The 227,524-nt window shown below is 62.5% G+C and carries 209 protein-coding genes, 2 tRNA genes, 1 other RNA gene and 2 pseudogenes (2 of these 214 only partly in view); 110 read left to right on the top strand and 104 right to left on the bottom strand.

Going from position 1 to position 227,524, the window contains the following annotated elements; translation table 11 throughout:
- Positions 1-649 carry the final stretch of a sensor histidine kinase gene (locus tag SMD31_RS02865; protein WP_320499195.1) on the top strand. 1,676 nt of this gene lie to the left of the window's left edge, so 649 of the gene's 2,325 nt are visible here — the last part of the coding sequence; its start codon lies off the left edge, out of view; the stop codon is at positions 647-649.
- Here the strand turns inward: SMD31_RS02865 and SMD31_RS02860 are convergent, their stop codons facing one another.
- From SMD31_RS02860 to SMD31_RS02845, 4 genes are all read right to left on the bottom strand, one after another.
- On the bottom strand, positions 650-1,195 hold the full coding sequence (locus SMD31_RS02860) for a response regulator (RefSeq protein WP_320499193.1): 546 nt from the start codon (positions 1,193-1,195) through the stop codon (positions 650-652). It abuts the gene before it with no gap.
- Positions 1,192-4,593, bottom strand: coding sequence for a PAS domain S-box protein (locus SMD31_RS02855; protein ID WP_320499192.1), 3,402 nt, complete (start codon positions 4,591-4,593; stop codon positions 1,192-1,194). Before SMD31_RS02855 ends, SMD31_RS02860 begins: the two co-directional genes overlap by 4 nt.
- Before the next feature lie 8 nt (positions 4,594-4,601).
- The gene (locus SMD31_RS02850; RefSeq protein WP_320499191.1) at positions 4,602-5,894 is read right to left on the bottom strand and encodes a hybrid sensor histidine kinase/response regulator; all 1,293 of its coding nucleotides are present in this window, start codon (positions 5,892-5,894) and stop codon (positions 4,602-4,604) included.
- A gap of 144 nt (positions 5,895-6,038) precedes the next feature.
- A complete protein-coding gene (locus SMD31_RS02845) occupies positions 6,039-7,052 on the bottom strand; it encodes an NAD(P)/FAD-dependent oxidoreductase (protein ID WP_320499190.1) in 1,014 nt (337 codons plus the stop codon).
- Between the two features lie 167 nt (positions 7,053-7,219).
- Between SMD31_RS02845 and tsaE the strand changes: the two genes are divergently transcribed.
- From tsaE to trxA, 6 genes are all read left to right on the top strand, one after another.
- Complete coding sequence (gene tsaE, locus SMD31_RS02840; RefSeq protein ID WP_320499189.1) at positions 7,220-7,675, top strand: tRNA (adenosine(37)-N6)-threonylcarbamoyltransferase complex ATPase subunit type 1 TsaE; 456 nt, start codon at positions 7,220-7,222, stop codon at positions 7,673-7,675.
- Between the two features lie 7 nt (positions 7,676-7,682).
- The gene (locus SMD31_RS02835; RefSeq protein ID WP_320499188.1) at positions 7,683-8,705 is read left to right on the top strand and encodes an aminoglycoside phosphotransferase family protein; all 1,023 of its coding nucleotides are present in this window, start codon (positions 7,683-7,685) and stop codon (positions 8,703-8,705) included.
- A 13-nt stretch (positions 8,706-8,718) separates the two neighbouring features.
- Positions 8,719-9,456, top strand: coding sequence for a nucleotidyltransferase family protein (locus SMD31_RS02830; RefSeq protein ID WP_320499187.1), 738 nt, complete (start codon positions 8,719-8,721; stop codon positions 9,454-9,456).
- Positions 9,457-9,487: 31 nt separating this feature from the next.
- On the top strand, positions 9,488-12,553 hold the full coding sequence (addB, locus tag SMD31_RS02825) for a double-strand break repair protein AddB (RefSeq protein ID WP_320499186.1): 3,066 nt from the start codon (positions 9,488-9,490) through the stop codon (positions 12,551-12,553).
- Entirely contained in the window at positions 12,550-16,098 is a 3,549-nt protein-coding gene (gene addA, locus SMD31_RS02820) for a double-strand break repair helicase AddA (protein ID WP_320499185.1), read from the top strand. The genes addB and addA overlap by 4 nt, the downstream gene beginning before the upstream one ends.
- Positions 16,099-16,254: 156 nt before the next feature.
- A complete protein-coding gene (gene trxA, locus SMD31_RS02815; RefSeq protein WP_320499184.1) occupies positions 16,255-16,575 on the top strand; it encodes a thioredoxin TrxA in 321 nt (106 codons plus the stop codon).
- A 158-nt stretch (positions 16,576-16,733) separates the two neighbouring features.
- On the opposite strand, the gene SMD31_RS02810 is transcribed toward trxA, so the two are convergent.
- The 7 genes from SMD31_RS02810 to pyrF form a co-directional block, all read right to left on the bottom strand.
- Positions 16,734-18,038, bottom strand: coding sequence for a bifunctional folylpolyglutamate synthase/dihydrofolate synthase (locus SMD31_RS02810; protein ID WP_320499183.1), 1,305 nt, complete (start codon positions 18,036-18,038; stop codon positions 16,734-16,736).
- Positions 18,035-18,895: an acetyl-CoA carboxylase, carboxyltransferase subunit beta gene (gene accD, locus SMD31_RS02805; protein WP_320499182.1), complete on the bottom strand. Its 861-nt coding sequence runs from the start codon at positions 18,893-18,895 to the stop codon at positions 18,035-18,037. The genes SMD31_RS02810 and accD overlap by 4 nt, the downstream gene beginning before the upstream one ends.
- Positions 18,896-18,910: 15 nt before the next feature.
- Entirely contained in the window at positions 18,911-19,738 is an 828-nt protein-coding gene (gene trpA, locus SMD31_RS02800) for a tryptophan synthase subunit alpha (protein ID WP_320499181.1), read from the bottom strand.
- Positions 19,735-20,961, bottom strand: coding sequence for a tryptophan synthase subunit beta (trpB, locus tag SMD31_RS02795; protein WP_320499180.1), 1,227 nt, complete (start codon positions 20,959-20,961; stop codon positions 19,735-19,737). The genes trpA and trpB overlap by 4 nt, the downstream gene beginning before the upstream one ends.
- Positions 20,962-21,079: 118 nt before the next feature.
- Positions 21,080-21,727: a phosphoribosylanthranilate isomerase gene (locus tag SMD31_RS02790; RefSeq protein WP_320499179.1), complete on the bottom strand. Its 648-nt coding sequence runs from the start codon at positions 21,725-21,727 to the stop codon at positions 21,080-21,082.
- Positions 21,727-22,521 (bottom strand): hypothetical protein, encoded by a 795-nt coding sequence (locus SMD31_RS02785; protein WP_320499178.1) that lies wholly within the window; start codon positions 22,519-22,521, stop codon positions 21,727-21,729. The genes SMD31_RS02790 and SMD31_RS02785 overlap by 1 nt, the downstream gene beginning before the upstream one ends.
- 17 nt (positions 22,522-22,538) lie before the next feature.
- Positions 22,539-23,273 (bottom strand): orotidine-5'-phosphate decarboxylase, encoded by a 735-nt coding sequence (pyrF, locus tag SMD31_RS02780; protein ID WP_320499177.1) that lies wholly within the window; start codon positions 23,271-23,273, stop codon positions 22,539-22,541.
- A 202-nt stretch (positions 23,274-23,475) separates the two neighbouring features.
- Here pyrF and SMD31_RS02775 point away from each other — a divergent pair, with 202 nt between their 5' ends.
- From SMD31_RS02775 to SMD31_RS02725, 11 genes are all read left to right on the top strand, one after another.
- Positions 23,476-23,949 (top strand): Rrf2 family transcriptional regulator, encoded by a 474-nt coding sequence (locus SMD31_RS02775; protein ID WP_320499176.1) that lies wholly within the window; start codon positions 23,476-23,478, stop codon positions 23,947-23,949.
- A 62-nt stretch (positions 23,950-24,011) separates the two neighbouring features.
- Positions 24,012-24,824: a trypsin-like serine peptidase gene (locus tag SMD31_RS02770; protein WP_320499174.1), complete on the top strand. Its 813-nt coding sequence runs from the start codon at positions 24,012-24,014 to the stop codon at positions 24,822-24,824.
- Positions 24,821-25,714 carry a trypsin-like serine peptidase gene (locus SMD31_RS02765; RefSeq protein ID WP_320499172.1) on the top strand — a complete coding sequence of 298 codons (894 nt, stop codon included), beginning with the start codon at positions 24,821-24,823 and terminating at the stop codon, positions 25,712-25,714. The genes SMD31_RS02770 and SMD31_RS02765 overlap by 4 nt, the downstream gene beginning before the upstream one ends.
- A 60-nt stretch (positions 25,715-25,774) precedes the next feature.
- Positions 25,775-27,841, top strand: coding sequence for an oxidoreductase (locus tag SMD31_RS02760; RefSeq protein WP_320499170.1), 2,067 nt, complete (start codon positions 25,775-25,777; stop codon positions 27,839-27,841).
- An 11-nt stretch (positions 27,842-27,852) separates the two neighbouring features.
- Positions 27,853-29,379, top strand: coding sequence for a trimethylamine methyltransferase family protein (locus tag SMD31_RS02755; protein ID WP_320499169.1), 1,527 nt, complete (start codon positions 27,853-27,855; stop codon positions 29,377-29,379).
- A gap of 179 nt (positions 29,380-29,558) precedes the next feature.
- On the top strand, positions 29,559-30,917 hold the full coding sequence (locus SMD31_RS02750) for an ABC1 kinase family protein (RefSeq protein ID WP_320499167.1): 1,359 nt from the start codon (positions 29,559-29,561) through the stop codon (positions 30,915-30,917).
- A gap of 269 nt (positions 30,918-31,186) precedes the next feature.
- Positions 31,187-32,332, top strand: a complete 1,146-nt coding sequence (locus SMD31_RS02745; protein WP_320499166.1) for a Re/Si-specific NAD(P)(+) transhydrogenase subunit alpha — start codon at positions 31,187-31,189, stop codon at positions 32,330-32,332.
- Between the two features lie 13 nt (positions 32,333-32,345).
- Complete coding sequence (locus SMD31_RS02740; RefSeq protein WP_320499165.1) at positions 32,346-32,699, top strand: proton-translocating transhydrogenase family protein; 354 nt, start codon at positions 32,346-32,348, stop codon at positions 32,697-32,699.
- Between the two features lies 1 nt (position 32,700).
- Positions 32,701-34,107 carry an NAD(P)(+) transhydrogenase (Re/Si-specific) subunit beta gene (locus tag SMD31_RS02735; RefSeq protein WP_320499164.1) on the top strand — a complete coding sequence of 469 codons (1,407 nt, stop codon included), beginning with the start codon at positions 32,701-32,703 and terminating at the stop codon, positions 34,105-34,107.
- 22 nt (positions 34,108-34,129) lie between these two features.
- Entirely contained in the window at positions 34,130-35,356 is a 1,227-nt protein-coding gene (locus tag SMD31_RS02730) for an FAD-dependent oxidoreductase (protein ID WP_320499162.1), read from the top strand.
- Positions 35,344-36,393, top strand: a complete 1,050-nt coding sequence (locus SMD31_RS02725) for a S66 family peptidase (RefSeq protein WP_320499161.1) — start codon at positions 35,344-35,346, stop codon at positions 36,391-36,393. The genes SMD31_RS02730 and SMD31_RS02725 overlap by 13 nt, the downstream gene beginning before the upstream one ends.
- On the opposite strand, the gene SMD31_RS02720 is transcribed toward SMD31_RS02725, so the two are convergent.
- The 3 genes from SMD31_RS02720 to rpsU all read right to left on the bottom strand — a co-directional run bounded on the left by SMD31_RS02720 (position 36,390) and on the right by rpsU (position 37,833).
- Positions 36,390-36,884, bottom strand: a complete 495-nt coding sequence (locus SMD31_RS02720; RefSeq protein ID WP_320499160.1) for a PAS domain-containing protein — start codon at positions 36,882-36,884, stop codon at positions 36,390-36,392. The genes SMD31_RS02725 and SMD31_RS02720 overlap by 4 nt on opposite strands.
- Positions 36,881-37,369: a PAS domain-containing protein gene (locus tag SMD31_RS02715; protein WP_320499158.1), complete on the bottom strand. Its 489-nt coding sequence runs from the start codon at positions 37,367-37,369 to the stop codon at positions 36,881-36,883. Before SMD31_RS02715 ends, SMD31_RS02720 begins: the two co-directional genes overlap by 4 nt.
- Before the next feature lie 260 nt (positions 37,370-37,629).
- Entirely contained in the window at positions 37,630-37,833 is a 204-nt protein-coding gene (gene rpsU, locus SMD31_RS02710; RefSeq protein ID WP_320499157.1) for a 30S ribosomal protein S21, read from the bottom strand.
- 208 nt (positions 37,834-38,041) lie between these two features.
- Between rpsU and SMD31_RS02705 the strand changes: the two genes are divergently transcribed.
- Positions 38,042-38,599, top strand: a complete 558-nt coding sequence (locus tag SMD31_RS02705; protein ID WP_320499156.1) for a peptide deformylase — start codon at positions 38,042-38,044, stop codon at positions 38,597-38,599.
- A gap of 40 nt (positions 38,600-38,639) precedes the next feature.
- Here the strand turns inward: SMD31_RS02705 and SMD31_RS02700 are convergent, their stop codons facing one another.
- Entirely contained in the window at positions 38,640-38,960 is a 321-nt protein-coding gene (locus tag SMD31_RS02700; protein WP_320499155.1) for a hypothetical protein, read from the bottom strand.
- A gap of 180 nt (positions 38,961-39,140) precedes the next feature.
- On the opposite strand from SMD31_RS02700, the gene SMD31_RS02695 reads away from it, so the two are divergent.
- Both SMD31_RS02695 and SMD31_RS02690 read left to right on the top strand, forming a co-directional pair.
- Positions 39,141-39,857 carry a COQ9 family protein gene (locus tag SMD31_RS02695; protein ID WP_320499154.1) on the top strand — a complete coding sequence of 239 codons (717 nt, stop codon included), beginning with the start codon at positions 39,141-39,143 and terminating at the stop codon, positions 39,855-39,857.
- Between the two features lie 13 nt (positions 39,858-39,870).
- Complete coding sequence (locus tag SMD31_RS02690) at positions 39,871-41,208, top strand: MgtC/SapB family protein (RefSeq protein ID WP_320499153.1); 1,338 nt, start codon at positions 39,871-39,873, stop codon at positions 41,206-41,208.
- Positions 41,209-41,211: 3 nt separating this feature from the next.
- Here SMD31_RS02690 and SMD31_RS02685 read toward each other — a convergent pair whose 3' ends face one another.
- Entirely contained in the window at positions 41,212-41,430 is a 219-nt protein-coding gene (locus SMD31_RS02685; RefSeq protein ID WP_320499152.1) for a DUF4169 family protein, read from the bottom strand.
- A gap of 129 nt (positions 41,431-41,559) precedes the next feature.
- Here SMD31_RS02685 and SMD31_RS02680 point away from each other — a divergent pair.
- Positions 41,560-44,793, top strand: a pseudogene (locus tag SMD31_RS02680) (AsmA family protein); the annotation flags it as partial.
- A 495-nt stretch (positions 44,794-45,288) separates the two neighbouring features.
- On the opposite strand, the pseudogene SMD31_RS21570 reads toward SMD31_RS02680, so the two are convergent.
- From SMD31_RS21570 to ribB, 10 genes and pseudogenes are all read right to left on the bottom strand, one after another.
- Positions 45,289-45,666, bottom strand: a pseudogene (locus SMD31_RS21570) (hypothetical protein); the annotation flags it as partial.
- Positions 45,667-45,795: 129 nt separating this feature from the next.
- Complete coding sequence (locus SMD31_RS02675; RefSeq protein ID WP_320499148.1) at positions 45,796-46,029, bottom strand: ribbon-helix-helix domain-containing protein; 234 nt, start codon at positions 46,027-46,029, stop codon at positions 45,796-45,798.
- Between the two features lie 139 nt (positions 46,030-46,168).
- The gene (gene fumC, locus SMD31_RS02670; RefSeq protein WP_320499146.1) at positions 46,169-47,569 is read right to left on the bottom strand and encodes a class II fumarate hydratase; all 1,401 of its coding nucleotides are present in this window, start codon (positions 47,567-47,569) and stop codon (positions 46,169-46,171) included.
- A gap of 78 nt (positions 47,570-47,647) precedes the next feature.
- Positions 47,648-48,052, bottom strand: a complete 405-nt coding sequence (locus tag SMD31_RS02665; RefSeq protein ID WP_320499144.1) for a TfoX/Sxy family protein — start codon at positions 48,050-48,052, stop codon at positions 47,648-47,650.
- Positions 48,053-48,054: 2 nt separating this feature from the next.
- Positions 48,055-48,561, bottom strand: coding sequence for a molybdopterin-guanine dinucleotide biosynthesis protein B (gene mobB / locus SMD31_RS02660; protein WP_320499143.1), 507 nt, complete (start codon positions 48,559-48,561; stop codon positions 48,055-48,057).
- A gap of 1 nt (position 48,562) precedes the next feature.
- Positions 48,563-49,126 (bottom strand): CDP-diacylglycerol--glycerol-3-phosphate 3-phosphatidyltransferase, encoded by a 564-nt coding sequence (pgsA, locus tag SMD31_RS02655; protein ID WP_320499141.1) that lies wholly within the window; start codon positions 49,124-49,126, stop codon positions 48,563-48,565.
- Positions 49,127-49,254: 128 nt separating this feature from the next.
- Positions 49,255-51,126 carry an excinuclease ABC subunit UvrC gene (gene uvrC, locus SMD31_RS02650; protein ID WP_320500998.1) on the bottom strand — a complete coding sequence of 624 codons (1,872 nt, stop codon included), beginning with the start codon at positions 51,124-51,126 and terminating at the stop codon, positions 49,255-49,257.
- Between the two features lie 538 nt (positions 51,127-51,664).
- Positions 51,665-52,072, bottom strand: coding sequence for a dihydroneopterin aldolase (locus tag SMD31_RS02645; protein ID WP_320499140.1), 408 nt, complete (start codon positions 52,070-52,072; stop codon positions 51,665-51,667).
- A gap of 179 nt (positions 52,073-52,251) precedes the next feature.
- A complete protein-coding gene (locus tag SMD31_RS02640; protein ID WP_320499139.1) occupies positions 52,252-53,016 on the bottom strand; it encodes an SDR family oxidoreductase in 765 nt (254 codons plus the stop codon).
- Positions 53,017-53,020: 4 nt separating this feature from the next.
- Complete coding sequence (ribB, locus tag SMD31_RS02635) at positions 53,021-54,097, bottom strand: 3,4-dihydroxy-2-butanone-4-phosphate synthase (protein WP_320499138.1); 1,077 nt, start codon at positions 54,095-54,097, stop codon at positions 53,021-53,023.
- Positions 54,098-54,454: 357 nt separating this feature from the next.
- Between ribB and SMD31_RS02630 the strand changes: the two genes are divergently transcribed.
- Entirely contained in the window at positions 54,455-56,149 is a 1,695-nt protein-coding gene (locus SMD31_RS02630; RefSeq protein ID WP_320499137.1) for an ABC transporter substrate-binding protein, read from the top strand.
- 209 nt (positions 56,150-56,358) lie between these two features.
- Here SMD31_RS02630 and SMD31_RS02625 read toward each other — a convergent pair whose 3' ends face one another.
- The 10 genes from SMD31_RS02625 to SMD31_RS02580 form a co-directional block, all read right to left on the bottom strand.
- Complete coding sequence (locus tag SMD31_RS02625) at positions 56,359-56,595, bottom strand: cold shock domain-containing protein (protein WP_320499136.1); 237 nt, start codon at positions 56,593-56,595, stop codon at positions 56,359-56,361.
- Positions 56,570-57,406: an ABC transporter permease gene (locus tag SMD31_RS02620; protein ID WP_320499135.1), complete on the bottom strand. Its 837-nt coding sequence runs from the start codon at positions 57,404-57,406 to the stop codon at positions 56,570-56,572. The genes SMD31_RS02625 and SMD31_RS02620 overlap by 26 nt, the downstream gene beginning before the upstream one ends.
- Positions 57,396-58,328: an ABC transporter permease gene (locus SMD31_RS02615; protein ID WP_320499134.1), complete on the bottom strand. Its 933-nt coding sequence runs from the start codon at positions 58,326-58,328 to the stop codon at positions 57,396-57,398. Before SMD31_RS02615 ends, SMD31_RS02620 begins: the two co-directional genes overlap by 11 nt.
- Positions 58,329-58,340: 12 nt before the next feature.
- Positions 58,341-59,366, bottom strand: a complete 1,026-nt coding sequence (locus tag SMD31_RS02610; RefSeq protein WP_320499133.1) for an ABC transporter ATP-binding protein — start codon at positions 59,364-59,366, stop codon at positions 58,341-58,343.
- 74 nt (positions 59,367-59,440) lie between these two features.
- A complete protein-coding gene (locus tag SMD31_RS02605) occupies positions 59,441-60,604 on the bottom strand; it encodes an ABC transporter substrate-binding protein (protein WP_320499131.1) in 1,164 nt (387 codons plus the stop codon).
- Between the two features lie 177 nt (positions 60,605-60,781).
- On the bottom strand, positions 60,782-61,891 hold the full coding sequence (locus SMD31_RS02600) for a CobW family GTP-binding protein (protein WP_320499130.1): 1,110 nt from the start codon (positions 61,889-61,891) through the stop codon (positions 60,782-60,784).
- 2 nt (positions 61,892-61,893) lie between these two features.
- The gene (locus SMD31_RS02595; RefSeq protein WP_320499129.1) at positions 61,894-62,976 is read right to left on the bottom strand and encodes a COX15/CtaA family protein; all 1,083 of its coding nucleotides are present in this window, start codon (positions 62,974-62,976) and stop codon (positions 61,894-61,896) included.
- Between the two features lie 85 nt (positions 62,977-63,061).
- Entirely contained in the window at positions 63,062-63,514 is a 453-nt protein-coding gene (locus SMD31_RS02590) for a cytidine deaminase (protein ID WP_320499128.1), read from the bottom strand.
- Between the two features lie 32 nt (positions 63,515-63,546).
- Complete coding sequence (locus tag SMD31_RS02585; RefSeq protein ID WP_320499127.1) at positions 63,547-63,900, bottom strand: DMT family protein; 354 nt, start codon at positions 63,898-63,900, stop codon at positions 63,547-63,549.
- A gap of 48 nt (positions 63,901-63,948) precedes the next feature.
- A complete protein-coding gene (locus SMD31_RS02580; protein WP_320499126.1) occupies positions 63,949-64,443 on the bottom strand; it encodes a TspO/MBR family protein in 495 nt (164 codons plus the stop codon).
- Between the two features lie 124 nt (positions 64,444-64,567).
- Between SMD31_RS02580 and SMD31_RS02575 the strand changes: the two genes are divergently transcribed.
- From SMD31_RS02575 to SMD31_RS02560, 4 genes are all read left to right on the top strand, one after another.
- Positions 64,568-65,023 (top strand): hypothetical protein, encoded by a 456-nt coding sequence (locus tag SMD31_RS02575; protein ID WP_320499125.1) that lies wholly within the window; start codon positions 64,568-64,570, stop codon positions 65,021-65,023.
- A gap of 198 nt (positions 65,024-65,221) precedes the next feature.
- On the top strand, positions 65,222-66,286 hold the full coding sequence (locus SMD31_RS02570) for an alkene reductase (protein ID WP_320499123.1): 1,065 nt from the start codon (positions 65,222-65,224) through the stop codon (positions 66,284-66,286).
- A 194-nt stretch (positions 66,287-66,480) separates the two neighbouring features.
- Positions 66,481-68,883, top strand: coding sequence for a GcvT family protein (locus tag SMD31_RS02565; RefSeq protein ID WP_320499122.1), 2,403 nt, complete (start codon positions 66,481-66,483; stop codon positions 68,881-68,883).
- Positions 68,884-69,071: 188 nt separating this feature from the next.
- Positions 69,072-69,341 (top strand): hypothetical protein, encoded by a 270-nt coding sequence (locus tag SMD31_RS02560; protein ID WP_320499121.1) that lies wholly within the window; start codon positions 69,072-69,074, stop codon positions 69,339-69,341.
- A gap of 62 nt (positions 69,342-69,403) precedes the next feature.
- Here the strand turns inward: SMD31_RS02560 and SMD31_RS02555 are convergent, their stop codons facing one another.
- Together SMD31_RS02555 and SMD31_RS02550 are read right to left on the bottom strand one after the other, a co-directional pair.
- The gene (locus SMD31_RS02555; RefSeq protein WP_320499119.1) at positions 69,404-71,443 is read right to left on the bottom strand and encodes an oxidoreductase; all 2,040 of its coding nucleotides are present in this window, start codon (positions 71,441-71,443) and stop codon (positions 69,404-69,406) included.
- 41 nt (positions 71,444-71,484) lie between these two features.
- The gene (locus tag SMD31_RS02550) at positions 71,485-73,020 is read right to left on the bottom strand and encodes a trimethylamine methyltransferase family protein (RefSeq protein ID WP_320499118.1); all 1,536 of its coding nucleotides are present in this window, start codon (positions 73,018-73,020) and stop codon (positions 71,485-71,487) included.
- A 102-nt stretch (positions 73,021-73,122) separates the two neighbouring features.
- On the opposite strand from SMD31_RS02550, the gene SMD31_RS02545 reads away from it, so the two are divergent.
- Positions 73,123-74,058, top strand: a complete 936-nt coding sequence (locus SMD31_RS02545; protein WP_320499117.1) for a LysR substrate-binding domain-containing protein — start codon at positions 73,123-73,125, stop codon at positions 74,056-74,058.
- Here the strand turns inward: SMD31_RS02545 and SMD31_RS02540 are convergent.
- Both SMD31_RS02540 and SMD31_RS02535 read right to left on the bottom strand, forming a co-directional pair.
- Entirely contained in the window at positions 74,055-75,026 is a 972-nt protein-coding gene (locus SMD31_RS02540; protein ID WP_320499116.1) for a diguanylate cyclase domain-containing protein, read from the bottom strand. The genes SMD31_RS02545 and SMD31_RS02540 overlap by 4 nt on opposite strands.
- Before the next feature lie 85 nt (positions 75,027-75,111).
- Positions 75,112-76,947, bottom strand: a complete 1,836-nt coding sequence (locus SMD31_RS02535; RefSeq protein WP_320499114.1) for a hypothetical protein — start codon at positions 76,945-76,947, stop codon at positions 75,112-75,114.
- A gap of 303 nt (positions 76,948-77,250) precedes the next feature.
- Between SMD31_RS02535 and SMD31_RS02530 the strand changes: the two genes are divergently transcribed.
- From SMD31_RS02530 to SMD31_RS02490, 9 genes are all read left to right on the top strand, one after another.
- The gene (locus tag SMD31_RS02530) at positions 77,251-77,436 is read left to right on the top strand and encodes a Flp family type IVb pilin (protein WP_320499113.1); all 186 of its coding nucleotides are present in this window, start codon (positions 77,251-77,253) and stop codon (positions 77,434-77,436) included.
- A 146-nt stretch (positions 77,437-77,582) separates the two neighbouring features.
- A complete protein-coding gene (locus SMD31_RS02525; protein WP_320499112.1) occupies positions 77,583-78,083 on the top strand; it encodes a prepilin peptidase in 501 nt (166 codons plus the stop codon).
- Between the two features lie 250 nt (positions 78,084-78,333).
- Positions 78,334-79,293 carry a Flp pilus assembly protein CpaB gene (gene cpaB / locus SMD31_RS02520; protein ID WP_320499110.1) on the top strand — a complete coding sequence of 320 codons (960 nt, stop codon included), beginning with the start codon at positions 78,334-78,336 and terminating at the stop codon, positions 79,291-79,293.
- 25 nt (positions 79,294-79,318) lie between these two features.
- Positions 79,319-80,794 carry a type II and III secretion system protein family protein gene (locus tag SMD31_RS02515; RefSeq protein ID WP_320499109.1) on the top strand — a complete coding sequence of 492 codons (1,476 nt, stop codon included), beginning with the start codon at positions 79,319-79,321 and terminating at the stop codon, positions 80,792-80,794.
- 13 nt (positions 80,795-80,807) lie between these two features.
- Complete coding sequence (locus tag SMD31_RS02510; protein WP_320499108.1) at positions 80,808-81,488, top strand: CpaD family pilus assembly protein; 681 nt, start codon at positions 80,808-80,810, stop codon at positions 81,486-81,488.
- Positions 81,489-82,688, top strand: a complete 1,200-nt coding sequence (locus SMD31_RS02505) for an AAA family ATPase (RefSeq protein ID WP_320499107.1) — start codon at positions 81,489-81,491, stop codon at positions 82,686-82,688.
- 41 nt (positions 82,689-82,729) lie between these two features.
- Complete coding sequence (locus tag SMD31_RS02500) at positions 82,730-84,160, top strand: CpaF family protein (protein ID WP_320499105.1); 1,431 nt, start codon at positions 82,730-82,732, stop codon at positions 84,158-84,160.
- Positions 84,153-85,163: a type II secretion system F family protein gene (locus SMD31_RS02495; RefSeq protein ID WP_320499104.1), complete on the top strand. Its 1,011-nt coding sequence runs from the start codon at positions 84,153-84,155 to the stop codon at positions 85,161-85,163. Before SMD31_RS02500 ends, SMD31_RS02495 begins: the two co-directional genes overlap by 8 nt.
- A gap of 7 nt (positions 85,164-85,170) precedes the next feature.
- Positions 85,171-86,136: a type II secretion system F family protein gene (locus tag SMD31_RS02490; protein ID WP_320499103.1), complete on the top strand. Its 966-nt coding sequence runs from the start codon at positions 85,171-85,173 to the stop codon at positions 86,134-86,136.
- 12 nt (positions 86,137-86,148) lie between these two features.
- Here SMD31_RS02490 and SMD31_RS02485 read toward each other — a convergent pair whose 3' ends face one another.
- Complete coding sequence (locus tag SMD31_RS02485; RefSeq protein WP_320499101.1) at positions 86,149-86,970, bottom strand: tetratricopeptide repeat protein; 822 nt, start codon at positions 86,968-86,970, stop codon at positions 86,149-86,151.
- A gap of 154 nt (positions 86,971-87,124) precedes the next feature.
- Here SMD31_RS02485 and SMD31_RS02480 point away from each other — a divergent pair, with 154 nt between their 5' ends.
- Positions 87,125-87,706, top strand: coding sequence for a pilus assembly protein N-terminal domain-containing protein (locus SMD31_RS02480; RefSeq protein WP_320499100.1), 582 nt, complete (start codon positions 87,125-87,127; stop codon positions 87,704-87,706).
- A 110-nt stretch (positions 87,707-87,816) separates the two neighbouring features.
- Entirely contained in the window at positions 87,817-89,562 is a 1,746-nt protein-coding gene (locus tag SMD31_RS02475) for a pilus assembly protein TadG-related protein (protein ID WP_320499099.1), read from the top strand.
- A gap of 41 nt (positions 89,563-89,603) precedes the next feature.
- Here the strand turns inward: SMD31_RS02475 and SMD31_RS02470 are convergent, their stop codons facing one another.
- From SMD31_RS02470 to SMD31_RS02455, 4 genes are all read right to left on the bottom strand, one after another.
- On the bottom strand, positions 89,604-90,182 hold the full coding sequence (locus SMD31_RS02470; protein WP_320499098.1) for a TadE/TadG family type IV pilus assembly protein: 579 nt from the start codon (positions 90,180-90,182) through the stop codon (positions 89,604-89,606).
- A gap of 8 nt (positions 90,183-90,190) precedes the next feature.
- Entirely contained in the window at positions 90,191-90,853 is a 663-nt protein-coding gene (locus SMD31_RS02465; RefSeq protein WP_320499096.1) for a TadE/TadG family type IV pilus assembly protein, read from the bottom strand.
- Between the two features lie 191 nt (positions 90,854-91,044).
- Positions 91,045-91,515, bottom strand: a complete 471-nt coding sequence (locus SMD31_RS02460) for a DNA polymerase III subunit chi (RefSeq protein WP_320499095.1) — start codon at positions 91,513-91,515, stop codon at positions 91,045-91,047.
- An 8-nt stretch (positions 91,516-91,523) separates the two neighbouring features.
- The gene (locus SMD31_RS02455; protein WP_320499094.1) at positions 91,524-93,023 is read right to left on the bottom strand and encodes a leucyl aminopeptidase; all 1,500 of its coding nucleotides are present in this window, start codon (positions 93,021-93,023) and stop codon (positions 91,524-91,526) included.
- 329 nt (positions 93,024-93,352) lie between these two features.
- Here SMD31_RS02455 and SMD31_RS02450 point away from each other — a divergent pair, with 329 nt between their 5' ends.
- Genes SMD31_RS02450 through rsmA form a run of 3 tightly spaced genes read left to right on the top strand, consistent with a single transcriptional unit; the run spans position 93,353 to position 97,738 of the window.
- Positions 93,353-95,524: an LPS-assembly protein LptD gene (locus tag SMD31_RS02450; protein ID WP_320499093.1), complete on the top strand. Its 2,172-nt coding sequence runs from the start codon at positions 93,353-93,355 to the stop codon at positions 95,522-95,524.
- Positions 95,525-95,561: 37 nt separating this feature from the next.
- The gene (locus SMD31_RS02445; RefSeq protein ID WP_320499092.1) at positions 95,562-96,845 is read left to right on the top strand and encodes a peptidylprolyl isomerase; all 1,284 of its coding nucleotides are present in this window, start codon (positions 95,562-95,564) and stop codon (positions 96,843-96,845) included.
- On the top strand, positions 96,842-97,738 hold the full coding sequence (rsmA, locus tag SMD31_RS02440; protein ID WP_320499091.1) for a 16S rRNA (adenine(1518)-N(6)/adenine(1519)-N(6))-dimethyltransferase RsmA: 897 nt from the start codon (positions 96,842-96,844) through the stop codon (positions 97,736-97,738). The genes SMD31_RS02445 and rsmA overlap by 4 nt, the downstream gene beginning before the upstream one ends.
- On the opposite strand, the gene gmk is transcribed toward rsmA, so the two are convergent.
- The gene (gene gmk, locus SMD31_RS02435) at positions 97,713-98,318 is read right to left on the bottom strand and encodes a guanylate kinase (protein WP_320500997.1); all 606 of its coding nucleotides are present in this window, start codon (positions 98,316-98,318) and stop codon (positions 97,713-97,715) included. The two genes, rsmA and gmk, sit on opposite strands and share 26 nt — an antisense overlap.
- Before the next feature lie 67 nt (positions 98,319-98,385).
- Entirely contained in the window at positions 98,386-99,258 is an 873-nt protein-coding gene (locus tag SMD31_RS02430) for a YicC/YloC family endoribonuclease (protein ID WP_320499089.1), read from the bottom strand.
- A 116-nt stretch (positions 99,259-99,374) separates the two neighbouring features.
- Here SMD31_RS02430 and SMD31_RS02425 point away from each other — a divergent pair, with 116 nt between their 5' ends.
- The gene (locus tag SMD31_RS02425; RefSeq protein ID WP_320499087.1) at positions 99,375-100,139 is read left to right on the top strand and encodes an SDR family NAD(P)-dependent oxidoreductase; all 765 of its coding nucleotides are present in this window, start codon (positions 99,375-99,377) and stop codon (positions 100,137-100,139) included.
- Between the two features lie 13 nt (positions 100,140-100,152).
- On the opposite strand, the gene SMD31_RS02420 is transcribed toward SMD31_RS02425, so the two are convergent.
- Both SMD31_RS02420 and SMD31_RS02415 read right to left on the bottom strand, forming a co-directional pair.
- A complete protein-coding gene (locus SMD31_RS02420) occupies positions 100,153-101,133 on the bottom strand; it encodes an NAD-dependent epimerase/dehydratase family protein (protein ID WP_320499085.1) in 981 nt (326 codons plus the stop codon).
- 14 nt (positions 101,134-101,147) lie between these two features.
- On the bottom strand, positions 101,148-102,257 hold the full coding sequence (locus SMD31_RS02415; protein WP_320499083.1) for a LacI family DNA-binding transcriptional regulator: 1,110 nt from the start codon (positions 102,255-102,257) through the stop codon (positions 101,148-101,150).
- 243 nt (positions 102,258-102,500) lie between these two features.
- Between SMD31_RS02415 and SMD31_RS02410 the strand changes: the two genes are divergently transcribed.
- From SMD31_RS02410 to SMD31_RS02395, 4 genes are all read left to right on the top strand, one after another.
- Positions 102,501-103,448 (top strand): sugar-binding protein, encoded by a 948-nt coding sequence (locus SMD31_RS02410; RefSeq protein WP_320499081.1) that lies wholly within the window; start codon positions 102,501-102,503, stop codon positions 103,446-103,448.
- A 126-nt stretch (positions 103,449-103,574) separates the two neighbouring features.
- Entirely contained in the window at positions 103,575-105,116 is a 1,542-nt protein-coding gene (locus tag SMD31_RS02405; RefSeq protein ID WP_320499080.1) for a sugar ABC transporter ATP-binding protein, read from the top strand.
- A complete protein-coding gene (locus tag SMD31_RS02400) occupies positions 105,113-106,081 on the top strand; it encodes an ABC transporter permease (RefSeq protein ID WP_320499079.1) in 969 nt (322 codons plus the stop codon). The genes SMD31_RS02405 and SMD31_RS02400 overlap by 4 nt, the downstream gene beginning before the upstream one ends.
- 109 nt (positions 106,082-106,190) lie before the next feature.
- Positions 106,191-106,937, top strand: a complete 747-nt coding sequence (locus SMD31_RS02395; RefSeq protein ID WP_320499078.1) for a DJ-1/PfpI family protein — start codon at positions 106,191-106,193, stop codon at positions 106,935-106,937.
- Between the two features lie 65 nt (positions 106,938-107,002).
- Here SMD31_RS02395 and SMD31_RS02390 read toward each other — a convergent pair whose 3' ends face one another.
- A complete protein-coding gene (locus SMD31_RS02390; protein ID WP_320499077.1) occupies positions 107,003-107,221 on the bottom strand; it encodes a hypothetical protein in 219 nt (72 codons plus the stop codon).
- 168 nt (positions 107,222-107,389) lie between these two features.
- Positions 107,390-110,188 carry a ComEC/Rec2 family competence protein gene (locus SMD31_RS02385; protein ID WP_320499076.1) on the bottom strand — a complete coding sequence of 933 codons (2,799 nt, stop codon included), beginning with the start codon at positions 110,186-110,188 and terminating at the stop codon, positions 107,390-107,392.
- Between the two features lie 165 nt (positions 110,189-110,353).
- On the opposite strand from SMD31_RS02385, the gene SMD31_RS02380 reads away from it, so the two are divergent.
- Together SMD31_RS02380 and SMD31_RS02375 are read left to right on the top strand one after the other, a co-directional pair.
- The gene (locus SMD31_RS02380) at positions 110,354-111,316 is read left to right on the top strand and encodes a hypothetical protein (protein ID WP_320499075.1); all 963 of its coding nucleotides are present in this window, start codon (positions 110,354-110,356) and stop codon (positions 111,314-111,316) included.
- A 3-nt stretch (positions 111,317-111,319) separates the two neighbouring features.
- Positions 111,320-111,742: a hypothetical protein gene (locus tag SMD31_RS02375; RefSeq protein ID WP_320499073.1), complete on the top strand. Its 423-nt coding sequence runs from the start codon at positions 111,320-111,322 to the stop codon at positions 111,740-111,742.
- A gap of 70 nt (positions 111,743-111,812) precedes the next feature.
- On the opposite strand, the gene SMD31_RS02370 is transcribed toward SMD31_RS02375, so the two are convergent.
- Positions 111,813-113,225 (bottom strand): ATP-binding cassette domain-containing protein, encoded by a 1,413-nt coding sequence (locus SMD31_RS02370; RefSeq protein WP_320499071.1) that lies wholly within the window; start codon positions 113,223-113,225, stop codon positions 111,813-111,815.
- Between SMD31_RS02370 and SMD31_RS02365 the strand changes: the two genes are divergently transcribed.
- Entirely contained in the window at positions 113,197-113,553 is a 357-nt protein-coding gene (locus SMD31_RS02365; protein WP_320499070.1) for a P1 family peptidase, read from the top strand. The genes SMD31_RS02370 and SMD31_RS02365 overlap by 29 nt on opposite strands.
- Before the next feature lie 139 nt (positions 113,554-113,692).
- Here the strand turns inward: SMD31_RS02365 and SMD31_RS02360 are convergent, their stop codons facing one another.
- The gene (locus SMD31_RS02360) at positions 113,693-114,301 is read right to left on the bottom strand and encodes a hypothetical protein (protein ID WP_320499069.1); all 609 of its coding nucleotides are present in this window, start codon (positions 114,299-114,301) and stop codon (positions 113,693-113,695) included.
- A gap of 306 nt (positions 114,302-114,607) precedes the next feature.
- Here SMD31_RS02360 and SMD31_RS02355 point away from each other — a divergent pair, with 306 nt between their 5' ends.
- The 6 genes from SMD31_RS02355 to SMD31_RS02330 are packed head-to-tail and all read left to right on the top strand — an operon-like array spanning position 114,608 to position 120,984.
- The gene (locus SMD31_RS02355) at positions 114,608-115,240 is read left to right on the top strand and encodes a FecR family protein (protein ID WP_320499068.1); all 633 of its coding nucleotides are present in this window, start codon (positions 114,608-114,610) and stop codon (positions 115,238-115,240) included.
- Positions 115,241-115,289: 49 nt separating this feature from the next.
- Positions 115,290-117,176: a CHASE2 domain-containing protein gene (locus tag SMD31_RS02350; protein WP_320499066.1), complete on the top strand. Its 1,887-nt coding sequence runs from the start codon at positions 115,290-115,292 to the stop codon at positions 117,174-117,176.
- 5 nt (positions 117,177-117,181) lie between these two features.
- On the top strand, positions 117,182-117,892 hold the full coding sequence (locus tag SMD31_RS02345) for a TVP38/TMEM64 family protein (protein ID WP_320499065.1): 711 nt from the start codon (positions 117,182-117,184) through the stop codon (positions 117,890-117,892).
- On the top strand, positions 117,885-119,318 hold the full coding sequence (locus SMD31_RS02340; protein ID WP_320499063.1) for a dihydrolipoyl dehydrogenase family protein: 1,434 nt from the start codon (positions 117,885-117,887) through the stop codon (positions 119,316-119,318). The genes SMD31_RS02345 and SMD31_RS02340 overlap by 8 nt, the downstream gene beginning before the upstream one ends.
- On the top strand, positions 119,315-120,721 hold the full coding sequence (locus SMD31_RS02335) for a sensor histidine kinase (RefSeq protein ID WP_320499062.1): 1,407 nt from the start codon (positions 119,315-119,317) through the stop codon (positions 120,719-120,721). The genes SMD31_RS02340 and SMD31_RS02335 overlap by 4 nt, the downstream gene beginning before the upstream one ends.
- Positions 120,722-120,780: 59 nt before the next feature.
- Positions 120,781-120,984, top strand: a complete 204-nt coding sequence (locus SMD31_RS02330; protein ID WP_320499060.1) for a hypothetical protein — start codon at positions 120,781-120,783, stop codon at positions 120,982-120,984.
- On the opposite strand, the gene SMD31_RS02325 is transcribed toward SMD31_RS02330, so the two are convergent.
- From SMD31_RS02325 to SMD31_RS02290, 8 genes are all read right to left on the bottom strand, one after another.
- Positions 120,951-122,138, bottom strand: coding sequence for a class I SAM-dependent rRNA methyltransferase (locus tag SMD31_RS02325; RefSeq protein ID WP_320499059.1), 1,188 nt, complete (start codon positions 122,136-122,138; stop codon positions 120,951-120,953). The two genes, SMD31_RS02330 and SMD31_RS02325, sit on opposite strands and share 34 nt — an antisense overlap.
- Before the next feature lie 50 nt (positions 122,139-122,188).
- Entirely contained in the window at positions 122,189-123,922 is a 1,734-nt protein-coding gene (gene ggt / locus SMD31_RS02320) for a gamma-glutamyltransferase (RefSeq protein WP_320499058.1), read from the bottom strand.
- Positions 123,922-124,752 carry an ABC transporter permease gene (locus SMD31_RS02315; protein ID WP_320499057.1) on the bottom strand — a complete coding sequence of 277 codons (831 nt, stop codon included), beginning with the start codon at positions 124,750-124,752 and terminating at the stop codon, positions 123,922-123,924. Before SMD31_RS02315 ends, ggt begins: the two co-directional genes overlap by 1 nt.
- 5 nt (positions 124,753-124,757) lie before the next feature.
- A complete protein-coding gene (locus SMD31_RS02310; RefSeq protein WP_320499055.1) occupies positions 124,758-125,990 on the bottom strand; it encodes an ABC transporter permease in 1,233 nt (410 codons plus the stop codon).
- A gap of 102 nt (positions 125,991-126,092) precedes the next feature.
- Positions 126,093-127,142 carry an ABC transporter substrate-binding protein gene (locus SMD31_RS02305; RefSeq protein ID WP_320499054.1) on the bottom strand — a complete coding sequence of 350 codons (1,050 nt, stop codon included), beginning with the start codon at positions 127,140-127,142 and terminating at the stop codon, positions 126,093-126,095.
- 164 nt (positions 127,143-127,306) lie between these two features.
- A complete protein-coding gene (locus SMD31_RS02300) occupies positions 127,307-128,401 on the bottom strand; it encodes an ABC transporter ATP-binding protein (RefSeq protein WP_320499053.1) in 1,095 nt (364 codons plus the stop codon).
- 244 nt (positions 128,402-128,645) lie between these two features.
- Complete coding sequence (hemA, locus tag SMD31_RS02295) at positions 128,646-129,890, bottom strand: 5-aminolevulinate synthase (RefSeq protein ID WP_320499052.1); 1,245 nt, start codon at positions 129,888-129,890, stop codon at positions 128,646-128,648.
- The gene (locus SMD31_RS02290; RefSeq protein ID WP_320499051.1) at positions 129,883-131,283 is read right to left on the bottom strand and encodes an aspartate aminotransferase family protein; all 1,401 of its coding nucleotides are present in this window, start codon (positions 131,281-131,283) and stop codon (positions 129,883-129,885) included. The genes hemA and SMD31_RS02290 overlap by 8 nt, the downstream gene beginning before the upstream one ends.
- Positions 131,284-131,459: 176 nt before the next feature.
- On the opposite strand from SMD31_RS02290, the gene dapB reads away from it, so the two are divergent.
- Positions 131,460-132,272: a 4-hydroxy-tetrahydrodipicolinate reductase gene (gene dapB, locus SMD31_RS02285; RefSeq protein WP_320499049.1), complete on the top strand. Its 813-nt coding sequence runs from the start codon at positions 131,460-131,462 to the stop codon at positions 132,270-132,272.
- Positions 132,273-132,361: 89 nt separating this feature from the next.
- Here dapB and SMD31_RS02280 read toward each other — a convergent pair whose 3' ends face one another.
- The 3 genes from SMD31_RS02280 to SMD31_RS02270 are packed head-to-tail and all read right to left on the bottom strand — an operon-like array spanning position 132,362 to position 136,600.
- A complete protein-coding gene (locus tag SMD31_RS02280; protein ID WP_320499048.1) occupies positions 132,362-133,159 on the bottom strand; it encodes a ferritin-like domain-containing protein in 798 nt (265 codons plus the stop codon).
- Positions 133,159-133,626 carry a thioredoxin-dependent thiol peroxidase gene (bcp, locus tag SMD31_RS02275; RefSeq protein ID WP_320499046.1) on the bottom strand — a complete coding sequence of 156 codons (468 nt, stop codon included), beginning with the start codon at positions 133,624-133,626 and terminating at the stop codon, positions 133,159-133,161. The genes SMD31_RS02280 and bcp overlap by 1 nt, the downstream gene beginning before the upstream one ends.
- A gap of 1 nt (position 133,627) precedes the next feature.
- A complete protein-coding gene (locus SMD31_RS02270; RefSeq protein ID WP_320499045.1) occupies positions 133,628-136,600 on the bottom strand; it encodes a bifunctional [glutamine synthetase] adenylyltransferase/[glutamine synthetase]-adenylyl-L-tyrosine phosphorylase in 2,973 nt (990 codons plus the stop codon).
- Positions 136,601-136,797: 197 nt separating this feature from the next.
- On the opposite strand from SMD31_RS02270, the gene SMD31_RS02265 reads away from it, so the two are divergent.
- The 3 genes from SMD31_RS02265 to SMD31_RS02255 all read left to right on the top strand — a co-directional run bounded on the left by SMD31_RS02265 (position 136,798) and on the right by SMD31_RS02255 (position 143,888).
- Entirely contained in the window at positions 136,798-140,031 is a 3,234-nt protein-coding gene (locus SMD31_RS02265; RefSeq protein WP_320499043.1) for a YhdP family protein, read from the top strand.
- A gap of 29 nt (positions 140,032-140,060) precedes the next feature.
- Positions 140,061-141,695: a bifunctional metallophosphatase/5'-nucleotidase gene (locus tag SMD31_RS02260; RefSeq protein ID WP_320499041.1), complete on the top strand. Its 1,635-nt coding sequence runs from the start codon at positions 140,061-140,063 to the stop codon at positions 141,693-141,695.
- A 108-nt stretch (positions 141,696-141,803) separates the two neighbouring features.
- Complete coding sequence (locus SMD31_RS02255; protein ID WP_320499040.1) at positions 141,804-143,888, top strand: methyl-accepting chemotaxis protein; 2,085 nt, start codon at positions 141,804-141,806, stop codon at positions 143,886-143,888.
- A 79-nt stretch (positions 143,889-143,967) separates the two neighbouring features.
- Here SMD31_RS02255 and SMD31_RS02250 read toward each other — a convergent pair whose 3' ends face one another.
- The 4 genes from SMD31_RS02250 to SMD31_RS02235 all read right to left on the bottom strand — a co-directional run bounded on the left by SMD31_RS02250 (position 143,968) and on the right by SMD31_RS02235 (position 148,582).
- Positions 143,968-144,762, bottom strand: a complete 795-nt coding sequence (locus SMD31_RS02250; protein WP_320499039.1) for an FAD binding domain-containing protein — start codon at positions 144,760-144,762, stop codon at positions 143,968-143,970.
- A gap of 11 nt (positions 144,763-144,773) precedes the next feature.
- Entirely contained in the window at positions 144,774-147,161 is a 2,388-nt protein-coding gene (locus SMD31_RS02245) for a xanthine dehydrogenase family protein molybdopterin-binding subunit (RefSeq protein WP_320499038.1), read from the bottom strand.
- A gap of 3 nt (positions 147,162-147,164) precedes the next feature.
- Positions 147,165-147,644, bottom strand: a complete 480-nt coding sequence (locus SMD31_RS02240; RefSeq protein ID WP_320499037.1) for a (2Fe-2S)-binding protein — start codon at positions 147,642-147,644, stop codon at positions 147,165-147,167.
- Between the two features lie 278 nt (positions 147,645-147,922).
- Positions 147,923-148,582, bottom strand: a complete 660-nt coding sequence (locus SMD31_RS02235) for an SRPBCC family protein (protein WP_320499035.1) — start codon at positions 148,580-148,582, stop codon at positions 147,923-147,925.
- A gap of 198 nt (positions 148,583-148,780) precedes the next feature.
- On the opposite strand from SMD31_RS02235, the gene SMD31_RS02230 reads away from it, so the two are divergent.
- Complete coding sequence (locus SMD31_RS02230; RefSeq protein ID WP_320499034.1) at positions 148,781-149,221, top strand: DUF192 domain-containing protein; 441 nt, start codon at positions 148,781-148,783, stop codon at positions 149,219-149,221.
- Positions 149,222-149,235: 14 nt separating this feature from the next.
- On the opposite strand, the gene SMD31_RS02225 is transcribed toward SMD31_RS02230, so the two are convergent.
- The 5 genes from SMD31_RS02225 to SMD31_RS02205 form a co-directional block, all read right to left on the bottom strand.
- A complete protein-coding gene (locus SMD31_RS02225; RefSeq protein WP_320499033.1) occupies positions 149,236-149,895 on the bottom strand; it encodes an O-methyltransferase in 660 nt (219 codons plus the stop codon).
- A 10-nt stretch (positions 149,896-149,905) separates the two neighbouring features.
- Positions 149,906-150,103 (bottom strand): hypothetical protein, encoded by a 198-nt coding sequence (locus SMD31_RS02220; RefSeq protein WP_320499032.1) that lies wholly within the window; start codon positions 150,101-150,103, stop codon positions 149,906-149,908.
- Positions 150,104-150,339: 236 nt separating this feature from the next.
- Positions 150,340-151,722, bottom strand: a complete 1,383-nt coding sequence (locus SMD31_RS02215; protein WP_320499031.1) for a glutamine synthetase family protein — start codon at positions 151,720-151,722, stop codon at positions 150,340-150,342.
- Between the two features lie 31 nt (positions 151,723-151,753).
- Positions 151,754-153,118, bottom strand: a complete 1,365-nt coding sequence (locus tag SMD31_RS02210; RefSeq protein ID WP_320499029.1) for an aspartate aminotransferase family protein — start codon at positions 153,116-153,118, stop codon at positions 151,754-151,756.
- 160 nt (positions 153,119-153,278) lie between these two features.
- Positions 153,279-154,361 carry a magnesium transporter CorA family protein gene (locus SMD31_RS02205; protein ID WP_320499027.1) on the bottom strand — a complete coding sequence of 361 codons (1,083 nt, stop codon included), beginning with the start codon at positions 154,359-154,361 and terminating at the stop codon, positions 153,279-153,281.
- Between the two features lie 290 nt (positions 154,362-154,651).
- On the opposite strand from SMD31_RS02205, the gene SMD31_RS02200 reads away from it, so the two are divergent.
- Positions 154,652-155,437: an SDR family NAD(P)-dependent oxidoreductase gene (locus tag SMD31_RS02200; RefSeq protein ID WP_320499026.1), complete on the top strand. Its 786-nt coding sequence runs from the start codon at positions 154,652-154,654 to the stop codon at positions 155,435-155,437.
- Here the strand turns inward: SMD31_RS02200 and SMD31_RS02195 are convergent.
- Positions 155,434-155,901 carry an Lrp/AsnC family transcriptional regulator gene (locus SMD31_RS02195; RefSeq protein WP_320499025.1) on the bottom strand — a complete coding sequence of 156 codons (468 nt, stop codon included), beginning with the start codon at positions 155,899-155,901 and terminating at the stop codon, positions 155,434-155,436. The two genes, SMD31_RS02200 and SMD31_RS02195, sit on opposite strands and share 4 nt — an antisense overlap.
- A 114-nt stretch (positions 155,902-156,015) precedes the next feature.
- On the opposite strand from SMD31_RS02195, the gene SMD31_RS02190 reads away from it, so the two are divergent.
- The gene (locus SMD31_RS02190; RefSeq protein ID WP_320499023.1) at positions 156,016-157,182 is read left to right on the top strand and encodes an MFS transporter; all 1,167 of its coding nucleotides are present in this window, start codon (positions 156,016-156,018) and stop codon (positions 157,180-157,182) included.
- On the opposite strand, the gene SMD31_RS02185 is transcribed toward SMD31_RS02190, so the two are convergent.
- Complete coding sequence (locus tag SMD31_RS02185; protein ID WP_320499021.1) at positions 157,179-157,466, bottom strand: DUF1330 domain-containing protein; 288 nt, start codon at positions 157,464-157,466, stop codon at positions 157,179-157,181. The genes SMD31_RS02190 and SMD31_RS02185 overlap by 4 nt on opposite strands.
- Before the next feature lie 170 nt (positions 157,467-157,636).
- Between SMD31_RS02185 and SMD31_RS02180 the strand changes: the two genes are divergently transcribed.
- The 3 genes from SMD31_RS02180 to SMD31_RS02170 are packed head-to-tail and all read left to right on the top strand — an operon-like array spanning position 157,637 to position 160,565.
- Complete coding sequence (locus SMD31_RS02180; protein WP_320499019.1) at positions 157,637-158,728, top strand: type III polyketide synthase; 1,092 nt, start codon at positions 157,637-157,639, stop codon at positions 158,726-158,728.
- On the top strand, positions 158,725-159,444 hold the full coding sequence (locus SMD31_RS02175; protein WP_320499018.1) for a methyltransferase domain-containing protein: 720 nt from the start codon (positions 158,725-158,727) through the stop codon (positions 159,442-159,444). Before SMD31_RS02180 ends, SMD31_RS02175 begins: the two co-directional genes overlap by 4 nt.
- Entirely contained in the window at positions 159,441-160,565 is a 1,125-nt protein-coding gene (locus tag SMD31_RS02170) for an NAD(P)/FAD-dependent oxidoreductase (RefSeq protein WP_320499016.1), read from the top strand. Before SMD31_RS02175 ends, SMD31_RS02170 begins: the two co-directional genes overlap by 4 nt.
- On the opposite strand, the gene SMD31_RS02165 is transcribed toward SMD31_RS02170, so the two are convergent.
- From SMD31_RS02165 to SMD31_RS02140, 6 genes are read right to left on the bottom strand one after another with little or no spacing between them, the layout of a single operon-like run.
- Positions 160,536-161,441, bottom strand: a complete 906-nt coding sequence (locus tag SMD31_RS02165; RefSeq protein WP_320499014.1) for a flagellin — start codon at positions 161,439-161,441, stop codon at positions 160,536-160,538. The two genes, SMD31_RS02170 and SMD31_RS02165, sit on opposite strands and share 30 nt — an antisense overlap.
- A gap of 16 nt (positions 161,442-161,457) precedes the next feature.
- Positions 161,458-163,188 carry a flagellar hook-associated protein FlgK gene (gene flgK / locus SMD31_RS02160; RefSeq protein ID WP_320499013.1) on the bottom strand — a complete coding sequence of 577 codons (1,731 nt, stop codon included), beginning with the start codon at positions 163,186-163,188 and terminating at the stop codon, positions 161,458-161,460.
- Between the two features lie 16 nt (positions 163,189-163,204).
- The gene (locus tag SMD31_RS02155; protein ID WP_320499012.1) at positions 163,205-163,639 is read right to left on the bottom strand and encodes a hypothetical protein; all 435 of its coding nucleotides are present in this window, start codon (positions 163,637-163,639) and stop codon (positions 163,205-163,207) included.
- A gap of 14 nt (positions 163,640-163,653) precedes the next feature.
- Entirely contained in the window at positions 163,654-163,941 is a 288-nt protein-coding gene (locus SMD31_RS02150; protein ID WP_320499011.1) for a hypothetical protein, read from the bottom strand.
- Positions 163,941-165,215: a flagellar hook protein FlgE gene (gene flgE / locus SMD31_RS02145; protein ID WP_320499009.1), complete on the bottom strand. Its 1,275-nt coding sequence runs from the start codon at positions 165,213-165,215 to the stop codon at positions 163,941-163,943. Before flgE ends, SMD31_RS02150 begins: the two co-directional genes overlap by 1 nt.
- A 21-nt stretch (positions 165,216-165,236) precedes the next feature.
- Positions 165,237-165,944: a flagellar hook assembly protein FlgD gene (locus SMD31_RS02140; RefSeq protein WP_320499008.1), complete on the bottom strand. Its 708-nt coding sequence runs from the start codon at positions 165,942-165,944 to the stop codon at positions 165,237-165,239.
- A gap of 249 nt (positions 165,945-166,193) precedes the next feature.
- Between SMD31_RS02140 and SMD31_RS02135 the strand changes: the two genes are divergently transcribed.
- From SMD31_RS02135 to SMD31_RS02110, 6 genes are all read left to right on the top strand, one after another.
- Positions 166,194-167,021, top strand: coding sequence for a flagellin (locus tag SMD31_RS02135; RefSeq protein WP_320499006.1), 828 nt, complete (start codon positions 166,194-166,196; stop codon positions 167,019-167,021).
- Positions 167,022-167,085: 64 nt separating this feature from the next.
- Positions 167,086-168,765 (top strand): flagellar filament capping protein FliD, encoded by a 1,680-nt coding sequence (gene fliD, locus SMD31_RS02130; protein ID WP_320499004.1) that lies wholly within the window; start codon positions 167,086-167,088, stop codon positions 168,763-168,765.
- 18 nt (positions 168,766-168,783) lie between these two features.
- Positions 168,784-169,233 (top strand): flagellar protein FliS, encoded by a 450-nt coding sequence (locus SMD31_RS02125; RefSeq protein WP_320499002.1) that lies wholly within the window; start codon positions 168,784-168,786, stop codon positions 169,231-169,233.
- On the top strand, positions 169,220-169,858 hold the full coding sequence (locus SMD31_RS02120) for a sigma-70 family RNA polymerase sigma factor (protein ID WP_320499000.1): 639 nt from the start codon (positions 169,220-169,222) through the stop codon (positions 169,856-169,858). The genes SMD31_RS02125 and SMD31_RS02120 overlap by 14 nt, the downstream gene beginning before the upstream one ends.
- Positions 169,839-170,282: a hypothetical protein gene (locus SMD31_RS02115; protein ID WP_320498998.1), complete on the top strand. Its 444-nt coding sequence runs from the start codon at positions 169,839-169,841 to the stop codon at positions 170,280-170,282. Before SMD31_RS02120 ends, SMD31_RS02115 begins: the two co-directional genes overlap by 20 nt.
- 18 nt (positions 170,283-170,300) lie before the next feature.
- On the top strand, positions 170,301-170,747 hold the full coding sequence (locus tag SMD31_RS02110) for a periplasmic heavy metal sensor (RefSeq protein ID WP_320498997.1): 447 nt from the start codon (positions 170,301-170,303) through the stop codon (positions 170,745-170,747).
- A gap of 60 nt (positions 170,748-170,807) precedes the next feature.
- On the opposite strand, the gene SMD31_RS02105 is transcribed toward SMD31_RS02110, so the two are convergent.
- Complete coding sequence (locus SMD31_RS02105) at positions 170,808-171,017, bottom strand: hypothetical protein (protein WP_320498996.1); 210 nt, start codon at positions 171,015-171,017, stop codon at positions 170,808-170,810.
- A 56-nt stretch (positions 171,018-171,073) separates the two neighbouring features.
- On the opposite strand from SMD31_RS02105, the gene SMD31_RS02100 reads away from it, so the two are divergent.
- From SMD31_RS02100 to SMD31_RS02080, 5 genes are read left to right on the top strand one after another with little or no spacing between them, the layout of a single operon-like run.
- Complete coding sequence (locus SMD31_RS02100) at positions 171,074-171,637, top strand: thermostable hemolysin (protein ID WP_320498994.1); 564 nt, start codon at positions 171,074-171,076, stop codon at positions 171,635-171,637.
- Entirely contained in the window at positions 171,634-173,181 is a 1,548-nt protein-coding gene (locus tag SMD31_RS02095; RefSeq protein ID WP_320498993.1) for an AMP-binding protein, read from the top strand. The genes SMD31_RS02100 and SMD31_RS02095 overlap by 4 nt, the downstream gene beginning before the upstream one ends.
- Positions 173,168-173,818 (top strand): TenA family transcriptional regulator, encoded by a 651-nt coding sequence (locus SMD31_RS02090; RefSeq protein ID WP_320498992.1) that lies wholly within the window; start codon positions 173,168-173,170, stop codon positions 173,816-173,818. The genes SMD31_RS02095 and SMD31_RS02090 overlap by 14 nt, the downstream gene beginning before the upstream one ends.
- Positions 173,815-174,645 carry an SDR family oxidoreductase gene (locus tag SMD31_RS02085; RefSeq protein ID WP_320498991.1) on the top strand — a complete coding sequence of 277 codons (831 nt, stop codon included), beginning with the start codon at positions 173,815-173,817 and terminating at the stop codon, positions 174,643-174,645. The genes SMD31_RS02090 and SMD31_RS02085 overlap by 4 nt, the downstream gene beginning before the upstream one ends.
- Positions 174,645-175,289, top strand: a complete 645-nt coding sequence (locus SMD31_RS02080; protein WP_320498989.1) for a tetratricopeptide repeat protein — start codon at positions 174,645-174,647, stop codon at positions 175,287-175,289. The genes SMD31_RS02085 and SMD31_RS02080 overlap by 1 nt, the downstream gene beginning before the upstream one ends.
- A gap of 14 nt (positions 175,290-175,303) precedes the next feature.
- Here the strand turns inward: SMD31_RS02080 and SMD31_RS02075 are convergent.
- A tRNA-Ser gene (locus tag SMD31_RS02075) sits at positions 175,304-175,393 on the bottom strand.
- Positions 175,394-175,548: 155 nt separating this feature from the next.
- Between SMD31_RS02075 and SMD31_RS02070 the strand changes: the two genes are divergently transcribed.
- The 9 genes from SMD31_RS02070 (at position 175,549) to rsfS (ending at position 182,849) form a co-directional block, all read left to right on the top strand.
- A complete protein-coding gene (locus tag SMD31_RS02070; protein WP_320498988.1) occupies positions 175,549-176,562 on the top strand; it encodes a hypothetical protein in 1,014 nt (337 codons plus the stop codon).
- 186 nt (positions 176,563-176,748) lie between these two features.
- Entirely contained in the window at positions 176,749-177,063 is a 315-nt protein-coding gene (rplU, locus tag SMD31_RS02065; protein WP_320498987.1) for a 50S ribosomal protein L21, read from the top strand.
- A gap of 34 nt (positions 177,064-177,097) precedes the next feature.
- Positions 177,098-177,370 (top strand): 50S ribosomal protein L27, encoded by a 273-nt coding sequence (gene rpmA / locus SMD31_RS02060; RefSeq protein ID WP_320498986.1) that lies wholly within the window; start codon positions 177,098-177,100, stop codon positions 177,368-177,370.
- Between the two features lie 102 nt (positions 177,371-177,472).
- Positions 177,473-177,907 (top strand): bleomycin resistance protein, encoded by a 435-nt coding sequence (locus SMD31_RS02055; protein WP_320498984.1) that lies wholly within the window; start codon positions 177,473-177,475, stop codon positions 177,905-177,907.
- Positions 177,904-178,962, top strand: coding sequence for a GTPase ObgE (obgE, locus tag SMD31_RS02050; RefSeq protein WP_320498983.1), 1,059 nt, complete (start codon positions 177,904-177,906; stop codon positions 178,960-178,962). Before SMD31_RS02055 ends, obgE begins: the two co-directional genes overlap by 4 nt.
- 149 nt (positions 178,963-179,111) lie before the next feature.
- Positions 179,112-180,254 carry a glutamate 5-kinase gene (gene proB, locus SMD31_RS02045; RefSeq protein ID WP_320498981.1) on the top strand — a complete coding sequence of 381 codons (1,143 nt, stop codon included), beginning with the start codon at positions 179,112-179,114 and terminating at the stop codon, positions 180,252-180,254.
- A 10-nt stretch (positions 180,255-180,264) separates the two neighbouring features.
- A complete protein-coding gene (locus tag SMD31_RS02040) occupies positions 180,265-181,545 on the top strand; it encodes a glutamate-5-semialdehyde dehydrogenase (RefSeq protein WP_320498979.1) in 1,281 nt (426 codons plus the stop codon).
- 2 nt (positions 181,546-181,547) lie between these two features.
- Entirely contained in the window at positions 181,548-182,171 is a 624-nt protein-coding gene (locus tag SMD31_RS02035) for a nicotinate-nucleotide adenylyltransferase (protein WP_320498978.1), read from the top strand.
- A 30-nt stretch (positions 182,172-182,201) separates the two neighbouring features.
- Positions 182,202-182,849: a ribosome silencing factor gene (gene rsfS / locus SMD31_RS02030; RefSeq protein ID WP_320498977.1), complete on the top strand. Its 648-nt coding sequence runs from the start codon at positions 182,202-182,204 to the stop codon at positions 182,847-182,849.
- Positions 182,850-182,958: 109 nt separating this feature from the next.
- Here rsfS and ybaL read toward each other — a convergent pair whose 3' ends face one another.
- Positions 182,959-184,596 carry a YbaL family putative K(+) efflux transporter gene (ybaL, locus tag SMD31_RS02025; RefSeq protein ID WP_320498976.1) on the bottom strand — a complete coding sequence of 546 codons (1,638 nt, stop codon included), beginning with the start codon at positions 184,594-184,596 and terminating at the stop codon, positions 182,959-182,961.
- A gap of 218 nt (positions 184,597-184,814) precedes the next feature.
- Between ybaL and SMD31_RS02020 the strand changes: the two genes are divergently transcribed.
- Together SMD31_RS02020 and SMD31_RS02015 are read left to right on the top strand one after the other, a co-directional pair.
- Positions 184,815-185,705, top strand: coding sequence for a DMT family transporter (locus tag SMD31_RS02020; protein ID WP_320498973.1), 891 nt, complete (start codon positions 184,815-184,817; stop codon positions 185,703-185,705).
- A 110-nt stretch (positions 185,706-185,815) separates the two neighbouring features.
- Entirely contained in the window at positions 185,816-187,402 is a 1,587-nt protein-coding gene (locus tag SMD31_RS02015) for a peptide chain release factor 3 (protein WP_320498971.1), read from the top strand.
- On the opposite strand, the gene SMD31_RS02010 is transcribed toward SMD31_RS02015, so the two are convergent.
- Positions 187,383-187,919 carry a DinB family protein gene (locus SMD31_RS02010; RefSeq protein ID WP_320498969.1) on the bottom strand — a complete coding sequence of 179 codons (537 nt, stop codon included), beginning with the start codon at positions 187,917-187,919 and terminating at the stop codon, positions 187,383-187,385. The two genes, SMD31_RS02015 and SMD31_RS02010, sit on opposite strands and share 20 nt — an antisense overlap.
- Positions 187,920-187,936: 17 nt before the next feature.
- On the opposite strand from SMD31_RS02010, the gene SMD31_RS02005 reads away from it, so the two are divergent.
- Positions 187,937-188,596 (top strand): TetR/AcrR family transcriptional regulator, encoded by a 660-nt coding sequence (locus tag SMD31_RS02005; protein WP_320498968.1) that lies wholly within the window; start codon positions 187,937-187,939, stop codon positions 188,594-188,596.
- Positions 188,597-188,666: 70 nt separating this feature from the next.
- On the opposite strand, the gene SMD31_RS02000 is transcribed toward SMD31_RS02005, so the two are convergent.
- From SMD31_RS02000 to SMD31_RS01990, 3 genes are all read right to left on the bottom strand, one after another.
- On the bottom strand, positions 188,667-189,017 hold the full coding sequence (locus SMD31_RS02000) for a DUF2218 domain-containing protein (protein ID WP_320498966.1): 351 nt from the start codon (positions 189,015-189,017) through the stop codon (positions 188,667-188,669).
- A gap of 8 nt (positions 189,018-189,025) precedes the next feature.
- Positions 189,026-189,637 (bottom strand): PadR family transcriptional regulator, encoded by a 612-nt coding sequence (locus tag SMD31_RS01995; RefSeq protein WP_320498965.1) that lies wholly within the window; start codon positions 189,635-189,637, stop codon positions 189,026-189,028.
- An 81-nt stretch (positions 189,638-189,718) separates the two neighbouring features.
- Entirely contained in the window at positions 189,719-190,132 is a 414-nt protein-coding gene (locus tag SMD31_RS01990) for a GNAT family N-acetyltransferase (RefSeq protein ID WP_320498964.1), read from the bottom strand.
- A gap of 121 nt (positions 190,133-190,253) precedes the next feature.
- Here SMD31_RS01990 and SMD31_RS01985 point away from each other — a divergent pair, with 121 nt between their 5' ends.
- Complete coding sequence (locus SMD31_RS01985; RefSeq protein ID WP_320498963.1) at positions 190,254-190,457, top strand: heavy-metal-associated domain-containing protein; 204 nt, start codon at positions 190,254-190,256, stop codon at positions 190,455-190,457.
- A 118-nt stretch (positions 190,458-190,575) separates the two neighbouring features.
- On the opposite strand, the gene SMD31_RS01980 is transcribed toward SMD31_RS01985, so the two are convergent.
- Both SMD31_RS01980 and mtgA read right to left on the bottom strand, forming a co-directional pair.
- Positions 190,576-191,199, bottom strand: a complete 624-nt coding sequence (locus tag SMD31_RS01980) for a putative metalloprotease CJM1_0395 family protein (protein ID WP_320498961.1) — start codon at positions 191,197-191,199, stop codon at positions 190,576-190,578.
- Positions 191,200-191,270: 71 nt separating this feature from the next.
- Positions 191,271-191,993 carry a monofunctional biosynthetic peptidoglycan transglycosylase gene (gene mtgA / locus SMD31_RS01975; RefSeq protein WP_320498960.1) on the bottom strand — a complete coding sequence of 241 codons (723 nt, stop codon included), beginning with the start codon at positions 191,991-191,993 and terminating at the stop codon, positions 191,271-191,273.
- Positions 191,994-192,124: 131 nt separating this feature from the next.
- Between mtgA and SMD31_RS01970 the strand changes: the two genes are divergently transcribed.
- Entirely contained in the window at positions 192,125-192,604 is a 480-nt protein-coding gene (locus SMD31_RS01970) for an MmcB family DNA repair protein (RefSeq protein WP_320498959.1), read from the top strand.
- 172 nt (positions 192,605-192,776) lie between these two features.
- Here SMD31_RS01970 and SMD31_RS01965 read toward each other — a convergent pair whose 3' ends face one another.
- From SMD31_RS01965 to ssrA, 3 genes are all read right to left on the bottom strand, one after another.
- Positions 192,777-193,046, bottom strand: coding sequence for a hypothetical protein (locus tag SMD31_RS01965; protein WP_320498958.1), 270 nt, complete (start codon positions 193,044-193,046; stop codon positions 192,777-192,779).
- 487 nt (positions 193,047-193,533) lie between these two features.
- Entirely contained in the window at positions 193,534-194,079 is a 546-nt protein-coding gene (locus tag SMD31_RS01960; protein ID WP_320500996.1) for an SspB family protein, read from the bottom strand.
- Between the two features lie 78 nt (positions 194,080-194,157).
- Positions 194,158-194,524, bottom strand: a transfer-messenger RNA (tmRNA) gene (ssrA, locus tag SMD31_RS01955).
- 168 nt (positions 194,525-194,692) lie between these two features.
- Here ssrA and thyX point away from each other — a divergent pair.
- Together thyX and SMD31_RS01945 are read left to right on the top strand one after the other, a co-directional pair.
- Positions 194,693-195,628, top strand: a complete 936-nt coding sequence (thyX, locus tag SMD31_RS01950) for an FAD-dependent thymidylate synthase (protein ID WP_320498957.1) — start codon at positions 194,693-194,695, stop codon at positions 195,626-195,628.
- The gene (locus SMD31_RS01945) at positions 195,625-196,185 is read left to right on the top strand and encodes a L,D-transpeptidase family protein (RefSeq protein WP_320498956.1); all 561 of its coding nucleotides are present in this window, start codon (positions 195,625-195,627) and stop codon (positions 196,183-196,185) included. Before thyX ends, SMD31_RS01945 begins: the two co-directional genes overlap by 4 nt.
- Here SMD31_RS01945 and SMD31_RS01940 read toward each other — a convergent pair whose 3' ends face one another.
- Together SMD31_RS01940 and SMD31_RS01935 are read right to left on the bottom strand one after the other, a co-directional pair.
- Entirely contained in the window at positions 196,186-197,370 is a 1,185-nt protein-coding gene (locus tag SMD31_RS01940; protein ID WP_320498955.1) for an aminotransferase, read from the bottom strand. It abuts the gene before it with no gap.
- A complete protein-coding gene (locus SMD31_RS01935) occupies positions 197,367-199,328 on the bottom strand; it encodes an acetoacetate--CoA ligase (RefSeq protein ID WP_320498954.1) in 1,962 nt (653 codons plus the stop codon). The genes SMD31_RS01940 and SMD31_RS01935 overlap by 4 nt, the downstream gene beginning before the upstream one ends.
- A gap of 207 nt (positions 199,329-199,535) precedes the next feature.
- On the opposite strand from SMD31_RS01935, the gene SMD31_RS01930 reads away from it, so the two are divergent.
- Complete coding sequence (locus SMD31_RS01930; protein ID WP_320498953.1) at positions 199,536-200,531, top strand: DMT family transporter; 996 nt, start codon at positions 199,536-199,538, stop codon at positions 200,529-200,531.
- Positions 200,528-201,418: a DMT family transporter gene (locus tag SMD31_RS01925; RefSeq protein WP_320498952.1), complete on the top strand. Its 891-nt coding sequence runs from the start codon at positions 200,528-200,530 to the stop codon at positions 201,416-201,418. The genes SMD31_RS01930 and SMD31_RS01925 overlap by 4 nt, the downstream gene beginning before the upstream one ends.
- On the opposite strand, the gene SMD31_RS01920 is transcribed toward SMD31_RS01925, so the two are convergent.
- The gene (locus tag SMD31_RS01920; RefSeq protein ID WP_320498951.1) at positions 201,415-201,780 is read right to left on the bottom strand and encodes a YkvA family protein; all 366 of its coding nucleotides are present in this window, start codon (positions 201,778-201,780) and stop codon (positions 201,415-201,417) included. The two genes, SMD31_RS01925 and SMD31_RS01920, sit on opposite strands and share 4 nt — an antisense overlap.
- Positions 201,781-201,945: 165 nt before the next feature.
- Between SMD31_RS01920 and SMD31_RS01915 the strand changes: the two genes are divergently transcribed.
- On the top strand, positions 201,946-202,668 hold the full coding sequence (locus SMD31_RS01915; protein ID WP_320498950.1) for a tetratricopeptide repeat protein: 723 nt from the start codon (positions 201,946-201,948) through the stop codon (positions 202,666-202,668).
- Positions 202,669-202,671: 3 nt separating this feature from the next.
- Here the strand turns inward: SMD31_RS01915 and SMD31_RS01910 are convergent, their stop codons facing one another.
- The 4 genes from SMD31_RS01910 to SMD31_RS01895 all read right to left on the bottom strand — a co-directional run bounded on the left by SMD31_RS01910 (position 202,672) and on the right by SMD31_RS01895 (position 208,347).
- Complete coding sequence (locus tag SMD31_RS01910) at positions 202,672-204,639, bottom strand: ATP-binding protein (protein WP_320498949.1); 1,968 nt, start codon at positions 204,637-204,639, stop codon at positions 202,672-202,674.
- A gap of 102 nt (positions 204,640-204,741) precedes the next feature.
- A complete protein-coding gene (locus SMD31_RS01905) occupies positions 204,742-206,703 on the bottom strand; it encodes a sensor histidine kinase (protein WP_320498947.1) in 1,962 nt (653 codons plus the stop codon).
- A gap of 90 nt (positions 206,704-206,793) precedes the next feature.
- Positions 206,794-207,213, bottom strand: a complete 420-nt coding sequence (locus SMD31_RS01900) for an OsmC family protein (RefSeq protein WP_320498946.1) — start codon at positions 207,211-207,213, stop codon at positions 206,794-206,796.
- Between the two features lie 15 nt (positions 207,214-207,228).
- The gene (locus tag SMD31_RS01895; RefSeq protein ID WP_320498944.1) at positions 207,229-208,347 is read right to left on the bottom strand and encodes an Mrp/NBP35 family ATP-binding protein; all 1,119 of its coding nucleotides are present in this window, start codon (positions 208,345-208,347) and stop codon (positions 207,229-207,231) included.
- A 186-nt stretch (positions 208,348-208,533) separates the two neighbouring features.
- On the opposite strand from SMD31_RS01895, the gene hflK reads away from it, so the two are divergent.
- The 3 genes from hflK (at position 208,534) to SMD31_RS01880 (ending at position 212,222) form a co-directional block, all read left to right on the top strand.
- A complete protein-coding gene (gene hflK, locus SMD31_RS01890) occupies positions 208,534-209,673 on the top strand; it encodes an FtsH protease activity modulator HflK (RefSeq protein WP_320498943.1) in 1,140 nt (379 codons plus the stop codon).
- A complete protein-coding gene (gene hflC / locus SMD31_RS01885) occupies positions 209,670-210,557 on the top strand; it encodes a protease modulator HflC (RefSeq protein WP_320498941.1) in 888 nt (295 codons plus the stop codon). Before hflK ends, hflC begins: the two co-directional genes overlap by 4 nt.
- A gap of 159 nt (positions 210,558-210,716) precedes the next feature.
- Positions 210,717-212,222, top strand: a complete 1,506-nt coding sequence (locus SMD31_RS01880) for a DegQ family serine endoprotease (RefSeq protein ID WP_320498940.1) — start codon at positions 210,717-210,719, stop codon at positions 212,220-212,222.
- A gap of 119 nt (positions 212,223-212,341) precedes the next feature.
- Here the strand turns inward: SMD31_RS01880 and serB are convergent, their stop codons facing one another.
- Positions 212,342-213,244 (bottom strand): phosphoserine phosphatase SerB, encoded by a 903-nt coding sequence (serB, locus tag SMD31_RS01875; protein WP_320498938.1) that lies wholly within the window; start codon positions 213,242-213,244, stop codon positions 212,342-212,344.
- A 22-nt stretch (positions 213,245-213,266) separates the two neighbouring features.
- Between serB and miaA the strand changes: the two genes are divergently transcribed.
- The 10 genes from miaA (at position 213,267) to SMD31_RS01825 (ending at position 224,196) form a co-directional block, all read left to right on the top strand.
- Entirely contained in the window at positions 213,267-214,232 is a 966-nt protein-coding gene (miaA, locus tag SMD31_RS01870) for a tRNA (adenosine(37)-N6)-dimethylallyltransferase MiaA (RefSeq protein ID WP_320498937.1), read from the top strand.
- A 95-nt stretch (positions 214,233-214,327) separates the two neighbouring features.
- Positions 214,328-216,088, top strand: a complete 1,761-nt coding sequence (locus SMD31_RS01865; RefSeq protein ID WP_320498936.1) for an acetolactate synthase 3 large subunit — start codon at positions 214,328-214,330, stop codon at positions 216,086-216,088.
- Between the two features lie 125 nt (positions 216,089-216,213).
- A complete protein-coding gene (gene ilvN / locus SMD31_RS01860) occupies positions 216,214-216,693 on the top strand; it encodes an acetolactate synthase small subunit (RefSeq protein ID WP_320500995.1) in 480 nt (159 codons plus the stop codon).
- A gap of 62 nt (positions 216,694-216,755) precedes the next feature.
- Positions 216,756-217,775: a ketol-acid reductoisomerase gene (gene ilvC / locus SMD31_RS01855; RefSeq protein ID WP_320498934.1), complete on the top strand. Its 1,020-nt coding sequence runs from the start codon at positions 216,756-216,758 to the stop codon at positions 217,773-217,775.
- 527 nt (positions 217,776-218,302) lie between these two features.
- Positions 218,303-219,346 (top strand): rod shape-determining protein, encoded by a 1,044-nt coding sequence (locus tag SMD31_RS01850; RefSeq protein ID WP_298683713.1) that lies wholly within the window; start codon positions 218,303-218,305, stop codon positions 219,344-219,346.
- A gap of 142 nt (positions 219,347-219,488) precedes the next feature.
- On the top strand, positions 219,489-220,409 hold the full coding sequence (mreC, locus tag SMD31_RS01845; RefSeq protein WP_320498933.1) for a rod shape-determining protein MreC: 921 nt from the start codon (positions 219,489-219,491) through the stop codon (positions 220,407-220,409).
- Complete coding sequence (locus SMD31_RS01840) at positions 220,406-220,924, top strand: hypothetical protein (protein ID WP_320498932.1); 519 nt, start codon at positions 220,406-220,408, stop codon at positions 220,922-220,924. Before mreC ends, SMD31_RS01840 begins: the two co-directional genes overlap by 4 nt.
- A 9-nt stretch (positions 220,925-220,933) precedes the next feature.
- Positions 220,934-222,853 carry a penicillin-binding protein 2 gene (gene mrdA / locus SMD31_RS01835; RefSeq protein WP_320498930.1) on the top strand — a complete coding sequence of 640 codons (1,920 nt, stop codon included), beginning with the start codon at positions 220,934-220,936 and terminating at the stop codon, positions 222,851-222,853.
- Entirely contained in the window at positions 222,853-224,013 is a 1,161-nt protein-coding gene (gene rodA / locus SMD31_RS01830) for a rod shape-determining protein RodA (RefSeq protein WP_320498929.1), read from the top strand. Before mrdA ends, rodA begins: the two co-directional genes overlap by 1 nt.
- A 107-nt stretch (positions 224,014-224,120) precedes the next feature.
- Positions 224,121-224,196, top strand: a tRNA-Lys gene (locus SMD31_RS01825).
- 69 nt (positions 224,197-224,265) lie between these two features.
- Here the strand turns inward: SMD31_RS01825 and SMD31_RS01820 are convergent.
- The 3 genes from SMD31_RS01820 to SMD31_RS01810 form a co-directional block, all read right to left on the bottom strand.
- Positions 224,266-225,402, bottom strand: a complete 1,137-nt coding sequence (locus SMD31_RS01820) for a tyrosine-type recombinase/integrase (RefSeq protein ID WP_320498928.1) — start codon at positions 225,400-225,402, stop codon at positions 224,266-224,268.
- A complete protein-coding gene (locus SMD31_RS01815; protein WP_320498927.1) occupies positions 225,392-225,679 on the bottom strand; it encodes a hypothetical protein in 288 nt (95 codons plus the stop codon). The genes SMD31_RS01820 and SMD31_RS01815 overlap by 11 nt, the downstream gene beginning before the upstream one ends.
- A gap of 300 nt (positions 225,680-225,979) precedes the next feature.
- Positions 225,980-226,225: a hypothetical protein gene (locus tag SMD31_RS01810; protein WP_320498926.1), complete on the bottom strand. Its 246-nt coding sequence runs from the start codon at positions 226,223-226,225 to the stop codon at positions 225,980-225,982.
- Between the two features lie 336 nt (positions 226,226-226,561).
- On the opposite strand from SMD31_RS01810, the gene SMD31_RS01805 reads away from it, so the two are divergent.
- A protein-coding gene (locus SMD31_RS01805) for a type I secretion system permease/ATPase (RefSeq protein WP_320498925.1) crosses the window boundary here: on the top strand, positions 226,562-227,524 show its beginning. The gene runs 1,287 nt beyond the window's last position; only the first 963 of its 2,250 coding nucleotides appear in the window; it begins with the start codon at positions 226,562-226,564; its stop codon lies off the right edge, out of view.

Genomic DNA, 227,524 nt, shown 5'->3' with positions numbered 1-227,524 from the left:
CTCCTATGAATTCCGCACGCCGCTCAACGCGATCATCGGCTATGCGGAACTATTGTCGCGCCAGTATTTCGGCGAGATGAACGAGCGGCAGCTGGAATACTCATCGGCCATCCTGGATTCCGCGCAGAATCTCATCCTGATGATCGGCGATGTCATCGACGTGGCGGCGATCGAGGCCGGCTATATCCATCTGGAGCCGGCCAAGGTGGATATCCGCCAGTTGACCGAATCGATCGCCCGCCTTTTCCAGCAACGGGCGCGCAGCCGCAATATCGAACTGCTGATCGAGGTCGATGCCGATGTCGGCATCATCAGCGCCGATCCGCAGCGGTTGAAGCAGGCTTTGGGCAATCTGCTCAGCGCTGCCATTGGTGCTGCACCCGGCGGCCGCACCGTCATGGTCAGAGCCGAGAGGCGGGGCGAGAGCCTTGACATCAGCGTCGCCGTGCAAGGGGCACAGGATGATTTCGGGGTCGATGTCGGCCCCGATTCCGATTCTTCCCAGGCGCGCAGTTCGACCCGCGGTCTCGGCGTGGCCCTGGCGCGCACACTCATTGAAATGCATGGCGGACGTTTGGTGACTGAAGCCGGGCCGCAAGGCCGGCGCATCGTGTGCGCCCTGCCGCTGCAGGCACCCGCAACCGCCTAGTCAGTCGATGGGCTGCCGGTCTACCAGGATCGTTTCGAGTGCCTTGATGAGCCCCTGGCGCGTGACCGTCGTCTTGGGCAGATATCCGCTGATATCATAACGCGCGCGGATCAAGCGTTCTGGCGCTTGTCCTGGCTGGCCGGTGTGGAGCAGCACTGGCAGGGATTGCGTGGCAGGTGCCGCGCGCATGTCTTCGAGCAGGGCGAGGCCCGCATCGGCCGTTTCCATGACCACGTCCAGCAGGACAAGATCGATACCGCCTGGTCGCTCGGCCAAGCGCTTGCGCGCCTCGGCCGCCGACAGGCAGTGCATGAGGTTGAGGGGCCGCGCAGCCACGCGAACGCCCATCAGGGCCAGTTCAACAGCGCGGTGCACCTCGCTGTCATCGTCAACGATGAGAATGGACCACGGCTGCATTGCCAGCATGTCGGCATCGTCGGCGTCGGCGAAATCGACCAAATCGTCATCTGCCTGGGATGTCGGGCGCAGCAGAACCCAGCGCGCCGGCTCCTCGGCCGCAAGCGGGGCCGCTTGGTGCATGGTCATGCCTTGTCTTCCTGATCCGTGGCAGCGGTGGCTTGCGGCGTTGTCTGCGGCAAGGTGATGACAAAGGCTGTGCCGGTCCCAACATCGCTCTCGACGGATACGCTGCCCGCCAGCACATCGGTGACGATGTTGTGGACGATATGAAGCCCGAGGCCGCTGCCGCCCTGTCCGAGCTTCGAGGTATAGAAGGGGTCGAAGATCCGGCCGAGGGCGGCAGCGGGAATACCCACGCCGTTGTCTCTCACCTCCAGGCGGATCATCTGCGCATCCACCGCCTGCGCCTTGATGCCGATGCGTCTTGCCCCAGCCGGCAGCGCGTTGGGATCGCCTTTGGGAAAGCCATGCAGAATGGCGTTGTTGATGAGGTTGGTCAGAACCTGGCCCAGCGGTCCTGGGTAGGAATCCAGCATCAAGGCGGGCTCGACCGATACCTCCGTGGCAACCCCGGCGCGCTTCAGGCTGGGATGCATCGTGGTGAGGATTTCATCGACAATCTCGGTCATCTGGAAATGCCGCCGCTGCGAACTGGTCTGGTCGACGGCGACCTGCTTGAAGCTCTGAATGAGGCCGGCGACACGTTCGATGTTGCGGTTGGCGATGTCGACGCCGAGCTTGACCTGCCGCACGAAGCCGTCGAGAGAGTTTCTGCTCAGCTTGCCGGCCAGTTCCGCCTCGAAATCGCTGATGGCACCCACCAGGGTTGACGTGGCAAGGCTGGCATTGCCGACCGGCGTGCTGATTTCATGGGCGACGCCGGCCACCAGACTGCCGAGCGAGGCCAGTTTTTCGGCCCGCATGAGACCTTCGATCGCGGCTTGCAGTTCCGCCGTCCTTTCCGCCACCAGCCGTTCCAATTCGTCATTGAGCTTGCGTTGCGCTTCGCGGGCCTCAAGACGGATGGTAATATCTTCGACGATGGTCCATTTGAAATCCTGCCCCTCGGGGCCGGCCACGAGCACGGTCGCGGTGGAGACCGAGACTTCGCTGCCATCCTTTCGGTAATAGGATTTCTCATAGGCCGGTATCAGCCCGGTTTCATGCAGCCGGCGTAGCCGTTCCGGTTCGTCTTCGAGAAAGGCCGGCGGCATGAGGTCGTAGCATGTCATGCCCAGCAGTTCGGCGTGGCTGTAGCCGACGATCTGCAGGAAGGCATCGTTGGCATCGATGTAACGGCCATTCATGTCCTGAAGGTTGATGCCGAGCGGGCTCAAGGCGAAGAGGGAGCGCAGCTTTTCCTCGCTGGCGCGCAATTGCTCCTCGCTCCGGAGCTGCTCGGTGATGTCGTGCTGAACGCCCAGGACACCGATCAAATCACCACCGGCGTCGAGCAGCGGCAATTTCTCTGTCCGGATCCAGCGCTGGTTGCCTTGCGGGTCGGGGAACTTCTTGACCCTTTCAAGCAAGGGAGTCCCCGCCAGCACTTCGCGATCTTCCTCGACGAACAGATCGGCATGATCCGACCAGGGCAGTTCCGAATCCGATTTGCCGACGATTCCGGATGGGTCCGCAAATCCGGCGTCCTGGGCAAACAGCCGGTTGCTACCGAGATATCGCGACTGGCGATCCTTCCAGAAGACATAGGAGGGAATGGTGTCGAGAACCTGCTGCAACATGTGCTGCGCGTTCTTTGCCACCCGCTCGTTCTCGATCATCTCGGTGATGTCGTGCTGTACGCCCAGAATGCCGATGACATCGCCATTGTCGTCGAGGAGCGGGCGCTTGACCACGCTCATCCAGCGCAGCGAGTCGTCCGGCATCACGAAGGGCACCGTCCGTGGTGTGGTCGCTTGCTTGCCGGCGATGATCTGGCGATCCGCCTCGATGACCTTGCCGATCTCGGCCAATGCCGCGGGCGATGATCGCCGCAACTGGCTGTAATCCGTGGTGCCGATCACCTCGGCCGCGGAGGCGAAACCGTTGTCGACGGCGAATTGTCGGTTGCAGCCAAGATAGACAGAGTTCCGGTCCTTCCAGAAAACATGGGCCGGGACGGTGTCGAGAACCGCCTGCAGCATGTTCTGGGCGGTGCGGGCGCGTTGCTCGGCTTCCTTGATGCTGGTGACGTCATGAACCGACGTCAGGAGCGCGGCGACGCCATTGTATTCGAACGTTCGACCCCAGAGGACGCAGTACCGAACTTCTTGCCCACGCCGCGAGATGCGGATCGGCATGGAACGTACTTCACCTTGGGTGCGAACTTGGCCCAGCATGTCGTCACGTTCATCAAGATCGACCCAGATATTGAGATCGACCGTCGTCCGGCCGATGGCTTCCTGGCGGCTATAGCCGGTAATCTGTTCGAAGCCCGGGTTGACGTCGAGAATGCGGCCATCGGCAAGGGCCGTGATCAGAATTGAATCGGGCGATTGCAGCAACACGCGAGAGAGCATCTCCTCGGATTGCTGCAGGCGGGACGAGACCAGCTTGCGTTCGGTGATGTCGGATGCCATGCCGAGAAAGCCGTTGATGGCACCGTCCGGCCCGCGAATGGCGGTCATGGACAGCAGCGCCGTAAAGCGACTGCCGTCGCGGCGCACATAGGTCCATTCCTCTTCGTTTCTCTCGCCGGCCAAAGTCTTGGCGGTAAAGACGCTGAAACCTGGCTGGATGCGCATAGCGGGGTCGCTGGAGAGCTGCGCCGCGCGCTGCTCCACTTCGACCGGGTCGTGGAACAGAATGGGCGTGGTCTTGTTGACGACTTCTTCCGAGCGATAGCCCAGCATCTGTTCGGCGGCACGATTGAAGAAGGTGATGGTGCCGTTGATATCGGAGGCGATCACGGCATAAGCCGCATTCTCCAGGATTGCTGCCTGAAGGGCGGCATTGCCCGCCGATTGCTTTTCCAATTCGATGCGTTGCCGGTTGGCAGCGGCAAGAGCCAGGTAGCTGCAGATGCCCCGGGCGAGGGCGAGGTCGGTGGGTTGCCACGGCGTGGTCTGTGCCGTGCGCTCAAAGCTGAGCAGGCCGACATCGGTGCCGCCGACGCGAATGACATGTTCCAGCAGCGAGATGACGCCGGTTTCGCGCAAATAGCTGTCGTGAACGCCGATGAAGCGCGGGTCCGCCAGCGCATCGTCGCTGACGATCTGGGTGGTCTGCTGGAGTGCCGCCAGCTCGGCAGCCACGCTGCCGATAGGCAGTGCCAGATCCTGCGATCGCTGCCCGGTTTCGGCGTCGTAGCGCACGATGCTGCGAATTTGCGCGCGGTCGGCATCGAGCATCCAGACGCTGAGATAGCGAGCATCGACCAGATCGAGCGCCCGCTTGCAGGCCAAGGCCGCAACGGCCTCCAGATCGCCCTCCTGCACCGCCGGCAAACGGGCGAGTTCGGCCAGGAAGGCCGCAGTGATCGGCGCTACGGTGTCGCGCTGGGTGGCGGCTGTGGGCGCTGGCGTCACCGCCGCACCTAGCTGGCGAGATCTGGCAACAGCAAGGTGACGCAGCTGCCACCCCCCTCGCGATCCTGGATAAAGATGCGGCCGCCCATCAGAGTCATCAGCAAGCGGCAATGCGTCAGGCCAAGACCCAGGCCGCTGGCGTCCTTGGTGAGAACGTCCTGGCCGATCGAGAAAGGCTCGTCTAGGTTTTCCTTTATCGATTTGGGAATGCCCGGTCCGCGATCGCTGACGGAGATGCGCAGCGATCCGTCATCGAAGCTCCACTCGAGCTCGACCGATGCGCCCCGCGGCGAAAAGCGCAGGCCGTTCGAAATGACATGACTGAGGATCTTGCTGAGCGAGCTGCGATCGACATGGCAGACCCGGTCGACGGAACCGCCTTGCACGACCAGCTGCAGGCCGGAGCGACGTGCTTCACCGTCATAAAGTTCCTGCTGATAATCCATCAGTTCCTGGATGTTTACCGGCTCGATCATCAATTGCCGCTTGCGGGCGTCAAGCTGGCTGAAATCGAGAATGTCGTCGACCAGCGTCGTCAGCCGGCGGCCGGCCTCAAGGATATCCTGCAGATAGGCCGGCGGAATCGGCCGTTGATCGTCGATGGCGCGCAAGGACAGTTCGCTGAAGCCGACGATGGCGTTGAGCGGCGTGCGCAACTCGTGACTGACATTGGCGAGGAAACGCGACTTGGCCTGGGCGGCGCTCAAGGCGGCTTCCCGCTGTTCCAGATAGTCGATGTTGAGAATCTCCAGGTCACGGGTCATCTTTTCCAGGCGCTGGTTGGCCTCCAGCAACTGGCGCAGCCGATCGAAGGCGCGCAGGGCTGTCGCCACGGAGGTGAACAACCTGACCTTCGACAGTTCGGCCTTGGTCCGGTAGTCGTCGATATCGTAGTCGCGAATGACATCATGCTCGGGCGCATAACCCGGTTGGCCGGTGCGCAGGATGATGCGTGGGGTGCTCATGCCCAGCGTCTCGCGGATGGTATGGACCAGGCGCAAACCGGCGTCATCGGTTTCCATCACGACGTCGAGCAGAATGACGGCAACATTGTTGAGCTTGCGCAGCAAGGCTTCCGCTTCGTTGGCGGAATAGGCGTGGAGGAATTTCAAGGGGCGGTCGAGGATGATCTCGCTACCCAGGGCGAATTCGGTCGTGACGTGGACATCGGGATCGTCGTCGACGATCAGGATTTGCCACGAATCGGCACGCGCCGCGCTGCCATCGTTTTTCTCATCGATGAAAGCGGCGATATCCTCTTTTGGTGGACTCCCAACTGTCTCTGAAACCAGTGTGCTCAAAATTGGAAACCCGCATTGCCAAAGACTTAGAGCGCCATTACAGCAGTTGCCGGCGCCCGCATGAGTCACCTTGGCAAAAGAATGTTAAGGCAAACTAAATTTTTGACTGCACACAAGTTCTTAAGAATTCACGCCTAGCGCTGCTTAACTTCCCGGCACGCCCTTCGACGTCGAGTATTCAAAATGCAGGGCTTCCCCGGGGTGCAGGAGGGGGTGCGCGGCATGGGCGGCCATGGCTGCTTCGGAGAAGCCGCACAGGATGAGCTTCAGCTTGCCCGGATAGGTGGCGATATCGCCGATGGCGAAGATGCCCGGCGCGCTGGTGGCGCAGTTCTGCGGATTGACGGTGATATGGCTGCGCTCGAGGTTGAGCCCCCAGGTCGCGATCGGCCCCAGATTCATGGCCAGGCCGAAGAAGGGCAGGAGCGTGTCGGCGTCGAGCCGGCGCACATCGCCCTCCATGGTGGCGACATTGACGGCCGATAGCTGGCCGCCGGCGCCCTCCAGGCTGTGCAACTGATAGGGCACGACCAGTTCGACCTTGCCGGTCTTGGCCAGCGCTTCCATGCGGGCGACCGATTCTGGTGCACCGCGGAATTTCGGCCGGCGATGGATGACATAGATCTTCTCGGCGATATCGGCGAGCGAGATGGTCCAGTCGAGGGCCGAATCGCCGCCGCCGGCGATGACGATGCGCTTGCCGCGGAAATCTTCGCGCCGTTTCACGAGGTAGAACACGCTCTTGCCTTCGTAATCGGCAAGATGGTCGAGCGGCGGGCGGTTGGGGCCGAAAGCGCCGCAACCAGCCGCGATAATGACGACTTTAGTGTCGATCCTGGTGCCGGTATTGGTTTCGACCAGCCAGCGATCACCGGCCTGGGTCAGTTTTTCGACCTGCTGGCCAAGATGATAGGTAGGGCTGAACGGCGCCGCCTGTTCTTCGAGCTTGTGGATGAGGGCCGCGGCATCGATCGACGGATAGCCGGGAATGTCAAAGATCGGCTTTTCCGGGTACATGGCGACGCATTGGCCGCCCGTGCTTTCCAGCGCGTCGATCACATGGCAGCGCATTTTCAGCATGCCGCATTCAAAGACGGCAAATAGCCCCACGGGACCTGCACCGATGATGACGACATCGGTCTGCTGAACGGCACTCATCACAACCTCCCCGAAATTCTGCTGGCCTCCTTTAGCACATTGTAATCAATGGGCAAATCCAGCGACACGATCGGCGTTGCAGCAAGGTCGCCGGGCGGCTACAAACCGACGCCATGAAGCCAGCCCAACCCCTGAATCTATTGGAAATCGAGCTTGCCGATGCGGCCATGACCGCACGGGCCGGAAGGATATTGGCCGGTCTTGCGCGTGCCGGCGACGTGCTGGCGTTGTGGGGGGATCTCGGCGCCGGCAAGACGACGTTGGCCCGTGGGTTCATCGCCGCTGTCGTGCCCGCGGAAGAAGTTGTTCCCAGCCCGACCTTTACCCTCGTTCAAACCTATGCGGCCGACATCGGCGGCAGCCCGGCCGATATCTGGCATTTCGACCTCTATCGGCTGAAATCGGCCGAAGAGGCCTATGAGGTCGGGATCGAGGAGGCGTTCGCTGAGGGTATATCGCTCATCGAATGGCCGGAACGCCTCGGCTCGCTCTTGCCACGCCACCGGCTCGACGTGACTCTGCTGCCGGGCGTGGGTGCCGATTCGCGCATTCTGAGCCTTGCCGGGCCGGATGCCTGGATGCAGCGGCTGGGTGGTTTCAAGTCGGCTTTGTCGGGGGAGTAACGGGGACATGAACGCAACGACCATGACCGCGGAGGCGCGCACCTCACGCCGCGACCGGTTCCTTGCCGAGGCCGGCTGGGGTGGGGCAGATCTGCGCCTGCTGGCGGGCGATGCGTCGTTCCGCCATTACGACCGCCTCACCATGGATGGCAAAACGGCCGTGCTGATGGATGCGCCGCCGCCGATGGAGAATGTGCGTCCCTTCGTACGCATTGGCCGCCTGCTGAAAGGCCTCGGCTTCAGCGCGCCGGAGATTTTTGCCGAAGATGCCGAAGCAGGCTTTCTCCTCCTTGAGGATCTTGGCGACCAGACCTATACGCGGGAGCTTGATGCCGGCGGCGATGCCGAAGCGCTCTATGCGCTGGCGACCGACACGCTGATCGCGCTCCACCAGCGGGTACCAGCTGAAGAACTGGCCAGCCTTCCCACCTTTGATGATGCCCGCGCCTTGCGTGAGGTGCAGCTCGTTCTTGACTGGTATTGGCCGGCGCATTTCGGATCGCCGGCCCCGGAAGGGGTGCGCGCCGAATTCGTCGCGGCCTGGCAGCAGGTCCTGCCCCAGCGCGAGGCGGCGCCCAAGAGCATCGCGTTGTTCGATTTTCACGTCGATAACCTGCTGGTCCTCAAGGATCGCCAGGGGATCGAAGCCTGCGGCCTGCTCGACTTCCAGGACGCGGTGCTGGCGCCGGCGACCTTTGATCTGGTCTCGCTGCTGGAAGACGTGCGGCGCAATGTGCCGTGGGATTTGATGACGCGGATGACCCAGCGGTATCTTGCCGCCAATCCGGGCATCGACCGTCACGCCTATATGGCGGCCTATGCCATCATCGGTGCCCAGCGCAACACCCGCATCGCCGGGACCTTCGCGCGCTTGCTCAAGCGCGACGGCAAGCCCTGGTACCAGCGCTTCATGCCGCGCGTCTGGGAACTTATCGCGCACGACATCAAGCATCCGGTCATGGCGCCCGTTGCCGCCTGGTATGCCCGCCACCTGCCGCCCAGCGAACGTGCGGCGATTGCCACTGCCTGAAGGATGGACGATTTTGCCAAGTGATCGCATCAACGTGCCGAAGACCGCCATGGTGATGGCAGCCGGCTTCGGCACCCGGTTGCGCCCCTTCACCGAGACGACACCGAAAGCATTGGTCCCCGTGCTGGGTGTCCCGATGTTGGATGTGGTGCTCAACCGCCTCGTTGCCGTCGGCGTGCAGCGCGCGGTTATCAACCTGCATCATCTGGGCGACAAGATCCGCGAACATCTCAAAAATCGTCGCGATATCGAGATCGTCTTTTCCGAGGAAGCCGAGATCCTGGAGACCGGCGGCGGCATCGTCCAGGCCCTGCCGTTGCTGGGTGACGAGCCGTTCTATGCGGTGAATGCCAAGATCATCTGGCTCAACGGCAAGACCGACGCGTTGGTACGCCTCGCCCAGAACTGGGACGATGCGCGCATGGATGCGCTGCTGTTGCTGCAATCGACCGTGACCGCGGTCGGCTATGACGGCAAGGGCGACTTCACCATGGATCAGGAGGGGCGCGTGCGCCGGCGCCTCGGCTGGCAGGTGGCGCCGTTTCTCTATGCCGGCATCCAGATCTGCCATCCGCGCCTCTTCCGGGATCCACCGAAAGGCGCCTTTTCGACCAATGTCGTCTGGGACCGGGCGATCGAGGAAGACCGGCTCTTTGGCTTGCGCCATGACGGCGAGTGGTACCATGTCTCGACGCCGCAACACCTCGTCGATGTCGAGCGGCATTTGAGCTTCCACGGCATCAAATTCTAAGCCAAGCTGCCTCGCCAAAGGGGCGAGGGTGATGGACAGACGGCCAAGTCTTTTCGGGCGCGAGTCGCCTGTGTGCTGCATTCCGACGGGCGTCAGCTTCGTCGACGCGCTGGCGCATGGCCTGATGCAGGAAACGGCGGGCGATCCTTTGAGCCTCAGCGCAATCACCGTGCTGCTGCCCAATCGCCGCGCCTGCCGGGCGGTGCAGGAAGCCTTCCTGCGGTTGGGCGCCAGCGGTGGCCGTGCTCTTATGCTGCCGCGCCTGATGCCGCTTGGCGATCTTGATGACAGCGAGGTCGGGCTGCAGGGTATCGCGCTTGATTTCTCGCTGGGCGAAGACCTATCCGATCCATTGCCGCCCGCGATGCCGAACATGCGCCGGCATCTGCTGCTGGCGCTGCTGGTTCAGAAGGCCGCTGCGGCGACCTTGCCCGGCGGCGGCGATATGTCGTTCGATCAGGCGGCGCGGCTGGCAGCGGAGCTCGCACGGCTGCTGGACCAGGTCGAAACCGAACGCCTCGATTTTGCCGCCATCCGCAATCTTGCCCCGGCGGAACTTGCCGAGCATTGGCAACTCACCTTGCGCTTTTTGGGCATCCTGCAGGAGAACTGGCCGGAGATCCTGCGCCAGGAAGGTGCCGTCGATGCCGCCAAGCGCCGCAACCTGTTGTTGGAACGCCAGGCGCGATTATGGCGCGAGCGGCCACCGGCGCATCCCATCATCGCCGCGGGCTCGACCGGTTCGATCCCCGCAAGTGCCGACCTGATCGCCACGATCGCCGGTTTGCCGCAGGGTCTTGTCGTCCTGCCAGGCCTCGATACAGAGGCCGATGACAAACAATGGGCGGAGATTTCGGCCGACCCGGCGCATCCGCAATTCGGCCTGGCGCAATTGCTGGCGCGCCTGGAAACGCCGCCGGCCAAGATATGGGCCTGGCCGCATCCCTTGCCGGACGGCCCGCGCCGGCCGGCACCGCCAACGCGCGGGCGCATCGTGAGCGCGGCGCTGTTGCCGGCCGAGGCGACGAAGGAATGGCCGGCGATCGCGGTGCGCCTTGGCGACAGGGCGGAACTGGCCTGGCGCGACGTGCAGCGCATCGATTGCCGCACCGAGCAGGAGGAAGCCGGGATCATCGCGCTGATGTTGCGTGAGGCTGTGGCACAACCGGCACCTTATCGCGCCGCCTTGGTGACACCCGATCGCGGCTTGGCGCGGCGTGTGGCGGCGGAACTGCGGCGCTGGGGGATTGTCATCGACGATTCCGCCGGCACCCCGCTGCCGACGACCAGCAGTGGGCTGTTCTTCCGCTTGATAGCCGAGGCGCTGGCCGAGGACCTCGCCCCCGTACCGTTGCTGGCCTTGCTGAAGCATCCGCTCGCCGCTGCCGGCATGCCGCAGTTGGAATTCCAGCGTCTTGTGCATCTCTTCGAACGGAAAGTCTTGCGCGGTCCACGCCCGGCGCCAGGCCTTGCCGGGCTCGAAGCGGCACTGACCGCGGCCGACCGCCTCAGTGACACCGATCGCCGCTCCATACGCTTGTTGCTCGATCGCCTGACCAGCCTGATTGCGGCACTTGGCACGTGGTCGGAAGACCTGCCGCTGGCCGATCGGCTCACCGCCCATGTCCGCTTTGCCGAAGCTCTGGCCGCACGGCCGGAGGCGATGGGCGGCAGCTATCTGTGGCACGGTGAGGCGGGCGAGGCATTGGGTGGCTTCGTGGCCGATCTGCATCAGGCCTGTTCCGGCATGGCGGCAATCGGTGCCCGCACCTATGCGGCCTTGATCGCTGAACTGATGGGCGGGGTGGACGTGCGTCCGCGCTTCGGCTTGCATCCGCGCCTCTTCATCTGGGGCCCGCTGGAAGCCCGTTTGCAACAGGTCGATCTCATGGTCCTCGGCGGGCTCAATGAAGGGATCTGGCCGGGTGACGTCGCCATCGACCCCTGGCTCAGCCGCCCGATGCGCCGCGACTTCGGGCTGCCGGCCCTGGAGCGCAAGGTCGGCCTGGCGGCGCATGATTTCCAGCAGGCGCTTGGGGCGCCGCAGGTCGTGCTGACGCGCGCGCAACGTGTCGGCGGCAAGCCCAGCGTGCCGTCCCGCTGGCTGCTGCGCCTCGACGCCTTCTTGCGCGCGCTGGGGCTGGTCGAGCCGGTTGAGGGCCCCAGCCAGTATCGCGGCTGGCAGATGCGGTTGGACCGGCCGGAGAAAATCCAGGCGAGGGGGCGACCCGCACCGACGCCCGGTGCCAGATATCGGCCGAACGAGTTGCCGGTGACGGATATCGAGAAATGGATGCGCGATCCTTACGTGCTCTATGCGCGCCGCATCCTGAAACTGCGGCCGCTCGATCCGCTTGACCAGAATGCCGATGCCGCCGATCTCGGCAATCTTTTCCACGGCATTCTCGACCGCTTCCTTAAAGATACGCCGCTGCCTTTGCCCGATGACGCCGAGGCGCGGTTGTTGTCGATCGGCACACAGGAATTCGCCCAGCACATGGCGCGGCCGGCGGTCTGGGCCTTCTGGTGGCCACGCTTCCGGCAAATGGCGGGTTGGTTCATCGCCGAGATGCGGGCGCGCCAAGATGGTCTCACATTCATCGCGACCGAAAGCACCGGCAGCCTCACCATCGACAGCGTCTCGCCACCCTTCAAGCTGACGGCCAAGGCCGACCGGCTCGACGTTCAGCGCGATGGCCGCCTCACCATCATCGACTACAAGACGGGAAGGCCACCCAACCCGCAGGACGTGATCCTGGGCTTTTCGCCGCAATTGCCGCTGGAGGCGGCGATCGCCAGCCAGGGCGGCTTTGACAAAGTGCCGACGGCCGCGGTGGCGGCGCTGGAATTCTGGTATCTGAAAGGCGGGCGCGGTGGCGCCACCGTGATCCCTGTGAAGGATCCGGAAAGCAAGGCTGTCGCCGATCCGATGACGCTGGCGGTCGATGCCTATCAGGGTTTGAAGGACCTGGTCGAGCATTTCAGCCACGATGACACGCCCTATATGGCCGAGCCGCGCGGGGATTTCGGCCTCACTTACAACGACTATGAGCATCTGGCCCGCTATGACGAATGGTCGAATGAGGACGAGGCATGACATCGCTGCCTGCTTCTTCGCCCATGGCACTTGCCACCAGCTATCAGCGACGTGCCGCTGATCCCGCGCTTTCCGTCTGGGTTTCGGCCTCTGCCGGTTCGGGCAAGACCAAGGTCTTGCGCGATCGTGTGCTGCACTTGCTGCTGGACGATGCGCGGCCCGAGCGCATCTTGTGCCTGACTTTCACCAAGGCGGGTGCGGCGGAAATGTCCAACCGTGTCGCCACGACGCTGGCCGAATGGGCCTCGATTCCGGAGGCAGCCCTGCAGAAGCAGCTCAAGGAATTGCTGGGGGACGTGCCGCTCACCGATTACAAGGCGAAGGCGCGCGGGCTCTTTGCCAAGGTCCTCGACGCCCCGGGTGGCATGCGGATCGAGACGATCCATGCCTTCTGTCAGTCCCTGCTGCGCCGCTTTCCGCTGGAAGCGGGCATTGCCCCGCATTTCCGCCTGATCGAGGAGCAGGATTCCGCAGCCCTTCTCGCCGAGGCGCGCGAGGACATGCTGGCGGCGGCGCGCGAGGGCGGCAACGCCGCCTTGAGTGCCGCTCTGACGCATCTTGCCGACCGGGCCGGCGAGTTCAGCAGCGATCTGGTCATGCGCGAACTACTGGGCGCGCGCGGCCGTCTGCTCGCTTTGCAACAGCGGATGGGCAGCGTCGATGGTTACCGGCACGCCCTGGCGCGGTTGCTGCGCATCCATCCCGATGCCACGCGCCAGAGCGCGCTGGAGGAGGCGTCGCGGGAGAACGCCTTCGACGGGGCAGGACTCCGCGCGGCCATCGCCGGATTGGAGGGCGGTAAAAAGACCGATGTCGATCGCGCTACAAGGCTTGCCGTCTGGCTATCAGGCTCGGTTGCGCAGCGTGTGGCATCCTTCGACGATTATATCGACATCTTCATCAAGAAATCCGACGGCGAGCTGCGCAAGGCCCTGGCGACAAAGGACGTCATCGCCGCCATGCCGACTATCGACGATGTTCTGCGGGCCGAAGGGAACCGGCTGCTCGACGTGATCCAGTGCCTCAATGCCATCGAGATCTTGGCGGATTCGACGGCGCTGCTGACGCTGGGGCTCGACCTGATGGCGCGTTTCCGGCGGCAGAAATCGCTGACGGCGGCACTGGATTTCGACGATCTCATTCTCGGCACGCGCGATCTCCTGGCCCGCCCCGGCATCGCACCTTGGGTGCTCTACAAGCTCGACGGCGGCATCGACCATATCCTCATCGACGAGGGCCAGGACACCAGCCCGGCGCAATGGGATATCCTCAAATCCATCGCCGCGGAACTGATTGCCGGCAAGGGCACCGAGCGACAGCGCGAAGACCGGCCGCGCTCGATCTTCGCCGTCGGCGATTTCAAGCAATCGATCTTCAGCTTCCAGGGGGCCGAGCCACGGGCCTTTCTGGATGCTCGCGATCACTTCGCCCAACAACTCGATCGTTCCCATGGCCGGGGCGACACGCGCACACCGTTCGAGAATGTCGACCTCAACGTGTCCTTTCGCTCGAGTCCTGCGGTGCTGTCGCTGGTGGACCAGGTCTTCACCGGTCCGGCGCGCCAGGGCGTTATCGAACCCGGTGCCGACGCGATCCGACATCTCGCCGCGCGCGGTGGTGCTGCTGGCCTGGTCGAGGCCTGGCCATTGTCGGTGCCGCTGCCCGCACCCTTGCCGCTGCCATGGTCGCCGCCCGCCATCGACACGGCGCCCACAGACCCGATCACGCGGCTTGCCGAGCAGATCGCAACCCGCATTGGCGCGATGATCAGCGGAGGCGACATCTTGCCCGCGCGCGGGCGGCCGGTGCGGGCCGGCGATTTCCTGGTCCTGGTGCGTTCACGCAATGCCTTCGTGCCGGCCTTGGTGAAGGCCTTGAAGGCGCGGTCGATCGAAGTTTCCGGTATCGACCGCCTCAAGCTGCTGTCGGAACTGGCTGTCAGGGATGTGCTGGCCTTTCTCGATTTCCTCCTCTTGCCAGAGGATGACCTCAATCTCGCCGCCTTGCTGAAGAGTCCGCTGATTGGCCTCGACGAGGCCGCCTTGTTCGAGTTGTGCGTAGCGCGCGGCGGCCGCAGCCTGTGGGAGGAATTGCGCAGCCGGGTTGGGGAACGCCCCGCTTTTGCCACCGCGGCCGACTTGCTGCAGCACTATCTTGCCAGTGCCCAGCACCAGACACCCTATGAGCTGATCGCCGATGTGTTATCGGCCGGTGGCTTGCGCCGCAAGCTTCATGCTCGCTTGGGCCTGCAGGTGAGCGAGGCGCTGGACGAGTTGCTGAACCTGGCACTCGCCTTCGAGGCCAATCACACGCCGTCGCTGCAAGGCTTCCGGCATTGGCTTGACGTGTCGGAGGCCGAGGTGAAGCGCGAGCTCAGCGACGATGGCGGCGGGCAGGTGCGCATCATGACGGTCCATGGCTCAAAAGGGCTGCAGGCGCCGATCGTGTTTCTCGCAGAACAGCGGCGGCAGCGACCGAACCGGCCAGGCCTCTTCTGGCTGGAATCCGAAACGGATATTCCGGTCTGGGTGGCGCGCAGCGGCCTCGACGTCGCAGCAACCGCCGCCGCCCGTGCCGATGTTGCCCGCCGCAACGAAGAGGAGGAGAACCGCCTGCTCTATGTGGCGCTGACCCGGGCGGAGGACCGGCTTTACGTCTGTGGCTGGCGGGGCGAGCGCAATCAATCGCAGCCAAGCTGGCATGACCATGTCTCTGATGCGCTGACCGAGATGCTGCAGGATGGTGCTGCCATCGAACGGCAGGCGGCGCGCGATTGGCAGGGCGACGAGGGCTGGGAGGGCGACTGGTTGCGCCTCACCACCGCGCAGGAAGATGCGGCACAGCAAAGCCCGTCCAAGCACGGCCTCGCCGTCAATCTCGATATCCCGTTCCAGGATTGGGCGCTGCTGCCGGCGCAAGCGGAACCCGATCCGCCGCGACCGCTCATTCCATCGCGTCCGAGCAGCGAGATCAACGCGGCGCCGGATGACAGCACGCTGCTTTCGCCCTTGGGGCGGGACCAGGGTTTCCGCTTTCAGCGCGGGCTCGTCATCCACAAGCTGTTCCAATTGCTGCCGGATCTTGCCCCGGCCGAGCGGCGCATGTCGGCGCGGCGCTGGCTCGACCATGTCAATCGCGCAAGCGGCCTCAATGCCGATGCGGCGATGTTGGATACGCTGCTGGCAGAAGTGATGGCCGTCTTGGACGACCCGCGATTCGCACATCTCTTCGTGCCTGGCTCCCGCGCGGAGGTGCCGATTGTGGCCGAGATTGTCGGCCCCGACGGTCGCAGCGAAGTGGTCAGCGGCCAAATCGACCGGTTGGTCGTGACGACCGATTCTTGCTACATCGTCGATTTCAAGAGCAACCGTCCCCCAGCCATGCAGCCGGAACATGTCTCGCCGCAATATCTGCGTCAGCTTGCCCTTTATCGCGCTACGGTCTCTAAAATTTATCCAAGCCACGCAATCTCTTGCTACCTTCTTTGGAGCGCCGAGCCACGGCTGATGGAGATCCCGGATCGCTTGCTGCGGAGTTATGCATAAGTCGCAGCCCTGCCGACGTAACCTTTTGGTCACCTTGACGGTACCGGGGCCCGTCCATAGATTCAGTGGCATACGACGCCACCCCAAATAGGCGACGTTCATGTGTAGAACTGGAGTAGCCGCGGGTGCGGCGCCTCCTTTGAAAGGGAAGACGGGATGAGCACGACCCACGTTAGCGACGCGAGCTTCGACGCCGACGTCCTGAAGTCCACGCAGCCGGTGCTGGTCGACTTCTGGGCGGAATGGTGCGGCCCGTGCAAATCGATTGCACCGGCGCTGGAAGAGATCGCGCAGGAACTGAACGGCAAGCTGAAAGTCGTGAAGGTCGATATCGACCGCAACGCGCAGACGCCGAAGAAGTATGGCATTCGTGGCGTGCCGACCTTGATGCTGTTCAAGGACGGCCAGGTCGCAGCCACCAAAGTTGGCGCTGAACCCAAGCGCAAGCTGCTCGACTGGGTCAACTCGGTCATCTGACCGACGTCCTGGAGCGAAGCCTCAACGAAACCCCGCCCGGTGCGAACCGGGCGGGGTTTTGCATGTCATGGGTCAGCGACTGGCACAGGCGGGCCAGCCGCGCCGGCGCGGGAAGCAGCCGACGCCCCCGGGGTCCCAGGAGTCCGGGGGGCCTTGGCTCAGCTATTGTCGACGAGGATCGTGCCCGCGAGATAAAGCGAGCCGCAAATCAGCACGCGGCGGGAATCGTCCGGACCATGCGCATCGACGATGGCGCGCAAAGCCGCTTCGACGGAGTGAAAGCCCTGGCTGAGCATGCCGACGCTGGCGCCTGCGGCAACGCATTCATCGACCGACAGGCTGGCGTGATCGCCGGGGATCGCCACCGCCGCCATATCTTCGACATGGGGCGCCAGTTGCTTCAGGAAGGCAACCGGGTCCTTGGTGTTGAGCATGCCGAAAATGAGATGCGCGGCCTTGCCGTCCTCTGCGTACCAATCGGCCAGCATGGCGGCGATCACCTCGCCCGCTTCCTCATTATGGCCGCCGTCGAGCCACAATTCCCACTTGGCATTGGGCAGGCGCTCGACCAGCGGACCGGTGAGGAGGCGCTGCATGCGCGCTGGCCACGACACATTGCGCAGGCCTTGCGAAATGTGGGCATCGCTGATGGTGAAGCCGTCCAGCACCGCGGTCGTGGCGATGGCGCAACCGGCATTGCGGAATTGATGGCGACCGGCGAGACCCGGCACGGGGTAGAGCCGGGGACCCCGGCTGTCCGCGAAGCGCAGGCTGGTCTTCAGCTCACCGTCGCATTGCCATTCCTGGCCGAAGCGGTAGAGCGGCACGCCAAGTTCGGCAGCCTTGGTCTCGAACACGGTCATGGCCTCGTCCGGCTGGGGCGAGACAACCGCCGGCCGCCCGCGCTTCATGATGCCGGCCTTGTTGGCGGCAATCTTGGTGAGGCTGTCGCCGAGGAACTGCATGTGATCGAAGGAGATCGGCATCAAGACAGAGGCCAAGGGCTGATCGATCACATTGGTCGCATCGAACGTGCCGCCCAGGCCGGTTTCCAGCAGCACGATATCGGCGGGCTCCCGCGAAAAGGCCAGAAAGGCGGCAACGGTGGTGATTTCGAAGAAGGTGATCTGCGTGCCGCCATTGGCCTTTTCACATTCCTCCAGCAGGTCGATGAGATGTTGCTCGTCGATCAGCTTGCCGGCAAGGCGGATGCGCTCATGGAAGCGCACCAGATGCGGCGAGGTGTAGACATGGACCCGATAGCCGGCCGCTTCGAGGATCGACCGCAGATAGGCGATGACCGAGCCTTTGCCATTGGTGCCGGCCACATGCACGACCGGGGGCAACTTGCGCTCCGGATGGCCGACAGCTGCCAGCAGCTTCTCGACGCGGCTGAGCTCCAAATCGATGATCTTGGGATGGAGCTTGTTGAGCCGGTCGAGGACGATGTCGCTTGTACTCACGCGCCGGCCGACTGCTTGGTGAGGAGCCCGATCACGCGGCCGATCTGCTCGCGCAGATCCTTGCGGGCGATGACCAGATCGATGATGCCGTGTTCCAGCAGGTATTCGGCGCGCTGGAAGCCTTCCGGCAACTTCTCGCGAATGGTCTCCTCGATCACGCGCGCACCGGCAAAGCCGATCTGGGCGCCCGGTTCGGCAATCTGGACGTCGCCCAGCATGGCAAAGGAGGCGGAGACGCCGCCGGTCGTCGGATCGGTCAGCAGCACGATGAAGGGGAGGCCCGCTTCCTTCACCTGGTCGACGGCAATGGTCGTGCGCGGCATCTGCATCAATGAAAGGATGCCTTCCTGCATGCGGGCGCCACCGGAGGCGGGCACGGCAACCAGCGCGGCCTTGCGCTTCACGGCAAGATCGGCGGCAGCCACCAGGCCTTCACCGACCGCCATGCCCATGGAACCGCCCATGAAGTCGAAATTGAAGGCGGCCACCACGGCCTCGACCCCGCTCATCGTGCCGTAGGCGACGACGATCGCGTCCTGCTCTTCAGATTTGGCCTGGGCTTCCTTCAAGCGATCGACATAGCGCTTGCGGTCCTTGAACTTCAGCGGGTCGATGGCGACCTTGGGCAGGTCGATGCGCTCGTACTTCCCCTCATCGAACATGATTTCGAGGCGGCGCTTCACGTCGATGCGCATGTGATGGCCGCAATGCGTGCAGACGCGCTGATTGGCGTCGAGCTCGCGATGGAAGATCATCTGTCCGCAGGCTGGGCATTTGTCCCAGAGATTCTCGGGAACATCCGTCTTCTGCACCAGTTTGCGAATCTTCGGCCGAACGAAATTAGTAAGCCAGCTCATCTTTTAGGTCTCCGTTCAGGCGCGCGCCGCGCGCACGCCGTCGGCGAGGCTTTTCACGAGGTCGATTGCCGCCTGCGCCGCGCGCGGGCCAGGCTTGCCGTCCGGGCCAACTTCGGCTGCGATCTTGTTGACGATGGCGGAACCGACCACGGCGGCGTCGGCCACCTTGGCCACCGCCGCGGCACGTTCCGGCGTCGAGATGCCGAAGCCGACGGCGATCGGCAGATCGGTGTGGCGCTTCAGCCGGCCGACCGCCGCCGTGATGTCCGTGTCGGACGCGGCGCGCGTGCCGGTGATGCCCATGATCGAAACGTAATAGACGAAGCCCGAGGTGTTCTTCAGCACCGTCGGCAGGCGCTGGTCATCGGTCGTCGGTGTCGCCAGGCGGATGAAGTTGATGCCGGCCTTCATGGCGGGCAGGCACAATTCGCTATCTTCTTCCGGCGGCAGATCGACGACGATGAGGCCGTCGACGCCGGCCGCATTCGCATCCTTGAGGAACGTGTCGACGCCATAGGAATAGATCGGGTTGTAATAGCCCATGAGGACGATCGGCGTGTTCTGGTCCTTGGCGCGGAACTCGGCAACCAGGCTCAGCGTCTTCTTCATGTTCTGCCCGTTCTTCAACGCGCGCAGAGAAGATGCCTGGATGGCCGGTCCGTCGGCCATCGGGTCGGTGAACGGCATGCCAAGCTCGATCACATCAGCACCGGCATTGGGCAACGCCAGAACGATTTCGCGCGAGACTTCGTAAGTGGGATCGCCGGCGGTGACGAACACCACCAGGCCGCCGCGCTTGGCCGCTTTCAATTCGGCAAAGCGCCGCTCGATACGCGTGCTCATAGTGCGGTTCCCAGCCGTTCGGCGACGGCGAAGATGTCTTTGTCACCACGCCCGCAAAGATTCATGACGATGATCTGGTCCTTGGCCCGTTGCGGCGCCAGCTTGCGTACATATGCCAACGCATGGGCCGGTTCCAGGGCCGGAATGATGCCTTCGATCTTGGCCAGCAACTGGAAGGCGTCGAGCGCTTCCTGATCCGTGGCCGATACATACTTGACGCGCTTCATCTCGTGCAGCCACGAATGTTCCGGTCCGATGCCCGGATAATCAAGGCCGGCCGAGATGGAGTGTGCGTCGATGATCTGCCCGTCATCGTCCTGCAGCAGATAGGTCCGGTTGCCGTGGAGGACGCCGGGACGGCCGCCGGTGAGAGAGGCCGCATGGCGGCCCGTCTCGACGCCGTCACCGCCGGCCTCGACGCCGATGATCTCGACGTCACGGTCGTCGAGGAAGGGATGAAAGAGGCCGATGGCGTTCGAACCGCCGCCGATGCAGGCGACCAGCGTATCCGGCAGCCGCCCTTCGGCCTTCAGCATCTGTTCCTTCGTCTCGACCCCGATCACCGACTGAAAATCGCGTACCATGCTGGGATAGGGGTGCGGACCCGCCGCGGTGCCGATGATGTAGAACGTGTTCTCGACATTGGCGACCCAGTCGCGCAACGCTTCGTTCATCGCGTCCTTCAATGTCGCTGTACCGCTATGGACCGGGATGACCTCGGCGCCCAGCAGCTTCATGCGAAATACATTGGGCTGCTGGCGGGCGATATCGGTCGCCCCCATATAGACCGTGCACGGCAGGTTGAAGAGCGCGCAGAGCGTCGCGGTCGCCACGCCATGCTGGCCGGCGCCGGTCTCGGCGATGATGCGCGTTTTCTTCATGCGCTTGGCGAGCAGGGCCTGGCCCAGGCAGTTGTTCACCTTGTGCGAGCCGGTATGGTTGAGCTCGTCGCGCTTCATGTAGATCTTGGCGCCGCCAAGCTCGGCCGTGAGGCGTTCCGCGAAATAGAGCGGGCTCGGCCGGCCGATGTAATGCTCCCGGTAATATGCCATCTCCTCGGCGAATTTCGGGTCGCGCTTGGCCGCGGTATAGGCCTTCTCGACCTCGAGGATCAGGGGCATCAGGGTCTCGGCGACGAAGCGCCCGCCGAAGATGCCGAACCGGCCATGTTCGTCCGGTCCGGTCCGATATGAATTGGGGGTGGCAGCAGGGGCTGTGGTCACGGCTGAAATCGCTCCGAGAGGGCGGAAAATCGGGTCAAAACCAAGGGATTCGCTAGAAGCGCGCAATCAACCATAGCAGCGTCCAAAGGTCAAAGCCCTAACGCCGCCGCCAGCGCTGTCATAAGGTCTGGGCCAATGCCAGGAACGTCTTGATTTTACTGAGACTTTTTTCACCCGGGCGGTCCTCGACCCCAGATGACAGGTCAACCGCCTTGGCGCCAGTCGCCCGCACTGCCTCCGCCACGTTCCCGGCATGGAGCCCGCCAGCCAGCATCCAGGGCCTGCCAAAGTTCTGCCCCTGAAGCAGTGACCAGTCGAAAGAGATGGCATTGCCGCCGGGCAGCGCATCCTTCATGGCCTTGGGCGGCTTGGCATCGAACAGAAGGCGGTCGGCGACCGGCTCAAAGCGTTGGGCTGCAGCGACGTCGGCTGCTTCGGAAACGCTGATAACCTTCATCACCGGCAGGCCGAAACGCGATCTCACCTCGGCGGTCCGCTCGGGCGTTTCATGACCATGCAATTGCAGCATGTCGAGCTTCGCCTCGGCCAGGATCGACGCAATGGCGGCGTCATCGGCGTCGACGACGAGGCCGACCTTGACCACATGCGGCGGGACTAATTGACCCAATGCGCCGGCCAGCGCCGGTGTGATACAGCGCGAACTCGGGGCGTAGAAATTGAAGCCCAGCATCCGCGCGCCGCCCTCGACGGAGGCATTCACCGCCGCCGGCGTCTTCAACCCGCAGATCTTTACGTCGATCGCCATCACACCGTCTCCGATACGAAGCGCGGATAAGCCAGCACGAACAGGTTGAGCTGTACCGCCATATAGACCAGCGAGATGAAAGACGACAGGGCGCTGAAGGCGAGTGGTGCCGCTTCGACCAGGCCGGTATTGAAGAAGATCGTTCCGAGCAGTGACTGCGCGACGAAGGCCGGCAGCGCCGATATCATCAGACCGACGATGATGCGGGCTGTCTGCCCGCGGGCCCGCCGCCATGCCACGCCAAGCGGCATCGGGGCGTCGATTGCAATGCCGATCCAACTGGGCGACAGGCGGATCAGCAGCAGCAGATAGCCGATGACCAGGATCAGCATCGAAAGCGGCAGCGACACGCCCGCCAGTCCGACGATGGTGAAGATGACGCTGGCGACAACAGCGGCGAGAAAGACCAGTGCCACCAATGCCAGCATGAATAAGATGAAGCGCAGATGGCGGCCGCCGATGTGCAGGCCCAGGCCCGGCGCGCTATCCCGCCCCAGCGTCATCTGGCGGATCCAGTTCACGTTGAAGATGCCGATGACGGCCATCAGACCCAGGCCGATCAGCAGCGACTGCACTGATCCATCCATGATCTGGGTGAGGTCGGCGTCCTTGCCCTTCTGCATTTCCAGATACATGGCCGTCTGGACCGTTTCCAGCTGGCGGAACAGCAGATAGAGCGGAACGAACGGAACCAAGCCCAGGCGCAGCAGGTCATCGCGCGCCTGCCAGATCTGGCGATAAGCGGCAACGGCAAGGGCGAAGGGCTGCAGATCCTGGGGTCGAGCGGTGGTCATGGTCTCTTCTGACTGTTTCAGTGGCCGGACTGACCCAGCACCGAGCCGATCTCCAGCACGATGCGGCTGGCCGCGTCGCGTGGGTCGGCGGCCTGGGTGATCGGTCGACCGATGACGAGGTAGTCAGCACCCGCCTTGGCGGCATCGCCGGGTGCCCGCACGCGCTTCTGGTCGCCGCTGGCGGCACCACCGGGACGAACCCCCGGCACCACCAGCAGGAAATCCTCGCCCATATCGGCGCGCAAGGCTTCAATCTCATGCGGCGAACAGACGACGCCGTCGAGGCCGGCGCTGCGGGCAAGTGCTGCCAGGCGCTTCACCTGGTCGCTCACCGGGGCAGCCTGGCCGACTGCCTTGAGGTCATTGTCGTCGAGCGAGGTCAGAACGGTGACGGCGACGATGCTTGGCCGTTTGACGTTCAACTTGTCGGCGTTCTCGGCCGCCGATTCGCGCGCCGCCTGCATCATGGCAAGACCGCCGCCGGCATGGACGGTGAGGATCGCGGGCTGCAAAGGAGCGATCGCTTTCACCGCGCCCGCCACCGTATTCGGGATGTCGTGGAGTTTCAGATCGAGGAAGATCGGCAGGCCCGTGGCAGCGATGCGCCGATAACCCAGCTGGCCGTTGGCGAGGTAGAACTCAAGCCCCAGTTTCAGCCCGGCGACCGCGCCATCGAGCTTATGGGCCCAATCGACCGCTTCGTTGACCGAAACCGTGTCGAGCGCTGCCAGAACCTGTCCCTTGCTGCCCACGTTCCTTCTCCTCGCTGCCATCCTCATTCAACTGGCGGCTTTTAGCCTATATTGGCGGCAGCGTCACCCTTTGCAGAGAAATACCTCTGGTTTTCAGTGTATTAGGTCAAAGATAGGGTGCGAGAGCAGTCTTTCAACCGGCCGTGTGAAGGGCTAATCTCGGTCGGAACAGGACAGCCAGAGCAAGACAGGCAGCGCCGGCATGCAATTGACCCAGTTCTCGGACTATTCCCTGCGCGCCCTGATCTATCTCGGCCTGCGTGACGGCGCCCTCGCCACGATCGAGGAAATCGCCGCGGCCTACGACATTTCCGAAAGTCACCTGACCAAGGTCGTCCACAAGCTGGGGCGCCTTGGCGTCATCGACACGGTGCGCGGGCGCGGTGGCGGCATGCGCCTCGGCCGGCGGCCCGCCGATATCAATATCGGCGCCACGCTGCGCCTGACGGAAGGCAATCTCACCATCGTCGAATGCTTCGACGTGGTCCACAATACCTGCCCGATCGCCCCCGTCTGCGGCCTCAACGGGGTGCTCGCTGAAGCGCTTCAGGCTTTCATGTCGGTGCTCGATCGCTATACCTTGGCCGACATCATCAAGAATCGACGCGATCTCGCCGCGCTGTTGCCGATGCTGGACGAGGAGGTTGTCCGCCGCCGCCCGGTTTCTTCGTCTTAATGGCCGCGTCATCGTGACGGGTTGAACATCTCCGCCATCGCTTGCCAAGCCAGAGGATCTTCATGACGCGTTTGTTCCCGACGCATCCGTCGCCAGCCAGGGCCGCCTGCCTCATCCTGTTCGCGGCCCTCATGGCCGGTTGCACGACGCCTGTCCGCACGGTCGACCGGCCGAGTGGTCCGCTGCCCTGGAGCGCCGCCATCGGCCGCCTGGATGCCGAGGACGGCTCCTGCTCAGCGACGCTGGTCAAGCCGGACGTTATCCTGACGGCCTCGCATTGCCTTTATGGGCGGGGAAGCGAAGCGCGTATTACCGATTTTCAGTTCACCCCGGCGCTCGACGTCGGCCGCGAAAGGCTGAAACCAGCCAAGGTGACTGCCGTCATCGACATGGGCTGGCCGATCAAATCCGACAACAGCGGCAAGTTGCGGGGCGAGCCGAAAGACGACTGGGCCGTCCTGCGCATTTCGCCGGCTGTCACCTATCTCGAACCGATGAAGGTCGAGAAGCTGAGCGTCGATGCCATCGATGCGCGTATCAAGAATGGCGCCAAGCTGTCCCATGCCGGGTACGGGGTCTATGGTGCTTTTTCGGGCAAGCGGCTGCAAGTGCGGGATAACTGCTATCTGGTGACCGATGCAGACAAAATGCTGAAGGTGTCGCACGACGTCATCGTCAATCGCTGTGAAGTCATTCCGGGCGATTCCGGCGGTCCGATCATGCTGACCGATCCGAGAGGCGCCCGAGTCGTCGTCGGCGTCGTGACCAATCTTTGGGGTGATCACGGGCAGAAGGATTTCGTCAGCTTCGGCCCGGCATCGATCTATTTCGCCGACAAGATCGGCGCAGGTGCCGCTACGACCTCGGCCCAGTGATCGTGGGGAATAAGCAGGCGATCGCGGGCTGGTATCGAGCGGCTGTCGTCGCCCTGGCCGTCAGCCTTGCGGGTTGTGCGGCGCCGGTGGCGCCGGCGCCGGGTCCCGTCTCGCCGCCGCCGGCGGCTGCGGCGCCCTGGACCGCCGCCATCGGCCGGCTGGATGTCGCGGGGGCAGCCTCCTGCACGGCCGTCCTGGTGAAAGCGACGTTGATCCTGACGGCGGCGCATTGCCTTCACCAGAATCCCACGGTGAGCCCGCCAGCCAGCTTGCGCTTCAATCCCAATTTAGGTGCCGCGCTGGCGCTGCCCCCGGCCCAGGGCCAGCGGCTGGTGGCTCTGGGTGGCGATGTGCGCGAGGGCCATTTGGCCCGGCCCGAGCAGATCATGAAGGACTGGGCGCTGATCGAGATCGCCCCGGCGGTGACGGGCGTCGCGCCGCTGCCGCTCGCGAGCCTCTCGACCGACGAGGCCGTCAGCCGCCTCGCGCATGGCGGAACACTCTTTACCGCCGGCTACGGCCAGGGCTGGATGAAACGCCTCGAGCAACACAGCGCCTGCGGCATCGTGGAAGACCCCCATATTTTCGCCAGCTATCGCAACCGACTGCTGGTCACCAATTGCATCATCCGCATCGGCGACAGCGGCGGGCCCATTATCCTGATGGATAGCGGGGGTAAGCCGCGTTTTCTGGGGATTTTCGCTGGCTTCGATACCAGGCGCGGGCTGTCCTATGCGGTGGCGACGGGGCCGATCCTGCGTCGGTTGGCACAAACCCCTGTCAGCGCCCTGCCGGCAAGCCCGCTGCCGCTGGCCATTCTGTCGGCAGATGTCTCGGTAGCGTCGGTCGGGCCCGCACCCTGGGACGGCCAGCAGCACGGGCGCGATTGACTATCGCGGCATAGCTGTATACAGCTTCCCGAAAGCCAGCCAAGCGCCAGGGGGGAGAGAGTGCCGCGCAATCCTCGTTACGACATCCTGTTCGAGCCTGTGAAGATCGGGCCGGTGACGGCCAAGAACCGCTTCTATCAAGTGCCGCACTGCACCGGCATGGGCTACGACCTGCCGCATTCCGTCTCACGACTGCGCGAACTGAAGGGTGAGGGCGGCTGGGGTGTCATCAACACCGAATACTGTTCGATGCATTGGTCATCGGAAGACGCGCCCTATCGCCTCTGTGCGCTGTGGGATGACAACGACATCAAGACGCAGTCTTTGACGACCGAGAAGATCAAGCGCCACGGTGCCTTGGCCGGTGTGGAACTGTGGCACGGCGGTAATCACAGTCCCAACCGCTGGAGCCGTGAGACACCGCTGTCGCCCTCAGGCTCGACCCAGCATGCGGTCTTTCCGATGCAGACCCGTGCCATGGACAAGGAAGATATCCGCAACCTGCGGCGCTGGCAGGTGCAGGCGGCCAAGCGCGCCAAGCGTGCGGGCTTCGACATCGTCTATGTCTATGCCGGTCACGGCTATTTGCCGTTCCAGTTCATCACCCAGCGCTGGAACCAGCGCACGGACGAATATGGCGGATCGATCGAAAACCGCTCGCGCCTGCTGCGCGAAATGATCGAGGAGACCAAGGACGCCATCGGCGACACCTGTGCGGTCGCCGTGCGCCTTGCTGTCGATGAATTGTTGGGGGCCGACGGCGTGCAGGCAGCGGAGGAGGGCGAGGCGGTGATTTCACTGCTGGCCGAGCTCCCCGATCTCTGGGACGTCAATGTCTCCTATGTCGACAACGATTCCCTTTCCTCCCGCTTTGGACCGGAAGCGCATCAGGAGAAATTCACCGGTTTCGTCAAGAAGCTGACCACCAAGCCGGTGGTTGGGGTCGGCCGTTTCACGTCGCCCGACACCATGGTCGATCAAGTGAAACGTGGCGTGCTCGACTTCATCGGAGCGGCGCGCCCTTCCATCGCCGATCCCTTCATTCCGAAGAAGATTGACGAAGGCGCCGAGGAAGATATCCGCGAATGCATCGGCTGCAACATCTGCCGCGCGCAGAACAACACGGGTGTCCCCATCCGCTGCACCCAGAATCCGACCATGGGCGAGGAATATCGCCGCGGCTGGCACCCGGAAATCATGAACCCCAAGAACGGCTATGCCGAGGATCCGGTGCTGGTCGTCGGTGCCGGTCCGGCCGGGCTCGAATGCGCCATGTCGCTGGCCAAGCGCGGCTATGACGTGGCGCTGGCCGATGCCGCGCGCGAACTTGGCGGCCGCCTCAATTTCGAACCGAAACTGCCGACGCTCTCCGCCTGGGTGCGTGTGCGTGACTATCGCCTGGGGCAGATCGCCAAGCTCTCCAATATCGAGATCTTCCGCGAAAGCCGCATGGACAAGGCGGGCCTGCTGGAGAGCGGGTACAAGCACATTATCCTCGCGACGGGCGCCACCTGGCGGCGCGACGGCGTCGGCCACAACAATTACTTTGCCGTGCCGGGCATGGACCGCGCCAATGTGCTGACCCCAGACGACATCATGAAGGGCAAGTCGGTCAGCGGCGATGTGATCGTCTATGACGACGATCAATATTACATGGCCGCCGTCATTGCCGAAAAGCTGGTCCAGGCCGGCTGTAACGTCACCTTCGTCACCCCCGGCCTCGATGTGGCCAGCTGGTCGCTATATACCGACGAGCAGTTCAAGGTGCAGGTGCGCCTGATGAAGCTCGGCATCAAGCTGGTCCTCACCCATCGCCTTGCGGCATGGAAGGGCGACCACGGCGTCTTTGCCTGCAACTACACGGGTGCTGAGAAACGCATCAATGGGACGACCCTGGTCAGCGCCACCTCGCGCCTCTCCGACGACGCGCTCTATCTCGACCTGAAGGCGGACGAGGCAGCACGCAAGGAGGCGGGTATCCTGACGCTGAAGAACATCGGCGATGCCGATGTGCCGGGTGCCATCGTGCATGCCGTTTATGCCGGCCACAAGGCCGCGCGCGAGTTCGGCGAGGTGATCGATCCAGATCAGTTCCCGTTCAAGCGTGAACTCGTTTTCGTGAAATAGGGGAGAGCGGCATGACGCGGGACGCGACGAAACGCCGTGAGCGGCGGGTGGTGACCAGTGGCCCGCGTCAAATGCCATTCGCCAAGGTCACCAACCGCTATCCGCCCATTGCCCTGCTGTCGGCCGACGAGATCGAATCGATCCATCACGCCTCCTTGCGGCTCCTCTCCGAGATCGGCATGGAAGTGATGCATGACGAGAGCCGGGCGCTGTTGAAGGCAGCTGGTGCCAGTGTGGACGAGAGCACGCAGCGCGTCCGATTCGATCCCGCCATGATCAAGGAGAAGATCAAGACGGTGCCGTCTTCCTTCACGCTGCAGGCGCGTGACCCGGCGAAGAATTTGAAACTGGGCGACGGCAACCTTATCTTCGCCGCGACCGGTGGCCCGGCCTTTGCCCATGATATCGAGCGCGGTCGCCGTGCCGGCAATTACCAGGACATGTGCGACTACATAAAGGTCGTGCAGCGCCTCAATGTCATCCACCAGGAAGGTGGCTGCCCCTGCGAGCCGACCGATCTGCCGGCGGATTCGCGCCATCTCGATTTCTATCTCGCCGCCATCCGCTACACCGACAAGAACTGGCAATGCTGGGCATTGGGCGGCTACCGCGTCGAAGACGCGATCGAGATGCTCTCCATCGCCCTCGGCCAGTCGCGCGAGGAATTGCGACGGAACCCGGCAACACTCACCATCGTCAATTCCAATTCCCCCTTGCGCCTCGACATTCCGATGGGCGAGGGGCTCTGCGCCATGGCGCGCGCCGGACAGCCGGTGGCGATGACACCCTTCACCCTTTCCGGCGCCATGAGTCCGGTTACCATCGCCGGTGCCTTGGCGCAGCAGAATGCCGAGGCGCTGGCGCTCATTACCTTGTCGCAGATCGTCGCGGCCGGTGCGCCGGTCATGTATGGCGGATTCACCTCGAATGTCGACATGCGCACGGGCGCGCCGGCCTTCGGCACGCCGGAATATGCCAAGGCGCAGATCGCCTCGGGCCAATTGGCGCGGCGTTACAACATCCCGTTCCGCTCCTCCAACGTCACGGCCTCGAACTGTGTCGATGTGCAGGCGGCTTATGAAAGCGGCATGTCGCTGTGGAGCACGATCATGGGCGGCGTGCATTTGATCGAGCACGCGGCCGGCTGGCTGGAAGGCGGTCTCACCGCATCCTTTGAGAAGCTCATCCTCGATGCCGAGATGCTGCAGTTGATGCGCAGCTTCCTCGATCCCCTCAAAATCGATGAGGACAATCTCGCTTTCGACGCGATGCAGGAAGTGGGACCCGGCGGTCATTTCTTCGGTGCGGCCCACACGCTGGCGCGCTTCGACCAGGCCTTCTACGAGCCGATGCTGTCCGACTGGCGCAATTTCGAGACATGGTCCGAGACCGGCGCCAAGACCGGCACTGAGCGCGCGCATCTCATCTGGAAGGATTTGCTGCGCACCTATGAGGCACCGCCGCTTGATCCCGCAAAGGCAGAAGCCCTTGAAGCCTATGTGGTCAAGCGCAAGGAAGAGATCCACGCCAAGTCGTAGTTCGTCATCCCCGGGCGAAGACCCGGGGATCCACTGGCACAGTTGAGAGAGTGAATGCCCGGGTCAAGCCCAGGCATGACGAGGTTGGTGAGGGCATGTCGAAAGACGCCCATTTGTCGCATGACAAATCGTCCCCATATATGATCCGATCTCGCACTTAAAGGCGTATGGACGAGCAAATGGCTGACGATTCCGAGAGCAATTCCCTTTCCGGCCGCGTGAAACGCTACGCCAAAGTGGGCCGCGCCATGAGCGGCGTCGCCGCGCGCGTGGCGGGGCAACGTTATCTGGGGCTGAAGGTCGATCGCGCCTCACATGCGGCCGATCTCAAGGCGGCCCTTGGCGGGTTGAAAGGCCCGCTGATGAAGGTGGCGCAGATCATGTCCACCATTCCCGACGCGCTGCCCAAGGAATATGTCGAGGAGTTGCGTCAGCTGCAGGCCAATGCGCCGGCCATGGGCTGGCCCTTCGTCAAACGGCGGATGGCCGCGGAACTGGGGCCTGCCTGGCAGTCGCGCTTCCACGTTTTCGGCCATGAGGCGGCCGCTGCCGCATCCCTGGGCCAGGTGCACCGGGCAACGGCGCTGGACGGCACGAAGCTCGCCTGCAAGCTGCAATACCCGGACATGCAATCTGCGGTCGAAGCCGATCTCTCGCAGCTCAAACTCATCTTTCGCCTCTATGAGCGCTACGACAAGGCGATCTCGACGGAGCATATCCACGACGAGATTGCCGACCGTCTGCGCGAGGAACTGGATTACGCGCGCGAAGCGAAGGCGATGGCGCTTTACCGGCTGATGCTGGCCAAAGAGGACGAGGTTCATCTGCCGCTCCCCGTCGATGAGCTAACCACCCAGCGCCTTCTCACCATGACCTGGATCGAGGGCGAGCCGCTGATGAGCTTCCTCGAAAAGAAGCCCTCGGTAAGTTTGCGCAACAAGGTCGCCTACAACATGTTCCGCGCCTGGTATGTGCCGTTCTACGATTACGGCGTCATCCATGGCGACCCGCATCTTGGCAATTACACCGTGCGTCCCAAGGGTGCGAAGGACGAGGGCGCCGTCAACCTGATGGATTTCGGCTGCATCCGCATCTTCGACGCGAAGTTCGTCAAGGGTGTCATCGACCTTTATTGGGCGCTGGAGCGCGGTGACCGCGACATGGCGGTCGCGGCCTATGAAAGCTGGGGCTTCAAGGGTCTCAACAAGGACGTCATCGACGTGCTCAACCTCTGGGCCAAATTCGTCTACGGCCCCTTGCTCGAGGACCGCACCCGCAAGATCCAGGAAGAGACCAGCGGCATCTATGGCCGCGAGGTGGCCGAGAACGTTCACGCCGAACTGCGGCGCTTGGGCCCCGTCACGCCCCCTAAGGAATTCGTCTTCATGGACCGCGCCGCCATCGGCTTGGGGTCCGTCTTCCTGCATTTGAAGGCCGAGATCAACTGGTACCAACTGTTCCACGACCTCATTCGCGACTTCGATGTGAAGGCCCTCGCCAAACGCCAGAAGGCGGCGCTGAAGGAAGTGGGGTTGTAGTATCCCCGTCATCGCCGCGAAGGGGGGATCCACGAGCTCCGTTCCTCAATCGCCAACAAGCGCGTGGATGGTCGGCCTTCGCCGACCATGACGGTTGAATCTGCCGCTGAAGAGCGAGCGTCAATCCCGCTTGCGCCGGCCCATTTCCCCCGGCAATCTTGCCCCCGCTTGGGGGTTGGGGTGCGGCCGTCCTGTGCGCGCTCGATTCCTGTCGATAATGACAACCGGTTCAACGGCTTAAATGCCGTAAGGGCCAGATTGGGGAGCGTATGAAGATCGGCATCCTGAAAGAGCGCCGCGCCCACGAGAAACGCTGCGCGGCGACGCCCGAGACGGTGAAGAAGTATATCGGCCTTGGGGCCGAGGTGGTGGTCGAGAGCGGCGCCGGCATCTCGGCCTCGATTCCCGATGCCGCTTTTGAGGCGGCGGGCGCCAAGATCGCCCCCGATGCGGCGGCGGCCGCGGCCGGGGCCGAAATCGTCCTCAAGGTGCAGCGGCCGATGAGCGCTGCCGAAGGGATGGATGAACTATCGAAGCTCGCCAAGGGCACGACGCTCATTGCCATCCTCAATCCGCATGGTGCCAAGGAGCAGATCGGTTCTTACGCCGCCGCCGGCATCGATGCGATGGCGATGGAGCTGGTCCCGCGCATCACCCGCGCGCAGTCGATGGACGTGCTGTCGTCCCAGGCGAACCTCGCCGGCTACAAGGCCGTGATCGATGCGGCTGCCGAATACAACCGCGCCTTCCCGATGATGATGACGGCGGCCGGCACCGTGGCCCCCGCCCGCGTGCTGGTGATGGGCGCCGGTGTTGCCGGCCTGCAGGCCATCGCCACCGCGCGGCGCTTAGGGGCCATCGTCTCGGCGACCGATGTGCGCCCGGCCTCGAAGGAGCAGGTGGCATCGCTGGGTGCCACCTTCGTTGCCGTCGAGGATGAGGAGTTCAAGCAGGCAGAAACGGCGGCGGGCTATGCCAAGCCGATGTCGGAAGCCTATCAGGCCAAGCAAGCGGCCCTCATCGCCGAGACGATCAAGAAGCAGGACATCGTCATCACCACGGCGCTCATTCCCGGCCGCAAGGCGCCGGTGCTGGTGACCGAGGAGATGGTGAAGACCATGAAACCCGGCTCGGTCATCGTCGATCTGGCGGTGGAGCAGGGTGGCAATTGCCCACTTTCCGAACTGGGGCAGGTGGTCGAGAAACACGGCGTGAAGCTGGTGGGCCATGCCAATGTCCCCAGCCGTCTCGCGGCGGATTCGACGGCGCTCTATGCGAAGAACCTGCTCAATTTCGTGACGCTGCTGATCGATAAAGAGTCGAAGCAGCTCAAAATCAATTGGGAAGATGAGATCGTCAAAGGCGTTGCCCTCACCAAGGGCGGCCAGGTGATCCATCCCGCCTTCCAGGCCTAAGGGGAAATGCGCCATGGATGAAACGACAAACGTCGCGGCCGATGTCGCCGCGGCTATTGCACCGGCAGATCATCTGCCTTTCGTGCAGCTCTTCACCGTCTTCGTGCTGGCCTGCTTCGTCGGCTATTACGTCGTCTGGCGCGTGACACCCGCCTTGCACTCGCCGCTGATGGCGGTCACCAACGCCATTTCTTCGGTGATCATCGTGGGGGCGCTCATCGCTTCAGGGGCCGCCGCCTTTGGCATCAGCCAGGGCATGGGGCTGGTGGCAGTCGCCTTGGCTTCGGTCAACATCTTCGGCGGTTTCTTCGTGACCTACCGCATGCTGTCGATGTTCAAGAAAAAAGACAGCAAGGGGGGCAAGTAACGTGAGCCAGAATATCGCCTCCTTCCTCTATCTGGTCGCTTCCGTCTGCTTCATCATGTCGTTGCGCGGGCTTTCCAGCCCCGCAACCTCGCAAGGCGGCCTGCGCTTCGGCGTGGTCGGCATGGTCATCGCCATCGGCACGACCCTGGCGCTGCCGAGTGTCGCAGCCTCGTCATATGTCGGCATCATCATCGCCCTGGTGATCGGCGGCGCCATCGGTGCCGTCATCGCCCAGCGCATCCAGATGACGGCCCTGCCGCAGCTGGTGGCAGCTTTCCACAGCCTGGTGGGTCTTGCCGCCGTTGCGGTGGCGGCAGCTGCGTTCTATGCGCCGGCCGAATTCCATATCGGTGAGCCGGGCGCTATTCATCCAGGCAGCCTGATTGAGATGGGCCTCGGTGTCGCCATCGGCGCCATCACCTTCACCGGTTCGATCGTGGCCTTTGCCAAATTGCAGGGCCTCGTCTCCGGCGCGCCGCTGGTGTTCAAGGGGCAGCACGTCCTCAACGCAGCCCTTGGCATCGGCATCGTCGTCCTCATCGTGGCGCTGATCCTGGGGCAATCCGATCCGCTCTTCTGGGGCATCGTGATCGTCTCGCTGCTGCTGGGTTTCCTGCTGATCCTGCCCATCGGCGGTGCCGACATGCCGGTCGTCGTCTCCATGCTCAACTCCTATTCGGGCTGGGCTGCCTGCGGCATCGGCTTCACGCTCTCCAACCCGCTGCTCATCGTCACGGGCGCGCTGGTGGGCTCGTCGGGCGCCATCCTCAGCTACATCATGTGCAAGGGCATGAACCGCTCGATCTTCAACGTCATCCTGGGCGGTTTCGGCACGGATGCCGGCGGTGCCACGGCGGCAGCGAAGGGCGCGGCGGACCGGCCGGTCAAGGCCGGCAGTGCCGATGACGCGGCCTTCATCATGAAGAACGCGGCCAGCGTCATCATCGTGCCGGGCTACGGCATGGCGGTGGCGCAGGCGCAGCACGCCCTGCGTGAGATGGCGGATCTCTTGAAGAAGGAAGGTGTCAAGGTCTCCTACGCCATCCATCCGGTGGCCGGCCGCATGCCGGGGCATATGAACGTGCTCCTCGCCGAGGCCAACGTGCCCTATGACGAGGTCTTCGAGCTTGAAGACATCAACCGCGACTTCGCGCAAGCCGATGTCGCCTTCGTCATCGGCGCCAACGACGTCACCAACCCGGCCGCCAAGACCGACCCCAAGAGCCCGATCTTCGGCATGCCGATCCTCGACGTCGAGCAGGCCAAGACCGTCCTCTTCATCAAGCGCTCGATGGCGTCGGGTTATGCCGGTGTCGACAACGAGCTCTTCTTCCGTTCGAACACGATGATGCTGTTCGGTGATGCCAAGAAAATGTGCGAGGACGTGGTGAAGGCCTTCGGGCACTAAGCCAAATCGCTCGACGACCGCCTTGCGTCATCTCGAGATCGCGATCAGCGGCTGCGGACCGGCAGGTCTCGCGGCCGCTTGTTTTTTGGCCGATGCCGGACACCAGCCCGTCATCTATGAGCGCTTTGCCGAGGCGCGGCCCGTCGGCGCCGGGCTGATGCTGCAGCCGGCTGGCCTTATGGCCCTGGAGCGCATCGGCTGCCGCGCGGAGGTGGAGGCGCTGGGCAGCCGCATCACGCGGTTCCGTGGGCAGCACGCCCCGGATTGGCGCCAATTGGTTGAAGTCGATTACAGCCGGTTGCCGGGCGATCTTTATGGCCTTGGCATCCACCGCGCCTCGCTCTTCACGACGTTGCAGCGCGCGGCGGGCGCGCGCGGCATTGCCATCCGGACAGCGACGGACATTGCCGACGTTCTGCCGGGTCCGCATGGTCGCCTACGCCCCCTTGGCCTTGATGGGCGTGAACTGCCAGCTGTCGATCTCGTGATCGATGCAAGCGGCGTCAACTCGCGCTTGCGTCGGCTTGTCGGCGCCGCGCCGTCACCCAGTCCTTATCGCTATGGCGCCATCTGGGCGAGCCTGCCCAACACGGATTTCGCGCGCGACGTATTGCTGCAACGCTATGTCGCTGCCCGGCACATGGTGGGCGTACTGCCGGTCGGGCACCTGCCGGACAGCCCGACACCACTGGTGACATTGTTCTGGAGCCTCCGCCCGGAAGATCATGGCGCGCTCCTCGCTGCGGGCTTCGAGGCTTGGCGTGGCAAGGTGGCGGCGATCTGGCCGCAAGCGGCGCGCCTGCTCGATGATACCACCGAATTCTCCGCCTTTGCCTTGGCACGCTATGCGCAGTTCACCTTGCGTGTGCCTTATGCCGAGGGGATCGTCTTCATCGGCGACGCGGCGCATTCGACCAGTCCGCAACTGGGCGCCGGTGTGACCATGGCGATGCTGGATGCCGCGGCCCTCACGGATGCGCTGGCGGCGTCGGACAGTCTGCCCACTGCACAGCAGACTTATGCCGGGCGGCGCAACCGCCATATCCGATTCTATCAGATGATGAGCCGGCTGCTGACGCCGCTGTTCCAGTCGGATACCCGCCTGCTGGCCGATCTGCGCGACGCCGCCATGCCTCTGATCGACCATTTCCCCTGGTTGCGCCGCCGCATGACAGAAACCTTCGCCGGCCTCGGGACGGGCTTGTTCACGGCCGCGCGTCCTGACACATTGGCCGGATGCAAGTTCTAAAGCCGGAACGCCTCCATATCGACGATACGGTGGCCATCGTCTCGCCCTCCTGGGGCGGGCCGAGCGTGTTTCCGCACATCTATGAACTGGGCCTCGGCCTGCTGCAGCGCTGGGGCCTCAATGTGGTCGAGTATCCCACCGCGCGCATGCCGGCAGCCGAGCTGTCGGCCCGGCCGGATCTCCGCGCCGATGATATCAACCGCGCCTTCGCCGACCCGCAGGTGAAGGCGATTATCGCCGCGATCGGCGGCGATGACAGCCATCGTATTCTGCCCTTTCTCGACGCCGCGGTGATCAAGGCCAATCCGAAGATCCTGATGGGCTATTCCGACACCAGCACATTGCATCTCTTCTGCCAGCGCCTGGGGCTTGTGACCTTGCACGGTCCCTCCATCATGGCGGGCTTTGCGCAGATGTCGGCGCTCCCTGATTACGCCGCCCATGTGAAGGAGATGCTGTTCCTGCCCGAGGCCGGCTATCGCTATCAGCCCTTTGCCGCCTATTGCGACGGCTATCCGGATTGGCGGCAGCAGGCCAAGGCGGGGCAGGTGAACGATCCCAACCCAGCCGAAGGCTGGCGCCTGCTGCAGGGGGCTGGCGCGGTCGAAGGCCGGCTGTTCGGTGGCTGCATCGACGTGTTCGAAGGCTTGCGCGGTGGGATGTTCTGGCCGCCGACTGGGGCCGAGAGGGATGACTTCTGGGATGGCCGACTGCTGTTCCTCGAAACATCTGAGGAAGCGCCGGGGCCGGAACTGGTGGCGGACATGCTGCGCGGCTGGGGCAGGGACGGGATTCTGGCGCGCATCGCCGGCCTGATGGTCGGCCGCCCCGCTCGCTATGACGCCGATGCCAAGCTGGCGCTGGATGAAGCGATTGTCGGTGTTGTGGCCGGCGAGTTCGGGCGCCCCGAGCTCCCCATCATGACCAATATGGATTTCGGCCACACCGACCCGCAATTCGTCCTGCCCCAGGGCATCCGCGCCCGGCTGGATTGCGATGCCAAGACATTGGACCTCGCCGAGGCTTGGCTCGGCTAGCGCCGCGTCTTGGGATAAGGCTCGGCAGCAGCGGCGACGAGGATCCGATCAATGCGGATGCCGTCCTCGCTCAGCGGCAGGAACAGGGTATCGTCGCTGACCCAACGGCCGCTGGTCGAGACATAGGGCTTGTCGTCATGGACGGGTGCCCGCGTCGTGACCGTCTGGTCGTAATGCCACAAGGCGTCCTCGACCGAGATGCCAAGGAAGGCGTCAATAACCGACAGACCGGTGGGATCGCGACCGCGCATTTCCACTTCCTTGGTGCCAACCAGGCGATAGACATAGCGCCGCTCGTCCTCCACCACCTCGACGATCATCAGATGCGACAGCAGACGCGGAATCTCGGTCGGATCGATGTCGCTGCGGCGGGGCAATCGGCCGGCGCGGGCCTTGGAACGCCAATAGCGATAGACTGCCTGAACGAGATTGCCGCAGGCGCCGAGCCAATCGGGTTCCACGAGACCCGGCTCGGGCGCCGCCTCGCTCATGCGAATTCCGGCGTCAGCGAACACTGGGCCATGACGATGATCCGCGTGACACGGGAACCATCGTCCGAGAGCGGCAGGAACAATATCTCGTCATCATTGTAGCGGCCGTCAGGGCCGATGAAAGGCGAGCAGTCGTAGACAGCGTCGCGCGTCGCCACGGCCTTGTCATAGAACATGTGCGCTTCGTCGATATTGGGTCCGTAAAAGGCCTCTGCCACCGATTTGCCGGTCGGGTCCTGGCCGCGAATCTCGACCTCCTTGGTGCCGACCAGCCGATAGACATAGCGCCGCACATCGGCGACCACTTCGACGATGGTGAGATAGGGCAGGAGGGCCGGGATATCCACGGGATCGATGTCGGCGCGCGCCGGCAGATCGGCGCCAGCGCGCTTCCCCTGCCAATAGCGATAGAGCGCCTGCACATTCGCGCTGGCATCCGCCACCCATGCCGGCTCCTGCTGCTGCCCGTTCTGTATCGTGATCATGTCCCCCGACATCCGCGTCATCGCCCACCGCATCCTGACAAACTGCACACGCCTGAGAAAGGGGGCGTGGAAAATGTTTCACGTGAAACAAAACGGGAACATTAGACTCGGCCAGCGGCGCGGGTCAAGGGGTGGCCGGAAGCAGACGAAAGAGAGAGATTCCCCAAAAGGCATCGCCCCGCTGGCGGGGCCAGCGGGGCGACATCATGCGTTCTCTCGTCGAACCTGGGCCGCTGGATCAGCGGCCAGAGGCGGGAGGCCTAGAAGCCTTCGCGCTCCATGCGCTTGCGCATCAGCTTCCGGTAGCGACGCACCGCCTCGGCCTGTTCGCGCGCCTTGCGCTCGGACGGCTTCTCATAGTTGCGACGCATCTTCATTTCCCGGAAAATCCCTTCGCGCTGCATCTTCTTTTTGAGCGCGCGCAGGGCCTGATCGACATTGTTGTCACGGACGAGAACTTGCACGGTTTACCACGGCTCCTTTCGCCGATTGGAGTAACGTAAAAACGAAAATAGCTATCGGGCTGCCCCAAGGGAAGTCCGGCTCGGGCGATGCTGTACCATGTCCCTTGGCGCTTGTGAAGCCCTGCGGGGATGATTTGGGCCGCAGATGGACCCTTCCTAAACCCCTGTCTGGCAGCCATATTCTGTCGAAGAAGCAGATGAGTGGAAGATGGCCATCCTGAAAATCGCCCGTATGGGCCACCCGGTCCTGAAGCGGATCGCCGATCCGGTCGCCGACCCCACCGCGCCGGAAATTCATAAACTTATCAATGACATGGTCGACACGCTGGAGGATATCGGCGGGGCCGGGCTGGCGGCCCCCCAGGTCCATGTCCCCCTGCGCGTGGTGATATTCCACGTACCGGGCGCCCGCATCGCCGCCGAGGACGGGGTGGTGGGTGAAAATCCGCCGGGGATTCCGCTGACGGCCCTGATCAACCCCGAAATCACCCCCCTGGTGCCGGAGACGATCGCGGGAATCGAGGCCTGCCTCTCGGTCCCCGGCCTCGCCGGCATGGTGCCCAGATACCGGCACATCCGCTACCGCGCGCTGAGGCCCGACGGCGCGGTGATCGAGCGGGAGGCGAGCGGATTCCACGCCCGGGTGGTGCAGCATGAATGTGATCATTTGGACGGCATCCTCTATCCGATGCGGATGACGGACATGAAGACACTGAGTTTCGTCGAGGAACTGCGCCGCTTCGAGAACAAGGAAGCGGAGGACTGAAAACGGCGCCGGGCGGCACTCTTGCCGCCCGGCCGCTAGATCAGTCCTTGTTCTTGACGTCCTTTGGACCGTTGAGCCCGCCGCCCTTGGGCTTGTCCTTGAGGTCCTTGGGCCCACCGAACCCGCCGCCCTTCTTGCCGCCGTTCTTGGCGCCCGCGTCGCCACCCTGCTTGCCCCCCTGATCTGGCCCATCACTGCCTGGCACCGAGATGCCGTAGCTGGTGACGTAGCAAGGCGACGTGGAGGTGATGGTGAGCGCGCCGGCTTTGCAGGTGTAGCGCGATTGCTCGGCAACAGCTTGATGGGCCGACCAGGCCAGGGCTGCGAGTGCGGCGAGGCTGAACAAAGAGAGGGTCTTCATGGATCGTTTCCTTCGCTGAATGGATGTCTTTTCATGGGTCGCTTGCCCATGCCCATTGGTCGACGGTGCGCCTGCGGCGGTTTGCAGCAGCTGTGAAGCGCTTCACAAGCGGGCTTGGGTGGTGGCGATGCCGCGCGGAAAGTGCCAAAATGGCGCCATGAAGGATGAGGAGTTTGGATCGTGAGCGAAAAAGGCCCGGACACGGCATATGACTGGCAAGGCGATCGCGATCGCCTGGTCGATGCCATCCTGCCGCATGTGCCGTTCGACGGCTGGAGCGATGCTGCCTTCAAGGCAGGTGCCGAGGATGCCAAGATCGATCTGCCGCGGGCACTCAACGCGTTCCCGGGTGGGATGAGCGAGGTGCTGGCCTATAACCATCGCCGCCATGATCAGGCGCTGATAGAGCGCCTGCAGCGCGAGAGCGGCAGCGGCCGGATCCGCGACCGCATCGCCCAGGCCGTGCGGCTGCGCCTGGAACTGGTCGGTGGCCAGCGCGAAGCGGTGCGTGCGGGTCTTTCCTTCCTGCTGCTGCCCGGCAATGCGACGCTGGGGCCGAAGCTGCTCTATGGCACGGTCGATGCGATCTGGCACGCGATCGGCGATAAATCGACCGATTTCAGTTTCTATACCAAGCGCGCGATCCTCGCCGGCGTCTATTCGGCGACCTTGCTCTATTGGCTCAACGACAAGAGCGAGAATCATGCCGCAAGCTGGGCTTTTCTGGATCGCCGCATCGACGAGGTGATGAAGATCCCGGCGGTGAAGGGACGGCTCAAGAGCGTCTTCGACCGGTTGCCCAATCCGCTGCATCTCTTGCAGCAGGGTGCGGGCCAGCCCGGTTCGCGCGAGGGTCTGCCGCTTGGCATGCGCCCGCGCCGCCGTCGCCGCGCCTGACGGATTTCGACCTATGGAATCGGAAGCGACGAGCCAAGCCGGTCAGGCATTGAGCACGGCTGCGGTCGATTTCGACTTCACCCATTTCGACCTGCATCTTGCCACCAAGCTGGTGGTGGCGCTGGCCATCGGTCTTTTGGTCGGGCTCGAGCGCGAATGGCGCAAGCAGGATGCCGACGATCACGACCGCATTGGCATTCGCACGTTCGGCCTGATGGGGCTGCTGGGCGGTCTCGGCGGGACGCTGACACCGACGATCGGGACCTGGCTCGTTCCAGCCATCCTGGCGACGCTGGCGCTGCTGCTGGTCAATGATCGCCGCGTCACCGCCAAGGATAAAGCCTTCACGCTCGCCGAGGACATGACCACGCTGGTGGCGGCGCTGGTCACTGTACTGCTTGGCGTGCTGGCTTCAATCGGTGCCATGGAGCTTGCTGTCTCCTGTGCTGTCGTCGTCGTCGCCTTGCTTTATCTGAAGCCGACCCTGCACGCCCTCATCGGCAAGCTGACGCCAGCCGAACTGCAGGCGACGGTGCGCTTCCTCGTTATCTCGCTGGTCATTCTGCCGGTGTTGCCCGACAAGGGCTTTGGCCCCTATGAGGTATTCAATCCACGCACCACCTGGCTGCTGGTGGTCATGATCTCCGCCATGTCCTTTGTCGGCTACTTTGCCATTCGCGCGCTGGGCGCCGCGCTGGGTGTGCTGGCGACGGGCATATTTGGTGGCCTCGTCTCGTCGACGGCAACGACCGTGTCATTTGCCAAGCTGGCGGGCGATGCACCCGAGCAGGGGCGGATTTTCGCCGCCGGCGTGGCCTTGGCAAACGTCATGATGACATTGCGCATCGCCGTTCTCACTGCCGTGCTGGCGCCGTCACTTGCCATCGTGCTGCTGCTGCCGGTGGGTCTTGCCGCCGCGACTGCGGCACTTTTTGTGGCCTTCATCTGGTACACGACGCGCAAATCGGCGGTATCGCCCAATGAAATGAAGATCGCAAACCCCTTCCAACTCTCTCAGGCCATCAAGTTCGCCGTGTTGCTGACCGTCATTCTGTTGCTGGAGCGGGTACTGACGGAGAATTTCGGCGAGGCTGGGCTGTATGTGTTGGCGGCCATCGCGGGCCTTGCCGATCTTGACGCAATCACACTGTCGGTCGCCAAGAATGCCAATGTCAGCGGTGAAGTGCTGAGCGGCGTCGTCGCCATTCTGCTGGCAATGGCAGCCAATGCCTTGGTCAAGGGCATCATTGCCGGGCGCGCCGGCGGTGCTTTCGCGCGCTGGAGCGTCGCGGCGATGAGCATGATGCTGGTTTCCGCAGCGTGCGGCCTGGCAGTTGAAGTCTATCTCTGACGCTTATTTCGGCTTGGCGTCATCGCTCGCGTCCGATCCGGAATCGTGGATTTCGAGTTCCTTGCCCGATAACAGGGCGTCGCGCCGCTCTGCGGCACGGCGGTCGTTTTCCTTTTCGACCTTGTTGCGCCCGAATCGGACGCGGTTCTCGGCAGCTTGCCGCTGATCCGATTCGCGCGCCTTGGCCTTGCGGAACTGGTTGAGATTGACGATTTCGGCCATTTCAGCCTCACGGAACTGTCATTCGCCGCAGGACACGGGAACCTTGCCCCGGCTTCCGGCGTAAGGTGATAATGGGTGCAATTCGGCCCGCATTCAAGCGGGCGGCCGCAAGACCGGGAGAAGTTCGTTATGAAGAAAGCGCTGAAAATCGGCGGCGGCATTCTGGCCGTGATCATCGTCTTGGCTCTGGTCGCCCCGTTCTTTATCAACCTCAACAGCTATAAGGGCCTCATCGCCGAGAAGGCGAAGGAAGCGACAGGCCGCGATCTGGTCATCGACGGCGACATCTCGCTCTCGCTGCTGCCCATTCCTTCCGTCTCGGTCGAAGGCATCAAGTTCGGCAATGCGGCCGAGGGCTCGGCCGCCAACATGGCGGAAATCGAAAAGGTCAAGGTAAAGGTCGCCTTGATGCCGCTGCTTTCGGGCAAGGCCGAGGTGAAGAGCATCGAGCTGGTGAAGCCAACCATCGTCCTGGAGAAGCTGCCCGACGGCAAAGGCAATTGGGAGATCGCGCCGGCCGGTGGTGCAGAGGCGACGGAGACTGCGCCCGCCACGGCCGAAAGCGGCGGCAGCAATTTCGATCTTTCAATCGAAGGCGCCAGCATCACCGACGGCACGCTGGTCTATCGCGACCTCAGCACCGCCAGCGAGCAGCGGGTCGAGAACCTCAATGTCGATCTATCGCTCGATAGCCTGCAGGGGCCGTTCAAAGCCACGGGCGGTGTGACCGCAATCGGCATGCCCTTGGGCTTCGACGTCGCCGTGGGGCGCCTCGATCCGGCGCAGCCGATGCCGATCAACGTGACAGTGAAGGTCGAGGACGCCAACGCGACCATCGGCTTCTCGGGGCAGGCCGATCTCAAGGCCGCCGCGACCGCCGATCAGCCGATCGTGACCGGCAAGCTGACCGGTAAGGGCGATTCAGTTGCCAAGCTGATCGCGGTCCTCTCCGGCGGCAAGCCTGAAGAGGGGCCGCTGGCGCAGGCCTTTGCCGTCGATGGCGACATCGTTGCCGGTAAGTCGGCCGCCGACCTCAAGAACTTCACAGCGAGCCTTGGCGATATGAATGCCACCGGCTCGGTCGTCGCGAAGATGGGTGCGACGACCACGGTCGAGGCAAATCTCGCCATGGGCCGGCTGGATCTCGACAAGCTGATCCCCGTCACGGCGGCGGACACTGCCGAGGCGGCACCGGCCGCTGCCGGCGCACCGGCGCCCGCCGGCACCTTCAGCCTGCCCGAAGGCGTCAACGCCAGCGCGAATGTAGCGATCGACCAGGTGGTCTATCAGGGCAACTCCATCGACCAGGTGAAGCTGGTGGCGGCTCTTGCTGATGCCAAGCTCAACCTCACCGAGTTGTCGGCGCAATTGCCGGGTGCCGCGAAGGTAAAGCTGGGTGGCACGCTGGTGGCGCAGAATGGCCAGCCGGCCTTTGCCGGCGGCCTCGACCTCAACGCCGGCAATTTGCGGGCGCTCATTGACGCCTTTGCCAAGGGCGCCGTCGATTCCGTGCCGGGCGACCGGTTGCGCAGCTTTGCGCTCAACAGCCGCGTCACCTTCACGCCGACCCAGGTGGCGCTCTCGGACCTCGCGGCCAAGCTCGATGCCACGAAGATTGCCGGTGGTGTCACCGTGGCGCTGCCCGACGGGCAGAAACGCCAGCGCATGGCGTTCGGCGTCGGCCTCTCCATCGACCAGATGAACCTCGACGGCTACATGCCGGCGAAAAAGGCGGAGGCTGCGTCGGCCACGACCAGCAAGCCGGCCGATATCGGCGGCAATCCGCTGAAGGCTTTGGCGCCGCTGGGCGACCTCGACGCCAATATCGAGCTGCGCGCCGGTGCTCTCACCATGAACGACCAGCAGGTCAAGAAGCTGCATGCGCTGATCGGCCTCGCCGGTGGCGTGCTGACCATCGAAGACCTGTCGGTTGGCGATCTGATGGGTGGGAAGGGTGCCGTCAAAGGGCAGATTGTCGAGCTCAAAGGCAATCCACGCTTCGATCTCGATTTCGACGTGACCGCCAAGGATGCCAACAAGCTGGCGCAGATGGCGGGTGCGGCGCCGGCCGGGAAGCTCGGCGCCTTGACGCTCAAAGGCAAAGCCTCGGGCGGTGGCGACGAGGTCTCCTATGACGTCGCCCTGGCCATGAGTGGCATCGGCCTAGATGGCACGGCCAAGGGCGGTGCGGCGGGGCTTCTTGCCGGCGGCATCCCACGCGTCAATTCGACCTTCGACATCAAGATCGACAAGCTGGCGCCGCTGGTGGCGCTGGGCGGCAGCGGCGGCGATAACGCAACGCAGCTCAAGGCGGCCGACAATCTGGGTTCGGTCGCCTTCAAGGGCACGGCGCAGAGCGGCACCGACGATCTCGCCTACGATATCGACCTGACGCTGGCCGGCATCGGTGGGGCGGGCAAACTCTCCGGCAAGATTACCGGCATCTCCGGGACGCCCGCGGTCGATACGACCCTCGATCTGCGGGCCGACCGCCCCGCACCTCTGCTGCAACTGGCGGGCCTTGCCGGCCCAAAGGCGCAAGCCATGGGAACCCTCGCTGCCAAGGGCTCGCTGAAAGGCAGCGCCGATGATCTCAATTTGGATCTGGGCCTGCAGGCAGCCGGCGCCACGGCCAAGGTTGCCGGCAATATCAAGGCGAAGGCCGATCCGATGGCCTTCGATATCTCGCTGCAGGCCAACCATCCGGAATTCACCCAGTTGCTGGCACTCGCCGACATGCCGAGTTCCGGCGCCAAAGCGGGGCCGCTGGCGTTGAACGCGAAGGCCAGCGGCACCACCAAGAAGGCGAGCGTCTCTGGCCTCGATTTCAAATGGGGCGATTCATCACTGACCGGTGACGCCGATTACGACGCCACGGGTGCCAAGCCGATGGTGAAGGCGAGCCTGGTCGGCGGCACGGTCAATCTGGTGCCCTTCATGGGGTCCGGCGGTGGCGGCAAGCAGGCGGCACCCGCAGCCAAGAGCGGCAATTCGCCCTGGTCCAACGAGCCGCTCGATCTCTCGGCCCTCAAGGGCCAGGATGCGGATATCGACTTCAAGGCCAATTCCTTGATCATGCCCGACCAGCGCATCGACAATATCGTCGCCAAGGTCACGATCAAGGATGGCGTGCTCAATGTCGACACGCTCACAGGCAATATCTATGGCGGCGCCTTCAACCTGTCCGGCACATCGGTCGATGCGCGCACGACGCCGCAGGTCGCGGCGAAGGTTGCCATCGATAAGATCCAGCTCGGCCAGCTGCTGGGTGGCGGCATTGCCGGCAACCAGTTGAAGGGCCCGCTCTCGCTTAACCTCGATCTCACCGGTGCGGGTGAAAGCCAGGCGGCAATCGTGCGCTCGCTGACCGGCAAGGGCGATCTGGGCGGGACGATGATGATTATCGGCAAGGTCGAGCAGCAAGTGGGTTCGGTGCTGCTCGGCGTGCTGGGTCAGAAGGTGAAGCAGGTGAAAGGGGTTGCCGACAGCATCAATGGCGTGCTCGGTTCCTTCACCGGGGTCGACAACCAGCTGTCGGGTACCTTCGATATCTCGAAGGGCGTTCTGGACACGCACGACTTCGCTTTCACCAACCCGAAGGCGCGCGGCACGGCCAAGGGCCAGGTCGATCTCGGTGCCTGGGCGCTCAACATGCTGGTCGACCTGTTCGGCCAGCAGGCGGAGCAGGCCTTCATGAGCGTCAACCTCACCGGTCCGGTCGACGGCCCGACGCCGGCCTTCAGCGGCAGTGGTGCTGCTGGTGCAGCCGGTGCGGCGAGCAGCCTGGTGCCGGGCCTGAACCTGCCGGGCATCGGCGCCATTCCGGGCCTCGGCGGCGGGGCCGCAACGGGCGCCACGTCATCCGAGCCAGGCGCTGCTGCAGCGCCCGCGGGCGGGCTGTTGGAATCGGTGCCGGGGGTCGGCGACCTCCTGGGCGGCAAGAAGAAAAAGAAGAAGGACGCGGTCCCCGCCGCCGCGGAGCCAGGCGCCGTCGCCGAGCCTGGCGCTGCGGCACCGGCAGCAGCACCTGCGGAGGCGGTTCCCGCCGAAGCAGCGCCGGCAGAGGCAGCGCCAGCCGAAGCAGCGCCAGCCGAAGCAGTGCCAGCCGAAGCAGTGCCTGCTGAAGCAGCACCGGCGGAAGCAGCACCCGCAGCCGAACCAGCGGCACCTGCGGAAGCGGCACCTGCGGAAGCAGCACCTGCGGAAGCAGCACCAGCGGAAGCAGCACCAGCGGAAGCAGCACCTGCTGAAGCGGCACCGGCGGAAGCCGTGCCATCCGCCGAGCCGGGTGCCGCGCCGGCAGTACTGCCGCCGGCTACCAGCGAAGCCGAACCGGGCGCTGCCGCACCGGCGCCGTAAAAACGATCAGGGCGTCTTCGTCGCCGTCAGGACGAAGACGCGGATGGCGCTGGAAAGATTGGGCGCGCCGGGGTCAGCCTCGCGCGCCCGATCTATGTCGGCGATCAGCGCGGCGACCGATGTGCTGCGTTGGCCAGCGATGTCTTTCAGCGCATCCCAGAAGGCATGCTCTAACGTCACCGAGGTCGAATGCCCGGCGATATTGACGGAGCGTTTCTTGAGCGTGGTGGGAGAGGTCAAACGGGCACCGAGGCGCCCCCCACCCTAGCCCTCCCCCTAAAGGGAGAGGGCGTTGAAGCGAGGATATTGGCGCGAGCGCAGTAACTAAACCCTCCCCCTTCAGGGGGAGGGCTAGGGAGGGGGGCTGGCAGCCTCAGGCTCATTTCGGGCCGAGCATGTCCTGCGGGCGGACCCATTTGTCGAACTGGTCGGCAGTGAGAAGCTTCAGCGCCAGGGCCGCTTCCTTGAGGCTGGTACCTTCTTTATGCGCCTTCTTGGCGACCTTGGCCGCGTTGTCATAGCCGATATGGGTGTTGAGTGCCGTCACCAGCATCAGCGACTGTTCCAGCGACTGCTTGATGCGGGGCAGGTTCGGCGTAATGCCGACGACGCAATTATCGGTGAAGCTCACCGCCGCATCGGCGATGAGCTGGCCGGATTGCAGCACGTTGTGAATGATCACCGGCTTGAAGACGTTGAGTTCGAGATGGCCGTTGGAGCCGGAGACGGTGACGGCGACGTTGTTGCCCATGATCTGTGCGCAGACCATCGTCATCGCCTCGGCCTGGGTCGGGTTGACCTTGCCCGGCATGATCGACGAGCCAGGTTCGTTTTCCGGCAGGTTGATCTCGGCCAAGCCGGAGCGCGGGCCGCTTCCCAACAGGCGGATGTCGTTGGCGATCTTCATCAGCGAGGTGGCAATGACGTTGTAAGCGCCTGACAGTTCGACAAAGGCGTCATGCGCCGCCATGCCCTCGAACTTGTTGGCAGCGGTGGTGAACTTCTGTCCCGTCACCTTGGCAAGCTCGGCGGCGAACGCCTTGTCGAAGCCCTTGGCCGCATTAAGGCCGGTGCCGACGGCTGTACCGCCCTGCGGCACCGAGAGAAGGCGCGGGGCCGTCGCCATGATGCGGTCGATGCCGAAGCGGATCTGTGTGGCATAGGCCGAGAATTCCTGGCCGAGGGTGACAGGGGTTGCGTCCTGCAGATGCGTGCGGCCGATCTTGATGATCTTCGCAAATTCCTTGGCCTTCTTCTCCAGCGCGCCGGCCAGATGATCGAGCGCGGGGATAACGTCATTGGCAATCTGGTCGACGGCGGCGATATGCATCGCGGTCGGGAAGCTGTCATTCGACGACTGGCCGTAATTGACCTGGTCGTTGGGATGGATCGGCTTCTTGTCGCCGCGCTTGCCGCCCAGCATCTCGTTGGCGCGGTTGGCCAGCACTTCGTTGACGTTCATGTTGGTCTGCGTGCCGGAGCCGGTCTGCCAGACGACCAGCGGGAAATGATCGTCCAGGGTGCCGTCAGCCACTTCCGACGCCGCCGCGACGATGGCCTTGCCGAGCTTCTTGTCGAGCTTGCCAAGCTTCATGTTGGCCTGGGCTGCCGCCTGCTTCAGCGTGCCGAAGGCGCGGATGACGCCGGTTGGCATGCGCTGGCCGCCGATCTTGAAGTTCTGCAAGGACCGCTGTGTCTGGGCCCCCCACAGCTTGTCGGCCGGCACGTCGATCGGGCCCATGGAATCGGTTTCAACGCGGGTGGCCGGCTTCTTCGCCATGTTCGGTCTCCTGGGGACGGGATGGATTGATTGGCACCCGTTCTACCGATTTTTGCGCTGCAATGAAAGGGTCGGCGCTCAGAGCAGCGGATTGCGGCGGGGGCGCGGCTTGGTGCTGCGGGGCTTCTTGCGGGCATTGGCGCGGCGGCTGGCGGCCAGCGATTTTTCAACCCAGGCTCTGAGCTTGGCGGCGTCCTTGAAGACCTTTTCCGGGCAGATCCAATAGCTGTCGACGGTGACTTCCTTCTGTCGCGTCGCATAGCGGAAGGGAACGGAACCAGCCTTCACGAAATCAGGCCGGTTCTCGTCATCGACTTTCAGGTAAAAAGTCTCGCGTAGGACCAAGCCGAAGATGATGCCATCGAGATAGAGACCGTAGCCGCTGAACATAGGTTTGGCACGCATCGGTCCCAGTGTCGGTCCCAGCGGCGCCAGCTTGGCTTCCAGCACCGCGACAAGTTCTTTTGCCAGCGGGCTTGCCATGGTCAGCGCGATCCCGGCAGCCGGCAATGTTCAAGGACGAAAGCCGCGATGGCCGGGACGTCGTTGAGGTCGATCACCGGCAGTTTCGCCGCTGGAACAGGATGGTCGCTGAGGATGGCGATATAGGTGGGATCGTCCGCCGACAGGAGCGGCTTGCCGTTCTCGGCGCGATAGATTTCCAACTTGTCATGGGGCTCGTTCTTGAACCCCTCGATGAGGAGCAGATCGACCGGTGTCATGTGCTGGATGAGTTCCGTCGCATCGGGCTCGGCGGCGTCGCGCAATTCGTGCATCAGGGCCCAGCGCTTGCCGGAAGCGACCATGACCTCGGTGGCACCCGCTTCGCGGTGGACATAGGAGTCCTTCCCCGGCGTGTCCACATCGAAGGCGTGATGCGCGTGCTTCATGGTCGAGACACGAATGCCGCGCTTGGTGAGTTCGGGAATCAGCTTGGCGAGCAGGGTGGTCTTGCCGGCGCCGCTCCAGCCGGCGATGCCGAGAATGCGCATCTCAGAAGGACTGCCCATCCGCCATGTGCTTGATGCCGACGCGCAGATAATCGTAACCGGTGACGACGGTGAGGATCGCCGCTACCCACAGCAGGATGTCGCCGATCAGGGTCACGTGCAGCCAGTCCGGTCCGGCCGTGCCGACAATGAGAAAGCCCAGCGCCACCATCTGGGTCGTGGTCTTCCACTTGGCGAGCAGGCTGACCGGCACGCCGATCTTGAGCGTCGCCAAATATTCACGGAGACCCGAAACCATTATCTCGCGGCACATGATGATGAGGGCGGGCAGGACCGACCAGCCGCTGATCTGGTGCGTCGCCGTCATCGCCATCAGGATGGCGCCAACCACCAGCTTGTCGGCGATGGGATCGAGGAAGCGGCCGAGCGCCGACACCTGGTCCATGCGGCGGGCAATATAGCCGTCGAAGAAATCGGTGATGCAGGCGACGGCATAGAGCACCAGGGCCGTCCAGCGGAAGACCGGCTGCTCGAAGAACAGCAAAGCGGTGATCAACGGAATGGCGGCGATCCGCGACAGGGTCAGGATATTGGCGATATTCGGCATGATGGTTTCGGGCAGAAAGCTGAAAAATGGGTCGGCGGACGATAGCAGGAACACCTTCCCCTGTCACAAGTGCCAATGGGGAAACGCTGCTGCATCGCAAAAAGGTGATCGAGCCACGCGTAACTGTCTCAATTTGGATGGAAATGGTCGTAAATGACCTTGGCCACCGTCGCGGAAATGCCAGGCACGGCGGCTAGGTCGGTGAGGCCCGCCTGGGCCACGGCGCGGGCGGAGCCAAAATGCATCAGCAGCGCCTTCTTCCTCTTGGCGCCGATGCCTGCCACATCGTCGAGCGGGGATTTGCTGATATCGGCCGAGCGTTTGGCGCGGTGGGTGCCGATGGCAAAGCGATGCGCCTCGTCGCGCAGGCGCTGCAGATAATAGAGCACCGGGTGCTTGGGATCGAGGCCGAATGGCTCGCGGCCCGGCATGAAGAAGCGTTCGCGGCCAGCATTGCGGTCCGGCCCCTTGGCGATCGACGCCACGGCGACGTCATCGATGCCGAGATCCGCGAAGACTTCCAATGTCACCGATAGCTGACCCTGGCCGCCATCGATGAGGACGAGGTCCGGCCAACTGGCATGGGTGTCGTCGGGGTCCTCCTTGAGCGCGCGGGTGAAGCGGCGGGTCAGCACTTGGCGCATCATGGCGTAATCGTCACCGGGTTCGATCGGGGCCTCGCCGGAATCGGGATCGGGCTGCTTGATGCTGAACTTGCGGTACTGGTTCTTCATGAAGCCTTCGGGTCCGGCGACGATCATGCAGCCATAGGCGTTGGTGCCGGAGATGTGGCTGTTATCGTAGACCTCAATGCGTTTGGGCGGCGTTTCCAGGCCGAAGATCTCGGCCATGCCGGCCATCAGCTTGCCCTGGCTGGCATTCTCCGCCATGCGTCGGGCGAGGGCTTCCTTGGCGTTGGCCAGGGCGTGTTGGACGGGCTTGCGTTTCTCACCGCGCTGCGGCTCGACGATCTCGACCTTGGCGCCGGCGCGCAGGGTCAGCGCCTCGGTCAACAGCTCGATCTCAGCGGGGATCTCGTTGACCAGGATGAGGCGTGGCGGCGTCTTGTTCTCATAGAACTGGGCCATGAAGGCAGCAAGGATCTCAGCCGGCTCCGTGGTCTTGTCGTGGGCTGGAAAGTAAGCGCGGTTGCCGTAATTGCCGTGGTTGCGAAAGAAGAATACCTGAATGCAGGTATGTCCCGCCTCGTGATAGGCGGCGATGATGTCGGCTTCCTCAACCCCTTCGAGGTAAATGTCCTGCCGGCTCTGGATCAGGGCCAGCGCCTGCAAGCGATCACGCAGGCGCGCGGCTTGTTCATATTCCAAGGCGTCGGACGCCTTCTGCATCTCGGCCGCCAGGCGTAGCTTCACGTTATCGCTTTTGCCGGTCATGAAGTCGCGGGTCTCTTCGACCAAGCCGGCGTAATCCGTCTCGGAGATGCGGCCGACGCAGGGCGCCGAGCAGCGCTTGATCTGGTACTGGAGGCAAGGTCGCGTGCGGCTGGCGAAAATGGAGTCGGAACAAGGGCGCAACAAAAAGGCGCGCTGCAATGCGACGATGGTGCGATTGACCGCTCCCGCACTGGCGAAAGGACCGAAATATTGTCCCGGGCGGTTGCGGGCACCGCGATGCTTGGTGATCTGCGGCGCCGGGTGGTCGGCGGTGATGAGAATATAGGGAAAACTCTTGTCGTCCCGCAGCAACACATTGAAGCGCGGCCGGTAGCGCTTGATGAGGTTGGCTTCCAGCAGCAGCGCCTCGACCTCGGTATGGGTCGTCATGAACTCCATGGTCGCCGTCTCGGCGATCATGCGCTGGATACGGTTTGCCTGCCGATTGGGCAGCGTATAGGACGTGACGCGCTTCTTCAGGTCCTTGGCCTTGCCGACATAAAGCACTTCGCCGCCGACCGAGATCATGCGGTAGCAACCCGGCGTATTGGGCAGGGTGCGGACCTTGGCCTTGATGACCGACACGCCATGGGCCAGCCGGCTCATCCCCTTTGGGCGCAGGGCGGCATCGTCCGGCGTGTCGAACTCGTCCAGGTCGGCCTCGTCTTCGTCTGGATGTTCTGGATCGTCAATCATGCGCATCGGCTTGTCGCAAAAGGAATCATACGGGCGCAAAATTCGCGGAATCGGCGCCAGAATCGACCCAGCTTTGGGCGCCCGGAAACTAGCATGCAGAGGCCCGGGAGGTAACTTCGGGGATATCCACCATTTCTGTGGATAAGTCTGTCGATATCGCCGGGACCTTTATCCGACTGGTCCCATAATAAGGCTTTCCTCGTTTCTGCACAAAAAATAGGCAAAAATACTAACGCACTGTTTTAAATGGATTTATACGAATAAACTTGCAACAACTCGGTCATGAAGGGGATTCAGTCTTGACTCTGATAGGCCATTCGGACTCGCCAGTGTCGTTGTGAACAACTTGGCTCAGGAATCGGCCGATAGAGGCCTGAAAGGTTTAAGTTTTGGTGAATCGGTCAGGTTTTCCTCATGACCGAATCGAGAAATTTGCCACGCGCGCGGCTTAGCGATCGGAACGCGACCGCTCGATCTCGATACCCACGCTGAACGCCTCTTTGAAGACGTCCAATTTGTCGATCCGCACCTTGGCGGTGAGGACGCGGTAATCGGCGAGGCAGACATCGGCGACGCGGTCGGCCAGCGTCTCGACCAGGTTGATATGCCCGTCCGCCACCACGGCTTTGATGCCCATCAGAGCGGTCGCATAGCAGACGACATTGTCGACATCGTCATTGATGGCCGGGTGCTCGACACAGGTCAGCTCGACATTGATCTGGACGCGCTGCTGCGCCAAGCGCTCGTGCTGATGGATACCGATCGAGCAGGGCAGGATCAGGTCGCGGATGAAGACGCGCATCGTCCGGACCGGCGCCGCATTCGGCAAAGGCGTAATTTTTTCCAATGGATTCATGGTCCCTGGACCTCCAGATTTCCGTGGCTTGGCTCACCGCACACCGATCGCCGCGCTCTGGGGCGATGGGGTGGAAGGGAGGGCCGCACCCTGGGGCCCATATGCATAACCCCATTATAGGGCTTTGGCCCCACCCTGGCTATTCCCCCCTGGCTATTTGCCTGGGCGGCCCGTTTTCGTCATTCCTTGGGCTGAAAACCCCTATTGGGGACTTGCCAGCCCAGATGTTCGCCACCATCGAGCGCAATCATTTGTCCCGTCATGGATGGCGACGACAAGATATAGAGCGCCGCCGCCGCGATTTCATCAGGTGTGGCGCCATGACCCAGCGGCATGGCCGATGATTGGGCGGAGAAATGCTCGGCCGACTGGCGCGGGCTCGGCAAGGTCGGGCCCGGGCCGATGGCGTTGACGCGGATGCGGGGCGCCAAGGCCAGGGCCATCGTCCGTGTCAGGGTCCAAAGCCCCATTTTCGCAACGGTATAGGACATGAAATAGGGGGTCAGTTTCCAGACACGCTGGTCCAGCATGTTGATGATGTTGCCATCGGCCCCCTCGGGCAGTTGCCGGGCAAAGGCCTGGGAAAGGACGAAGGGGGCGCGGAGATTGGTTTCGATATGCCGGTCCCAGCTGTCGCGCGTCGCCGTATCGATCTTGTCCATTTCAAAGACGGAGGCATTGTTGACCAGGCAGGTCACCGGGCCAAGGTCATGGCCGATGCTCGGCAGCAATGTCTCGACCTCGCTTTCCTCGGCCAGATCTGCTTTCAGGACCAGGCTGCGCCTGCCCAGCGCGCGAATTCCACCGGCTGTCGCCTCCGCTTCGGCCATCGAATTGTGGCAGTGGATGGCGACATCCCAGCCATCGGCCGCCAGCTTCAGGGCGATGGCTCGGCCGAGACGCTTGGCACCACCAGTGACGAAGGCAATCCGGGCGACTGTCATGGCCTCAAAGCTTCTCCGTGCCGAGGATTTCGACACCGAAACCTGAGAGGCCCATATACTGCCGCTCCTTGGTGGCGAGAACGCGGATGGATTTCACACCGAGATCCTTGAGGATCTGGGCGCCAAGGCCTACCTCGCGCCATTGCTCGAGCCGCGACGCCTCGCTGCCGCTTGAGGGGACGGCCGGAGTCACGCCGACAGCGCCTTCGCGCAGATAGATGATGATGCCGCGTCCGGCTTGGCGGATATGGTGCAGCGCGCGCATGACGCTGCCTTGCTCGGGGTTGAAGACGTCGTTGACGGCGTCTTCCTGTTGCAGGCGTATGACAATATCGCGACCGTCGCCGATATCGCCGTAAACCACGGCGATATGATGCGCGGTATCGAGTGCGGTCGAATAGACGACGGCCTGGGCCGGCCCGATGGCGGTCGATATCGGTCCTTCCGAGGTGCGGGTGATGAGCGATTCCCGCTGCTGGCGGTGGGCAATAAGGTCGTCGATCGAAACGACCAGCAGCTTGTGTTCCTTGGCGAAGGTGAGGATGTCGGGCAGGCGTTTCACCGTACCGTCATCATTGACCAGCTCGGCGATGAGGCCGACCGGGGGCAAGCCAGCGAGCCGCGACATGTCGACCGCTGCCTCGGTATGGCCGGAACGAATGAGCACACCGCCTTCGCGGGCGATCAGCGGGAAAATATGCCCCGGCCGCACGAAATCCTCGGCCGCGACGTTCGGGTTGGCCAATGCCCGGATACAGGCGCAGCGCTCCTGCGCTGATATGCCGGTCGTGAGGTCCTTGGCGTAATCGATCGAGACCGTGAAGGCGGTTGCGTGCGGCGCAACATTGTCGGCCACCATGGGTGTCAGGTGCAGGCGGCGCGCATCGCTGCGGGTAAGCGGCGTGCAGAGGATGCCACTGGTGTGACGGATGAAGAAGGCGACATACTCAGGTGTGGCCTTGGAGGCCGCCATGATGAGATCGCCTTCATTCTCGCGATCCTCGTCATCCACCACGATAACCGGCCGCCCCGCGGCAATCTCGGCGATGGCGTCCTCGATCTTGTCTAGCTTGGTCGTCATGCTGCTGCCCCTTGGCGCCCGATACGGCTGGTAATCGGGCAATAGCGCGTCCGGCGTGACGCTGCAAGTACGCCCCCCGCCGGCAGCGGGTGCCCAAACCCATTCCCGAACCAATACTGGCCCGCCGATCGATGATGACCCAGGCTCAGGGCATGATGCGATTTTTGCATGGGCGATTGACGATGGAAGGATTTTCGGTCGAGACTGCTTGAAACTAAGATTAACGAGATACCGCCACAATCCAAAAGCGGACCGAACCAGGGTGGGCGTTCCGAAAACAACGGCGGTTGATGCGACGGGCGCGGACCAATCGGCTCCGTGCCTAACAGGGACGTTTTACCACTAGGGAGGTTTTTCATGACTTTTAAATCTGGCAAAGGCGGCGAGTATCATCCTGATATGCCGCGCTTGGTCGAAGCGTTGGAGCATCGTGTCATCGGTCGACGCGACTTCCTGCGCACGGCGACATTGCTCGGCATGTCGGCTGCAACGGCCTATACGATCGCCGGCAAAGTGCTGGGCGGTGACATGATCGGCGCTGCACAGGCGCAGGAGCCCAAGAAGGGCGGCGTCCTGCGCATCGGCGCCCGCGTGCCGGCGCTCGACAATCCTGCGACCTTTTCCTGGGTCTATGATTCGAACTGCGTGCGTCAGGCCAATGACTATCTGACGCGCACCAAGGGCGACGGCATCACCGTTCCGATCCTGCTCGAGAGCTGGGAACCCAGCGAAGACCTCAAGACCTGGACGCTGAAGCTCCGCAAGGACGTCAAGTGGTCCAATGGCGACGGGCTCAATGCCGAGCATGTTCTGTGGAACATCAAGCGCTGGCTCGACCCGAATGTGGGTTCGTCGGTCCTCGGCCTCTTCCAAGGCTTCATCCTGAAGGAAGTCGAGACGGGCGAGAAGGACGAGCAGGGCAACCCGAAGAAGACCACCGAGCTGTGGGATGCCAATGCGATCGAGAAGGTCGACGACTACACCATTAAGCTCAACGGCCAGGTCTCGACCCTCGCCATTCCGGAAAACCTGTTCCACTATCCGGCCCTGATCCTGCATCCGAAGGATGAAGGCAAGTGGGGTGTCGGCGCCATCGGCACCGGTGCCTTCGAGCCGGTCGAGGTTGAAGTCGGCAAGAAGTGCGTCTTCAAGGCGCGCAAGGAGTATTGGGGCGAGGGCCCCTATCTCGACGAAGTGCAGTTCATCGATCTCGGCGATGATCCGGCGACCAAGCTCGCGGCCCTGGCCTCGAAGCAGGTCGACGGTCTCTACGATGCCGACATCAAAGTCTATCCGAGCATCCAGAAGCTGCCGCATATCGAGCTGCACAAGATCGATACGGCGCAGACCGCGGTTGCTCGCATGCACTGCAACGAGAAGCCGTTCGACGACGCCCGCGTCCGCAAGGCGATGCGCCTTGCCATCGACACGGAGGCCGTTGCCAAGATCGCCTATGGCGAACTGGGTACCGCGGCACAGCATCACCATGTCTCGCCGGTGCATCCGGAATTCGTCGACATGCCGATGCCGCGTGACCTCGATGCGGCCAAGAAGCTCCTCGCCGATGCCGGCTATCCGGACGGTATCGATGTCGAGCTGCATGCCAAGAAGGATCCGGATTGGGAGCCCACCGCCTGCCAGGCGATGGTCCAGCAATGGGCCGAAGCTGGCATCCGCGTGAAGCTCACCGTTCTGCCCTCGGCCCAGTTCTGGGACGTCTGGACCAAGGTGCCGTTCGGCTTCACCGTGTGGACGCACCGTCCGCTCGGCATCATGGTGCTGGGCCTCGCCTATCGCACGGGCGTGCCATGGAACGAGAGCAACTTTGCCAACCCGAAATTCGACGAATTGCTGACCAAGGCGGAAGGCCTCGTCGATCTCACGGCGCGCAAGGAAGTGATCAAGGAGATCGAGCACCTGATGCAGGAAGAAGGCCCGATCGTCCAGCCGTTGTGGCGCCAGAGCTATCAGCCTTTCGACAAGCAGCTGAAGGGCTATGAAGCACACCCGACGGAATACTACTTCTGCGAATCGATGTGGTGGGACAAGTAAGCCCCATCCATATCGGATGAAAGAACGGCCCGGGGAAACCCGGGCCGTTTCTGTTGGGGGGGGTATTGGGATTAGCCTAACGGCTCCCCCTCTCCCTAACCCTCCCCCACGTGGGGGGAGGGAATTAGAGCCAGTTCGCCGCAGATATCTCAACCACTCGGTGAGCTCCCTCCCCCCAACGTGGGGGAGGGTCGGGGAGAGGGGGCCTCTCAGCCGATCAGCTCTATTCCCACGGCGAAGAACCGTCCGTCGCCATGGCTGTCGCGGCGGAAGCGAATGCGCTGGCCCTCAGTGAGGTCGCGCAGGTTCGATGCCGCCAGTTCCGCCACATGGACGAAGACGTCGGCGCCGCCATCGTCCGGCTTTACGAAGCCGTAGCCCTTATCGACCTTGAACCAGACGACGGAACCATCGACGGCGTCACTTTCCGCTGCCGGCGACATCATCGGTATCTCTCGTCAGGTAATAGGCAGCCAGGATCGGCACGAAGGTGATGATCATGACGATGATCGCCGCGACATTGGTGACCGGTCGTTGATGCGGTCGCGCTAATTGCCGGAACATCCAGATCGGCAGGGTCTCCTGCTGGCCGGCGGTGAAGGTGGTGACGATGATTTCGTCGAAGGAGAGCGCAAAGGCCAGCATGCCGCCCGCTAGCAATGCCGTTGCCAGATTGGGCAGGATCACATGGCGAAAGGTCTGGAATGTGTCGGCGCCAAGGTCCATGGAGGCCTCGATCAAGGCCGGCGAGGAACGCCGCAGGCGCGCGATGGCGTTGTTGTAGACAACGACGATACAGAACGTCGCGTGCCCCAGCACAATGGTGAGATAGCTGAACGGAATCTCACCGATGGCGAAGGCCGAACGCAGGCTGATGCCGGTGACGATGCCGGGCAGGGCGATGGGGAGCAGGATGAGGAGGGTCACCGCTTCCTTGCCGAAGAACCTGAACCGGTACATGGCAGCGGCAGCCAGGGTGCCCAGCACCATGGCGATCGCCATGGCGGCGAAGGCGACCTGCACCGAGAGGGTGAGGGCATCCCAGAAATCCTGTCGCGCCCAGGTGACGGCAAACCATTCCGTGGTGAGCCCCGGCGGCGGGAAGGAAAAGCTCGCCTCATCGGTGGTGAAGCCATAGAGCACGATGAAGAGGATCGGGAGGTTGAGATAGAGCACGCCGAACCAGGCGGCGCTCTTGAGGCCCCACCCGGCTTGGCCCTTGGCGCGGTCGGGCGCTGTCACGGTCTTAGAGGGCATCGAAGGCTCCCAGGCGCTTGGCGATGGTGAGATAGAGAGCCATGATGACAATCGGCACCATGGCAAAGGCCGCGGCCATCGGGATATCACCGGCCGTGCCCTGGAACTGGTAGACGGCCTGGCCGATGAAGGGTCGCGACGAGCCGATGAGCTGCGGGATGATGTAGTCACCCAGCGTCAGCGAGAAGGTGAAGATCGACCCCGCGGCGATGCCGGGAATGGCGAGCGGAAAGATCACCTTGCGGAAGGTCTCATTCGGCTTGGCGCCGAGATCGCTCGAGGCTTCGATCAGCGAGCGGGGCACGCGTTCCAGGGCGGCCTGCACGGGCAGCACCATGAAGGGCAGCCAGATATAGACGAAGGTGAGCGTCGTGCCGATATAGGAGGTCGAGAGCGACGACCCTTCGACCACCGGCAGCGTCAGGACCCAATCGAGCACGGGACCGAGGCCAAGCGCATTGACGGCCCAATGGATGGCGCCCTCCTTGGCGAGGATCAGCTTCCAGGAATAGACGCGGACCAGATAATTGGACCAGAGCGGCAGCATGACCGCGATATAGAAGAAGGCCTTCATGCGCCCGCTGGCAAAGCGGGCGACATAATAAGCAAGCGGAAAGGCGATGATGCCGGAGATCACGGTCACCACTGCCGCCATCATCAGCGTGCGCCAGATGATGCTGAGATTGGTCGCGGTGAAAAGCCGGGCATAGGTATCAAGGGTCGGCTGATAGACGACCTGCGCGGTGAAATCGTCGATCGAGAAGAAGCTTTGCGCCAATAGCGTGAAGAGCGAACCGAGATAAATGACGCCGAGCCACAGCAATGGTGGCACCAGCAAGGCGGTCAGCACGATGCGTGGCCGCCGGTAGAGAAAGGTCGAAAGACTGTTGGTGAGGGAGCGCGGGCGTGCGGCAGCGGTCATTGCAAAACCCTTTTAGCGCGCGAAGCGCATCAGGTGACGCGCCTCCCACCACAATTGCACGTCGTCGCCTTCCTTGGGCTCGAGATGCGCGTCACGATTCTGCACCGCGACCGTAATCTCGCCGCCACCCGCCAGCGCCACGTCATAGCGGGTGTTGGCGCCAAGATAGAGAATGGCGCTGACGCGCCCGGAAACACCCATGGCATTGGCCGGGACGGTCGCGCCGACGCGGTCGAGGTGGATTTTTTCCGGGCGGATGGAGCAGGCGCCGTCGGTTCCGGTCACCGCCTTGGCGGCAGCGCCCTCGAGCAGGTTGGAGACGCCGACGAAGCCGGCAACGAAAGTGGTGGCTGGGCTTTCGTAAAGCTCATTGGGGCTTGCGAGTTGCTCGATCTTGCCCTGGTTGAAGACGGCCACGCGGTCGCTCATCGAAAGCGCCTCGCCCTGGTCGTGGGTCACATAGACGAAGGTGATGCCGACGCGGCGCTGGATGGCCTTCAGCTCCACCTGCATCTGTTCACGCAGTTTCAGATCGAGCGCACCCAACGGCTCGTCGAGCAGCAAGACCTTCGGGTGGTTGACGAGTGCGCGGGCCAAGGCGACGCGCTGGCGCTGGCCGCCGGAAAGCTGCGACGGTTTGCGGCCGCCGAAGCCGCCCAGCGCCACCATGTCCAGCATTTCTTCGGCTTGGCGCCGGCGCTCGGCTGTTGGCACCTTCCTGATCATCAAGCCGTAGGCAACGTTGTCCAGCACGCTCATATGCGGGAACAGCGCGTAGTCCTGGAATACCGTGTTGACGTCGCGGTCATAGGGTGGGACGCCGTTCATGTCGGCGCCTTGGACCAGCACATGGCCCTCGCTCGGCTGCTCGAAACCGGCGATGAGGCGCAGGCACGTGGTCTTGCCGGAGCCGGATGGGCCGAGCATGGCAAAGAACTCGCCATCCTGGATGTCGAAGCTGACGGCATCGACCGCTTTCACCGCGCCGAAATGACGCGAGACTTGGTTGAAGGAAACGGCGGCGATGCTGGAGCTCATGATCAAATCCGTAACGTTGATATAGAATTGGGGCGGATCATCGCTGATCCGCCCCAAGGGTCAGTGGGTTGTGATTACTGTCCGCTTTGGACGGACTGAACGGCGGCCACCCAATCCTTATAAGGGACGCATTCGCCATTCTGGCTGGCGCAATCCTTCACCGGCGTCTTCCAGAAATGGATACGCGCGAAGAGCTGCGAGCCGTTGGCGACGCAACCACCCTCGGTCAGGATCGGATCAGCGCAAGAAGCCGGCACGGCCGGCACGCTGCCGAACCATGAGCTTGTACCCGCCTGGGCGTTATCGCTGAGCGAATGGTTGAGCCACTTATAGGCGCAGTTGGGATGCGGCGCATTGGCGGCCATCATGGTGGTGTCGGCCCAACCCGTGGCACCTTCCTTCGGCACCACCGAACCCACCGGCACCTTGCCGGCGGCGCGGAGCGTGTTCACCTGATAGGCCCAGCTGGTCGAGGCGACGATGCCTTCATTGGTAAAATCGTCGACCTGGGCCGCGGCATCCGACCAATACTTGTTGACCAGCTGGCGCTGCCCGCGCAGCAACTCGACCGCCGCATCGAACTGCGCCTGGTTGAGTTCGTAAGGGTCCTTGATGCCGAGTTCAGGCTTGTTGGCCATCAGATAGAGCGCGGCATCGGCCAGATAGATGGTGCCGTAATAGGCCTGGACGCGACCCTTGTTCGATTTGCCATCGGGCAGCTTCTGCTCCTCGAACACGACCGACCAACTCTGCGGCGCATTCTCGAACGTCTTGGCGTTATAGAGCAGGACGTTCGGGCCCCACTGCCATGGCACGCCGTAATGCTTGCCATCGACCGTGTGCCAGGGCGCGTTCTGCAAACGCGGGTCGACCTTGCCGTAATCGGCGATCAGCGCGGTGTTGATTTCTTGCACCGTGCCGCCCTTCACCAGGCGCAGCGACGCATCGCCCGATGCCGTGACGAGGTCGAACCCGCCGCCATTCATCAGCGAGACCATTTCGTCCGAGCTGCCGGCGGTCTTCACCGTGACCTTGCAACCGGTTTCCTTTTCGAAGCCGGTCACCCAGTCGTAGTTCTTATCGGACTCACCGCGCTCGATATAGCCCGGCCAGGCGACGATGGCGACTTCGCCTTCGCCTTCGCCGATGCTCTGCAGCGGCTCGGCCTGTGCGGCAATAGCGCCCAAGACCAGCACGGCGGCCACGCTGGTACCGGCCAATTTCCATTTCAAGGACATCTTTTACCCCTCCCTTTGTTGGCGACAGATGGGAAGGGTGTGCGGACTGCCCCGCAGGATCACCCAATTCCCCTCGATCCAGGCGAAAACTAGCAATGTTCACAGGATTGCAAAACACAAAAACGGCGGTGGGCCGTTAATCGATGGCGGGAATTGGACAATAACGCTGCCGGGCAATCAGGCGGGGCCGGCGTCGTCCAGGAAAGCCGCCAGGGATTCGGTCAGGAAAGCGCGATCTATATCGCGGGTGATGAAGACCAGCTTCGAGCGCCGGTCGTCCCCGACCCAGGCCGGCAGCAGGACCGGCGGGTGGAACAGGTGCTGCACGCCGTGGATGGCGACGGGCGCGGTTTCGCCGACGACATTGAGGACGCCCTTGATGCGCAGCAGATCAGGGCCGCGCGTCGCGGTCAGCATGTCGACCCAGGCGCAGAATTTCTGCCAGTCGATCGGCGCGTCACGGGTCAGGCAAAAGGCGCTGATATGCGCGTCATGCCGGTTCACATCCAGACCGTGGCCGTGATCGTGATCATGGTGTTCGTGGTCATGGTGGTCATGCCCATAATCATGCGCGTGCGCATCGCGCTCGGCATAGGCCTCTTCCTTCAGCCAGCGCTGCACGTCGAGGCTCTTCGTTTCCGGATCATAGAGGCCGGCGTTGAAGAGGCTGGCAGGCAGCGCCGCACCGTTCACGATGCGCTGGATCGGCGCGGCCGGATTGAGGCGGTAGAGACGCGCCTCGAGTGCCGCGAGCTTCTCGGGGGCGCTGAGGTCGCTCTTGGTGAGGAGCAGCCGATCGGCAACGGCGGCTTGTTTGACCGATTCCATCTGCCGGTCCATTTGGCTTTCGCCATTCACCGCATCGACGGTGGCGATGACGCCGTCCAGGCGATAGACGGCGGTCAGCACAGGGTCCTGCATCAGCGTGTGAAGGATCGGTGCCGGATCGGCAAGCCCCGTGGTTTCGATGACGACGCGCTTGAACGGCGGTACCTCGCCCTTGACGCGGCGCTTATAAAGACTGCGCATGGCATCGATGAGGTCGCCACGGATGGTGCAGCAGAGGCAGCCGGATTCCAGCAGGATCGTGTCGTCATCGGCTTTTTCGACCAGCAGGTGATCGAGCCCCACTTCGCCGAACTCGTTGATGATGACGGCAGTCTCACCCATATCCGGGTGCGCCAGAAGGTGCTTCAGCAAGGTCGTCTTGCCGCTGCCCAGAAACCCGGTGATCACCGAGACGGGAAGGCGTTCAAGCGGCGGCTGGTTGACCTGAGCCTCGGCCATGATCAGGCTTTCGCGATGCGCTTCAGGCCATGCTGGGCGACAAGGCCACTGCCCAGCAGCACGAAGGCGCCCAATTGGTGCAGGACAGCGAGCGGCATCGGCACGACCAGCCACAGCGTCGCCATGCCGAGGAACGCCTGAGCCGCCAGCGCACACGGCAGGGCAATGGCGCGGCGCTTCAAGACGCGATCGAAATCGCGCCGGCGCAGGCGCACCAGAAAACTGATGACGGCGATGGCGACGAAGCCCGAGGTAAGGCGGTGCTGGAATTGCACCATCGCCAGGTTCTCGGTGAAATTGAGATACCAGGGCGAGGTGAGGAAAAGGTCGGGCGACAACCAATGCCCGTTCATCATCGGGAAGTCGTTATAGACGAAGCCGGCATCCGTGCCGGCGACCAGGCCACCCAAGGCGATCTGGAAGGCGATGAGCATGTTCATCCATTTACCGTGGCGCGCCAGATCGGCGGCCGCGGCGCGGTCGCCCTGCAGCGGCCGCGTGTCGAGATAATCCATCGCGTACCACAACATCAGCGCGAAGATGGCCAGCGCCAGCATCAGGTGAACGACGAGTCGATATTGGCTGACATCGACCCGGTCCTGGAACCCGCTCGCCACCATGAACCAGCCGGCAAAGCCCTGCAGGCCACCCAGCGCGAAGAGGGCGACGAGGCGCGGTGCCTCGGCACGGGTGAGCTTGCCGCGCAGCAGGAACCACAGGAACGGCACCAGGAAGGCGACGGCGATCAGGCGCCCCCACAATCTGTGCAGATATTCCCACCAGAAGATGCTCTTGAAGCCATCCACCGTCATGCCCGGGTTGATGTGCTTGTATTCGGCGATCTGCTTATAGAGTGCAAAGACATGGTCCCAGGCCGCATCGGTGAGCGGCGGCAGCGCCCCCATGATCGGCTTCCATTCCATGATGGATAGGCCGGAATCGGTCAGCCGCGTGATGCCGCCGAGCAGCACCATGACCGCCACCATGAAGCAGCAGGTGAGCAGCCACAGCCCCACCGCCCGCCGCGCGGCGCGGTCAGGGATTGGGCGGGCGATTGTCGCGGTTTCTGTCAGGACCTGGCTCATCTGGCTCACTCGTGAAGGCGGCGGGAGCATAGTCCGGTCGCGCCAAAAGGAAAGACCCCTTGCAGCGCGACCAATTGGCCTGAAATCAGGGCGCGCGGCGGTATTTTTCCGGCAGCAGTTCGGCCACCGGCACGCGGGCCAACGCCTCGTTCCTGGTCATGATCACGGCACTGCCCGGGGCAAAATCGGTCAGCATTTCCCGGCAGATGCCGCAGGGTGACACGACTTTGGGTTCAGCATGCTGTTCCTTGGGGCGGGGATGGCGGACCGACACGATAGCCTCGATCCTGGTTTCACCCGCCGAAAGGGCGCCGCCCAAGGCAACGGCTTCGGCGCAGACCGAGCACCGACCCACATACGTATCGAGATGGAGGCCAAGATAGATGCGGCCTGATCCACCGCGCACGGCCGCACCGATATGATGCCGGTTTTCCAGATACCGGCTGCGGATGAAGTCGGTGGCAGCTGCCAGCAATTCCTGATCGGCCGATGATAAAGGCGGCAAAGGCTGAACCTCGCGTGATGATCGTCCGGGCATGATGCCGCAAGCGCCCTATATCGGCAATCGTCTCACCATTTGTGGAACACGAAGAAGCCGGCGGCAGCAATGAGCGCGAAGCCCACCAGATGGTTCCAGCGGATCGCTTCACCCAGATACGTAATCGAAAAGACACAGAAGACGAGGAGCGTGATGATCTCCTGCATCGTCTTCAATTCGGCCGCCGAGTAGACGGTGTGACCTATGCGATTGGCAGGAATAGCAAAGCAGTATTCGACGAAGGCGATGCCCCAGGATGCGATAATGACGATCCAGAGCGGCTTCGAGGTGAATTTGAGGTGGCCATACCAGGCGAAGGTCATGAAAACATTGGAGATGCACAGGAGCAGGATCGGCGCGATCTGCGGCGTCAGAAAGGAAGGCATGGAACTGTCCTAAAGGGTGCTGGGGAGGTGCTGGGTTTCTAGCAGAGGCTAATTGAGCGCCACAATTGCGCCGTTGAGCAGTGCTGCAAACCCTACCCAGGCCGTGTAAGGCACGAACAGAATGCCGGCCAGCCGGTCGCGGCGCCAGAAAAGCACACCCGTGACGATGATGAGTGCCAGGAGGAGCAGGCAGTCTGCCAGTGCCCAGGCCGGCTGACGCAGCCCGAAGAACAACGCCGACCACAGAAGATTGAGGGCCAATTGCCCGAAATAGAGGGAGAGCGATATGCGCCCCTCATTCCAGCCCGCAACGCGCCAGACCCGCCACGCTGCTACCGCCATCAGGAGATACAGAATCGACCACACCGGCCCGAAGATCCAATCGGGTGGATTGAAACTGGGTTTGGCCAGCGCCGGATACCAGCTGTCGATGCTCGTGGCAGTCAAAAGCCCGCCAAACCCCGAAACAACGACATTGATGGCGACAAAACCAAGAAGATGCCACAGCTGGGCCGGGCGGGCCGGTGCTGACTGATCGATCATATTGAGCTCTTTATTTTAATGCCGTTCTACGCGACGCATCGCCGAAAGGATCATTGCCGCAATGGATTGGCGTGGATAACGTATGCACGGTTCTGTGGGGTCGTTCGCCATCGGGGGTCTCGTCATGCTTAGAAATGTAAGTGCTGCCCTTCTGGCGGCCCTGCTGGTTGCAGCATGTGCAGCCGGCCCGGCACCAACCGCGCCCAGCGCTCCCGGTTCCAGCCAATCGACGGCAGCCATCAGCGACGAGGATCTGCTGCGGTCTCTTCTCCCCGACCGGACCAGTGCCGATTGCGTCGGCCGGCTGGAGTTCGTGGGGGAACGCCGCGTCGAGGGGCGATCGGATTGCTCCGGGGCATTCAGCGGCACGACCGATACCTCGGTTAGCGCCGGGACGCTTTGCGTCTATTCCTACACCGTCCTGGCCCGTACGGCCACGGAAGCCAGCGCCGGCGGCAATTTTGTCTGTTCTGACGGCAATCACGGCACTGTGGTGTTCAAGGAGAAGCGCGGGGTCGCCGTCGGCATCGCGACCATAACCGCCGCAGACGGCCGTGTGGTGACGCTGACCTATCAGTGATTTTGGGTAGCTGCCTAAAAATTGACCACTAACCTTGTGTGAAATCCGGCTTTGCACACAAAGCGGGGCAACCATTCGTTAACGCGCATTGTGCGGTGCGGTTGCGCTCCCTAGCTTCGTTAACAAGGGGAGGGGCAAGCCGCATTCCCACCCGTCTTCGGTCCCGTACACCCAATCACAGGAATGATAGGTAGCCTCATGTCCAAGCTTCTTGAGCCAATTACTGTCGGCGACTTGCATTTGCCGAACCGCGTGGTGCTGGCGCCACTGACCCGCGCGCGTGCCAGCGAAGGCCGCGTTCCCAACGATCTGATGCGTGACTATTACGTCCAGCGCGCCTCCGCCGGTTTGATCCTCACCGAGGCGACGTCGGTCACGCCGCAAGGTGTTGGTTATGCCGACACGCCGGGGATCTGGTCCGATGAACAGGTCGCCGGTTGGCGCAAGATCACCGATGCCGTTCATGCCGCCGGCGGCCGCATCGTCTCGCAGCTGTGGCATGTCGGCCGCATTTCCGACCCCATCTTCCTCAACGGGGATCTGCCCGTGGCGCCGAGCGCCATTGCGGCGGCCGGCCATGTCAGCCTCGTCCGCCCGCAGCGCCCCTATGTAACGCCGCGCGCACTAGAGCTTGACGAGATCCCCGGCGTCATCGCCGCTTATGCCAAGGGGGCCGAGAACGCCAAGAAGGCGGGCTTCGACGGCGTGCAGCTTCATGGCGCCAATGGCTATCTGCTCGACCAGTTCCTGCAGGACGGCACGAACAAGCGCACCGACAGCTATGGCGGTTCCATCGAGAACCGCGCCAAGCTGATGCTCGAGGCGATCGATGCCGCCATCAAGGTGTGGGGGCCCAAGCGCGTTGGCCTGCATCTGGCGCCGCGCCGGGATTCCCATGACATGGGCGATTCCACGCCCGCCCAGACCTTCGGTTATGTCGCCGAGCAGGTGGGCAAACGTGGCATCGCCTTCATTGCGGCGCGCGAGCATGTGGGACCCGATAGCCTTGGCCCGTCGCTGAAGAAGGCCTTTGGCGGCGTCTATATCGCCAATGAAGGCTTCACCCAGGAGAGCGCCGAGGCAATTCTGGCCAGCGGCAATGCCGATGCGGTTGCGTTCGGCAAGCACTTCATCGCCAATCCGGACCTGCCCAAGCGGTTCGCCACCGGTGCCAAGCTCAACGAGTGGGATGCCAGCACTTTCTATGGCGGTGGCGCCAAGGGCTATACCGACTATCCGGCCCTCGATCTCGTCGACGCCTGATCAAACGGAGTCTGATTGCGAAAGGGCCCGCCGGGGATGTTCCGGTGGGCCTTTTTCCTTTTCGGCAACATAAAACTCACCCGATTCATGAGATTTCCAGGCTTCACCCTGGCCAAGGCCTTGGCATAGTTACGGTCATTCCGGCCGCCCGTTGTGGCCATGCTAACTATTTGACCAAAAAGGATCTCGGTATCATGAAATCGCAAGCGCGCGTGGTCGTCATCGGTGGCGGCGTGGTGGGTGTCAGTGTGCTTTATCACCTGACCAAGCGCGGGTGGACCGATGTCATGCTGGTCGAGCGCTCGGAGCTCACCTCGGGCTCCACTTGGCATGCGGCCGGCGGCATGCACACGATCAACGGCGACCCGAACATGTCGCACCTCCAGGCCTATACCGTGAAGCTTTATGAAGAACTGGAGCGGGAATCGGGCCAGTCCTGCGGCGTGCACCGGGTGGGCTGCCTTTACCTTGCCGGTACCGAAGCGCGCGCTGAGTACTTCAAGACAGAGCTTGCCAAGGCGCATTACCTCGGCATCGGGCTTCACGAAGTCAGCATGGACGAGGTGAAGAAGATCAACCCGCTGGTCGATACCTCGAAATTCACCAAGGCGATGTTCGATCCGGCCGATGGCCATGTCGATCCGTCGAGTGTCACGCACGCCTATGCCAAGGCCGCCAAGAACAAGGGCGCCACGATCTCGCTGCGCAACCCGGTGATCGAATTGAAGCAGAAGCCGAACGGCCACTGGCTGGTGGTCACCAAGGAAGGCACGATCGAAGCGGAGTATGTGGTGAATGCCGGCGGCCTGTGGGCGCGCGAAGTCGGGCGTCTCGCCGGCATCGACCTGCCCATTCTGCCGATGGAGCATGAATACATCGTCACCAATGCGATCCCCGAGGTCGAAGCGCTGGACCACGAGATCCCAATGACGATCGACTTCGAGGGCGAGAGCTATCTGCGCCAGGAACAGAAGGGCCTGCTCATCGGCACCTATGAGCATGATTGCCGGCATTGGGCCTTGAAAGGCACGCCACAGGATTTCGGCCACGAACTGCTGCAGGAAGATGTCGACCGGATCTGGTCGGCACTGGAATTCGCGATGACCCGCTATCCCTGCCTCGAGAAGGGCGGCATCAAGCGCACCATCAACGGGCCGATGGTCTTTGCCCCCGACGGCAACCCGCTGGTGGGTCCGGTGCCGGGCCTCACCAACTATTTCACCGCCTGCGGCGTGATGGCGGGTTTCAGCCAGGGCGGCGGCGTCGGCATGGTCGTCGCCAATTGGATCATCGACGGTGAGCCGGGCATGGATGTGTTCGCGATGGATGTGGCCCGCTTCGGCCCGCACAACAACCGCGCCTTCACCATCGAGAAGACGACGGAGAACTATCGCCGCCGCTTCACCATGACGTTCCCGAACGAGGAATTGCCCGCGGCGCGCCCCTTGAAGACATCGCCCATCTATCCGCACCTCAAGAGCGAGGGGGCGCTGTTCGGCGCGTCGTTCGGCTGGGAGTATCCGCTGTGGTTTGCGCCCAAGGGCACGGAAGCTAAGGAGGAGCCGACCTATCGACGTTCCAATGCCTTCAACCATGTCGCTACCGAAGTGAAGAACGTGCGCGAAAATGTCGGCATCTGGGAGACATCGAGCTACGGCAAGATCGAGGTTTCCGGCGCCGATGCGGCAACGTTCCTCGACCGCATGGTCAGCAACAAGCTGCCGGCGCTGGGCCGCACGGTGCTGTGCCCGATGCTGTCGCCCAATGGCCAGATCTTTGGCGATCTCACCGTCACGCGCACGGCCGAGGACACGTTCCTGATGATCGGCTCGGGTTCCGCCGAGACCTATTACACGCGCTGGCTGAATGCGAACGCCAAGGGTGAACGCGTCGCGATCCGCAATGTCACGACCAGCTATTCCGGCTTGTCTCTGACGGGGCCGAAGGCGCGCGCCGTTCTGCAGCAGCTGACCGAGACGGATCTCAGCCATGCCGCCTTCCCATTCCTTGCGGCCCGGCAGATCCATGTCGGCCTCGCCGACGCGCTGGTCATCCGTGCAAGCTTCACCGGCGAGCTCGGCTACGAAATCTATGTGGCGCCCCACAATCTCATCCATGTCTTCGAGCGCCTGCAGGCGGCCGGTACTGAACACGGGTTGAAGCTGTTCGGCGTTCGCGCTCTGCATTCGATGCGCATGGAAAAAGGCTACGGATCCTGGGGCCGCGACTTCACGGCCGATTACAATGCGGCGGAGGCCGATTGGGGCCGCTTCGTCAAATTCGACAAGGGCGACTTCATCGGTCGTGCTGCGGCAGAGAAGCAGTTCAAGGCGCCGCTCACCCGTAAGATCTCGCTGCTCGAGATCGCCAGCAATGAGCTCGACATCATGGGTGCCGAGCCGATCTTTGCCGATGGCAAGGCGGTGGCGCGCGTCACCTCCGGCTATTTCGGGCATTCGGTTGGCAAGCAATTGGCTCTCGCCTATCTGCCCGTGGCTGGCGATCGGTTCGAGATCGAGGTCTTGGGCAAACGGGTTGCCGCCAGCCGCCTTAAGGAGGCTCCCTTCGACCCCAGCTCCAGCCGTCTGCGCAGCTGACCTCGGGAAAATTGTAACGAAATATGACAGCGGCGCGTGGCGACACGCGCCGTTTCATTTTTCACGCATCTTTGACATTCCGGCGTTACCGCCGGCAGCGATGCTTCTCCCCACGAGCGACGGCCTAGACCGCCCCGACGGACGGCCGACCACCGCTCGAGGAAAATTCGATAATTGGGAGAACTATCATGAAGACTCGTCTGTTGCTCGGCGCTCTCGCTGCCACCGTGCTCGTTTCCGGCACCGCGATGGCCGCTTCGACCCCGGCCGAGAAATGCACCACGCTGATCAGCCAGTGGAACGACGTCGCCAAGACCCACAAGGGCAACGCCAAGTTCACGACGGCCGAGAAGGATGCGATGGCCGGCGAGAAGGCGTGCCACGCCAACAAGGCCGCGGATGGCGTCAAGGACATCACCAAGGCCCTCAACCTGCTTGGCGTGAAGCCGCAGGCGTAAACAGCGTACCCCTCACCGCGACCATCTCCCCGCAAGCGGGGTTGGGGTGAGGGGGCTGCTTCTCAGAAGACTTTACACAGCCTTAGACCGTCATAGATCGCGGCGTGGATGTTTCTGGCAGCGACCGCATCTCCGATGCGGAACAGCTGGAAGGATCCCGCCGCGTTCGTTTTGAGCGTTTGAGGACGGCCTTCGATGAAGGCGTCGAAATCGATCTCGCCGCGATTGCTGCTCTGCTCTTTGAGGTCGAAGTAGACGGCATCCGCCGGAAGGTTGCCGTGCGCCACGATGATCTGCTGGGCGCGGCGTTCGACGGTCGATTTGTCGTAAGGGTTATGTAGGGTGGCGACCAATTGGTTGCCGTCCTTGGCGATCTTCTTCATGCGCAGGTTCAGTGTCACCTTCACATCGCCCTGGTAGAAGGCCTTGTAGTAGGCGGGATAGTTGAGCCCGCCCACTTCGGCGCCGACCATGCGCTCCGGCGTCACAATCTCGAATTTGATGCCCTTGTTGGTCAGGAACTCGGCAGTCGACAGAGCTTCGTGCCCGCTTTCGTCGTCATAAAGAATGATATCGTCCGAGAGCGCCACTTGCCCCGACAGCACATCCCAGGTCGACAAAGCGAGATCGCCGCCCTCGCCGAACGGCGCCGTATTCGGTGTGCCACCGGTGGCGATGATGACGATGTCCGGGTTTTCGGCCGTGATGTCGCTGCCCTCGGCGAAGGTATTGAAGCGGAAGGTCACGCCGGCATGCTGGCATTCGGCATAGAGCCAATCGGTGATGCCGACCAGTTCCTTGCGCCGGTTGACCTTGGCGGCTAGCGCTACCTGGCCACCGACGCGGTCGGTCGCTTCAAACACCGTGACCTTGTGACCGCGCAAGGCGGAAACGCGCGCGGCCTCAAGACCCGCCGGCCCGGCACCCACGATCACGACCTTCTTCTTGGCGCCCGCGGTGGGGGCGATGACATGCGGCATCGTCTCTTCGCGGCCGGTCGATGGATTGTGCAGGCACAGAGCCTCGCCGCCCTGATAGATGCGGTCGATGCAATAGCCAGCGCCGACGCAGGGGCGGATGCGCTCCTCTTCGCCGCGCATCATCTTGGCAACGATATGCGGGTCCGCCATATGGGCGCGGGTCATGCCGATCATGTCGACGGCGTCATCGCTGATCCAGTGCCGCGCGGTCGCCAGGTCGTTGACCCGGGCGGCGTGGAAGACGGGGAGGCCCGGAAGCAAGTTGCGGGCCGCCTTCACCTTGGCGAAGTTCGGGCCAGCCGGCGTGCCCATCAGCGGGATGATGTGGGATAGCGCCTCATCCGTATCGATCGTGCCGACGATGACGTTGAGGAAATCCATCAGGCCATCGGCATGCAGCCGCCTGGCAATCTCGATGCCCTCGTCGAAGCGCAGGCCCCCGTCTTCGGCCTCGTCGATCACCATACGGACGCCGATGATGAAATCGCTGCCGGCCTGGCGACGCATCTCGGTGAGGACCTCGACGCCGAAGCGCATGCGGTTTTCCAGGCTGCCGCCATAATTGTCCTCGCGCGTGTTGGTGCGGGGCGAGAGGAATGCATCGAAAAGGTGGCCATAGGCCTCGACCTCGACCCCGTCCAGATTGCCGGCGCGGGCGCGCTTGGCTGCCGCGCCATAGGCCCTCACGGTTCGGGAGATGTCGAAATCTTCCATCGTCTTGGGGAAACTGCGATGCGCCGGTTCGCGTTGATGCGAGGCTGAAATGACCGGCAGCCAGTGTTCCTTGTTCCAGGAGGTGCGGCGGCCGAGATGCGTGATCTGGCACATGACGGCGCAGTCATAGGCATGGACGCGCTCGGCCAGGGCCTTGAAATGCGGGATGATCGCATCATCGTGGATATAGAGATTGCCGAAGGCCTGCGGTGAATCCTTGGCGACGACGGAGGATCCGCCGATCATCGTCATGGCAGCACCGCCCTTGGCCTTCTCCTCGTGATAGGCTTGGTAGCGCGCGGCCGGCATGCCGCCTACGGAATAGGCCGGCTCGTGCGAGGTCGAGAAGATGCGGTTCTTCAATTCCAGGTGCTTCAGGCGGTATGGCTGCAACAAGGGATCGGCCATCAGGGTCTCCGATGTGTGGCTTTTGTCGTGCGTCGGCGAAATCAGTACCAGGCGTCGGCCATGGATTGCTTCTTGCGCTCGATGAAATCGCGGAGCGCTTCATCGATGGCGGGATCGATGTCCGGGTCGGTATGGCTGGCAAGCAAGGCCTTCCATTTCTTGCTGGCCCGAACATCCGCGGCGTTCGAGCCGGCGTCGCGCCATTGCTCGAAGGAATCATTGTCGGCAAGATCCGCGTCATAGAAGGCGGTGGTGTAATTCGCCATGGTATGCGCACAGCCGAGGAAATGCTTGCCCGGCTCCACCTCGCGGAAGGCATCCATCGCCAGCGTGTTGTCGTCGAAGGTAAGGCCGGCCATCAGCTTGTGCATCATGCCGAGATGGTCGCAGTCGAGGACGAATTTTTCGTATCCCATGACGAGGCCGCCTTCGAGCCAGCCGGCGGCATGCAGGATGAAATTGGCACCACCCAGCAGCGCCGGCCACAGAGAATCAGCACTCTCTTGTGCTGCCTGGGAATCCGCGACCTTTGATGCGGTCAGCGAACCGCCGCAACGCAAAGGCACGCCGAGACGCCGCGCCAATTGTCCGATGGCGAGATAGGCCATCGCCGGCTCCGGCATGCCGAACGTGGGAGCGCCCGAGCGAAGCGACATCGAGCTCAGGAAATTGCCGTATATCACCGGGGCGCCTGGCCGTTCCAGCTGCGTCAACGCCACGCCGACCATCGCCTCGGCATGGGCCTGGGCGATGGCACCGGCTGTCGTCACCGGACCCATGGCACCGCCCAGGATGAAGGGTACAACGACCGCCGCCTGGTTGGCGCGGGCATAGGTGCGCAGGCCCTGGGACATGACGCCATCGAAGATCAGCGGCGAGTTGGTGTTGATGTTGCCCAGGATGACGCAGTTCTTGTCGACGAAATCGGCGCCAAAGAGGATGCGGCACATCTCGATCGAATCCTCGGCGCGTTCAGGCGCTGTGACCGAACCCATGAAGGGTTTGGCCGAGTGCTTGATATGCGCATAGACCATGTCGAGATGACGTTTATTGACCGGCACGTCGACCGGTTCGCAGACGGTGCCGCCGGAATGATGGATCCATGGGCACATCCAGGCCATCTTCACGAAGTTCTTGAAGTCTTCGAGTGAACCGTAGCGGCGGCCTTGCTCGCGGTCATAGACGAAGGGCGAGCCGTAGGCCGGCGAGAAGACGATGGCATCGCCGCCGATCTCGACCGCATGCTGCGGATCGCGGCCATGCTGCGTGAAGACCTTCGGCGTGGTTTTCTGGATGATCTCGGTCACCATGCCCGGCTCGAAACGGACACGCATGCCCTCGACCTTGGCGCCGGCCTTGCGCCACAAATCGAGTGCCGCGTCGTCGCCACGAAATTCGACGCCGATCTCAGCCAGGATCTGCTCGGCCTGGGCATGCAGGCGATCGAGGCCGTCCGGCGAGAGAAAGGCATAGGTCGGGATCTGCCGGCGCAGATAGGCCGGCGCGGCAACTGTCGGCCTGGACCGCGTCCGATTGCGCTGCCGGGTGGGTGTGGCGCTGGCTGTTGGCTCGCTCATCGGGGTCACCTTGTCTCGTCCTCAAATCCTGACGCATGATGCTAGCTGGTGGCGCGACTATGTAATCCTGGAAAAAAATCAGGAAGTTGATAAGCTGGCCTTATGAAGTTACTGCGTATGCAATTGCCGCCCCTGAACGCCCTGGTCATTTTCGAGGCCGCCGGGCGCCTGGCCAGTTTCACCAAGGCGGCGCAAGAACTCAACATGACCCAGGCGGCGGTCAGCTATGGCGTGAAACAGCTGGAAGCGGCGGTGGGGACCGCCCTCTTTCGTCGTGAGCACCAGCGGGTGAAACTGACCGAGGAAGGCCGGCGCTACCATCAGGACGTGACCCTGGCACTGGAGCATATCCGCCGTTCGACCGAGACGCTGCGGCGCAGTCAGGGGGGTACCCATGTGACCCTCTCTTGCTCGACCGCCTTTGCCTCCTGGTGGATGCTGCCGCGGCTGGCGCTCTTTCGGCAGGACAACCCAGGCATCGACCTTAGATTGCAGACGACCGACAAAGACATCGATCTTGATGCCGAAGGTGTGTCGCTCGGCATCCGACGCGGCGATGGGCGCTATCTTGGGCTCGACGCAGTGGAGATGGTGGGGGAGGCAATCATTCCGATTTGCAGTCCCGCTTATCTTGAACGCGCCGGTCCGATCGGGTCGGTCGCCGATCTCAGGAAGCAGCGGCTCATTCATTTGGACGAGCCATTCCGCGCCAGGCCAAACTGGGCGGACTATTTCCGCGCGATGCAAGCCGCCACCGGCCCCGAAGATGCGGGGCTGCACCTCAATGACTATGCCCTGGTCGTCGGTGCCGCGCTGGAAGGGCAGGGTATCGCACTCGGCTGGCGGCACCAGACGGATCATCTGGTGGCACGTGGCCTGCTGGTGCACCCTCTGGACCGACCCTGGGTCACAGGTCTCGCCTTCCATGTGGTGTGGCCGCATGGTGTCCCATTGGCGCCGGAGGCGGAAGCCGTTCGCGATTGGCTGGCGGGCAATCCACCGATACCAGCGCCGGCATGGCCGGCCGCAATGCGCTAGATCGTCGTCACCGGTGTTGGCATTTCAAAGACGCGCAATTGGTTGCGCCCACCTTTCTTGGCGGCATAGAGCGCATCGCCTGCCAGTTTGAAGAGGGCCGCACGGTCGCTGGCGGGACCGGGCCGGCAGATCGCCACACCAATCGAAATCGTGACGATCGACGCCGTACCCGAATGCGCATGCGGCAGCGACAAGGCGCGCACAGCGTTGAGCAGTCTTTCGCCGACAATTGCCGCGCCGCTGGCATCCGTGTCCGGCATCAGGCCGACGAATTCCTCGCCGCTATAGCGCGCCAGCAGATCGCCCGGACGCAGAATGGCCTTCGACATGGCTTGTGCCAGAATGCGCAAGGCGTCATCGCCGGCCAGATAGCCATAGGCGTCGTTATAGGATTTGAAGTTGTCGATATCGGTCAGGTAGACGCCGATGCTTGATTTCAGCCGGATGGCGCGACGCCATTCGCGGTCGAAGTCTTCTTCAAACGCGCGGCGATTGGCGATGGTGGTGAGGCCGTCGATGGCGGAAAGGCGGCGCAGGAAATCACGCTGTTTTTTCAGTTCCAATTGATTGCGAACGCGCGCCATGACAATCGGCGGACTGACAGGCTTGGCGATGTAATCGACGGCACCCAAAGCGAGGCCGCGGGCTTCCTGTCGTTCCTGATCCATCGCGGTGACGAACATGACGGGGATGTCGCGCGTGAAGGGATTGGCCTTTAACCGATCGCAGATCTCATATCCGTCCATGCCCGGCATCATGATATCGAGAATGATGAGGTCCGGCTCCTCCGAGGCGGCGAGGGCCAGGGCGTCGCTGCCGTTGTTGGCCGTGATGACCTGGTAGATGTCGCGCAGCACGACATTCATGATGGCCAGATTGGTGGGCGAATCATCGACCACCAGGATCAGATCTTTGTCGCGCGCCATATCGCCCGAATGCCTCGACTTGTTTTCATTGCTTTGCGACATGACCGATCCGAACGCTCATCACGTTTAAAGGATAGATATGCTACCCTTAAAAGTTAGCGCACGGCAGGTCAACATGCCTTTCTGATCATTGGTGTTTCACCGCGAACAGGCGAAACTCGCGGCTAGCCTCGGCCGACATCTCCAACGGCTGCAACCACGCCGGCACCTCTCCCCTCAGGAGTCGATGATACAACGAATTGGGCGCGGATTCACCGATCACCTTCGGAACCTCGACAATGCAGATGAGGACGTAGTCGGCCTGACGCCGCGCGAGGACGGCCTCGGCTGCCGTCTCATCGGTGCTGAGCGCCAGCGCATACATGTCGGCGACATCCTGCACGCCGCGATGATAAGGCCCGCCGACGAAACGATAACCGGTGCGATAGGCAAGTTCCGGCGGGTAGTTGATGGATTCCGTGATGATGATCGGCGTGTGCCGGTCGGCACCGACGGGCTCCGGCGTGAGGATGCCGGGATGCGCCGCATTCAGCCAGTCGGCCACCGGCTTGGGATTGCAGACGGCAGCCTTGGGCGGCGCCACCTCCGATGGCGCCAGCAGCCAAAGCTGACCGCCGAAGACGACCACCATCGCACCGAAGAGGCGCGCCATCGTGCGGGTGGCGGGCATGCGGTCCTGGGCCAGATCGCAGATGAGCGCAAACAGCCCGCAGCCGAGCAGGGCGCCGAACGCGCTTAAGAAAACGGCGAGGCGCTGATGCTCCAAGGCCCCGAACAGCGCCACCAGATAGGAGACGGACAGGAACAAGGCGGGTGCAAAGCGCTCGTCCCGTCGCCATGCGTGCAGGCAGATGGGAATGACGGGCAGGGCGGCCAGCGCATTGCCGATCATGCCGAAGAACTGGTCGGCGGTCCCCCGGTTGACAGGCCAGATCGACGACATTTCCAGAATGTCGTCGAGGAAGACCATCGCCTCCTTGTTGGAGATATTGCCGAGGGGACCCAGGTAGAAGCCCGGAAAGACGAGGCCAAGACTGATGGCCGAGGCAAGCGCCACCACGATCATGGCAACAATGCGCAGCGGCTCGCGCCAGGCGATACGCTCGGCAATCCAGAAATCGATCATCGCCGTCAGGGCGAGGGCGAGGTGTAGGCTCGAGACCTTGTCATATTCGGCGAGGAGCCAATGCGCCGGCGGCTGTTCGATGAGGATGGCCGCCAGCAGAACAATGGCCATGCCGCAGCTGAAGCGGCGTCCCAATCTGGCCCAGTTCCCGCCCGCATCCGGGCGCAGCAGCCACAGCAGACCGAAACTGATGATCGTGGCACCCGTCCCTATCAGCGCTTCCGGGCTGACCCAGATACCGACGCCGGCCCAGGCGCCGGCGGCCAGGGCAGGGCGCGCATTGTTGGGCTGTAGCGCGGCCCGGATGGTCTGGCCGGCGGCGAGCAATGTCAGGAGCAGGCCCAGGCTGTGGTGATCCGGCCGACCGGCCAGGCAATAGGTGAGTGCCGCGCCGTTGAAGAGGACCATCAACCCGGCGAGCCGCCAGGCACCATGCTGCGGCCACAGCATTTTTGCTGCGTTGGCGGCCACGAGGCATGCGAGCACTTGCAGGATCGGCGAGATCCAGAAGCCGACCCAGTAGATTGCGCGTTCTATCGGCAGCCCGGCGACATTGAGGAGCAATGCCGGCAGCAGGATGAGCAGATCAAGCGGCCGGGTCCAATGCAGCGACAGCTTGCCCGGGGCGCCTAGGCTCGATGTCAGCGTCTCATACCAGTCGCCGCTCTGCCACAGTTCCTGAATGCGGATAAGCCGCATATAGGCGTCTGTATCCTGCAGGCCGCCCGACGCCAACAGGCCACTCTGCCGCGCCAATGTGACGTGCAGCGCGAGTGTCGCGATGGAAATGACGGCGACATCCGCGGCATTGCGCCATCGGCTTGAAGTGGGAGACATGAGTGCGACGCGATCCAAAATTAGGTGCCGCTAATTCCGGCCGTTAATCGTTAACAAAGTATTGCCGCTCATCTCGTCAGCCGACAAAACTGCTCAAAACGCGGAGAACAGGCCTACTCTTCACACGATTATGTAAAGCTATTCTCTTCGAATGACTTGCGAAGCAATGAGTCGCGTTGGAAGATGATTACCAGTGTCCGCGCGTCTGTAAACCGTCGTGAGGCACCAAAAAGAAAATCACGAGTGGCGACGCTTAAGTCGCGACCCAGGTTGCAACGTACTCAAAGAGTTGGAGATATACACATGAACAAGCTTCGTAAGCTTTTTAAGTCTGAATCGGGCGCAACCGCCATTGAATACGGTCTGATCGCCGCCTTCGTCGCGCTCGCCATCTTCATCGGTGCGCAGCTCGCCGGTAACGGCCTCAACAAGATGTTCATGGTCATCGGCACGAAGATGTCGAACGCCGCTTCGACCGCGACCAACTAAGTCACCTTACGACTTAGTAAGACACGTCCGACGCGTCGGCTCCACCCGGAGCCGGCGCGTTTTCGTTTTGGCATAGGATAGACTGGCTCTATCGTGGCGGCCGTTCCCGCGCAGCCCACATTTTTTCGACGCACCGGTTGGTTCCCTTGTCAGATCTTTTCATCGTCACCTGTGAGATTCTGCTGCTCGGTCTCCTGATCGTGGGGGCCGCCTTCGACATCGCCAAATTCCGGCTGCCGAACTGGCTGACGGCGGCGACGGCGCTGTTGGCATTGCCATGGCTTGCACTCTCGGCTCCGGTATGGCCTGACCTCGGCCTTCATCTCGCGGCCGGCCTGCTCTTCCTGGCGGTTGGCATCCTGGCTCTTCGTTTCGACCTGATGGGGGGCGGCGATGTCAAATGGCTGGCCGCGCTGGCGATCTGGGTCGGCCTCGGCCTGGATCTGGTCCGGCTCCTGATGCTGACCGGTTTTGCCGGCGGCATTCTGGCCGGGATCATGCTCCTGCTCGGCCGTTTTGGGGTCACCTACGGCGTGCAGGATGGCAAGCGGCACCTCCCCTATGGGGTCGCTATCGCCTTGGCGGGACTCGATTTCTGGTTCCGGCGCGGGCATCTGGGGCAGCAGATCGCCGTCCTGTGGGGCTAGCGGCGGCGCTGTTAACCAATTCGCCCGACGCTGGGGTCAGCTTCCTGTTAAATATTCAGAAAGCGCTGCAACATTTTGACTCAATGCGCTGAATCTCGGTCGGCCGATCCGACAAATCGGGTAAAACGGCTGGCATCTTAACCAAAAATTGGTAATAATGGTTTACGGGGATCATGTGGGGCGAAATGAATCGTCCGCATGAATCGTTCTGGCTCTGCGCCATTGCTGCAGGCTGGGAAAGAGGGGCCAAATGCGGCCGATTGTGCTTGTTCTGATCGTTGTGGCGCTGGGGGCGGCGATCCTGACGGCGTTCCTGGCGACGCGTTTCCTGGCGTCCGTCCAGCAACAACAGCCGGCGCAGACGGCTGAACAGGCGGTCGTGACCGGTGTCGAAGAGGTGCTGGTGGCAGCACGCGACATCAATCCCGGCGACGTCCTGGTCGACACCGATTTCCGCTGGGAGCAGTGGCCCAAGGCGGCGATCGACCCGCGCTTCACGCTCAAGAGCGCTGCCGGCGAGGATCCGCTGGCGCCCTTCCGCGATACCATGGCGCGGCGCGCCATCATGACCGGCGAGCCGATGGCGGCAACCGCCATCGTCAAGCAGGGCGATGCCGGCATTACCTCGGCGGTGCTGGCGCCCGGCATGCGCAGCGTCACCATCGACGTGTCGCCGCGCACGGGCGCTGCCGGCCTGATCCTGCCAAATGACCATGTCGACATTTTCCTGGTCAGCAACATTCGTGACATGGCGCGCGTGCCGGAAGATGTCGGCCGCGACATTCTCAGCCAGACTGCCGTCGAAGCGATCATGCGCGACATCAAGGTGGTCGCGGTCAACCAGAGCCTGACACGCCCCGAAGGCACCGGGCCCGGCATCAACGCCCAGACCGTGACCATGGAAGTCACATCCGAACAGGCGCAGAAGGTCCTGGTCGCATCGCAGATGGGGCAGATCGTGCTCGCCTTGCGCAGTTGGGCCCGCAACGACGCGGCCGCCGAAGCCGATGCCAAGGCGCCGCTGTTCGTGACGGATCGCAGCACCAGCAAAGTACTGGACGATTTGATGGGCGGCGTCGGGGACCAAGAGATGTTCCAGATGCCGTCGGAAAACGATCATCAGGAAACGTCTCCGGCGCCCAAGGTGGCGACGCAGTCGATCCGGATCAATCGCGGCGGTGCCGTAACTGTTGAAAGCCTGGGCCAATAGCCCGTGCAGCAATGATCGGACGAAAATGAAACAGGGATGTTCGTTGCGATCCACGATGGCGGGGTGCCTCATCGGCATGGTCGCCATCGGTATCGCGGTCGGCGCGAGTGTTCAGGCGATGGCGCAAACCGCGCCCGTGATGCCTCCGGTAATGCCGATGACCCCGTCGCCGGTTGGCGAGGCCGCGAGCGTTGAAAAGCGGATCGAGCTCTCCGTCAACAACACGCGTGAATTGACACTCGCCCAACCAGTGCGCGACATCATTGTCGGCAACCCGGACATTGCCGACGTCATCATTCGCTCGCCGACCAAGCTGTTCATTGCCGGCAAGACGGTCGGATCGACCAATCTGTTCCTGCTCGATTCCGCCGGCAAGATGATCGACAGCCTGCAGATCTCAATTCATCCCGATGCCGAGGCGGCCGAAGCGGCGATCCGCAGCGTCATGCCGGACGAGACGATCACGATCTCCGGCGCCGGCGATTCCCTTATCCTCAATGGAACCGTCAGTTCGGATGCAAGCTCACAGCAGGCCGCCAGCATCGTCCGTCGCTTTGTGGCGCAGGACACGCAGGTCATCAACCTGATGCGTCTTGGCGCTGAGCAGCAGGTTCTGATCAAGGTGTCGGTCGCCGAAGTGCAGAAATCGGCGCTGAAGGAATTGGGTCTCGAGAACCTCATCAGCCCCACGACCATCGGTGATCTGGTGATCGCGGGTGCCACCGGTGGTGCTTCATCCGTGATTGGCGGCGGCATCGCACCGCTCATTACACAGAGCGCGCGTACGGCCTTGCCGGCAGGCGCCTTGTTCATTGATGGCCCCGGCGCCATCGACACCGCAGTGCGTATTCTCGAACAGCATGGCCTTGCCCACAATCTGGCCGAACCGAACCTGGTTGCGGTCTCGGGCGAATACGCCACGATGCTGGCGGGTGGCGAAGTGCCGATCCCGACCGCCCAGGATGACAACACCATCACGGTGACATTCAAGCCGTTCGGTGTTTCGCTGACCTTCCTGCCGATCGTCCTCGATCGCGGGCGCATCAGCCTGAAGATCGCGACCGAGGTGAGTGCTGCAAACTTCACCGATGCGGTCTCGGTCGGCGATATCACACTGCCCAGTTTTGTCGTGCGTCGCGCGACCTCCACCGTCGAATTGCCGAGCGGCGGCAGCATCATGCTGGCGGGCCTGCTCAACAACGAAATCACCGACGCCTTGCGCGGTGTGCCGGGGCTGATGAACATCCCGATCCTTGGCACGCTGTTTCGCTCGACCTCGTTCCAGCAAAAGGAATCGGAACTCGTAATCGTGGCGCGCGCCTTTATCGTGCAGCCGACCGACCCGAAAGTGCTGTCGCTGCCGACCGATGGTTTCGCGCCGGCCAGCGACCTCGACATGTATCTGCTGGGCCACTTGCAGAACATCTATACAAATCGTCATGGTGCCGCCAAGGAACAGATGCCTCAGTTGCAGGGTCCTGTCGGCTATATCATTCGGTAAGGAGGGCAAGCCCATGAAACGACGCCTGCTCGCCACCGCCATGTTTGCAGTCTTGGGCGCGCTTGGCCTTGCTGGTTGCGAGGCCAACATGCCGGACTATGAATATGGCGAGCAGCACCCGATCAAGGTCGAAACACGGACGGCGCTGTTGATTCTCGATCCCGGTCCGGGCGGCCGGGTGCAGAATGCGGACTTGCCGGCGATCACGGAATTCTCCAGCGACTTTGGCAAGAAGGCCGCCGGCGGCATCACGGTCCGTGTCGGCGCTGCCAATGCCGCTGATCCCTTGGCGCAGGCCTTTGCGACTGACGTCATGCAGGTGCTGGCCAGCCGCGGCATACCGGCGGCCGCCGTGCAGCTCAGCTTCGCCACGGATCCGCAATCGGCCAAATACGGCCGGGCGGTGATGGAATACCCGATCTATGTGGCGCTCGCCGATGAATGCGGGACTTGGAAGGACCGCCCGGAATTCACCCCGCTCAACGAGAACACCTACAATTTCGGTTGCGCAACGCAGCGCAACATCGCGGCAATGATCGTCAATCCCAAGGATCTGGAAGATGCGGCATTGCTGAGCGGGCGCCTGGCAGCGCGGGCCGACAACATTGTCGGCAAGTACATTGTCGGCGCCAAGATCGGTGGATCGACGGAGACACCGGCGATTCTGCCGCCGACGACGACTGGAGGCAATTAAGTGATTCACCGCTTCAGCATCGAAGCATTCCCCCAGTCCAAGGAGACCGAGGCAGCGCTGGCAGCGCTGATGAGCGAGCGCGAATTCGCCAAGTCCAAAGTCACAATCCATTTCGGCGGAATGGCGCGGGCCGCCAAGCATTATGTCGACAACCCCAGTCCGCAATTCATCATCGTCGAAGAGAACGGCAGTTCTGACGATATCCACAAGGGACTGGAGGCGCTGGCCGATGTCGTCGAGCCGGGGCGCAAGGTCATCGTCATCGGCACGGTGAACGACGTCCAGGCCTATCGTCGCCTGGTCAACGAAGGGGTGAGTGAATATCTGGTCGGGCCGGTCAGCACCGCCGATATCGCCGCGGCAATCTTCGGCTGCATCAAGGACGCCAATGCCGCGCCGAAGGGCCGCGTCATTTCCTTCATCGGCAGTCGCGGCGGCGTCGGCAACTCGACCTTGGCCGCCAACATGGCCTGGACGCTGGCTGCGATGAATGACGAAGATGTCATCGGCATCGATTTCGATTTCAACTTCGGCACCATGGCGCTGGCGCTGAATGTCGATCCCAAGCAGCCGGTCGTCGAAGCGTTGACCGAGGCCGAGCGGATCGATCCCGTCCTGGTCGAACGCTTCATGACCGAGCACGGACCTCATCTTTCCGTCCTGTCGACCGCCGGTTCCCTGAAGGAACTCAGCGAGCCGTCGAGCGAAGCGGTCGAGCGGCTCATCGATATCTGCCGGTCGATGTCGCAATACGTGATCCTGGACCTGCCGCGCCATTGGAGCGGATGGCTGAGTTCCGTCCTGCTTTTGTCTGATGAAATTGTCGTGACGGCCAATCCGGATCTTGCCAATCTACGTGACGCCAAGCTTTTGTTCGACTGGCTGAAAGGGCGCCGCGGCAGTGCCGCGAGCCGCCTTGTGTTGAACAAGGCCGATATCGCCAAGAGGAACCAATTGTCGGCAAAGGACTTCCAGGATACCCTGGGCGTCGCGCCGAGCCTGACGATCGGTTTCGACCCGACCCTGTTCTCGCAATTGGCCAATAACGGCCAGGCACTGGGCGAAGGGGCGAAGTCGCATCGCTTGAACGAGCAGTTCCGGCAGTTTGCGCAGCAGATCGGCGGCAAGAAAGGCAGCATTGCGCGGCAGGCGTCGCCAAAGCTGCTGGGCTGGCTGAAACGGCCGGCGAAAACGAAGTAGGCCGGCGCGAGCGCTGGTGAAAGTCGAGCCGGGAAAGAAGCATGTTCGGCAAGCGCAATACGCCCATCGGTGCCGCCAGCGACAAGCCGTCGCCAGGCAGCAGCCTGCCTGAAAAGCCGGCCACGAGTCTGCCGGTGCCGACCGCAGCAGCGGCCGGCGGCGCCGTCAACATGGCGCCGTCCACCCGGTCGGTCGACATGGACAACCGCCTGGGCGAGGTCAAGGTCAGTGTCTTCAACGATCTGATGGCGACGGTCGATCTTGGCGAGTTTGCCAAGCTGGATCACAAAGCCGTCCGCGAGGCGATCAGCGAGATCGTCAGCGAAATCATCAACATGCGCAATCTGATGCTCTCGGCCATCGAGCAGCAGACACTCATCACGGATATCTGCAACGACATCCTCGGCCTGGGTCCGCTCGAGCCGCTGCTGGCGCGCGACGACATCGCCGACATCATGGTTAACGGCTATGACAAGGTCTATATCGAGACTGACGGCATCATCCAGCTGACCGACGTCAAATTCCGCGACAATCAGCAGCTGATGAACATCTGCCAGCGCATCGTGCAGGCCGTTGGCCGTCGTGTCGATGAATCGAGCCCCATCTGCGATGCGCGCCTGCAGGACGGTTCCCGCGTCAACGTCATCGCACCGCCGCTGTCGATCGACGGCCCGGCCCTCACCATCCGAAAATTCAAGCGCGATCGCCTCACACTCGACAAGCTGGTGAAGTTCGGGTCGATCTCTCCGGCCGGCGGCCGCCTGCTCGAGATCATCGGCCATTGTCGCCTGAACGTCATCGTTTCGGGCGGTACCGGTTCCGGCAAGACCACCTTGCTGAACTGTCTTACCAACTATATCGACCGCAACGAACGCATCATCACCTGCGAGGACGCCGCGGAACTTCAGCTGCAGCAGCCGCATGTGGTGCGCCTGGAAACCAGGCCGCCCAATCTTGAGGGCGTCGGCCAGGTGACCATGCGCGATCTGGTGCGCAACTGCCTGCGTATGCGCCCCGAACGCATCATCGTCGGCGAAGTCCGCGGGCCTGAGGCATTCGACCTGCTGCAGGCCATGAACACGGGCCATGACGGCTCGATGGGCACCATCCACGCCAACAACCCGCGCGAATGCATCTCGCGCGTCGAGAACATGATCGCCATGGGCGGCTATACACTGCCCGCCAAAACGGTCCGCGAGCAGATCGCCGGCGCGGTCAACGTCATCGTCCAGGCCTCGCGCCTGCGCGACGGCTCGCGCAAAATCACGCATGTCAGCGAGATCGTCGGCATGGAAGGCGACGTCGTGACACTGCAGGATCTGTTCGTCTACGAAATCCAGGGCGAAGACGCGCAAGGGCGGATCGTCGGGCGGCATCGCTCGACCGGTCTGCGGCCCGGCTTCTACGATCGCGTCCGCTATTTCGGCAAGGAGCGCGATCTCGCCGATGTGATGGAGGAAAGCGGTGTCTAGCCAGCTCTCTGGCATGATGCCGCAGATCATCATGCTGGCGCTGGCGGCAGGGGTTGCCATGACCCTGGTCGTCGTGGCGCTGGTTGCGGTGCTGGGTGCGCCGCGCGCGCGCATGAAAAAGCGGATTGCCGCGGTGGTGGGGACGGGGCCGCAGATCTCCGCGGATATCAAGGGCGGGCGCGACCATCAGATGGCGGGGCGCAAGAAACAGGTCGCCGCCAAGCTGAAGGAAGCCGAAGAGGCCAGCCAGCGTCGTCGCGGCGCACGCCTGCGCCAGGCCCTGGTACATGCCGGCCTGCAGATCACGCCGCGGCGCTTCATGTTGTTTGCCGCCGGGAGTGGGCTTTTTTTCGTCGCGATGACATGGTTATCGACCGGCAATTTGCTGCTGTGCCTCGTCGCCTTGCCGATCGGCCTGCTCGGCGTGCCCAAAATGGTTCTGAAGTTCCTGATCAAGCGGCGGCGCCAGAAGTTCACCGCCTATTTCGCCGATGCCATCGATGTCATCGTGCGCGGCGTGCGTTCTGGTCTCACCGTCGGCGAATGCCTCAACATTGTGTCGCGTGAGCTGCCGCCGCCTGTCGGTCCGGAATTCACCCTGGTCAACGAAGGCGTCAAGCTCGGCATGACCATGGCCGAAGTGCTGCAGCGCATGTCTGATCGTTTGCCCACGGCGGAAGTGCGCTTCTTCACCATCGTCCTCATCACCCAGCAATCGACCGGTGGCAACTTGGCCGAGACGTTGTCCAAGCTTTCGGACGTCTTGCGCCAGCGCAAGCGCATGCGCGACAAGGTCACCGCCATGTCGAGCGAAGCGAAGGCTTCGGCCGCCATCATCGGCTCGCTGCCGTTCATCCTGAGCGGCGCGCTGGCTGTCCTGCAGCCCGAAATCATCAGCCTGCTGTTTACGACGGATATCGGCAATCTGTGGATCGGCATCGGCATCGTCATGATGCTGATCGGGTCACTCGTGATGCGCCAGATGATCCAGTTCGATATCTGAGGTCGCTATGCAAGGTATCGAGCTAGGCATCAATCTGCCGTCCCTCATCATCGTGATTTCCTTCGTGGCGGCGTTTGCCTCGGTGCTGGCCGTGGCGCTGCCGTTCATTTCGCAGGGCAGCTTTTCCGATCGCCTGAAGACCGTTGCCGCCAAGCGTGAAGAACTGCGCATGCGCCAGCAGGAACAGTTCCAGCAGCGCAAGCGCCTGATGCCGGCACGGCACGAAGGCGCCATGCGCGCTGTCATCAATCTTTTCAAGATGGAAGAGCTGCTGAAGGCCAAGGATCTCCGGCTTAAACTGATGCAGGCCGGCTGGCGCCATCCGTCGACGCCTGTGCGCTTCATCTTTGCGCGTATCGCGGGGCCGGTCATCCTGCTGATCGGCGGCTATTTCTACATGTCCATTGCCTTGCCGGACAAGCCGGCGGAGCTGCATTTCGGCATCGCCATCGTTGCCGCGGCCTTTGGCTATATCTTTCCCAATCTATGGGTCAGCAACGCCATCCAGAAGCGGCAGGCGGCCCTGCGTCGTGCCTTTCCGGATACGCTCGACCTGATGGTGATCTGCGTCGAAGCCGGCATGTCGATCGAAGCGGCCTTCCAGAAGGTCACGGAAGAGATGGCGGAAAGCGCCCCGGAACTGGCCGAGGAAATCGGCATCACTGCGGCCGAACTTGCCTTCCTCGGTGATCGCAGCCTCGCTTTCGAGAACTTGGCGACGCGCACTGGCATGCGCGCGTTCAAATCATTGTCGACCACGCTCGTTCAGGCGGAAAAATACGGTACGCCCATCGCCCTGGGGCTGCGCACCATTGCGCAGGAGAATCGCGATGAGCGCATGATGGCGGCGGAAAAGAAGGCGGCCGCCTTGCCGGCCAAGCTTACCGTGCCGATGATCATGTTCTTCCTGCCGGTGCTATTCATCGTCATCATCGTGCCGATCGTCATCAAGGTGTCGGCGACGTTTAAGTAGCGATCGCTGCCGTCAGTTGCCGGTGAGATAGCGGTAGTACTCGGCGTTGAGATCCGCCATTTCCTTGGGCAGGTCCTTGCGCGCCAGGCGTTCGGCCCCGGCGGTGTCGCCTTTGAGTGCCAGCAGCAAGGCGAGGTTCTGCCGGGTTTGTGGCGAAGCGCTGGCCTGGTCGGTGGCCTGGCCCAAGGTCTCGATCGCGCCATCGAGATCGCCCGACTGCGCCTGCGACAAAGCAAGATTGTTGAGAACGTCCGGGTTGCGTGGCGACAGCATCAGCGCCTGGGCGTATTCCTCACGCGCGCGTTCGAATTGGTTCTGATAATCGAAGGCGACGCCCAGCGTCGAGAAGCTGTCCCAGGTCGCACCTTCAAGCGATGTCGCCTCCTGCAGGACCGGGATGGCCAGATTCATCTGGTCGCTGGAGACATAGGATTTGCCGAGCTCGGTGAGCAGCCGGGGCGTGCGGCCATTCTTGGCGATCAACTGGTTGAGGAGGTCGATGTCCTGCGGCGTGCTGCCGGCAAAGCGCAGGTTGCGGGCGAGGCCAAGCGCCAGTTCAAGATTGTCGGGGTCACGGCTGAGCAGCGATTGGTAATGCTGCGCCGCCTCCAGGTAGTTGTTCTGTGCCTCGGCCTGCATGGCGGCGAGCTTGAGCTGCGGGTCGACCTCGGATGGCTTGGCGGTCGCGGCTGGCGCGTCACTGGCCCCCTCGGTCGATTTGGCGCTTCCCGGCATGCTTCCGCAGGCGCCAAGGCCGAGCAGCGCACCCACCAGGAGTGCGCAGTTGGCGCCTCGTTGACCCTGTCGCCCCGCCCACCGATTGATCGCCATCATGGCCATTCCCCCATGCCCAACTTCATTCAGGCAGTTTCGCATAAATCCAAGCTAAATCCTACTATTACATAGGAAATTTAATTGAGCGTTAAGACGATTGGCGCTACGATGCAAACTTAACGGCCCACGCTTGAGGCAAGGATCGGGGATCCACATGCGTATGATCACCAAGGCCACCATTGCAGCATTCGTCCTGGCTTCGCTGGCCGTGCCCGCCTTTGCCGATGATGTCGTTCAGGTGACCTGGCGCAAGGCGCAGATCATGTCCTTCGGTGAAGGTGTCGGCGGCATCATCATCGGCGATCCGAAAGTTGTCGACGTGACGGTTGAAGCCAATGGCCAGATCGTCGTCTTCGGCAAGACCCCGGGCGAGACCAACCTCATCGTGACGGGCGCCGACAATACGGTCCTGTTCAACGCCCCCATCGTGGTGATGCCGGAAGACAATCGCCAGGTCTCCATCATCAATGCCGGCAGCGGCACCATCAGCGAGCGCAGCTGGACCTGCCTGACGCGTTGCGTCCAGGTGCTAGGTCCCGGCGGCACCAGCTATGCCTCGATCCAGCCGCAAGGCGGCGGTGCTACGGCGCCGGCAGCGGCAGCGGGCGGCAGCAACGCCGCTGCAACCGCGGCCGCGCAGCAGACGGCACAGGGCGTCGGCAACGCCAATGCAGCGACGGCGCAAGGTGCCAGCGGTGTTGTCGGCCAAGGTGGCGGAATCGTGATAACGCCCTGATCATCGTCGAGGGCAAGGGTCGCGCGACCACGCGCGATAGCACATGGCAAGAACGACCGAAACGCCATCGCAACGCGATGCGCGATGGTTGAGTGTTGAGAGGACGCATCATGGGACCCCAGCTGTTTAATCGCCCGGTGATCGGCCGCGCCTTTGGGAAATGCCGCAAGGCGGGAAGCGCTTTTGGCGCTGACCAGCGCGGTTCCGTAGCCATTTGGGTGGGCGTCGCCCTGACCGTCTTCATCGGCTGCGCCGGCCTCGCCGTCGATACGGCGCGTGGTTACATGTTGAAGGCACGCCTGTCGCAGGCCCTGGACGCGGCGGCCCTCGCCGGCGCCAAGCAGCTCGGCAGCGACAAGGTCGACAGTGACATTACCATGTTCTTCAACGCCAACTTCCCGGCGGCGCAGCTCGAGGCCACGCTGGATGGCCCTCATGTGGTGCAAGACCTTGCCAACAATACCGTCAATGTCGATGCCAAGGCCTCCATCAACACGACGCTGATGTCGGTGCTCGGATTCAAGAAGATCACCGTGGGCGCCGCAGCCAGCGCGGTACGCGGCATCAACGGCCTCGACGTCGTGATCGCCATCGATATCTCCGGCTCGATGTGCAAGCCCTGCACCAAGATCGAGGCGGCGCAAAGTGCGGCCAAGCTGCTGGTCGACACCGTCTATGCCGATCCAAATCCCAAGGAAGTCACGATCTCGGGGGTAACCTATCCACTGCTCAACATCGGCATGGTACCCTGGGGTGGCAAGGTGAACGTTTCGGACGATGGCGCCACCTATGATCCGGACAAGGTCGTCACCGAACCGGTTGGCAGCAATTTCACCAACCCGGTCACCGGTGTGACCCAGTCCGACATCTACTTCGCCAAGGACTTCACCGACGTGCGATTGCTGAGCAAGCCGCCGGCCGGATGGAAGGGCGGCGTTTACGCGCGCTATATCGATGACAACAACAATACCAATGATTCCGATCTGAAGCTCGGCTATGGCACCTATGGCGGCAAATCGTGGATTGCGTATGAGCCGATCCTGCCGGGTCAGGGTGAGCCGATCAATCCAGAGACCGTCAAATGGGATCTCACGACCGGCGGCACCTGGGGCAATGGAAAATATGCGCAGTGCGCGGAAGCTTATTGGAACGACAACGGTCTCGCCAAGACGGATCATCCGACGGGCACATCCGGCATCATCGACCGGCCGAGCTATTGGGTGAAGGGCAATCAGGGCAGCGCCACCAGCCAAGGCAATGATTGCACGCCCGTGCCCGGGCCAGGAATTCGCCGCCTGTTACCCGTGCGCAATGCGACCGAAAAGGCGGCCATGGTCACGTCGATCAATAACCTCTTCAAGGGCGTCGACACGTTATCTGAACACTATACCGATACCCCCCAGGGCTTGTTCTGGGCATGGGAAGTCCTGATGCCGGGCAAGCCCTTCGATGAAGGCAAGGCCTCGGTCCCGTTCAACCGCACTCAGGCCATCGTACTGCTGACGGACGGCATCGCGACGGGTGCCAATGGTGATTCCTATAAAGGTGCATTCGGCTTTTACACGACAGCCGCGACGACGACATCCCACGGCAAGCTGGGCGACGGCAGCTACAACAACAAGAACAACCGGCTGAAACAGCTGGCGACGGCAATCAAGGGTGCCAATCCGGCACAGGGCGTGAAGATCTATGTCGTGCAGTACGACGAACCGGATGCGACCTTGAAGGCGCTGTTGCAATCGGTCGCGACGGGAAAGAACGCCCCCTATTACTATCAGGCAAGCTCGGCCACCGATCTCGAGGCGGCGTTCAAGTCGATTGCCGCCAGCCTCTCGGTCCTGCGCCTCTCCAAGTAAGAGCTGCGCGACCACAAAATCTTGGCGCCCGGTACCGTTCGTTACTTCGGCGTGGCAGTGAGATTGGAAAAGCGCGGGCGGGTGAAGGCGCGGGTATAGATGGTTCGTTCGCTATAGATCATCGAGCCGAAGAGCGGTTCGTATTTGAAGACGATCTCGGCGACGATGATGTTCTCACCCTCACGAATGACCATCCCTGTGGGCAGGACCGGTGTGCCGCCGGTTGTGCCGATCTTGCTATAGGCAGTAAAGCTGCCGGGGCTCATCAGCTGCCAGGCCACTTTCTCGGCCGTGCCGTCGGGGTTCGACAGGGACGTGATGATGACACGACCCTTGGTGTCGAGGTCATAAGGCGACATCAAGCCGCTGGCCGCCTTGAACAGGTCATTGATCTTGGCAAGGACATTGTTGTCTTGCGCAGGATCGATCTGGGCAACGAGGTCGGCCATCGAAGCCGCAGCCCGCTCCATTTTCTGGCCGATCAACAGGTAACGCGGCACTTCGAAGGTGCCAAGGAACAGGGTCGAGAAGAAGAACAGGAACAGCGCCATTTCAACCGCCATCGAGCCGAGCTCGGCGCGGCGCGATTTCTGCAGCAAGGCGCGGATTCTGGCCATCATCCGGTTCCTCAATTCGAGCTGCTTCCAGCGTTCTTGTAGAGATTGGGCTCGTTGCGCACGACGATGGTGGCGCGCAGCGGAATCTTGCCGCTGGGCGCCAGCAGCTTGCCGACGAAAGGCGTCATTACATGCCACGGGATCTCGACGCTGTAGGAGACGACTTCGCCACCCATACCGGCGCCGTCCTGGCCGATATCGGGATCCCACACGCCGTCGCCATCGGTATCGGTAAAGGTCTCGGTGCAGCCGGTGCTGGGCGGATCGTATTTGTTGTTGTGGCAGGTCGTGTCGCTGGGGTCGTCGGGGTCGGGTGCGCTGTCGACGAAGGGCTCGGGCTGGCCGACACCGGAAAAGCTCGGATAGGTCTTCACCGAAAACACCGCCTCGTTCATGTCGACGAGATCGATCGTGTGATCGGCGAGGATGGCGCGGATCTTGTCGATGCGAGCTGAGTCGGAGGGCGTCTGGCCGGTGATGCCGTAACGCGATGCTTCCTTAAGGCCGCCCTCAAGCGTCGACTGCACCGCCATGATCATGCCAATCTCGATGGCGCCGAATGTCATCAGCAGCAGGATCGGCATGACCAGCGCGAATTCGATGATCGCGACGCCGCGATCGTCGAAACGACGGCCGCCCAAGATCACCCGGGAAATGGATAAAATTCGCTTCATTTTTTCCGTAAACCGCGTCGTCCGCCGACATGTCTTCTCCGGCGAAACCAGGGAACAGCTCGGTATCGATGTTATGCCCGCATCCGTTAAGAAAAGGATATGCCACCGGCGCATTTTGGCCAAGGGCCGCAGGAGGGCGGAACAAGGCTGCCTGCACGATGATGTAAGAAAATCGCCGCTGGTGCGGGACTTTATTGTCGCGCCTTTTCGACCCAGCCGCCGTCTTCATCCTGCTGGTAATAGACCAACTGCTGCCCGGCATTCTTGTAGTCGCGCCACTGCGCGCGCGCGGTCCCTACGGCTTCTTCGTCAAGGCCGTTGAAAAGCGTACAGACCAGGGTGAAACCCATGGCATCGAGGTCACTTGCGGGCGGTGCGCCGGCCCCGTCGCACAGCAACAGCAGCTTGGCACCGTTCGGGTTCTCGAACTGAGCGGTAAGGTAGACCGGCTGGTCGGCCGCATTGCCGTCCTTGGCCGAGCCGTGCGGCAGGAAGCTTGGCGGGTCGAAATTCCACAAATGCGCATTGAGCGCTTCGACCCGCTCGGTCGAGCCGGCCATGACCACGGCGCGGTCCTGCCGGTCGATGACGCGACGGAGGAGGCGGGTCAGCGCCTCCTCCAGCCGCGATTTCGTCAGGTGATAAAAGCGGATCTCCGCCATGGAGCCGGTTACTTGTCCTCGTAATTCCGCGCCACCAACTGCTCGAGCAGGCGCACGCCAAAGGCCGTGGCGCCCTTGGGCGTGGTTGCCTTGTCCTTCTCGCTCCAGGTGACGCCGGCGATGTCGAGATGCGCCCAGGGCGTGCCCTTCTGGATGAAGCGTTGCAGGAACTGCGCCGCGGTGATCGAGCCGCCATAGCGACCGCCGATGTTCTTCATATCGGCCGCGGGTGAATCGATCAGTCGGTCATAGGAGGGTGCCAGCGGCATGCGCCACAGCAGTTCGCCCGTCGTCTTGCCGGCGGCGATCAGCTGATCCGACAGCGTGTCGTCATTGGAAAAGAGGCCGGCATGGTCGGTACCGAGCGCCACCATGATGGCGCCGGTGAGTGTTGCCAGGTCGACGATCGCCTTGGGGCGGAAATTCTCCTGCGCATACCACAGGGCATCGGCGAGAACCAATCGGCCTTCGGCGTCGGTGTTGAGCACTTCGATGGTCTGGCCCGACATCGAGGTCACGATATCGCCGGGGCGCTGCGCCGTGCCGGACGGCATGTTCTCGACCAGGCCGATGACACCCACGGCATTGACCTTGGCCTTGCGGGCGGCCAGCGCGCGCATCACGCCGATGACGACGCCGGAGCCGCCCATGTCCCACTTCATGTCTTCCATGCCGGCCGCCGGCTTGATGGAAATGCCGCCGGTATCGAAGGTGACGCCCTTGCCGACGAAGCAAATCGGCTTCGCCTTGGAATCAGAGGCGCCATTCCACTGCATGGTGACGAGCTGGCTTTCGCGCTCCGAGCCCTGGCCGACGCCAAGGAGGGCGCCCATGCCGAGCTTCTTCATTTCCTTCTCGCCGAGGATCTGGACGGTGACGCCGAGTTCGGCGAGGGTCGCTGCTTCCTTTGCGAGCGTCGCCGGGTAGATGATGTTGGCGGGTTCCGAAACCAGGTTGCGCGTCATGTTGACGGAATCGACAATCTTGTCGAGCGGATCGAAGGCCTTCTTGGCGCCGGCCGGATCGCTGAGCGTGATTGTCAGCTTCTTGAGGGTCGGCTTGTGCTCGGGCTTTTCCTTGGTGCGGTACTTGTCGAACCGGTAGGAGCGGAGGCGGGCGCCCATACCGATCCGGGCGGCGATTTCAGCCTCGCTGAGGGCACAGCCGGCGGGCGTTTCGACGGCGATGGTCGCCTCCCGTTCGCCAGCGCCGTTAAGGGCTGCGACCAAGCGGCCACCGATCGCCTCGACGGCAGCGGCATCGAGCTTGGCGGGGTTGCCGAAGCCGGCCAGAATCAGCCGGGTGGCGTCAAGGCCGGCCGGGGCCAGCACGATCAACTGCTCGTCCGCGCCGCCTTTGAAGCGGCTGGCATTGAGCGCGCGCGACACGGCACCCTTTGTGGCCTTTTCCGCCTGGGCGGCGGCGGCGGTCAGCTTGCGACCTTCCAAGACGCCGACGACATACGCGCCCTGAGCGGGCACTTCCGGCTTGGCAAAGGTGACCTTCATCTTGATTTCTCCTGCTTTTTCGCAATCTGGCCACGCGTAACGGCGCTTCTAGCCGAGCTTCGGTGGCGCGAGGGAACTGTCCTGGATGCGACGCGGCGATTGCCAAGCGGAGGCGAGTCGACGGCCAGCATATTTGCAAGCCTTAGCACAAAGGGATTTCCGCCGCCAATGCCGCTTAACACCGTCGCGGCAGGTGCCAAGCTACTGAAATCTGTGGACGAATAGGTCCGGCATGCTACTTTAGCCGCCAGAGTCCCGGCTCGCCAAAGCCGGTCGTAAAAATGTCCAGCGGGGCGGTTTGGGGGTAGATTTTGGCGCGGTTCGATTTGATGGGTTCAGCCTTTGGCGCTGCCCTCTATGGCGTTGTCATTGCCATGGGGACGGTGAGCCCTGCCAAGGCGGACGACACCGTCCATCTGGTGGCCGACGAAGTCGGCTATGACGAGGATTTCGGCATATACGTCGCGCGCGGCCATGTCGAGGCGCAGCGCGGCGACAAGATCATCATGGCCGACACGCTGACCTACAACGAGCGGACCAAGACCGTCACCGCCAACGGCAATGTCGCCATGCTGCTGCCGAACGGCGACACGATGTTCGGCAACTACGTCGACGTGACCGAGGATTTCAACGACGGCATCGTGCAGGGCTTCAAAGGCCTGTTCAAGGACCAGTCACGCCTCGCCGCGCAAACGGCGCAACGCGTCGACGGCAACAAGATGATCTTGAAGAATGCGGTCTATACGCCGTGTCTGCCCTGCCGCACCGACCCATCGCGCCAGCCGATCTGGCAGGTGAAGGCGCGCGAGGTCGTGCAAGACGACGTCGCCCAGACCATCACCTACGACAATGCCTGGATGGAAATGTGGGGTGTCCCGGTTTTCTGGACGCCGTACTTCCAGCACCCGGCACCGGGCGTCAAACGCGCCACCGGATTGCTCGAGCCGCGCATCTCGGCCTCATCGGGCCGCGCCGGCTACCAATATGCCCAGCCCTATTTCATCGCCTTGGGTCCGGACAAGGACCTTACCCTGACGCCGATCGTGCGCATCGGCGGCGATCCGGATTCCGCGGGTGCCGTGGGCGACGTGGAATATCGCCAGCATGTACGCGAGGGCGCCTTCCGCCTGGAAGTTTCCGGCACCCAGGAAGACCGCGTCGGCAACGAGGACACCTCGGTCGTCAAGAACAACGAGTTCCGCGGGCATCTCGAGGCGGATGGCCTGTTCGAGATCAATCGCGATTGGCGCTGGGGCTTCAACAACAAGGTGACGACCGACAAGTCGTATCTGCGCCAGTATCATTTCGGCTCACCCGACTGGCTGGAAAACCAGCTCTGGGCCGAAGGGTTCTTCGGTCGCTCTTACTTCGATGCCCGCGCCATGGGCTTTCAGTCGACCGACAAGGATTTCGATTCCGACAACGCGCCGATGGTGCTGCCGTCGATCAACTACAATTTTGTCAGCGAACCGGGCCAATACGGTTCCTATTGGGGCCTCAACCTCAACACCCGCAACATCGTGCGCACGGACGACCGCGATTCCTTGCGCTTCTCCGCTAGCCCCAGCTGGACGCTGCCCTATACCAGCTCGATTGGCGACATTTACGAAATGAAGCTGTCGTTCCAGAGTGACCTGTATATCGTCAACGACGTCGACAAGAATTCGGATGCCGTGAACGGCGGTGATTTCGACGGCGTCGCAGGCCGCTTCTTTCCGGAAGCCAGCTTCAAATGGCACTATCCCTTCGTCCATCCCGGTCAAACGATCACCCAGGTTTTCCAGCCGATTGCGCAACTGGTGCTGGCGCCGGATTGCTGCAACACCGGCAAGATTCCCAACGACGACAGCCGTGCCTTTGAATGGGACGACACCAAGGTGTTCGATTCCGATCGCTTCGCCGGTGGCGACCGGGTCGATTCCGGCTCGCGCTTCAATTACGGCGCCGAGTGGACGGGCTATCTCCCCGATGGCGGTTCGCTCGACGTGTTCCTGGGGCAAAGCCTGCGCTTCTGGAACGACGGCGACGAAGTGCGTGACGGCAGCGGCATCGATGACGATCTGTCGGATCTGGTCGGCCGCGTTGTCGTGGCGCCGGCCGACTGGCTCGATTTGACCTACCGTTTCCGCCTGGATGTCGAAGATTTCGACATGAACCGGCAGGATATGGGGCTGTCGATCGGGCCGGAAGAACTGAATGGCTGGATCAACTACGTCCAGATCGAGGATGATGTCGAAGGCGGCAAGGAAGAGCAGATCGGGGCCGGTGTGCGCGCCAAGATAGGCGAATTCTGGACAGTCGGCGCGCAAGGCAGCTACGACATCCACGACAACGATCTGCTCGCGGTCGGATCGATGCTGGAATACCAGGACGAATGCTTCGGCATGTTGCTTAAGGCCAGCTACGCGCCGGAGAGCGACGAAGACGATACCAGCGGCGATTTTACTGCCTTAGTCCAGTTCCGTTTCACCAATCTCGGCAATATCGGGTCGAGTTTCTAAAGGCCCTTAAGGCCAGAGCTTGGGATAGTTGGTTTTGATGACGATGTTCTTCAACAGATTGCACGTAATCGTGCTGACCCTTGGCGTTCTTCTGGGCGCTGTCGTTGCACCGATGCAGCCGGCGTCGGCGCAGGACGCGCTCAAGATCGTGGCGGTCGTCAACGAAGACATCATCACTGAACTCGACCTCTTCATGCGCATGCGCCTCGCCATGGTTTCGGCCAAGCTCACCGACACGCCGGAGACGCGACAGCGACTGCTGCCCACCTTGCTGCGCACCATGATCGACGAGCGGCTCAAGAACCAGGAAGCAAAACGGCAGAATGTCCCTGTTGCGGCCGGCGAAGTGCAGCAGCGCATCGACGATCTTGCCAAGCGCAACGGCCTCAGCACCGAGCAGTTCGCCGCGACATTGGAAAGCAACGGCATCCTGATCGACACGCTGGCCGACCAGATCAAGACCGAACTTGCCTGGGCTCGCCTTGTGCAGCGCAAGCTGCGCTCGCAGGTCAAGATCACGGATGAAGAAATCGACCAGGCGCTTGCCAACATGCAGGCGGCACAGGGCCAGACCGAATATCGCCTGTCGCAGATCTACCTCTCGGCCGGCAGCGGCGACGAGGCCAGCGTTCAGCAATCGGCACAGCGGCTGAAGGAACAGTTGGAGCAGGGCGCCGACTTTGCCGCCCTGGCCAGCGAATTTTCCCAGGATCAGGGCGCCATTCGCGGCGGCGATTGGGGCTGGGTGCGTCTCGATATGCTGGATCCGCCGGTGGCCCAGGTGGTGCAGTCGCTGCAACCGGGCCAGATTGGCGGACCGGTGCGCGGCGCCGGCGGCTATTATGTCGTGACCGTCAAGGCGTCACGCGTCATCGACGCGCGAACGGTTTCGGCGGGCACGGTTGAAATGGAGCAGATCGTGTGGTCGCTCCCGACCGATGCCGCTGACTCGGAAGTGCGCAAGGCGATTTCCCAGGCCAATCCGCTCATTTCACGGGTCCAGTCCTGTGCCGACCTGGCCAACATCGCCGGTGACGCCAAGCCGGGCGTTTATCGCAATCTCGGCAATGTTCTGGTGCAGGACCTGCCGGCCGAGGTGCAGTCCTATGCGCTCAACCAGCCGATCGGCGAGCCCACGCCGCCACTGCGGACCAACCGCGGTGTTGGCATCTATGTCGTGTGCAGCCGTGGTGCCGGTGACGATGCGTCGCTCTCGCGCGTTAGCGTCGCCGACCGTCTCGGTCGGCAGCGTCTTGATACGCTGGCGCGCGGCTATCTTTCCGATCTGCGGCGCGCGGCGGTGATCGACATCCGCCTATGAACGGCGATCCTACCGACCGCAGCGAAGGCAATGCCGGCAAGGTACCGCCGCTGCCACCACTGCGTGACGTGATTGCCAGGCATGGTCTCAGCGCCAATCGCGCCCTTGGCCAGAACTTCCTTTTCGATCTCAATCTGACGGGCCGCATTGCCCGGGCCGCGGCGCCACTCGATGCCGGGACGGTCATTGAAATCGGCCCCGGCCCCGGCGGCCTGACGCGGGCGTTGCTCGACCACGGCGCAGGCGCGGTCATCGTGATCGAGCGGGACCGCCGCTTCCTGCCCGTGCTGGCCGAAATCTCAGCCGCCTATCCCGGCCGCCTGCAGGTGATCGAGGGTGATGCCTTGAAGGTCGACGCCGCCAAGCTCGGCTCTGCCCCGCGCCGCATCGTCGCCAACCTGCCTTACAACGTGGCAACACCCTTGTTGCTAGGTTGGCTCGACGCCGGGACCGCCTTCACCAGCCTCACCCTGATGTTCCAGAAGGAGGTGGCCGAGCGCCTGCTGGCGCGCCCGAAGACAAAGGATTACGGCCGCCTCACCATCGCAGCGCAATGGCGTGCCGACGTGAAACGCCTGTTCGACATTCCGCCCAGGGCCTTCACGCCGCCGCCCAAGGTGACGTCGACCGTCGTGCAACTGATTCCCCGTGCCGAGCCGTTGTTTGCGGCCGATGCCACGATGCTGGAACGGGTCACGGCGGCAGCCTTCGGCCAGCGCCGCAAGATGCTGCGCCAATCCCTGCGGCAAGTGTCGCCCCAAGCCGACGAGGTGCTGGTGGCCACCGGGATTGCGCCGACCGCGCGCGGCGAAGAACTCAGCATCGAACAGTTTTGCGCCTTGGCGCGTGCCTTCAAGGCAGAGGGGCCTACTGGCCCTCGCGCAGGCCTTTGACGAAATCGGTCAAGCCGATCTGACGTTGGCGCCGCAGCCGTTCGGCACGCAGGATCGCCCGCACGCTTTCGACGCTGGAATCGATATCGTGGTTGACGATGATATAGTCGTATTCGGCCCAGTGGCTCATTTCATCAGCCGCCTTGGCCATGCGCTTGGCGACGACTTCGGCGCTGTCTTGGGCGCGGGTGTGCAGGCGGCGCTCCAATTCACGTGTCGACGGCGGCAGCACGAAGACGCTCACTAAATCCTCGCGGGCATTGTGGGCCAGCTGCTGCGTGCCCTGCCAGTCGATGTCGAACAGGATGTCGCGGCCACGGGCGATCTCCCTGGCAACCTGCGCCTTCGGGGTGCCGTAGTAATTGTCGAAGACCTTCGCGTATTCCAGGAACTCGCTGCGATTGATCATCAGGTTGAATTCGGTGGGGTCGACGAAATGGTAATCGACACCCGCCGTCTCGCCCGGCCGCTTGGCCCGCGTCGTCGCCGAAACCGACAAGGCCAATTGCGGTTCGAGTTCCAGCAAGCGGCGCGAGATCGTCGTCTTGCCGGCACCAGAGGGCGAGGACAGGACCAGCATTAACCCGCGCCGGCGAATATCGATGAAAGCGGAATTGTCGGTGGCGGTCACGGCCCGGGTCTCGCGTCTATTCAATGTTCTGGATCTGCTCGCGCAGCTGCTCGATGGCTGCCTTAAGCTCGATGCCAAGATTGGTCAAGGCAAGATCGGCTGCCTTGGAACACAGCGTGTTGGCTTCGCGGTTGAATTCCTGGCACAGGAAATCCATTTTGCGCCCCACGGCGCCACCCTTCTTGATGAGATCCCGGGCAGCGGCGACGTGGGCTGCCAGGCGATCGATCTCCTCGCGCACATCGGCACGACCGGCGACCAGCGCCAATTCCTGCGCCAGGCGCTCCGGGTCGACGGGAATGCCATCCGGCATCAAATCGCGCAATTGCTCTTCCAATCGACGGCGGATGTTGATCGGCTGTGCGCCCGCCGTGTCGACCGCGGCCACACGCAACCTTTCGACCTCGTCGAGATGTCCGCCAACCACATCGGCCAGGCGCTTGCCTTCGACCCGGCGCATCGCGCCCAGCTCCGTCATGGCCTGCTTGAGGCCGGCCTCGATCGCCTGCTGTCGGCGAGCCAGGGTCTCGGCATCCACCGGCGGCGTTTCCAGTTCCAGCACGCCTTTGAGGCCGAGCAGGCCGTCAAGGCTGGGTGGGCGCGCCTCCACCCGGCCCTGCATCTCGCCGACCAGCGCAAGGATCTGGTCAAGGGCTGCGCGATTGACGGACAGGCGGCCGCGGCTCGCCACATCGTCGACGGTCAAATTGGCGGAAAGATTGCCGCGCTTCAGATACTCGGCGGCGGCCTGTCGCACGATGCCGTCCATGGCCTCGAATCCCTGCGGCACCCGGCAGCGCACATCCAGCGACCGGCCGTTGACCGATTTCAGCTCCCAGGTCCACAGAAAGTCACCGACCGCGCCGCTCGTGCGCGCGAATCCGGTCATGCTGGCAATCGACACAGGCTACCCCCTTGAAATGTGGTCGCCATCATCAAGTAAGCCTGCCCGGCTGGCAAGTCATCGGCGCAGATTGTGCTAAGCTGGGGCCAAAGTGGGGACAAATGAACAGTGAATTCAAATCGATCCTGATCACGGGTGCCAGTTCCGGCCTGGGCGCTGCCCTGGCGCATCGCTATGCGCGTCCGGGCGTCCATCTTCACCTCGGCGCCCGCCGTGCCGACCTGCTGTCCACGGTTGCCGAGGGCTGCCGGGCCAAGGGGGCCGCGGTCGCCGTCGAGTCTATTGATGTGACGGCGCGCGACAGGATGGCGGAATGGACACACCGCGCCCACCGCACGCAGCCGCTCGACCTTGTCATCGCCAATGCCGGCATATCCGGTGGCACCCATGATGGGGTGGAGAGCGACGACCAAGTCCGCGCCATCTTCTCGGTCAATCTCGACGGTGTTCTGAATACGATATTGCCGGTCATTCCCCTGCTGACCGCACAGCGACGCGGTCAGATCGGCATTATGGGATCACTTGCCGGCCATCGCGGATTTCCCGGGGCACCGGCCTATTGCGGATCGAAAGCGGCCGTGAAGGTGTGGGGTGAGGGCCTGCGCGGCGACCTCAAGCCGCATCACGTCGGTGTCAGCGTCATTCTGCCCGGCTTCGTCGAAACGCCGATGACGGACGTCAACAATTTCAAGATGCCGTTTCTGATGTCCGTCGAAAAAGCCGCAGGCATCATTGAAGAAGGCCTTGCCCGCAACAAGGCGCGCATCGCCTTTCCCTGGCCGACGGCGTTCGTCGCCTGGCTGCTCGGTACATTGCCCCCTGCCTGGACGGATCCGTTGTTGCGGGCAGCACCGCGCAAGGGCTAGCGCGCTCGCATGGTCACCCGGGGTACCATACCTTGCGCGGGTCCTGCGCTGTGCGTTGATAATTGAAGGCGGCGTCGATCATCTTCTTGGTGTCGTAGGTCGGTCGCCAGCCCAACTCGTATTTGGCGCGCGTGTTGTCGAGCCAATTGGAGTGGTACGAACTGGGTATGTCGATCGATGGCAGGCCGCGCGTCGCCTTGAGATGTGCCGCGACGACGCCGTAATCCACTGGCTCGTCCATCGAGATGTTGTAGAGCCGCCCCTTCGTCACCGGGTTGGCGAGCGCCAGGCGAATGGCGGCGCTGAGATCCGCAACATGCACGAAATTGCGCTTCAGCGGCCGGCCATGGGCATCGCGCAGCAGCGGCACGGTGCCGGCGGCACGGCATTGCGCGGCAACCTCGGCCGATACCATCGTCTTCCAGTCCGGTCCGCCAAAGAGGTCATCGCCGAAAGAGAGGGTATAGCGGAAATCGTCCTTCTCCATGATCCAGGGCGCCCTGAGGCAGCAGGCATCGATGCCGTATTGAATGCCGAACTGCGTCAGCATCACTTCTTCCAACACCTTGGAGAGGGCATAGCAGCCGGGATAGGCCATATGCGGCTGTGCCTCGGTAATCGGGCCATCATGCTCATAGAAGAAATGGCCAATGCCCGCATCGCCGCCGATCAGGATGAATTGCTGCGCGCTGGGCGATTGGCGGAAGGCTTCCAACAGCCAGAACAGGCCTTTGACGGTCACATCCATGACCGTTTCGGGAATCTCTTTGCATGTGGCGAGGTGCACGACATGGGTAACGCCGGCCATCGCCCGGTCGACTGCGTCGCGTTCGGCGATATTGCCGTGGACGATCTCGACACGGTCATGGGGGGCAGGGGTGCGGTTATGGCACAGGGCGCGGATGCGGGCGCCCTGCCATTTCGGGTCCTGCAATATATCGGCGATGAGATGTGCCCCAACCTTGCCCGTGGCGCCCGTGACCAGCAACAGCATCGCCTCTCTCCCCTTCAGTGTTGATCCAAAACCGCCAAGCTGGCATTGACCGATGCACGTTCGACCAGCGGGCACTCGACCTTGATCTGCGCCGGCCGCTTTTCCGGCCGCGGCGCATGGTCGATCAGGTATTCGGCTGCCAGCACACCCATGTCGAAATGCGGCAGCAATATGGTTGTGAGAGCCGGGCGCATGAACTGGGCGATCTCGCGGTCGTCATAACCGATCACAGCGACATCATCCGGGATACGCTTGCCCATTTCCTTCAACGCTTCGAAGCAGCCCAAGGCCATCAGGTCATTGGCGCAAAAGATGGCGGTCGGCGGGTCCTTCAGCTTCATCAAGGCATAAGCCTGTTCGTAGCCGGCCGAGGGCTCCCAATTGCCGGGTCGCACCAGCTTGGCATCGAATGGGATCTCGTGGCTGGCCAAGGCCTGGCGATAGCCTTTCAGGCGGTCGCGCATCGCATCCATCCACACCTCTCCCTCGATGAGGCCAATGCGATTGTGGCCCGCATCGATCAATCGTTCGGTCGCAGTGCGGCCACCCAGCACTTCGCCAGGCATGATGGAGGGCAAGGAGCGGTCTGCCACATGGCAATTGAGCAGCACAGTGGGCAGGCCGGCAAAAGCGGGCGAGGGAGCGATCTGGCGGGTCTGGATCGTGCCATAGATCAGGCCCAGTATCGGCTGGTCCAGGAACTGCGCATGCGCTGCCCGTTCCATATTGGCATCGCCCTTGGTGACGGCGACACTCACGGTGAGGCCAAATTCCCAGGCCTTTTCACGAATGCCATCAAGGGCGATCGCGCACCAGGGATCGGTCGACATTTCGTCGACCATGACGCCGATCATGGTTGCCGTGGTGGCTGAGACGCGCTCCGGCTCGCGGCGGATCAGCCGGTAGCCAAGCTGCTTGGCCGCGTCCAGCACGCGCTGCCGCGTATGCCCGGAGAGCCGCGCCCCCAAAGCATCATTGAGAACGAGCGAGACAGTGGTCTGCGAGACGCCGGCAAGCGTCGCAATATCGGTCATGGTGGCACCACGCCGGCTGGTCGCCTGCGGTCTGCCCTGGGTCCTGCGCGATGCCGGATCGGACTTCGATGATGGTCGGTCGGCGCTCATGCAATCCTTCGAAATCCAACAGGGCGGAACTTTAGGAGACCGGGACGAGTCCTGTCATCCATCCGAATTTGCGCATATTAGCAACTGCAACATATTGTTTCGCAATAATTATTAAATGTGATAAATTAGCAATTGACGGGATATTAGCACCAGTGAAACACTCAATGGAAGCGGCGCAGTCAAGAACGCCGACATGGGCTCGGAACGGGCCTCAACGACAAACATCTCAATGGGAGGTTCCTCGTGAAGACCCTTATCTCTGCTCTCGTCTCCGGCGCGATCATGCTGGCGGCGACCCAAGCCATGGCGGAAGAGAAGAAACAGCTCGCCTTCATCGTGAATGCCGCCTCTGATTTCTGGAAGCTCGCGGAAGCGGGAGTGAAGAAAGCGCAAGGAGAACTGCCGAACTATGATTTGCAGTTCAAGTATCCGGCGCAAGGCACCGCAGCGTTGCAGAACGCGCTGATGGATGACCTCGTTGCCGCCGGTACCGACGCCATCATGATCTCGTCAGTCGATCCGAAGACCTCGGTCGATGCATTCAATCGCATCGCCGCACAGGTGCCGCTCTTCACCACCGACAGCGACGCACCCGACAGCAACCGTATTGCTTATCTCGGCTCCTCCAACACCGCAGCCGGCGTGCAGGCGGGTGAAATTGCCGTGAAGGTCTTGCCGAACGGCGGCAAGTGCATGGGCTTCGTGGGCTTCCTCGGCGCCGACAATGCCAAGGAACGTATTGCCGGCTTCAAACAGGCCGTAGAAGGCAAGGGAATCGAGCTGGTCGACGTCCGCGGCGACGATGTCGATTTCGCCCGTGCGCGCAGCAATGTCGACGACGTGCTGGCGGCCAATCCGGAAATCAACTGCATGGTCGGGTTCTACTCCTACAACCCGCCCAAGATCTACGAAGCGCTGCAGGCGGCCGGCAAGCTCGGCCAGATCACCGTCGTCGCTTTCGACGAAGACCCGATCACCCTGGGCGCCGTCAAGGATGGCAGCTTTGCCGGCACCGTGGTGCAGCAGCCGTTCGAATGGGGCTATCAGGGCATGAAGCTGATGGCCGCCTATCTCGAAGGCGACAAGTCGCAGATCCCGGATAACAAATTGATCATCGTGCCGACCAAAGTCATCGACAAAGGCAATGTCGAGGAGTTTGAAGCCAATCTGAAGGCGACGCTCGGCAAATAGCCTTAACGAAGCCTGTTTGGTGTAACTGTGCTGGCGCGGAGCTCCCACCCGCGCCAGCATCTCCTTGCACCCGCCCTCAAGCTCCATCACACTGACGTCACGCGATTGCCCGGGGGCGATGCTGCAATGGCCGATGCGTTTCTGCAACTGACGCAGATCTCCAAATCTTATCCAGGCGTGCAGGCGCTCGAAGACGTTTCGCTTGCCGTGGCGCCGGGCGAGGTGATTGGCCTGGTCGGCGAGAATGGTGCCGGCAAATCGACCCTGATGAAGATATTGGGGGGTGTCGTCGCCCCCAGCGCCGGCACGATCCATGTCGATGGGGTTGAAAAGGCGGCACTTACCGTGCCGGAAGCCATTGCCGCCGGTATCGCTTTCGTGCACCAGGAACTCAACCTCTTTGAGAACCTCGACGCGGCCGCCAATGTCTTCATCGGCCGCGAGCCGCTGAGAGCCGGGCCGCTGAAACTGGTCGATTCGCGTGCCCTCTATGCCGGCGTGAAACCCTATTTCGAGCGTCTCAACGTCGATTTCAAACCAACCACGCCGGTGGCCGACCTGTCCATCGGCCAGCGCCAGTTGCTTGAGATCGTGAAGGCACTGTCGCTCAACGCCCGCCTGATCATCATGGATGAGCCGACCTCCAGCTTGACGCTGTCTGAGACCGAACGGCTCCTCGCCATCGTCGCCGATCTCAAGGCCAAGGGCGTCAGCATCATCTTCATTACCCACCGCCTCAATGAGCTCACCGCCTGCGCCGACCGCGTGGTGGTTTTGCGCGACGGCCGGGTGGTGGGGCATCTCCCGAAGGAGAAGATCACGCATGGCGAAATGATTCGGCTGATGATCGGCCGCGATCTCAAATCGCTTTACCAACCGCCGGCAGCACCGCCGGGCGAAACGGTTCTGGAGGTCCGCGACCTGCGCACCCCGACGCATCCCGCTCACACCGTCTCACTGGCCGTGCGCAAAGGCGAGATCCTGGGACTTGCCGGGCTGATCGGTGCCGGCCGTACGGAATTGGCGCGCAGCATCTTCGGGATCGACAAAATTCTGGGTGGGACAATCCTGCTCGCTGGCAAGGAAGTAACGCTGGCGACACCACAGGCAGCGATCGGGGCGGGCATATTTCTCGTGCCCGAAGATCGCAAAAAGTCCGGCCTGTTGCTCGATGTCTCGATCGCCGAGAACATCGCCTTGCCTGACCTCAAAGCTTACGCCAGCAATGGATTGGTGGCAGCCGATCGCATTCGCGCCAGCGCCGAGACGCAAAAGACCAATCTCGATATACGCGCTCCGAATACCGAAACCATTGCCGGGTCGCTGTCCGGCGGCAACCAGCAGAAGGTGGTACTGGCGAAGTGGCTGGCCATGAAGCCGAAGCTCCTCATCTGCGACGAGCCGACCCGTGGTGTCGATGTCGGCGCCAAGACGGATCTTTACCAGATGCTGCGCGCTCTTGCCGATGCCGGTGTCGCGATCCTCATGATCTCCAGCGACATGGAGGAGGTGATTGGCGTCAGCGACCGGATCGCCGTGATGCATGAAGGGCGCATCAGCGGCTTCCTTGAGCGTGCGGAATTCAGCGAAACCAACGTCCTGCATCTCGCGGTGGGGCAGGGCATATCCGGGCACGGCTCGAACGGGGTAGGGACCAACCACGCATGATCAAGAAAGATATCGGCCTCTTTATCCTCATCCTGGTGGTCGGGACCGTCGTTGCCATCATCAATCCGCTATTTTTGTCGCCGATTAATCTCGGCAACACAGCCAATCTGGTAGGGCTCTTCGGCCTCTTTGCCATCGGCCAGGCCTTTGTCATCATCACTGGCGGCATCGAACTGTCGGTGGGGTCGATCATTGCACTACTGGGCGTGCTCTTTGTCGATCTGATGGTGAACCACGGCGTGTCATGGCCGGTGGCGCTCCTCCTCATGCTGGTACTCGGCATGCTGATGGGGTTGATGCATGGTCTCTTCATCACGCGCCTGCATCTGCAGCCCTTCATCGTGACGCTGTGCGGCCTGCTCATCTATCGCGGTGTGGCGCGCTTCTATACCGCCGACGCGACGGCCGGCTTTGCCTTCGGCGACAGCTTCCCCACCTTGGAATGGCTGACCACTGGCCGTTTCTTCGGCGTGCCACATTCTTTCATCGCCATGAGCGTGGTGGCAGCCCTCATGTGGGTGGTTCTGCACCGCTCGGTCTTCGGTCGCCATCTTTATGCCGTTGGCAAGAACGAGGAGGCGGCGCGCTATTCCGGCATCGACACCAAGCGCGTGATCGTCGCCGCCTATGTCATCTGCGGCCTGCTCACGGCGATCTCGGCGATCTTCTTTGCCATGTATACGCGCTCGATTTCCCCTTCATCCCACGGCAATTTCTATGAGCTCTACGCGATTGCCGCGGCAGTCCTTGGCGGCTTTTCCTTGCGCGGCGGCGAAGGCTCGATTGTCGGCGTGGTGCTGGGGGCCATTCTGCTGCAGGTGCTGCAGAACCTGGTCAATCTGCTGGGTATCCCCAGTTCTCTCAACTTCGCCGTCATGGGATCTGTCATCTTGATCGGTGTTCTCGCCGACACGCAATTCGCGGAGTTCCGCAAGCGCCGCATCACCGGCAGAGGTGCTGGCTGAGGTTAAATCCCTCATCTCCATCTCGGTATTGAAAGACGCCGCGTCGAATGCTTCGATGGGGTCGAACAAGCCGTGCCGGTCAACCGGCCCTAGCAGGGGAGAGTGAGTGATGGATACGCCGCCGAAGTTTTCCGCCTTCAACCGTATGCAGCAACTGATGTCGACATCACCGGTGCCGTCCATCTCGACGGAGCTTCTGGTGACTGCCGATGGCGAGCTCAACCGCGAACTCAACGCTTTCCTGTTTGATCCCCCCACCGACCCGCACCTCCTTAGAGGCAAGCGCATTGCCATCTGCTGCACCAACGGTGTCGAGGAGGTGGAGATCCTGGGTGCCCATCGCTGGCTCGCCGAGCATGGGGCGACCGTGCATATCGTGGCGCCCCGCATTGGCGATTTCCATCCCACGCTCGGCCTGCGCTTTCCGCCGCAATGCGCCACCCATGTGCTGGCGATCCGTCTCATGGAAAACGCCGGCTGGTTGAAAATCGATCGCTATACCGATGAGGCCAAGGCCGAGGATTACGACGCCATCATCCTGCCCGGTGGGTGCTGGAATCCCGACGCCCTGCGCATGGACCCCCATGCCCGCGACCTCGTGCGGGCCATGTTCGAAGCGAAGAAGCCGACCTGCGCCATCTGCCATGGGCAATGGGTGATGGTCAGTGCCGGGATCCTGAAAGGCCGCCGTGCGACCGCTGTCTGGAACATCCAGATCGATCTGCAGAATGCCGGCGCAACCGTTCCCGACGAGCCTTGCGTGGTCGACGGCAACCTCATTACGGCACGCTTCCCCTATGACCTGCCGCGCATGGTGAAGGCCATGGTCCAGCAGCTGATACCGGAGAAGCGATAGGCAAGTTGCAGGACACTACTGGAGCACCCGGCGGCAGCACTATGCGCTGACGCTCTCTGACAATCTCAGCCGGAAACGATGTTGATCTTCCCGTTTCTGAGTTCGGCGACCCGTGACGGCCCACCATGTTCCGGCTCAACCCGGAAGACTTTGACAGGTGTCGCTGCAGTGCTGGCGTTGGCGGGTGCCGCCTCACTGTCCTTGGCGGTACCCAGGAATTTTCGTCGCAACGTGTCGACGTCAACGCCAGGCTGCGTATCAACACTAGGTCCTGTGGCGGCCATGGCATCCCTGTCGCTTTCACCGCTCGCGAGCTTCCAGCCCGGCATCTGCGTACGTACCTTTACCTCCAGGGAGTCGTTATCGGCCGTATCTTGGGGGCCATCAGAATCGCCTCTACCGGAGACACGTCTCGCCATCGCATCCTCCTGAAACTTAAGTATTGCCCTGCGTTACCAGCCCAAACCCAGGCACGTGAATTGTGTCCGGTTTTTTAGCCGTCGGGCAAGATTGTTTGGCTCCATCGTCGCGGCACTGGTGGCGATCTGGCTGCCATACTCCGCCTTCGCTTTGTGCAAGGCAATAGCCGGTGCATAGCCGGCCTGCGGCAAGGATTTCCAGAAGGCCTGATGCATCGCCGATGCATAGTTGACCCGAGGATCCGGATCGCTGCCGGAATAATGCGATCCGGTACAGCCGACAAATCCGGCGGCACCCGCTTTCAGGTACGAAAGGGCGATCGAGCGTTCCGCAACGCGCGGTGCCAGCGCCGCTGCACCGGCATCGCGTGCCCGCTGGCTGACGGTGAGGGCGCCCCAGCAACAGCCGGAAAAGGCGATCCCGGCGAAATCCGTCGGCACATTTGTCACCGAGAAGGCATCTGTGTAATCGACGCCATTCGCCCTCTCGCCGAGGAACATGCGACCATCGCGCCAGTCGCCGTGGAGCATGAAATAGTGCAGCGCTGCTGTGGTGGTCTCTGTCGTCTTCACATTGTGGCACAGAAACTTCTCGCTAACCGCGAATGGACGCTGCCCGCTGATCGACTTCCAGACCGCGTCGGCGAAGGGCCGCGCATAGTTGCGAACCCCGAAGCGTTCGATTGGTGCAGCACCTGCCGGTCGTGCGCTGAGCGCCCGCAGAAAAAGCGTTGCATCGCGACCATCCGGGATACGGGATACAGGTCGTTCTGCCAAATGATCCCCGTCGCGATCGCCATAGGGTTCATCCGACCAGACGATATAGTGATCATCGTCGGCTTCCACCGCGCCTGGCCCCAGCGTGTTGCGAAGTCGCTGGTCCAGCACATCCACGGCCGTTGGCGGCACGACATCGTAGCCGCCGAGAAGAACGATGCCGACGAGCTGCGAATCATTTTGCAAGCGCGTCCTGACGATCTGTGCTGCCGCTGCTGCATTGCCATCGACCTCGCAAATCGGGTGGTTGGCCGCGCGTACGGCGTCGAGCGCGGCGCTGGCCTCGCGCGTCCCGATGTTCCTGCTCAGCCGTTCCGAATTGGTCACGAACAACAGATTGGGCAGGGACCGGCCAGATGCCAGAACGACGGTCGGCACCGCGCCGATGGCTGGTTGCCGGCGATCATTGCGAAGACTTCCCGTATTCTCGCTGCCGCGGCGTGGCACAGTCTGCTCGGCTCCCGTGGTCGGTCGGCCGGATCGGTTGTCGAGCCCGTTGCGCACGACGATGTCGATACCGCCCACTGTCATGTCGATGGCGCTGGCGGGCAGATTGACGATGATCACTTGGGGCGCGGCCTGATTGACCGTCGCACTGACGACCGCTTGGACAGACGTGGCTGAAGATGTGGTCGCGATCTCACCAATCTCGTCCTGCCCATTGGGTGTGAAATCGTTTAATCGTCCGCGCGCCTTTTCGATCGCCTCGTCCGGCTCCAGATGGGGCCGTACCGCGATATGGCCGTTTCGGTCCGTTCGGGCGAAACGGATCTGGCGGCTGCGGCGCTTCAGCATCTGCAATACACCTGGATATGGATGCGATGCGTCGTTTATGCCGCCGCTATGTATGATGATCGGTGGCTCGCCGAGCGCGCTCAACCAGTCGTCATCCTGCCCATTATGGCTGGAATGATGTGTTGTCTTCAGAACCTTGTAGGGGCCGGCGGCGATAACGCGTTCCCGCAGCTCACGCACTTCGTCGTCAGCATCCTTGACCCCGGGTTCCGCGAATTGCATGTCGCCGGCAAGCAATACGCGCGCATTCTTTGGCCCGAAGGCAAAGGTGATGCTTTGGCAGTTCATGCCATTGCCCCGCGGATTGCGGCGGCCGTCGCGCTGCAGCTCCTGCTCGACTGCGGCGCGGTACATGGCGACCGGGTCGGTAATACGGTCGACCCGCATGACCTGGTCGGCGACGACGGCCGCATCCTTATTGGTATTGCTGATCTGCTCGGCACAGAATAACAATTGTGCCTCGGATGGCCCCAGCAGGGTTGCGCCCGTCGGCCGCAACAGGTCAACCAATTCATCGCGCAGTTTCTTTCCGCGATAGAATTCGACCTTCGTCCCGCGCTGCTTCAGATTCTCGATCATGTCCGCATAGCGGCCTTCGACCGTTGCTGCAGCATCGAGGAAATCGGCCAGCGCGGCGTCGTCGAGGTCGCTTGCATCTTCCTCGCGCAATGCGGTCGCCAAGCGATAGGCTGGATCGTTGACGGCGTCAGTCGGCGCATCATCGTCCGACGTTCTACCGAAGCCCAATTGCGGATCGGTAATCAGGGCCCAATCAGCGTCAATGACTTCATTGGCGACGAGATCGGGCAAGCAGCCGATATGGTCATTGTGGCCGTGCGTCACCACAAGAAGGCTGATATGGTGCGGCGCTTCTTCCTGCAGGATTTCAGCCAACTGATCGGGAATGGATGGTCGGCCATTACGCCCCACGACATCGCCGCGATGGCTGCCGTCGATCAATACGCGGGTCTTGCCGAAGATGACAAGCGTACACTCGCCATACTTCTCATCCCCAACATCGAGGAAATGGTAGGTCCCGTTACGGGTGGCGTCCGGCAAATGGCTATCTACGTCAGCAAGCGTCGGTCCCGGGCACATAGTGTCCTCCCTGGAAGCTGCTTCAGATCGAGTGCTACGCGGCGAATTTGGGTGTTTGCGTGCAGACCATATGCCTCCAGCCAGACTCCATTCAATAGAATAATAGTTAATGACTACATTTAAAAATAGCGTCAATCGATAACGAGGTACTGCAACTGTCACAGATGTCCTGTAGTGGCGTTTGCCTCGTTTAGTACTTCCCTAAGTGACAATACATGCCGTTGTGAACCAGTTTGCCGGTGGCTCTTTCTCCTTTTCTGAGCAGAGGATAAGTGATTTTCTGGCGCCGCTTTCATCAACATCAACTTGTTGTGGACAGGGGATGCCATGCATTGGCAGCGCGAGATCTGGCGGCGACGGCAGGCGGCAGTCCTGCTGTCATTGTTGCTCGCCGCGTGTTCCACCGCCGATTACCAGAAGCCGATCGATGATTTTGCGGCGGCGACGACCGATGCTAACGCTTCGCTGGCACAGCTGAACGATCAGGTCACCGATGCCTATAAGGCGGTGCTCGATCGCAGCGTCATCGAGGGCAAGATGTTCATCAAGATGGCAGATGCCAACTGCCAAACTACGTCGGAACGATGCCAGCTTATCGTCCTCGCGGATGAGGGCGATGAGGGGGAGCCATATCCCCCGCAGCCGCCGTTGACGGACATGACCTTGGTCATGTCCGGCATCGCGAGCTACGCACAGAATTTGAAGGATCTTTTGGCGGCTGATACAGCGAGCCAAGTCGAGACGCAGGTGAATGCGACGTTGGCGAGCGTGCAGAACCTGGCCGCGACTGTTGCCACAGCAGAGGGGCGGCCGGCCGGATCCGTGCCGGCCTTTGCGACACCGGTCGGCGCCGCCGTCAACTGGGTCGTCGGCAAATATGTCGACCACGTAAAGGAAGACGGCCTGCAGGAGGCAACGGCCGCCGCCAAGCCGGTGATCCGGCAGGCGGCCGATCGCTTCGCGATGACGGCGACATTCGTGTCCGACGTGCCGCGCTCCGAACTCGCCGAGGATGTCTCAAAGGCGCTCGATGATTTTCGCGCCAACGGGAATGCCTCAACGCTGTCCGCCTTGGCATCGAGTGCTGCGCGCTACGACCAGCTGCTGGTCTCCGCACCACCGCAATTGTTCGAGCGCTTGGGGGTTGCGCATGATGCCCTAGCCGATGCGTTGCAGGACCAGGGCGTGACGGCGGCCGATGCCATGGCGCAGATTGAGGCCTTTGCGGCTGAGGCCCAGAAGCTGGCAAAGATCATCAAGGATATCAAAGCTGTCGGCGGGGAGGGCTAGATCATGGCGACAGAACAGCTTTCCGCGGCAGACGTCATCGCTTCTGCCAATGCCGCGCGACAGAACCTCGCCAATCTCGAACGCGAGCTGCAGGACGAGATCGACGTGATCGATTTCACCGCCTTCAAGGCCAAGCGTCAGCTCACCGCCGAGGAGAATACGCGTCGCCGGGAACGGCGCGCCACGCAAGCTGAGGTGCGCGAGGGTTTTCGAGTTCTGGCTTTCGTCACCGCCCGCCGCCTCGACGAGACCGCGGAGGTAAAGAAGCTTCTGCGCGACATCACCACGATCAATGATGGCCTGCAGGACGATCTCGCCAAGCTGAAAAAGCTCGAGAACTACGCCAAGGTTGCCGCCAAGGTCGCGGACACGCTCGCAAAGGCGGCCGAAAGGCTCGCCCAGGCGGCAGCAAAGGCCCTCTTGTAAACTGACGTCATAGCCTCGGCGCCGACTTACCGGCACTGGCCGTCAGAATCTCGTTCAGTCGATCTTTAGGCTATCTATCGCCCGTGACTTTCTTCACGCGCCCGCGCTTCAGTGTTTCGCGCACTTTCTCGAATTCCTCGAAATAGTCACCGTACTCGACCATCTCCCGAAAATTATCCTCGGCCTTGCGCCCAAGTTTCGTGGCGACCGAGTTAATGAGTAGGTTGACAATCACGCTGATGCTGGCTGAGGAATCCCAGAAAGTCTTCACATAAGTATGACCTTCGAGCACCAAATCGGTGAAGTCGTGCGCCCAGTGACTGAACATGTCGGTGACGATGACGATTGGCAGCTTCTTTTCCTGGGCCTTGCGCGCGAGCATCATCGATTTCCGCGCATAGGCGATCGTATCGAAGAGTACCAGGCAGCTTTCCTTCGCGGGCGCTTGCAAAACCTCCGAGAAGGTACCTGCGGTGCCCTCGGCAAAATGAACGCCGGGGCGCGCGTATTTCAGCCGATTGGCAAAGTCCAATGCCAATCCCTTGCTGGCCTGGAAACCGCAGACAAAGACGGTTCTGCGCGTTGCCAGCAGGTCGACAGCACCGGCCCATTCTTTGGTCCCAGTCAATTCATATGCCTTGACGACGGCCTTCAGTTCCAGTTTGAGGCTTTCGGCCAACCCGTCATGGTGAACCTGGAATCGCTCCATGGCGTTGTCGACGTCCGGATGATCGCCACTGATCTTACCGCGGGTCGCATTCTTAAGGTCACGAAGATTGCGATAACCGAGTGAGCGAATGAACCGGATAACACTCATCTCGCTGACCCCGACGCGATCAGCAATGGACAAACCGGTCTCGAAAGCAATCGCATGGGGGCGCCTGTGTGCAAGATCCGGCGACAGCTCGACCATTTCCAGCAATTCCGCAGCCTTGTGGCGGGCTGCCGCTGGCTTGAACAGGCCATGTCGGATCATGGGCTCGGCAATGGTTTCGCCAATGGGCAGTCGCGGATTGAGCGAATCATAGGGACTCTGGAAGATCATCTGCACCGAGCGCCGAAAGCGCCGCAGAGCGTCGCCACTGAGCGCCGTCACGTCTTGGCCGTTGCATTGGAGCGTGCCACCGGACGGCCTTACCAGCCCAATGATCGCACGGGCGATCGTGCTCTTGCCCGAACCGCTTTCGCCGACGATGGCAAAGCTCTCTCCAGCCCGTACCTCAAAGGTGACATTGTCGACCGCGCGGAAGGACCGGTCGCCCCGCGAGAAAAGTTCGCCGATCCTTGTCGGCCGGGGAAAGCTGACGACAAGTTCGCGAACTCTGAGCAGGGCCGGGGCGGAAGAGGATGTGGTGCGGGGCGCAGCCGGCGCCCAGCGACCAGGTTGAGAGGCGATCAGGAGCCGCGTGTATTCATGTTTGGGATCAGCGACGACAGCTACCGACGCCCCGTTCTTGCCTTCGCAGCTGCGCCGGCTCGCCAAGCGAGCCTCCATCGGGATCGGCCGCAATGGGACGCCCGGCGGGAACAATTCCGGCGACATCTTCCTCGCCATTAGCACGGCAAACGACCGGACACGTCAGGCCAGCATGACACCAATCCAGAATATGGAATTCATTGCCGACGAGGGCTGCGATGCCTTCTATCTGGCAGCCGTGGAGGCCATTGAGGAAGCAGTGGTGAACGCCCTGGTGGCGGCTGAGGACATGGCGACGTTCAAACCGTCAGGGAGATTGTGCAAGGCAATTGATCACACTGAACTGGCGCGGCTCTTCCGGAAGGTTAGCGCTCTCAATGAGTTCATGACCTAAGAGAAGCTGCGACTGACCAGTACTTTAAGATTGTCGCCTCGCCGATGTCACGACCATCGGCGAGGCATCATCGCCAGTTGTTTGATTCAGTTCTTGTCCGACAATCCGAACAATTCGGCTTTGGACAAGAATGACGAACCTATTGCTGCACGCGCGGTATGCGGCGGAGCATGCGGTAATAAAGCGGCTGGTTGTCCGGCGTCGTCAGTGTCATCAGCACGTCGCCGGGCAAGGCCTGCATGCCCAGCATCAGCCCGGCATTGGTGACGGTATAGACCCGCCAGGTCTGCGTCCCTTGCGCCGACCAGCCGGTGACGGCCACGGGTGTCACTGACATGACGCCGCCTGCCATGCGGTAGGTGTCGTACATCGGCGCCTGTGCCCAGGCATCCGCCAGAATCTGGTCGTTGACCGGCACCTTGGGCGCCTCCGCCCGCGTCACCAGGCCAATGCGGCCCACGCCGGTCCCGTCCATCGGGCTGATGATGAACCATTGCCAGGGATTGCTGAAGGAAGAGGTCGGGCGCGATGGCTGCACGAAGGCCGGCGGCAATTGGACCATCTGCCAGGACCCAATCAAGTCATTGGGTTGGGCCACATTCATCCGGGCGGGGGGCAAGGGGGCTGCCGGCGTGGCGACGGGGGCCACCGGCTGCACCGGTTCGCTCGCACCGCCGCTCCAGGGCTGGCAGCCTGTAACGACTGAGGCGCCCATCATAACTGAGATGAGCAGGCCGCGTATCTTCATGATCAAATCTCCCCCGATCGCTGCCCGCCAGCCGGGCCCGGTCTGGGGGCAGTTTAGCGAGCGAAATCCGGACTGAGAAGCATTCTGCGACCGATTCGGGCCCCCCAAGGCGCAAATTTCGTGTCGAATCAGGCCCTTTTTTGCCCCCGGCAGGGTCCGCTCCTGTACGATCATGCGGCGTGAAGCAGTTCACAGCCGCCGGCTCCGGGGGAGGCCACATGATTGTCGTCATGTCGCTTGAGGCCGACGGGGAACCTACCTAGCCTGCTGCCCCGAAGACCGGCGGCCAGTCAAAGGAGATTAAGGATGCCACTTTCGAAACGCGATTTTCTGCTCGCCTTGCCCGCCTCGTTGGCGGCCGGTTGGCTCCTGACCCGCCCCGGCTTTGCGGCGGAAGGGACGGCGGGCAAACTCTCGCGCCTGGCCGGCCCGGTCACGATCATCCGCAGCGGGGTGGAGAGTGCGGCCGCGCCCGGGCAGGACGTGCTGGTCAGCGACAGCATCCGCGCCGGTGCCGACGCACGGGCCGAAGTCACCTTCTCTGACGGATCGGTACTGACCGTCGGCCCGGGCAGCGAGGTGGCGATCGCCTTCTTTGCACCCGAGGCGCAGGAATCCTCGGCGGTGCTCGACGTCATCGCCGGCATCGCCCGGGTCACGGTCAACAAGGCCACCTCCTGGGGCCGCTTCGATGTCCGCACGACCACGGCGGTGGCCTCGGTCCGCGGCACGGATTACCTGGTCGAGAATACCGGCGCCAAGACGGCGGTCTTCGTGGCCGAGGGGCGCGTCGCGGTTTCAAGCCGTGCCGGCAGCGGCACCGTGGTGTTGCGCCAGGGCCAGGGTGTCGACGTGACGGCTGAGAAGGGCCCGCTCACGGTGAAAACCTGGGGGGCCAAACGGCGCGACGAGGCACTGGCCCGCGTGACCATTCCCTAACGTGGCGCCACCAAACGACAACGGTATGCGGAAAGCAAAGCGAGGCTGGGTGAGCCTCGCTTTGGTGCTTCTCCTCGGCGTGGCGATCGGCTGGCTGCATCTTTCCAGCGATCCTTGGCTGGAAGGGGTCGACCAGGGTGCTGCGCTCGATTGGCGCTTCCGCCTGCGCGGGCCGGCCGAGCCACCGGTCGACATCGCGATTATCGTGGTCGACGACCGGTCGCTGGCCCAGATCGGCCAATGGCCCTGGCCGCGCGCCAAGCTTGCCGAGATTGTCGACGTGTTGCGCCTTGCCGGTGCCAAGAGCATCGGCTTCGACATCCTGCTGTCGGAACACGAGATCGACACCGACGGTGCCGGCGACCGGGTGTTGGCCGACGCCTTGCAACGTCAAGGCCATGCCGTGATCGCCACCGCTTTGCTGTTCAACGACGGCTCGCCCAGCGCCGGCAAGGTTGAGGAGGTGGGGCAGATCGCCATCGGCAACATCGTCAACCAGCAGATGGGACCCGGCCACGTCATCACGGCCGACGAGATCCTGCGGCCATTGCCGGCATTTGAAAACGTGGCGGCGGTCGGCCACGTCAATCAGCAATCCTCCGAGATTGGCCAGACCCGCACGCAATATCCAGCCATCGCTTACGCTGGGGCGCTGATCCCGTCCTTCCCGTTATTGCTCGCCGCCCGCCAGCAGGATCTGCCGCTGAGCGCCATCGGCTTTGATTATGCCGGTCGGCTGATTTTTGGTACGCAGAAATTGCCGCTCGATGACCGCTACGGAATGGGCCTCAATTATCTTGGACCTACCGGCACCTTTCGTACCTATTCGGCGATGGATCTCCTGGAACGGCGCATTCCACCGCCGCTGCTCAAGGATCGCGCGGTGCTGGTCGGCGTTTCAGCGACATCGCTCGGCGACAATTTCACGACGCCTTATTCTCTCGACCTGCCTGGGGTCGAGGTTCTCGCCACGGCCACGGACAATCTGATGCGTGGATCGGGGTTGATCCGCACGCCTGAACAGCGCGTCTTGGAAGCCATCGCCATCATTGCGCTGGCCCTGTCCTCCTGGCGGCTCGGTATCCGTGCCCAGCGCCTGGTCTGGGGGCTCTTCAACAATCTCGCCTTGCTGATCGCGTGGCTGGTTTTTGCGCAACTGATGTTCTCTCACGCCAATCGGCTGGTGGCGATGAGCGGGCCGATGGCCGCGATCATCGCGGGCGGGGCGCTAGGGCTTCTGGCCCGCCTGGTGCTGGAACGGCGCCTGCGTAACGAAGCGGAACGTCATCGCGGCAACTTGGCGCGCTACGTGCCGCCCAGCCTGGCCGAAACGCTGGCCGAGCGCGCGACCCCGGCCTTTGATGCACGCGAACAATTGGCCGCGGTGATGTTCGTCGATCTGCAGGGCTTCACCCATGCCAGCGAGGAACGATCGCCCGCCGACACGGCGCAGTTCCTCAAATCCTTCCACGCGCAGATCGAGGATGTGGTCGCCGCGCATGGCGGCATCGTCGCCCAGTTTCTGGGTGACGGCGCATTGATGCTTTGGGGACTGCCGCAACCGCGTGAAGATGACCCAGTGCGCGCCTTGGCCTGCGCCCGCGATATGCTGCTGCGGCTGCGGCGCTGGCATCCCGAGAACCCGGCACGGGCCGGCTTGCATTTCGGCCCCGTCGCGATGGCGCAACTGGGTGGGCGTCATCAGGCGCAATTGGCGGCGGCGGGCGATACGGTGAATGTCGCCAGCCGGTTGGAAGCGGCGGCGAAAGCAACCGGCACGGTTCTGGTCATATCCGACGATATGGTCAGCGCCATCCGCGCCTTGGGGCGCGAAGATCTTATCAGCGGTCTGGTGGCGCGGCCGGAGCAGCCGGTGCGCGGGCGCGATAAGCCGATCAGCTATTGGTCGGCGGCAAGCTGTGCCGATCTGGCGTGATGGCGATGCCCCGGACAATTTCCTGGCGCCGGTTATGGCCGCTGCTGATCCTGGCGGCAGGCGCGGTCCTGTTCCTGGCGCTGGGCGGGACCGATTGGCTGAGCCTTGAGACACTGCGCGCGCGCCATGCCGGACTCGCGGCCTTCGTCGACGCACATTATGTGCAGGCGGCGCTGCTCTATGTGCTGATCTATCTGGTGACCGTCGCCCTGTCCGTCCCGGGCGGAACCGTGCTGACCTTGGTCGGCGGCTTCCTGTTTGGCGTCTTCGCCGCCACATGCTACATCCTTGTGGCAGCTACGGCGGGGGCTGTGATCGTCTTTTTGATCGCGCGCTCGTCTCTGGGCGAGCCTTTGCGGCGGCGGGCGGGGCCCTGGTTTTCGAAGCTCGCTGCAGGGTTCGCGCGCGATATGTGGAGTTACATGTTGATCCTGCGCCTGGTGCCGCTTTTTCCCTTCTTCGTGGTCAATCTGGTGCCGGCATTCCTCGGCGTATCGCTGACCTGTTTTGCCGTCACGACCTTCATTGGCATTCTGCCGGCGGTCCTGGTCTATACCTCCCTCGGCAGCGGGCTGGGAACGGCGCTGGCCAGCGGCGGCGACCTCGCTGTCGCCGTCTCGCCGCAGATCATCTTAGGCCTGCTGGGCCTTGCGCTTCTGGCGGCCCTGCCGGTTCTCTATCGGCGTCGCAACGGACGCGGTGCGTCCCATGACTGAGATGCCGACCCTTACCCCCGACATCTGCGTCATCGGTGCCGGTTCCGGTGGCCTGACCGTGGCGGCAGGTGCAGCACAGCTCGGCGCCAGCGTCGTGCTGGTCGAAGAAGGCGAGATGGGCGGCGACTGCCTCAATTCCGGCTGCGTGCCGTCAAAAGCTCTGTTGGCGGCTGCTCACCAAGCGGCCACCGTATCGCAGGCGAAGAAATTTGGCGTCAGCTTCCGCGCACCCACGATCAACCGCGCCAATGTCGCCAAGCACATCGCCGGTGTCATCGCTGGCATCGCACCGCATGATTCAGTCGAGCGTTTCGAAGGACTTGGCGTGACCGTTATCCGTGGACGCGGGGTGTTCGCTGCACCCGACGCTGTCATCGCGAATGGGCAACGCATCCAGGCTAAACGCTTCGTGATCGCCACCGGGTCGAAGCCCGTTTTGCCGCCGATCGCCGGTCTCGACGGCATCAGGCCCTTCACCAACGAAACGATCTTCGGCGTGACGGAGCCGATCGAGCATTTGCTGGTCATCGGCGGCGGTCCCATCGGTGTCGAGATGGCGCAGGCACAACGGCGCCTGGGTGCCAAGGTGACGTTGGTCGAAATGGCGCGCCTGCTGCCCAAGGATGATCCCGAACTGGTGGGCTTCGTCCGGACGGCGCTTGCGGCGGATGGTGTCGATCTCAAGGAAGGCACCAACATCATCCGCCTGGAACGGAACGACGACGGCATTGCCGCTCACCTGGCCAACAATGAAGGTACGACGGAGGAGATCGCCGTCAGCCACGTGCTGGTGGCTGTGGGCCGCCGTCCCAACACGGATGGCATCGGTCTGGAGCGCGCTGCTGTTACGCTGAAGGGCAGTACGATCCAGGTCGATCAGCGCTTGCGCACCAGCAACCCCCGCATCTATGCCATCGGCGATTGCGCAGGTGGTCCTGCGTTCACGCATGTTGCCGGCTACCACGGTGGCATCGTGCTGCGGAACATCCTGTTCCGCCTGCGCGCCAAGGTGAACCCGGATCTCATTCCCTGGGTGACGTTCACCGAGCCGGAACTGGCCTATGTCGGGTTGCTGGAGACGGCGGCACGGGCGCGGTTCAAAGACGTGCGGACCGAAACCCTCGATTTTGACACCAATGACCGGGCCCGCACCGAACGCCGCGACGCAGGGCGAATCAAGATCGTGCTGCGTGCTGGCGGCCAGATCCTGGGCGTCGGCATTGTCGGCCCGCAGGCCGGTGAATTGCTGGCACCCTGGTGCCTTGCGATCGCCCGCGGGCTCAAGCTCTCGGCCATGGCGGGCCTGTTGCTGCCCTATCCGACCTTGTCCGAGATATCGAAACGTGTTGCTGGAAACTACTACGCGCCGCGGCTGTTCAGCGTCGGCGTGCGGGCCCTCGTCCGCGGACTAATGAAGCTGCCATGACGGATGCCGACGTCAAGCTGCCGACCTTTGGGCGTGGCCTTTCGGCCCGGGTGTTGGTGCTGACGATTCTCTTCGTGCTGGTCAGCGAGGTCCTGATCTATGCGCCCTCGATCGCGCGCTTTCGCCTCGATTGGCTGGAAGAAAAACTCAACACCGCGCATCTCGCCATCCTCGCCTTGGAAGCGACGCCGGACTACATGATCGATCCGGAGCTGGAAGTGCGCCTCCTCAACCATGTGGGCGCCCGCATCATCGCGCTCCGCACCGGTGACGGAAAGAACCTGATCCTGCGTGGCTCGACGCCCTCGCTGCTGGTCGATGTTACCGTCGATCTCGGCGATCGCGGCTTTTTGCCCTTGCTCGAGGACGGCTTCGAAACCCTGTGGCAAGGCCGCAACCGCGTCATGCGTGTCAAAGGCTATTCGCCCCGTGCCGCCGATGTCGTCGTCGACGTGGTGTTCGATGAATGGCCGTTGCGCCAGGCGATGATCGCCTATTCCTGGCGTGTGCTGGGCTTCTCCATCGTCATCTCGCTGATCACGGCGGCGTTGCTGTTCGGTGCGCTGCAATGGCTGATCATCCGGCCGATGCGGCGTTTGACAGGTGGCATGGTGGCCTTCCGCCAGGATCCCGAGGCCGAGCGTGGCGATTTCGGCGAGACTGCCCGCGGCGATGAGATTGGCGTGGCTGAGCGCGAATTCGGCGTGATGCAGGACCGCGTGCGACAGGCCTTGCAGCAGCGCGCGCGCCTTGCGGCCCTAGGCACGGCGGTCACCAAGATCAACCACGATCTGCGCGGGATTCTTGCCACAGCCCGTCTGGTCACCGACCGGCTCGCCGAAAGTGACAATCCGGAGGTGCGCAAGCTGGCGCCGGCCTTGCTGCGCTCGCTCGACCGCGCGGTCGATCTTTGCTCCGACACGCTCAATTTCACCCGCGAGGGGCCGCCCAAGCCGGAATTCGAACTCTTTGCGCTCAAAGAACTGGTCGATGAAGTGGGCGAGAGCCTCGGCAAGCTGCTGACCGAGGGCAAGGCCTGGATCAGCGATGTGGCCGACCATCAGCAGATCCGTGCCGACCGCGGGCAGGTCTATCGCATCCTGCGCAATCTTGGCGAAAACGCCTTGCAGATGGGCGCGAAGACCGTGACCTTGCGCGCCGTGGAGGTGGCGGGCGTCCTTGAAATCACCATCGCCGATGACGGGCCGGGCCTCTCCCGCAAGGCGCTGGAGAATCTGTTCGTGCCGTTCAAGGGCTCGGCCCGGGCGGGCGGCACGGGCCTTGGCCTCGCCATAGCCCGCGAATTGATGCGCGGGCAGGGCGGCGATCTGCGCCTCCTCGAGACCGGCGCCGGCGGCGCCGTGTTCTCGCTTACCCTGCCGGCAGCCGCGCAAGTGAATTGAAAATCGACGCGCGCGCGGCAATACTGCGAACGAATCTCAAACACACTGGGGGATGATCCGTGAAAGCCGAACTCGACCACAGCGTCAAAGCCGATCTCGAACGCAACGGTTTCATGCTGCTGCTTGGGCTCTTCGCCCTGGCGGGACTCTACGTCGCCTCGCGTGCTGGCGGCGGCATTCCCTATCTGGGTGGCATCGGCTTCAGCCTGATCTGTGTCGCCGGGCTGTTCTATTCGATCGCGAAGGTCAAAGCCTTCAGGTAAGCGCTCTCCGGCAGGCCAGGATGCACCGGATGGTCAGGCGCGGCGCCCGTGTGATAGAGCATCCGGGCATTTCGCCCAGCCTCCTGGATCCCGCGTGCTGCCTGCTTGATCAGCTCATCGGCCGGCATGTTATGCGAGCATGAGCACAGCATCAGGATGCCGTCCTTGCCGACGCAGGAGGCGGCAAGGCGTGCCAGCTTCCGGTAGGCGCGCGCACCCTGGTGGAAATCCTTCTTCGATTTGACGAAGGCAGGCGGGTCGGCAACGACGATATCGAAGCGCTTCTGGCCAGCTGCTATTTCCGGCAGCACGTCGAACGCGTCGCCCATGCGCGTCTCAAAGCGCGCGGCATGGCCGTTGATCTCGGCGGCGCGCTTGGCAAACTCCAGCGCCGGAGCGCTGCGGTCGAGGGCCAGCACATGCTCGGCACCAGCCTTCAAGGCCTGGTTGCCGAAGCCACTCATATAGCAATAGGCATCGAGGACATGGGCACCCTTGGCCAGGCGCGCAATGAGGGCGCGGTTGTCGCGCTGGTCGAAGAACCAGCCGGTCTTCTGCCCGGCGCGCGGATCGCACAGGAATCTGGCGCCATTCTCGATCACTTCCACCGGTTCGTCGAGGTTGCCTTTGAGCACACGGCTCAAGGGTTCCAGCCCTTCGAGCTCACGTGCCGGGCCGTCGCCGCGGGCGACGATGACGCGCGGGCTGAGCAGGGCGTCGATGGCGGCGCTGAGCGTCTCCAACTCGGCATCCATGCCGGCGCTGGAGACATCGATGACGACGACATCGCCATAGCGGTCGATGACGCAGCCGGGAAAGCCATCGGCCTCGGCATGCGCCAGGCGATAGAACGGCACGTCGATGAGCCGCTCGCGCAGCTTCAGCGCCCGCTCCAGGCGGCGGCGCCAGAACTGGACGTCGATCTCAAGGCTGTGGTCGCGGGTGATGACGCGCCCGCTGATGAGCGATTTCGGGTTGAAGAAGACGAGGCCGATCGGCTTGCCGTCCGCCTGCCGCAGGGTGGTGATGGTCCCCGGCTTGATCGCCTTCAGTTCCGGCCCGCTCTGCAGCTCATTGGAGTAGATCCAGGGGTGACCGCCAAGGACACGCCGTTCCTCGCCCGATTTCAGGTGGATCGTGGGCCGTTTCGTCATCAATAAAGTCCTGTTGAAGCAGTGTTAATGGCGGCGGGAACACAGCACGCCTAGTCGCCGAGCGCAATGCCCTCGCGGCGCGGATCGCTGGCGCCCAGGAGCCCCGTCCCGTCGAGCACGATGACATTAGCACCGCTGTTGAGTTCCTGCACCTTGACCTTGTGGCCACGGGCCATGAGCGCCGTCTGCAGGGCATCCAGGCCGCGCGCTTCCTCCAGCACCGTGGGGCCATTGCGGTTGAGGAAATGCGGCGCGGCGATGGCGGCCAGGGGATCGCGCCGCCAGTCGACAAGGTTGACGATCGATTGGGTTACATAACCGATGATGTTGGCCCCGCCCGGCGAGCCCAGCACAGCCCGGAGGGTGCCGCTTTTGCGGTCGAAGACCAGGGTCGGCGACATGGAGGAACGCGGCCGCTTGCCCGGTTCCGCCCGGTTGGCGGCGGCGCGGCCCTGTGCCGCCGGGGCAAAGGCGAAATCGGTCAGCTGGTTGTTGAGCAGGAACCCGTCCACCATGAGATGCGCCCCGAAGGCGCCTTCGATCGAAGTGGTGAAGCTCACCGCATTGCCGTCGCGGTCGACCACCGACATGTGGCTGGTCGAAAGCGGCTCGGCAGCCTGGCGTGCCGGCAGGGCGCCAAGGAGGCTTGCCTCGGCCGGCCGGCCAGGCAGCGCCTCGCCCATCGATTTGGCGGGATCGATATCCGCCGCCCGGCTGCTCAGATATGCCTCCTCCAGCAGGCGATCGACCTGCACCGGCACGAAATCGGGATCGGCCAGATAGCGTTCGCGATCGGCAAAGGCGAGGCGGCTCGCCTCCGCGATGAGATGCACGGCGTCGATGCCATCGGGTGGCATGGCGCCGAGGTCAAAATGGCGCAGCATGCCGAGGATCTGCAGGATGGCGACGCCGCCCGATGATGGCGGCCCCATGGCGCAGACACGCGCGTCGCGATAGTCGAGGCAGGGGACGGGGCGCGTCTGCGCCTGATAGCCGGCGATGTCGTCCGTCGTCATCCCACCGCGGTTGGGTGCGGCCGCGTCGACCGCCGCGGCGATGTCGGCAGCAATAGACCCTCGATAGAAAGCGTCGGCACCGCCCGTGGCGACGGCGCGCAAGGTGCGGGCGAGGGCGGGATTCCGGAGCCGCGTACCGGCTCTGAGCGGCGTGCCATCGGCGTTGAAGAAATAGCCGCGCGTGCTGGGTTGTGCCGCAAGCACCGCATCGTCGGCGATATCCTCGGCAAGGCGGGTCGAAACGGCAAAGCCGTCCTCGGCCAGCGCGATCGCCGGCTCAAAAAGCGTGTGCCAGGGCAGACGCCCATGCGCGCGATGCGCCAGTTCCAGCATGCGCAAGGTACCCGGCACACCGACCGAAAGGCCACCCGGCACCACGTCGGCAAAGCTGCGCGGCAGCCCGTCATCGCCGAGGAACATCCAGCGATTGGCGCTTTCCGGCGCCGTCTCGCGCCCGTCATAGCTCTCCAGCGCCTGCGTGCCGGCACTGTAATGCAGCAGGAAGCCGCCACCGCCGATGCCGGAGGATTGCGGCTCGACCAGCGTGAGGACCATCTGCATGGCAATGGCAGCATCGACCGCCGATCCGCCCTGGCGCAGGATGTCGCGGCCGATCTCGGCGGCAAGGGGGTGCGCCGCCACCACCATCTGGTGTTCGGCGCGGACGATGCTGGAAGCCGCGTGCGGTGCGGGCGCCGCAACCGGCGTGCTGCAGGCGCCAAGAGCAATCAGCGCCGCGGCGAGAGCGAGGCGCCGGCAGCAGCGCATCAGCTGCGCACGCCGCGCAGGCGCTCGGAGCGGCGGCGCAGCAACTCGACCGTTACCAGCATCACGGCGGCGGCGATCACCAGCATGGTGGCGGCGGCGGTGATGGTGGGGCTGATCTGTTCGCGAATGCCGCTGAACATCTGCTTTGGCAAGGTGCGCTGGTCGGGGCTGGCGATGAACAGCACCACGACCACTTCATCGAACGAGGTGACGAAGGCAAAGAGGGCGCCAGAGATCATGCCGGGTAGGATCAGCGGAAAGGTCACCTTGCGGAACACCGTCATCGGCGAGGCGCCAAGGCTTGCCCCCGCGCGCATCAACGACTGGTCGAACCCGGTGAGCGTCGCCGTCACGGTGATCACCACGAACGGGGTGGCGAGCGCGGTATGCGCCAGGATGATGCCGAAATAGGTGTTGTTGATGCCGAGATCGGCGAAGAAGAAATACATGCCGACCGCCGTGATCACGACCGGCACGATCATTGGCGAAATGAGCAATGCCATCACGCCGGCACGGTAGGGGAAATTGGCGCGGCTGAGACCGAGTGCCGCCAGCGTGCCAAGGGTCATCGACAAGGTGGTGGAGCAGAGGCCCACGATGGTGCTGACCTTGAGCGCATTGAGCCAGCGCGGATCTTGGAAGAAATCCGCGTACCATTTCATCGACAGGCCCGGCATCGGATAGGTGAAATAAGGCTCCGAATTGAATGACAGCGGCATGATCACGATGATCGGCGCGATCAGGAACAGCAATGTCAGGGCGCAGATGACGATGAGGGCGGCACGCCAGACGCGCTCAACCGGTGATGCGTAATGCGGAAGACCGAGCATAGGCGTTATCCGAGCTTCATCTTGTCGATGCCGACAAGCTTGTTATAGACGGCGTAGAGAATGAGCGTGCCGAGGAGCAGGATGGCGCCCAGCGCCGATGCCTGGCCCCAGTTAAGCTCACGGTTGGTATAGTTGGCGACGAAATAGCTGATCATCTGGTCGGTCGGCCCACCCACCAGCGCCGGCGTGATGTAATAGCCAAGGCACAGAATGAAGGTCAGCAGGCAGCCGGCGGCGATTCCCGGCATGGTCTGCGGGAAATAGATCTGCCAGAAGGCGCTGAACGGGCCCGCACCCAGCGAGCGCGCGGCGCGTACGTAATTGGGCGAAATCGTCTTCATCACGCTGTAGATCGGCAGAAGCGTGAAGGGCAGCTGGATATGCGTCATGGCGACGATGGTGCCGAAGCGGCTGAAGATCAGCTGCAGCCGGTGATCGGTGAGGCCCAGCGCCAGCAGCAGATCGTTGACCGGCCCTTCGGTCTGCAGCAGCACGACCCAGGCCGTGGTGCGAACCAGCAGCGACGTCCAGAACGGCAACAGCACCAGGATCATCAGCAGATTGCTGTGGCGCTGCGGCAGGGTGGCAAGGATATAGGCCAGCGGAAAACCGAGCAGCAGCGTCGCCAGTGTGACACCGCTGCTGATGCCCAGCGTGCGGATGAAGACGTCCTGGAAAATGGCCTGGTCGGGCGACACCTTGGCCAGATCGTCATTGGCGTCCCACCGCAAATCAACCGATTTCAGCAGATAGAAGCTGGTCACACTGTTGCTGGCACGACGCAGCGTTTTCCAGGTTTCCAGCTTGCCCCAGAAGGGGTCGAGCTTCAGGAAGGCATCCTTGTATGGCCCGGCCGTCATCTTCACGGCTGCACGCGAGGCCTGCATAACCTTGCTGCGCGCCGTGGGAATTTCATAGTTGAGGCGCTGACCGATGGCGCCCGCGGTCTTGGTCTTCTGTGCCGCCGTGAGATCGGCGGCAAGCGCCGCGAACACGTCTTCGCCCGGCACATCGAGGCCGTCCCACTGGGCAAGGGCGGTGGTGGTCAGCGGCATGTTGCGGCCGATTTCGGGATTGTCGACCGAGCGTGTCAGGAGAACGGCAATCGGCACCACGAACACGATAACGATGAACAGAAACAACGGCAGGACCAAGCCAATGGCACGCAGGCGCTGCATGCGCTCTGCACGGCGAAGTCTCGCCTTCAAGGACAGGCCGTCGCCTGAAACTGCAGTCATGGTCATCTTATCGTGGGCCGCTGAATGGATGGTTGTCTGGAACGAGAGGTTCAAATGAAATGCCGGTGGGAGACGGGCTCCCACCGGCATTCCGTCAAAAGTTTACTGCGCCAGCCAGGTATTGAAGCGGGTGCGCAGGTCTTCGCCGTTGTCACCCCAGAATTCCGGGCTGAACGAGAACGAAGACTTCAGGTTTTCCGGATAGGTCGGCAGGGTCTTGGCCAATTCCGGATCGACCAGGGCGATGGCGTCCAAGTTGGTCGGGCCGTAGGGGATGGCCGGGGCCAAGGCCGACTGGACTTCCGCCGAGCTCGCGAAGGCCAGGAACTCATACGCCTTGTCGAGGTTCGGCGTGCCCTTGGCGATCGACCACATGTCGAGATCTGGCGCCTGGGCGTCCCAGACGATCTTGAAGGTCTTGCCTTCCTTGATCGCGTTGGCGATACGACCGTTCCAGGCCGAGGTCATGACGACTTCGCCATCGGCGAGGAGCTGCGGTGCCTGCGCGCCGGCTTCCCACCACACGACATCCTTCTTAATGGTGTCGAGCTTCTTGAAGGCGCGATCAACGCCTTCCGGGGTGCCCAGCACCTCATAGACCTTGTCCTTCTCGACGCCATCGGCGATCAGCGCCCATTCCAGGTTCACGACCGGGTTCTTCTGCAGCGCGCGCTTGCCCGGGAACTTCTGCAGATCGAACAGGTCGTTGATGCTGGTCGGGCCGTCTTTCAGCTTGCTGGTGTCGTAAGCGAAGACGGTGGCGAACACGTCGCTGCCAATCGCGCAGTCGTAAGCAGCGCCGGGCAGGATCTTCGCCTTGTCGATGATCTTCGAGTAGTCGAGCGTTTCAAGCACGCTCTGGTCGCAGCCCTGGATGGCGGTCTGCGAGTCGACGTTGATCACGTCCCAGCTGACCGTGCCGCTTTCCACCATGGCGCGGATCTTGGCGACTTCGCCGGTGTATTCTTCTTCCTTGATCGTCGCGCCGGTCTTGGCGGTATAGGGCGCGAAGATGGTGTCGTGCTGCGCCTTCTGATAGGCACCGCCCCAGGACACGACGGTAAGGCCATCGGCCGCATAAGCGACCGTGGCAAGAACGCCGGCCGTTGCAACCGCGGCGACGAAGCCGGTCGTCAGCAATTTCTTATTCATTGTAAAACCCCTTCCCTGTTAACCCCAGCCGATCGGTTGACCGGCTTGGAACGCCTTTAGACTTCCGCTCGCTGATACCGGGTTCCGGCCGGAGCGGTGATAGCTCGGGCCCGGTAGCCAAAAGAATGACGGCCGCGCAGGGCGGCCGTCCAAACACATTCGTGTCAGTAAGCGTCGAGAGCGCGGCAGTCTTCCGGCTTCCAACCGACCCGGACCTTCTGGCCGGGACTGAGGCTGGGGACACCCTCGGCATTTGCCACTTTGATGATGAAATTGGCATTGCCCAGCACCGACACGCGGCAGCGCGTGTGATCGCCAAGGTAAATCAGCTCCTGCACCTCGGCATCGAACTGATTGGCGTAGGCACCGCTTTCCGGGTTGATGCGCACGCGCTCCGGTCGCAGCGACAGGGTGGTCGGACTGCCGACGCTCTGCACGCTGATCGGTATGGCGCTGACCATGCCAAAATTCGGGATCTCGACGCCGCAGGCGGTGCCGTTGACCGAGGCGATCTTGCCGTTGAGGCGGTTGTTCTCGCCGATGAACTGCGCGACGAAGGAGTTCTCCGGCTGCTCGTAGAGAGCGCTGGGCTTGGCGAGCTGCTGGATGATGCCATCATTGAACACGGCAACGCGGTCCGACATGGTCAAGGCTTCGGACTGGTCATGGGTCACATATACGACAGTGACGCCGAGGCGCTCATGGATGTGCTTGATCTCGATCTGCATGTGCTCGCGCAACTGCTTGTCGAGTGCGCCCAAGGGTTCATCCATCAGCACGAGCTTGGGGTCGAACACCAGCGCGCGGGCCAGCGCGACGCGCTGCTGCTGGCCGCCCGAAAGCTGGCCGGGGCGGCGCTTTGCCATTTGCGGCATCTGCACCATGTCGAGGGCGCGGGCAACCTTCTTGGCCACCTCGTCCTTGGCGACCTTGCGCACCATCAGCGGAAAGGCGAGGTTTTCGTCGACCGTCATGTGCGGGAACAGGGCATAGTTCTGAAAGACCATGCCAATATTCCGCTTATGCGGCGCCATGTTGTTGATTTCGACGCCGTCCAGGGTGATGCGGCCATGGGTCGGCACTTCGAAGCCCGCCAGCATCATCAAGGTTGTCGTCTTGCCGGAGCCGGATGGCCCCAAGAGCGTCAGAAACTCCCCACGCTCAATCGTCAGATTGAGGTTTTTGACGACAAGTGTCTCGCCGTCATAGGTTTTCTGAACATCTGTGAATGCAACAAACGGATCGTTGGTCGTTCCCATCGTCCCTAAGCCTGCCCTCGTGTGTAACCCTGACAGGTCACAGCATCCTGTACTTTTTATCCGTCGATGCCATTCCCAGAAGGCATTCGCGGTCGCAGTATTTTTTCTGCCATTCGCGTTTAAAGCAACCGAGCTGAACGAGTCAAATGTAAAACAGCTTTGGTCCTATAACGACCGCATTCTGGCGCTGTGGGGCGCAATCAAGGCCGCATCGCCAGCAATAACATCGTCGGCCACACCGTCGTTAAGCGGCAAGCGGCAGAAACAATTCGCGCCAGACTTCCCTCAGTGCCGTCACCAGCGCCTGCATCAAGGCTTCGTCGTGATAGGGCGTCGGCGTGAAGCGCAAACGCTCTGTACCGCGCGGCACGGTCGGAAAGTTGATCGGTTGGACATATATCTTGTGCCGCTCCAACAGGCGCTTCGCGGCCTCGCGGCAGGCCTCGGCGTTGCCGACCATCAGCGGCACGATATGGCTTTCGCTGGCCAGCACCGGCAATCCGGCCTCGGCCATCAATTCCTTCAGGCGCGCCGCGTTCGCCTGGTGCCGGCGGCGCAACTCCGTGGCGGCAATGAGGCTTTTGAGGCTGGCGCGGGCACCCGCCGCAATGACGGGCGGCAAGGCCGTGGTGAAGATGAAGCCGGGGGCAAAGCTGCGCACGAAATCAACCAACAGGTTCGACCCGGCGATGTAGCCGCCCATCAGCCCGAAAGCCTTGCCGAGCGTGCCTTGAATGACGTCGAGCCGGTGCGACAGTCCTTCGCGCTCGGCAATGCCGGCGCCGGTCGGCCCGTAAAGGCCCACGGCATGCACTTCATCAAGGTAGGTGAGCGCGCCGAAATCGGCCGCGGCATCGCAGATGGCGGCGATGGGCGCGATGTCGCCATCCATGGAATAGACGCTTTCGAACGCCACCAGCTTCGGGCGGTCGGCAGGTGCTGCCGCCAGCAGTTCACGCAGATGCGCCACATCGTTGTGGCGGAAGACATGGTATTCGGCACGGCTGTTGCGAATGCCGGCAATCATCGAGGCGTGGTTAGCGGCGTCCGAGAAGACGATGCAGTCCGGCAATTGCTTGGCCAGCACGCTGAGGGCCGCCTCGTTGGCAACGAAGCCCGAGGTGAAGGTGAGGGCGGCCTCTTTCTCGTGCCACGCCGCCAGGTCACGCTCCAGCTCAACCAGTTCATGGCTGTTGCCCGATATATTGCGTGTGCCGCCGGCGCCGGTGCCCGTGCGGGCGATGATGTCCTGCATCGCTGCCATGACGGATGCGTCCTGGCCCTGACCCAGATAGTCGTTGCTGCACCAGACGGTCACGTCGACCGGCGCCGCATCCGGTGCCGGCCGATAGAGTGCGCGCGGGAACTGCCCGGCCAGCCGCTCGATATCGGCAAAAACGCGGTACCGGCCTTCGGTCTTCAGGGCGTCGAGGCGTGCCGCGAAGATCGCGGTGTAGTCGCCGGCAGATGTGGGGGTGGGCTTAGGCATGTCCTTCACGTTTCAACCATTCATGCGTGTCCTTCAGCGCCCGGGAGAAGCGCCCGAACATCTCGCTGACCTGCGCCGTGGTCGAGATCAAGGGCGGGCAGAAGCAGAGCGAGTCTATCACCGGGCGGATGATCAGCCCGTGCTCATGCGCGAACTTGACCAGTGTCGGACCGACAGCCAGCTTCGGATCGAAGCTTTCATGGCTGGACTTGTCCTTCACCAGCTCGATGGCGCCGACCAGGCCGACCTTGCGCACGTCGCCGACCAGTGGATGATCGACGAAGGCGTTCATTTCGCGCTCGAAATGCGGCGCAATCGATCGCACATGGTCGATGATGCGCTCGTCCTCATAGATCTTGATGGTCTCCAGCGCCACGGCCGACGAAACCGGATGTCCGGAATAGGTCAGGCCATGGGCAAAACCGCCGAGCTTGTTGGAATTATCGCGCAACGCCTCAAAGACGCGCTGGTTGATGAGGATCGCCGCAATCGGCAGCTGCCCGGCGGAAAGCTGCTTGGCGGTGGTGATGATGTCCGGCTGCAGGCCGAAGGTCTGCGTGCCCCACCAATTGCCGGTGCGGCCGAAACCGCAGATCACTTCATCGGCCACCAGCAGCACATCGTATGTCTTGAGGACCTTGGTGATCTTTTCCCAATAGGTCTTCGCCGGAATGATGACGCCACCGGCCCCCTGGACGGGTTCGGCGAAGAGCGCTGCGATCGTGTCCGGCCCTTCGGCCAGGATCAGCTTTTCCAGATTGTCGGCGCAGCGTGTCGCAAACGCTTCTTCGGTCTCGCCCTTCTCGCCGAAGCGATAGTAATGCGGGCAATCCGTGCGCAGGATGCGGGCGATCGGCAAATCGAACTCGTTGTGCAGCGCCGGCAACCCCGTCAGTGAAGCGGCTGCGACCGTGACGCCATGATAGGCCTTCACGCGCGCGATGACCTTCTTCTTCTCCGGGCGGCCGAGCGCGTTGTTGAGATACCAGATCATCTTCAGCGCGGTGTCGTTGGCCTCGGAACCGGAATTGCAGAAATAGGCCTTCGACATGGGCACAGGCGCCAGGCTCACCAGCTTCTCGGCCAGCTCGACCACGGGCGAGGCCACTTTCTGCGTGAAGGTGTGATAGAAGGGCAGCGTCTCCATCTGCTTCTTCGCCGCCGCGACCAGCCGCGGCTGCGGACCGAAGCCCAGCGACGCGCACCACAGACCAGCGAGACCGTCGAAATACTCCTTGCCTTCCTCCGTGTAGATGAACGGACCATCGCCGCGCATGACGACGAAGCCGCCATCCTGTTCGTTGCGCAAGGCGTTGGTGTAGCCGTGAAAGTGATACGCGGCGTCGCGGGCAGAGAGGGAGTTCGGCCGACTGGTCTGAATGTTGGCGGTCATGATGTTCCTGATTCCAAACATAAAAAGACCAGCCGCACACATCGCGACGGCTGGTTTAATTGAACCGATCGCAATATCCTCTGTTGCTCCGCCCAAGTCAAAGGCCGGGCCCTGCATTGGGCGTAGGGCAGCCATTCGCGTGCTTCAAAATTCGTATGATTTAAAGGGGGTTGGTGATGTCGCTGCGGATCTGTGTCGGGGGTGCGACAGGTTGGACAGGCAAGGCATTGGTGGCCGGAATCGCGGAGGCCAAGGACTTGTCGCTCTCCGGCGCCGTGGCGCGGAAAGCCGTCGGGCAGGATGCCGGCAGTGTCTCTGGCATCGGTCATCTGGGCGTCGCCGTCAGCGCCAGCGTCGCCGATGCTCTGGGTAGCGAGCCGACCGACGTCTATATCGACTACACGCATCCCTCCGCCGTCAAAGCCAATACGCTGCAGGCGCTGGAACGGGGCGTGCCGGTGGTGGTCGGTACCTCGGGCCTCAGTGCTGCCGATTACGAGGAAATCGCCAGGCTGGCCGAAAAACAGGGTTTAGGCGTGGTGGCCAGCGGCAATTTCTCGATCACCGCCAGCCTGATGACGCGCTTCTCGCTGCTGGCAGCCCAGCATGTGCCGGATTACGAGATCATCGATTATGCCAAATCCACCAAGCCCGATGTGCCCTCCGGCACCGCCCGGGAACTGGCAGAACGCATGGGCGCCATTCAGAAGAGTGTCCCCGGCTATCCCATCGATAGCGTGATCGGGCCGAAGGAATCGCGCGGGGCCGATGTCGGTGGCGGGCGCGTCCACGCCGTGCGGCTGCCGAGCTATGTGCTGGCGGTCGAAACGATCTTCGGCAAGGACGGCGAACGCCTTAGCATCCGCCACGACGCCGGCAGCTCCGCCGGCCCCTATGTCGCCGGCACCTTGCTGGCAGCACGGCGGGTCGTCGCCATGAAAGGCTTGGTGCGCGGGTTGGACAATCTGCTGTTCGGACCTGTGCCCTAACGCGTCATGCCCGGGCTTGACCCGGGCATCCACTCTATCAGCCAGACCAGTGGATCCCCGGGTCTTCGCCCGGGGATGACGACTTAAGATCAATCGGCGGCCAGCGGCTCATAGAAGGCCGCAGAAAACCCCGCTTCATCGCGCGCTGCGGTGTTGAAGGGTGGCTTCAGCCGGCCGCGGAAATGCCGGCGCACCAGTTCCTGCCAAAGTGTCGCCGGGTCCCGACCCGCTTTCGCAGCGAAGAAATCGAACCAGCGTTTGCCGATGGCGACATGGCCGATCTCGTCCCGGTAGATGATCTCCAGCACGGCGGCGGAAGCCTCGTCCCCGGCCCGGCGCAGATCGGTGAGCGTCGCGGGCGTCACATCAAGCCCGCGCGCTTCCAGCACCAAGGGTACGATGGCAAGGCGCGCAAGGAGGTCATGCGCCGTCTCCTCCGCCGCCTGCCACAGGCCATCATGGGCGGGCAGGTCGCCATACTTTGCCCCCAGCTCCTTCAAGCGCTCGGACAGCAGGGTGAAATGCAGCGCCTCCTCGTCACCGACCCGGACCCAGTCGTCGAAGAAGGCGCTGGGCAGATCGGCTGACCCGAAGCGGGCGATGAGGTCCCAGGCAAGGTCGATGGCATTGAGCTCGATATGCGCCAGGGCGTGGAGGAGGGCCACGCGTTTTTCGAGGGCGCCGCCGGCCTTGCGTTTGGGCATATCCCCGGGGCGCCGCAGCTCCGGAAAAAGCCCCCGCGCGGGTCTTTTGGGCGTCTCACCTGGTGAAACAAACCGGACGGATCCGTCGCGCCAGGCCGATGCCAGCAGGCGGGCCGCGGTGGCCTTGTCGCCGGCATCGGCCGTATTGAGGACGGCAATCGCCCCTGTCGCCAGATCCAGCATCAATCCAACTGCTTGATCGCCTTGGCGACGTCCTCGACATGGCCCGGCACCTTCACCTTGCGCCAGACGTTGCGCACGACACCCTTGCCGTCGATGAGGAAGGTCGCGCGCTCGATGCCCATGTATTTCTTGCCGTACATGCTCTTCTCGACCCAGACGCCATAAGCCTCCGTCACCTTGCCGGTCTCATCCGAACCGAGGGTGAAGTTGATGTCGTATTTCTTCTTGAACTTGTCGTGGCTTTCAACCGAATCGCGGCTGACGCCGATTACCACGGCATCCAGTTTCTTGAAGGCCGGCAGGCTGTCGCGGAAGCCGCAGGCCTCGGCGGTGCAGCCGCTGGTATCGTCCTTGGGATAGAAATAGAGCACAACATTCTTACCCTTGAGTTCGCTCAGGGAGATTTTGCCGCCGCCATCGGTCTTCATCGAAAAAGCCGGTGCCTTGCTGCCGCTTTCAATCGCCATGTCAAATCTCCTCATCGGTTCTGTCGCAGTCGAAAATGGTCTTGAAGATGTCAAATACGAGCGCCTGCTGTTCCAGGATCAGTGCCTTGAGCGTTCCGAAATCCGGCTCGTTCACGATTTGCGCCAAATGCTTCTTCGCTGGGACGCCGAGCTTTTCCTCGTCGAGCTTGCTGCCGACGATGAGGCGGGTCACCTGCTGCAGGCGATGCCAGAACCTGCCGGCCTCGATCAGGCGATCGCCGATCACGGGTTCAATGAGGCCGAGAAGATGCGCCTCGCCCAGCGCAATAACCGGGTCACCGGCCACGATGCTCGGGAAGTCGACGGCGTGCTTGAGAATGAGATATTGCGAAATGAAATCGATATCGACCTGACCGCCGCGGGCATGCTTGAGGTCCCACATGTCGTCGGTCCGATACTGCATGCCCATGCGACGGCGCATGTCGAGGATGTCGGTGCGCAATTTTTCCAGATCGCGTCGCTGGCAGATGACGCGGCCGATCATCGCCATGGTGTCGTCGGCAAGGCTGGCATCCCCGGCAATGGCGCGGGCGCGGGTCAGCGCCATGTGCTCCCAGGTCCAGGCCTCGGTCAGCTGATACTTCTCGAACGGGGCAAGGCCGCTGGCGATCGGGCCGGAATTGCCACTGGGCCGCAGGCGCATGTCGACTTCGAAGAGGCGCCCTTCTTCGGTCTGAGCCGTGATGGCGCTGATGACCCGCTGCGCCAACCGCGCATAATACTGGATCGGCGCCAGCGGTTTGGCACCGCTGGAAAGCGTCGTATCCCAGTTTTCGATATCGGGCGGAATGTCGTAGACGAAGACCAGGTCGAGATCCGATGTCATGGTCATTTCCCGGCTGCCGAGCTTGCCCAGCGCCAGGAAGACCATGCCGCGACCCGGCAGCTTGCCATGCTGGATCTGGAATTCGGCCTCGACCCGCGGGAACAGGGCCGCCAGGGCGCAATCGGCGACATCGGCTAGCAAGGGACCGGCGGCATCGCCATCGAGCGTACCGCGCAGGATGCGCACACCGATCTGGAATTGCTGGTCCTTGGTCCACCGCCGCAGGATGTCGAGCGCATCCTGGAAATCGCCGGCGAGGTCCAATTGACGTTCGAGATCGGCCGACAGCGTATCGCGATCGGCATTGGCGTCGTAAAGCCCTGCGGCGAGCACGCCGTCGAGCAGCGCCGGGCGCCGCGCCAATTGTTCGGCGAGCAGCGGCGCCGTGCCCATCACCTCGGCAATCAGATCCAGGAGGGCCGGATTGGAATAGAGCAGGGCAAAAACCTGAACGCCGGCCGGCAACGCGCGCAGGAAATCGTCGAAGCGGCGGAAGGCCGTTTCGGGATCGGCCGTGCGGCCAAGGGTCCCCAACAGGCGCGGCATCAATTCGGTCAGCAGCTCGCGCGCACGGGCGCTGCGCGTGGCGCGGTAGCGACCGTGGTGCCAGGCCCGGATCTGCGTCGCCACGGCACTGCCACTCGGAAAGCCCATGCGTTCCAGGGTCGAGACCGTCTCGGGATCGTCCTCGGTCCCGGTGAAGACCAGGCTGCCGGCAACACCCGCATCGGCACCGGCGAGCGTCGGCGCCTCCTCGAACAATTCAGCATAATGATCTTCGACCCGGCCGAGGTGATAGCGCAACGCCGCTTCGAATTCCGCCGTGCCGGCATGACCGCAGAAGAGAGCGACGCGGTCGAGCGCCGGGCCATAATCGGGCAGGGTCTGGGTCTGCTGATCGTCGATCATCTGCAGCCGGTGTTCGACCTGGCGCAGATAGCGATAGGCGGCGATCAGTTCATCGGCGACCTGGCGTTGGCATTTTCCGAAGGCGACCAGGCCTTCGATGGCGGGGCAGGTGGCGCGCTTGCGCAATTCCTTGGCGCGGCGCCCCCAGATCAATTGCTGGGTCTGGGCGAAGAACTCCACCTCGCGGATGCCGCCGCGGCCGAGCTTGATGTTGTGGCCGGCGACCGCGACTTGGCGATGGCCCTTCACGGCATAGATCTGGCGCTTGATGGAATGGATATCCTGGATGGCGGCAAAATCCAGGTGCTTGCGCCAGATGAAGGGGCGCAGGCGATAGAGGTAAAGATCGCCGGCGACGATATCGCCCGCCACCACGCGCGCCTTGATCATGGCGGCACGCTCCCAGTTCTGGCCCATGCCCTCGTAATAGGTCTCGGCCGCCAGGGTCGAAATGACCAGCGGGGTGGAGGCGGGATCGGGGCGCAGGCGCAGATCGATGCGAAAGACATAGCCGTCGGCGGTAGCGTCCTGCAGCAATCGAACCAGGTTGCGCGCCAGGCGCACGAAGCATTCCTGGGCCGTCTTGCGCCCCTTGTAACGGACCTTTTCCCGTTCGAAGAGGAGAATCAGGTCGATGTCGCTGGAATAGTTGAGTTCGCGGGCCCCAAGCTTGCCGAGGCCAAGCACAATGAGGCCGCATTCGCGCTCCGGCTCATCCGGGAAGGGCAGGTCGATCTCGCCCGCGCTGGCAAGGTTTCGCAACAAGTGGCAGATGCTGGATTGCAAGGCGACGTCAGCAAACTGACTGAGGGCGGCCGTCACCTTTTCAAGCGGCCAATGGGCGCTGATATCCGCCACGGCGACGATCAGGGCCACCCGCCGGCGCGCCCGCCGCAATGCCTGCATTAACCCTGCTTCGTCCAGGTTTTCCAATGCCTTGGGTGTGACGGCGATCACGACATTGTTAAAGACAGAATCGATATCCTGCGTTAATAGTGCAAGAAAAGTATCCGCTTCTGCGAGCAGGCAGCGGCTCAAAAAGGGAGAGTTGCCGAACAGTGCCTTGAGGAGGGCTTGTGCCACGGGTGTTGTCACAATCGCGTGCTGGGATTGTGGCAGGATCTGCATGAGCTGTTCGAGGTGGAGTTCAACCTGTCGCGGATCGCTCGGGCGCGGCAGTGAGGCGGGGTCGATGGCGGCGATGTTGGGTGATGACATTGTTCGGCAATCGGCGGCGGGGAAACCGAGAGACTGCTGAAGCATCTGGTTCCGGTCAAGCTATTGGTTGCGCGCTGGCTGTTGGTTGCGCTGTGGCAATTGGTTGGTTCAGGAAGTGAAACCCTTGGTGTTGGCAGGTGTTGGTTCTGGATGACGTATTTCTGCCAAGACCATCTGGTGATCGGAGCTGACCGCGCGTGATTCGCCGTACCACCATCATCACGCTCGAGATTCTCGGTGCCGCCCTGGCGGGCGCCGCGATCATTCTTGCGTTCCTGACCTGGCGCCTGACGCAGGAAGGACCAATTCATCTGCGGTTCCTGTCGTCCTATGTCGAACAGGCGCTTATCCGTAGCGATCAGCCCTATCGCCTGGCGGTCGACGATACCGTGTTAACCTGGGCCGGGTGGGACCGCGCCCTAGATGTGCGCGCCATCAACCTGCGTGTGCGCGATCAGGATGGGCGTGAACTGGCCAATCTGCCAGAAGTATCGATTACCTTCAGCGCCCGCGCGCTTTTCAAGGGGCTGGTGGCGCCCAGCAAGATTGAGATCATCGGTCCCAAGCTGACCCTCATCCGCAACAAGGACGGGTCGCTGGCCTTCGGGCCGGGCGGCGTCACCAGTGAACCAACCACGAAGAACAGCGACGGCAGCTTCGAAGCGCTGATGCTGCTGGCGGGCGATATGCTGGAAACGCCGGATCGCTCGAAGCCCACCGGCTATCTCACCTCGGCCGCGATCCTCAATGGCAGCGTGCAGATCGTCGACAACGTCACCGGCCTCACCTGGCAGGCGGACAATTTCGGTGCCGAGGCGCGGCGCGAACCGGGGGGCTTGGCCGGCGATCTTTTTGCCGCTTTGCCGCAATTCGGCGATCCGGCGATTGTCAGCGCCAAGCTCGATTACCGCCGCGACACCCGCAAGCTCGGGATCGATGCCACCGTCGCATCCCTGCAACTGTCGTCGCTGGGGTTGATTGAGCCGGCGCTGTCGGATCTGTCGACCACGGACCTTGCCATCACGGCCGCCGTGCAGACCTCAATCGAGATCGCAAACGCCCAATTGGGTGACCTGGGCGAGGTCAACTTCACTTTGTCCAGCGGCAGCGGGGCGCTGGACCTGCCAAGCCTCACCAAGCAGCCGGTGCCGGTCACCAGCCTCAATGTCGCAGGGCGGCTCGATCGCGATGGCGATGTGATGTCGATCTCGTCGCTCGATCTCGATATCGGCGGGCCGCGCATCACGGCCAAGGCTGATTGGCAGGGGGCCTTCAGCGGCAAGGCCGCGGATGGCGGCGCACCGGTTCTCACCGCCGATCTCAAGGTTGTCGACCTGCCGGCCGAACTCCTCGATCCCTATTGGCCGGAAATGGCTGCGGCGGACACGCGCAATTGGGTCGTGCCGAATATTCCCCATGGCATGGTCGACGAAGCCAGCGCACATATGAGCCTGCGCCTGCCGGTGGATGGCAGCGGTGCCAAGGTCGAGGACATGATGGGGACGCTGAAGACCAGCGACCTTACGGTCCACTACCTGCGGCCGATGCCGCCCATCACCAAGGGTGTCGCCACCGCCGAATTCGATGCCAAGACCTTCACCGCCAAGATCACCGGCGGTGAGGTCGGCAATATCAAGATCAAGCAGGGTGATCTGGTCGTCACCGGTCTTAATGTCGAGGACCAGTTCATCAAGGTGGGTGGCGACGTAGCGGCACCGCTGCAGGATGCCCTGGCGCTGCTCGACCATCCGCGCCTCGGCTATGCCAAGAAGCTCGGCATCAATCCCAAGACATCCAGCGGCGACGCCACCGCGAACATCTTCTTCGATTTTCCGGCGGCAAAGAAACTGACCTTTGCCGAGGTCAAGGTGAAGGTCGCGGCGGAAATGCATAACGTCCAGGTGGCGAAACTGCGTTTCGACAAGGACGTGACGCAGGGCGATCTGAAGCTGACGCTGGACGAGAAGGGCATGAATCTGCAGGGGCCGATGGTCTTTGCCGACGTGCCGATGACCTTCGATTGGAGCCAGACGTTCGAAGACGATGCCGCTTATGACGAGCGGCTGCATGTCATTGGCAATGCGACCGCGGCACAGGTGGCGGCGATCGGCTTCGATTACCGACCCTGGGTCGATGGGGCATGCCAATGCGATGTCACATATACCACGCTGCCTGGCGGACGTTCGACCCTCAATGGTGCGTTCGATCTGACCAATGCCGTGCTCGACGTCCCTGCCGCCAAGTGGCGCAAGGAAGCCGGAGTCCCGGGGCGTGCGGATTTGACGCTCGAGATGGTCAATGAAAAGCCGGTCGCGATCCCGCAGTTCACGGTGACGGCCGGCGACCTGGCAACCGGCGGTGCGCTGCAATTTGCGGCCGATGGAACGATATCGCGGGTGACCTTGCCGGAGATCAAGCTCGGCGGATCGCATCTCCTTGGCTTCGATGCGGAGCTGAAGGAGGGCTGGAGTCTCATCACAGTGACGGGCGGCACGCTCGATGCCTCGCCCTGGATGGACGACAAGACGCAGCCGACCGAGGCTGAGTTGGCTCGGACCGGGCCGGAGCGGCAGCGGCCCTTCACGATCAAGGGCCAGTTGGCCGAACTTCGCCTGGGTGAAGGACGCGAGCTGACCAATGCCACGATCGAGGCGATCCACGATCCGTTCTGGTGGGATGTTGTGGCTTTCCAGGCGACCCTGCCGAGCGGCCAGCCGATCACGTTCGATTATCGCCCATCGAAGGCCGGACAACATGCGCTGAAGATCAACACCAAGGATGGCGGTGGAGCCCTCCGCGTGCTCGATCTTTATAATTCGGTCAAGGGCGGCACGCTGAGCATCACGGGGACGGTCAAGGACGACCAGCCCTGGCGGCCGCTGAAGGGCAAGATTTCCATGTCCTCGTTCCGCGTCATCAACACGCCTTTCGTGGCGCGCTTCCTGACCGTTGCGACCATTACCGGCGTGGTCGATGCCGTGACGGGCGAGGGGTTCCTGTTCGGTGGTGCCGAAGGGCGCTTCACCAAGACGCGGGGACTGATCGAGGTGTCGAAGTTCCGTAGCGCCGGTCCGTCACTGGGACTGACGGCGGCGGGCAAGATCGACCTCGACCGCAACAACGTCAACGTCAAGGGTACGCTGGTCCCGGCTTATGCGATCAACAGCGTTCTCGGCAACATTCCGCTGATCGGGGCCATCATCCAAGGCGGTGAGGGCGAGGGGCTTTTCGCTGCCACCTATGCCGTCACCGGCAATCTCAATGAGCCCAAGATTGACGTCAACGAATGGTCGGCGCTGGCGCCGGGCTTCATCCGCGACCTCTTCACCGATGACGGGACCGAGGGGCAAGAGCCTGACCCGGACGAAACACCGACGACCAAGAAGCCAGCCAAGCCGCAGAAGCCGGACCAGCCGCATCCCAGCGACTGAACCAGCGACGGGAAATGACGGAGGGACATATGTTGAAGCGCTTGTTGTGTTCTGCCGTGTTCCTTTTCACCGTCGCTTGCGCCGCGCCCCATGGCGGTCCGGTGACGCTGCGCATACTCGCTTTCAATGATTTCCACGGCAACATCCAGGCGGAAAAGCCAAGCCCCGGGCGATTGCCGGTGACCGTCAACGGTGAGACAGAGATGGCCGAAACCGGCGGTGCTGCGTATCTGGCGACAATGATTGCGCAGCAGCAGGCGGGTCATCCCAACAATATCATTGTGAGTGCGGGTGATCTGACCGGTGCCAGCCCGTTGGTTTCGGCCCTGCTCAAAGATGAACCGACAATCGATGTCATGAACCGGATCGGCCTTGGCATCAATGTCGTGGGCAATCATGAATTCGATTACGGCGCCGAGGAACTGCGGCGCAAGAAATCAGGTGACGGCACCTTCAAGGGCGCCACCTTCGATTACCTCGCGGCAAACGTGGTGGCAGCGGATACGGGTAAGCCTCTTTTTCCACCGTTTGTCGTCCGGTCATTCGGCGGCATCAAGGTGGGGTTTGTCGGCGTGGTGACGGCGGAGACGCCGACCATCGTTGCTGCAGCCGGGATCAATGGCTTGCGCTTTCTCAATCCGACCGAGGCCCTCAATCGCTATGCAGCGGAATTGCGCCGCAATGGGGTGGAGGCGATTGTCGCCATCATGCATGAAGGGGCCAGCGCGCCTGCCGATATCGCGCAGGACGGCGCCGCCTGCCAAGACATGGTCGGCGCGTTGAACGACATCGTGGCCGCGGCAGATCCGGCGATCGACCTCTTCATCACGGGCCACACGCACCAGGCCTATGCCTGCCGCCTCAACGGCCGATTGGTCTCGCAAACGGCGAGTTATGGCCGCATGCTGAGCGTCATCGACCTGACGCTCCAGGGTGGCGATGTGGCGGCAGCGGCCGTGCGCAATGTGCCGGTCACGCATGACCTGAAGCCGGACGCGCAAATCGCGGCGATCGTCGCGGCGGCCGAAAGCAAGACGGCACCGATCCGGGCGCAGCCGGTTGGAACGCTCGCAGTCCCTTTATCGCGCAAGCCGAATGCCAGCGGTGAATCCGCCCTGGGTGATGTCATTGCCGATGCGCAATTGGCGGCCGGGCGCCTGCTGGGGGCGGAGATTGCCTTCATGAATCCGGGCGGCATTCGCCAGGATCTGCCGAGCAATCCGGCGGCGGGCCTTGCTGTCAGCCTGGGCGACCTTTTCGCCGTACAACCCTTCGGCAACAACCTGGTGGCGATGGATTTGACCGGCGCCCAGATCAAGACGTTGCTGGAACAGCAATGGCTCGACCAGCCGGCCGACCGCAAGCCGCGCATCCTGCAGATCTCGGCTGGCTTTAGCTATTGCTATGACGATCGGCGGCCAGAGGGTGACAAGATCCTTGGCGACACCCTGCGCCTTGGACCGACAAAACTGATGCCGGAGCGCCGCTATCGCGTGGTGGTCAATTCTTTCCTTGCCGATGGCGGCGACCGCTTCATTGCATTGCGGGAGGGCGCGAACCGCGTGCAAGGCGACAGCGATCTCAATGCCTTCAAGGACTATATCGCCAGCCAGGGCGACCACTTGCCGGCGGACCCGCAGCAACGCATCTGCAGCAAAGGCTAGGCGGCTGTCCCACGCAGCGGCGACGTGCAATGGGACATGCTTCACAACTTATTAACGAGTTGGGCTGATATTCCTTAGGATAAACAAAGTGTCCTGGGAGTAAAAACCATGAGCGTTGGTAAACCGGCGGGTGGTTCGCTTGCCGTCAAGATTCTGTTGCCCATCCTGGTTGCCCTTCTGGCCGGGCTGGCGCTTTCCACCTGGATCACCGTTTCCAACAGCAGCACCACGGTGGGTGATCTCAGCAGCGGGCTGGGTACCGAGGTGGCGACCAATGCCGCTGAAAAGGTCAGCAACGTCATCGCCGGTGCCTTCGGCTCGGCACGGGCGACGGCCGCAAACGCGGTGGGGCAGATCGCCGGCAAGGCGCCGAGCCGCGCTGCGATGTTGGCCTCGCTGCAGAAGCTGCTCGATGACAATCCCAATTTGCTGGCGACCTGGGTGGCGTTCGAGCCCAACGCCTTTGATGGCAAGGACGCCGAATTCGCCAAGACCGATGGGCATGACGACACTGGCCGCTTTGTGCCCTATCTGGCGCGCGGTGCGCCGCTGACGGCGCTCACCGATTATACCAAGCCGGGTGCGGGCGATTACTACCTGCTGGCCCATGACAGCGGCCAGGAGCAATTGCTGGAGCCTTACCCCTATGTCGTCAACGGCAAGGAAGTGCTGATGACCAGTGCCGCCGTGCCGATCGTCGTCGACGGCAAGGTGATTGGTGTCGCTGGCATCGATTTGCTGCTGGAAGGCCTCAACGGGCTGCTCGGTGAGATGAAGCCGTTCGAGACGGGATCTGTTTCGCTGGTTTCAAATGGCGGTGTGTGGGCGGCCTATAGCGACGCCAAGTCGCTGGGCAAGCCGATCCAAGAGATTTCACCGTCCCTCAATGCCGCGCTGGAATCGATCAAGAAGGGCGAGCGTTTTGAGATGGCGGATCATTCTGCCTCGCTCGATACCGACGTCACGCGCATCTTCATGCCGGTGGCAGCAGGCCTATCAAACGACCGTTGGTCGGTGATGGTAAACTTGCCGGAGGACAAGATGCAGGCACCGGTCAACAAGCTGACCAACACGGTGCTGATCGTCTCGGGCATCATCGTCGTCTCGCTTGGTATCATTATCGCCTTGCTCGTGCGGTACGTGGCGACGAAGCCGATCCATGCCTTGACCGGTGCGGTCGAGGGGTTGGCGGGCGGCAATACCGCGCTTGAGGTGCCGCTCACCAAACGCCGTGACGAACTCGGCGTCATGGCGCGCGCCATCGACTTCTTCAAGGAAAAGCTGATCGAGGTCGACCGCCTGCGCGACGAGCAGAAGGCGTCGGAACAGCGCCTGGCCAACGAACGGCGCAAGGCCATGCTGGATCTCGCCGACAGCTTCGAGGCCGCCATCAAGGGCGTGGTCGAGGGTGTTTCCTCGGCGGCCACGGAATTGCAGTCGAATGCCAGCTCGCTTTCCGGCACGGCGGAAGAGGCGACGCGCCAATCGACGGCGGTGGCCGCGGCAACCACCCAGGCCTCGGCCAATGTGACGACGGTCGCAGCGGCGGCCGAGGAGCTTTCCTCCTCGATCACGGAAATCAGCCGCCAGGTGGCAGACAGTTCCACCGTCGCCCGCACGGCGGTGGACGAGGCGGCCAAGACCGGCGAGACGGTGGAAGGGCTGGCGGTCGCTGCCGAAAAGATCGGCGGCATCGTGCAGCTCATCAACGATATCGCCAGCCAGACGAATCTGTTGGCCTTGAACGCCACGATCGAAGCGGCCCGCGCCGGTGAAGCCGGCAAGGGCTTTGCCGTGGTGGCCTCAGAAGTGAAGAACCTTGCCTCGCAGACCGCCAAGGCGACCGAGGAGATCTCGGTCCAGATCGGTGGCATGCAGCAGGTGACGCGGCACGCCGCGGAGGCGATGGGGCATATCCGCGCCACCATCGCCCGCATCAACGAGATCGCCTCCGGTATTGCGGCGGCGGTTGAAGAACAATCGGCGGCGACCAAGGAGATCTCGAACAACGCCCAGCAGGCGGCGAGTGGCGTCGACGAAGTCGCCCGTAATATCGGCGGCGTTAACGAGGCGGCGAACGAAGTGGGCGGGGCTGCGGGTGAGGTGCTGGGTGCTTCCTCCGAGCTCTCGCGCCAGTCGGAAGCATTGCGGCGTGAAGTGGATTCCTTCATCGCCAAGGTGCGGGCCGGCTGATACCAGCCATCGCCGCGACAAAAAGAAAGGGCGGGATCCAATGGATCCCGCCCTTCTTCGTTCGGTCGGAGGTAAACTTCTATTTGGCGGCAGCAACCGCGCGGCCGGCCAGCACGCTGATCAGATGCGCCCGGTATTCGGCCGAGCCATGGAGATCGGTATTGAGATGACCGGCGGGGACCTTCGCCCCCTTGGCGGCATCGGCGGTGAAATTCGCGAGCGCCGCTTCCACTTCCTTGGCCCGGAAGACGCCTTCCTGACCGGCACCGGTCACGGCGACCCGGACACCGGCCTTGGTCTTGGCGACAAAGACGCCGACCAGGGCGAAGCGCGACGCGGGCTGCACGAACTTCTCGTAACCAGCCTTTTCCGGTTTGGGAAAATGCACGGCGGTGATGATTTCGCCATCTGCCAAGGCGGTCGAGAACATGCCTTGGAAGTAGTCATCCGCCTTGATCTCGCGCTTGTTGGTGCGGATCGTGGCGCCGAGGCCGAGGACCGCCGCCGGATAATCGGCCGCGGGGTCGTTATTGGCGAGCGAGCCACCGATGGTGCCCCGCGCCCGCACCTGCCGGTCGCCGATATGGGCAGCGAGGTGGGCGAGGGCGGGGATGGTCCCTTGCACGATCGCCGAGGAGGCGACTTCGGCATGGGTCGTCATGGCGCCGATGGTGAGGCCGTCACCTTCGGCCTTGATGCCTTTGAGGTCCGCAATCGCGCCGAGATCGACGAGATCGCTGGGTGAGGCAAGGCGCTGGCGCAAGGTTGGCAGGAGTGTCTGCCCGCCGGCGATGATCTTGCCGTCGCTGGCCGATCCCAAGGCTTTCACGGCATCCGCCGTGGAAGCGGGACGATGGAATGCGAAATTGTGCATGGTGTCCTCCCTTATTCCGCGGCTTTGGCGCGGCCGGCCGATTGAATGGCCTGCCAGACCTTGTGGGGTGTCGCCGGCATCGAGATATCGCTGACGCCCACCGGCCTCAGGGCATCGAGAACCGCATTGATGACGGCAGGTGGCGAACCGATGGCACCCACCTCGCCAACACCTTTCGACCCCAGCGGGTTATGCGTGCACATCGTGGCGTGGTTGGCGACGACGATGTTCGGAACATCATCAGCACGCGGCATGGTGTAGTCCATGTAGGAGCCGGTCAGCAGCTGGCCGGTTTCCTGGTCATAGGCGCAGTTCTCAAGCAAGGCCTGGCCGATACCCTGCACCACACCGCCATGCACCTGGCCCTCGACGATCATCGGGTTGATGACGCGGCCGATATCGTCGACGGCCGTAAAGTTCAGCACCTGCGTCACACCCGTCTCGGGGTCGATCTCGACCTCGCAGATATGCGTGCCGCCGGGATAGGTGAAGTTGAGCGGGTCGTAGAACGCCGTCTCCTCAAGCCCCGGCTCCAGCTCCGTGATGGGATAGTTATGCGGGACATAGGCGGTGAGGGCCACCTGGCCAAAGGTCACCTTCTTGTCCGTCCCCTTCACGGTGAACTCGCCGTTCTTGAAATCGATGTCGGCGACTGACGCTTCCATCAGATGGGCGGCGATGCGCTTGGCCTTGGCGATGATCTTGTCCATCGCCTTGACGATGGCGGAACCACCGACGGCCAGCGACCGCGAGCCATAGGTACCCATCCCGAACGGCACCTTGTTGGTGTCGCCGTGGCTCACTTCGACGCTTTCGAACGGCACGCCGAGGGTGTCCGAGACCAACTGGGCAAAGGTCGTTTCGTGACCCTGGCCATGGCTGTGGGTGCCGGTGAAGACGGTGACGGAACCGGTTGGATGAACGCGGATCTGGCCGCATTCGTAAAGGCCAGCACGGGCACCCAACGATCCCACCACGGCCGACGGCGCAATGCCGCAAGCTTCGATATAGGTGGAGATGCCGATACCACGCAGCTTGCCGCGCTTTTGCGCCTCGGCCCGGCGTGTTTCGAAGCCCGCCCAATCACCCAGTTTGAGGGCAAGATCGAGCGTCGCATCATAATCGCCGCTGTCATATTGCAGGGCGACCGGGGTCTGGTAGGGGAAGGCGGTCTTCGGAATGAAGTTCTTCCGCCGCAATTCGACGCGGTCGATGCCGGTCTCACGCGCCGCCTTTTCGACCAGCCGCTCCAGCAGATAGGTCGTCTCCGGTCGTCCGGCGCCACGATAGGCGTCGACGGCGACAGTATTGGTGAAGACGGCCTTCACCTCGGCATAGATGGCCGGCGTCGTGTAGACGCCAGCCAACAGCGTGGCCGAAAGATAGGTCGGTACGCAGGGCGCGAAGGTTGAGAGATAGGCGCCCATATTGGCGATCGTGTTGACGCGCAGGGCGAGGAACTTGCCGTCCTTGTCGAGTGCGAGCTCGGCATGGCTGACATGATCGCGGCCTTGCGCATCGGAGATGAAGGCTTCGGAGCGGTCCGACGTCCATTTGACGGGCTTGCGCACCTTTTCCGACGCCCAGGTAACGAGCGCCTCTTCCGAATAATGGAAGATCTTGGAGCCGAAGCCGCCACCCACATCGGGTGCTACGACGCGCAGCTTGTGTTCCGGAATCTGCAGCACGAAGGCGCCCATCAGCAGGCGAATGACATGCGGATTCTGGCTGGTGGTGTAGAGCGTGTATTCACCGGTCGCCCTGTCGTAATCGCCGACGGCCGCGCGCGGCTCCATGGCATTGGGCGCCAGGCGCTGGTTGACGAGGTCGAGCTTGGTGACGTGATGCGCCTTGGCAAAGGCCGCATCGACCGCCGCCTTGTCGCCGATATGCCAGTCGAAACAGGTATTGTTCTTGGCATCCGGCCACACTTGGGCCGCACCCGCCTTGTCGGCGCCGGCGGTCGAGACGATGGCCGGCAGTTCCTTGTAGGTGACGTTGATCGCCTCGGCGGCATCGCGTGCTTCTGCCAGGCTTTTGCCGATGACCAGTGCCACTTGGTCGCCGACATGGCGAACGCGGTCCTTGCACAGCGGGAAATGCGGCGGCTCGATCATTGGGCTGCCGTCTTTGCTGTGAATCTGCCAGCCGCAGGGAACGCCGCCCTTGTCGTAATCGGCACCGGTAAAGATGGCGACCACGCCGGGCATGCCTTTGGCAGCCGCCGTGTCGATCTTGACGATCTCGGCGTGGGCATGGGGCGAGCGCAGGATATAGGCATAGGTCTGGCCGGGACGATTGATGTCGTCGGTATAGGTCCCGCGGCCGGTGAGGAAACGGAAATCTTCTTTGCGTTTGGGCGAGGCGCCGATGCCGGTTGCCTGTCCTGAATCAGCCATGGCTTACCTCCCTTTTCCGGCTTGCATCGCGCTGGCGCCCGCTTTCACCGCCTTCACGATGTTATGGTAGCCAGTACAGCGGCAGATATTGCCCTCGAGGCCGGCGCGAATTTCGGTCTCGCTCAGGTTGTTCTTGCCCTGAACGAGATCGATGGCGCTCATGACCATGCCGGGCGTGCAGAAGCCGCATTGCAGGCCGTGATTGTCGCGAAAAGCTTCCTGCATCGGGTGCAACGTGTCGCCGGTCGCAAGGCCTTCGATCGTCGTTACCTGCGCGCCATCCAGCTGAACCGCCAGTACATTGCAGGATTTCACCGCCTTGCCATTGACATGCACGGTACAGGCGCCGCATTGCGCGGTGTCGCAGCCGACATGAGTGCCGGTGAGTTCAAGTGTGTCGCGTAGGAAATGAACGAGCAGTGTACGTGCTTCGACATCCGCCGAAACAGCTTTGCCGTTCACCGTCATCTTAACGGTGGGCATTCGATCCTCCCTTGAGTTGCCGTGGCTTGGCGCCACGCGCTGCCTTCGTTTTCAATCGCGTCTTCCCTGATCCAGACGCGTACCAAGATCGATGAGAGAATTAAGATTGCCCGCCCAAATGAAAGTCAAGGCGAGAATACGTTCAATGCCTTACGTCATGCCCATGCAACAGCGCCGGCACCTGGCGATGCCTATAAAAGCATCATTGCTGCGATGCGTCAGATGTGTGTTGCATAAACATTGCTGCATTCGGCAGCAATTGGCTGGTGCGGTGGCGCCTATCGACGGGCGAAGAGATAGAGCACGCCGCCAACCACGGCGACGAGGCCGCTGATCCAGATGGCCGGGTGCAGACTTTTCGCGGGTGCCGGAGCTGGGGTGGCGATCGGCGCCGCGGCTGCCGCCGCTGCTTCGGAGGCCGCTACGGCTTCGACGCCCGGTGCCGCAGCACCTTGTGCTTCAAGGCTGGGGGCGGCGGCAGCGGCATCATTCGATGGATGCGCGGAGACGGCCGCCGCAAAGGCGCTGAAGAAATCGTCAGCCATCTTCTTGGCCGTGCCTTCGATGAGGCGCGAGCCAATCTGAGCCAGCTTGCCGCCGATCTGGGCGTCGGCAGTGTATTTCAGGATCGTGCCGCCCTGACCATCATCGCTCAAATTGACCTTGGCGCCGCCCTTGGCGAAGCCGGCGGCGCCACCCTGTCCCTCGCCGGTGATGGTATAGCCATTGGGCGGGTCGATGTCGGAAAGGGTGATGCGGCCGCCGAATTTGGCCTTTACCGGCCCGACCTTGGCAACGACGGTCGCAGTAAATCCGTCGCCGTCACGGACCAGTTCCTCGCAGCCGGCGATGACGCTTTTGAGGATGTCAGGATCGTTGAGCGCGGCCCAGACGACGGCGCGCGGCGCCGGAATCGGGTATTCGCCGGAAATGTCCATGACGTCTCTCCCTAGCCAATTCTTGCTAAAATAGACGCCGCGCCGCTGGAGCTTGTCAACGTACCCAAAGGCGTCTGGGCACGCGAATGTGCCCCGCTGGCGCTTGACGGTGGGCGTCGTCGCTGGTCATCTGCTGTCAACCGGTTCGATCCTGATCCTGCACGCGAGGCATATTTGTCTTTCAAACGACTGATACAAGTGGCGGCCGCCTTCTGCCTTCTTTTTGCCTCAACCGTTGCGCTGGCTGCCGAAAAGGTGCCGGTCCTGATCCATGCCGGCGGCAGCACCTATAAATTCGATGCCGAGATCGCCGATACGGCAGATGAGCGGGCGCAAGGGTTGATGTATCGGGAACATCTCGATCCCAATGAAGGGATGCTGTTCCTCTATCCCGTCGCCAAGCCTGTGGCCTTCTGGATGAAGAACACGCCGTTGCCGCTCGACATGCTGTTCATCGACGCCGAGGGCAAGATCATCAACGTCGCTTCAATGGCAAAGCCGTTCGATACCAATCCGATCAGTTCGGAAGGTGCGGCGATCGCTGTCTTTGAAATCCTGGGTGGATCGGCTGGGCAACTGGGCATCCAGGCCGGCGACAAGGTCGAGTGGCCGGCACAGGCGACCCCGGCAACACCTTGATCCTTGTTGGGGTCCTAGCGCTTGCGGGCGATTGTTAGGCCGTCGGCAATCGGCAACAGCACGAAATCGACGCGCGGGTCGGTGGCGATGAAGCTGTTGAGGTCGCGCAAGGTCACGGTCTCGATTTCCTTGTCCGAGGGATTGGCGACATCGCCGCCCCAGAGCACGTTGTCGATGAGCACGGCGCCACCCGGACGCAGCAGGGTCAGCACGGCTTCGTAATAGTTCCGGTAATTGGTCTTGTCGGCATCGATGAAGGCGAGGTCGAACTGGCCCGCCTCGGCCTTGGCGAGATCCTTCAATGTCTCGACCGCCGGCCCCAGGCGCAGGTCGATCTTGCCGTCGACGCCGGCCTTGGCCCAAAAGCGGCGGGCGACGTCGGTGTATTCCTTGCTGACATCGCAGCAGGTCAGCTTACCGTCGGCGGGCAAGGCGCGCGCCACCGACAGGCTGGAATAGCCAGTGAAAGTACCGATTTCGAGCGCGCGGCGTGCGCCGGTCAGCTGCACCAGGAGGGCCATGAACTGGCCCTGTTCCGGCGAAATCTGCATCTGGCTGGCAGGCAGTTTGGCGGTTTCCGCGCGCAATTCCTGCAGCAGAGCGTCGTCCCGAAACCCGAATTTCAGAATGTAATCGTAGAGCTGGCCGGTGATCTGGAGCGGCTCTTTGCTCATGTTCCAGCGCTTAGGGGCGCGCGGGGCTGGGCAGGCGCACGTATTGGACGCCGGCTTCAAGAGAGCTTTGGGCCACGGTCTTGCGCCGGGACTGGTCCTGGACGCAGAAGATATGGGCGTAGGGCGTGCCGTCGATGCCGTTGAAGATCGAGGCCACTTCCCAGGTGATCAGGTTGGTATCCGCCGACCGATAGCGGGCGCCGACCATAACCCGATTGTCTTTCTTCGAACTGAACAGGCCCATGTCTTTAAGTGCTCGCCGTCTTTAAGTGCTGGTCTGGCAGCGTTCTTCAGAGGTCAACCCGCCAGCCGGGGTAACGCCCCGAGTCCCCAGCAGCTATGACCTTGATTCGGGGGCAGAACGTAGCATTTGAACGGGGGGCGAACAAGCGCGGGCGGGGCCGGGTCCTGTGACCTCACCCACGCTCTTGTCGGCGGGCGCTCTTAAGCGTTGCGCAAATACCACGCGTAGTCGAGTTCGGTGACCCGGGCGTTGAAGCGGTCGTATTCGGCCTGTTTCACGGACCGATAGACGTGATGGAAGCGGGTGCCGAAGTAATCCTTCATCCGGGCGGATTGACCGAAAAGGTCGATCGCCGCCTGCCAGTTGGTGGGCAGCGTCAGGCCCATTTCCTGGGCTTTGGCATAGCCATTGCCTTCGACCGCGGCGCCAGGGTCGAGCTTCTGCTTCAGCCCCCAATGGATGGCGGCCAGCATGGCGGCCACGGCGAGATAAGGATTGGCGTCGGCGCCGCAGATCCGGTGCTCGATATGGCGCGATTTCGCCGGTCCGGCCGGGACGCGGAAACTCACCGTCCGGTTGTTGACGCCCCAGGTGGGCGCCACCGGGGCGTAGGAGTTGGCGCGGAAGCGGCGGTAGGAGTTGGCATTGGGGGCGAAGACCGCCATCGATTCATTGAGCAGGGCCTGCATGCCGCCCACGGCCTGTTTCAACAGCGGGCTGCCTTGCGGATCGTCGCTGGCAAAGGCGTTGGAGCCGTCCGGGTTGGCAAGGCTGACATGGAGATGCATGCCGGACCCGGCGATGTCGCTGTGCGGCTTGGCCATGAATGTCGCCTCGAAACCGTGGCAGACGGCAACACCTTTGACCAGGCGCTTGTATTTCGCCGCCTCGTCGCAGGCTTGAAGGGCGTCAGCCCGGTGCCTGAGGCCCAGTTCCAGCTGGCCCGGGGCGTATTCCGAGATGGCGGATTCGAGCGGCAAACCGATTGCCTCGCCCTGGGCATAAACGTCGCGGAAGAAGGGCTCGAAATCGTCAAGCTCGCGCAGGCCATAGACCTGGATGTCCCAGGGACGGTTACCGGTGACGGCGGAAACTGGCGGTTGCTTGCCACCGCCCGGGCGGCCTTCGCGGTCGACTAGGTAGAATTCCATTTCGCAGGCGACGACCGGGGTCAGGTTGAATTCCTTGAAACGATCAATGACGGATTGCAGCACATGGCGCGGGTCGACATCGCAGGGGCTGCCGTCGATCTCATAGACCGACAACATCAACTGGGCGAAATCGGCGCCCAGCCACGGCGCCAGAGTCAATCCGCCGGGTGTCGGCTTGCCCAGGCGGTCGGCGTCGCCATCGGTCCAGACCAGGCCGGATTCTTCGACGTCTTCACCAGTGATGTCGAGCGCCAGCATGGTGCCGGGCAGGAAGCGGGCATATTCGTAAATCGGCCTGACGTCATGGCGCAGCAGGTTCTTGCCGCGCGGCACGCCGGACTGATTGGTGAAGAATATCTGGACGAACTTCACCTCGGGATGCGCGGCAAGGAAGGCATCGCATTCGGCGATGTCGGCAATTCTGGCAGTCATAATGATCCCCTAACTTCTAAAGCGGCGCCAATCAGGCAGCCAGTTCGTCCAGGCATTGGCCAATTGTGGTCACGAGACGCGCCACTTGCGCCTCTGTCGTGACCGGGCTGACCAGGGTCATGTTGTGGAAAGGTGCAATCAGCAATCCGCGATTGAGCAGATAGAGATGGACCGCCAGCTCCACCGGCCCATGCATCGCGGCCTGCGCCTCGGTGCCGTTGCGCGGGCGTTCCGGCGCGCAGACGAATTCGGCACGCGCACCGACATTCGAGACGTGCCACGGTATGTTGCGCTTTTTGATTTCGCCCTCGATACCCCGGGCGAGTTTCTCGGAAAGCGGCAGCATGTGGGCATAGGCTGCCGGCGTCATGACATGCTCGAGATTGGCGCGCATCGCCTTGAACTGCAGAGCATTGGCCGAGAGGGTCGTGCCCATCCCGCTATAGCCAGGGCCGGCCTCTTTCTCCGCCGCGCGCATGCGTTCGGCGATATCGGCCGTGCAGCCGAAGACGGCGGTGGGCAGGCCACCCGCCACCGGTTTGCCGAGCGTCAGGAAATCCGGTTTCAGATGATGCGTGCGCGTGTAACCGCCGAAACCGGTCGAGATGGTGTGCGTCTCGTCGATCACCAGCAATGTGCCGGTCTTCTTGCAGAGCGATTGCAGCGCGTCGAGGAAGCCCGGTTGCGGCAATACCATGCCGATATTCGTGAGCGCCGGCTCGGTGATGACGCAGGCGACATCCTGGTCTTTCAGCGCTGCCTCCAGCGCCGGCACGTCGTTGAACTCGACCACCTTGGTGTGGGTGGTGAGATCGTAGACTTGGCCGATGAGGCCGGGGCGATGGATCGCCCTGCCGTTCTTCATGCGCACGAAGGTGTCGTCGACGGCGCCGTGATAGGCGCCGTGAAAGACCAGCACTTTGGTGCGCTTGGTGATGGCGCGGCACCAGCGGATGACGAAGCGGTTGGAATCCGTGGCCGTCGTGGTCACCTGCCAGAAGGGCAGGCCGAACATGTTTTCAAGGAGGCTGCCGACGGCGATGATGTCCTCGGTCGGCAGCATGTAGGTAAGGCCGTGGGACGATTGCGCGGCGATGGCCTTGGCCACCGGCTCGGGCGAATGGCCGAACATGGACCCGGTATCGCCGAGGCAGAAATCGTCATACGTATGGCCGTCGGCGTCGGTGAGTGTGGCACCCTTGGCATCGGCGACAAAGAGAGGGAAGGGGGTCGACCAATCCAGCATCCAGTGATGCGGAACGCCCTTGATCCAGTTGCGGCGGGCCTCTTGGCCCAGCTTCTGTGAGATCGGGTTGGATTGGAGATAGCGGTCGGTCTCTCGCTTTGTCATCGCTTCGACTTGCGCCTTGGGCAAGCCAGCTTCCGATAATTCCATGATGCGCGCACTCAGCTCCTATGCTGTGGCCTCAACCAGGCCCGATGGGCGCATTGATAACGACTGCCCTGGGGGAATAGCAAGGGGCCGCGCCACAAATACTTGTGGCACGCTGTTAAGTCCTTGTGGCGAAAGACCTGCTGCAGTGCCGCGAAGGGCGTCAGAGCCAGCCGCGCTTGCGGAAATACCAGAAGGGCAGCACCGCGGAGAGCACCATCAGGCCGATGGCGACCAGATAACCGTGCTGCCAGTGGAGTTCCGGCATGAACTCGAAATTCATGCCGTAGATGCTGGCGATCAAGGTCGGCGGCAGGAAGGCGACTGCTGCCACGGTGAAGATCTTGATGATCGCGTTCTGCTCGATGTTGATGAGACCCAAGGTGGCGTCGAGCAGGAAGTTGATCTTGCCGGCGAGGAAGTTGGCATGGTCGGCGATCGAGGCAATGTCCCGTGACAGCGTCTTGATGCGCTGCTTGGCATCCTTCTTCATATTGCTCTGCGCATTGAGAAAGACCACGACGCGGCTCAACCCCAAGAGGCTCTCGCGCGCCTTGGTGGCAAGGTCGCCATTGCGGCCGATGCGGCGCAAGACATCCTGCAACCCGCCGCCCTTCTGCTGGGCGACACCTTTGCGCTGGCGTCGCTGCGCTGGCGACTGGCCCTGCTTGGCAAAGATATCGCGCGAGACCTGTTCCATGTCGGCGGCGGCAAGTTCCAAGACATCGGCCAGGCGATCGGCGATGCCTTCGAGGAGGCCCAGCAGGACCTGCTGTGGCCCACCCGCCAGATGCGCATGGCGCAGGGCGCGGCGCGCGAAGACGGCGAAGGGCAGGGGATCGACAAAGCGCACGGTGATGAGGGCCGAGGGCGTCAGGATGAAGGTCACGGCGCCGCTTTCGGGATGCTCGGTCGCTGCCTTGTGCAGCACGGGTGCCGTCATCACCAGGTTTTCACCTTCATCATAGAGGCGGCTCGACGCCTCGATCTCATGCATTTCCTCGCGCGTCGGCATCTCGATCCCGAAGGCGGCTTCGACGGAATGGATTTCGGCGGCATTGGGTTCGAGCAGATCGACCCAGACGGCGTCGCGCGGCATCGCTTCGGCGGCGTGGTCGGCCATCGCCTGCATGTGGCTGGGCAGCACGTCGGCGGCCGGGACATCGGCCACGACGGCGCGGGTTTCAAGCCCGCTGATGACGTTTTTCTTGAGGGTGCCGTCCTGGTGGAAATAGGCGGTGATCATACCGGCCTCCTGGGTAACGAAAATGACGTTCGACCCGGAGGCATCGGCAAAGGCAGGGGCTAGAGACGGCCTGCTTTTGCCGATGAAACCGGGTCCGTGGCGAAGTGTCCGCCGCTACTGGGAGGCTCCGCAGAGCTTGATTGTGCCCGGTTCATGTTACGGTTCCTTCATGGGGAAACATGGCGCTCATCGCCATGCCCGGCGTTGGTAGGACTCCCGCTGCGGCCTGTCAAATGAAAAGGCGCCCCGCTAATATCGCAGGCAAATCAAGGTTAAAGCGGGAGGTAGCGATGCAGGATCGAATTGCCCTGGTGACGGGGGCCGGCAGCCCAGACGGGATCGGTTTTGCCACGGCCCAGGCGCTGGCAGCGGCGGGTGCCCGGGTCGCCATCACCTCGACCACCAAGCGTATAGAGGATCGCTTGCGTGAGCTGGGCGGCGAGGCCGGACGGCATATCGCGCTGGTGGCCGACCTCACTGACGAAAAGGCGGTCGGCAAGTTACTGGCCGCCGTCAATGCGCAGCTCGGCAAGATCGATATCCTGGTCAACAATGCCGGCATGATCCAGACAGGCAAGAGGGAGCGGGCGCGGCTCTTTCACGAGATTCCGACCGAGGAATGGCTGCGCACCCTCGATATCAATCTCAATACCTGCTTCCTGGTCAGCCGCGGTGTGGTGCCGCAGATGCTGCGACGCAAATATGGCCGCATCGTCAACATTGCCTCTGTCACCGGGCCGCTGGTTACCAATCCGCGCAGCGCCGGATACTCGACGGCCAAGGCGGCGATGACTGGTCTTACCCGTGCGCTGGCGATTGAAGTTGCCGAGCGGAATGTCACCGTGAACGCGGTGCTGCCCGGCTGGATCCAGACCGGCTCATCCTCGAAGGCCGAGATCATCGCGGGGCAGCATACGCCGGCGAAACGTCCAGGGAGTCCGGAGGAAGTCGCCGCAGCTGCTGCCTTTCTGGCGAGTGCGGCCGCCTCCTATATCACCGGGCAGACGCTGGTGGTCGATGGCGGCAATGCGATTCAGGAATACAAAGGCCCGCCGGGCAAGGGCCGGCTTGGCTAGGCGTCTGCCATTTCCGGCTCTACCAACTCGGTACGGGCGTTGCGTTCCAGGTAAGTGTTGAGCGCGATGTAGGAGCGTGTGCCCTGGACACCCGGCACGTCATAGATGCGCTTCAGCAATTGCTCGAGCGCCTTGGTGCTTTCGCAGCGCACCTTGATGATGAGACAGGTGTCGCCGGCGACGGCATGAATTTCCTCGATGCGCGGGTCGTCCTGGATGGCCATCAGTTCCGGCGACTTGCCCCAGCCTTCGGTGTTCACATGGACGAAGGCGAGGAGGGGGCGTCCGATCGCTTCGCCGTCGATGGCGATGGTATTCCGTTTGATGACGCCCTGGGCTTTCAGCTTCTTTACCCGCTCGAATACGGAAGGCGCTGAGAGGCCGAGTCTTTCGCCGAGGTCGCGATAGGCGGTCTCGGCATCGTCGGCCAACAGGGCTAACAGCTTTCGGTCGGTGGCGTCCATCAACGGGTCTCCGGCGAACAGGATTTGGCAAAATGGCGAACTATGTTCGGCATTTGCCATCATAAAACTAACCTGATACGAAATGTAAAGCGCATTTAAGTTGAGCATTAGGCCATGACCAGCCGGACCCTGACAGAATCCGCGTCCCTCACCATCCTGATGACAGGCATCGCGGCTGTCGGCGTCCAGGCCCTGATGCTCTCGCCGCTACTGCCGGATATCGCCGCCGACCTCCGTGCGACGGCGCGGGAACTGGGCTTTGCAACAGGTGCTTATGGCGTGGGCGTGGCGACGGCCGCACTGCTGGCGGCGCCCAAGCTTGGCCAATGGAGCAAGGCCAGTGCCATCCGCATCGCCTTCGCGGTGATGGCGCTGAGCCTCGGCCTCTGCGGCTTTGCCTGGGACTGGCGCATTCTGGTGTTGGGCCAGGCGATCACCGGGCTTTGCGCCGGCGTCATCCTGCCGGCGACCTATGGTCTTGCCGCTGATCTTTCAGCACCGGAACGACGGTCGCGCGCCATCGGCAAGGTGATTTTCGGCTGGTCGGTCGCGATGGTCGCGGGTATCCCGCTGGCGGCGTTCCTCTCTGACTTCATCGAATGGCGCAGCACCTTCGCCCTGATGACGGCGATCTGCTTGGCCATGGTGATCGTGATCGGCCTCATCCCCCGCAGCGGCACTGTCGCCGCCACGGAACGCGTCGCCTATACTCGCGTGCTGCAGGTGCCGGGCATGGTGGTCTGCTTCGTCGCGACCTTTGCCTATATGATCGCCTTCTATCAGACCTATACCTTCATCGGCGACCATGTGCGGCATCTGCATCATCAGGGCGCGTGGCTGGGTGGGGCCGTTGCCTGTTCCTACGGCATCGGTTTTGGTGCCGCCATTCTGGGCAATGCGTGGCTCGACCGCATGGGGCCGGTGCGCCTGATGGCGTTCTCGCTGGTCTGGGTGGGGATCAATTACCTGATCCTGCCGACCGCGACCTTGGCGATGTGGTCGACCTTGGCCTTTCCCTTCCTGTGGGGACTTGCCAACCATATCTGCATGAACGTGCTGGTCAGCTTCATCGGCTCGGCACCGCCGGCTGCCCGCAGCACGGCGATGGGGCTATTCTCCTTCATCACCTATGTCGCAGTGGGTCTTGGTGGCGCGGTTTTCGGCAGCGTCTATACGCAATCGGGTTTTGCCGCCGTCTCCTACGCGGCGACCGCGACGCTGTGGATCGCGGCCGTCATCGTCGGTTTGCTGCTCAAGCGGCAAACTGTCGCCGCGGCCTAGATCCCGTCGACGACCACAAACTGGCAGCGCGTCGCCTTCAACCGATAGGGCAGGATACGCTGGTACTCCGGGGAACGATACCAAGCCTCCGCGGTTGCTCGGTCTGCAAACTCCAGCATGGCAATGCGCTGGAATGGCATTTCGCCCTCCAATGTGGTGAACGTGCCGCCCCGCACCAGGAATTTGCCGCCAAAGGCCTCGATCGTCGGCATGACCTGCGAGCGATAGACCTCAAATGTCTCAGGATCGTCGATATGTTCATAAACAATGCAGTATGCGGCCAAATGCGCCTCCCTTGATGTGCCGGATTTAAGCTTACATTCAGCTTGCATCACGAAGCTGTGAACCACTTCACCCTATCGGTGGTCGATCCAAGCTAAGTCTAGCTCGTAGAGTGCGGATTGCCAGCAGCGGGTCAATGCCGCGCCATCAGAAATCCGGGAGTGATCGGATCGTGACACACAGCCACAAGGCACATATCAACCGCATCGGCGTTGCGGTCCCCGCGCATGACGTCCATGACGGATTTCTTGCCCACGCCCGCGCCTTGCTCGACAATGAGCGCACGGCCCGCTTGTTTGACCGGGCTGCGCGCCGCAGCGGCATTGCCCATCGCTTTTCACATATGCCGGTGGCGGAAGCCGGTGCGCCGGCGGTCGATGCAACCGGATTCTACCGCTATGGCGACTTTCCGACGACGGCGCAGCGCATGGAGCAATACGTGCCGCAGGCGTTGACCCTGGCCGAGCAGGCGATCGCCAAGCTGGAACTGGGTAAGGACATTGCTGCCGTGACCCATCTGATCGTTGCCTCTTGCACCGGGTTCAGCGCGCCGGGACTTGATCTACAACTTGTTTGGCGGCTTGGGCTTTCGCCCCAGGTGGAACGGCAGTTGATCGGTTTCATGGGCTGCTCGGCCGCGATCCCGGCGCTGCGTGCCGCCCATCATATCGTGCGCGCGCAGCCGGATGCCCGTGTCCTCGTCGTCAATGTCGAAATCTGCACATTGCATTTCCAGGCAACCGCCGATCTTGAAACCATGCTTTCCTTCCTGCTCTTTGGCGATGGCTGTGCGGCGGCCCTTGTCACAGCGGAGGCACAAGGGATCGCGTTGGAGGACTTCCGCTCTGTCATCATTCCGCAGACGGACGACCTCATTACCTGGACCATCGGCGACCAGGGTTTCGAGATGTTCCTGTCCGGGCAAGTGCCGGGCCGGATCACGCAGGCTCTGCGCCAGGAAGCCGGCCGCAGCGACGATGGCGGCATTCTGCGCGGCGAGGGCACGCAATCCATTGACCTCTGGGCGGTGCACGCCGGCGGCCGCAGCATCCTTGATGCTGTCGAGGTGGGCCTCGCCTTGCCATCGGCAGCACTCGAACATTCCCGCGCGATCCTCAATGATTTCGGCAACATGTCCTCGGCGACGATCATGTTCGTGCTGCAGCGCATGTTGCAGACGGCCCGGCAGAAGGAGCGCGGCATGGCCATGGCCTTCGGTCCCGGCATGGTCGCTGAGACGGCCCGCTTCAGCATGGCCGCGTGACCGCCGTGAATTTCGCCCGGCGCAACGATCTTTCCGAACTGATGGATACCGAACCCGTCACGCCGGAAGACTTTGCCGCTTGCCTCAAGGATCTCGCCACCGTCAATCGGTTGACGCTCGCCATGCGCCCGACCTTTCACTGGCTCAGCCGGGCGACGCGGAACTGGCCGGCGCAGCGACCGTTCTCTGTCCTCGATGTCGGCCACGGCCAAGGCGATATGCTGCGCGCAATCTGGCATTGGGCGCAGAGGCGTGGACTGAAGGTTGAGCTTGAGGGTATCGACCTCAATCCCTTGAGCGAATATGCGGCCCGTCAGGCGACACCGGATGCCATGAACATCCGCTTCCGGACCGGTGATGTTTTCGCCCTTGGTGCGGAACGCCGCTTTGATGTCGTCATTTCATCGCTGGTAACGCATCACCTCACCGATGCGCAGATTGTAGCCTTCATCCGCCTGATGGAACGCCAGACAACGACCGGCTGGTTCATCAACGATCTCCACCGCCATGCGCTTTCCTATCACGTCTTCCGGTTCTGGGCTGCCTTGGCCGGCTGGCATCGCTTCGTGCGCCATGACGGACCCGTCTCCATCGCCCGCAGCTTTCGCCGGGCCGACTGGGAGCGCTATCTGATGCAGGCGAGGGTCGATGCTGACATCGACTGGTACATGCCGTTCCGCTTTGGCGTCGGCCGCGTGAAGGTGCCGCGGTCATGAGAGTGCCGCTGGTCATCGTCGGTGGTGGCGTTGCCGGGGCGGCAGCCGCCGCGCTGCTCGCGCGCGCTGGCCAGCAGGTGACATTGCTGGAACGCGAGCGGACGGCCAAGCCGAAGGTTTGTGGCGAATTCCTCAGCTGCGCGGCCCATGATCACCTGGTCGCTCTCGGTCTCGATCCGGCGGGGCTGGGCGCCCTGCCGATCAGCCATCTGCGTCTTGCTGCGGGAGGGCGCCAGATCACGGCGCCACTGCCATTCACCGGCTGGAGCCTGGCGCGCGATGTGCTGGACGAGGCCTTGTTGCAGCGTGCCACGGCATTGGGCGCCGACATACGGCGTGGCGTCGTGGTCCGGTCGCTGGAGGGTGGCGACCGCCCCCGTCTGATCGTCGACATGATGGGCGAGATCGAAGCGGGCGCCGTCTTCCTCGCCACGGGCAAGCATGACCTGCGCCATGCAGCGCGGCCCGTCACCGGGGCCGACGATCTCATCGGCCTCAAGACCTATTTCCATCTGATCCGGAGCGAGGCGCAGGCACTCAAAGGTCATATCGAACTCGTATTGTTCGACGGCGGCTATGCGGGACTGCAGTTGGTCGGCGCAGATCGTGCCAATCTGTCGCTGCTGGTCAGCCGGCAGCGCTTTGCCGCCGCGGACAATGACTGGTTTCGGCTGCTTGGCGAGATCTGCACCGAGAATGCGCTGCTGGGCACGCGCCTGGAACATGCCTTGCCCGAAACGGACCGGCCGCTGGCGATCTTTCGGCTGCCATTCGGTTTCCGCCATCGTCCGGATGGCCAGGCGCACCTCTTCCGGCTCGGCGATCAAATGGCCTGCATGCCATCCTTCGCCGGTGATGGTATGTCAATCGCACTTCACAGCGCCGCGCGCGCGGCACAAGCCTATCTGGCTGGTGCGCATGCTGATGCCTATCATGCAAGGATGCGGCGCGAACTCCGGACGCAGTTTTTGTGGGGTCGCTTGCTGTCACAGCTGACCGGGACCCATGCTGGACGCGCTTTATTCATGGGGGCGGCAACGACGCTTCCAGCGATGATGCCGGCCCTGGCGCGGCTCACCCGCCTGCCGCGACTAGCGCAGATAGTCCAGCAGGTTGATTGACTGCAGCGCCTTCAGCACGCTGTAGGACGATTCCAGCTGCAATTCGGTGGCGGATAGCTTGGCTGTGATCTCTGTCACGTCCACATTCTTCAGATCGCCGACCAGGGATTCGACGTAAAGCTGGAAATCGACATTCCGGTCCATCGCTTCATCGACGCTTTGGGCAATGCCCGAGAGGCGCGATTGCTCGACCGAAATCTCGTCGATCGCCTGGTCGAGGAGGTCATAGGCATCCTGCACGATGTCGAGGTCCGCCGGCTTCTCGCTGGCCTGGGCGGCAAGGCTCAAGGCGCGCAGCAATTTCTCGAAGCCGGAATCAGCGGCACTGGCGCTATAGGTGATGTCGAGGCCGGGTGCCGCCTCGAAGCTCGCCCCGGCATCGCTGCCCTTGTAGTAAGTGGTGTCAACGGTCGCCGCATCGGTTGCCGCATAGCCGGTGAGGTCGACCGGCGGGTTGGTCGTGGTACCACCACCAAAGACATAATAGCCATCGACCTTGGTATTGAGCAGGGATGCCACCTCCTCGAGATAGGCCTGCGCCTGCACGTTGACGCCGCTGATGTCGTCAGTGGCGCCGGAGATGAGGCTGGAGAGCCAGGAGCGCGCCTGGGTCGTGAGATCGGTAATAGATGTCGTGGCACTATAGGCGCCCTGGACGCGCGCCGCCACGATGGTGCCGTTGCTGACATATTGGTCGGCAGCCTTCAGATCGCTCTCCAGGCTGATGATTGTCCGCGACTGAGCCCCATAGCCGTCATAGCTCAACGACTTGACCGAGGTCGATTGCTGCGTCTGTTCGGTGGCATAGCGCTTCTGCACCTCAAGCGCTTGGGCGATGAATTGCCGTTGTTGATTGAAGGTCGAAATCCGGTCCATATTCCGTCTATCCCGGTTAGATCATGTTGAGCAGCGTGTCGTACATTTCCTGAATGACGGAAATGACATTCGCCGCTGCCTGGTAGTTCGTCTGCAGAATCTCCAGTTCCGCCGCCTCCTCATCGAGATTGACGCCAGAGGCATTGGCAAGGGAGCTGCTGAGATTGTCGAGGGCGCCGGACTTTATCTCGGCATTTGCCGTCGCATTCGTGCTCAGGGTTGCGACATGCCCGATGATCTCGGCGGCATAGTCGGCGATCGTCCCTTTGACGGTGCCAAGATCGCCGACGGCGGCGAAGTTGCGGGTGCCTGTGAAGGCCTCGACCAGGCTGGCGATGGCGGTGGTGTCGCCGCTCTCTATGCCGCTCGCGCCGATCGTCAATGTCGTTGCGCTGGAGAGGGCGCCGCGCGCCAGCAGCGACGGATCGGCGGCGACATCGGCGCGCAAGCTGAGGTGCCCTTCACTATCCACGCTTAAAAGGTCATTGAGCCCCAAGGCGCTTGACACGGACTCGCCGCCGATGCCGCCGGAAAGCTGGGCGAGGCCGATGCCAAGGCTGCCGTCATCGGCGGCGATGCTGAGCTTGCCATCGGCATCGATGGTGGCGGTGACCCCGCTCATACCGTCGATGGCGGCGACAAGGTCGTTCACCGTCGCATAGGTGGTGAGATCGAGATCGCTATAGGATTGGACTTTACCGTCAGCGTCGAGCAGCGCCACGCGCAATGTGCCATTGCCGCCAAGGCTGGCGCTGCCGTCGATTGCATCAGAACTGGTCAGTGCGTTGGGTGGGGGAACCGAGGTGCCGGCATTCTGCGCCGCATTGACCGCCGTCATGATCTGGTCGGTCAGGGCATCGACACTGGCCTGTTGCGCGGGCAGAATGTCGTCGCGGACATCCAGCAGGCCGCCGATCGTCCCGCTGCTGATGAACGCGGTCATGTCCTTGCCGCCGACCGAGATGCCGGAGAGGTTGCCGTTGGCCAAGCTGTCGCCGCTGTCGACGGATGCGGCGGCGGTAAAGGATAAGAGATGCGCATCGTCGTTGAGAAGCACGGTGCCACCTGGGCCGTAGACACTGACCGCGCCCGTGCCATCGGTGAAATAGGTGACGTTGATCTCCTGTGCGATGATCGCCACCTGCTGCATCTGCTGGTCGGCAAGATCGGCGGTGGAGGCGCCGCTGGCCTGGGCGCGCAAGACCTGGGCGTTGAGATCGTCGAGCCGTTCCAGCGCGGCATTGACCGTATCGACACTGTCGGCGATGGCGCGGTCGGCATCCTGCCGCAGGTCCTGGATGGAATCGGTGAGCGTATTGGCACTGTCGGCGAGATCGGCGAGATCCGTCACGACCGATTGCGCTTCGCTGGTGCTGTCCGGGCTCACGGAGAGACTCTGCAGCGAGTTGGTCAGGTTGCTGATGGCGCTGGCGATGGTGTCGTCGCCTGTGGTGGTGCCGATGGCGTTGCTGAGCTGCGACAGGTAGTCGGCAACGACCTCCGAAAGGCTGCTCTGGCTCCGCGCCGTGTTGGTCCGCCGTTCCAGACCGGCATCAACCTGGCGCTGGATCTCGCCGAGGCTTACGCCGCTGCCGGTGCCGCTGATGACGACGGTCTGGAATGTCGCCGATTTCTTGGTGTAACCGTCGACATCGGCATTGGCGATATTGTTCGACGTGGTCGTGATGGCGGCTTGCGTGGCACGCATGCCGCTGGTCGCGGTCGATATGGCGCTGCTGAGGGTCATGACAGGGCCCTCGTGCTCAGATCTTGGTGGAACTGGTCATCATCGACTGGCGGCTGCTGGTGCCGATCCGGACCCGAGCATTGGCGCCATAGGTCTCATGCGTCGTTGCGGCGATGCGGCGCGCGTCGACCACCGCCCCGATGCGCTCGCGGGTTGCGTCGATGGCGCTGGCGACGGTGCGGCGATGGCGTTCGGCGAGCGCTGCAAGCTCGGCGAGCTCGGCGCGCAGACCCGCAAAGTCGGGGGTGTCTTCGGTGCGTGCACGCTCGGACAGCTCTTCAAGGGCTGAGCCCATTTCGGCGCGCATTGTCCGGGTGATGGTGGCCTTGGTGCGTGCGGTTTCGCGCAGCGTGTCGATGCGGTTGGCGGCGACGGCCTCGATCTCCCGCGTCAGCAATGCCTTCAATGCCTCGAGGGCGCTACCTGGTTCAGTCTCGGGCTTATCAGTCATGGTGCTTCCCCTTTTCAGCGAATTGCCTGGCCGATCTTGGCGTAGGTCCGCGCCGCCAACACGGCATGCGACATGACCTTGAGGCGCAGCTGCAGGTCGCGTCCGTTGCCCTGCAGCCCCCGAATGAGATGGTCGAGCTCGTCCAGCATATTGCGGGCGCGCAGGCGCCTCGCCTTCGCCCAGGGCGAGCGATCGGCCTGCATCTGCTGCAACGCGCGCGCTTCCAGCAGGACCATGGTCTCGGTCTGCTTGGCCTGGGCCAACAAGCGGTCGAGCTGGCGTCGGTCGGGTGGGGGCGTCATCAGCGGATCGCCTGCATTAATGTGTCGATCATCTCATCGGCCGTGGTGACGACCTTGGAGGCTGCCGAATAAGCCTGCTGGGCGATGATCATGCGGCTGAACTCGTCGGCGATGTCGACGGTGGAGGATTCGACTGATGACGAGCGGATGAGCCCCGCTTGCCCCTCGCCGGCGTCTTTGAGGATGTAGTTGCCGGAATCGACCGTCGGCAGGAAGACGTTGTTGGAGAGCGCCTGCAGCGCATTGGGATTGGCGAAGGTGGCGACGGGGATCTTGTAGATGGCCATGCTGAGGCCATTGTCGAAATTGGCTGTGACCAACCCGTCATCGTCGATTTCCACGTTGGTGTACCGGCCATAACGGGCGCCGTCGGTGTCGAGCGAATAGAGCTCGAGATCGATCTCGCCATCCTGTGCGGCGTATTGCGTGAGGCTGCCGGATTCCTGGATGTCGAGCGTGAGATTGATGTCGGCAGCACCGGAGGTGAGGGCGGTGAAGCTCAGCTCGACCGGCGAAGGCGAGACGGAGCTGAGCTTGCCGGAACTGTCGAAGACCAGATCATAGGTGGCGCCAGAACCGGTGCCGGTGATGGCTGTCGAGTCGTCCGGGTTGACGGCATTGCCGAAGCTCATCTCCCATTCATTGGTGCCGGTCTTGGTATAGGTGAGGGTCGTGCTGTGGGCGACGCCGAGACTGTCGAAGAACTCGACGTCCAGCGAAACGCTGGCGCCGTTGGCGGCATCCGCAGGGAGGCCCGCGGACAGCGTCACTGTGCTGCTGGCCTGCGCGAGGCCGGAGACGATATCGACGTCGATGGCGGTGAGGTCGTCGACGTTGAACACGTCACCATTGACAGGATTGCCCTCGGAATCAACCCGGTAGCCCATCAATTGATAGCCTGCGCTGGTCGAAAGATAACCGTCCTTGTCGGCAGAAAATTCCCCGTTACGGGTATAGGCAATATCTGCCGAGCCGTTATTGCCGGGTTCGCTCACGACAAAGAAGCCGCCGCCATCGAGGGCCAGATTGGTCGAAATGGTGCTGCTTTCGATCAGTCCCTGCAGGCCGACATTGCGGCTGTCGGTCACCGCGACACCGCCGGAGGCGTAGGAGGAACTGTTGTAATTCTGCGTCACCAGCGAGCTGAAGCTGGCGGTCGTCGCCTTATAGCCCACGGTGCTGCTGTTGGAGATGTTGTCCGAAATCATCGAGATCGCCTGGCTCTGGGCGTTGAGCGCAGAAACGGCGGTGTTGATGGCATTGCCAAGGCTCATATTGCGTCTCCGGCGTGTGCGTCAGTTGGTGAGGGAAATGATGTCGTCTACCGTGACCGCGACATCGCCGACATAAAGGGCGATTTCGTCGCCGGACGTATCGACGCGGTCGATCTTGCCGAGGCTGCTGACACTGCTCTCGATTTCAGCACCGCTGGCGGAAAGCGCATGGACGGTCAGCGAATAGGTGCCGTCGGCCAATTGATTGCCGTCGCTGTCGGTGCCGTCCCAGGTGAAGGCATGCGTGCCGGCATCGGCGCCGCCGCTCTCGGTGTAGACAGTGTTGCCGTTCTGGTCCTTCACGGTGAGCGTGACGCTGCTGGCGTCGTCGTCCAGTTCATAGTTCCAATTGGCCTCGCCATCGCTGAGCGCGCTGTATTCGCTGTCGTATTCGACCGTCTTGCCGACATAGCTCAAGGCCAGCGTGTTGGTGTTCCAGGAGGTCAGGCTGAGAAGGTCTTCCAGCGTGTCATTGGTCTTGATGGACTGTTCGACATCGGCGTACTGCACCAGCTGGTTGGTGAATTCCGACGTATCCATCGGATCGAGCGGATCCTGGTTCTGCAGCTGTGTCGTCAGCAGCGTCAGGAACGCCTCGTAATTGTCGAAAAGTGTCGTGGTCGAGCTCGACGATGAGCTGGAGCTGCTGCTCGACGAAGACGATGACGAATAGGAACTGTTCGTGGCCGTCGCGTTGGCCAGGGATGTAACGACGCTGCTCACCGACATGGCGTAACCTCGCTGCGCATGATGGACTGCAGGTTTAACGGCGCAGCGCTCGATACCGGGCGGCCAATCTGCAAGCGTTGCACACAGAAATATTCAGCAAGCAAATTGCCCAAAAAATATGCGCCTGAAACGCCGCCGGCCTGCGTTCAATCTGCAGTCAGCCCGTCATGAAACAGGATCCCGGGTTGATGTACGTGACCGCTAAACGGCCGTCACAGATCCAATCGTCACAACGGGTGGAGATAACTCATGCCTGTCATCGCTACCAATACGGCGGCCAACACCGCCTTGCGCTATCTCAATCTCAACTCGACGCAAGAATCGAGTTCGGTTGCCAAACTGTCGAGCGGCTCGCGCATTACCAAGGCATCGGATGATGCCGCCGGTCTTGCGGTCGGCGTGCGACTGCAATCCGACGTTACCGTCCTGCAGCAGGCCTCGACCAACGCGTCGCACGGCATGTCGGTGCTGCAGACCGCCGATGGCGGCGCCTCGCGAATCTCGGACATTCTGCAGCGCATGAAGACGCTGGCGGCCCAGTCGCTGTCCGGCGCCGTGACCGACGACGAGCGTGCCTATATCAACTCCGAATTCACGCAGCTGATCTCGGAAATCGACAGCATCGCCACCGGCACGCGGTTCAACGGGGAAGCGCTGCTGGATGGCACGACCGACTTCGCCACCGGCGTTGACTTCCTGCTCGGAACCGATGCCGCCACAGATACGCTCACCGTCACCATCGATGATCTGGATTCGACGGCATTGACCCTCAATGCCTCGACTGTCGACACCCAGGCAAATGCCAGCACGGCGGCGGCATCGATCGACACGGCGATCGACACGGTCCTGTCGGCGCGTGCCAGCATCGGCGCCCAGATGTCGCGCTTCGACTATCGCGGCCAGATGATCGAGACGTCGATCGAGAATCTGAGTTCGGCCCAATCGGCCATCATGGATGCCGACGTTGCCGAAGAACAGTCGAACCTGACGACGGCCGAAGTGCTGACGGACGCCAGCATCTCAGCGCTAAGCCATGCCAACGACATGGCCACGCGCCTGTCGAAGCTGCTGCAATAACGGGTGGAGGCCGGCGGGGTATCGCCCCTGCCGGTCGCCTCCACCCTTTTTTTATGGGGCTCTCATGACCGTCATTTCGGCGAGCAGCGGCAGCAGCGGAACCTCCGGCGTTTCCTCGGCCAGCGTCAGCCTGGATACCGACGCGCTGATCACGGCAGCCGTCGAGGCGCGAAACGCGCCGGCGGACAGGATCGAGCTCAACGTCACGGCAGCCGAGGCGAAGGTCAGCGCCTATCAGGAACTGGAATCCCTGCTCCTGGCGCTGGGGGACGCCGCCGATGATCTGCGCAATCCGGCCTCGACGACGGAAAACGATGCCTTCGATGCCCGGTCGGTCTCGCTGACCGCGACCGGGTCGACTGAGGCGACCGACATTCTGGGTGCTTCGGTCGGTGCCAATGCGGAAATCGGCAGTTACAGCATTGTCGTCGACCAGGTCGCTGCCGTGCACAAGGTTTCCAGCGACAGTCAGTCGAGCCGCGACACGGCCCTGGGCCTCAGCGGCACGGTCTCGCTTGGTGCCGGCGCCAACACGGCGGTGTCCATCAGTATTACCAGCGACATGACGCTGGACGAAATTGCCGCAGCAATTAACGCCGAGACCGAGGACAGCGGCGTGAAGGCCAGTGTGCTGAAGGTGAATGACGGCTCTTATATGCTGGTCCTTTCCGGCGCCAAGACAAACCAGGCAATTTCGCTTGCCGACAGCAGCGGCAATGCGCTGGAGACGTTGGGCCTGATAACGGCGAATGGCGATATCGGCAACGAAATGCAGGCGGCACAGCCTGCGATCCTCACCGTCGATGGGGTCGAAGTCACCCGTGACAGCAATGAAATCGACGATCTGATCGATGCGGTGACGCTCTATCTCTATGGTGCCGACACCGGTAGCACGATTACCCTGGACGTTGGCGCGGATTTGACGGGGATTAACACGGCGATCAGTGATTTTGCGGACGCCTACAATGCCGTGCGCGATTTTATTTTGGGTCAGCAGGAAGTCGGCTCCGACGGGACCGTCCCGGACGATGCCGTGCTGTACGGTGATGCGTTGGTGCGCAGCGTCAGCAACGATCTTTCGACCCTGCTGTCATCGTTGAGCGGCAGCGGTGCCAGTCTTGCCGGCATCGGCATCTCGCTCGACGAGGATAACAAGCTGCAGATCGACAGCACGGCTCTAGCCGATGCCCTCTCCTCCGATCTCGACGCGGTCATGGAGTTGTTCCGGTTCGAAGCGACGACGTCATCGTCGAAACTGGCTGTCATCGACAATGGCGAGGCCGGATCTTCGGTTGATTTCACGCTCGACATCACGGTCGACGGCAATGGTGCCATCACCGCTGCCAGCATCGGTGGCGATAGCAGCCTGTTCAAAATTGCCGGGACCCGGATAGAAGGTGCCGAGGGCACGGCTTATGAGGGGATCATTTTTGCCTACATTGGCGCGGAATCTGCATCCGTCGATGTGTCGATCACGCGAGGGCTGGCGCAGAAAATATCAGACACAATCACCGATTATGCAGGGGACTATTCCGGTGCCGAAGGATCGCGCATCACGACGCAGGTGGACAGCCTGAACGATGCCGTCACCGACATGGAAACCGAGATCAGCAACATTCAGCAACGAACCGAGGACTATCGCACCTGGCTTACCGAGTATTACGCCCGGATCGAAGCGCAGATCAATGCAGCGAGCCGGCTCCGCGAACAACTCGCGGTTCTGCTCGACAGCAGCGATGACTAGAGTACATGGGGGACGAAGATGAAACAGGGTTCCGGCGTCGCCACGCGCGCCTATCGCTCGGTCCATGCCGGATCGAGCATCCTTGATATCGTCATTTCAGTTTATGACGCGGCGATTATCGACTTGCTGAGGGCGAAAGATGCGCGCCTTGGCGGGCGATTGGACCAGGAACTGGCGGCACTCAATCAGGCGTCGCATCGCGTGCTGGGCCTGCGCAACGCGCTCGACTCGCGCCTGGAATCGAAGCTTGTTGGGCATCTGGCGCGCTTCTATCTGACGGCCAGTTTCCAGATGCTGGCGGTACCGCGTCGCAAGGACCCGATCGTGGCGGTGGAGCGCCTGATCCGCCAGATACGACAGATGCGGGATGCCTGGCGTGACGTAGCGGCAAGGGCCGCCGTTGCAGCGCAAGTGGCAATACCTCCAGCCGGCGAAGCAGTGCCAAGGGATTGGAATGTCATTCTCTAAGCCGATCGGGGGTGCCATCGCCTTGGACGCGGTCGAGACGGCCAAGGCCAGTGCCGACAATGGCATGTCGGACGAGGATCTTCTCGACTTCATGCGTGCAGGCGACGAACTGGCATTCCGGCTGCTGGTAACGCGACATGTCTATCGGGCCCAACGGCTGGCTGTGCGCTTGGTGGGAAACGTGACGGCGGCGGAGGACATCGTGCAAGACGTCTTCTTGCAGATCTGGATCAAGCGAGCTGACTGGCGCAGGACCCAGGCCAAATTCACCTCATGGCTCTTTCGCGTCGTCTACAATCGCTGCATGGATATGCGGCGCAAACGGCGCGATGTGGCACTCGATGGCATCGATGAGCCGACTGACGATCAGGCGGACGCCGTCACGCGCATCTATCGCAATCACGTCATGCGCAAATTGCGCGAGGCGATGGCCCAGTTGCCTGGCTCGCAATATGTTGCCTTGTTTCTGAGCTATCACGAAGGATATAGTACGAAGGATACGGCTGCAGCGATGGGTATCTCGTTGCAGGCTGTAGAGTCGCTCCTAAAGAGGGGCCGACAGAATCTCAGGGACCAATTAAAACGGGACCGCCTCAATGTGCAGCATGCATTCCCCGACCCATGAGCCGGGCGCGCGCAATTACCTACCCCTGGAATGGATCAATGCGTTCAATGACGACCTCAGTCGTCACGGACCCGTCATTGAAGCATGGCCGACGGAGGGGCGACGGCGGGCCGAGCGCGTCCTGGCAGCGTCGCAAATGGCGCGTGATGACCTTGCTGATGCATTGTTGGTCGAGGAATTCCTGGGCCAGCGTCCGATACATGAAAGCCGTGGCGATCTGGTGGGGCGGATCATCGCGGCGCAGCACGCGCTGGCGCCGGCCATGCCCAACCAACGTCCGGCGGCCCTTGTCATGCTGCAGGCAGCTTTCGTTGTCGTATTCGCGGTCATTGGATTGATTTCCGGGCGCTGGATCATGCAGGCGCCGGCCGATTACGATGTCTCCGGCATCTTCATGATCTGCACCGACGCGTTTTATCTCTGACCCAGAGCTGCTGCCGCCATGCGTGACATCTTTCGTGGTCGCTTGTCGACCGGCCTGTTGCTGGGCTCATTTGCGCTCAACATTTTCCTGGCCGGCATGGTTGCGGCGCCGCATCTTTTTGCCCCGCCACCCCAGCCGCCCTTGATTCCGCCACCACCGCGCATGGTAGTCGAGCGGTTGGCCGATGGTCTCAGCGAAGACGGGCGCCATGCGATGCTGGTGGCTTTCGACGGTGCTGCAGACCCGCTCGACGCGTTGTTCGCAAGCTTGGTGGAGTCGCAATCCGATCTCATGCGTGAATTCGCCAACGAGACTTTCGACGCGGCCGCCTATGGTCGCGCATTGGAAACGCGCAAGGTGGCGGCCGACCACTTCTTCAACGCGATGTCCGATTTCTTTCGCAGCATCGGTACGCGACTCTCGGTCGAGGATCGCCGCCGCATCGTCGAGCGCGGCCGCATCTAAACGCGGGTCGCTGTCAGCTTGCCGTCAGTGATGGCAACAGCAAGCTGACATACTGGATCATCATTCATCACGAAACGGTGAAATCCCGCCAAAGTCTCGCTCTGCGCGATTTTGTCCACGCCGATCAATGCCCGGCGAAAGCCGCGCGTCAGAAAGCCCAGTTACCGTGCGCTCCACCAGGCCGGCGTTGTCAAGAACGACACGAATCAAGCCGGCCTGCGCCGAATGCTCTGCTGACAGGAAGGCGAGGAATGACTGTTTTGACCCCATGGCCAAACGCAGTGCGTCATGCGCATCTGCACGAATGCTTACCAGATGAAAGGAAGATGACGGAGGAACTCATCCGCGAAAGGTTCCGGCAATCGTTCGGGGCCGATCTCCACGCATTGATGCCGCGTCTCTTTACCCTGCGCGCCGATGATGGCGCCCTGCCTGGCGACCTCCTTTGCGCCTTTGGCCTCCGGGAAGCCGGCAAGCACCGCCTCTATATGGAGCAATATCTAGACGAACCGGTCGAGGTGGCGATCTCGCGGTTGGCAGATGAAGGCGTGGCGCGCGCGCGCATCATCGAGGTTGGCAATCTGGCGGCGTTGCCAGGCAATGCCCGGACCATGATCGTGACCGTGACGCGATATCTGCATGCTGCTGGTTATCACTGGGTCGTGTTCACCGGCGTTGCGGCGTTGCGGGCGGCGTTCCATCGCCTGGGGTTGAAACCGCAGATCATCGCCAAGGCCGATCCCGCACGGTTGGCGGTGGACGATCTTGCCAATTGGGGCAACTATTTCGCAGCGCTGCCGCAGGTCATGGCGGGCGACGTGCGCTATGGCCATCGTGTCCTTACCGAAGTTGCCAACACAGCCACCATCTCGTGGCAATCCGCATCATGACATATCGCGACGCTTTGGAAGCACTCCAGGAACGGGCCGCGGCGCAGCCTCAACGAACCGCGCTTGTCACTGTTGACGGCGAGATCAGCTATGCGGAAATGATGCGCATGGTGAACGAGGTGGCGCGCCAGCTTGAGGGCGTCAAGCGCTGCGCGCTCTATCTCGACAACGGCGCTGGCTGGGTGACCGCCGATCTGGCGCTGCGCCGCATCGGTGCCGTGATCGTGCCGCTACCGCTGTTCTTTTCGGCCGATCAGGTTGACCACGCACTACGCCTGTCCGGCGTCGACGCGGTGATCACCGATGCACCGGAGCGCCTTGGCGCATTGCTGCCGGGCCGCCAGTTGCGCGGAGAAGGCCTCGGCGGAAACCCCAATTTGCGCGGCGTTGTGCTTTGCCGCCTGGGCGTGCCAACCGATTTGCCGGTTCTGCCGCAAGGGACGCACAAGGTCACGTTTACCTCGGGGACGACCGGCCGGCCCAAGGGTGTTTGCCTGTCCCGGCCGGCGCTCGATACCATCGCGCGTTCGCTTTGCGATGCCACGGAAGGCGCAGCGCAGGATCGGCATCTCAGCCTGCTGCCTTTTGCGGCCTTGCTTGAGAACATCGCCGGCATCGATGTGCCGCTCTTGGCGGGTGCCACATTCTGTGCCCTTCCGCTGGCAGCACTCGGCTTCACCGGGTCTTCGGGACTGCAGCCGACAATCCTCGCGGCGGCGCTGGAACGCTGTCGGCCCACCAGCATCGTGACTGTGCCGCAGATTCTGGCGGCACTTATGGCGATGCGCATGCAGGGACACTGGCAGCCAGACTATCTGCGTCATGTCGCGGTCGGCGGCGCGGTGCTGGCCAAGGGTGTTGTGGCAAAGGCGCGCGCTCTCGGCCTGCCGGTCTATGAAGGCTATGGCCTCTCGGAATGCGCCTCGGTCGTGACGCTCAACACCCGTGATGCCGACCGGCCGGACAGCGTCGGTCGCCCCTTGCCGCATTGCCGCGTCAGCATTGCGGCTGACGGCGAGGTGCTGGTGAACGGGCTGGCCGCGCTGGGATATCTGGGTGGTGGTGAGGCACCAGCGGTGTCTGCCGATGGCACACTGGCGACCGGTGACATCGGCCGGCTCGATGAGGATGGCTATCTTCACCTCCTCGGCCGCAAGAAGAACATGTTCATCACCGCCTTCGGCCGCAATGTGGCACCCGATTGGGTGGAGAGCGAACTGACCGCCACGGCGGCAATCGCCCAGGCCTATGTGCATGGCGAGGCGCGGCCATGGAACGCCGCGGTTATTGTGCCGCGGCCGGCCTTGCTGGCGCAAAGCGAGGTCGATCCGCGGCGCCTCGTTGCTGCGGCGATCGACCAGGTCAACACCGGCCTGCCCGATTACGCGCGCATAGGCAGCTGGATCCTGGCGGATCAGCCTTTTCTGACCGCCAACAATCTCCTCACCTGGAACGGCCGCCTGCGCCGGGCCGAGATCGCGACGCTCTATCGCGACCGGCTGGACCGACTCTATCAAAAGGACGATTTGCATGTTTATGGATGATCTCATTGCTGGCACGACGGCCGAGCGGAATGCGTTGCTCGGCGTGCCGCTCATTCACAAGGCTCTGCGCGGCGAGGTGACGCGTGCCGCCTATATCGAATTCCTGACCCAGGCCTATCATCATGTGCGCCATACCGTGCCATTGCTGATGACCAGCGGGGCGCGGATGCCGCAGCGCCTTGCCTGGCTGCGCGATGCCATCGTCGAATATATCGACGAAGAGACCGGGCATGACGAATGGATCCTTGCCGATATCGATGCGGCCGGTGGCGATGCGTCGGCCGTGCGCACGGGGACACCGTCGGCCGCGACCGAATTGATGGTGGCCTATGCCTATGACGGCATCACGCGACGTAACCCGGTGGTGTTCTTTGGCATGGCCCATGTCCTGGAGGGGACCAGCGTGCAATTGGCAAGTCAGGCCGCGGGCGTGTTGCGCCAGTCGCTCAACCTGCCGCAGAAAGCCTTTACCTATCTCACCTCGCACGGCTCGCTCGACATCGAGCATACCAAGACCTTCGCCGACCTGGTCAACCGTCTGGACGTGGCGGAGGACCGCAGTGACATTCTCCACGCGGCGCGGATGTTCTATCGCCTCTATGCCGATATCTTCCGCGGTGTCGAGGTGGCGGCATGACCGTGCGCGCCCATGCCCTGATTACCGGGGCCACTGGCGGCATCGGCGAAGCGCTCGCTCGCCAGATGGCCGATTACGGCTGCGACCTGACGCTGGTGGCGCGCGATGCGTCACGCCTTGCGACGCTTGCCGACGATCTGCGGGCCAAGGGGACGGGCGTTGCCGAGATCGCGATGCCGCTGGGCCGTGGCAGCGATTACAGCGCGCTGGTCGCTCGCGTCGCCGATGTCAGCGGGCCGATCGACATCCTGGTCAACAATGCCGCCGTCAACTGGTTCGGCCATTTCGGCACGATGCCTGATGCCGATATCGATACCGTCATCGATACCAATATCGCGGCGCCGATTCATATGTGTCGTGCGGTGCTGCCCCTCATGCAGCGGGCGGGGCGCGGCACCATCGTCAATATCGGCTCGGTCTTCGGCAGCATCGCCTTTGCCGGTTTCCCGGTCTACAGCGCCAGCAAGTTCGCCCTGCGCGGCTTTTCGCAAGGATTGAGGCGCGAGTTGCGGGGGAGCCGGATCGATGTGCTCTATGTGGCACCCCGCTATACGCGGACGGCTTTCAACAATGGCGTCATCGATCGCATGGCACGCGCCACCGGCATGGCGATGGATGCGCCGGAGGCGGTCGCAGCCCGCATTATTGCCGCCATTCGCGACCGGCGCAGCGAGACCACGATCGGCTTCCCAGAGCGCTTCTTTGCCAAGCTCAACGCGCTGCTGCCGGGTCTGGTCGATCTCGGCCTCAGCGGCACCAGCCGCAAAATCCTCTCATTCGCGCCGGGCGAACATCCCGGTTTCACGCTCAACAAGGAGAATGTGTGATGAACCTCAAATCCATGCTGCTGGGTGCAGCCTTCTTAACTGTGCTCGCCGCGCCGGGATATGCTGCAACCGGCGACGACATCCCGGTCCTCCAATCGTTGCAGCATGAATGGGCCAAGGCCAATTACGGTCTCAAGGATGACGAGCGGGAGGCGGCGCTGAAGGCTCTGGTCCCGAAGGCGGAGGCGGCGGTGAGCCAGTTCCCGCAATCGGCGCCGCTGCTCGCCTGGCGGGGTATCATCATGAGCACCTATGCCGGCGCCAAAGGCGGCTTGGGCGCTCTGGACCTCGCCAAATCGGCGCTAAAGTCGCTCGAAGCCGCCCGCAAGATCGACGAGAAGGCGATCGGCGGTGGCATCGATACCTCGATTGGTGCCCTTTATTATCGCGTCCCCGGCTGGCCCTTGGGCTTCGGTGATGACGACAAGGCAGCCGATTACCTCGCCAAGGGCGTCGCCCTCAATCCGGATGGCATCGACGAGAACTATTTCTATGGCGATTACCTCGCCGAGCAGGGCGAGAATGAGAAGGCCAAGACCTATCTCGAAAAGGCGCTCTCCGCCGCGCCGCGCCCGGGCCGTGAAGATGCCGATGCCGGCCGGCGCGCCGAGATCAACGCGGTACTGAAGAAAATCGCCGACTGATCGGGATTAAGGAGTGGCGGAGGGGGTGGGATTCGAACCCACGGTACGCTTGCACGTACAACAGTTTTCGAGACTGTCCCAATCGGCCACTCTGGCACCCCTCCGCGGGAGGACCCCGGGAAACGATACTGGGATCCGGGCCGGTTGAACGGCGCGGAACCTAACGAAGTGAATCGCTCTGTGCAAGCCCGGCTTGACCCCATGCGGCGATAACGTCGATCCTGCCAGCCAAATCAAGGGGAAGAGGGGGAGTGCTGGCATGGATTTGCCGCAGATTCCGGTCATCGACATGGGAAGCCGGCCCATGAGCGACCTCGCCAAACTGGCGCCCGAAAAGGTGCGCCTGCTCTCGGCCGCGGGCGAGGCATTGACGACCGCCCCGGTCCAAGCCTGGATGGATCGCCGCTCGCGCGCCTGGCTCGCCCGTAACGTGACACCTTACAAAACGGAAATCGACGACGTGGCGGCCGCCAGCGGGGCAGGCGGTGTCCATGCCCTCAATATCAGCACGGAATGGGCCTGTTCCAGCATCGCTTCCGGCCCGCGCCTGATGCGCACGCTCGATTGGCCGCTTCATGGCATGGGGCCAGCACTGACTGTGACCCGGCACGATTCCGCGGTCGGCGCCTGGTGGCAGGCGACCTGGCCAGGCTTCGTCGGCGTTCTGACCGGTCTCGCTCCGGGGCGCTTCGCCGCCTCCTATAATCAGCCGCCGATCCGGGTAACGACGGGGGTGAAGCCGCTCGATTGGGTGGTGGAGCGGTTCCGGGTGGAGCGCCGCCAAGCCATTCCGCCCACGCATCTTCTGCGCCAGGTCTTTGAAACGGCGCGTGATTTCGACCAAGCCCAGCAACTTCTCAGCGACACCCCGCTGGCCATTCCGGCGCTTTTCACCCTGGCCGGAGCCGATGGCCGCTCGGTGGTGATCGAACGGCTGGAGGATCGCTATCGCCACCGCGCCTCCCCCAGTGCGATTGCCAATCACTGGCCGGCCCTGCCGGGGCATGTCGGCACCTGGCCCAAAGGCTGGCTGCGCGGGGTCGACAGTGCCGGGCGGTTCCGGGACGCTTGCGTCTGGGCCGGTGGGCTCGATGCGTTGCCCGCCGATTTTTCCTGGCTGCAATACCCGATTCTCAATAAATTCAGCCGCTTGGCGGCGATGATGGATTGTGTCGCCGGGACTTTCGTCCTCATGGGGCTGGAGCAGGCCGGGAGAAGTGCCGTCCCGGCGACCCAGATTTTGCGCCTTGATGGCGTTAAATCAATGGGTTAAGCCATGCGCGCGCGATCGACGGCGGGGATTTCCCACAGGTGCATAACCTGTTGACAAAGTAGGTCCGGAACGTCTATTTCCCACCTCGAACGGGTCGCCCTTCGGCGGCCCGAAGCTTTTGGCATGTAACGGCGCTGCGTGGGCTTGGAATGATCCGGCCCGTGACCCGCCTCTAGGACGGCAATTATGTTTGCAGTGATCAAGACGGGCGGCAAGCAATACAAGGTCGCCACCAACGACATCATCCTCGTCGAGAAGCTCGAGGCCGAAGAAGGCGCCAGCATTTCGCTGAATGAGGTGCTGATGGTCGGCGAAGGCGGAAACATCACCGTTGGCGCGCCCAATGTGGCCGGCGCTTCGGTGACGGCGACCGTGCTCGAGCAGCGCAAGGGCGACAAGGTCATCATCTTCAAGAAGAACCGTCGCCACAACTATCGCCGCAAGCGCGGCCATCGTCAGTTCGTGACGGTGCTCAAGATCCAAGGCATCAAGGCGGCCTAACGGCCAGCCTGATCGAATTTAGGGAGAGACCCAAATGGCACATAAAAAAGCCGGTGGTAGCTCGCGCAACGGTCGCGATAGCGCTGGCCGTCGCCTGGGCGTGAAGAAGGCCGGCAGCGAAGTCGTCGTTTCCGGCAACATCATCATCCGTCAGCGCGGCACCAAGGTTCACCCCGGCCTCAACGTCGGCATGGGCAAGGATCACACCTTGTTCGCCACCGCGGCTGGCCGCGTGACGTTCAAGACCGGCACCGGCGGCCGTACCGTCGTGTCGGTCCTGCCTGTGGCGCTCCCGGCAGCCGAGTGAGCATCGGCGCCCGGGTTTCGGGCGCGGCCATTCGCTGAAACGGTTTGAAAGGGGAATGGCGGAAACGCCGTTCCCCTTTTTCGTTTTTGGATTCGACCGATCATGAAGCCGAGTGAGTATCCATACGCACCCCTGGTGCCCGAACTGATCTGCAGCGATTTCGCGCGGTCGCGGGCATTCTATGTGGATCTGCTTGGTTTCCGCCCGGCCTATGAACGGCCGGAACATAGCTTTGCCTATCTTGAGCGCGGCCCGATCCAGATCATGATCGAGCAGTTCAGTGAGGAAGGCTCGTGGGCGACGGCCGAGATGGTCCAGCCCTATGGCCGCGGCATCAATCTGCAGATCGAGATCGACGATCTCGACGGCCTCGCGGCGAAAATCAAACGGGCCGGCATCGCCTTCTACAAGGAGCCGGTCGACTGCTGGTACCGCGTCGACGATCACGAATCGGGTCAGCGCCAATTCCTGGTGCAGGATCCCGACGGCTATCTGCTGCGCTTCTGCCAGAACATCGGTGAAAGGCCGGTCACATGAAATTCCTCGACGAGGCCAAGATCTTCGTGAAATCCGGTGACGGCGGCGCTGGCTGCGTTTCCTTCCGGCGCGAAAAGTTCATCGAATTCGGCGGACCCGATGGCGGCAATGGCGGCCGTGGCGGCGATATCATTGTCGAAGTCGTGGCCAATTTGAACACGCTGATCGACTACCGCTACCAGCAGCACTTCAAGGCGCGGCGTGGTTATCACGGCATGGGCAAGCTGCGGACGGGTCAGGATTCGGAAGACATCATCCTGCGAGTCCCCGTCGGCACGCAGATTTTCGACGAAGACAAAGAAACGCTGCTGTTCGATCTCACCAAGGCCGGCGAACGCATCGTTCTGTGCCGCGGCGGCGACGGCGGCTTCGGCAATGCGCATTTCAAATCCTCGACCAACCAGTCGCCGCGCCATTCCGGTCAGGGCTGGCCGGGTGAGGAGCGTTGGATCTGGCTGCGACTCAAGCTCATCGCCGATGCCGGTCTGGTCGGTCTTCCCAATGCGGGCAAGTCGACTATGCTGGCGGCCGTCTCGCGCGCCAAACCGAAGATCGCCGACTATCCCTTCACCACCTTGAAGCCGCAGCTCGGCGTCGTCCATGTCGATGAGCGCGAATTCGTTCTTGCCGACATTCCCGGCCTTATCGAAGGCGCCCATGAAGGCGCTGGACTCGGCACCAAGTTCTTGGGCCATGTCGAGCGCTGCCGCGTGCTGCTCCATCTCATCGACGGCACGCAGGAAGATGTGGTGGGGGCCTACAAGACCATCCGCAAGGAAATGAAGGCCTATAGCCCCGAACTCGCCGGCAAGATGGAGTTGGTGGCGCTCAACAAGATCGATGCTCTTGTCGAAGAGGAAATCGAAGAGAAAGCCGCCGCTCTCAAGAAAGCGGCTAAGCTCAAGAAAGGCCAGGTCATCTATCGCGTCTCCGGTGCTGCCGGCATGGGCATCACCGAGTTGATGCGCAAGATGCTGGAGATCATCGATGCCGACAAGGCGCGGGAAGCCGCCGAGCAGGCGGAGATGATGCAGGGCATCGAGATCGAGGCGTGAGGTAACGGCTCGGGGAGAGTGGGAAATCCCCTCACCCCAACCCCTCTCCCCGCAAGCTGGGCGAGGGGCTTGAAGGCAGGGCACGGTCGAAACTCCCTCGCCCCACGACGTGGGGAGAGGGTCGGGGTGAGGGGTAGGGGAAGCGCTCCATGAGTGACAAGAAAAAATCATCGAGCAAGGAACGCTCGCTCGCCAGCGCCAAGCGCATCGTCATCAAGATCGGCTCGGCCCTGCTGGTCGATGACGAGACGGGCGGCATCCGCCGCAAATGGCTCGACGCCTTGGCCGACGATGTGGCTGCCTTGCGCCAGGCCGGCAAGGAAGTAGTGCTCGTTTCTTCAGGCGCCATCGCCGTGGGACGCCGCCATCTCGGCCTCATCGATGGCGTGCTGCGGCTGGAAGAAAAGCAGGCGGCCGCGGCCACCGGCCAGATCCGCCTGGCGCACGCCTATCAGGAAACGCTGGCGCGTCACGACATCACGGTGGCGCAAATTCTCATCACGCTTGATGATACCGAGGAACGCCGCCGGCATTTGAACGCACGCTCGACGCTCAACACGCTGCTGCAGATGGGCGCCGTGCCGGTGATCAACGAGAACGATACGGTGGCGACCAGCGAAATCCGCTTCGGCGACAATGACCGCTTGGCAGCCCGGGTCGGTGCCATGATCAGCGCCGACACGCTGGTGCTGCTCTCCGATATCGACGGCCTCTACACCGCCGACCCGCGGAAGGACAAGAACGCCAGCTTCATCGGCGAGATCACGGAAGTGACATCGGAGATCGAGGCGATGGCGGGGGTGGCACCCACCGGCTATTCCTCGGGCGGCATGGTCACCAAGATCGCTGCTGCCCGCATCGCCATGGCAGCCGGCTGCCGCATGGTCATCGCCAGCGGCAAGAAGATGAATCCGCTCCAGGCCATTCTCGACGGCGGTGCCTGTTCCTGGTTCCTCCCCGCCAGTGGCCCGAAGACCGCGCGCAAGAGCTGGATCGGCGGCTCCTTGAAGGCCAAGGGAACGCTGGTGGTCGATGACGGCGCCCTCAATGCCCTCAAAGGCGGTCGCTCGCTTCTTCCAGCCGGAATCATAAAAGTCGAAGGCCGCTTCGAGCGCGGCGACGCCGTGCTGGTGGTCGACAAGGCCGGAAATGAAGTGGCGCGCGGCCTCGCCGCCTACGACGCCGCCGACGCCCGGCGCATCATGGGCCATAAATCGAAAGAGATTGCAGCCTTGCTCGGTTATCGCGGGCGTGATGAGATGATCCACCGCGACGATTTGGTGGTTAGCTAAAGGATCTGCGATGACCGCGCTGAAGAAAGAATCGGGCGACGCACTTCTCGACGAGATGCTGAGCCTCGGGCGTGCCGCTAAGGCTGCATCGGCCAAGCTTGCCCAGGCGCCGCGTGAGAAGAAGGATTTGGCGCTGCGCGCCATGGCCGCCGAGATTCGTGCGCAGGCCGGGAAAATTCTTGCTGCCAATGAACGCGACATGAAGGCCGCAGGTGAGAAGGGCCTTTCCGCCGCCCTGCTCGATCGGCTGCTGCTCGACGAGCAGCGCATTGAAGCCATGGCAAAGGGGCTTGAGGACATTGCCGAATTGCCCGACCCTATCGGCCGGTCGCTGGGCGCCTGGGACAGGCCCAATGGCCTGAAGATCGAACGTGTTGCGGTGCCGCTCGGCGTCATCGGCATCATCTATGAAAGCCGCCCCAATGTGACGGCGGATGCTGCGGGCCTCTGCCTCAAATCCGGCAATGCCGCCGTCCTGCGCGGCGGTTCGGAGAGTGCGCATTCGGCGGTGGCGATTCTTGATTGCCTGCAGGAGGGCCTGTGTGCTGCCGGCCTGCCGAAGGCTTCCGTACAACGCCTGCCGACCACCGATCGCGCTGCCGTCGGCATCATGCTCGGCATGACCGAATACATCGACGTCATCATTCCGCGGGGCGGCAAGGGCCTCATCGAACGTATCGCCAATGAGAGCCGTATTCCGGTGCTCAAGCATCTCGATGGCATTTGCCACACTTATGTCGATGCCGAAGCCGACCCTGAAATGGCCCGGGCGATCGTGCTCAATGCCAAGATGCGCCGCACCGGCATTTGCGGGGCGACCGAGACCTTGCTCATCGACCGCCCGGCATTGAAATTTGCCAAACCCATCCTCGATGACCTCATCAAGGCTGGCTGCGAGCTTCGTGGCGATGCCGAGATCCAGGCGCTCGACAAGCGCGTCGAGGCGGCTGGCGCCCAGGATTGGGACACCGAATATCTCGATGCCATCCTATCGGTGAAAGTCGTGAACGGAGTCGCGGAGGCGATCGAGCATATCGAGCGCCATTCCTCGCATCATACTGAGGCGATTATCACCGCCAATCCGCAGACCGCCGCGCGCTTCCTGAACGAGATCGATTCCGGTATCGTCATCTGGAACAGTTCGACCCAGTTTGCCGATGGCGGCGAGTTCGGCATGGGGGCGGAGATCGGTATTTCGACCGGCAAGCTCCACGCCCGCGGGCCGGTGGGTGCCGAACAGCTCACTTCTTACAAATACATCGTGCGCGGCAGCGGCCAGGTCCGTCCCTGAACGTGACCACCATCGCGCGCAAGATCGGCATCCTGGGCGGCTCATTCAACCCGGCCCATGACGGGCACCGGGACATCAGCCTGGCTGCCTTGGCGTATCTCGGTCTCGACGAAGTGTGGTGGCTGGTCGCACCGCAAAATCCCTTGAAGAGCCCGGTCGGCATGGCGCCATTGGACGCGCGCCTTGCCGAGGCGCAGCGCGTCGCCAACCATCCACGCATCCGGGTCAGCGATCTTGAACTCCGCCTCGGCACGCAATTCACGGCCGATACGCTCAAAAAAGTGGTGCGCAAATACCCGCATTATCGTTTTGTCTGGTTGATGGGCGCCGACAACCTTGCCGGCATGCATCGCTGGAAGGATTGGCAACAGATCTTTCATCTGGTGCCAATTGCGGTTTTTGACCGTCCGACATATACTTATCGGGCACTGGCCGCTCTAGCGGCACGGCGATTCGCCTGTTTTCGGGCGCGGGAGCAAGCAGCCCGAACGCTGGTTACGTCGCAGCCGCCGGCGTGGACATTTGTGCATCATCGATTGAATCCGATCTCGGCCACGGAAATCCGCTCGAAGCGGCTCTGGGGCGAGAGCGGATCGCGGGTGGCAAAACCGGCGACACCCCGATGATTGCAATTTCGTAACGCCGGCTTGAGGAGGATGAAGGCCATTTCCGAAAAGAACACCGCGGTTCGCCGGAAGACCGCTGTTAAATCAGCCGGCACAGCCAAACCCGCCGCCAAGAAGGCTTCTCCCAAAGTAGCCAAGAAGAGTGCGGCGACGAAGCCAAAGCTAGCCGCCAAGCCCAAGGCTGCGACCAAGCCGAAGGCAGCCGCCAAAGCGAAGGCCGCAACAAAGCCAAAGGCGAAGACGGCGACAAAGACCGCCGCCAAAGCAAAAGCTCCCAAAGCACCGGTAGCTAAAACGGCACAAGCCGCGAGCAAGGCCGATGCGTTCTCGCGTCAGCTCCTGAAGCTTGTTGAGAAATCGCTCGACGACGACAAGGCCGAAGACATTGTGTCGGTCGACCTTGCCGGCAAGTCCGCCATTGCCGATTTCATGGTGATCGCGACGGGCCGCAACGTTCGCCAATTGGCGGCGATGGCGCATCACGTGGCCGAGAAGCTCAGCAAAGCGGGCGCCAAGCCGATCAATATCGAAGGCATCAGCCAGGGTGACTGGGTGCTGGTCGACGGCAACGACATCATCATCCACCTCTTCCGGCCGGATGTGCGCAAGCTCTACAGCCTGGAAAAGATGTGGGGCCTCGATCAGGTCGAACCCGAGAAGCTGCACGCCGTCGGCTGATCGTTTCACCGCGAGTTTTTGATTGTCATGGCCCGCCCAGGCGGGCCATCCACCAGTTCCTTTGTGACTGAAGAAGGCGCCCCCGCCTTTGCGGGGATGGCGACGGGCGCTACGCTTCCTTGAACGCCTTGGCCAGCATGCCTTGCGCGATGGCTTCTGCACCGACGACAATTCGATTGGCGCCGCGTTGTTGCAGATGCTGCGTCTCGTCGCAAGAAAACGCGCGAGCGATGATCTCCAGGGACGGGTTGGCCTTGCGCGCCTGTTCGACGGCTTGGCCAGCTTCGAAGGCATTGTCGATGGCCACAAACAATCGTTTGGCTCCCGCCATATTGGCGGCGGCGATGGCCAGCGGATCGGCGGCATTGGCCGCGATCAGTTCCACACCATCGCCGCGCAGCGCCTTCAGAGCGTGATCGCGGTCCTCGATCACCAGGAACGGCAACCCTTCCGCTTTGAGATAGGCGATCAACTCCTTGCCGACCCGTCCACCCCCAACGACGACGGTGTGATCGGTCAAGCTGGTCTTGATCAGGTGGTCCTGTGTGGCGCTGTCCCCCGATGCCTGATCGGCCGTCTTCGCCTTCATCCGGTCTATGGCGGCGAAAAGCAGCGGGTTGGCGAGGATCGATAGGATCGCGCCGGCCAGAATGAGGTCGCGCCCTTGCGGTGGCAGCAGATTGAGATCGACACCGAGTGCCGCGAGGATGAACGAGAACTCGCCGATCTGGGCGAGGCTCGCCGAAATGATCAGGGCCGTTCCGGTGGGGTGCCGGAATGCCCGGACGATGAGGAAGGCGGCCACAGACTTGCCGAAGATGATGATGCCGCAGGTCGCCAGCACCAGGAACGGGCTGGTCACCAGGATCATCGGGTCGAACAGCATGCCGACCGAGACGAAGAACAGCACGGCGAAGGCGTCACGCAGGGGCAGGGATTCTTCCGCCGCCCGGTGGCTGAGTTCGGATTCCGCCAGCACCATGCCGGCAAAGAAAGCACCCAGCGCAAACGAGACGCCGAACAGCATGGCCGAGCCGAAGGCGACCCCCAATGCGATGGCGAGGACCGCCAGGCGGAACAATTCGCGCGAGCCGGTATGGGCGATGTAATGCAGTATCCAGGGGATGACGCGCCTTCCAACCACCAGCATGAAGACGATGAAGGCCGTGACCTTGCCGAGCGTGATGAGGAGCGGCATCACGATCTCGCCCTCGCCACCGGTGAGGATCGCACCAAAAGGCGGCAGCAGGACGAGGACCAGGACCATCACCAGGTCCTCGACAATCAGCCAGCCGATGGCGATGCGGCCGCGGTCGGTCTCCAACGCGTGGCGCTCTTGCAGCGCCCTGAGCAAGACGACGGTACTGGCGACCGATAACGCTAGGCCGAAAACGATTCCCCCCGCCATCGACCAGCCCAAGGCCCAGGCGAGAGCCCAGCCCAGCACGGTCGCAAAGGCGATCTGGATGACGGCACCCGGAATGGCGATGGCTTTGACCGAAAGCAGGTCTTTGAGCGAAAAATGGAGGCCGACGCCGAACATCAGCAGGATGACGCCGATCTCGGACAACTCCAGCGCCAAGCCTTGGTCCGCCACATAGCCGGGGGTGAAGGGGCCGACGGCAACGCCCGCCAGGAGGTAGCCCACCAGCGGCGAGATCTTCACGCGCTGGGCGAGTGCCCCCAGGACAAAGGCGAGGGCAAGGCTGCCGACGATGGTGGCGATGAGCGGCGTGGCGTGGGGCATCGGGCTCCGACGTCGCTAGAGGTGGCGGGATGGGCGGGAAAGCGGGCTGAAGCCCCTCCTTAAATGGCCATTTGTGCGACCCATTTCAACCTTTGTGGGGGCAAAGGGCGCGGGAGTGCCTTATTTTGGCGAGGCACCATGCCGCAATCGCGCTACTCAGGCCGCTTCCTGGCCGATAGCCTTGATAAAACGTCCTCCCGGCCCTGGATTTCCCCATCATGCTCGCCAATCGCGGCGTCCTCCTGGCGTTTCTCGCCTCTGCCGCCTTCTCGATGAAAGCCATTTTCGTCAAGCTGGCCTATCTCTATGGGGTCGAAGCGGTCCTGCTGCTCGCCCTCCGCATGGCGTTCTCGTTGCCCTGCCTCCTCGCCGCGGCTTGGTGGTCGGGTCGGGGTGGGGCGGCGCCGGTCTCGCTGAGGGATTGGGGCAACATCCTCTTCCTCGGATTCGTCGGCTATTACCTCTCAAGCCTGCTCGATTTCATGGGCCTCGCCTATATCTCGGCGGGCCTCGAGCGGCTGATCCTCTTCCTCTATCCGACCGTCGTGGTCGTGATCTCGGTCTACATGTTCGGAAAGAGCATCACGCGCCGCGCGATCTTTGCCATGGCGCTTTCATATGTCGGCATCGGCATCGCCTTCCTGCATGACATCGAGGTCACCGGCGATCACCGGGCAACGGCGATCGGCGGCGGGCTCATCTTTCTGTGCATGATTACCTACGCGATCTATCTGGTGGGGTCGGGGCAGATGACCCAGCGCATGGGGGCGACCCGGTTCGCGGCCCTGGCCACCAGCGTTGCCGCCGTCTCATGCCTGATCCATTTCGCGATCGCCAACCCGCTTGTGGAAGCGGTCAGCCAACCCTGGCAGGTCTATGCCTATGCGGCGGCAATGGCGGGGCTCTCGACCGTGCTTCCGATCTTCCTGACCGCCAAGGCGATCCAACTGGTGGGAGCCTCCAAGGTCTCGATCGTGGGATCGATCGGCCCGGTCGCTACCATCTTTTTCGGCTGGCTGTTCCTAGGCGAAGATGTCTCGATCGAACAAATGATCGGCGCTGTCTTCGTCTTGGGTGGTGTGATGTTGGTGAGTTCAAAAAAAGCTTGAAGATCAGATATATATCTGGGGAATCTCAGATTCCGAATTGGCTGGAAATCTCCCCCGAATTGCTTAGATTGCGCCTCGATTACCGCTTCTCCCGAAAGACCTAGAGACTCATGGCCAATCTGCCGAATGAAGTATCCCGGCGCCGCACGTTCGCGATCATCGCGCACCCCGACGCCGGCAAGACCACGCTGACTGAAAAGCTGCTGCTGTTCGGCGGCGCCATTCAGCTGGCGGGCGCCGTGAAGGCGCGCGGCGAGCAGCGGCGTGCCCGGTCGGACTGGATGAAGGTCGAGCGTGAGCGCGGCATCTCGGTCACCGCCTCGGTCATGAGCTTCGATTACAAAGGCTGCGCGTTCAATCTCCTCGACACGCCGGGGCACGAGGACTTCTCGGAAGACACCTACCGGACCCTGACCGCCGTCGACAGCGCGGTGATGGTCATCGATGCCGCCAAGGGCATCGAGGCTCAGACGAGGAAGCTGTTCGAGGCGTGCCGCCTGCGCGACGTGCCGATCGTCACCTTCATCAACAAGATGGACCGCGAGAGCCGCGAGCCGATCGACCTCCTCTCCGAGATCGAGGACCAGTTGGCGCTGGATGTGACGCCGGCCTCCTGGCCGATCGGCATGGGGAAGACCTTCCGCGGCTGCTACGACCTCATGAAGGATCGGCTGATCCTGTTCGAGCGTGGCGGCAAGCAGGATGAGGATGTCGTTGAGATTAAAGGAATCAACGATCCGGCCCTCGAGCAGAATCTGAAAGAGGACGAGGTCGCCCGTCTGCGTGACGACGTCGAAATGGCGCGCGGGCTGATGAAGCCATTTGACCTCGAAGCTTATCGCGAAGGCCATCTGTCGCCGGTCTATTTCGGCTCGGCCGTCAACAATTTCGGTGTCGGCGAGCTGCTGTCGGGTCTGGCCGAGATGGCGCCGCCGCCGCGTCCGCAGAAGACGTTGACCCGGGTGGTGCAGCCGACCGAGGAAAAGACCACCGCCTTCGTCTTCAAGATCCAGGCGAACATGGACCCCAAACACCGTGACCGTATTGCATTTACGCGTCTCGTTTCAGGGCAGTATCAGCGCGGCATGAAGATGCTCCATGTCCGCTCGGGCAAGCAGCTGACGCTCCATAACCCGGTCGTCTTCCTGGCCCAGGACCGCGAGATCGCGGAAGAAGGCTTTGCCGGCGACATCCTCGGCATCCCCAATCACGGCAACCTGCGCATCGGCGATACGCTGACCGAGGGCGAGGTGCTGCAGTTCGTCGGCATCCCGAGCTTCGCGCCGGAATATCTGCAATCCGTCCGCGCCGACGATCCCTTGCGCGCCAAGCATTTGGGCAAGGCTCTTGAACAATTGGCGGAGGAAGGTGCCGCGCGCGTCTTCCGGCCCGAGATCGGCACGGATTACATCGTCGGCGTCGTCGGCGCCCTGCAGTTCGAAATCCTCGCCGACCGCATTCGCACGGAATATGGCCTGCCGGTAAAGTTCGAGCAGACCAGCCTCCACACCGCGCGCTGGGTGGAAAGCGATGACCCGGCGGCCTTGAAGGCATTGGTCGACGAGACCCGTGCCAGCATGGCTAAGGACCATAATGGCGACCCCGTCTTCCTCGCCCGCAACGCCTGGCATCTCGACCGCGCCCAGCAGGACCACCCGAAAGTCCGGTTCCTGAAGGTCAAGGAACAGGCGTACTGACCCGGGCAGGTGCGACGCCTTGGAGGCGCCGCGATGGCTGGGCCTGGTGCAGATAGACAGCGAAGGTGTCCCAGGGCAGGGGCACCTTCAGCGTTTTGAGGATCTGGCCGACCTCGCCGCGGTGATAGCCGCCATGGGTCACGACATGGGTGATCATCTCTGCGCCGGTCATGAAACCCCGGTCGCCATCGGTAAAGGTGAAGGCGATGGGTGTGGTGAGGTCTCCTGGGCCGGCCCGGTCAATGTAATCGAGATACCACTGATCGGTTTCCGGCATGCCGGCCCGCAGGTCGGCAAGGGGCGGGGTCTCCACCGTATTGTCGGCGTCATAACCATGGGTTTTGCCGGTGAGGTGGCTTTGGAAGATCCGCGCCACGACATGACAATGATTCATCAGGCGCAAGGCGGCCGCCAGTTCGGCCTGATGGGTGAGCGGATCCACCCCTGCAAGCTTGTCGAGGAATTCAAGATTGGCCCAGGCCTGATAGCTGAGGAGAGTGCGTAGCGAGCCACTCATGGCGAACACCGAGAAATGTGAGTAAGGTGTTCACATTCAGTCTTCAAGGGGCGGATTTGTCTACTCGCATTCCCAAAGCCAAGGCGGCGATGCGCAAAGAGCCCAGCCAGTCGCGTTCAAAAGCGACGGTCGAGGCGATCATTGAGGCAGCCACTCGCATTTTGAGCGTGGAGGGCTGGGCTGGATTCAATACCAACAAGGTGGCCGAGGCGGCCGGGGTCAGCATCGGTTCCCTCTACCAGTACTTCCCGAGCAAGCTGTCTTTAGTCGAGGCGATCCGGCGCCGGCATATCGAAGACTGCCTCGGCGTCATGAAACGTGCTGGAAAGTCGGGCAGGCCGCTGGCGCAGTTCGTCGCGGACTTGGTGCGCGATCTGATTGCCGTGCACAGCCTTCATCCGGGCCTGCACCGGGTGCTGCTAGATGATGCCCCCAGCGCCGACGCGTTTCGCGATCCGCATGACGCGTTCGAGGTCGATTACCTGGCGAGCTATACCGCCGTCGTCAGGCATTACCGGCAGGGAAAGACAGGCTCGTCGGACGAGGCCGTCGCCATGACCCTGTCCGACGCAATCGACGGCGTCATCCACAATGCCGCGCGCCGCGGCACATTGCAGAACCCTGAGGTTGGGGCCGAATTGGTGCGGCTTGTCACTTCATACTTGGCTGCAGAATAGCGCGCTGCGGGCTGCCGACGCTGTCGGTGGCAGCGAAGACCCGCAAGTCGCGTCGGATATTGGTCGGCGCTTACGCCCCGCGCTGCCAGGTGACGACGAGTTCGTCGCGGAAGGCGAAGCGCAACAGATGGCGGGCAATGACGTCCTCCATCTGAGCGAGGGTCTCTTCCGTGGCGGCGGAGACGTGGAGTGCCAGCGCGTCCTTCGCAACCGCGAGTTCGCAGACGCCGATTGAAAACTCGATGCGGCCGGTATCCGCGTCGAAGGTCGCCGGGATCTTGTGAGCAAAATGCTTGCACAGCTGGCCCATATAGCGTGCCGCCTTGTCGGTCGGCACCCGGGCAACGGAGCTCAACGGCAACGCATTGGTATTGGCCGCGACGGTGGTCGTCGCGGCGGTGTTGGTTGTGGCCATCATCATCCCCATGATCATTTCAGGTTCTCAATCTTCTGGGCCGCCTCATCGAGCGTTGCCGCGATGGCGCGGATCTGCTCGTCGGTGAGCGGGCCTTGCGAGCTGCGCAGGCGCAGCGCCACTTTGAGGTTTTCCATCGCGCGCAGGATTTGCGGGGCCGGGCCGCCGCCATGGGCGGCATGGGTCTCGCTGATGCGGTCGAAGATGGCCGAGATGATCGACTTGTTCTCGGCGAGGAAGGCCTTGCCGGCCTCGGTCACGGCATAGAGCTTCTTGTTGCCCTCTGCCTCGCTCACCGTGGCGTAGCCCGTTTCCTCGAGCAATGTGAGGGTGGGGTAGATGACACCGGGGCTGGGGGTATAGGCACCGCCGAGCTTTTCCTCGATCGCCTTGATGACCTCATAGCCATAACGGGGCTTTTCCGCGATCATCTGCAGCACCACATAGCGCAAATCGCCATGTTCAAAGATGCGGCCGAAGCGCCGGCCGTGCCGGCCAAAACCATGGCGCCCGAAGCCGCCGCGACCGCCGAAGAAACCACCACCACCGAACTCATCCCGGGCGAAACGCCGATCGCCTTCAGCCCGATGATTATCGCAGTGGTCACGTAAGTGTTTGAAAAACATATATCTGTCCTTTCTATTTAGATATATCGAAACATAAGATATATCGAAATACAGTTTCGTCAAGAAGTCTAAGGGGAATTTTTATGGCGTGCTTCGCGCCGGTGCGTCGGCGGATGCCAGCTGCTTGCTCAGATCCATCATGTCGAAACTATTGATTTCATGTGGATGTTGGCGGACCGTAGACCAGCCTTGGCGGCGATAGAATTGCACGGCGCGGCCGTTCTCGGCGACGACACGCAGCCGGCCGCCGAGGCCGGCATCGCGGTGGCCGACAGCGACCCAGAGGTCTTCCACCCAGTCCAGCGCGGTGAGGACGACGCCAACGATCCGACCCTGGTCGAGCGCGACCCAGGAATCCGCCCATTGCGCGTCGCGCTCGAAGCGATAGGAGGGGAGCAAATGACCGTAGCTCTCCTGCACCGTGGCGGTGACGAGTTGCGCGATGCCGTCGAGGTCGCCTGCCGCAAATCTGCGGATATCCGGGTTGCTGTCCATGGGGCTGCCCTGCTGCCGTGCCCGCAGTCTGGCACGGGCGTGGCCGCGTCACCATCGGGCTTGACCTTCCTATCATGGGAGACCCCATATTCAGACCATCGGATCAGGAAAGGTCGTTCCCATGTTGAATTTGAAGGTCGAAGGCATCCATTGCGGCGGCTGCGCCAGCTCGATCAAGAAGGCGCTGGCCGTGGCAGCACCTGGCTCGGAGGTCGAGGTCGATATCGACAGCGGCAAGGTGAAGGTCGGCGGCTCCCCCGACCGTGCCAAGGTCGTCAGTGCCATCGAGGATGCGGGTTATGACGTGACGGGGGATGCGGCATGAGAGTTTGCACTTCTGTTCGTCGTCCCCGGGCGAAGACCCGGGGATCCACTGGCGTTTCCTGAGAGAGTGGATGCCCGGGTCAAGCCCGGGCATGACGATCTGAGAGAAGAGCCGTCTGCTAGACCCGCTGATCCGCCACGGCGCCGAAGATCTCTTTCGCGAGATCGGCGGCCTGCTGCGTTCCTTGCGATTGGCGATAGGCTTTCTCGGCCTGTTGGCGACGCTCTGCTTCGGATGATTGCGGCTGCTTGCCGTCTTGCGCGACGAGGGCCGTTGCTGCACTGGCGACGGCGCGGGTGTCGCCGGATGAGGGTGATTGCACCGAGACGGCGGCCGCCTGAATACGGCGCAGCGCTTTTTCCCGGTCTTCCGGCGTACCGCTGACTTGGGCATTGATCTGCACCTTGCCTTCGACGGCATACATCTTGCCGTCGGGGCCGCGTCTCAAGACATATTGTGGTTCACCGCCGAACTGGCCGGCGGTCGCGGCGTGGCGCTGTTCCTCGTTGCGCACTTCGCGGTCGCGCGCCTGCAGTTCGGCGACGATACGCTTTTCCGCTTCCGAGAGCTGGCCTGGCGCCGGTGCGACAGTACTTGTGCCGCCGGATTTCGCAGCGGGTGCTGTGTTGCCATCAGCGCTGGTCTTGCGCACGAGCAGCGTCTCGGTCCCCGGCGCACCGCCCGGCAATTTGGCGATGACCTGGCCCTGGCCGTTATTGATGACACTACCGATCGTCGGCATGCCCATCATTCTGCAACCGGGTTACGTCTCTGTCTTGGTTAATTGACGATACGTTACCGGCAGGGCTTCCGTTACGGCGCGATCGCCCGCTTGCAGGGGTCGCCGGTCGGGTCGGGCACATCGTTCATGCGGGCCTGGATGGTGCCGGCGCGGCTGCGGATATAGCCGGTGGGCTTCGAGGCCGACCAGCGGATGGGGTTGGGGAGGACGGCGGCGAGGAGGGCTGCTTCGCGCCGCGTCAGGTCCTTGGCCGATTTTCCGAAATGCGCTTCTGCCGCCGCTTCGGCGCCATAGATGCCGGGGCCGAATTCCACGACGTTGAGATAGACCTCGAGGATGCGCTTCTTGGTCCAGGTCAACTCGATGAGGCCGGTGAAGTAGAATTCGAGCCCTTTGCGGATATAGGTGCGGTCGGGCCACAGGAAGACGTTCTTGGCGGTCTGGTTGCTGATGGTGGAACCACCACGGATGCGCTTGGCCTTCTGGTTTCGCTTATAGGCCTTCTTGATCGCTTCCCAATCATAGCCACGATGTTCGCAGAATCTGGCGTCCTCGGCGGCGATGACGGCGCGGGCGAGGTTGGGCGAGATATTCTCGTAAGAGCGCCAGGATTTGTTGATCCAATTGCCCTCAAACACGCGCTCGATCATCAGCCAGGTGATGGGGATTGGGACCCAGGCGTAGACGGCGGTGGAGACCACAGAGATGAGGAGGAAGAGGGCGACGACGCGCATCAAGAGGCGCCACAGGCGGCGCACCCGACCCGGTCGCTTTATCGACTCCGCCTCGATCATCCAGCCCCCAATATCCAGCGGCCCTGGATACTTGGCTTGGCGCAGCCCCGCAAGCGGCGCCCTCTGGACAAAACAGGAACACCGCGGCAAGCTGCCGGTGAAAGAGGTACCACCTTCGAACCGAGCAGAGCATGGCGGAGATTTCGAACAGCATTCCATTGCCCCCTGCAGGGCTGGGTGGCGATGGCGACGCGTTGATTGCAACGGGCATCGCGCGTGGTGTGATGCGGCTCTTTGCCGATCTGGGTTATGCTGCCCTCCAGGAGTTTCCGCTGCGGGCCAAGCGCCGGGCCGACATCGTGGCACTCAACGATGCCGGTGAGTTCGTGATCGTCGAGATCAAGTCGTGCCGTGCCGATTTTCGCGCCGACCAGAAATGGCCCGAATATCTCGACTTCTGCGACCGCTTCTTCTTCGCCGTGGCGCCGCCATTCCCGCGCGAGATTTTGCCCGCCGATCGCGGCCTCATCATCGCGGATCGGCATGGCGGTGCCATCCTTCGCGATTCACAGGCGATACCGCTCAACGGCAACCGCCGCCGCGCGCAGACATTGCAACTCGCCATCACCGCGAGCCAACGCCTGGCGCGGGTGATGGAGATGATGGGATAGGGACGCGTTGTCAGCGCCACGCCTCGCTTGTCATCCCCCGCGTAGGCGGGGGATCCACGAGTTTGTTAGCGACTCAAGAAAGTAACTCGTGGATGGTCCGCCTTCGCGGACCATGACAATCAAAGTAGCGAAAAACCAGGAGCAGGGCGAACCCCACTCCCGGTTTCCTCACTTAAGCGCGATCCAGCTCGAGGCCGATGTCGCGGCGCAGATGCGCTGACAACAGCCGAACATCAAGCGCCGGGGGCGCTTGGCCCCGCCTTGGTTTGTCGCCGTCCGAATGATCGTTCGCGGCGCTTAGGCCGATGGTGGTCAAAACGTTCGGTTGACGCGAACGGCCCATCCAGCGCGACAGCATGATCGTCCAGAGATTGAGATTGATCGGCATGATCTGATTTCCTTCAGGTTTTGAATGCGCCTCAACGCGCAGGTTGAGCTTCATCGTTCCGTCGAACGCACCTCAAAAGGGGCGAAGCGACCGGCGGCAAAGGCGCGGGGTTTGTGGGTTGGCTGAAACTCGACGACGGTACGACGCCGCTCAAATCACGAACGGTCGATGGCGTGCCTTAAACCTTGGTATTTCCGGAAAAAGCGGAGGCAGATCAGGCGCAAATGCGATGTCCCGTTGGTTTGGGAATCGATCAGCGACGGAAATGATTCCGACGTTACGCGGTTAGAGTTGAACGGGATTTCCGGGGAACAAGGGTAATGGTGACACGCCAGCGGCGCGTCGGCCGTGGTCGAATCTCAGGCTGCGCTGCAGCTCTTTCGGGATACATGGTTCATTCGACGGTTCCTCCTCCTTGTTCGAGAGGTGCGGCGAAAATACGCAGCCGACTCCGGACCGTCAAGACGTGAAAATGTATCGATGCAAATTTTCCATGCGCGGCTGTGGCATCATTGCCATGCCGCACTTTACGCCCGGAAAATCAGTGCTTCTTGCGGAAGGCGTCGAGCGCCACGACCGTGCCGCTGTTGCCGCCGGCGGCGACATTGTCGCCCTCGGCCTTGGCCGTGCGCTGATCTGCAAGGGCGGGTTTTGCTTCCGGCTTTTCAAGGGCGAGCACGGGGTCGTTGCTCTCGACCGCATCCTCGCCGTCGTCCTCATCGCCTTCGCCGTCGCCGGAATCGAATTGCAGGGCGAACTTTACCGATGGGTCGGCGAAGCTGACGATGGTCTCAAACGGGATGAACAGGGCCTCGTGCTTGCCGCCGAAGCTCAAGGTCACGGTGAAGCTGTCGTCATTGACCTCAAGGCCCCAGAACTGGTGCTGGAGCACGATGGTCATCTCGCGCGGATATTGCGCCTTCAGATGCTGGGGGATGCGAACCAGCGGCGTGTCGGTGCGGAACGTGATGTAGAAATGATGGTCGCCCGGCAAGCCGGAGACGGCCGCTTCGGTCAACGCCCGCCGCACGACGCCGCGCAGCGCGTCTTCCACCATCTGATCGTAGCGCAGCCAGTCCTTCGCCATCACGCCGTCCCATTCCCCATTCATGTCACCCGCCCGGTACTGCCGCCCCCAAGGCTGGATCACATACCGTAAATCAGGTGGGGGGCTTTCTGTTGCCCGGCGCCCCCCGAGTACCGCGTTCTTGTAAGCTACTTAGAGCCCGTTAGGGATCTTAGGCAGCCATACGAAGATCGGATGCAACGTTGTCGTTGGCATCTCTAGGTTTGGCCCGATAACGGCGGGTACCATACCGAGCAAAAGCCATGTCTTTACCGCGCACGTCGATCCTATTTCGCCCCCATGAGGCCCGCCGGGCTCTGCTTAACGCATTGACCGGGAAGGGATTATGGTGGAGGCGCCGGGTACCGCCCCCGGGTCCGCAACGCTTATTTCACAGGACGTTTATCGCCATAGTCGGTTGCCCGACCCCCCTAATATAGGCGCCCCCATTGCGCGGGGAAAGTCCCGCGGGAGATGATTCGTTAATCAATTAACTTGCCCCGACTTTCGCCGGCGCCTTGTTGAGGGCGGCGCATCCGGGTAAAACGCGCGACCGGCCACTGGCCGGCGAGGGGGCGAGTCGTTCCTTTCTGGCTTTTTCGGCGGTTTATCAAACTCTAAGGCGGGATCCGGCATGCCCTTATCTCCAGAGCAATTGGCGGCAATCGACGAACAGCGCGCTGGCTCCCAGCCCACGCGCCGCGCCGTGGCGCCGGCCCTTGAGGAGATTCTCTATCAGCCGATCGAGCTCTTGGATCATGGCCTTATCCGCGTCATCGACTATATGGGCGACGACAACGCGGTGGTTCAGGCGGCACGCGTCTCCTATGGCCGCGGCACGAAGAAAGTCACCGAAGACCAGGGCTTGATCCACTACCTGATGCGCCACCGCCATTCGACACCGTTCGAGATGTGCGAGATCAAGTTCCACGTGAAGATGCCGATATTCGTGGCGCGGCAATGGATCCGCCACCGTACCGCCAATGTGAACGAATATTCGGCGCGCTATTCGATCCTCGACCGGGAGTTCTATATCCCGTCGCCCGAAAACCTCGCCGCGCAATCCTCGGTCAACCGCCAGGGGCGCGGCAATGTGCTGGAGGGTGCTGAGGCGCAGCGCGTGCTGGATCTGCTGAAGCGCGATTCGACACAGGTCTACGACCATTATGTCGAGATGCTGAACGAGAACGAGGCGGGCGAACCGGCAGATCCCAGCCGCCCGGGCCTGGCGCGTGAATTGGCGCGCATGAACCTCAGCCTCAACTTCTATACCCAATGGTATTGGAAGATTGATTTGCACAATTTCATGCATTTCCTGTCGCTGCGCGCCGACCCGCATGCGCAATACGAGATCCGCGTCTATGCCGATGCGATGATCGATGTGCTGAAGCGCTGGGTACCGCTGTGCTACGAGGCGTTCGTGCAGCATCGTCTGGGGGCTGCGACGTTGTCGAAGAATGCGCTGAGTGTCGTGAAGCGCCGCTTGGCCGGCGAGAACGTGACCCAGGAATCGAGCGGCATGGGCAAGCGCGAGTGGCTTGAACTGCAGGCGCTGTTAGAGACCAAATGAGCGAACTCGTCCTCGATAGCATCGGCTGGGTTGCCGCACCGACGCCGCACTGGTTGAAGCGCAGTGTGAAGGTCGCGGCGGCGCTGTTTGTTGTCTGGGCGATGCTGTCCTATCTGCCCGGGCCGGTGATGGCGCTGGTCATAGGGCCGGTCGACAAGGTGCTGGTCGACAAGAGCGCGCGCACGATTTCATTGCTGCGCGATGGCAAGGCGGTCTTCAAGGCTGATATCTCGCTCGGCAAGAATCCGACGGGGCAGAAACTGCGCGAAGGCGACCAGCGCACGCCGGAGGGCAAGTACAAGCTCATCTGGGGCAACGAGGCGTCGACCCATCACAAGGCGCTGCTCGTTTCCTACCCCAACAAGGCGCAAGCCTCGCGTGCTGCGGCGAAGGGCGATGCGGCCGGCGGCGGCATCATGATCCACGGCCAGCGGCAATGGTGGCGCATCTTCACGCGTTCACCGCTGACCAATGGCTGCATTGGCGTCTCGAACCTTGCGATGGACGTTATCTGGTCCGCAGTCGAACTCGGCACGCCGATTGAAATCAGGCCCTGATCACCACGCGCTAGCCGCATCCGCCGCAAGTCGTGCGGCGATCTCCGGCATCCTATCTGCATCCACATTGGCGAAAGCCACGCGAAGGAAGCTTTCCTGCCCCGGGCCGAACATCGAGCCGGGGAGGGCCAGCAGGTTCTGCTTGTCGGCCAGGCGCTTGGCAACATCCGTCGCATTGCGACCCTGATGCGGGTGCTTCACATAGGCGAAATAGGCACCGGCACTGACCACCTCATAGCCGAGGTCGTTGCGCGCGAAGGCTTTCTGCAAGGCAGCCAGGCGATCGCGCATCAGGCGCGTGTTGCCACCGCGCCAGTCGTGCAGGGCCTCAAGGCCCCGTTGTGCGGCAATCTGGCCCAAGCGGGGCGCGCAGATGGCGACGCAATCCATCGACTTGCCGATCTGGTCGAGCAGCTTCGGGTCGCCGACGATGGCGCCGACGCGGTGGCCGGTGAGGCAGAAGACTTTCGAGAAACTGTAGAGATGGAGCAGGTTCTGCTCCCAACCCTTTTCGCCGAAGAGGCCGTGCGGTGCCGCGTCATGCGGCATGAAATCGCGATAGGTCTCGTCGAGGATGAGGGCGATGCCGGTCTCGCGGCAGAGCCTGAGTGCTGCCGAAAGGTATTCCGGCGGATAGACGGTGCCGGTCGGATTGTTGGGCGAGATCAGCACCAGCGCCTTGGTCTTCGGGTTGATGAGGCCGCGGATCTCATTCAAATCCGGCTGGCCGCCCGCCTCGGGGCGGAAACGGACATGACGAGGCGTTACGCCGATCATCTCCAGCCACATCTGGTAATTGAAGTAATAAGGCAGGGGCAGGATGATCTCGTCGCCGGCCTTGGCGAGTGCCGCGGTGCTGAGGCAATAGGCCTGGTTGCAGCCGGCGGTGATGAGAACATTCGCCGCGGTGACGTTGCCCGCGTAGACACGGTGGATATCGGCTGCCAAGGCGGCGCGGAGATCCGCCAGACCTTCGATATCGGTGTAGCGATGCGTGCTGGGGTTCTTCAGCGCGTCCGCCATGAAGGCGACGAGTTGGTCAGGCGGTGCATAGCCGGGCACCGCCTGGCAGACATCGATCAGCGGCTTGTCGGCCGGGAAGACGCGGCCCTCGATCCAGCCCTGGGCTTCGGCGATCGGCGGGACGGCAACGGAAGTGAGCCAGGGATTGGCGGCAAGCGTCACGATTTAAGCTCCGGCAGATTGGCGTAGAGATCGAGCGCTTCGGGATTCGCCAGCGCTTCCTTGTTCTTGACCGGTTTGCCGTGCACCACTTCACGGACGGCCAATTCGACGATCTTGCCGGATTTGGTGCGCGGGATATCGGTGACGGCCACGATCTTTGCCGGCACGTGGCGCGGCGTGGTGTTGTTGCGGATCTGCGCCTTGATCTTCTTCTCCAGCGCAGCATCGAGCTTTACGCCAGGGCGCAGGCGAACGAAGAGGATGACGCGGACGTCGGCCTCCCAATCCTGGCCGATGACGATGCTTTCGAGGATTTCAGGCAGCTGTTCGACCTGGCGATAGATCTCGGCTGTGCCGATCCGGACGCCGCCGGGGTTGAGCACGGCGTCGGAGCGGCCATAGACGACAATGCCGTCATGCTCCGTCAGTTCGACATAATCGCCGTGATGCCAGATGTTGGGATAGCGTTCAAAATAAGCGGCCTTGTATCGCTTGCCGCCTTCGTCGTTCCAGAAGCCCACGGGCATGCAGGGGAAGGGGCGGGTGCAGACCAGTTCACCCTTCTCGCCCTTGACTGGTTTGCCGTTGTCGTCCCAGACCTCGACGCTCATGCCGAGGCCGCGCATCTGGATCTCGCCGCGCCAGACGGGGCCGACCGGATTGCCCAGCATGAAACAGGAGACGATATCGGTGCCGCCGGAGAGCGAGGAGAGGCAGACATCCTTCTTGATATGCTCATAGACGTAATCGAAGCTTTCCGGCACCAGCGGCGATCCGGTCGATCCGATCGTGCGCAGGGTCGACAGGTCATGCGTCTTCATTGGGTTAACACCCGCTTTCAAGCAGGCGTCGATATACTTCGCAGACGTACCGAAGAAGGTGCAGCGTTCGGCCTGGGCGAAGTCCCACAGGATGTTGCCATTGGGCGCGAAGGGCGAGCCGTCATAAAGCAGCAAGGTCGCACCGGAGCCTAGCCCCGAGATCAGCCAGTTCCACATCATCCAGCCGCAGGTCGTGAAATAGAAGACGCGATCATGCGGCTTCACATCCGAGTGCAGGCGGTGTTCCTTCAGATGCTGCAGCAAGGTGCCGCCTTGTCCGTGCACGATGCATTTCGGCACGCCGGTCGTGCCGCTAGAGAACATGATGTAAAGCGGATGGTTGAAGTCGACCCGCTCGTATTTCAGTTCTGCGCCCTTGTTCGCGGCGATCACGTCATCGATGATGCGCGCCTTCGGCAGCTTCGAAATATCGGGGTGCTGGCTGAGATAGGGGATGACCAGCACTTCCTCGACGCTCGGCAGTTTGGCAAGAATCTCGCCGACGCGTTCCAGGCAGTCATGGCTCTTGCCATTATACCAATAGCCGTCGGCGGTGATGAGGACGCGCGGCTCGATCTGACCGAAACGGTCGAGCACACCCTGGACGCCGAAATCCGGCGAGCAGGAGGACCAGACGCAGCCTAGTGAGGCGGTGGCAAAGGCGCCGATGATGCTTTCCGGCATGTTGGGGACGAAACCCGCCACCCGATCGCCGGCTTTGAGGCCGATGCCGCGGAAATGAGCGGCAAGTCCAGCGACGCGGTCGTGAAGCTCGCCATGGCTCACCCGGCGCTTCACCTTGTCCTCGCCCCAGAAGACAAGGGCGTCGGTGTCGTCGCCCGATTTCGAGAAGCGCAGCAGATTTTCGGCGATGTTGATCTTGGCGTTGGGGAAGAATTTGGCGCCTGGCATCTTGTCGCCATCGGCCAGGACCGGCTGGTGCGGTCCGTCCGCAATCACGTCGCAATAGCGCCACAGGGACAGCCAGAAATTCTCGATCTCGTCGACCGACCATTGCCAGAGGGCCGCCGTGTCGTGGAGGTTGACCTGCCAGTCGCGGGCGATCTGGGTGCGGAACTTGGTCATGTTCGCGCCGGCGACCACGGCCTCACTCGGTTGCCACAACAATTGGTCCATACCCGATCCTCTCATCACCAGCGCGGCACAGAAGACCGCCGCCATTTCCCGCCAAACTGCCCCGCCTTGCGGAAAATGCAAGGCTTGGCCGCATGATCGACCCTTTTTCTTGTCGTCGCGGCCCCTTACTGTGGCCACCACGCATATTTCATGGGGCGCATCTTCTGGGGGCGCGCCTTTCCTGGCAAGACGATTCCCGACATACACATGACAAAGTCCGACCACAGGAGAAGCGGCCTACCTGAGCATATCCAGGTGGCCGTCCTTGCCTTGGCGGCCTGCGTCTTCTTTGCCGGATTGAGCGCCACGGTGAAGCACCTGTCGGGCGAATTGCACGGTTTTGTCATCGTCTTCTGGCGAAACCTGTTCGGTTTCGTCTTCATGATCCCCTGGCTGTGGCGGCATGGGTTTGATCGCCTCAAGACCGGGCGGATCGGTGCCTATCTGTTCCGCTCCAGCATCAGCGTCATCTCGATGATGTGCGGGTTCACGGCCCTGGGCTATATGCCGATCGCCAATGCGACATCGCTTTCGTTCACCGCGCCGCTCTTTGCCACCATCCTCGCTGTCCTGCTGCTCAAGGAAAAGGTGCGCCTGCGGCGCTGGAGCGCCACGCTGATCGGATTTGCCGGCGCCATGATCGTGTTGCAGCCCGGTGCCCATGGTGGCATCGGCCCCGGTGGAATAGGGGTGGGCGAAATGCTGGCGATCGGCGGCGCGTTCCTCACCGCGATGGGCACGATCATCGTCAAGACCCTGTCGCGCAGCGAGAGCTCCCAGGCGATCGTGACCTACATGGTGCTGCTCTCGACGCCGCTCGCTTTCATTCCTGCCGCGTTCTATTGGGCCTGGCCCAGTGCCGACGCCTGGCCGTTTGTGGTGGCCCTCGGATTCTTCGGCACATCGGGGCATCTTTGCTGGACGCGGGCTTTTGCCATTGCCGACGCCTCGGCGGTGGTACCCTATGACTACTCGCGCCTCATCTTCACCACCGGCATCGGCCTGATCTTGTTCGGCGAGCAGCCGGACCACTGGTTCTGGGTGGGTTCCGCCGTCATCATCGGCGCCGGCCTCTATATTGCCCAGCGCGAGGCCGTGCTGCGCCGGCGTCATGCCACCCAAGCCATGGCGACCCAGGCGAGCGCCGACAGCGCGCAGCCAGGCCTCGCGACAGAAATCGTGCCCGACAGGAAAGAGTCATGAAAGCCGGCTTCCTTAATCTTTCGGGCAATGCGCAAGGATGCATTTGGATGGCACTTTGCGGCCTCGGCTTTTCAGTCATGGCGGCGTTCGTCAAGCTGGCTGGCCAGTCTCATATAAACATCTTCGAGATCACCTTCTTCCGGGTGCTCATCGGGTTCCTCATGCTGGTGCCGTTTATCGCCAAGGCCGGGCTCGGTTCACTCCATACGCAATACATCAAGGCCCATGCCTTGCGGGCCGTGCTGGGTTTCATGGCGATGATTTGCGCTTATCTTGGTATCGCCAAACTGGAACTGGCGACCTATACCGCGCTCAGTTTCACCAAGCCGCTCTTTGCCGTCATCCTGGCCGTCATCATCCTTAAGGAGGACGTGCGGTGGCGGCGCTGGGCGGCGACCATCGTCGGCTTCATCGGCGTCCTGGTGATGATGCAGCCGGGCAGCGGCAGCTTCAATTCATGGGCCTTGCTGGCCCTTGGCGATGCCTTGTCGATCGCCTTGCTCATCACGATCCTGAAGCGCTTGCCAGCCAGTGAAACGCCGCTGGTGATGCTGTTCTATTACGGGCTGATCGGCACCGTGCTGATTGCGCCCTTTGCGATCTATCAATGGCAGTGGCCGACGGCCACGCAATGGCTCTATCTGTTGGCGATCGGATCGACCGGGGCCCTGTCGCAATATTGGTGGATCCTGGCCTTCAAGGCCGGCGAAGCTTCGGTGGTCGCACCATTCGATTATCTGCGCCTGCTTTTCGCCGGGATGATTGGCTTCGCGATATTTGGGGAGTTGCCGGATCACTGGACGCTGATCGGCTCGGCCATGATTATCGGCAGCACGATCTACATCGCCCAGCGCGAGGCGCGGCGCAAGGCCGCCAAGGCCGGTTAGGCATCCAGCTTGTTGAGTGCGGCGCGCGCTTTGTCCCGATGTGCCGGCGTGATGTGCTTGGCCACCGTCTTAACGGCGGCATAGACAACCGCCGCATCGTCAGCAAAACCGAAGAAGGCGAGGAAGTCGGGCACGGCATCGATCGGCAGCACGAAATAAGCCAGGGCCCCCATCAGCACGGCCTTAACGCGCAAGGGCGAGGCTGGATCGATGGCGCAGTAATAGGCGGCGAGGAGTTCGTCGACGAAAGGGACGCGGCCGGCGATGCGGCGCAATTTCGGCCAGAATCCCTGTTCAACCCGTTGCCGGTCGCGCTCGAACTTAGTGCTGTCGAAGTTGTCGGTCTCGCTGGGATCGGCCAAGGCGCAATTCCTCCTGAAGAAGAGACCCGGAAATGGGGTCGTCATACCCCCGCGGCAAGAGGGGAAGCCGCTGGCAGGCACCGAATTCAGCACTTATAAACGGATTGTGAGCCTAACTGGCCCAGGAAATGCTAATCTCCGCCCACCCAGCCATTGTTCGCGGCCATGAAGAACAGATTTTTCCCTTTTTCAGCCTTGATCGCCCTCGGCATGCTGCCGATGGTACCGGCATTTGCCCAGCAGGCGACGCCGTTGCCCCCGCCGCCAGGCATGACCGCCACGCCAGCGCCGGCTGCCGAGGCGCAGCTGGCACCCGTGCCGGTGCCGCCAGCGCCGGTCGCGGGCGACGATCCGCGTGCCTGCAAGCACACCAAGGTCATCGACGGTATTCCCTATAAGTGGGACAAGCTGGAAAAGGGAACCGACGAGGCTTGGCAGGCCTATATGAACGGTGACTATGTTTCTTCTGTCCCTGTCTTCGCCAAGCTTGCCGATATCGGTCATCCCGTCGCTCAGCGCCTGATGGGGGTGGCCTACTTCTTCGGGCAGGGCGTGCCGCTCGACTACGTGACGTCGCTGACCTGGCTTGAAAAGGCAGCGATGCAAGGTTGCTTCGAAGCCTATGCTGCCACCGCACAGATGTATGAAAGCGGAAAAGGCACGATGCCAGATCTGGGCAAGGCCTATATGTGGTACAACATCGCCGCCAGCTATTTGCCGCAGGGCAAAGACCGCAAGGATATGATCGATCGGCGCGAGAAGGTGGCGGGCGCTATGACGCCGGCGCAGATTGAAGCGGCCCAAAAGCGGTCATTGCAATTCAAGCCGGTGCTGGTGACGCCGCCGGACCTCAGCGAGTTGCCGGACGATTTTTTCAAGAAGCCCTGACCGCTACTCGGCAAGCGGCATGGCGACTTCGACGCGCGTGCCCTTGCCGGGTTCGCTTTCGATATGAAGGCGGCCCCGCATCACTTCGACCAGGCGCTTCACCAGCGCAAGGCCGATACCGGAACCGCCCACCTCGGCGCGCATCGTGTCGCCAAGGCGGGTGAAGGGCTCCACGGCGCGCTCGATGTCCTCGGCCGACATGCCGACGCCCGTGTCGGTGACCGAGAACACGACCATGCCGTCCACTTCCTCAGTCGCGATCTCGATCTCGCCGCCTTTGCGGGTGTATTTGGCGGCATTGCTGACCAGATTGAGCAGCACTTGGCGCAGCAGGCGCCGGTCGGACCAACAGGCAGCCGCCGCCCGATCGACGAAGCGCAGCTGATGCTGGCGTTCAGCGGCCATTGCCTCGCTGATGGCCCGGCAATCCTGCAATATGTCGATCGGCTTCACCGCCTCGTGCTTGACCTCGACCCGCCCCGATTCCACCGCCGACAGGTCGATGATACCGCCGAGTAGGTCAAGCAATTGCTGTCCGCTGGCATGAATATCATCGATATATCCCCGATAGGTGGCGTTGCCGATCGGGCCGAAGACCTCGCGCTGGATCACATCCGAAAAGCCGATGATGGCGTTTAACGGCGTCCGCAATTCGTGGCTCATGGTAGCGAGGAATTCGGACTTGGCGCGGTTGGCCTGTTCGGCAGCATGGAGGGCACGCATCAAGCGGATTTCCGCTTCCTTGGTCGCGGAGATATCGAAGACATAGCCGCCGATCGCCACGACCTTGCCTTGATTGTCGATGACCGGAAACTTGATTTCGCGCTCCCAGGGATAGGCTTGTTGCAGTCCGGTGTTTCGTTCCGTGCGAACAACTTCGCCGCGCTTCACCTTGACGTCGGCGGCGATCAGTTCCTGCGCAATCGGATCGACGAAGAACTCCTGTGACGTCATGCCGATATAGGGGCGGTCGCCGACACCGAAGGCTCGCCTTGCCTCGGCATTGAGGTCGATGTAGTGGCCGTCAATATCCTTCACATACATGGCGACGGGTGCGTTCTCCATGAAGGCGTGCAGCAAGTCGCGATTGCGATTGGATTCCGCCTCGAGCCGGCGGCGGCGATCGGCATAGACGGCTATGATGAAGAACGTAGCACCGCACATGACCGCGGCGACCAGGGTCGCCAGATGCAGCGGTGAATCTGTCGACAGCGCTGCCAGCGGCCGGACGCGGGCGGCAAGCTGCCAGGCGCCATCGGGGAAGGGAATGTCGACGATGACCGGATTACCGGTGAAGACCGCGGGGTCGCCGAGCAGGATGTCCGGGGCCAGGCTGGCGCTGTGACTGCCGCGGACGGCGAGGTTGATGATCTGGGCGGCGTCGGTGAGGCCGGCTTGCGCCAGCAATCCGTCCATGCGCAGCGGCATGCTGATGGCACCCCAGAAGGTTGGCACATCTTCGCTCTGGCGCATGAAGATGGGAATGCGCACGATAATGGACCAGCCACCCTGCAGCAGGTTGGCCGGCCCCGCAATGTCGGGCTGGCCGCTTTTCTTCATACGTTCGAAGGACTGCCACTGATCCGGATGGCCGCGCAGGTCAACGCCGATGGTCTTGGCATTCTGCGGCATTGGACAGTTCTCGACGATCACCGAACCGACGATGAGGGCGATGTTGCGGATCTTGGGCTCGTCGGCGAGCAGGCTGCGGCAAGAATCGGCAAATTCCGCACTGCTGATTCCTTGGCGGGCGGCGATGACGGCGGCGAGGCCCCGCGCCAACTCGACACTTTTTTCAATTTCGGTCCGCGCGCGACCCGCCAGAACCGACAGTTCCGACTGCAGCGTCGCGCGCGCCAACATCATCTCGCGTTCATAACTCAGCCATTCACCGGCCGCGAATATGGCGAGCGCGATAATGACGGCAATGATGCCGATCACGAGATGCTTCAGCCGGTGTGACGATGGCACGCGGTCGATCCCTCATCCACGCTAGAGGCAAGAGATATCGAATGGGTGATATTGGGCCGCGCGGTGCGGGGCCTGTCAATATCGGCGCCTTGGTTGCGGGTGCTAACGTACCTTGGGCAGTTGGACTTCGACGGTTGTGCCGATTCCCGGGGCGCTGGTGATGACGAGACTGCCGCGCATGGCCTCGACCAGGCGTTTGACCAGGGCAAGGCCGATCCCGGACCCGCCGACCTCGGCGCGCATCGGGTCGCCCAGCCGGGTGAAGGGCTGTAAGGCCCGCTCGATGTCGGCGGGCTCCATGCCGATGCCGTTGTCGCGCACCGTGAAGACGACGTTATCACCGCGGTCGGCCACGGTAACGTCGATCTGGCCGCCTTTTCGGGTGTACTTGGTGGCATTGCTGGTCAGGTTGATGATGACCTGGCGCAGCAGACGCCGATCGCCGAGGATCGCGGCAGAGGTATCGACATGAACCGTGAGGCTGTGGTCGCGCTCGCGCGACAGGGCCTCGAGGACGGCGCGGCAATCGTCGATCACCTGCTCGGCGGTCAGCGATTCTTCCTTCACTGTCAGGTGGCCGGCCTCGACGGCCGAGAGATCGATGATGCCGCCCAGCAGGTCATAGAGCAGTTGGCCGCTTTTATGAATGTCGGCGGCATATGATTGGTAGGTGCTGCTGCCCAGCGGCCCGAACATCTGCCGCCGCAAAATATCGGAAAAGCCGATGATCGCGTTGAGCGGCGTGCGCAGCTCGTGGCTCATGGTGGCAAGGAAGTTCGATTTCTCGCGATTGGCAGCCTCGGCGCGGCGCAAGGCTTCCAGCATGCGCGCCTCGCTCTGCTTCTGCCCCGTGATATCGAGAACATAGCCGGCAATGGCGATGACTTTGCCGGCATGGTCGATAACCGGGAATTTGATCTCGCGTTCCCACAGATACTCGCTGGACGGGTCCGCCTTGCGCTCAGCGCGGATGACCTCGCCACCGAGAGCCCTGGCATCCTCCAGTTCGAGTTGCTTTGCCAGTTCTGGCGAGACCAGGTCGCGGGCGGTACGGCCGATATAGTCCTGCCCGCCCAGCCGGTAGGCGCGGAACGCCTCGTCATTGAGGTCAAGATAGCGGCCGCCGACATCTTTCACATACATGGCGATGGGTGAATTGCGCATGAGGGCGCGCAGCAGATCTCGGTTGCGGTTGACCTCGGCCTCGAGACGGCGGCGGCGCGCGACATAGGGAATGGCGACGAACGCGCCGGCGCCGCACGCGATGGAAACGATGCCGATGAACAGGCGCTGCAGGGTCTGCTGGTCGGTCGGGACCGTGTTGAGGCGGGCCGCCAGGAACCAGGTTCCTTCCGGCAAGGCGACCGGGACCTGAATGATGTCGTCCTTGAAGATGCCGGGATCACCGAACAGGATTTCGGGAGTGCGCATCGGTTCGCGGCTGCCGCGCATGGCAAGGTCGAGGCCGATCCCCGGGTCGGCAAGGCCTGCCTGCTGCAGGATGCCGCTGACACGCATCGGCACGCTGATCGCGCCCCAATATTTAAGGAGGCCGGTCTCGCTCTTGATGCGGATGGGAATGCGCACGACGATCAGCCAGTCATTCGCATTGAGCCGGATCGGCCCAGAGACGACGGCGTCGGAAGCCTGTTTCAGTTTTTCGAAGGAACTGGGTTCGGTGGCGCCTTGTCCCGGTTCGCTGCCGATCTCGCGTGGCGGGCCGCCGACCGGGCAGTTGTAGCGGACCATGTCGCCGACGATGAGGGCGATATTGTTGACCTTGGGTTGGGCGGCCAGAATGGTGCGGCAAATGGCGCTAAATTTGCGCTCATTGATATTGGGCTCGGCGGCAACGACAGCGGCGAGCCCCATGCCGAGATCGGTGCCGGCGGCAATTTCGGTCAAAAAGCGATTGGAGAGGCTGGTGAGCTGGGTCTGCAGACGGGATTCCGCAGCGAGGGCTGCGTCCCGTCGATAGGCAAATTCACCTATCGCGTAAACCAGTGCCGCAACCGAGATTGCAGCGGCGAAAACCGCCACCGTTTTCAGATTTGGCTGCGCCACCGCCCCACCGACCCCAAGCTCTCACCTGACGCTTATTGGCGCAGGGGGCGGTGCGGCTGTCAACCATGAGGCGAGCGATTAAGGTCTTGGTCAGGCCGCTTCGACAATCTCAAAACTGTGTGTGATTTCGGCGGTCTTGCCCAGCATGATCGAGGCCGAGCAATACTTTTCGGCCGAGAGATCGATGGCGCGCTGGACCGTGTCCGGCTTGAGGTTTTTCCCCGTGACGACGAAGTGCATGTTGATCTTGGTAAAGACCTTGGGCTCGGTCGTGGCGCGGTCGGCCTCCAGGCGGCATTCGCACCCGCGCACGTCGTTGCGCCCTTTCTGCAGGATCATCACGACATCGACCGACGTACAGCCGCCGGTTCCCAGCAGCAGGTATTCCATCGGCGACGGGGCGGTGGTGGCGCCCCCTGGCGTTGTCGAGGCCGCCATCACCACGGCATGGCCGCTGTTGCTCTCACCGAGGAAGGTGCTGTTTTCGATCCACGTCACACGGGCTTTCATGGAATGTCCTGTTTCTTACTGCAACACGATACGCGGTACGGCGCGCTGTGGCGTTGTATCGAGCTTCCGCCAGATCTTGGCAGCGATCTCGCCATAGGCCAGGGAATGGGCCGAGGTCGGATCGCTGGCGACGATCGGCGTGCCGGCGTCCGAGGTTTCGCGGATGACGATGTCGAGCGGGATCTCGCCGAGGAAATCGACGCCGAACTTCGCCGCCTCGCGCTGCGCGCCGCCATGGGCGAAAATGTCAGTTCGGTGCCCGCAATTGGGGCAGCTGAAATAGCTCATGTTTTCGATGAGGCCGAGGACCGGCACGTCCACTTTGCGGAACATGTTGAGGCCCTTCTTCGCGTCGAGGAGGGCGATATCCTGCGGCGTCGAAACGATGACGGCGCCCGAAAGCGGCACGGATTGCGACATGGTGAGCTGCGCATCACCGGTGCCCGGCGGCAGATCGCAGACGAGGATATCAAGCTCGCCCCAACTCACTTCGCGCAACAACTGAGTGATGGCGCTCATGACCATCGGCCCGCGCCAGATCATCGGCGTGTCTTCCTCGATGAGGAAGCCCATCGACATGACCTTGACGCCGAAGCTCTGCTTGGGCTCCAGCGTCTTGCCGTCGCGGCTTTCCGGGCGGCCGGAGAGGCCCATGAGGCGGGGCTGCGACGGACCATAGATATCCGCATCGAGCAGGCCAACCTTGAGGCCGAGCGTGGTGAAAGCGAGGGCGAGATTGGTGGCTGTGGTCGATTTGCCGACGCCGCCCTTGCCGGATGCTACGGCGATGATGTGCTTGACGCCGGGGACGAGCGCCTTGTTGCCGACCGGGCGCTGTGCTGGCTGGCCGGGGGCTGCTGCCGGCCGTGGTGCCTGCGGCGCGGCGCCCTTGTGCGCGGTCAGGACGGCCGTCACCGACAGGATCCCGGGCAGCGCCATGACCGCCGCTTCAGCCGATTTGCGCAAGGGTTCCATCTGGCTCCCCAGCGCTGGGTCGACCTCGATGCTGAAACCGGCGTGGCCATCGCGCAGCACCAGGCCTTGGATCATGCCGCGTTCCACCAGATTGCCACCGCCGGGAGCGGTAATTGTCGACAAAACCGAGCGAATTTCCGCTTCCGTGGTCTTGGCCATCCTTGAAATTCCCTCTCCGGACCCCGATATGATGCCCCGCGCCATCGAAGCGTTGCGGGGGCCGAATCTGGTGCGATCCCCCTTTGATTGCGATGGTGCGGCGGCTGTCATATAAGGCTTTGGCGCGTTCAATAAAAGGGCGCTGGCCGGCAGCGGTCTCAATCTCGACCAATCTTGAGGATCCTTATGGCGTGGAACAATCAGGGTGGTCCCTGGGGCGGCGGACAAAGCCCCTGGGGTCGCGGCGGCGGTGGCGGCGGTAATCAACCCCCCGATTTCGAAGAAATGATCAAACGCGGGCAGGACCGCATGAAGTCGATCCTGCCGGGCGGTTTCGGCTCCGGCCGCGCCATTACCCTGATCGTTGCTGCAGCGGTTGTGCTGTGGCTCATCACCGGTTTCTACGTCGTTAATCCTGGCCAGGTTGGCGTGAACATTTTGTTCGGTCGTTTCGTCAGCCAGACCCCACCGGGCCTGCGCTGGAACTGGCCGGTACCGATCGGCGATCATTACACCCCCGATGTCGCAACCCGTAACCGCGTTGAAGTAGGCTTCCGCGCCGAAACGGCGAGTGGCTCCGACCGCGATGTGCCGGAAGAAAGCCTGATGCTGACCGGCAACGAGAACATCATCGACGTCCGCGCTGTGGTTCTGTGGCGCATTAACAACGTCGAGCAGTATCTTTTTGGCATTGGCGATCCCGAAGCCAGCGTAAAGAACACGGTAGAGGCGGCACTGCGCGAGATCATCGGTCAGTCGACCTTCGAATATGCAATCACCGAAGGCCGTGGTTCGATCGAAGTGAAGGCGCGCGATCTGGCGCAGCAAATGCTCGACAGCTATCGCATGGGCGGCGGCGCCGGTGGCGCCATCACGATTGAGCAGCTGTCGCTGCAGAAGGTGGACGCTCCCAGCGAAGTGATCGATTCTTTCCGTGACGTGCAAAAAGCGCGCGCCGACAAGGAAGCGGCCATCAACGACGCTCAGGCCTATTTCAACCAGGTAACGGAAGAGGCGATCGGCCAGTCGACACAGATCGTCAAGCAGGCCGAAGCCTACAAGGCTGAGAAGGTCGCCATCGCCCAGGGTGATGCTCAGCGCTTCATCTCGATCTACAACCAGTATAAGCAGTCGCCCGACATTACCGAACGGCGCCTCTATCTCGAAACCATGTCGGGCATCCTCGCAGGCATGAACAAGGTCATCATTGACGAATCCGGGGCAGGCGGGACTGTTCCCTACCTGCCGCTTGATCAGTTGCTGAAGCAGCGTCAAGGCGCCGGTACCACGGCTCCCAGCACCGGTAATACAGGAGCCACGCAATGAACCAGAGCAAAGTCATCGTTCTGGCGATCATCGCGGTTCTCTTCGCGATCCTTGCCTATAGTTCGACCTATGTCGTGCAGCAGGCGGAAAGCGCGATTGTGCTGCGTTTCGGCAATCCGCAGGTCGTCATCGATGAGCCGGGCTTGAAGTTGAAAATGCCGATTGCGGACCAGGTTATTCTGCTTGATCGCCGCGTCCTCAATTTTGACGCGCCGGCACAGGAACTGCTGACCCGAGATCAGAAGCGCGTCGTCATTTCCGCCTTCGTACGTTACCAGATCACCAACAGCCTGAAGTTCTATCAGGTGGGCCGTACCTATTCGAATGCGGAAAGCCAAATTCGCTCGGTGCTGGGATCAACCCTGCGCAGCGTGATCGGCAACGTCGCTTTGGCGGATACCTTGACGCCCAAGCGCGCCGACATCATGCGTCAGATCCACACCGAACTGACGCGACAGGCGGCTGAGCCTTACGGTATCAAGATCGTCGACGTGCGCTTCAAACGCGTCGATTTGCCGGCGCAGAACAGCGATGCGGTCTTCAACAGCATGCGCAAGCAGCGCGCGCAGGAAGCCGCCCGTATACGTGCGGAAGGCGCCAGAGAAGCGCGCCAGAAGACGGCGGAAGCGGACAAGGAGCGCGTGGTCAAGATCGCCGAAGCGCGCAAGCAGTCGGAAATCCTACGCGGTCAAGCCGATGGTGAGGCCATCAAGATCTACAACGAGGCCTTTGGTCGTGATCCGGCATTCTTCGACTTTTACCGGTCGTTGCAGGCGATGCAGGATGGCCTGAAAGGTGACACCACGACCTATGTCGGGCCGCCGAACGGCGATTTCTTCCGCTTTTTTGGCAGCGAATTGGGAAAGCCAGCCAAAACGCAGTAAGCGGCGGGGAAAGGCTGATGTCGCGTCGTTCGCGATGATGTGTCGGCAAAGACCGATCGGGTGGCTTGCCCGGTCGGTTTTTGCGTTATAGTGGGTAATCGAAGAGCCGCCGCCGGACGTATAAAGCGCGGCAGGTGCACAGACGAGGGTAGTGAAGCGATGCATAACAACCGTAACCGGTCGCGTGCGCGGGCCGTCGCACTGGCGCAGTCGAAGATGGCGGCGGGTTACGCCCGGCTGGCAGCCTGGGCGTTGCTGGCACTGGCTGTGGCATTGATCGCCGGCCTCAAGCTGGCCTCGGCGCGCTCGGCACCGGAAAGTTTTGCCGACCTCGCAGAAAAGGCGCTCCCTGCGGTCGTCAACGTCTCGACCACGCAGATGGTCTCGCCGGACAGCCAGATCCAAGATCTTGACGACATGTTCCGCGAGTTCCTCGACCGGCAGAACGGCGATAAGCCGAAGCCGCGCAAGGCCACCTCGCTGGGCTCCGGCTTCATCATCGACCCGGCCGGCTACATTGTTACCAACAATCATGTCATCGACGGCGCCGAAGAGATCACGGTCATCACCCATGACAATGAGGAACTGAAGGCCAAGCTGGTCGGTCGCGACGAGAAGACCGATCTGGCGCTGCTCAAGGTCGAGGCGAAGAAGCCGCTGCCGGCGGTGAAATGGGGCGATTCCGATGTGTTGCGCATCGGCGATTGGGTCTTGGCGATCGGCAACCCGTTCGGTTTGGGCGGCACCGTAACCGCGGGCATCGTTTCGGCGCGCCAGCGCGACATCAATGCCGGCCCCTATGACGATTTCATCCAGACCGATGCCTCGATCAACCGCGGCAATTCCGGCGGTCCCATGTTCAACATGGATGGTGACGTGGTCGGCATCAATTCGGCGATCTATTCGCCCTCGGGCGGCTCGGTCGGCATCGGCTTCTCGATCCCCTCCAACCTTGCCAAGGGCGTCATCGCCCAGATCAAGGAATTTGGCCACCCGCGGCGCGGCTGGCTTGGCGTGCGCATCCAGACGGTGAGCCCGGAACTGGCCGAAGGCCTGCGCCTGCCGCAGGCCAAGGGCGCGCTGGTCTCCAGCGTCTCGACCGGTGGCCCGGCCGACAAGGCCGGCATCCGCCAGGGCGACGTGATCCTGGAGTTCGACGGCCGCGAAGTGGCGGATATGAAGGCGTTGCCGCGTCTGGTGGCGGATTCGCAATTCGGCAAGTCGGTGCCGGTCAGCATCTGGCGCAAGGGCGCCAAGACCACCGTGACGGTGGAACTGGGCGAGCTCGACGAGAAGGCCGAGGCCGCGCTGCAGACCACCCAGCCGGAAGGCGAGACGCCGCAACCCACGGCGACCGGTGCCAAGATCGAGCAGCTGGGTGTCGAAGTGGGCGCCTTGGATGATGCCGCTCGCACCAAGTTCGATCTGCCCCAGGATGCCGAAGGTGTCGTCGTCCTCACGGTGGAGGAAAACGGCCCGGCGGCGGAAAAGGACCTGCGCGCCGGCGACATCATCGCCGAGGTCGACCAGAAGGCCGTATCGTCGCCAGGCGATGTGCGCGACCGCGTAAAATCGGCCCAGGAGAACGGCTATCGGCTGGTGACTTTGCTAATCAATCGCGGCGGCGACTTCCAATGGGTCGCCGTGAAGATCAGCAAGAAGTAGGGGCCTGCGCCCGACAGCCACTCAATCGTCATGGTACGCGAAGGCGTACCATCCACGAGTTTGTTCGCGACTGATTAAAGTAACTCGTGGATGGTCGGCCTTCGCCGACCATGACGACGTTATGAAAATTCGCTGCGGCGATAGCCCATGTAGAAGAGCAGGCCGGTGAGATCTGCGTAGTTGAGCTGGCAGCCGGTCGCTGCCTTCACCTTGGGCTTGCCACGATAACCGCAGCCCATGCCGGCGGCGGTGAGCATTGGAATGTCATTGGAGCCGTCACCGATCGTGGCGGTCGCCGCAAGATCAAGGCCCTGTTCGCGGGCGAGGTAATGCAGCCGGCCGAGCTTGCCGAACTCGCCATCGGGGGCGACGATCGGCGGCACCAATTGCCCGGTCGTCTTGCCGGCGGCCATCTCGAAATCGTTGGCGATGTCGATATGGAAGCCGACGCGCGCGGCGACCCGGCTGGTGAAATAACGGAAGCCGCCGGAGACGAGGGCGGTGTAGCAGCCGTCGCGGCGGAGAGTCCGGATCATCGTCTCGGCGCCCGGCGACAGTTCCACCTTCTGATAGGCGACGGCGAATTCGGCCTCGGTGAGGCCCTTGAGCAGTGCCACCCGCGCGATCAGGCTCTGCGTGAAATTGATCTCGCCCTTGATCGACTTCTGCGTCAGCGCATCGATCTCGGCCTTGTCGTCGGCAAAGACGGAGAGGTCGTCAAGTGTCTCAGCCGTGACGATGGTCGAATCCATGTCGCACAGGATGAGGCGCTTCTTACGCCCCGCCGCTCCCTGGGCATAGCAATCGACGGCATCGCCGCCCAGCATGGCTTGGGCAACATTCTGCGCCGGCCTTGCGCCGAGGCCAGTAAAGGGAAGATCGCAGGCAAAACCGGGGTCGAGCCAGTCGGCACTGCCAATTTTGGCGCCGGCACGCGTCAGCGCAGCGCTGACCGCCGCCACGAGGGCGGCATCCAGCCGGGCTTTGTCGGGGGCGGAAACGAGGGTAAGAACAAGATCCATAATTTTCGGGCGTATAGAGGAAATGGCGGATAAGGACAAGGCAGGACGCGTCGTGATTCTGGCTGGGCCGACGGCCAGTGGCAAATCGGCGCTGGCATTGGATCTCGCCGAAGCCCTCGACGGTACGATCATCAATGCTGATTCCATGCAGGTCTACCGCGACCTGCCCATTCTGACGGCACAGCCGGACGCCATCGACCAGGCGCGCGTGCCGCATCGGCTCTATGGTTTCCTGGATATCGACGATGCCTGTGATGCGCAGCGCTGGGCGCAGATGGCGGCAAAGGAAATTGACGACACCTTAGCCGCGGGGCGCGTGCCGATGGTGGTCGGCGGCACGGGCCTCTATATCCGGGCGCTGATGACCGGTTTCAGCCCCATGCCGGGCATTTCCGCCGCGATCCGCGAGACGGCGCGGCAGACGGTGCTTGAACTCGGCCCCCAGGAAATGCACCGGCGCCTGGCCGAACGTGATCCGGTGACGGCGGCACGGCTGATACCCAGCGACCGACAGCGTATCGCGCGCGCCTGGGAAGTGCTGGAGGAGACGGGGCAGCCGCTTTCCTGGTGGCAGGCGCAATCGCCGGTGCCGCTCACGCCGCACCGCTTTCTGCCCCTGGTGATCGCGCCCGAACGGGCCGACCTCTACACCGCGGTCGATGCGCGCTTTGCGGCCATGGTGGGCCGGGGGGCGTTGGACGAGGTCGCGCGGGCGGAAACCCAGCCGCACACCAGCGAAGGCGGCGGGCGCAAGGCCCTGGGCTATCCGGAACTGGCGGCCGTGGCGGATGGGCGCATGACCCTGGCCGAAGCCCTTCCCGCGGCGCAGCAGGCGACCCGGCGCTATGCCAAGCGGCAACTGACCTGGTTCCGGCACCAAGTGCCTTCGGCGAATTTTATATCGCCAGACCTGTCAGCCATGAAATTTTCGCAAAGTTCTACGGCACAAACGCGCCAGAAAATTCGCGATTTCCTGTTGACCCCTTGAAGGTCACAAATTATGGTCCGGCCACCGCAGCGCGAAAATCGCCCTGCGATTGGATTTCTTTGTGCCTGAAAGGGTGCAGGAAAAGAGGATCGGACATGGCTACGGAACCCATCACTGGCGCAGAAATCATCGTCAAAGCCCTGATAGATCAGGGCGTTGAGGTCATTTTCGGCTATCCTGGCGGTGCCGTCCTTCCGCTCTATGACGCGCTCTTCAAGCAGAACAAGGTACGACACATTCTTGTTCGTCACGAACAGGCAGCCGTCCACGCGGCCGAGGGCTATGCGCGCTCGACCGGCAAAGTCGGCGTGGTCCTGGTGACCTCCGGCCCTGGCGCCACCAATGCGGTGACGGGCCTGACCGACGCCCTCATGGATTCCATTCCGATCGTGTGCCTCACCGGCCAGGTGCCGACGCATCTCATCGGCAATGACGCCTTCCAGGAAGCAGACACCACCGGCATCACCCGGCCCTGCACCAAGCACAATTACCTGGTGAAGTCGGTCGAGGATCTGTCGCGCAAGGTGCACGAGGCATTTTATGTGGCCCGTTCCGGACGCCCAGGTCCAGTGCTGCTCGATCTCCCGAAGGATGTGCAGCAGGCAAAGTATGAATACGTCAATCACGCCGGCCAGCGGCACCGCACCTATAACCCGGTGCAGAAGCCGGATCGCGCGCAGGTGGAAAAAGCCGTCGAGCTGATGGCCGGCGCCAAGCGTCCGATCTTCTATGTCGGCGGTGGTACGGTGAATTCGGGCCCGCTTGCCTGCAAGATGCTGACCGACTTCATCCGCCTCACCGGCTTCCCCTGCACACAGACCCTGATGGGGCTCGGCGCCTTTCCGGCGTCGGACCCGTTGTCGCTCGGCATGGTCGGCATGCACGGCATGTTCGAAGCCAATCACGCGATGCATGATTGCGACGTGATGATCAATATCGGCGCGCGTTTTGACGACCGCGTTACCGGCCGCCTCAACGCCTTCTCGCCGGGATCGAAGAAGATCCATGTCGATATCGACCCCAGCTCGATCAACAAGAGTGTGCGCGTCGACATCCCCGTGATCGGCGATGTCGGCCATGTGGTCGAGGAGATGATGCGCATCTGGAAGGCACGCCAGATGAAGCCCGACCAGAAGGCGTTGGCTGCCTGGTGGGACCAGATCAACAAGTGGCGCGCGCGCGACTGCTTGAAGTACAAGGCGTCCGACACGATCATCAAGCCGCAATTCGCGCTGGAGCGTCTCTATGCCGCAGTGAAAGACAAGGATTTCTACATCACGACGGAAGTCGGCCAGCACCAGATGTGGGCGGCGCAGTTCCTGAAATTCGACAAGCCCAATCGCTGGATGACCTCGGGCGGCCTCGGCACCATGGGCTACGGCCTGCCAGCAGCCTATGGCGTGCAGGTGGCGCATCCGGAATCGCTGGTGATCGACGTCGCCGGCGAAGCCTCGATCATGATGAACATCCAGGAAATGGCGACCCTGGTGCAGTATCGCCTGCCGGTGAAGATCTTCATCATGAACAACAAATGGATGGGCATGGTGCGCCAGTGGCAGGAATTGCTGCATGGCGGGCGCTATTCGGAATCCTATTCGGATGCATTGCCCGATTTTGTGAAACTTGCCGAGGCGTTCGGGGCCAATGGCCTGCGCGCGACCAAGGTTGGCGAACTCGATGACGTCATCAAGGAGATGATCGACATCAAGGGCCCGGTCATTGTCGACGTTGCCGTCGATGAGAAGGAAAATTGCTTCCCGATGATTCCGTCCGGTGCGCCGCATAACGAAATGCTGCTGGGGCCGGAAGACCAGGCTGCCAAGCCGGTATCGGAAGAGGGCATGGTTCTGGTCTGATCATGAGCGATCTGAAACGTCGCAATCTGGGTATTGTTTCTGGCGTGCCGGCCGCGATCGGCGGCACGGGCCAGACTGGTGGGGAGTCGACAAGCGTGAAAGATACAACCATCGAACGTCATACGATGTCGGTGCTGGTGGACAACGAATCCGGTGTTCTCGCCCGCGTCATCGGCTTGTTCTCGGGCCGCGGCTATAACATCGAGAGCCTCACGGTCGCCGAAGTCGACGCAGCGCAGCACCTGTCGCGCATCACGGTCGTCACCACCGGCACACCGATGATCATCGAGCAGATCAAGAACCAACTGCAGCGCCTGGTGCCGGTCCATAGCGTCACCGATCTCACCGTCGAAGGCCCGTCATTGGAGCGGGAAATGGCGCTGGTGAAGGTTGCCAGCACCGGCGACAAGCGTGTCGAGGCCCTGCGCATCGCCGACATCTTCCGCGCCCGCGTGGTTGATGCGACGATCGAAAGCTTCGTCTTCGAGATGACGGGCTCTACCGAAAAGCTCAACGCCTTCATCGGCTTGATGCAGCCGCTGGGACTCTCCGATGTGTCGCGCACAGGCATTGTCGCGATGAAGCGCGGCTCGGGTGCTGAATGATTTCGTAGCCCGACTGCTGGCCGGGATGCGGTACTCCACTGTTTTACTGAAAGGGAAAGACCATGCGTGTTTATTACGATCGTGACGCCGATGTGAACCTGATCAAAGGCAAGAAGATTGCCGTCGTTGGGTTCGGCAGCCAGGGCCATGCCCATGCGCTCAACCTCAAGGACAGTGGCGTCAAGGACGTGCGCGTGGCGCTCCGCAAGGGTTCGGCTTCGGAAGCCAAGGCGACGTCGCAGGGCCTGCAGGTCATGACCCCGGCCGAAGCCGCAAAGTGGGCCGACCTCATCATGATCCTGACGCCGGATGAATTGCAGGCGAAGCTCTATGCCGAGGATCTGGCGCCCAACATGCGCCAGGGCGCAGCGCTTGCCTTCGCGCACGGCCTCAACATCCACTTCAAGCTGATCGAACCGCGCCCCGACCTCGACGTTGTCATGATTGCACCGAAGGGGCCGGGTCATACCGTGCGCGGCGAATATGCCAAGGGCGGCGGCGTTCCCTGCCTGGTTGCCGTCGCGCAGAACCCCAGCGGTAATGCCCTGGAATTGGCCCTTTCTTACGCCTCCGCCATCGGCGGCGGCCGTTCTGGCATCATCGAAACCAACTTCCGCGAGGAATGCGAAACCGATCTCTTCGGCGAGCAGGTCGTTCTCTGCGGCGGTCTCGTGGCGCTCATCCAGGCCGGTTACGAAACGCTGGTCGAAGCCGGTTACGCGCCGGAGATGGCCTACTTCGAATGCCTCCACGAAGTGAAGCTGATCGTCGATCTGATCTATGAAGGCGGCATCGCCAACATGCGCTACTCGATCTCGAACACCGCCGAATACGGCGACTACGTGACCGGCCCGCGCATCATCACCGAAGAGACGAAGAAGGAAATGAAGCGCGTGCTGGAAGACATCCAGTCGGGTCGCTTCGTGCGCAACTTCGTCCTCGAGAATGCCGCCGGCCAGCCGAGCTTCAAGGCGACTCGTCGTCGCCAGGCCGAGCACAACATCGAAGAAGTTGGCGCCAAGCTGCGTGGCATGATGCCGTGGATCGCGAAGAACCGCCTGGTTGACAAGACCAAGAACTAAGTCGCGTCTTCAGTCGCATGTGTCGAAGGGACGGTCCAATCGGGCCGTCCCTTTTGCTTTGCGAGGCCCGCAAGGGTGGAGACATTATGCACTTTTTAAGAGAATAATATTATAATCTCATTCTATTTAAGTGCTGCTTTGGGCGAGCCGGCTAGGCATGGCAGGACGTCGCGGTGACGCGCTGTGAGATAGGGATGACAGAGGAGGGGAGAGGATCCGAGTGGTCTCATGCCTTGTCAGGAACAGCCCACACTCATTTGGAATTCCATCACAAATCCTCTTGTCCCGTTGCGACACGGGCGGTAAAAGCAACGCCGGACCGGGCCATGCTGGTATCCGGAGTCGGGGCATGTTCCGGACCGCTAACGCGTGAAAATCCGAGGAATATTCCCATCAGATCAGAGTCTCGCCGCAACTTTGGCTGATGGCTCGATTGGCTCCTCAGGACATCGGCAGTTGGGCCGCCGGCCAGAGGCGAGCAGGTCAAGAACAATAACGCCGCGTCGCGCGGTAAGCAGGTGGTACTGATGTTTTCGAAGTTGATGGGCATGTTCTCCGCCGATATGGCGATCGACCTCGGTACCGCAAATACGCTGGTCTACGTCAAAGGCCGTGGGATCGTGCTCAATGAGCCGTCCGTGGTCGCCATTGCCGATGTGAAGGGCAAGAAGCACGTGCTGGCGGTGGGTGACGAAGCCAAGCTGATGCTGGGCCGCACCCCGGGCAACATCCAGGCCATTCGCCCATTGCGCGACGGCGTCATCGCCGATTTCGAAGTCGCCGAAGAAATGATCAAGCACTTCATCCGCAAGGTGCATAACAACCGCCGCAGCTTTGCTCGCCCGCAGATCATCGTTTGCGTGCCTTCCGGCTCCACCGCCGTCGAGCGTCGCGCCATCCAGGAATCAGCTGAATCTGCTGGTGCCAGCAAGGTTTACCTCATCGAAGAGCCGATGGCGGCAGCGATCGGCGCCGGCCTGCCGGTAACGGAGCCCACCGGCTCGATGGTGGTCGATATCGGCGGCGGCACGACGGAAGTTGCGGTCCTCAGCCTGGGTGGCATCGTCTATTCGCGGTCGGTCCGCGTCGGCGGCGACAAGATGGACGAGGCAATCATCGCCTATATCCGCCGCAACCATAATCTTCTGGTCGGCGAAGGTTCCGCCGAGCGCATCAAGAAGGAAATCGGCTCCGCCTGTCCGCCGGAAGACGGCGAAGGCCGCGTCATGGAGATCAAGGGCCGCGACCTGATGAACGGTGTGCCCAAGGAGTTGGTGATCACTGAGCGGCAGGTGGCGGAAGCCCTGGCCGAACCGGTTGGCGCCATCATCGAGGCCGTGAAGGTTGCCCTGGAGCACACGGCGCCGGAATTGGCGGCCGATATCGTCGACAAGGGCATCGTGCTCACCGGCGGCGGCGCGCTTCTTGCCAACCTCGACTTCGTCCTGCGCCACGCGACCGGCCTGCCGGTCTCGATCGCCGACGACGCTCTGTCCTGCGTGGCCCTGGGGACGGGCCGCTGCCTCGAGGACATCAAGGCGCATCGCCACGTTCTCATCAACATGTACTGAAAAACTGCGCTGGCGGCGTGATTTATCACGCGGATGCGGCAGCTTGGTAATTGCGCTTTAACCCTTCCTGTGGAAAAATAGCCTAAGTGATTGATCGGCTTCGACTCATAAGTCGGTCCACGCGGTTCGGGAGGAAGCATAGGTGAACAAGCGTATGGGATCGATCGGGGCCGCGGCAGCGACCCGCTCCTGGACCCATCGGTTCACTTTTGTTCTTTTGGTGGCCTTTGCCTTCGGCCTGATGCTGATCGGCAAGCCGGATTCCATCATTGTGAGCCGTTTGCGCATGGCCGTCATGGACGTGACCGCGCCGGTCATCAACGCCGTATCGCGGCCCATCGACGCCGCACGTGAAACCGCCAGCGACGTTCGTGACTATTTCGCGCTCAAGGCCGAGAACGAGGCGCTGAAGCGCCAGAATGACACGCTGATGGAATGGCAGCGCGTTGCCCGGGAATTGCAGGCCGAGAATGCCAGCCTGCGCGAACTGCTGAATTTCCAGACCGGCCCCAAGGTCAGTTTCGTCACAGCCAGTGTCGTTGCCGACGCCTCGTCGAGCTTTGTGCGCTCGCTGATCGTGCTGGGTGGCACCAAGGCGGGCGTCGCCAAGGGGCAGGCCGCGATGACCGGCGCCGGCCTTGCCGGTCGTGTGCTGGAAGTCGGCGAACGTTCCGCGCGCATCCTGCTGATCACCGACATCAACGCCCGTGTGCCGGTGGTTGCCGAGCGCAGCCGCGACCAGGCGGTGCTCGCCGGGCGCAATTCGGATCTGCCTGAACTGCTGTACCTGTCGCGTGACAACGACGTCAAAATCGGCGATCGCATCGTGACGTCGGGGCAGGGGGGCGTCTTCCCCGCCGGATTGCCCGTGGGCGAGGTGGTTTCAGTGAGCGGTGGTCACATCCAGGTGCAGCCCTTCGTCGATTTCAGCCGGCTCGAGAACATCCGCCTGATCGATTACAGCCTGCCCGGTATCCTAATGCAGGATTTGGGCGTCGACACCACCAAGGCGCTGAGCCCCAACAATCAGACCGGCCTGCTGTCCCCTGGGGCAGGCGAGTGATCAGGCCAAGTCTTGGCCAACAGGCCGACATTGCCTGGCGTGCAGCACTACCGGTCGGGCTCACCATCTTGCTGTTGTTCGCTGCCTTGCTGTCGTGGCACCTGCCGCGTCTTGGCACCGTTGCGTCGGCGCTGGTCCTCATATCGGTCTTCTTCTGGACGGTGCATCAGCCGGGCCTGATGAGCATGTGGGGCGTGCTGTCGATCGGCCTGCTGCATGATTTCCTGATGCTGGCGCCGTTCGGCGTCGGCCTCCTGGTCCTGCTGGTGGTGCATGGTGTGGCCTTGTGGCAGCGGAAGCCGCTCAACGGCATGCCATTCCTGCTGATCTGGGCGGTGTTCGGCCTGGTCGCCGCCGGTGCCACCGTGCTGACCTGGCTGCTCGTTTCCTTTTTGCAGGAGACGCTCGTGAATCCAGTCCAGGCTTTCAACCTTTTCCTGCTAGAGTTCGTCTGCTACCCGCCGCTCGCTTATGTTTTTGCATGGATCGAGCGCAGGTTGCTGCCGACCGATTGAGATTGCGTCATGGCTGGTAACAAGCAACAGGCACAGAATCAGGCCAAGGTCTTCTCCAGGCGTGCCATGATCATGGGCGGCATGCAGGCGGGCCTGGTTGGCACGCTGATCGCGCGTCTCTATTATCTGCAGGTCGTGGAATCCGAGAAGTACCGGCTGCTCGCGGATGAAAACCGCATCAACTTGCGCCTGTTACCGCCCTCGCGCGGGCTGATCCTGGATCGCTTCGGCGTGCCGCTCGCCGCGAACTTCCCCAATTACCGCGCGATCCTGGTCGCCGAGCAGACCAAGGATCTGGAGCAGACGCTGGGCGATTTTGCGCGCCTCGTGCCCCTCACCGAACGCGAGCGTGCCAAGGTGTTGCGCGAGCTTAAACGCAACCGCGCGTTCACGCCGATCCCGGTCAAGGAAGACCTGTCCTGGGACCAGATGAGCCAGGTCGAACTCAATCTGCCGGAACTCCCTGGCATTTCCATCGAGGAAGACCAGAAGCGCTATTACCCGTTCGCCGGCCTCACGGCGCATATCCTTGGCTATGTCCAGACGGCGTCCGAATCTGAAGTCGCCGCCGATTCAGATCCGCTGCTGACGCTGCCAGGATTCCGTATCGGCCGGAACGGGCTGGAAAAAACCTATGACCGGTCGCTGCGCGGTTCCGCCGGCAAGAGCGAGATGGAAGTGAACTCGGTCGGGCGCATCATTCGGCAGCTGTCGCGCGTCGAGGGGAAGCCGGGCGCGGATCTGGTCACCACGATCGACATCGGCCTGCAGGAATTTGCCCAGCAGCGAATCGCTGCCGAACAATCCTGCTCGACCGTGGTGATGGATATCTTCACCGGCGAGGTGTTGGCGATGGCGTCGACGCCAAGCTTCGATCCAGCCTCCTTCTATCGTGGCATTTCAGGCGATGAGTGGCGCACGCTCAACGCCGACATGTTCCGGCCGCTCACCAACAAGACCGTGTCGGACGGATACGCGCCGGGCTCGACTTTCAAGATCGTCACCACCATGGCGGCGCAGGCAGCGGGTATCAGCCCCAGCTTCAGCGTCTTTTGCCCCGGCTTCTACACCTTCGGCCCGATGCGGCTGCATTGCTGGAAGAAGGAAGGCCATGGCCATGTCAGCATGGCGGACGCCCTGAAGCACTCCTGCGACGTCTATTACTACGATGTGGCCAAGCGCGTTGGTATCGATGCCATCGCCGAGATGGCGCGCAAGTTCGGCCTCGGCCAACCGACGGGGGTCGATCTGCCGGGCGAAAATCCGGGGGTCATTCCTGACCAGCAATGGAAGATCAGCACGCTGGGTGAAAAATGGTATCCGGGTGAGACATTGGTGGCTGGCATCGGCCAGGGATTCATCCAGGCGACGCCATTGCAGCTGTGTTTGATGACCGCCCGCGTCGCCAATGGCGGATTTGCGATCAAGCCGCGGCTTTTCAAGCGCTATGGCGCTGCCGGCAGCGACGAGGCGTACCCGCCGCTCACGGTCGTGAACGCCGGGCAAGAGAGCGATGCCGCTCCTAAGATGGATGTAAAGCAGGAACACCTAGCGATCATCCGCCGCGGCATGGATTTGGTGACCAACGACCAGCGCGGCACGGCCTATCGTCGCCGGATCGATATTCCGGGCATGGAGATGGCTGGCAAGACGGGTACCAGCCAGGTGCGCCGCATCACCATGTCGGAACGCGCGACGGGTGTGCGCAAGAACGAAGACCTGCCCTGGCCGCAGCGTGATCATGCGCTGTTCGTGGCCTTTGCTCCGGTCCACCAGCCGCGCTATGCGATTTCGGTCGTCATCGAGCACGGCGGCGGCGGCTCGACCTTTGCCGCACCTATCGCCCGCGACATCCTGATCGAATGCCAGCGCCGAGACCCGGCGCGACGCAATCCGAATGACGAAGGCGGCCGGCGGGAGATGCCCTGATGTTTGCGATGACCCCGATGGGCAATAAGCAGAAGAAGGTCTCGATCGGCGAGAAGCTTCTGCAACTCAATTGGAGCCTGGTGCTGCTGGTGACGGTCGTCGCCTCGATCGGCTTTGCCGTTCTCTACTCGGCGGCTCATGGCAGCGCCGAACCCTGGATGGACGCGCAGATCAAGCGCTTTGGCCTCGGTGTCTTCGGGATGCTGATTCTGGCGCTCATAGATCTGCGCCTATACATGCGCTTTGCCTATGCGTTCTATGCCGTGGCCTTCATCCTGCTGGTCTATGTCGAATTCCTCGGCGAGATCGGCATGGGCGCGCAGCGCTGGATCAATCTTGGCTTCATGCAGTTGCAGCCCTCGGAGATGATGAAGATCGCGCTGGTCTTGAGCCTTGCGCGCTACTTCCACGGCGTCGATTGGGAAGCCGTCGGCAAGCCCTGGGTGCTGATTCCGCCGACCCTGCTCGCCGTGGCACCGGCTGGGCTCGTCATGAAGCAGCCCGACCTTGGCACCGCCGGCACCTTGATGATCGTCGGCGGCGCCATGTTCTTTGCGGCCGGCGTGCGCTGGTGGAAATTCGCCATCATCATCGCCGCGGGCGTCGTCGGCGCCTATTTCGCCTGGAACTCCAGCCTGCTGCACGATTACCAGAAGGCGCGCATCCTGACCTTCCTCGATCCGGAATCGGATGTGCGCGGCGCCGGCTACCACATCATTCAGTCGAAGATTGCGCTGGGGTCCGGCGGTGTCTGGGGCAAGGGCTTCCTGCAAGGGACGCAAAGCCATCTCGACTTCCTGCCCGAACGGCACACAGATTTCATCTTTACCATGTTTGCCGAAGAGTGGGGCTTGGTAGGCGGCATCGTTCTGCTGACGCTCTATTCGATGCTGGTCCTCTATGGCGTCGTCATCGCGCTCCGCTGCCGCAGCCAGTTCGGCAAGATGATGGCCTTCGGCCTCAGCTTCAATCTCTTCACCTATTTTTTCATCAACACCGCCATGGTCATGGGCCTCATTCCCGTGGTCGGCGTGCCATTGCCGCTCATCTCCTATGGCGGCACGGCGATGATGACGGTGCTGGCTGGATTCGGCCTGATGATGTCCGCCTATGTCAATCGTGACGCCAAGCTCGGACGCACTGGACGCGAAGAGAATTAGCCTCTGCAAACAAGGCAGTAAGTCCCGGTCAGAATTATTAAATTTAGCTATCGACAGGCCGCAGGGCGTTTGGTATACCGCGCGCCGACCGGACATGACGGTCAGCGGGGCGCATAGCTCAGTTGGTAGAGCAGCTGACTCTTAATCAGCGGGTCGTAGGTTCGAGTCCTACTGCGCCCACCACTATCCTCTTAGGATAGTTGGTAATTCCGCGAAGACAAAAACCGGCCTTTGGCCGGTTTTACAGTTTTCTCAGAGCGGTTTTACACTCTGGTTCGAATTTTGTGCCGCCGTAGCCTCGTCCAGACTGCTGATTGCAATCTGCGCCTTTCGCTTCTTCTGGATATACTTCTCTACCATTGCGATCGTGTCGTGCCCGGTGATTGACGCGATTACATCCTTCGAGCATCCGAGTTCATGTAGGCGCGTGGCCGCAGTGTAGCGCAGGCCATGGGAAGTGACGCCTGACTTAGCTGCATCGAAATGGAGGCCCGTGGAGAGGCCCGGGACAGCCTTGTAGGCGTCATTGAGCAGGTGGCTGAACGTGCCTTCTCCGGCAAGCTCGCGGCCCCTCTTGCCAGTGAGGATCATCGTCTTCACGTCCAATGGCACCGGCAGCGGATTCCTTCGATCAAGTCGATCGGCGATCCATTTCTCTCGTTCGCCATACCATGCGTCTAGGGCGACTTGAAGATCGTGCGATATTGGCACCCACACACGCTCGCCAGTTTTGCTCTGCATGACCGAAATGACGCCGTCTCCGACGTGGCCGCGCTCCATATTGACGCAGTCTATACCTCGTTGACCCGTGTTGAGTGCGATCTCGTATGCGGTGCGCTCTAGCGTTCCCAGTGCCCAACACGCACGAAATGCCTCGATTTCCGACTCTTCCCAAGGCCGGTGCCCGTCACCGGTCTCGAGGAGTTTCACGCCTTCGGCCGGATTATGATTTATCCAGCCAATCTCCTTCGCCCGGTTCATGAGAATGCTCATGGCCTGAATGAAGCCATTCGCGGTGCGGGGCGTGCTCTGGTGTTTGTCGCGCAATGCAACCACAAACGGCCTCGGTAAGGTCGCGACCGGGAGGTGGCCATACTTTTCTTCGAGATGGTTGAGGTATCGCAGATAGCTTTTCTTGGTTTTTGGCTTCGTGATCAAGTATTGATGCGTTTCCTTGTAGTTCTCGATCAGCGCCTTGAGGCTACCGACTTTGGCGCCCGGCCGTTCGTCCGACTTCTCAAATCTCGTGTGGATTTGGCGATAGTGTTCGAAAAAAGTGGCGGAGCCGACCTCGCCGTTGATGCGAATGGCTTCATTGCCGCGCCGATAATACGTGTAAGTCCGACCCTTTGACGTTACTCGCCATATGAATTTCAACTTAAGCAGCATCTTGTATGGCATCCATCCATTCGCTGCCGTCGGGGGAGGCGAGCTCCGTAGCAGTTTTGTTGGAGACGGGAAGGCAGAATTCGACATTGATTGCGGCGTCAAGCGCCGCGCGCCGCCAGCGGACCATTGACGATCCGAAAACCGTTCGCGCCGCCGGCAGGCGCCCTTGTTTGACCAAAGAGAGAAACTGGCTCTGCGACATATCGAGATATGCCGCTGCCATCACGTCGCTCATGATTTCGGGCCAGCTCTTCGGCACGCGGTCTTGCTTTGACATGTCAAAGCCTCCGCCAAAAAGTGCCGACGTCTGGAAGACCACTTGCGGAACCCGAAACGGATCCCGATATGCCTTCCTGAGACGCGATGTTGATGCCCTTGTTGTCGCGATCCATGATCCACCTGCAAATCGACAGGCAGCAGATATTTGAACGGTCGAATGCGGCGGTTCCGATATCTGCAATTTTCGTCAAATAAATACTCTTGGCGCGTCAGCGGCTTAGCTGGGCGTCGCAAAAATTCTTTCGCCGCTGATGCTTTTCGAGCGCCGAGATGGCGCTCTCGCGCCAAGTGTCGCCCTTCACCCCCGCATGTTCTGTGGCCGTCGCGTGAGCTCGCGGACGAGCACATGCGAATATGAGCGCCCGCCGGCGAGGATGATCTCGTCGCAGAGTTCGGGCTTGGCGAGTTCGTCGATCCGGGCGAAGGCCTGGTAATGGCTCGAGACCTCGGTCGTGTCCGAGATGAAGAGCCGCGAGAGCGCCATCGCGGTGAGGGCCGCGGAGCTGCCGTCGGTTTCCTCGGGGAGGAGAAGCTCCTTGCTCATACGTCATTACTGGCGGTGCGGCGCTGACCCCGATCTTCGTTATCGACGACAAAGCGCGTGCGGGGTTGGGGGCAGGCCGAGATGCCAGTCATGACGACGGTTGTCATCGCCGGTCTCTTTGGCGGCCGACCAACTCTTGCCAACCTGATTCTGCTGCGCGGGCATCTGCGAAATGCAAGGCAATTTTTAGGATACTGCAGCTTTCGCGTGACATTTCGTCGTATCGTCCCGCTCAAGTGGAAATCGCGCTTGCTTCGTTCCTAGGCCTTCAGACATATTTCGTGCTGCAAAACGCGAGAGGGGTCTCGCGCTAGAAAAGTTTGACAGGGGTGGGGCGTGGTCGATCAGGCGGCGCCGGTGCAGTCGGGAACGAGCGATGCACCCACAGAAACCGCTGATACAGGCCTGCTTTGCCTGACTCTCCTGTTGCGCTTCCATGGTCTCTCCGTCGACCCAAAGGCGCTTGCCCACCGCTTCGCGCCAGGCCCCAAGGGCCTCACCGACTCCGACCTTCTCCGTGCCGCGCGGGAATCGGGTCTCAAGGCGCGCTGGGTTGTATCGGAGTGGCGGAAACTCGCCAAAACGCCGCTCCCAGCCATCGCCGAAACCAAGGACGGGCGCTTCTTTGTTCTCGCAAAAATAGCTTCAAACGAGGCCGGCGACGCCAAGGTGCTGGCGCATGATCCGGAAGAGAATCGCCCCGTCGCGTTGACCCGGGCCGAACTTGAGAAGATCTGGACCGGCCGCCTGCTGCTGATGACCAAGCGGGCGAGTCTCGGGGAGAGTTTCGCCAAATTCGATATCGCCTGGTTCATTCCGGCGATCCTCAAATACAAGCGTATATTAGCGGAAGTCCTCATCGCCTCTTTCGTGCTGCAGCTTTTCGCGCTGGTGACACCACTCTTCTTCCAGGTGATCATCGACAAGGTGCTGGTGCATCACGGCCTCACCACGCTCGACGTGCTGGTGATCGGGCTTGCCGTCATCTCGCTCTTCGAGGTGCTGCTGGGCGGCATGCGCACCTATATCTTCAGCCACACCACCAACCGGGTGGATGTGGAATTGGGGGCGAAACTCTTCCGCCACTTGCTCTCGCTGCCCTTGTCCTATTTCCAGGCACGGCGAGTGGGCGATTCCGTGGCGCGGGTGCGGGAACTCGAGAGCATCCGCTCCTTCCTCACCGGCAATGCGCTGACGCTTGTGATCGATCTGGTCTTCACCAGCGTGTTCCTCGCCGTCATGTGGTATTACAGCCCCACCCTCACGCTGGTCGTCATGGCGGCGATCCCGGCCTATGTC

The organism is Dongia rigui (assembly GCF_034044635.1).
Classification (GTDB): Bacteria; Pseudomonadota; Alphaproteobacteria; order Dongiales; family Dongiaceae; genus Dongia; species Dongia rigui.
The sequence above is the reverse complement of the archived record's forward strand: the minus strand, read 5'-3'. Positions and strand labels throughout refer to the sequence as shown.

Excerpts from the sequence above, each read along its gene's own strand:
- SMD31_RS02460 (WP_320499095.1), bottom strand. The coding sequence starts at position 91,515 with ATGGCGGAGATCCGCTTTTATCACCTGACGAAATCGCGGCTGGAGGAG.
- rsfS (WP_320498977.1), top strand. The coding sequence starts at position 182,202 with ATGAAGGCCATTTCCGAAAAGAACACCGCGGTTCGCCGGAAGACCGCT.
- SMD31_RS02250 (WP_320499039.1), bottom strand. The coding sequence starts at position 144,762 with ATGCACAATTTCGCATTCCATCGTCCCGCTTCCACGGCGGATGCCGTG.
- mrdA (WP_320498930.1), top strand. The coding sequence starts at position 220,934 with ATGGCTGGTAACAAGCAACAGGCACAGAATCAGGCCAAGGTCTTCTCC.
- SMD31_RS02590 (WP_320499128.1), bottom strand. The coding sequence starts at position 63,514 with ATGCCCGGACGATCATCACGCGAGGTTCAGCCTTTGCCGCCTTTATCA.
- rodA (WP_320498929.1), top strand. The coding sequence starts at position 222,853 with ATGTTTGCGATGACCCCGATGGGCAATAAGCAGAAGAAGGTCTCGATC.
- SMD31_RS01925 (WP_320498952.1), top strand. The coding sequence starts at position 200,528 with ATGAAAGCCGGCTTCCTTAATCTTTCGGGCAATGCGCAAGGATGCATT.
- SMD31_RS02475 (WP_320499099.1), top strand. The coding sequence starts at position 87,817 with ATGGGACCCCAGCTGTTTAATCGCCCGGTGATCGGCCGCGCCTTTGGG.
- fliD (WP_320499004.1), top strand. The coding sequence starts at position 167,086 with ATGACCGTCATTTCGGCGAGCAGCGGCAGCAGCGGAACCTCCGGCGTT.
- SMD31_RS02720 (WP_320499160.1), bottom strand. The coding sequence starts at position 36,884 with ATGAGCGAGGCGGCGCCCGAGCCGGGTCTCGTGGAACCCGATTGGCTC.
- SMD31_RS02055 (WP_320498984.1), top strand. The coding sequence starts at position 177,473 with ATGAAGCCGAGTGAGTATCCATACGCACCCCTGGTGCCCGAACTGATC.
- SMD31_RS02530 (WP_320499113.1), top strand. The coding sequence starts at position 77,251 with ATGAACAAGCTTCGTAAGCTTTTTAAGTCTGAATCGGGCGCAACCGCC.
- pgsA (WP_320499141.1), bottom strand. The coding sequence starts at position 49,126 with ATGCCGAATATCGCCAATATCCTGACCCTGTCGCGGATCGCCGCCATT.
- SMD31_RS02210 (WP_320499029.1), bottom strand. The coding sequence starts at position 153,118 with ATGGAATTATCGGAAGCTGGCTTGCCCAAGGCGCAAGTCGAAGCGATG.
- SMD31_RS02665 (WP_320499144.1), bottom strand. The coding sequence starts at position 48,052 with ATGGCAAGCCCGCTGGCAAAAGAACTTGTCGCGGTGCTGGAAGCCAAG.
- bcp (WP_320499046.1), bottom strand. The coding sequence starts at position 133,626 with ATGGCGATTGAAAGCGGCAGCAAGGCACCGGCTTTTTCGATGAAGACC.
- SMD31_RS02300 (WP_320499053.1), bottom strand. The coding sequence starts at position 128,401 with ATGGGAACGACCAACGATCCGTTTGTTGCATTCACAGATGTTCAGAAA.
- SMD31_RS02625 (WP_320499136.1), bottom strand. The coding sequence starts at position 56,595 with ATGATGTCGCCGGCAGCGGAAAGTGACGCCGTCGATGGTTCCGTCGTC.
- SMD31_RS02255 (WP_320499040.1), top strand. The coding sequence starts at position 141,804 with ATGAGCGTTGGTAAACCGGCGGGTGGTTCGCTTGCCGTCAAGATTCTG.
- SMD31_RS02095 (WP_320498993.1), top strand. The coding sequence starts at position 171,634 with ATGACATATCGCGACGCTTTGGAAGCACTCCAGGAACGGGCCGCGGCG.
- SMD31_RS02540 (WP_320499116.1), bottom strand. The coding sequence starts at position 75,026 with ATGTCGCAAAGCAATGAAAACAAGTCGAGGCATTCGGGCGATATGGCG.
- SMD31_RS01865 (WP_320498936.1), top strand. The coding sequence starts at position 214,328 with ATGGCTACGGAACCCATCACTGGCGCAGAAATCATCGTCAAAGCCCTG.
- SMD31_RS02140 (WP_320499008.1), bottom strand. The coding sequence starts at position 165,944 with ATGTCGGTGAGCAGCGTCGTTACATCCCTGGCCAACGCGACGGCCACG.
- SMD31_RS02700 (WP_320499155.1), bottom strand. The coding sequence starts at position 38,960 with ATGAAGACCCTCTCTTTGTTCAGCCTCGCCGCACTCGCAGCCCTGGCC.
- SMD31_RS02640 (WP_320499139.1), bottom strand. The coding sequence starts at position 53,016 with ATGACAGTCGCCCGGATTGCCTTCGTCACTGGTGGTGCCAAGCGTCTC.
- SMD31_RS02405 (WP_320499080.1), top strand. The coding sequence starts at position 103,575 with ATGGCCGATGCGTTTCTGCAACTGACGCAGATCTCCAAATCTTATCCA.
- obgE (WP_320498983.1), top strand. The coding sequence starts at position 177,904 with ATGAAATTCCTCGACGAGGCCAAGATCTTCGTGAAATCCGGTGACGGC.
- SMD31_RS02155 (WP_320499012.1), bottom strand. The coding sequence starts at position 163,639 with ATGACTGATAAGCCCGAGACTGAACCAGGTAGCGCCCTCGAGGCATTG.
- SMD31_RS02070 (WP_320498988.1), top strand. The coding sequence starts at position 175,549 with ATGGATTTGCCGCAGATTCCGGTCATCGACATGGGAAGCCGGCCCATG.
- SMD31_RS01980 (WP_320498961.1), bottom strand. The coding sequence starts at position 191,199 with ATGCCGACGATCGGTAGTGTCATCAATAACGGCCAGGGCCAGGTCATC.
- ribB (WP_320499138.1), bottom strand. The coding sequence starts at position 54,097 with ATGACGACCAAGCTAGACAAGATCGAGGACGCCATCGCCGAGATTGCC.
- SMD31_RS02010 (WP_320498969.1), bottom strand. The coding sequence starts at position 187,919 with ATGAGTGGCTCGCTACGCACTCTCCTCAGCTATCAGGCCTGGGCCAAT.
- SMD31_RS02835 (WP_320499188.1), top strand. The coding sequence starts at position 7,683 with ATGAACGCAACGACCATGACCGCGGAGGCGCGCACCTCACGCCGCGAC.
- SMD31_RS02150 (WP_320499011.1), bottom strand. The coding sequence starts at position 163,941 with ATGACGCCCCCACCCGACCGACGCCAGCTCGACCGCTTGTTGGCCCAG.
- SMD31_RS02195 (WP_320499025.1), bottom strand. The coding sequence starts at position 155,901 with ATGGACGCCACCGACCGAAAGCTGTTAGCCCTGTTGGCCGACGATGCC.
- dapB (WP_320499049.1), top strand. The coding sequence starts at position 131,460 with ATGTCGCTGCGGATCTGTGTCGGGGGTGCGACAGGTTGGACAGGCAAG.
- SMD31_RS02605 (WP_320499131.1), bottom strand. The coding sequence starts at position 60,604 with ATGTCCTTGAAATGGAAATTGGCCGGTACCAGCGTGGCCGCCGTGCTG.
- SMD31_RS01990 (WP_320498964.1), bottom strand. The coding sequence starts at position 190,132 with ATGGACAGCAACCCGGATATCCGCAGATTTGCGGCAGGCGACCTCGAC.
- SMD31_RS02565 (WP_320499122.1), top strand. The coding sequence starts at position 66,481 with ATGAAATCGCAAGCGCGCGTGGTCGTCATCGGTGGCGGCGTGGTGGGT.
- SMD31_RS02375 (WP_320499073.1), top strand. The coding sequence starts at position 111,320 with ATGGCGACAGAACAGCTTTCCGCGGCAGACGTCATCGCTTCTGCCAAT.
- SMD31_RS02205 (WP_320499027.1), bottom strand. The coding sequence starts at position 154,361 with ATGATCACCGCCTATTTCCACCAGGACGGCACCCTCAAGAAAAACGTC.
- SMD31_RS02335 (WP_320499062.1), top strand. The coding sequence starts at position 119,315 with ATGACGGATGCCGACGTCAAGCTGCCGACCTTTGGGCGTGGCCTTTCG.
- ilvN (WP_320500995.1), top strand. The coding sequence starts at position 216,214 with ATGTCGGTGCTGGTGGACAACGAATCCGGTGTTCTCGCCCGCGTCATC.
- SMD31_RS02190 (WP_320499023.1), top strand. The coding sequence starts at position 156,016 with ATGACCAGCCGGACCCTGACAGAATCCGCGTCCCTCACCATCCTGATG.
- SMD31_RS02480 (WP_320499100.1), top strand. The coding sequence starts at position 87,125 with ATGCGTATGATCACCAAGGCCACCATTGCAGCATTCGTCCTGGCTTCG.
- SMD31_RS02610 (WP_320499133.1), bottom strand. The coding sequence starts at position 59,366 with ATGAGCTCCAGCATCGCCGCCGTTTCCTTCAACCAAGTCTCGCGTCAT.
- trxA (WP_320499184.1), top strand. The coding sequence starts at position 16,255 with ATGAGCACGACCCACGTTAGCGACGCGAGCTTCGACGCCGACGTCCTG.
- SMD31_RS02715 (WP_320499158.1), bottom strand. The coding sequence starts at position 37,369 with ATGATCACGATACAGAACGGGCAGCAGCAGGAGCCGGCATGGGTGGCG.
- SMD31_RS02430 (WP_320499089.1), bottom strand. The coding sequence starts at position 99,258 with ATGACCGGATTCGCGCGCACGAGCGGCGCGGTCGGTGACTTTCTGTGG.
- fumC (WP_320499146.1), bottom strand. The coding sequence starts at position 47,569 with ATGGCGAAGAAGCCGGCCACCCGCGTTGAAACCGATTCCATGGGCCCG.
- SMD31_RS02775 (WP_320499176.1), top strand. The coding sequence starts at position 23,476 with ATGCAATTGACCCAGTTCTCGGACTATTCCCTGCGCGCCCTGATCTAT.
- miaA (WP_320498937.1), top strand. The coding sequence starts at position 213,267 with ATGGCGGATAAGGACAAGGCAGGACGCGTCGTGATTCTGGCTGGGCCG.
- ilvC (WP_320498934.1), top strand. The coding sequence starts at position 216,756 with ATGCGTGTTTATTACGATCGTGACGCCGATGTGAACCTGATCAAAGGC.
- SMD31_RS02685 (WP_320499152.1), bottom strand. The coding sequence starts at position 41,430 with ATGGCCGAAATCGTCAATCTCAACCAGTTCCGCAAGGCCAAGGCGCGC.
- SMD31_RS01820 (WP_320498928.1), bottom strand. The coding sequence starts at position 225,402 with ATGCTGCTTAAGTTGAAATTCATATGGCGAGTAACGTCAAAGGGTCGG.
- ybaL (WP_320498976.1), bottom strand. The coding sequence starts at position 184,596 with ATGCCCCACGCCACGCCGCTCATCGCCACCATCGTCGGCAGCCTTGCC.
- SMD31_RS01880 (WP_320498940.1), top strand. The coding sequence starts at position 210,717 with ATGCATAACAACCGTAACCGGTCGCGTGCGCGGGCCGTCGCACTGGCG.
- SMD31_RS02455 (WP_320499094.1), bottom strand. The coding sequence starts at position 93,023 with ATGAAGGTCACCTTTGCCAAGCCGGAAGTGCCCGCTCAGGGCGCGTAT.
- SMD31_RS02040 (WP_320498979.1), top strand. The coding sequence starts at position 180,265 with ATGACCGCGCTGAAGAAAGAATCGGGCGACGCACTTCTCGACGAGATG.
- uvrC (WP_320500998.1), bottom strand. The coding sequence starts at position 51,126 with ATGAGCCGGCTGGCCCATGGCGTGTCGGTCATCAAGGCCAAGGTCCGC.
- addA (WP_320499185.1), top strand. The coding sequence starts at position 12,550 with ATGACATCGCTGCCTGCTTCTTCGCCCATGGCACTTGCCACCAGCTAT.
- SMD31_RS02445 (WP_320499092.1), top strand. The coding sequence starts at position 95,562 with ATGACGATGTTCTTCAACAGATTGCACGTAATCGTGCTGACCCTTGGC.
- SMD31_RS02090 (WP_320498992.1), top strand. The coding sequence starts at position 173,168 with ATGTTTATGGATGATCTCATTGCTGGCACGACGGCCGAGCGGAATGCG.
- SMD31_RS01815 (WP_320498927.1), bottom strand. The coding sequence starts at position 225,679 with ATGTCAAAGCAAGACCGCGTGCCGAAGAGCTGGCCCGAAATCATGAGC.
- cpaB (WP_320499110.1), top strand. The coding sequence starts at position 78,334 with ATGCGGCCGATTGTGCTTGTTCTGATCGTTGTGGCGCTGGGGGCGGCG.
- addB (WP_320499186.1), top strand. The coding sequence starts at position 9,488 with ATGGACAGACGGCCAAGTCTTTTCGGGCGCGAGTCGCCTGTGTGCTGC.
- SMD31_RS01985 (WP_320498963.1), top strand. The coding sequence starts at position 190,254 with ATGTTGAATTTGAAGGTCGAAGGCATCCATTGCGGCGGCTGCGCCAGC.
- SMD31_RS02450 (WP_320499093.1), top strand. The coding sequence starts at position 93,353 with ATGGGTTCAGCCTTTGGCGCTGCCCTCTATGGCGTTGTCATTGCCATG.
- SMD31_RS01900 (WP_320498946.1), bottom strand. The coding sequence starts at position 207,213 with ATGAAAGCCCGTGTGACGTGGATCGAAAACAGCACCTTCCTCGGTGAG.
- SMD31_RS02220 (WP_320499032.1), bottom strand. The coding sequence starts at position 150,103 with ATGGTCGGCGCCCGCTATCGGTCGGCGGATACCAACCTGATCACCTGG.
- hflC (WP_320498941.1), top strand. The coding sequence starts at position 209,670 with ATGAACCAGAGCAAAGTCATCGTTCTGGCGATCATCGCGGTTCTCTTC.
- SMD31_RS02360 (WP_320499069.1), bottom strand. The coding sequence starts at position 114,301 with ATGAAGATACGCGGCCTGCTCATCTCAGTTATGATGGGCGCCTCAGTC.
- SMD31_RS02225 (WP_320499033.1), bottom strand. The coding sequence starts at position 149,895 with ATGAGCAAAGAGCCGCTCCAGATCACCGGCCAGCTCTACGATTACATT.
- SMD31_RS02100 (WP_320498994.1), top strand. The coding sequence starts at position 171,074 with ATGACGGAGGAACTCATCCGCGAAAGGTTCCGGCAATCGTTCGGGGCC.
- SMD31_RS01810 (WP_320498926.1), bottom strand. The coding sequence starts at position 226,225 with ATGAGCAAGGAGCTTCTCCTCCCCGAGGAAACCGACGGCAGCTCCGCG.
- SMD31_RS02860 (WP_320499193.1), bottom strand. The coding sequence starts at position 1,195 with ATGACCATGCACCAAGCGGCCCCGCTTGCGGCCGAGGAGCCGGCGCGC.
- SMD31_RS02020 (WP_320498973.1), top strand. The coding sequence starts at position 184,815 with ATGCTCGCCAATCGCGGCGTCCTCCTGGCGTTTCTCGCCTCTGCCGCC.
- SMD31_RS02770 (WP_320499174.1), top strand. The coding sequence starts at position 24,012 with ATGACGCGTTTGTTCCCGACGCATCCGTCGCCAGCCAGGGCCGCCTGC.
- SMD31_RS02200 (WP_320499026.1), top strand. The coding sequence starts at position 154,652 with ATGCAGGATCGAATTGCCCTGGTGACGGGGGCCGGCAGCCCAGACGGG.
- SMD31_RS01850 (WP_298683713.1), top strand. The coding sequence starts at position 218,303 with ATGTTTTCGAAGTTGATGGGCATGTTCTCCGCCGATATGGCGATCGAC.
- SMD31_RS01935 (WP_320498954.1), bottom strand. The coding sequence starts at position 199,328 with ATGGACCAATTGTTGTGGCAACCGAGTGAGGCCGTGGTCGCCGGCGCG.
- SMD31_RS02705 (WP_320499156.1), top strand. The coding sequence starts at position 38,042 with ATGGCCATCCTGAAAATCGCCCGTATGGGCCACCCGGTCCTGAAGCGG.
- SMD31_RS02725 (WP_320499161.1), top strand. The coding sequence starts at position 35,344 with ATGCAAGTTCTAAAGCCGGAACGCCTCCATATCGACGATACGGTGGCC.
- SMD31_RS02615 (WP_320499134.1), bottom strand. The coding sequence starts at position 58,328 with ATGACCGCTGCCGCACGCCCGCGCTCCCTCACCAACAGTCTTTCGACC.
- SMD31_RS02355 (WP_320499068.1), top strand. The coding sequence starts at position 114,608 with ATGCCACTTTCGAAACGCGATTTTCTGCTCGCCTTGCCCGCCTCGTTG.
- SMD31_RS02280 (WP_320499048.1), bottom strand. The coding sequence starts at position 133,159 with ATGCTGGATCTGGCGACAGGGGCGATTGCCGTCCTCAATACGGCCGAT.
- SMD31_RS01965 (WP_320498958.1), bottom strand. The coding sequence starts at position 193,046 with ATGAAGCTCAACCTGCGCGTTGAGGCGCATTCAAAACCTGAAGGAAAT.
- SMD31_RS02425 (WP_320499087.1), top strand. The coding sequence starts at position 99,375 with ATGAACAGTGAATTCAAATCGATCCTGATCACGGGTGCCAGTTCCGGC.
- SMD31_RS02645 (WP_320499140.1), bottom strand. The coding sequence starts at position 52,072 with ATGAATCCATTGGAAAAAATTACGCCTTTGCCGAATGCGGCGCCGGTC.
- SMD31_RS01915 (WP_320498950.1), top strand. The coding sequence starts at position 201,946 with ATGAAGAACAGATTTTTCCCTTTTTCAGCCTTGATCGCCCTCGGCATG.
- SMD31_RS02245 (WP_320499038.1), bottom strand. The coding sequence starts at position 147,161 with ATGGCTGATTCAGGACAGGCAACCGGCATCGGCGCCTCGCCCAAACGC.
- SMD31_RS01930 (WP_320498953.1), top strand. The coding sequence starts at position 199,536 with ATGACAAAGTCCGACCACAGGAGAAGCGGCCTACCTGAGCATATCCAG.
- SMD31_RS02785 (WP_320499178.1), bottom strand. The coding sequence starts at position 22,521 with ATGACCACCGCTCGACCCCAGGATCTGCAGCCCTTCGCCCTTGCCGTT.
- SMD31_RS02270 (WP_320499045.1), bottom strand. The coding sequence starts at position 136,600 with ATGTCATCACCCAACATCGCCGCCATCGACCCCGCCTCACTGCCGCGC.
- SMD31_RS02790 (WP_320499179.1), bottom strand. The coding sequence starts at position 21,727 with ATGGCGATCGACGTAAAGATCTGCGGGTTGAAGACGCCGGCGGCGGTG.
- SMD31_RS02620 (WP_320499135.1), bottom strand. The coding sequence starts at position 57,406 with ATGCCCTCTAAGACCGTGACAGCGCCCGACCGCGCCAAGGGCCAAGCC.
- SMD31_RS02290 (WP_320499051.1), bottom strand. The coding sequence starts at position 131,283 with ATGACCGCCAACATTCAGACCAGTCGGCCGAACTCCCTCTCTGCCCGC.
- SMD31_RS02400 (WP_320499079.1), top strand. The coding sequence starts at position 105,113 with ATGATCAAGAAAGATATCGGCCTCTTTATCCTCATCCTGGTGGTCGGG.
- SMD31_RS02165 (WP_320499014.1), bottom strand. The coding sequence starts at position 161,441 with ATGGACCGGATTTCGACCTTCAATCAACAACGGCAATTCATCGCCCAA.
- SMD31_RS02000 (WP_320498966.1), bottom strand. The coding sequence starts at position 189,017 with ATGATGATGGCCACAACCAACACCGCCGCGACGACCACCGTCGCGGCC.
- flgE (WP_320499009.1), bottom strand. The coding sequence starts at position 165,215 with ATGAGCCTTGGCAATGCCATCAACACCGCCGTTTCTGCGCTCAACGCC.
- hflK (WP_320498943.1), top strand. The coding sequence starts at position 208,534 with ATGGCGTGGAACAATCAGGGTGGTCCCTGGGGCGGCGGACAAAGCCCC.
- trpA (WP_320499181.1), bottom strand. The coding sequence starts at position 19,738 with ATGAGCACGCGTATCGAGCGGCGCTTTGCCGAATTGAAAGCGGCCAAG.
- SMD31_RS02315 (WP_320499057.1), bottom strand. The coding sequence starts at position 124,752 with ATGCTCGGTCTTCCGCATTACGCATCACCGGTTGAGCGCGTCTGGCGT.
- SMD31_RS02630 (WP_320499137.1), top strand. The coding sequence starts at position 54,455 with ATGACTTTTAAATCTGGCAAAGGCGGCGAGTATCATCCTGATATGCCG.
- SMD31_RS02755 (WP_320499169.1), top strand. The coding sequence starts at position 27,853 with ATGACGCGGGACGCGACGAAACGCCGTGAGCGGCGGGTGGTGACCAGT.
- SMD31_RS02535 (WP_320499114.1), bottom strand. The coding sequence starts at position 76,947 with ATGTCTCCCACTTCAAGCCGATGGCGCAATGCCGCGGATGTCGCCGTC.
- SMD31_RS02750 (WP_320499167.1), top strand. The coding sequence starts at position 29,559 with ATGGCTGACGATTCCGAGAGCAATTCCCTTTCCGGCCGCGTGAAACGC.
- SMD31_RS02420 (WP_320499085.1), bottom strand. The coding sequence starts at position 101,133 with ATGCTGTTGCTGGTCACGGGCGCCACGGGCAAGGTTGGGGCACATCTC.
- SMD31_RS01895 (WP_320498944.1), bottom strand. The coding sequence starts at position 208,347 with ATGGCCAAGACCACGGAAGCGGAAATTCGCTCGGTTTTGTCGACAATT.
- SMD31_RS02515 (WP_320499109.1), top strand. The coding sequence starts at position 79,319 with ATGAAACAGGGATGTTCGTTGCGATCCACGATGGCGGGGTGCCTCATC.
- SMD31_RS02395 (WP_320499078.1), top strand. The coding sequence starts at position 106,191 with ATGGATACGCCGCCGAAGTTTTCCGCCTTCAACCGTATGCAGCAACTG.
- SMD31_RS02380 (WP_320499075.1), top strand. The coding sequence starts at position 110,354 with ATGCATTGGCAGCGCGAGATCTGGCGGCGACGGCAGGCGGCAGTCCTG.
- SMD31_RS02390 (WP_320499077.1), bottom strand. The coding sequence starts at position 107,221 with ATGGCCGCCACAGGACCTAGTGTTGATACGCAGCCTGGCGTTGACGTC.
- mtgA (WP_320498960.1), bottom strand. The coding sequence starts at position 191,993 with ATGATCGAGGCGGAGTCGATAAAGCGACCGGGTCGGGTGCGCCGCCTG.
- SMD31_RS02545 (WP_320499117.1), top strand. The coding sequence starts at position 73,123 with ATGAAGTTACTGCGTATGCAATTGCCGCCCCTGAACGCCCTGGTCATT.
- SMD31_RS02845 (WP_320499190.1), bottom strand. The coding sequence starts at position 7,052 with ATGAGTGCCGTTCAGCAGACCGATGTCGTCATCATCGGTGCAGGTCCC.
- rpmA (WP_320498986.1), top strand. The coding sequence starts at position 177,098 with ATGGCACATAAAAAAGCCGGTGGTAGCTCGCGCAACGGTCGCGATAGC.
- thyX (WP_320498957.1), top strand. The coding sequence starts at position 194,693 with ATGCCCTTATCTCCAGAGCAATTGGCGGCAATCGACGAACAGCGCGCT.
- SMD31_RS02120 (WP_320499000.1), top strand. The coding sequence starts at position 169,220 with ATGTCATTCTCTAAGCCGATCGGGGGTGCCATCGCCTTGGACGCGGTC.
- SMD31_RS02600 (WP_320499130.1), bottom strand. The coding sequence starts at position 61,891 with ATGGCCGAGGCTCAGGTCAACCAGCCGCCGCTTGAACGCCTTCCCGTC.
- SMD31_RS02560 (WP_320499121.1), top strand. The coding sequence starts at position 69,072 with ATGAAGACTCGTCTGTTGCTCGGCGCTCTCGCTGCCACCGTGCTCGTT.
- SMD31_RS01970 (WP_320498959.1), top strand. The coding sequence starts at position 192,125 with ATGGCGGAGATTTCGAACAGCATTCCATTGCCCCCTGCAGGGCTGGGT.
- SMD31_RS02340 (WP_320499063.1), top strand. The coding sequence starts at position 117,885 with ATGACTGAGATGCCGACCCTTACCCCCGACATCTGCGTCATCGGTGCC.
- flgK (WP_320499013.1), bottom strand. The coding sequence starts at position 163,188 with ATGACCCTCAGCAGCGCCATATCGACCGCGACCAGCGGCATGCGTGCC.
- rplU (WP_320498987.1), top strand. The coding sequence starts at position 176,749 with ATGTTTGCAGTGATCAAGACGGGCGGCAAGCAATACAAGGTCGCCACC.
- tsaE (WP_320499189.1), top strand. The coding sequence starts at position 7,220 with ATGACCGCACGGGCCGGAAGGATATTGGCCGGTCTTGCGCGTGCCGGC.
- SMD31_RS02310 (WP_320499055.1), bottom strand. The coding sequence starts at position 125,990 with ATGACTGCAGTTTCAGGCGACGGCCTGTCCTTGAAGGCGAGACTTCGC.
- proB (WP_320498981.1), top strand. The coding sequence starts at position 179,112 with ATGAGTGACAAGAAAAAATCATCGAGCAAGGAACGCTCGCTCGCCAGC.
- SMD31_RS02080 (WP_320498989.1), top strand. The coding sequence starts at position 174,645 with ATGAACCTCAAATCCATGCTGCTGGGTGCAGCCTTCTTAACTGTGCTC.
- SMD31_RS02690 (WP_320499153.1), top strand. The coding sequence starts at position 39,871 with ATGGAATCGGAAGCGACGAGCCAAGCCGGTCAGGCATTGAGCACGGCT.
- SMD31_RS01995 (WP_320498965.1), bottom strand. The coding sequence starts at position 189,637 with ATGTTTTTCAAACACTTACGTGACCACTGCGATAATCATCGGGCTGAA.
- SMD31_RS02470 (WP_320499098.1), bottom strand. The coding sequence starts at position 90,182 with ATGATGGCCAGAATCCGCGCCTTGCTGCAGAAATCGCGCCGCGCCGAG.
- SMD31_RS02170 (WP_320499016.1), top strand. The coding sequence starts at position 159,441 with ATGAGAGTGCCGCTGGTCATCGTCGGTGGTGGCGTTGCCGGGGCGGCA.
- SMD31_RS02105 (WP_320498996.1), bottom strand. The coding sequence starts at position 171,017 with ATGGGGTCAAAACAGTCATTCCTCGCCTTCCTGTCAGCAGAGCATTCG.
- SMD31_RS02110 (WP_320498997.1), top strand. The coding sequence starts at position 170,301 with ATGCGTGACATCTTTCGTGGTCGCTTGTCGACCGGCCTGTTGCTGGGC.
- SMD31_RS02240 (WP_320499037.1), bottom strand. The coding sequence starts at position 147,644 with ATGCCCACCGTTAAGATGACGGTGAACGGCAAAGCTGTTTCGGCGGAT.
- SMD31_RS02570 (WP_320499123.1), top strand. The coding sequence starts at position 65,222 with ATGTCCAAGCTTCTTGAGCCAATTACTGTCGGCGACTTGCATTTGCCG.
- SMD31_RS02510 (WP_320499108.1), top strand. The coding sequence starts at position 80,808 with ATGAAACGACGCCTGCTCGCCACCGCCATGTTTGCAGTCTTGGGCGCG.
- SMD31_RS02465 (WP_320499096.1), bottom strand. The coding sequence starts at position 90,853 with ATGAAGCGAATTTTATCCATTTCCCGGGTGATCTTGGGCGGCCGTCGT.
- SMD31_RS02235 (WP_320499035.1), bottom strand. The coding sequence starts at position 148,582 with ATGGACATTTCCGGCGAATACCCGATTCCGGCGCCGCGCGCCGTCGTC.
- mobB (WP_320499143.1), bottom strand. The coding sequence starts at position 48,561 with ATGCGCATTCTCGGCATCGCCGGCTGGAGCGGCGCCGGCAAGACCACC.
- SMD31_RS02415 (WP_320499083.1), bottom strand. The coding sequence starts at position 102,257 with ATGAGCGCCGACCGACCATCATCGAAGTCCGATCCGGCATCGCGCAGG.
- SMD31_RS02595 (WP_320499129.1), bottom strand. The coding sequence starts at position 62,976 with ATGAGCCAGGTCCTGACAGAAACCGCGACAATCGCCCGCCCAATCCCT.
- SMD31_RS02260 (WP_320499041.1), top strand. The coding sequence starts at position 140,061 with ATGTTGAAGCGCTTGTTGTGTTCTGCCGTGTTCCTTTTCACCGTCGCT.
- SMD31_RS02500 (WP_320499105.1), top strand. The coding sequence starts at position 82,730 with ATGTTCGGCAAGCGCAATACGCCCATCGGTGCCGCCAGCGACAAGCCG.
- gmk (WP_320500997.1), bottom strand. The coding sequence starts at position 98,318 with ATGCTGGTCCTGTCCTCGCCCTCTGGTGCCGGCAAGACGACGATCTCG.
- rsmA (WP_320499091.1), top strand. The coding sequence starts at position 96,842 with ATGAACGGCGATCCTACCGACCGCAGCGAAGGCAATGCCGGCAAGGTA.
- SMD31_RS02325 (WP_320499059.1), bottom strand. The coding sequence starts at position 122,138 with ATGACGAAACGGCCCACGATCCACCTGAAATCGGGCGAGGAACGGCGT.
- SMD31_RS02555 (WP_320499119.1), bottom strand. The coding sequence starts at position 71,443 with ATGGCCGATCCCTTGTTGCAGCCATACCGCCTGAAGCACCTGGAATTG.
- SMD31_RS01960 (WP_320500996.1), bottom strand. The coding sequence starts at position 194,079 with ATGGCGAAGGACTGGCTGCGCTACGATCAGATGGTGGAAGACGCGCTG.
- SMD31_RS02115 (WP_320498998.1), top strand. The coding sequence starts at position 169,839 with ATGCATTCCCCGACCCATGAGCCGGGCGCGCGCAATTACCTACCCCTG.
- SMD31_RS02585 (WP_320499127.1), bottom strand. The coding sequence starts at position 63,900 with ATGCCTTCCTTTCTGACGCCGCAGATCGCGCCGATCCTGCTCCTGTGC.
- serB (WP_320498938.1), bottom strand. The coding sequence starts at position 213,244 with ATGGATCTTGTTCTTACCCTCGTTTCCGCCCCCGACAAAGCCCGGCTG.
- hemA (WP_320499052.1), bottom strand. The coding sequence starts at position 129,890 with ATGCCTAAGCCCACCCCCACATCTGCCGGCGACTACACCGCGATCTTC.
- SMD31_RS02740 (WP_320499165.1), top strand. The coding sequence starts at position 32,346 with ATGGATGAAACGACAAACGTCGCGGCCGATGTCGCCGCGGCTATTGCA.
- SMD31_RS02305 (WP_320499054.1), bottom strand. The coding sequence starts at position 127,142 with ATGAATAAGAAATTGCTGACGACCGGCTTCGTCGCCGCGGTTGCAACG.
- SMD31_RS02085 (WP_320498991.1), top strand. The coding sequence starts at position 173,815 with ATGACCGTGCGCGCCCATGCCCTGATTACCGGGGCCACTGGCGGCATC.
- SMD31_RS02745 (WP_320499166.1), top strand. The coding sequence starts at position 31,187 with ATGAAGATCGGCATCCTGAAAGAGCGCCGCGCCCACGAGAAACGCTGC.
- SMD31_RS02485 (WP_320499101.1), bottom strand. The coding sequence starts at position 86,970 with ATGATGGCGATCAATCGGTGGGCGGGGCGACAGGGTCAACGAGGCGCC.
- SMD31_RS02215 (WP_320499031.1), bottom strand. The coding sequence starts at position 151,722 with ATGACTGCCAGAATTGCCGACATCGCCGAATGCGATGCCTTCCTTGCC.
- SMD31_RS02575 (WP_320499125.1), top strand. The coding sequence starts at position 64,568 with ATGCTTAGAAATGTAAGTGCTGCCCTTCTGGCGGCCCTGCTGGTTGCA.
- accD (WP_320499182.1), bottom strand. The coding sequence starts at position 18,895 with ATGAGCTGGCTTACTAATTTCGTTCGGCCGAAGATTCGCAAACTGGTG.
- SMD31_RS02490 (WP_320499103.1), top strand. The coding sequence starts at position 85,171 with ATGCAAGGTATCGAGCTAGGCATCAATCTGCCGTCCCTCATCATCGTG.
- ggt (WP_320499058.1), bottom strand. The coding sequence starts at position 123,922 with ATGCGCTGCTGCCGGCGCCTCGCTCTCGCCGCGGCGCTGATTGCTCTT.
- SMD31_RS02125 (WP_320499002.1), top strand. The coding sequence starts at position 168,784 with ATGAAACAGGGTTCCGGCGTCGCCACGCGCGCCTATCGCTCGGTCCAT.
- SMD31_RS02135 (WP_320499006.1), top strand. The coding sequence starts at position 166,194 with ATGCCTGTCATCGCTACCAATACGGCGGCCAACACCGCCTTGCGCTAT.
- SMD31_RS02580 (WP_320499126.1), bottom strand. The coding sequence starts at position 64,443 with ATGATCGATCAGTCAGCACCGGCCCGCCCGGCCCAGCTGTGGCATCTT.
- SMD31_RS02550 (WP_320499118.1), bottom strand. The coding sequence starts at position 73,020 with ATGAGCGAGCCAACAGCCAGCGCCACACCCACCCGGCAGCGCAATCGG.
- SMD31_RS01945 (WP_320498956.1), top strand. The coding sequence starts at position 195,625 with ATGAGCGAACTCGTCCTCGATAGCATCGGCTGGGTTGCCGCACCGACG.
- SMD31_RS02015 (WP_320498971.1), top strand. The coding sequence starts at position 185,816 with ATGGCCAATCTGCCGAATGAAGTATCCCGGCGCCGCACGTTCGCGATC.
- SMD31_RS02345 (WP_320499065.1), top strand. The coding sequence starts at position 117,182 with ATGCCCCGGACAATTTCCTGGCGCCGGTTATGGCCGCTGCTGATCCTG.